The sequence below is a fragment of the Pontibacter aquaedesilientis genome (genome assembly GCF_014773225.1).
GTDB classification, from domain to species: domain Bacteria; phylum Bacteroidota; class Bacteroidia; order Cytophagales; family Hymenobacteraceae; genus Pontibacter; species Pontibacter aquaedesilientis.
On record NZ_JACXAJ010000003.1, the window covers coordinates 1 to 230,686 of the forward strand.

187 protein-coding genes, 1 tRNA gene and 1 riboswitch (1 of these 189 cut by a window edge) are annotated in these 230,686 nt (G+C 50.6%); of the genes, 88 read left to right on the forward strand and 100 right to left on the reverse strand.

The window, feature by feature from the left end; translation table 11 throughout:
• Positions 1–573 (forward strand): hypothetical protein (locus H9Q13_RS18000; protein ID WP_224744171.1); only part of this gene is annotated, 573 nt, incomplete at its 5' end.
• A gap of 450 nt (positions 574–1,023) precedes the next feature.
• On the opposite strand, the gene H9Q13_RS08510 is transcribed toward H9Q13_RS18000, so the two are convergent.
• On the reverse strand, positions 1,024–2,244 hold the full coding sequence (locus H9Q13_RS08510; RefSeq protein ID WP_191183375.1) for an NAD(P)-dependent oxidoreductase: 1,221 nt from the start codon (positions 2,242–2,244) through the stop codon (positions 1,024–1,026).
• A 256-nt stretch (positions 2,245–2,500) separates the two neighbouring features.
• On the opposite strand from H9Q13_RS08510, the gene gcvP reads away from it, so the two are divergent.
• A complete protein-coding gene (gcvP, locus tag H9Q13_RS08515) occupies positions 2,501–5,419 on the forward strand; it encodes an aminomethyl-transferring glycine dehydrogenase (RefSeq protein WP_191183376.1) in 2,919 nt (972 codons plus the stop codon).
• Between the two features lie 143 nt (positions 5,420–5,562).
• A complete protein-coding gene (locus H9Q13_RS08520) occupies positions 5,563–6,147 on the forward strand; it encodes a DUF4136 domain-containing protein (protein WP_191183377.1) in 585 nt (194 codons plus the stop codon).
• Between the two features lie 14 nt (positions 6,148–6,161).
• Here H9Q13_RS08520 and H9Q13_RS08525 read toward each other — a convergent pair whose 3' ends face one another.
• The 6 genes from H9Q13_RS08525 to H9Q13_RS08550 form a co-directional block, all read right to left on the reverse strand.
• On the reverse strand, positions 6,162–8,453 hold the full coding sequence (locus tag H9Q13_RS08525) for a TonB-dependent receptor domain-containing protein (protein ID WP_191183378.1): 2,292 nt from the start codon (positions 8,451–8,453) through the stop codon (positions 6,162–6,164).
• A 254-nt stretch (positions 8,454–8,707) separates the two neighbouring features.
• A complete protein-coding gene (locus tag H9Q13_RS18190) occupies positions 8,708–10,690 on the reverse strand; it encodes an OmpA family protein (protein ID WP_191183379.1) in 1,983 nt (660 codons plus the stop codon).
• A gap of 19 nt (positions 10,691–10,709) precedes the next feature.
• Complete coding sequence (locus H9Q13_RS08535; RefSeq protein WP_191183380.1) at positions 10,710–11,645, reverse strand: PorP/SprF family type IX secretion system membrane protein; 936 nt, start codon at positions 11,643–11,645, stop codon at positions 10,710–10,712.
• Positions 11,646–11,678: 33 nt separating this feature from the next.
• Positions 11,679–16,412, reverse strand: a complete 4,734-nt coding sequence (locus tag H9Q13_RS08540; protein ID WP_191183381.1) for an ice-binding family protein — start codon at positions 16,410–16,412, stop codon at positions 11,679–11,681.
• A gap of 476 nt (positions 16,413–16,888) precedes the next feature.
• Positions 16,889–17,800: a lipoyl synthase gene (lipA, locus tag H9Q13_RS08545; protein ID WP_224744172.1), complete on the reverse strand. Its 912-nt coding sequence runs from the start codon at positions 17,798–17,800 to the stop codon at positions 16,889–16,891.
• A 125-nt stretch (positions 17,801–17,925) separates the two neighbouring features.
• Positions 17,926–18,654, reverse strand: coding sequence for a hypothetical protein (locus tag H9Q13_RS08550; RefSeq protein ID WP_317173886.1), 729 nt, complete (start codon positions 18,652–18,654; stop codon positions 17,926–17,928).
• A 65-nt stretch (positions 18,655–18,719) separates the two neighbouring features.
• On the opposite strand from H9Q13_RS08550, the gene H9Q13_RS08555 reads away from it, so the two are divergent.
• Positions 18,720–19,124, forward strand: a complete 405-nt coding sequence (locus H9Q13_RS08555) for an OsmC family protein (RefSeq protein ID WP_191183383.1) — start codon at positions 18,720–18,722, stop codon at positions 19,122–19,124.
• Between the two features lie 34 nt (positions 19,125–19,158).
• On the opposite strand, the gene ytxJ is transcribed toward H9Q13_RS08555, so the two are convergent.
• From ytxJ to H9Q13_RS08575, 4 genes are all read right to left on the reverse strand, one after another.
• Entirely contained in the window at positions 19,159–19,500 is a 342-nt protein-coding gene (ytxJ, locus tag H9Q13_RS08560; protein WP_191183384.1) for a bacillithiol system redox-active protein YtxJ, read from the reverse strand.
• Between the two features lie 13 nt (positions 19,501–19,513).
• On the reverse strand, positions 19,514–19,873 hold the full coding sequence (locus H9Q13_RS08565; protein WP_191183385.1) for a hypothetical protein: 360 nt from the start codon (positions 19,871–19,873) through the stop codon (positions 19,514–19,516).
• Positions 19,874–19,927: 54 nt separating this feature from the next.
• Positions 19,928–20,092, reverse strand: coding sequence for a hypothetical protein (locus H9Q13_RS08570; RefSeq protein ID WP_224744173.1), 165 nt, complete (start codon positions 20,090–20,092; stop codon positions 19,928–19,930).
• 72 nt (positions 20,093–20,164) lie between these two features.
• Positions 20,165–22,144: an alpha-ketoacid dehydrogenase subunit alpha/beta gene (locus H9Q13_RS08575; RefSeq protein WP_191183387.1), complete on the reverse strand. Its 1,980-nt coding sequence runs from the start codon at positions 22,142–22,144 to the stop codon at positions 20,165–20,167.
• A 286-nt stretch (positions 22,145–22,430) separates the two neighbouring features.
• Between H9Q13_RS08575 and H9Q13_RS08580 the strand changes: the two genes are divergently transcribed.
• From H9Q13_RS08580 to H9Q13_RS08615, 8 genes are all read left to right on the forward strand, one after another.
• Positions 22,431–23,696 (forward strand): M16 family metallopeptidase, encoded by a 1,266-nt coding sequence (locus H9Q13_RS08580; RefSeq protein WP_191183388.1) that lies wholly within the window; start codon positions 22,431–22,433, stop codon positions 23,694–23,696.
• Positions 23,697–23,829: 133 nt separating this feature from the next.
• Positions 23,830–24,318, forward strand: a complete 489-nt coding sequence (locus tag H9Q13_RS08585; protein WP_191183389.1) for a hypothetical protein — start codon at positions 23,830–23,832, stop codon at positions 24,316–24,318.
• Between the two features lie 250 nt (positions 24,319–24,568).
• On the forward strand, positions 24,569–25,018 hold the full coding sequence (locus H9Q13_RS08590) for a MarR family winged helix-turn-helix transcriptional regulator (protein WP_191183390.1): 450 nt from the start codon (positions 24,569–24,571) through the stop codon (positions 25,016–25,018).
• A gap of 56 nt (positions 25,019–25,074) precedes the next feature.
• Positions 25,075–25,899: an aldo/keto reductase gene (locus H9Q13_RS08595; protein ID WP_191183391.1), complete on the forward strand. Its 825-nt coding sequence runs from the start codon at positions 25,075–25,077 to the stop codon at positions 25,897–25,899.
• Positions 25,900–25,986: 87 nt separating this feature from the next.
• Positions 25,987–27,087 (forward strand): alkene reductase, encoded by a 1,101-nt coding sequence (locus H9Q13_RS08600; RefSeq protein ID WP_191183392.1) that lies wholly within the window; start codon positions 25,987–25,989, stop codon positions 27,085–27,087.
• Between the two features lie 205 nt (positions 27,088–27,292).
• Complete coding sequence (gene ispF, locus H9Q13_RS08605; protein ID WP_191183393.1) at positions 27,293–27,778, forward strand: 2-C-methyl-D-erythritol 2,4-cyclodiphosphate synthase; 486 nt, start codon at positions 27,293–27,295, stop codon at positions 27,776–27,778.
• Between the two features lie 37 nt (positions 27,779–27,815).
• Positions 27,816–29,459, forward strand: coding sequence for a M28 family peptidase (locus tag H9Q13_RS08610; protein ID WP_191183394.1), 1,644 nt, complete (start codon positions 27,816–27,818; stop codon positions 29,457–29,459).
• A gap of 149 nt (positions 29,460–29,608) precedes the next feature.
• A complete protein-coding gene (locus H9Q13_RS08615; RefSeq protein WP_191183395.1) occupies positions 29,609–30,985 on the forward strand; it encodes a LutB/LldF family L-lactate oxidation iron-sulfur protein in 1,377 nt (458 codons plus the stop codon).
• A gap of 117 nt (positions 30,986–31,102) precedes the next feature.
• On the opposite strand, the gene H9Q13_RS08620 is transcribed toward H9Q13_RS08615, so the two are convergent.
• Entirely contained in the window at positions 31,103–32,056 is a 954-nt protein-coding gene (locus tag H9Q13_RS08620) for an asparagine synthetase A (protein ID WP_191183396.1), read from the reverse strand.
• A gap of 154 nt (positions 32,057–32,210) precedes the next feature.
• Between H9Q13_RS08620 and H9Q13_RS08625 the strand changes: the two genes are divergently transcribed.
• Positions 32,211–32,675, forward strand: coding sequence for an Lrp/AsnC ligand binding domain-containing protein (locus H9Q13_RS08625; RefSeq protein ID WP_191183397.1), 465 nt, complete (start codon positions 32,211–32,213; stop codon positions 32,673–32,675).
• A gap of 190 nt (positions 32,676–32,865) precedes the next feature.
• Here H9Q13_RS08625 and H9Q13_RS08630 read toward each other — a convergent pair whose 3' ends face one another.
• The 3 genes from H9Q13_RS08630 to sdaAA all read right to left on the reverse strand — a co-directional run bounded on the left by H9Q13_RS08630 (position 32,866) and on the right by sdaAA (position 36,225).
• On the reverse strand, positions 32,866–34,122 hold the full coding sequence (locus H9Q13_RS08630; RefSeq protein WP_191183398.1) for a pyridoxal phosphate-dependent aminotransferase: 1,257 nt from the start codon (positions 34,120–34,122) through the stop codon (positions 32,866–32,868).
• Between the two features lie 203 nt (positions 34,123–34,325).
• Positions 34,326–35,063, reverse strand: a complete 738-nt coding sequence (locus H9Q13_RS08635; RefSeq protein WP_191183399.1) for a hypothetical protein — start codon at positions 35,061–35,063, stop codon at positions 34,326–34,328.
• 250 nt (positions 35,064–35,313) lie between these two features.
• The gene (gene sdaAA / locus H9Q13_RS08640; RefSeq protein WP_191183400.1) at positions 35,314–36,225 is read right to left on the reverse strand and encodes an L-serine ammonia-lyase, iron-sulfur-dependent, subunit alpha; all 912 of its coding nucleotides are present in this window, start codon (positions 36,223–36,225) and stop codon (positions 35,314–35,316) included.
• A gap of 201 nt (positions 36,226–36,426) precedes the next feature.
• Here sdaAA and H9Q13_RS08645 point away from each other — a divergent pair, with 201 nt between their 5' ends.
• Positions 36,427–36,714, forward strand: a complete 288-nt coding sequence (locus H9Q13_RS08645) for an acylphosphatase (RefSeq protein ID WP_191183401.1) — start codon at positions 36,427–36,429, stop codon at positions 36,712–36,714.
• 160 nt (positions 36,715–36,874) lie between these two features.
• Here the strand turns inward: H9Q13_RS08645 and H9Q13_RS08650 are convergent, their stop codons facing one another.
• The gene (locus H9Q13_RS08650) at positions 36,875–37,555 is read right to left on the reverse strand and encodes a hypothetical protein (RefSeq protein WP_191183402.1); all 681 of its coding nucleotides are present in this window, start codon (positions 37,553–37,555) and stop codon (positions 36,875–36,877) included.
• A gap of 156 nt (positions 37,556–37,711) precedes the next feature.
• Between H9Q13_RS08650 and H9Q13_RS08655 the strand changes: the two genes are divergently transcribed.
• Both H9Q13_RS08655 and H9Q13_RS08660 read left to right on the forward strand, forming a co-directional pair.
• Complete coding sequence (locus H9Q13_RS08655) at positions 37,712–38,269, forward strand: DinB family protein (protein WP_224744174.1); 558 nt, start codon at positions 37,712–37,714, stop codon at positions 38,267–38,269.
• Positions 38,270–38,374: 105 nt separating this feature from the next.
• A complete protein-coding gene (locus H9Q13_RS08660) occupies positions 38,375–39,046 on the forward strand; it encodes a YczE/YyaS/YitT family protein (RefSeq protein ID WP_191183404.1) in 672 nt (223 codons plus the stop codon).
• A gap of 127 nt (positions 39,047–39,173) precedes the next feature.
• On the opposite strand, the gene H9Q13_RS08665 is transcribed toward H9Q13_RS08660, so the two are convergent.
• Positions 39,174–40,601, reverse strand: coding sequence for a thioredoxin-like domain-containing protein (locus tag H9Q13_RS08665; protein WP_191183405.1), 1,428 nt, complete (start codon positions 40,599–40,601; stop codon positions 39,174–39,176).
• Positions 40,602–40,821: 220 nt separating this feature from the next.
• On the opposite strand from H9Q13_RS08665, the gene H9Q13_RS08670 reads away from it, so the two are divergent.
• From H9Q13_RS08670 to H9Q13_RS08680, 3 genes are all read left to right on the forward strand, one after another.
• Positions 40,822–41,313 carry an NADH-quinone oxidoreductase subunit A gene (locus H9Q13_RS08670; RefSeq protein WP_191183406.1) on the forward strand — a complete coding sequence of 164 codons (492 nt, stop codon included), beginning with the start codon at positions 40,822–40,824 and terminating at the stop codon, positions 41,311–41,313.
• Positions 41,314–41,433: 120 nt separating this feature from the next.
• Positions 41,434–42,051, forward strand: coding sequence for an NADH-quinone oxidoreductase subunit NuoB (nuoB, locus tag H9Q13_RS08675; protein ID WP_224744175.1), 618 nt, complete (start codon positions 41,434–41,436; stop codon positions 42,049–42,051).
• Positions 42,052–42,106: 55 nt separating this feature from the next.
• Entirely contained in the window at positions 42,107–42,703 is a 597-nt protein-coding gene (locus H9Q13_RS08680; RefSeq protein ID WP_191183407.1) for an NADH-quinone oxidoreductase subunit C, read from the forward strand.
• A 79-nt stretch (positions 42,704–42,782) separates the two neighbouring features.
• On the opposite strand, the gene H9Q13_RS08685 is transcribed toward H9Q13_RS08680, so the two are convergent.
• Positions 42,783–43,256, reverse strand: a complete 474-nt coding sequence (locus H9Q13_RS08685; protein WP_224744176.1) for an SRPBCC family protein — start codon at positions 43,254–43,256, stop codon at positions 42,783–42,785.
• A 180-nt stretch (positions 43,257–43,436) separates the two neighbouring features.
• Positions 43,437–44,333, reverse strand: a complete 897-nt coding sequence (locus tag H9Q13_RS08690) for an MFS transporter (RefSeq protein WP_191183408.1) — start codon at positions 44,331–44,333, stop codon at positions 43,437–43,439.
• A 157-nt stretch (positions 44,334–44,490) separates the two neighbouring features.
• Between H9Q13_RS08690 and H9Q13_RS08695 the strand changes: the two genes are divergently transcribed.
• The 4 genes from H9Q13_RS08695 (at position 44,491) to H9Q13_RS08710 (ending at position 50,765) form a co-directional block, all read left to right on the forward strand.
• Positions 44,491–45,702, forward strand: coding sequence for an NADH-quinone oxidoreductase subunit D (locus tag H9Q13_RS08695; protein WP_191183409.1), 1,212 nt, complete (start codon positions 44,491–44,493; stop codon positions 45,700–45,702).
• Between the two features lie 85 nt (positions 45,703–45,787).
• Positions 45,788–46,681: a phosphatase PAP2 family protein gene (locus H9Q13_RS08700; RefSeq protein WP_191183410.1), complete on the forward strand. Its 894-nt coding sequence runs from the start codon at positions 45,788–45,790 to the stop codon at positions 46,679–46,681.
• An 81-nt stretch (positions 46,682–46,762) separates the two neighbouring features.
• Positions 46,763–49,177: a DUF5686 and carboxypeptidase-like regulatory domain-containing protein gene (locus H9Q13_RS08705; RefSeq protein WP_191183411.1), complete on the forward strand. Its 2,415-nt coding sequence runs from the start codon at positions 46,763–46,765 to the stop codon at positions 49,175–49,177.
• A 61-nt stretch (positions 49,178–49,238) separates the two neighbouring features.
• Positions 49,239–50,765: an NAD(P)H-hydrate dehydratase gene (locus H9Q13_RS08710; RefSeq protein ID WP_191183412.1), complete on the forward strand. Its 1,527-nt coding sequence runs from the start codon at positions 49,239–49,241 to the stop codon at positions 50,763–50,765.
• Here the strand turns inward: H9Q13_RS08710 and H9Q13_RS08715 are convergent.
• From H9Q13_RS08715 to H9Q13_RS08765, 11 genes are all read right to left on the reverse strand, one after another.
• Complete coding sequence (locus H9Q13_RS08715; RefSeq protein WP_191183413.1) at positions 50,747–51,631, reverse strand: UbiA prenyltransferase family protein; 885 nt, start codon at positions 51,629–51,631, stop codon at positions 50,747–50,749. The genes H9Q13_RS08710 and H9Q13_RS08715 overlap by 19 nt on opposite strands.
• Positions 51,632–51,748: 117 nt before the next feature.
• A complete protein-coding gene (locus tag H9Q13_RS08720; RefSeq protein ID WP_191183414.1) occupies positions 51,749–52,321 on the reverse strand; it encodes an inorganic diphosphatase in 573 nt (190 codons plus the stop codon).
• Positions 52,322–52,372: 51 nt separating this feature from the next.
• On the reverse strand, positions 52,373–54,073 hold the full coding sequence (gene pafA, locus H9Q13_RS08725) for an alkaline phosphatase PafA (protein WP_191183415.1): 1,701 nt from the start codon (positions 54,071–54,073) through the stop codon (positions 52,373–52,375).
• 171 nt (positions 54,074–54,244) lie between these two features.
• The gene (gene atpG / locus H9Q13_RS08730) at positions 54,245–55,132 is read right to left on the reverse strand and encodes an ATP synthase F1 subunit gamma (protein ID WP_191183416.1); all 888 of its coding nucleotides are present in this window, start codon (positions 55,130–55,132) and stop codon (positions 54,245–54,247) included.
• Positions 55,133–55,201: 69 nt separating this feature from the next.
• Positions 55,202–56,782, reverse strand: a complete 1,581-nt coding sequence (atpA, locus tag H9Q13_RS08735; RefSeq protein WP_191183417.1) for a F0F1 ATP synthase subunit alpha — start codon at positions 56,780–56,782, stop codon at positions 55,202–55,204.
• 2 nt (positions 56,783–56,784) lie between these two features.
• Positions 56,785–57,342, reverse strand: a complete 558-nt coding sequence (gene atpH, locus H9Q13_RS08740; protein ID WP_191183418.1) for an ATP synthase F1 subunit delta — start codon at positions 57,340–57,342, stop codon at positions 56,785–56,787.
• A gap of 56 nt (positions 57,343–57,398) precedes the next feature.
• Entirely contained in the window at positions 57,399–57,893 is a 495-nt protein-coding gene (locus tag H9Q13_RS08745; protein ID WP_191183419.1) for a F0F1 ATP synthase subunit B, read from the reverse strand.
• A gap of 135 nt (positions 57,894–58,028) precedes the next feature.
• Positions 58,029–58,292, reverse strand: coding sequence for an ATP synthase F0 subunit C (gene atpE / locus H9Q13_RS08750; RefSeq protein WP_007653345.1), 264 nt, complete (start codon positions 58,290–58,292; stop codon positions 58,029–58,031).
• Between the two features lie 37 nt (positions 58,293–58,329).
• The gene (gene atpB / locus H9Q13_RS08755; RefSeq protein ID WP_191183420.1) at positions 58,330–59,367 is read right to left on the reverse strand and encodes a F0F1 ATP synthase subunit A; all 1,038 of its coding nucleotides are present in this window, start codon (positions 59,365–59,367) and stop codon (positions 58,330–58,332) included.
• 38 nt (positions 59,368–59,405) lie between these two features.
• The gene (locus H9Q13_RS08760) at positions 59,406–59,795 is read right to left on the reverse strand and encodes a hypothetical protein (RefSeq protein WP_191183421.1); all 390 of its coding nucleotides are present in this window, start codon (positions 59,793–59,795) and stop codon (positions 59,406–59,408) included.
• Positions 59,796–59,798: 3 nt separating this feature from the next.
• Complete coding sequence (locus tag H9Q13_RS08765) at positions 59,799–60,032, reverse strand: AtpZ/AtpI family protein (protein WP_191183422.1); 234 nt, start codon at positions 60,030–60,032, stop codon at positions 59,799–59,801.
• A gap of 343 nt (positions 60,033–60,375) precedes the next feature.
• Here H9Q13_RS08765 and porW point away from each other — a divergent pair, with 343 nt between their 5' ends.
• Genes porW through uvrC form a run of 3 tightly spaced genes read left to right on the forward strand, consistent with a single transcriptional unit; the run spans position 60,376 to position 67,366 of the window.
• On the forward strand, positions 60,376–63,228 hold the full coding sequence (gene porW, locus H9Q13_RS08770) for a type IX secretion system periplasmic lipoprotein PorW/SprE (protein ID WP_191183423.1): 2,853 nt from the start codon (positions 60,376–60,378) through the stop codon (positions 63,226–63,228).
• Position 63,229: 1 nt separating this feature from the next.
• Positions 63,230–65,536 (forward strand): penicillin-binding protein 1A, encoded by a 2,307-nt coding sequence (locus H9Q13_RS08775; protein ID WP_191183424.1) that lies wholly within the window; start codon positions 63,230–63,232, stop codon positions 65,534–65,536.
• A 12-nt stretch (positions 65,537–65,548) separates the two neighbouring features.
• Complete coding sequence (uvrC, locus tag H9Q13_RS08780; protein WP_191183425.1) at positions 65,549–67,366, forward strand: excinuclease ABC subunit UvrC; 1,818 nt, start codon at positions 65,549–65,551, stop codon at positions 67,364–67,366.
• 199 nt (positions 67,367–67,565) lie between these two features.
• Here the strand turns inward: uvrC and porN are convergent, their stop codons facing one another.
• The 9 genes from porN to lipB form a co-directional block, all read right to left on the reverse strand.
• Positions 67,566–68,423 carry a type IX secretion system ring subunit PorN/GldN gene (porN, locus tag H9Q13_RS08785; protein ID WP_191183426.1) on the reverse strand — a complete coding sequence of 286 codons (858 nt, stop codon included), beginning with the start codon at positions 68,421–68,423 and terminating at the stop codon, positions 67,566–67,568.
• Positions 68,424–68,448: 25 nt separating this feature from the next.
• Positions 68,449–70,044: a type IX secretion system motor protein PorM/GldM gene (gene porM / locus H9Q13_RS08790; RefSeq protein ID WP_191183427.1), complete on the reverse strand. Its 1,596-nt coding sequence runs from the start codon at positions 70,042–70,044 to the stop codon at positions 68,449–68,451.
• A gap of 52 nt (positions 70,045–70,096) precedes the next feature.
• On the reverse strand, positions 70,097–70,894 hold the full coding sequence (gene porL, locus H9Q13_RS08795) for a type IX secretion system motor protein PorL/GldL (RefSeq protein ID WP_191183428.1): 798 nt from the start codon (positions 70,892–70,894) through the stop codon (positions 70,097–70,099).
• Between the two features lie 73 nt (positions 70,895–70,967).
• Positions 70,968–71,987 carry a T9SS ring complex lipoprotein PorK/GldK gene (gene porK, locus H9Q13_RS08800; protein WP_191183429.1) on the reverse strand — a complete coding sequence of 340 codons (1,020 nt, stop codon included), beginning with the start codon at positions 71,985–71,987 and terminating at the stop codon, positions 70,968–70,970.
• A gap of 240 nt (positions 71,988–72,227) precedes the next feature.
• Positions 72,228–73,187 (reverse strand): PorP/SprF family type IX secretion system membrane protein, encoded by a 960-nt coding sequence (locus tag H9Q13_RS08805; RefSeq protein ID WP_191183430.1) that lies wholly within the window; start codon positions 73,185–73,187, stop codon positions 72,228–72,230.
• 159 nt (positions 73,188–73,346) lie between these two features.
• Positions 73,347–74,150: a uroporphyrinogen-III synthase gene (locus tag H9Q13_RS08810; RefSeq protein WP_191183431.1), complete on the reverse strand. Its 804-nt coding sequence runs from the start codon at positions 74,148–74,150 to the stop codon at positions 73,347–73,349.
• Positions 74,151–74,213: 63 nt separating this feature from the next.
• Positions 74,214–75,380, reverse strand: a complete 1,167-nt coding sequence (locus H9Q13_RS08815; protein ID WP_317173887.1) for a DUF4271 domain-containing protein — start codon at positions 75,378–75,380, stop codon at positions 74,214–74,216.
• A gap of 28 nt (positions 75,381–75,408) precedes the next feature.
• Positions 75,409–75,813 carry a hypothetical protein gene (locus H9Q13_RS08820; protein ID WP_191183432.1) on the reverse strand — a complete coding sequence of 135 codons (405 nt, stop codon included), beginning with the start codon at positions 75,811–75,813 and terminating at the stop codon, positions 75,409–75,411.
• On the reverse strand, positions 75,814–76,530 hold the full coding sequence (gene lipB, locus H9Q13_RS08825) for a lipoyl(octanoyl) transferase LipB (protein ID WP_191183433.1): 717 nt from the start codon (positions 76,528–76,530) through the stop codon (positions 75,814–75,816).
• 267 nt (positions 76,531–76,797) lie between these two features.
• On the opposite strand from lipB, the gene H9Q13_RS08830 reads away from it, so the two are divergent.
• Entirely contained in the window at positions 76,798–77,160 is a 363-nt protein-coding gene (locus H9Q13_RS08830) for a YraN family protein (RefSeq protein ID WP_191183434.1), read from the forward strand.
• Here the strand turns inward: H9Q13_RS08830 and H9Q13_RS08835 are convergent.
• A complete protein-coding gene (locus H9Q13_RS08835) occupies positions 77,157–78,059 on the reverse strand; it encodes a toxin-antitoxin system YwqK family antitoxin (protein WP_191183435.1) in 903 nt (300 codons plus the stop codon). The genes H9Q13_RS08830 and H9Q13_RS08835 overlap by 4 nt on opposite strands.
• A 226-nt stretch (positions 78,060–78,285) precedes the next feature.
• Positions 78,286–80,109: a molecular chaperone HtpG gene (gene htpG, locus H9Q13_RS08840; RefSeq protein WP_191183436.1), complete on the reverse strand. Its 1,824-nt coding sequence runs from the start codon at positions 80,107–80,109 to the stop codon at positions 78,286–78,288.
• A 319-nt stretch (positions 80,110–80,428) separates the two neighbouring features.
• On the opposite strand from htpG, the gene H9Q13_RS08845 reads away from it, so the two are divergent.
• From H9Q13_RS08845 to H9Q13_RS08860, 4 genes are all read left to right on the forward strand, one after another.
• The gene (locus H9Q13_RS08845) at positions 80,429–80,758 is read left to right on the forward strand and encodes a hypothetical protein (RefSeq protein WP_191183437.1); all 330 of its coding nucleotides are present in this window, start codon (positions 80,429–80,431) and stop codon (positions 80,756–80,758) included.
• 168 nt (positions 80,759–80,926) lie between these two features.
• Positions 80,927–83,293, forward strand: coding sequence for a TonB-dependent receptor (locus tag H9Q13_RS08850; protein ID WP_191183438.1), 2,367 nt, complete (start codon positions 80,927–80,929; stop codon positions 83,291–83,293).
• A gap of 69 nt (positions 83,294–83,362) precedes the next feature.
• Positions 83,363–83,926 carry a hypothetical protein gene (locus tag H9Q13_RS08855; RefSeq protein ID WP_191183439.1) on the forward strand — a complete coding sequence of 188 codons (564 nt, stop codon included), beginning with the start codon at positions 83,363–83,365 and terminating at the stop codon, positions 83,924–83,926.
• Between the two features lie 269 nt (positions 83,927–84,195).
• Complete coding sequence (locus H9Q13_RS08860; protein WP_191183440.1) at positions 84,196–84,759, forward strand: hypothetical protein; 564 nt, start codon at positions 84,196–84,198, stop codon at positions 84,757–84,759.
• Positions 84,760–84,838: 79 nt separating this feature from the next.
• Here H9Q13_RS08860 and H9Q13_RS08865 read toward each other — a convergent pair whose 3' ends face one another.
• Positions 84,839–85,477, reverse strand: coding sequence for a YdeI/OmpD-associated family protein (locus tag H9Q13_RS08865; RefSeq protein ID WP_191183441.1), 639 nt, complete (start codon positions 85,475–85,477; stop codon positions 84,839–84,841).
• 127 nt (positions 85,478–85,604) lie between these two features.
• Here H9Q13_RS08865 and H9Q13_RS08870 point away from each other — a divergent pair, with 127 nt between their 5' ends.
• The 3 genes from H9Q13_RS08870 to H9Q13_RS08880 all read left to right on the forward strand — a co-directional run bounded on the left by H9Q13_RS08870 (position 85,605) and on the right by H9Q13_RS08880 (position 88,042).
• Entirely contained in the window at positions 85,605–86,846 is a 1,242-nt protein-coding gene (locus H9Q13_RS08870; RefSeq protein ID WP_191183442.1) for an MFS transporter, read from the forward strand.
• A gap of 166 nt (positions 86,847–87,012) precedes the next feature.
• A complete protein-coding gene (locus tag H9Q13_RS08875; protein ID WP_191183443.1) occupies positions 87,013–87,567 on the forward strand; it encodes a hypothetical protein in 555 nt (184 codons plus the stop codon).
• Positions 87,568–87,718: 151 nt separating this feature from the next.
• Positions 87,719–88,042, forward strand: a complete 324-nt coding sequence (locus H9Q13_RS08880; RefSeq protein WP_191183444.1) for a DUF4286 family protein — start codon at positions 87,719–87,721, stop codon at positions 88,040–88,042.
• A 94-nt stretch (positions 88,043–88,136) separates the two neighbouring features.
• Here the strand turns inward: H9Q13_RS08880 and H9Q13_RS08885 are convergent, their stop codons facing one another.
• The 5 genes from H9Q13_RS08885 to H9Q13_RS18010 form a co-directional block, all read right to left on the reverse strand.
• Entirely contained in the window at positions 88,137–88,610 is a 474-nt protein-coding gene (locus tag H9Q13_RS08885) for a GNAT family N-acetyltransferase (RefSeq protein WP_191183445.1), read from the reverse strand.
• A gap of 156 nt (positions 88,611–88,766) precedes the next feature.
• Positions 88,767–89,510, reverse strand: a complete 744-nt coding sequence (locus H9Q13_RS08890) for an acyl-[acyl-carrier-protein] thioesterase (RefSeq protein WP_191183446.1) — start codon at positions 89,508–89,510, stop codon at positions 88,767–88,769.
• Positions 89,511–89,642: 132 nt separating this feature from the next.
• A complete protein-coding gene (locus H9Q13_RS08895) occupies positions 89,643–91,841 on the reverse strand; it encodes a prolyl oligopeptidase family serine peptidase (RefSeq protein ID WP_191183447.1) in 2,199 nt (732 codons plus the stop codon).
• Positions 91,842–91,925: 84 nt separating this feature from the next.
• Positions 91,926–92,927: a sugar phosphate nucleotidyltransferase gene (locus H9Q13_RS08900; RefSeq protein ID WP_191183448.1), complete on the reverse strand. Its 1,002-nt coding sequence runs from the start codon at positions 92,925–92,927 to the stop codon at positions 91,926–91,928.
• A 3-nt stretch (positions 92,928–92,930) separates the two neighbouring features.
• The gene (locus tag H9Q13_RS18010) at positions 92,931–93,155 is read right to left on the reverse strand and encodes a hypothetical protein (RefSeq protein WP_224744178.1); all 225 of its coding nucleotides are present in this window, start codon (positions 93,153–93,155) and stop codon (positions 92,931–92,933) included.
• A gap of 423 nt (positions 93,156–93,578) precedes the next feature.
• On the opposite strand from H9Q13_RS18010, the gene H9Q13_RS08905 reads away from it, so the two are divergent.
• The 4 genes from H9Q13_RS08905 to H9Q13_RS08920 all read left to right on the forward strand — a co-directional run bounded on the left by H9Q13_RS08905 (position 93,579) and on the right by H9Q13_RS08920 (position 98,210).
• Positions 93,579–94,157, forward strand: a complete 579-nt coding sequence (locus H9Q13_RS08905; RefSeq protein ID WP_191183449.1) for a LemA family protein — start codon at positions 93,579–93,581, stop codon at positions 94,155–94,157.
• A gap of 88 nt (positions 94,158–94,245) precedes the next feature.
• On the forward strand, positions 94,246–94,683 hold the full coding sequence (locus tag H9Q13_RS08910) for a TPM domain-containing protein (RefSeq protein WP_191183450.1): 438 nt from the start codon (positions 94,246–94,248) through the stop codon (positions 94,681–94,683).
• A 6-nt stretch (positions 94,684–94,689) separates the two neighbouring features.
• The gene (locus H9Q13_RS08915; protein ID WP_191183451.1) at positions 94,690–95,475 is read left to right on the forward strand and encodes a TPM domain-containing protein; all 786 of its coding nucleotides are present in this window, start codon (positions 94,690–94,692) and stop codon (positions 95,473–95,475) included.
• Positions 95,476–95,600: 125 nt separating this feature from the next.
• Complete coding sequence (locus tag H9Q13_RS08920) at positions 95,601–98,210, forward strand: ATP-binding protein (RefSeq protein ID WP_191183452.1); 2,610 nt, start codon at positions 95,601–95,603, stop codon at positions 98,208–98,210.
• Here the strand turns inward: H9Q13_RS08920 and H9Q13_RS08925 are convergent.
• The 3 genes from H9Q13_RS08925 to H9Q13_RS08935 form a co-directional block, all read right to left on the reverse strand.
• Positions 98,207–99,580, reverse strand: coding sequence for a sigma-54-dependent transcriptional regulator (locus H9Q13_RS08925; RefSeq protein WP_191183453.1), 1,374 nt, complete (start codon positions 99,578–99,580; stop codon positions 98,207–98,209). The genes H9Q13_RS08920 and H9Q13_RS08925 overlap by 4 nt on opposite strands.
• 225 nt (positions 99,581–99,805) lie before the next feature.
• On the reverse strand, positions 99,806–100,372 hold the full coding sequence (locus H9Q13_RS08930) for a hypothetical protein (protein ID WP_191183454.1): 567 nt from the start codon (positions 100,370–100,372) through the stop codon (positions 99,806–99,808).
• Positions 100,373–100,625: 253 nt separating this feature from the next.
• A complete protein-coding gene (locus tag H9Q13_RS08935) occupies positions 100,626–101,270 on the reverse strand; it encodes a hypothetical protein (RefSeq protein WP_191183455.1) in 645 nt (214 codons plus the stop codon).
• Positions 101,271–101,490: 220 nt separating this feature from the next.
• Between H9Q13_RS08935 and polA the strand changes: the two genes are divergently transcribed.
• Positions 101,491–104,343 (forward strand): DNA polymerase I, encoded by a 2,853-nt coding sequence (gene polA / locus H9Q13_RS08940; protein ID WP_191183456.1) that lies wholly within the window; start codon positions 101,491–101,493, stop codon positions 104,341–104,343.
• A gap of 79 nt (positions 104,344–104,422) precedes the next feature.
• Here polA and H9Q13_RS08945 read toward each other — a convergent pair whose 3' ends face one another.
• Both H9Q13_RS08945 and H9Q13_RS08950 read right to left on the reverse strand, forming a co-directional pair.
• On the reverse strand, positions 104,423–105,748 hold the full coding sequence (locus H9Q13_RS08945) for an SGNH/GDSL hydrolase family protein (RefSeq protein ID WP_191183457.1): 1,326 nt from the start codon (positions 105,746–105,748) through the stop codon (positions 104,423–104,425).
• Between the two features lie 18 nt (positions 105,749–105,766).
• Positions 105,767–107,008, reverse strand: a complete 1,242-nt coding sequence (locus H9Q13_RS08950; RefSeq protein WP_191183458.1) for an OmpP1/FadL family transporter — start codon at positions 107,006–107,008, stop codon at positions 105,767–105,769.
• A 243-nt stretch (positions 107,009–107,251) separates the two neighbouring features.
• On the opposite strand from H9Q13_RS08950, the gene H9Q13_RS08955 reads away from it, so the two are divergent.
• Positions 107,252–108,151, forward strand: a complete 900-nt coding sequence (locus H9Q13_RS08955; RefSeq protein WP_224744179.1) for an NAD(P)/FAD-dependent oxidoreductase — start codon at positions 107,252–107,254, stop codon at positions 108,149–108,151.
• A gap of 3 nt (positions 108,152–108,154) precedes the next feature.
• On the opposite strand, the gene H9Q13_RS08960 is transcribed toward H9Q13_RS08955, so the two are convergent.
• Positions 108,155–109,051 carry a cyanophycinase gene (locus tag H9Q13_RS08960; protein WP_191183460.1) on the reverse strand — a complete coding sequence of 299 codons (897 nt, stop codon included), beginning with the start codon at positions 109,049–109,051 and terminating at the stop codon, positions 108,155–108,157.
• Positions 109,052–109,350: 299 nt separating this feature from the next.
• Here H9Q13_RS08960 and H9Q13_RS08965 point away from each other — a divergent pair, with 299 nt between their 5' ends.
• The 3 genes from H9Q13_RS08965 to H9Q13_RS08975 all read left to right on the forward strand — a co-directional run bounded on the left by H9Q13_RS08965 (position 109,351) and on the right by H9Q13_RS08975 (position 110,003).
• Positions 109,351–109,527 (forward strand): hypothetical protein, encoded by a 177-nt coding sequence (locus H9Q13_RS08965; protein ID WP_191183461.1) that lies wholly within the window; start codon positions 109,351–109,353, stop codon positions 109,525–109,527.
• Between the two features lie 68 nt (positions 109,528–109,595).
• A complete protein-coding gene (locus H9Q13_RS08970; protein WP_191183462.1) occupies positions 109,596–109,811 on the forward strand; it encodes a hypothetical protein in 216 nt (71 codons plus the stop codon).
• A 33-nt stretch (positions 109,812–109,844) separates the two neighbouring features.
• A complete protein-coding gene (locus H9Q13_RS08975; protein WP_191183463.1) occupies positions 109,845–110,003 on the forward strand; it encodes a hypothetical protein in 159 nt (52 codons plus the stop codon).
• A 252-nt stretch (positions 110,004–110,255) separates the two neighbouring features.
• Here the strand turns inward: H9Q13_RS08975 and H9Q13_RS08980 are convergent, their stop codons facing one another.
• Positions 110,256–110,894, reverse strand: a complete 639-nt coding sequence (locus H9Q13_RS08980) for a hypothetical protein (protein WP_191183464.1) — start codon at positions 110,892–110,894, stop codon at positions 110,256–110,258.
• A gap of 196 nt (positions 110,895–111,090) precedes the next feature.
• On the opposite strand from H9Q13_RS08980, the gene H9Q13_RS08985 reads away from it, so the two are divergent.
• Complete coding sequence (locus H9Q13_RS08985; protein WP_191183465.1) at positions 111,091–113,049, forward strand: S9 family peptidase; 1,959 nt, start codon at positions 111,091–111,093, stop codon at positions 113,047–113,049.
• Between the two features lie 52 nt (positions 113,050–113,101).
• On the opposite strand, the gene arfB is transcribed toward H9Q13_RS08985, so the two are convergent.
• Positions 113,102–113,518, reverse strand: coding sequence for an alternative ribosome rescue aminoacyl-tRNA hydrolase ArfB (arfB, locus tag H9Q13_RS08990; RefSeq protein ID WP_191183466.1), 417 nt, complete (start codon positions 113,516–113,518; stop codon positions 113,102–113,104).
• A gap of 124 nt (positions 113,519–113,642) precedes the next feature.
• Here arfB and H9Q13_RS08995 point away from each other — a divergent pair, with 124 nt between their 5' ends.
• The 6 genes from H9Q13_RS08995 to H9Q13_RS09020 all read left to right on the forward strand — a co-directional run bounded on the left by H9Q13_RS08995 (position 113,643) and on the right by H9Q13_RS09020 (position 121,956).
• A complete protein-coding gene (locus H9Q13_RS08995; RefSeq protein ID WP_191183467.1) occupies positions 113,643–114,557 on the forward strand; it encodes an alpha/beta fold hydrolase in 915 nt (304 codons plus the stop codon).
• Between the two features lie 137 nt (positions 114,558–114,694).
• Positions 114,695–115,675: a TIGR03885 family FMN-dependent LLM class oxidoreductase gene (locus tag H9Q13_RS09000; protein ID WP_191183468.1), complete on the forward strand. Its 981-nt coding sequence runs from the start codon at positions 114,695–114,697 to the stop codon at positions 115,673–115,675.
• An 89-nt stretch (positions 115,676–115,764) separates the two neighbouring features.
• Positions 115,765–116,844 (forward strand): site-2 protease family protein, encoded by a 1,080-nt coding sequence (locus H9Q13_RS09005; protein ID WP_191183469.1) that lies wholly within the window; start codon positions 115,765–115,767, stop codon positions 116,842–116,844.
• Between the two features lie 296 nt (positions 116,845–117,140).
• Positions 117,141–117,530 (forward strand): BlaI/MecI/CopY family transcriptional regulator, encoded by a 390-nt coding sequence (locus tag H9Q13_RS09010; RefSeq protein ID WP_191183470.1) that lies wholly within the window; start codon positions 117,141–117,143, stop codon positions 117,528–117,530.
• Positions 117,527–119,620 (forward strand): M56 family metallopeptidase, encoded by a 2,094-nt coding sequence (locus H9Q13_RS09015; protein ID WP_191183471.1) that lies wholly within the window; start codon positions 117,527–117,529, stop codon positions 119,618–119,620. The genes H9Q13_RS09010 and H9Q13_RS09015 overlap by 4 nt, the downstream gene beginning before the upstream one ends.
• A 179-nt stretch (positions 119,621–119,799) precedes the next feature.
• Entirely contained in the window at positions 119,800–121,956 is a 2,157-nt protein-coding gene (locus H9Q13_RS09020) for an IPT/TIG domain-containing protein (protein WP_191183472.1), read from the forward strand.
• A 63-nt stretch (positions 121,957–122,019) separates the two neighbouring features.
• Here the strand turns inward: H9Q13_RS09020 and H9Q13_RS09025 are convergent, their stop codons facing one another.
• Positions 122,020–122,478: an Hsp20/alpha crystallin family protein gene (locus H9Q13_RS09025; protein WP_191183669.1), complete on the reverse strand. Its 459-nt coding sequence runs from the start codon at positions 122,476–122,478 to the stop codon at positions 122,020–122,022.
• Between the two features lie 625 nt (positions 122,479–123,103).
• On the opposite strand from H9Q13_RS09025, the gene dgt reads away from it, so the two are divergent.
• The 3 genes from dgt (at position 123,104) to H9Q13_RS09040 (ending at position 128,139) form a co-directional block, all read left to right on the forward strand.
• Positions 123,104–124,477, forward strand: coding sequence for a dGTP triphosphohydrolase (gene dgt / locus H9Q13_RS09030; RefSeq protein ID WP_191183473.1), 1,374 nt, complete (start codon positions 123,104–123,106; stop codon positions 124,475–124,477).
• Between the two features lie 228 nt (positions 124,478–124,705).
• On the forward strand, positions 124,706–126,043 hold the full coding sequence (locus H9Q13_RS09035; RefSeq protein ID WP_191183474.1) for a M16 family metallopeptidase: 1,338 nt from the start codon (positions 124,706–124,708) through the stop codon (positions 126,041–126,043).
• Positions 126,044–126,054: 11 nt separating this feature from the next.
• On the forward strand, positions 126,055–128,139 hold the full coding sequence (locus tag H9Q13_RS09040) for an insulinase family protein (protein ID WP_191183475.1): 2,085 nt from the start codon (positions 126,055–126,057) through the stop codon (positions 128,137–128,139).
• A 171-nt stretch (positions 128,140–128,310) separates the two neighbouring features.
• On the opposite strand, the gene H9Q13_RS09045 is transcribed toward H9Q13_RS09040, so the two are convergent.
• Entirely contained in the window at positions 128,311–129,225 is a 915-nt protein-coding gene (locus H9Q13_RS09045) for a DUF72 domain-containing protein (protein ID WP_191183476.1), read from the reverse strand.
• 319 nt (positions 129,226–129,544) lie between these two features.
• Between H9Q13_RS09045 and H9Q13_RS09050 the strand changes: the two genes are divergently transcribed.
• The 12 genes from H9Q13_RS09050 to H9Q13_RS09105 all read left to right on the forward strand — a co-directional run bounded on the left by H9Q13_RS09050 (position 129,545) and on the right by H9Q13_RS09105 (position 145,470).
• Positions 129,545–130,201 (forward strand): septal ring lytic transglycosylase RlpA family protein, encoded by a 657-nt coding sequence (locus tag H9Q13_RS09050; protein WP_191183477.1) that lies wholly within the window; start codon positions 129,545–129,547, stop codon positions 130,199–130,201.
• 282 nt (positions 130,202–130,483) lie between these two features.
• Positions 130,484–132,130: a TldD/PmbA family protein gene (locus tag H9Q13_RS09055; RefSeq protein WP_191183478.1), complete on the forward strand. Its 1,647-nt coding sequence runs from the start codon at positions 130,484–130,486 to the stop codon at positions 132,128–132,130.
• Between the two features lie 31 nt (positions 132,131–132,161).
• Entirely contained in the window at positions 132,162–133,478 is a 1,317-nt protein-coding gene (locus H9Q13_RS09060) for a TldD/PmbA family protein (RefSeq protein WP_191183479.1), read from the forward strand.
• Positions 133,479–133,576: 98 nt separating this feature from the next.
• Entirely contained in the window at positions 133,577–134,194 is a 618-nt protein-coding gene (locus H9Q13_RS09065; RefSeq protein WP_191183480.1) for a DUF4159 domain-containing protein, read from the forward strand.
• A gap of 42 nt (positions 134,195–134,236) precedes the next feature.
• A complete protein-coding gene (locus H9Q13_RS09070) occupies positions 134,237–136,528 on the forward strand; it encodes a S41 family peptidase (protein WP_191183481.1) in 2,292 nt (763 codons plus the stop codon).
• A 15-nt stretch (positions 136,529–136,543) separates the two neighbouring features.
• Positions 136,544–137,539, forward strand: a complete 996-nt coding sequence (locus H9Q13_RS09075) for an AAA family ATPase (RefSeq protein ID WP_191183482.1) — start codon at positions 136,544–136,546, stop codon at positions 137,537–137,539.
• A 27-nt stretch (positions 137,540–137,566) separates the two neighbouring features.
• Positions 137,567–138,121, forward strand: a complete 555-nt coding sequence (locus H9Q13_RS09080) for a hypothetical protein (RefSeq protein ID WP_191183483.1) — start codon at positions 137,567–137,569, stop codon at positions 138,119–138,121.
• The gene (locus tag H9Q13_RS09085; RefSeq protein ID WP_191183484.1) at positions 138,114–139,007 is read left to right on the forward strand and encodes a DUF58 domain-containing protein; all 894 of its coding nucleotides are present in this window, start codon (positions 138,114–138,116) and stop codon (positions 139,005–139,007) included. Before H9Q13_RS09080 ends, H9Q13_RS09085 begins: the two co-directional genes overlap by 8 nt.
• Positions 139,008–139,062: 55 nt before the next feature.
• Positions 139,063–140,580, forward strand: a complete 1,518-nt coding sequence (locus H9Q13_RS09090; RefSeq protein WP_191183485.1) for a BatA domain-containing protein — start codon at positions 139,063–139,065, stop codon at positions 140,578–140,580.
• Positions 140,580–142,772, forward strand: a complete 2,193-nt coding sequence (locus H9Q13_RS09095) for a DUF4175 family protein (RefSeq protein WP_191183486.1) — start codon at positions 140,580–140,582, stop codon at positions 142,770–142,772. Before H9Q13_RS09090 ends, H9Q13_RS09095 begins: the two co-directional genes overlap by 1 nt.
• Positions 142,773–142,860: 88 nt before the next feature.
• Positions 142,861–144,666: a hypothetical protein gene (locus H9Q13_RS09100; RefSeq protein WP_191183487.1), complete on the forward strand. Its 1,806-nt coding sequence runs from the start codon at positions 142,861–142,863 to the stop codon at positions 144,664–144,666.
• Positions 144,667–144,783: 117 nt separating this feature from the next.
• The gene (locus H9Q13_RS09105; protein WP_191183488.1) at positions 144,784–145,470 is read left to right on the forward strand and encodes a hypothetical protein; all 687 of its coding nucleotides are present in this window, start codon (positions 144,784–144,786) and stop codon (positions 145,468–145,470) included.
• Between the two features lies 1 nt (position 145,471).
• Here the strand turns inward: H9Q13_RS09105 and H9Q13_RS09110 are convergent, their stop codons facing one another.
• Complete coding sequence (locus H9Q13_RS09110) at positions 145,472–146,287, reverse strand: alpha/beta fold hydrolase (RefSeq protein WP_191183489.1); 816 nt, start codon at positions 146,285–146,287, stop codon at positions 145,472–145,474.
• A 234-nt stretch (positions 146,288–146,521) separates the two neighbouring features.
• Positions 146,522–148,633: a sensor histidine kinase gene (locus tag H9Q13_RS09115; protein ID WP_224744180.1), complete on the reverse strand. Its 2,112-nt coding sequence runs from the start codon at positions 148,631–148,633 to the stop codon at positions 146,522–146,524.
• A gap of 175 nt (positions 148,634–148,808) precedes the next feature.
• On the opposite strand from H9Q13_RS09115, the gene H9Q13_RS09120 reads away from it, so the two are divergent.
• The 5 genes from H9Q13_RS09120 (at position 148,809) to H9Q13_RS09140 (ending at position 155,782) form a co-directional block, all read left to right on the forward strand.
• Positions 148,809–149,573 carry a LytR/AlgR family response regulator transcription factor gene (locus H9Q13_RS09120; protein ID WP_191183491.1) on the forward strand — a complete coding sequence of 255 codons (765 nt, stop codon included), beginning with the start codon at positions 148,809–148,811 and terminating at the stop codon, positions 149,571–149,573.
• Positions 149,574–149,838: 265 nt separating this feature from the next.
• Positions 149,839–151,395, forward strand: coding sequence for a sodium/pantothenate symporter (locus H9Q13_RS09125; protein ID WP_191183492.1), 1,557 nt, complete (start codon positions 149,839–149,841; stop codon positions 151,393–151,395).
• A complete protein-coding gene (locus H9Q13_RS09130; protein WP_191183493.1) occupies positions 151,373–152,401 on the forward strand; it encodes an alpha/beta fold hydrolase in 1,029 nt (342 codons plus the stop codon). Before H9Q13_RS09125 ends, H9Q13_RS09130 begins: the two co-directional genes overlap by 23 nt.
• 39 nt (positions 152,402–152,440) lie before the next feature.
• Complete coding sequence (locus H9Q13_RS09135) at positions 152,441–154,933, forward strand: TonB-dependent receptor (protein ID WP_191183494.1); 2,493 nt, start codon at positions 152,441–152,443, stop codon at positions 154,931–154,933.
• 81 nt (positions 154,934–155,014) lie between these two features.
• On the forward strand, positions 155,015–155,782 hold the full coding sequence (locus tag H9Q13_RS09140) for a 3-hydroxybutyrate dehydrogenase (RefSeq protein WP_191183495.1): 768 nt from the start codon (positions 155,015–155,017) through the stop codon (positions 155,780–155,782).
• A 102-nt stretch (positions 155,783–155,884) separates the two neighbouring features.
• Here H9Q13_RS09140 and H9Q13_RS09145 read toward each other — a convergent pair whose 3' ends face one another.
• From H9Q13_RS09145 to H9Q13_RS09180, 8 genes are all read right to left on the reverse strand, one after another.
• A complete protein-coding gene (locus H9Q13_RS09145; protein ID WP_191183670.1) occupies positions 155,885–157,855 on the reverse strand; it encodes an OmpA family protein in 1,971 nt (656 codons plus the stop codon).
• A gap of 45 nt (positions 157,856–157,900) precedes the next feature.
• Positions 157,901–158,854, reverse strand: a complete 954-nt coding sequence (locus H9Q13_RS09150) for a PorP/SprF family type IX secretion system membrane protein (RefSeq protein WP_191183496.1) — start codon at positions 158,852–158,854, stop codon at positions 157,901–157,903.
• Positions 158,855–158,881: 27 nt separating this feature from the next.
• Complete coding sequence (locus tag H9Q13_RS09155; protein WP_224744181.1) at positions 158,882–162,913, reverse strand: ice-binding family protein; 4,032 nt, start codon at positions 162,911–162,913, stop codon at positions 158,882–158,884.
• A 659-nt stretch (positions 162,914–163,572) separates the two neighbouring features.
• Positions 163,573–164,532: a PorP/SprF family type IX secretion system membrane protein gene (locus tag H9Q13_RS09160; protein WP_191183498.1), complete on the reverse strand. Its 960-nt coding sequence runs from the start codon at positions 164,530–164,532 to the stop codon at positions 163,573–163,575.
• Positions 164,533–164,538: 6 nt separating this feature from the next.
• Positions 164,539–168,219 (reverse strand): Ig-like domain-containing protein, encoded by a 3,681-nt coding sequence (locus tag H9Q13_RS09165; protein ID WP_224744182.1) that lies wholly within the window; start codon positions 168,217–168,219, stop codon positions 164,539–164,541.
• A gap of 357 nt (positions 168,220–168,576) precedes the next feature.
• On the reverse strand, positions 168,577–169,965 hold the full coding sequence (locus tag H9Q13_RS09170) for a T9SS type A sorting domain-containing protein (protein ID WP_191183499.1): 1,389 nt from the start codon (positions 169,963–169,965) through the stop codon (positions 168,577–168,579).
• A 174-nt stretch (positions 169,966–170,139) separates the two neighbouring features.
• Positions 170,140–170,212, reverse strand: a tRNA-Met gene (locus tag H9Q13_RS09175).
• An 83-nt stretch (positions 170,213–170,295) separates the two neighbouring features.
• A complete protein-coding gene (locus tag H9Q13_RS09180) occupies positions 170,296–172,071 on the reverse strand; it encodes a BamA/TamA family outer membrane protein (RefSeq protein WP_224744183.1) in 1,776 nt (591 codons plus the stop codon).
• Between the two features lie 176 nt (positions 172,072–172,247).
• Here H9Q13_RS09180 and hemW point away from each other — a divergent pair, with 176 nt between their 5' ends.
• From hemW to H9Q13_RS09195, 3 genes are all read left to right on the forward strand, one after another.
• Complete coding sequence (hemW, locus tag H9Q13_RS09185; RefSeq protein WP_191183500.1) at positions 172,248–173,375, forward strand: radical SAM family heme chaperone HemW; 1,128 nt, start codon at positions 172,248–172,250, stop codon at positions 173,373–173,375.
• 85 nt (positions 173,376–173,460) lie between these two features.
• Positions 173,461–173,880: a hypothetical protein gene (locus H9Q13_RS09190; RefSeq protein WP_191183501.1), complete on the forward strand. Its 420-nt coding sequence runs from the start codon at positions 173,461–173,463 to the stop codon at positions 173,878–173,880.
• Positions 173,881–173,882: 2 nt separating this feature from the next.
• Positions 173,883–174,653, forward strand: coding sequence for a cyclase family protein (locus H9Q13_RS09195; protein ID WP_191183502.1), 771 nt, complete (start codon positions 173,883–173,885; stop codon positions 174,651–174,653).
• A 137-nt stretch (positions 174,654–174,790) separates the two neighbouring features.
• On the opposite strand, the gene metF is transcribed toward H9Q13_RS09195, so the two are convergent.
• The 4 genes from metF to rplU form a co-directional block, all read right to left on the reverse strand.
• Positions 174,791–175,747, reverse strand: a complete 957-nt coding sequence (gene metF / locus H9Q13_RS09200) for a methylenetetrahydrofolate reductase [NAD(P)H] (protein ID WP_191183503.1) — start codon at positions 175,745–175,747, stop codon at positions 174,791–174,793.
• Positions 175,748–175,892: 145 nt separating this feature from the next.
• Positions 175,893–179,603 (reverse strand): methionine synthase, encoded by a 3,711-nt coding sequence (gene metH, locus H9Q13_RS09205; protein ID WP_191183504.1) that lies wholly within the window; start codon positions 179,601–179,603, stop codon positions 175,893–175,895.
• Positions 179,604–179,673: 70 nt separating this feature from the next.
• Positions 179,674–179,783, reverse strand: a riboswitch (SAM riboswitch).
• 299 nt (positions 179,784–180,082) lie between these two features.
• On the reverse strand, positions 180,083–180,352 hold the full coding sequence (rpmA, locus tag H9Q13_RS09210; protein WP_191183505.1) for a 50S ribosomal protein L27: 270 nt from the start codon (positions 180,350–180,352) through the stop codon (positions 180,083–180,085).
• 70 nt (positions 180,353–180,422) lie between these two features.
• Positions 180,423–180,731 (reverse strand): 50S ribosomal protein L21, encoded by a 309-nt coding sequence (rplU, locus tag H9Q13_RS09215; RefSeq protein WP_191183506.1) that lies wholly within the window; start codon positions 180,729–180,731, stop codon positions 180,423–180,425.
• 648 nt (positions 180,732–181,379) lie between these two features.
• Here rplU and H9Q13_RS09220 point away from each other — a divergent pair.
• Together H9Q13_RS09220 and H9Q13_RS09225 are read left to right on the forward strand one after the other, a co-directional pair.
• On the forward strand, positions 181,380–182,339 hold the full coding sequence (locus tag H9Q13_RS09220) for a ribonucleoside-diphosphate reductase small subunit (RefSeq protein ID WP_191183507.1): 960 nt from the start codon (positions 181,380–181,382) through the stop codon (positions 182,337–182,339).
• Between the two features lie 354 nt (positions 182,340–182,693).
• Positions 182,694–185,075, forward strand: a complete 2,382-nt coding sequence (locus tag H9Q13_RS09225; protein WP_191183508.1) for a ribonucleoside-diphosphate reductase subunit alpha — start codon at positions 182,694–182,696, stop codon at positions 185,073–185,075.
• Between the two features lie 264 nt (positions 185,076–185,339).
• Here the strand turns inward: H9Q13_RS09225 and H9Q13_RS09230 are convergent, their stop codons facing one another.
• The 5 genes from H9Q13_RS09230 to H9Q13_RS18195 all read right to left on the reverse strand — a co-directional run bounded on the left by H9Q13_RS09230 (position 185,340) and on the right by H9Q13_RS18195 (position 190,624).
• A complete protein-coding gene (locus tag H9Q13_RS09230) occupies positions 185,340–185,825 on the reverse strand; it encodes a hypothetical protein (RefSeq protein WP_191183509.1) in 486 nt (161 codons plus the stop codon).
• Between the two features lie 929 nt (positions 185,826–186,754).
• Positions 186,755–187,159, reverse strand: a complete 405-nt coding sequence (locus H9Q13_RS09235; RefSeq protein WP_191183510.1) for a hypothetical protein — start codon at positions 187,157–187,159, stop codon at positions 186,755–186,757.
• Positions 187,160–187,251: 92 nt separating this feature from the next.
• The gene (locus H9Q13_RS09240) at positions 187,252–187,674 is read right to left on the reverse strand and encodes an STAS/SEC14 domain-containing protein (RefSeq protein ID WP_191183511.1); all 423 of its coding nucleotides are present in this window, start codon (positions 187,672–187,674) and stop codon (positions 187,252–187,254) included.
• Positions 187,675–188,147: 473 nt separating this feature from the next.
• The gene (locus tag H9Q13_RS09245) at positions 188,148–188,795 is read right to left on the reverse strand and encodes an OmpA family protein (RefSeq protein WP_191183512.1); all 648 of its coding nucleotides are present in this window, start codon (positions 188,793–188,795) and stop codon (positions 188,148–188,150) included.
• Between the two features lie 149 nt (positions 188,796–188,944).
• The gene (locus H9Q13_RS18195) at positions 188,945–190,624 is read right to left on the reverse strand and encodes a T9SS type A sorting domain-containing protein (RefSeq protein ID WP_394367979.1); all 1,680 of its coding nucleotides are present in this window, start codon (positions 190,622–190,624) and stop codon (positions 188,945–188,947) included.
• Positions 190,625–190,904: 280 nt separating this feature from the next.
• Between H9Q13_RS18195 and H9Q13_RS09255 the strand changes: the two genes are divergently transcribed.
• On the forward strand, positions 190,905–191,486 hold the full coding sequence (locus H9Q13_RS09255) for an Hsp20/alpha crystallin family protein (protein WP_224744184.1): 582 nt from the start codon (positions 190,905–190,907) through the stop codon (positions 191,484–191,486).
• Between the two features lie 70 nt (positions 191,487–191,556).
• Here the strand turns inward: H9Q13_RS09255 and H9Q13_RS09260 are convergent, their stop codons facing one another.
• Both H9Q13_RS09260 and H9Q13_RS09265 read right to left on the reverse strand, forming a co-directional pair.
• Complete coding sequence (locus H9Q13_RS09260) at positions 191,557–191,814, reverse strand: hypothetical protein (protein WP_191183514.1); 258 nt, start codon at positions 191,812–191,814, stop codon at positions 191,557–191,559.
• 142 nt (positions 191,815–191,956) lie between these two features.
• Entirely contained in the window at positions 191,957–192,136 is a 180-nt protein-coding gene (locus H9Q13_RS09265; protein ID WP_191183515.1) for a hypothetical protein, read from the reverse strand.
• Between the two features lie 741 nt (positions 192,137–192,877).
• Here H9Q13_RS09265 and H9Q13_RS09270 point away from each other — a divergent pair.
• From H9Q13_RS09270 to H9Q13_RS09290, 5 genes are all read left to right on the forward strand, one after another.
• Positions 192,878–193,183, forward strand: a complete 306-nt coding sequence (locus H9Q13_RS09270; RefSeq protein ID WP_191183516.1) for a hypothetical protein — start codon at positions 192,878–192,880, stop codon at positions 193,181–193,183.
• Between the two features lie 52 nt (positions 193,184–193,235).
• Positions 193,236–193,973, forward strand: coding sequence for a hypothetical protein (locus H9Q13_RS09275; protein ID WP_191183517.1), 738 nt, complete (start codon positions 193,236–193,238; stop codon positions 193,971–193,973).
• A gap of 64 nt (positions 193,974–194,037) precedes the next feature.
• Entirely contained in the window at positions 194,038–194,736 is a 699-nt protein-coding gene (locus H9Q13_RS09280) for an alpha/beta fold hydrolase (protein ID WP_191183518.1), read from the forward strand.
• A 40-nt stretch (positions 194,737–194,776) separates the two neighbouring features.
• Positions 194,777–195,181: a septal ring lytic transglycosylase RlpA family protein gene (locus H9Q13_RS09285; protein ID WP_191183519.1), complete on the forward strand. Its 405-nt coding sequence runs from the start codon at positions 194,777–194,779 to the stop codon at positions 195,179–195,181.
• 144 nt (positions 195,182–195,325) lie between these two features.
• Positions 195,326–195,658, forward strand: coding sequence for a hypothetical protein (locus tag H9Q13_RS09290; RefSeq protein ID WP_191183520.1), 333 nt, complete (start codon positions 195,326–195,328; stop codon positions 195,656–195,658).
• 98 nt (positions 195,659–195,756) lie between these two features.
• Here the strand turns inward: H9Q13_RS09290 and H9Q13_RS09295 are convergent, their stop codons facing one another.
• The 6 genes from H9Q13_RS09295 to H9Q13_RS09320 form a co-directional block, all read right to left on the reverse strand.
• A complete protein-coding gene (locus H9Q13_RS09295) occupies positions 195,757–196,512 on the reverse strand; it encodes a ZIP family metal transporter (RefSeq protein ID WP_191183521.1) in 756 nt (251 codons plus the stop codon).
• A 6-nt stretch (positions 196,513–196,518) separates the two neighbouring features.
• The gene (locus tag H9Q13_RS09300) at positions 196,519–197,253 is read right to left on the reverse strand and encodes a class I SAM-dependent methyltransferase (RefSeq protein WP_191183522.1); all 735 of its coding nucleotides are present in this window, start codon (positions 197,251–197,253) and stop codon (positions 196,519–196,521) included.
• A 168-nt stretch (positions 197,254–197,421) separates the two neighbouring features.
• Positions 197,422–197,721, reverse strand: coding sequence for a hypothetical protein (locus tag H9Q13_RS09305; protein ID WP_191183523.1), 300 nt, complete (start codon positions 197,719–197,721; stop codon positions 197,422–197,424).
• 104 nt (positions 197,722–197,825) lie between these two features.
• The gene (locus tag H9Q13_RS09310; protein WP_224744185.1) at positions 197,826–198,410 is read right to left on the reverse strand and encodes a hypothetical protein; all 585 of its coding nucleotides are present in this window, start codon (positions 198,408–198,410) and stop codon (positions 197,826–197,828) included.
• Positions 198,411–198,462: 52 nt separating this feature from the next.
• Positions 198,463–199,320, reverse strand: coding sequence for a carboxylating nicotinate-nucleotide diphosphorylase (nadC, locus tag H9Q13_RS09315; RefSeq protein WP_191183524.1), 858 nt, complete (start codon positions 199,318–199,320; stop codon positions 198,463–198,465).
• A gap of 66 nt (positions 199,321–199,386) precedes the next feature.
• Complete coding sequence (locus H9Q13_RS09320) at positions 199,387–199,809, reverse strand: DUF4783 domain-containing protein (RefSeq protein WP_191183525.1); 423 nt, start codon at positions 199,807–199,809, stop codon at positions 199,387–199,389.
• A 187-nt stretch (positions 199,810–199,996) separates the two neighbouring features.
• On the opposite strand from H9Q13_RS09320, the gene gpmI reads away from it, so the two are divergent.
• The 3 genes from gpmI (at position 199,997) to H9Q13_RS09335 (ending at position 203,735) form a co-directional block, all read left to right on the forward strand.
• Positions 199,997–201,538: a 2,3-bisphosphoglycerate-independent phosphoglycerate mutase gene (gene gpmI / locus H9Q13_RS09325; protein ID WP_191183526.1), complete on the forward strand. Its 1,542-nt coding sequence runs from the start codon at positions 199,997–199,999 to the stop codon at positions 201,536–201,538.
• Positions 201,501–202,106 carry a hypothetical protein gene (locus tag H9Q13_RS09330; RefSeq protein WP_191183527.1) on the forward strand — a complete coding sequence of 202 codons (606 nt, stop codon included), beginning with the start codon at positions 201,501–201,503 and terminating at the stop codon, positions 202,104–202,106. Before gpmI ends, H9Q13_RS09330 begins: the two co-directional genes overlap by 38 nt.
• A gap of 135 nt (positions 202,107–202,241) precedes the next feature.
• Positions 202,242–203,735, forward strand: coding sequence for a M43 family zinc metalloprotease (locus tag H9Q13_RS09335; RefSeq protein WP_224744186.1), 1,494 nt, complete (start codon positions 202,242–202,244; stop codon positions 203,733–203,735).
• Positions 203,736–203,761: 26 nt separating this feature from the next.
• On the opposite strand, the gene H9Q13_RS09340 is transcribed toward H9Q13_RS09335, so the two are convergent.
• From H9Q13_RS09340 to prfA, 3 genes are all read right to left on the reverse strand, one after another.
• Positions 203,762–204,187: a secondary thiamine-phosphate synthase enzyme YjbQ gene (locus H9Q13_RS09340; RefSeq protein ID WP_191183529.1), complete on the reverse strand. Its 426-nt coding sequence runs from the start codon at positions 204,185–204,187 to the stop codon at positions 203,762–203,764.
• A gap of 237 nt (positions 204,188–204,424) precedes the next feature.
• Positions 204,425–205,795, reverse strand: a complete 1,371-nt coding sequence (locus H9Q13_RS09345; protein WP_191183530.1) for a hypothetical protein — start codon at positions 205,793–205,795, stop codon at positions 204,425–204,427.
• 235 nt (positions 205,796–206,030) lie between these two features.
• Positions 206,031–207,107, reverse strand: coding sequence for a peptide chain release factor 1 (gene prfA / locus H9Q13_RS09350; protein WP_191183531.1), 1,077 nt, complete (start codon positions 207,105–207,107; stop codon positions 206,031–206,033).
• Positions 207,108–207,294: 187 nt separating this feature from the next.
• On the opposite strand from prfA, the gene H9Q13_RS09355 reads away from it, so the two are divergent.
• From H9Q13_RS09355 to H9Q13_RS09365, 3 genes are all read left to right on the forward strand, one after another.
• Positions 207,295–207,921: a c-type heme family protein gene (locus tag H9Q13_RS09355; RefSeq protein WP_317173888.1), complete on the forward strand. Its 627-nt coding sequence runs from the start codon at positions 207,295–207,297 to the stop codon at positions 207,919–207,921.
• A 146-nt stretch (positions 207,922–208,067) separates the two neighbouring features.
• Positions 208,068–208,388 carry a thioredoxin family protein gene (locus H9Q13_RS09360; RefSeq protein WP_191183532.1) on the forward strand — a complete coding sequence of 107 codons (321 nt, stop codon included), beginning with the start codon at positions 208,068–208,070 and terminating at the stop codon, positions 208,386–208,388.
• 6 nt (positions 208,389–208,394) lie between these two features.
• Entirely contained in the window at positions 208,395–208,637 is a 243-nt protein-coding gene (locus H9Q13_RS09365; protein WP_191183533.1) for a DUF6952 family protein, read from the forward strand.
• 83 nt (positions 208,638–208,720) lie between these two features.
• On the opposite strand, the gene H9Q13_RS09370 is transcribed toward H9Q13_RS09365, so the two are convergent.
• From H9Q13_RS09370 to rbfA, 8 genes are all read right to left on the reverse strand, one after another.
• On the reverse strand, positions 208,721–209,311 hold the full coding sequence (locus tag H9Q13_RS09370) for a TetR/AcrR family transcriptional regulator (protein WP_224744188.1): 591 nt from the start codon (positions 209,309–209,311) through the stop codon (positions 208,721–208,723).
• A 186-nt stretch (positions 209,312–209,497) separates the two neighbouring features.
• A complete protein-coding gene (locus H9Q13_RS09375) occupies positions 209,498–210,181 on the reverse strand; it encodes a carotenoid biosynthesis protein (RefSeq protein WP_191183535.1) in 684 nt (227 codons plus the stop codon).
• Entirely contained in the window at positions 210,174–211,670 is a 1,497-nt protein-coding gene (gene crtD / locus H9Q13_RS09380; RefSeq protein ID WP_191183536.1) for a 1-hydroxycarotenoid 3,4-desaturase CrtD, read from the reverse strand. The genes H9Q13_RS09375 and crtD overlap by 8 nt, the downstream gene beginning before the upstream one ends.
• Positions 211,671–211,798: 128 nt before the next feature.
• Positions 211,799–212,248: an SRPBCC family protein gene (locus H9Q13_RS09385; RefSeq protein ID WP_191183537.1), complete on the reverse strand. Its 450-nt coding sequence runs from the start codon at positions 212,246–212,248 to the stop codon at positions 211,799–211,801.
• Positions 212,249–212,451: 203 nt separating this feature from the next.
• Positions 212,452–215,385, reverse strand: a complete 2,934-nt coding sequence (locus H9Q13_RS09390; protein ID WP_191183538.1) for a DEAD/DEAH box helicase — start codon at positions 215,383–215,385, stop codon at positions 212,452–212,454.
• Between the two features lie 243 nt (positions 215,386–215,628).
• Entirely contained in the window at positions 215,629–216,852 is a 1,224-nt protein-coding gene (locus tag H9Q13_RS09395; RefSeq protein WP_191183539.1) for an ABC transporter permease, read from the reverse strand.
• 194 nt (positions 216,853–217,046) lie between these two features.
• Complete coding sequence (locus H9Q13_RS09400; protein WP_191183540.1) at positions 217,047–217,856, reverse strand: class I SAM-dependent methyltransferase; 810 nt, start codon at positions 217,854–217,856, stop codon at positions 217,047–217,049.
• Positions 217,857–217,873: 17 nt separating this feature from the next.
• Positions 217,874–218,269: a 30S ribosome-binding factor RbfA gene (gene rbfA / locus H9Q13_RS09405; protein WP_191183541.1), complete on the reverse strand. Its 396-nt coding sequence runs from the start codon at positions 218,267–218,269 to the stop codon at positions 217,874–217,876.
• Between the two features lie 103 nt (positions 218,270–218,372).
• On the opposite strand from rbfA, the gene H9Q13_RS09410 reads away from it, so the two are divergent.
• Positions 218,373–219,779, forward strand: coding sequence for a hypothetical protein (locus tag H9Q13_RS09410; RefSeq protein ID WP_191183542.1), 1,407 nt, complete (start codon positions 218,373–218,375; stop codon positions 219,777–219,779).
• Positions 219,780–219,794: 15 nt separating this feature from the next.
• On the opposite strand, the gene rpiB is transcribed toward H9Q13_RS09410, so the two are convergent.
• The 5 genes from rpiB to H9Q13_RS18020 all read right to left on the reverse strand — a co-directional run.
• Complete coding sequence (gene rpiB / locus H9Q13_RS09415) at positions 219,795–220,232, reverse strand: ribose 5-phosphate isomerase B (RefSeq protein ID WP_191183543.1); 438 nt, start codon at positions 220,230–220,232, stop codon at positions 219,795–219,797.
• A 4-nt stretch (positions 220,233–220,236) separates the two neighbouring features.
• Positions 220,237–221,079, reverse strand: a complete 843-nt coding sequence (tatC, locus tag H9Q13_RS09420) for a twin-arginine translocase subunit TatC (RefSeq protein ID WP_191183544.1) — start codon at positions 221,077–221,079, stop codon at positions 220,237–220,239.
• A 31-nt stretch (positions 221,080–221,110) separates the two neighbouring features.
• Positions 221,111–222,385, reverse strand: coding sequence for a serine hydroxymethyltransferase (gene glyA, locus H9Q13_RS09425; protein ID WP_191183545.1), 1,275 nt, complete (start codon positions 222,383–222,385; stop codon positions 221,111–221,113).
• Between the two features lie 206 nt (positions 222,386–222,591).
• The gene (locus H9Q13_RS09430; RefSeq protein WP_191183546.1) at positions 222,592–228,702 is read right to left on the reverse strand and encodes an IPT/TIG domain-containing protein; all 6,111 of its coding nucleotides are present in this window, start codon (positions 228,700–228,702) and stop codon (positions 222,592–222,594) included.
• 669 nt (positions 228,703–229,371) lie between these two features.
• Positions 229,372–230,686, reverse strand: partial view of an Ig-like domain-containing protein gene (locus H9Q13_RS18020; protein WP_224744189.1) — the 3' portion only. Its footprint extends 1,220 nt past the window's final position; the window shows 1,315 of its 2,535 coding nt (coding positions 1,221–2,535); its start codon lies off the right edge, out of view; it ends in the stop codon at positions 229,372–229,374.

A 230,686-nucleotide genomic window follows, 5' to 3' on the forward strand; every position in this document is an offset into this window, starting at 1 on the left:
TTTTCAAGCTCCGAAGAGCTAATGTGTCCGTTCGACCCCGGCCTTTTCCTTTTTAATTCTCTTGAATTGACGCGGTGGGTGACTCTGCAGTCACACCCGCGCGGATGTACCTATCTTGTTTTTCTTTTCTGTCTCAACAATCTCTCAAAGAACTTTCGGAAGACTTCCTCTTCCAGTAGCGCCCCAACCTCCTGGGGCCTGTCTTGCTTGCGCTCCCGTGCCGAGCGTTCCTCGTTTTCGGTGTGCAAAGGTCGGAAAACAATTCCGAATCCACAAGCAAAATTTCAATCTTTTTTCTCTTCCCTCTCAACCCTTCCGGCCGATCGGCACTCTGTTTCTCTCGCCCCGGAAACCTTCGTTTCGGAGCGGGTTGCAAAGGTAAGAAGCTTTTTCGAACTTGCAACAACTTTCAAAAACTTTTTTCCCTTTCCCTTTCCGGCCTGTGTTACCAGGCGCTCCAGGACGCTTCCCTGTGAAGCGGGGTGCAAAGGTAAGAAGAGTTTTTCAATCCGCAACAACCTCTTCAGACTTTTTTTCCTTTTCTTTTCGGCCTGCGTGAGCGGCCTTCCCTAATCCCCTTCCTCTCGAAGCGGGGTGCAAAGGTAAGCAGCTTTTCTCAATCTGCAAGCCCTCGGCGAAAGTTTTTTTCTCAGTCTTTCTTTCCGACGTTTGCCCGTTGAGCCAGCCGCCGCGGGCCGCCCTGCCGGCTGGCCCGTTCCCCCCTCCGGCTTGTCCGGGTTGGGAGTGCAAAGGTCTCAAAAATCCCCGAATCCGCAAGGGGTAGCCGCCAACTTTGGCCCCGGACACCGGGCGGTTCCGCTTAACTAGCTGAGTTGCACCTTTAAAATTTTAAAAATAGTTTAGGAGTTTCTTCATGTTCCTGCATGGTCTTTCTCTTTCTATCAATTCCTTCGTTCCCATTCTATATTATATAGGCTTTATACCTTGCCTTAAAACAATATAAGGTATAGCCTACATATTTGGCTATACCTTATTTACTACTATATTATAAACAGTGTATACCTACACGGCAGCAGCCTCAGCATACTCTTGCAGATACTTATATCTTTCGGTCAGCTCTCCTCCTTTAGCTATTGTGGCTCTGCCGAGCATTCCCCCTTCATCATTATTAAAGAACTGTGGGAACACATAATCTATAATGTTACGACCAAAGTCACGGGAGGCATTGCGAGGGAGTTCGCATGGCAGGTTGTCAACAGCCATTATAGTAATGTTATCCTTTCTATTATAAGGAGGCTCGAGCTCGCCGGTATTTGGGTTATAGTCGTAAGTAGGTTCTATTATAGTAGTAGCGCGTTTGGTAGTAGGTATAGAGCCATCCACATCGCAGGTGATGTCGGCGATGGTGTCGATTTTAAAATCGGGTTGCCGTGTATCCTCTTCTGAGAATAGCTTCGGCGCACGTGGGTCCCAGTAAGCACAGGCCATGAGCAGATCCGTCACCTTTGTGAACTTGCGGAAGGTCGATTGGTATAACTCCGGATGCGCATAAAAATCCGGCGAGTCCCATACCTCCACATCGGGACGGTTGTTGTAGTCGCCTGAGTGCAGTTGCGCGTAGACTGGTTCTTTAAACTGCTTGTACAGGAAATCGAACACACTCACCTTTTTTATGCCCATCTTGTCTAGTACCTCCATGGCGCCTCCTGCCACACGTCCACCCCCGGTTACGGCAATCTTTATCGGGGGTAGCTTTACTTTAAAATATTCTTCCTGCATGTCTTCCATCTCATGGCACAGGTAGGCAGGCTTTAGGTCGAAAAGTTTCCACTTCTTGCCATAGGTAAGGATACCGTTATAAGCACCAACTATACCTGCATACCTGCCAAAGGCTACTACTCGCTGTCCTTGTTGGTTTGTCAGGAGTTCGTAATCTATCAGAGTGATGTTCTTGTCGAGTACAGCCCGAAGCAGTTTGGCATTGTGTGGCTGTTTCTTTATAGTGTGGGAAAAGAAGAAATAGGTCTTGTTCGGAATCAATTGGTCAACGGGCACTTCTTTCACCCCCATCAGCACATCACAATCAGTTAAGTCCTGCTGCAGGGTTATACCCAGTTCAGCATATTCTTCGTCTGTAAAACAACGCACGTCGCTGGGTTGCACCACCACCTCTGCCCCTGAAAACCCCTGCATGGCTTCCACACACTTTTTAGGGGTGAGCGGCACGCGTTTGTCTACTGGTATTTTGCCTTCCTTTATAATCCCGATCTTAACTTTTTCCATAGGTGCGTGTTTGTGAATTGTTATGCTAGCATTTGTGTTTGAAAGGCTGGGGAAAGCCGACCGCTATACCTTATATAGAGATGCTCCTTATATAATAGTGTTAAAGGCACTTGTCACACCCAGAACTATTTAGCTTTCATGCTTCAATATAATAAACAATTACTATTACTTTTGTAGAAATTACTGAAAGAGCGCCTTTGGCTTGCCTTCCAGAGCAATAGAAAATCCCAAAATTCCCAATCAATACTTCATCGTTATGATACTTAAAACAAAACCTGCTGATACTTTTAAGGAGCGCCACAACGGCCCTGACAAAGAGCAAATGCAGGACATGCTTAAAACCATCGGGGTAAACTCGCTGGATCAACTGATTGAGGAGACCGTACCGGCCGCCATTAGACTTAAAAAGCCGCTTAATCTGCCAAAGGCGCTTTCTGAAACCAACTTCCTGAAGCAATTCGGTGAGATCGCCAGAAAGAACAAGGTATACAAGTCGTATATCGGCCTTGGCTATAACGACACCATTCTGCCCCCTGTGATTCTCCGCAACATCATGGAGAACCCGGGTTGGTATACCGCCTATACTCCTTATCAGGCCGAGATCGCACAAGGCCGCCTGGAGGCGCTGATCAATTACCAGACCATGGTGATGGACCTGACCGGCATGGAGATTGCCAACGCATCGCTTCTGGACGAAGGAACCGCTGCCGCTGAGGCTATGGGTATGTTTTTTGCCCAGCGCAAAGGCACCCGCAAGAATGCCAACCGCTTCTTCGTGTCCAACTTAGTATTGCCGCAAACACTGGACATCCTTACTTCTCGTGCTATACCTATCGGAATTGAACTGGTGATCGGTGACCACCGCGAAGTTGATTTCGCTGACGAAACATTGTTCGGTGCTTTGGTACAGTATCCTGCTGCCGACGGTGCCATTTTTGATTATACTGATTTCATTAGCAAAGCACACGCGCAGGATATCCTGGTAGCTGTGGCTGCTGACATTCTTTCTTTGACGCTTCTGACCCCTCCGGGTGAGATGGGTGCCGACGTAGTGGTGGGTACTACCCAGCGCTTTGGTGTACCAATGGGCTTTGGTGGTCCGCATGCGGCTTACTTTGCCACAAAAGACGCTTTCAAGCGTGTGATCCCGGGCCGTATCATCGGTATTTCGGTGGACGCTGCCGGCGACAAGGCCTATCGTATGGCGCTACAGACACGCGAGCAGCACATCCGTCGCGAGAAAGCTACTTCTAACATTTGCACGGCGCAGGTACTATTGGCGGTAATCGCGGGTATGTATACCGTTTACCATGGCCCACGTCGCTTAAAGTATATCGGCTTGAACACACACGCCCTGGCGCAGCAACTCGAGAAAGGATTAAAAGCATTGAGCTTTGAGCAACTGAACGAAGCTTATTTCGACACGCTGAAAATCGCGGTGGAGAGTGCTGATATGAAAAACGCTATCCGTACAGAAGCGGAAGCGGCAGGTATCAACTTCCGTTACTTCGAAGAGAACTTCATCGGTATTTCCCTCCACCAGAACACAGAACTGGAAGATGTGAAAGCCATTCTGGCCGTGTTCGCCAAAGTAGCCGGCAAGTCGGCTGACGTGCTAGGTATAGACGAACTGCCAGAGGAGACAGAGATCACCTGGACTGAAAAACTAATCCGCACAAGCGAGTACCTGACGCACGAGGTGTTCAACAAGCATCACTCGGAGCATGAGATCCTGCGCTATATGAAACACCTGGAGAACAAGGATATTTCTTTGGTTCACTCCATGATCTCGTTGGGTTCCTGTACCATGAAACTGAACGCTACAGCCGAGATGTTTCCGGTGACCTGGCCAGAGATTGGGCAGCTGCACCCGTTCGCTCCTGCTGACCAGACGCAAGGATATGCTGAGATCTTCAAGAATTTGGAGGCTTGGCTTTGCGAGATTACCCGTTTTGATGCGATGTCACTGCAGCCCAACTCAGGTGCGCAGGGCGAATACGCTGGTTTGATGGTAATCCGTGCTTACCACGAGTCTCGCGGCGATCATCACCGTACGGTAGCACTCATTCCTTCTTCTGCGCACGGAACCAACCCAGCTTCGGCGGTAATGGCCGGCATGAAAGTAGTGATCGTGAAATGCGACGAGAAAGGTAACATCGACGTGGCGGACCTGCGTGCGAAGGCTGAGCAGTACAAAAACGAGCTGTCTTGCCTGATGGTGACCTACCCATCTACACACGGTGTATATGAGGAATCTATCATCGAGATCTGCCAGGTAATACATGACAATGGTGGCCGTGTTTACATGGACGGCGCCAACATGAACGCACAAGTTGGCCTTACGTCGCCGGCGCACATTGGCGCTGACGTTTGTCACCTGAACCTGCACAAGACGTTCTGCATTCCTCACGGTGGCGGTGGTCCTGGCATGGGCCCGATCGGTGTGGTGAAAGACCTGGCTCCATTCCTGCCGGGTCACGCTGTGGTTGACTTAGGTCGTCCGGAAGCGATCAATGCTATTTCGGCTGCACCTTGGGGTTCTGCCTCTATCCTGCCAATCTCCTATGCTTATATTGCGATGATGGGTGGCAACGGACTGACGGAAGCTACTAAAGTGGCGATCCTGAATGCGAACTATATCAAGGCGCGTCTGGAGAAACATTATCCTGTGCTGTATGTAGGCGCTAACGGCCGTTGCGCACACGAGATGATCCTGGATTGCCGTGAATTTAAGAAGTTCGGTGTAGAGGTAGAGGATATTGCGAAGCGTCTGATGGACTATGGTTTCCATGCGCCAACCGTATCGTTCCCGGTAGCAGGCACGCTTATGGTGGAGCCAACCGAGTCGGAGGCACAGGAAGAGCTGGACAGATTCTGCGATGTGATGATCTCGATCCGTGAAGAGATCCGCGAGATCGAAGCGGGCAAGGCTGACCAGAAAAACAACGTGCTCAAGAACGCACCGCATACCTTGAAAGTAGCCATGGTGGAGAACTGGGAGCGCCCTTACTCTCGCGAGAAGGCGGTATTCCCAATGGCTTACCTACGCGACAACAAGGTATGGCCAACCGTTAGCCGCATAGACAGCGCTTATGGCGACCGTAACCTGGTTTGCTCTTGCGCTCCAATTGAGGCTTACAACGAGAATGAAAACGAGATGGTAGCCATCGGCTAATCCTTCTTAAGCTTATACCTGAAAAGCCTGACCGTTTGGTCAGGCTTTTTTGTTTTGGGTGGCAAGGTAGCTTATACCTACAGCCTGTTCCGTGTCGTATACCTGTTGTATAATCAAGCTTCTATACCTAAACCAACAGTGCCATGCGACACGCTATACCTACTCAAAACAGCTTTTTATACCTTGCTACTGTACTGCTTATCGGCTTGAGTAGCTGTCTGCCGTCCTTTGTTGCCGACACCTCTTTCGACGGCACCGTGGATTTCCAGGTATACCATACCTTCGCTTTGGTAGAGCCAACGGCTGCTGGCTCCAGTGCCGACCCCACTCAGTTTGAACCTTTGTTCGACAGGCGGGTGCGCGACGCCGTGGCTGCCGAGCTGGTGAAGAAGGGCCTTAAGCCTGATGCCCAAGACCCAGACTTGCTAGTAGCTTATGACCTCGCCGTGGCACAGGCACCGGCCGCAGCCGCTGAATCGCCTGACTTCGGGTATAGCTACTGGTACGGTTACCGTTTCAATTACAATACCACGGACTTTCCTAATTACAGACCCATCGGCAGATATCCGGTTGGCACCATGTTCATCGACCTGATAGATGCTACCTCCAACGAACTAGTCTGGCGCGGCATAGTGGCAGGAGATATAGATGCGAAACAGACGGAGGAGAGCAAAATCAGAAGGGCTATTGCCGCCATGCTGGCACAGTACCCACCTGGCACGATGTAGGATTGCCGGACTAACTACAACCTATAAGCCAGACTAAACCCGCCATAGTAGTTTCGGGGTGAGGCCGGCTGAAAATAACGTCCGCCAAAAGCATTCAGGTCGTTGCCCAGGCTATACTGCTGGTCGCTCAGGTTCTCGGCTCCGGTAAAAATGTCCAGCAAAAAGTGTTGCCCTAATTCCCGTTTTAAACCGAGTCGTGCCCCTGCCACCAGGTAGGCTTCCGCATAAACTGTGTTCTCATCTGTCAGCGGAACCTCGTCCATATAATTGGCGGTGAGGTGAAGGTATAGTCCAAAGCGTGTTGCCAGGTCGAGGCCAGTGGTTAGAGTATGAGGGGCTACACCGGTAAGTTTGTTGCCGGTCAGGTCTGTTTCATTTTTCTGGTAATCACGGAAACGGAAGTGGCTGTAGGTATAGCTCCCCCATACCTTCAGCAGGCTGACAGGCTGGCTTGCATGCTCGATTATGGTATAGCCCACCGCTGTTTCGAGTCCGCTCTGCGAGGTGGCCCCCACATTCCGGAAAACTGCTATACTCGACAAATCCTGCCGACTCACAATGGTTTCGCGCAACCTCAAATGAAAAGCCACCACATCAAAGCTCAGTTTCCGGCCCAAGGTATAGCCGCGTACACCTGCTTCGTAGTTTATGCCTTTCTCGGCTTCCAATTCCTTATTCAGGGCCCCATCGGAGGTCAATAACTCTTCTTCAGAAGGCGGTGAGAAGCCCGCACTCACGCTTCCGTGCACCGATACCTGCTCGGACAGACGCTTAAGCAATGCTACCCTCGGCGAAAGCACCGCACTGAAATCGCGGGTAAATTGATAAGGGCTGCCAGTTGGAGCCTGGTGCAGGCGGGTAATTTCATACTTTGTATTATTCAGACTGAGCGCAGCCGTAGCAATCCAGTTGCCGGGCAGCTCAAACTCAGTTTGTGTGAAAAGCAATCCCGTTTTGGCCAATACCTCGTCATCGGTGCGCAATGCCCCTGTTATACCTTGGTTGTTATCGTAGGTACGGGCTGCCTCAAAGCCCCGTTGATATTCTCCGCCAAAGGTCAAAGTCGTTGCCACGTTTCCTAAGCTTGTGTTGTAGACGAAGCGGCTGCGGGCACCGTACTCCTGGTTGGTGTTGCGTTCGTAATCCGTGTTGAAAGGGTGATCTCTATACCTAAACAAGCCATACAACGCAGTCGTGTTTTTCCAGCTATCACTGAAGCGGTACTCCTGCGACAAGCCGATGTTAACACCTTTCTGATTCATGGACGCATTTTGGGCTACGCTTCCGAACCTTCCGCCGCGAGCCTGGCTGGGGTCCTGCCCATACTGCTCGGCCGTCAGGCCGCCGGGAAGTTCATAGAAGAGGTCTGAGTAAATCAGGTTCGCCCGGATCGTGTTTTTCTCGGATGGGTTGAAAGTGGACGTGAGCAAGAGTGTCTCGCGGTCCATGGCTGACTGCTCTCGGTACCCATCCAGCTGCTGACGGGTGTATTGCAGGTATAGGCTTTGTTTCTCGCTGCCTACGCTGGCACTGGTTGTATAGCGCCGCAACCCGAACGACCCGACAGTGGAACCGACCTGAAAGGTCTTTTCACCGGCATTGGCTCGGCGGGGTTCTAACAACACGGTGCCGCCCGTACCCGCTCCGTAGATGCTGCCCGTTGGCCCTTTCAAAATTTCCATGCGGCTGAAGTTGGCCGCGTCCAGCAAATTCAGGTTGGTGATGCCGTTGGATTCTGTCAGGGGAATTTCGCCCAGGTATACCTTCACGTTGCGTATACCATAGGGCGAACGCAAACTGCTGCCCCTAATGGAGAGTCGGTAGCTGGCCGTGGCCCTTTCCTCCATGCGCACACCCGGCACGGTATTCACGGCCCGCACCAACGAACTTTCATCAAAGCGCTGGATGACTTCCCGATCTATCACGCTCAATGCTCCTGCCGTTTCCAGCAAAGGCCGGTTACTCTCGTAGCCCGTCACGATCACTTCCGAAAGGCTGGTCGTCAGTGGCTGCAGGTATACCTGATGGGCCATACCTTGCTGCACATTCAGTGAAAAAACCGTGTCCGGCTTATACCCAATATGCGATATCAGTAAAAAAGAGGCCCTATTAGTTAAGTCTAGGGCAAAGCGACCTGTCGCGTTGGTCAGTGCTTGTTCACCTGTATTGGCCGTAACGGTTACACCCTCCAGCCCTTGGCGGGTTTGTGCATCCAATACTTGTCCAGTTATCTGTTCCTGGGCGTGGCTAAGCAATGGGAAGAGCAGCAATATGATTATTAAGAAGTAGCGGATCAGTAACGTCATTGTATTCATGTAAGCGAGTGATTCATGTAGGTAAGTTAGCTGCTAACCAAACGCGCCACACTCCATTTGGTTTAATACTTATGTGAGAGTTGGCAAGCTATACCGGATCGTAACAGTTATAAGTGGCACTTGGTTAACTTATAAAGTTAAACTGCTTTTGTAAGCTGCCAATAAAGAAAAAGGCCCCGTAGAATCTGCGGAGCCTTTCCAAACTATGAAAGCTAATGATATCTTAAATCTCTTAGTGAAAATTCTTATTTGATCCGGAATTCGGTTCTTCTGTTTTGCTGATGCATTTCTTCTGGGCACTGCACGCCATCAGTACACTTATTTACCAGCCTTGTCTTGCCATATCCTTTTGCTGTCAGCCTGTCTTTCGCTATACCTTTTTCGATGAGGTAATCCACGGCGGCCTGTGCTCTGCGCTCTGAAAGCAATTGATTGTATTTGAGGCTTTCACGACTATCCGTATGAGAGCCAAGCTCAATCTTTATGGTTGGGTTCGACACCAACACTTCTGCTAATTTATCCAGCTCTTTGGCAGCGTCCGAACGAATTTCCCACTTATCCAGGTCGTAATAAATGTTCTCTAGCACAATGGCCACGTTCTTTTCATCACGGTCAAACACCAATGCTACCTGCACCGTATCTGCAGCCGTCTTTGGTATTTCAACTGTCGTTTTCTGGTTGAGGTAACCCTGCTTGGTACCCTGCAGGGCGTAGGTGTTGCCTTTGCGGCCATCCATAAAGTATTGCCCCCTTGTATTGGTGGTCACTGTGCTGGTGTCGTTCAGATTCTTCTGAGAGATCGCTAACTGCACCTGTGGCAGGGCCACCTGTATGGTACGCTTCTGTTCGTTCTGTTTACGCGCGAGCGTGGTCACGGCCAGCACAACAGGCTTCTGCAGTATCTTAAAGCTATAGAGGTCGTCGGTTCCGTCCTGCCCTTCTCGGTTAGAAGACAGTAGGCCCGTCTCACCATCCTCGTTGAACATGATACCGTAGTCATTCTTAGGCGAGTTCACCGGGTAGCCCATGTTATTAACAGCGGTCCAGGCAGCATGCTTGCCTTCGGCTGCAAAAATATCGAGACCGCCCATGCCCATGTGCCCGTCAGAGGAAAAATAGAGCTTACCGTTATTGTCCACGTAAGGGAAACTCTCACGGCTCGGCGTATTAATCAGGATGCCCGCATTCACAGGTTCTCCCCAGCTTCCATCAGCCTGACGCAAGGTATAGTAGATGTCCGTTTCACCAATACCCCCTGGCATGTCCGACACAAAATACATGATCTTGCCATCCGGCGACAGGGCAGGGTGCCCTACTGAATACTCTTCCACATTATTAAAGGCAAATGGCGTGATGTCTGACCAGGTAGTGCCGCGTCTTTGTGATGAGAAAATCTCCAGTCGGTTTATGTACTCCTGTGCCTGTGCCGCCTTGTCTACCCAAGAGGTAGGGTCGGCATTGCCGGGCTTGCGCTTCTGCACCAGGTGGGTGCGGGTGAAATAAAGCGTCTGCCCATCTTCCGAAGCCGAGGCCGTGGCATTGTGGTACTGGTCGTTGATCATTTCGTGCAGCGCCGTGGGCTTACCCCAGTTGCCGTTGCCATCGCGACTTGCCATAAACAGCTGCAGGTATGGACGGCCGGTCCAGCCATAAGTGCCGGTTGCTTTGCCATTTATTTCAGTACCACGGTCTGAAGTGAAGATCAGGCCGTCCTTCCCATAGTTCATCGGGCTGAAATCGGAGTAACCCTTGGCATTTAGTCCATTCAAACGCTGCACTTCGGCTAGCGGCAGGCGCGTCATCCAACTCTTGGCTTTGTCGCAGGCCTCCATTAGTGCTTGCGCACGCTCTTCTACTTCTGGTACTTCTTCGGCCCACTGCATGTACTGCTGCTTGGCTTCCTCGTACTTGCCGTTGCTGCGAAGAGCCTCTGCATAGTGGTAGATATTCTGCGGGTCACGGCCTGGCATGGCCACTACCTGTGCATACCATTTTTCAGCTTCTTGTGAGCGGCGGGTCAGGCGATAAGAGTCGGCTATGCGCTCGGCCGTCTTCACATCGGGCTTGCGTTTTTCAACTGCTTTTGTGTACTGCTCCAAAGCCAGCGCAAACTCGAATTTTTCGTAGTGCTTGTTTGCCTTGCGGAGTTCCTGCTGCGCCTGAGCGGCAGGGGTTATGCCAAGCATGACAGCTACAATCAGGTATAAGGGTATATGTTTGAAGTTCATATGCAGGTTGAGCTAGAAATTAAAAGTATTGCGGCGTCAGCATTTTGGTATCCTGCTTCTTGAAGAAATAGTAACCTACCGAGATCTCATGTGATTGGAAACCACTCAGGTCGTTGAGCATTTTATCGTAAGAGTAACCCAAGCGCAGGGCACTGGTTACCTGCAATTCTGCGATCAGGGCCAAGGCGGTACGCTTGTTCACCGGGTCAGCTTCCGTATTCTTGTTGAACAGGTTCATGCTTGTTCTGTAGGAACTGCCCAACCACAGTTTTTCGCCTAGTAGCACAAAGCCGTTCAGGTCCACGTTGGCTGGGGCATTGAAGTCTTCTTTGATGAGCACACTTGGCTTTAATTTCACAAAACTGCTTACATCGAATACATAACCTGTCGTGAAATAATAGTGGCGGATCGGCTCGATCTGGAAAACGTCTTTGTATTGGATAATATCAGAGGCGGAAAGTCCGGCGTAAAAACGCGGCGTATTAAAGTACACGCCCAGTTTTACATCTGGTCTGTAGAAAACATCCCTCCCTGCGGGGATACTCGGATCGTCCGGCACACCCAGCTCAGTACCGTCCATCACGCTTTGCACAATGCCGGCTGCTATACCTAAGCTCAGCACACCACGCGCACTCACCGACACTCTGGCAGCGGCATTAGCGTAGGCCGAGGTGGTAGAATAAGCCCCGATCTTGTCGCGGGTAAAGTTCATTCCTAAACCCAGGCGTTCGCTACTGGTAATTCCATCCACACTCAGGGCCTGTGTGGTTGGAGCTCCTTCCAAACCCGTCCACTGCGAACGGTGAAAGGCATTGATGTTGAGCACACCTTTGGTTCCGGTATAGGCCGGGTTGATGGCCATACTGTTGAAGATGTACTGCGAGTACTGTGGGTTTTGCTGGGCACTAGCCGCAAAAGTGAGCATCAGGGCCAGCAGGGTATAAAATATTCTCATGGTAATAAAGTTTTCAATAGACATTGCGGTCGCTTATCGGAAGATGGTCACATAGCCGGTATATTCTTTGTACACGCCATCACACAGTTTTACCCTCACTTTGTAGAAGTAAGTCCCCTGTTCCAGCCCTGTGGCCGTCCAGTCGTTTTTGTAGCTCTTCTGCTTGTATACCTCAGAGCCCCAGCGGTTAAAGATAACCATCTCGTTGTCCGGGAATTTCTCCAGGTTCTTCACCAGCCAGCTGTCGTTCTTGCCGTCGCCGTTCGGGCTGAAGGCTTTCGGGAAGTCCAGTTGTCCGTCGGCCACTTTCGCGTCAATGTCCATGCTGAACTCCGCAGAACCAACACAGCCGCCCGTATGGGTCATCACGCTCACACGGCCAAAAGCATTGGTGCTGTTAGCCTTCACCTTGATGGTAGGAGTCCCCTGCCCTGACTCGATTGTGAAGCCTTCGGTTACGGTCCAGGTATAGGAAGTGGCGCCCGCCACCGCATCAGCTGTGTAGATCAGGCCCTCGCACACATTGCTGTTGTCGGTGATGCGGGTAACCGGTGCCGGCGGTGGTGTGATGTTGATAGTAATCGTTGCCGGTGTACTAGATCCTGTACAGTTATCGGCTGTCACACTTACCGTACCGCCCTTCTCGTTTACCGTTACAGTGATTTGGTTTGTATTACGGCCACCCGTAATAACCCAACCTTCAGGCAGGTTCCAGGTATAGGAGGTAGCGCCTGGTACTTCGGTTATACTGATGACGTTGCCCGCCGAGTTTTGACAAACATTAACATCGTGCGAGATGGTGCCTGGACTGTCAGGTTTAGGCGTAATACCTACGGTCATGCTGTTGCTTGCTTCATCGCATCTGTTGCTTGCCGTTACACTGATGTTGCCAGCGCCACTGCCTGCCACTACTGTAATGCTATTGCCTGTTGCAGCGCCTTTCAGTGTCCATCCTGTCACGTTCCAGGTATAGGTTATTCCGTCTATCGGCTGCTTCACGGTATAGGTTACTTCATCGCCTGCACAGGCAGTAGCGGCACCTTCAATAGCCGGGGCTGTTGGCAATTTGGTTACCTTTAATTCTAACTGAACCGCAGAAGTACTGCTGCAGCCGTTGTTAGCTGTTACCCGAATCGCTCCATTGTCTGAACCAACTTTTACGGTGATGCTCGTTTTAGTTTCTCGAACAACTTGCCAGCCTGCTGTGGTAGGTATAGTCCAGGTATAGCCGGTAGCACCAACCACTTCGTCGATGCTGAAGGTCACTTCCTCTCCTTCACAGAGATCGGCTTTGCCTTTGATAGCACCAAGTGCAGCCGGGGCAGGAGTCACAAGAATCAGTTTTTCACTGGTAGTGCTCAGGCCGCAGCTGTTTGTCACAGTCAGGTATACCTTGCCGCCTAACAGGCTTTGGCCTTTTGGCTTCACGGTCACGTTGGTCTTGTTATCTTCCCCAACAATCTCCAAGTTCACGCTTGCTGTCCACTTATAGGTCAGGCCGTCAACTGCAGGAGCAGTCAAGCGAATGCCTTCTCCATTGAAGCAAACTGTGTTGTCACCGTTTATGCTCAGCGCAGTTGGGTTGCCTGTTAAGTCTACTGTTACCTCAGCAGTGGCGGAATTCGTTTTACATTGATCTGTTACCGTAACTTTTATCTTGTTGGCTCCAGCTGTAGGTCCGGCAATAACCGTTATTTCGTTGCTGCCCTGCCCTGAACCTGCTGCAAATCTCCAGCCTGCCGGCAAATCCCACTTATAGGTTCCTCCTATCACATTGGATGTTGCTTTAAAGGTCAGGTTTTCTGTGTTGATACAAACGGCTGTTGGTGCCGTTCCGATGGTAACCTCTACATTAGGACGGCAGCCTACCGGTACCACAACTTCGTCGTCGTCATTGTCCGGATCCGAGTCCTTATAATCCCCTGGGTCAGTTGGGTCCGTAGGGTTTACTGGATCTTTGCCGATAATGGACACGATGTTTCTGATGCTGCCTGATTTAACCACCTGTGCCGTAATTGTCAGGACAGCCGGGGCGTCGATGGCCAGCACCGGGATCGTAAACATTCCCGTTGACTGATTGTACTCACCTCTATTAACCTGGTGGCTTACATACAACAAACCCTCGGGCAGTTTCTCTTCAACCTTTACATTGGTTGCCTGTTCTTTGGCGTAATTAGTTACCACGATCTTATACTGCACCATATCGCCCACGTAGTATTCACCCTGTGTACTTACCAGTTGCTTGGTTACCCCCAGGTCCGGCAGTACAATCTCTACCTCCTCCTCATTGTTATCCGGGTCTTTGTCGTTGTCGGGCGTACGGTCTTTGATGGTAGCAACGTTCCGTATGTTCCCTGTGCGTACCAGTTTGGCAAACACCCTGAGTGTGGCTGCTGTTTTACCGGCCAGCGTCGGGATGTTATAGATACCTGTGCTATGGTTGTAAGTACCGACAGACGCCTCATACCTAATGTATTCCAAGCCTTCGGCGAGCACTTCGGCAACATTTACATTGTTCTGAGCGCCTTTGGCATAGTTGGTTACTTTAATCTCATAAACAACCACATCACCCAGTTTATAGCTGTCCTTTTGGTCGACGATCGTCTTGGTCAGCCCCAGGTCCGGTAGCTCGATCTCTACCTCTTGCTCATTGTTGTCCGGGTCCTTGTCGTTGTCGGGCGTGCGGCCGATGATGGTGGCCACGTTTCGGATGCTGCCCACGGCCACGATCTTGGCGTAGACCACCAGCGTGGCCGTGGTGTTGCCGGCCAGCGTCGGGATGTTGTAGATGCCCGTCTCTTTGTTGTAGGTGGTGCCGGCAGAGGCCTCGTGGCGCACGTACTCCAGCCCCTCGGCCAGCTGCTCGCGCACGTTCACGTTCGCCTGGGCGGTCTTGGCGTTGTTGGTCACCTTGATCTCGTAGGCGACCACGTCGCCCAACTTATAGTCGTCTTTTCTGTCGACGATCGTCTTGGTCAGCCCCAGGTCCGGTAGCTCGATCTCGACCTCTTGCTCGTTGTTATCCGGGTCCTTGTCGTTGTCGGGCGTGCGGCCGATGATGGTGGCCACGTTGCGGATGCTGCCCACGGCCACGATCTTGGCGTAGACCACCAGCGTGGCCGAGGTGTTGCCGGCCAGCGTCGGGATGTTGTAGATGCCCGTCTCTTTGTTGTAGGTGGTGCCGGCAGAGGCCTCGTGGCGCACATACTCCAGCCCCTCGGCCAGCTGCTCACGCACGTTTATGTTCGCCTGGGCGGTCTTGGCGTTGTTGGTCACCTTGATCTCGTAGGCGACCACGTCGCCCAACTTGTAGTCGTCTTTTCTGTCGACGATCGTCTTGGTCAGCCCTAGGTCCGGCAATTCGATCTCTACCTCTTGCTCGTTGTTATCCGGGTCCTTGTCGTTGTCGGGCGTGCGGCCGATGATGGTGGCCACGTTGCGGATGCTGCCCACGGCCACGATCTTGGCGTAGACCACCAGCGTGGCCGAGGTGTTGCCGGCCAGCGTCGGGATGTTGTAGATGCCCGTCTCCTTGTTGTAGGTGGTGCCGACAGAGGCCTCGTGGCGCACGTACTCCAGCCCCTCGGCCAGCTGCTCGCGCACGTTTATGTTCGCCTGCACCGTAGAGGCATTGTTGGCCACTTTGATCTCGTAAGCGACTACGTCGCCCAGGTTATAGCTATCTTTCGGGTTAAGTATCTTTTTGGTCAACCCCAGGTCAGGCAGAATGATCTCTTCCTCCTTTTCCTCGTCACCCGGTTTGGGATCGGGATTATTGCCTATAATAATCACCTCATTCACAATGTTACCTGCACTGATAATCTGAAACACCAGCTTAATAACTTGTTGTTCTCCAACCTCCATATCTCCAATCACCCATTCATTTGCGGTTTGGTTATATGTGCCTTTTGAGGCAGGTTTAGCCTCAAGAAACTTCAGACCTGATGGAATATGCTCTTTCACAACTACATTGTGAGCCACTCCAGGACCATTGTTAATAGCCGTTATAGTGTAGGTTACTCGCGAGCCGAGCGAAACATCTTTGTTATCTACCACTTTATCGACAACCAAGTCGGCATTTGTAACATTTTCGAGAACAGTTGAATTGGTATCGAAAATTATTTTGCCATCTAATGAGAAAGCACGGCCATATAAATTAACCCCTTTGCCAAACCTGACATCCCCTGTTGCGATGACATTGCCATAGAGGGTACTCGGCGTACGGATATCCACGTTGCCATTAACTACCCAATAAATATTTTTGGACTCTACCCCTAAACCGGAGAGACTTAGCGAGCCAGGGTTAGCGGTCAGGTTGCCGTCGATTACAAATATGAAAACAGGATTAGAGGCACCCTGTCCTACTAGCAGTGAGATATCGTTTATCGTAGCATTGCCATTGATGTGGTAAACACCCGGCAATATTTCGCGGCCATTCCCAAGTTCGTTGTTCAGGGAGGCGTCAGCGGGCAACATGCGTAGTTCCTGGTATACTCTTCTGATATCGCTCATTGCTTCTGCAGCGAGTTCAGTCCCTTTCTCGATCTTACCTGTCACAACCAGGTTATTTTCACCGGTAATCAGTTTACTGGGACTGGTGCCAATGTCACCACGAATCCATGTCTTATCAGGTCCCTCTACAATTATTTCTTTGTTGGCTAATGCAATAAACCTATTAGCCCTCCCGAGGGATATTTCTGACTGGCCGAAGCTATGGGTGATGCTGGTAGTCAGTAACAGGATGAGAAGCAGTAGAATTCTACTCATATGGGTAAATTAAAAGGAATAACATAATTCGCATAAATATAAAAGTATTTTTATTGACTTTTACTATATGCAGATACTCATATATTTTAAATTAGTTTAATGCAATATAAAAAATGCAATACTTGTTCATCCAGAAACGTGTTGCAACAGCAATAATGTAAGACTATTCCAATAAATGTTTCCTTCTTAATTTTTTAATCTCTGCAAAAAGTAGTGCAAAATCTTATTTGAGTAGCCCTGGAAAATCTCAAAAGCTACATATCTGAATATACTAATGAACTGTTATTTTTGTTGTATATTCCATATACATTACAGATTTACACGAAAGGCGCAACAAAGAAAGTGAAAAAATCTCAGGAGAAATAGAGAAATTTAGGGAACGAAACTGTACAATAAAAATACTCCCCTGACAAAATGATCATGCCAGGGGAGTACATCTTATCGCAAAGCTTCCTTAATAATTTTTATTAAAAAATTTATACATGCACATGACGTTCGGCGTGATATGACGACCGAACCAAAGGACCCGACTCCACATATTTGATTCCGCGCTTCAAACCTTCTTCTCTGTAGTGGTCAAACAAATCTGGGTGTATGAATTCCGCCACTTCAATGTGCAGTTTGGTTGGCTGTAGATACTGCCCCAGAGTCAGGATATCGCAACCATTGGCCGCCAGGTCGTCCATTGCCTGGTAAACCTGTTCGCGTGTTTCGCCCAGGCCCAGCATAATGCCGGTCTTGGTACGCTGGCCATATTCTTTGGTACGACGTATCTGCTCGAGGCTACGCTCATACTTGGCTTGCGGCCGCACACGGCGGTATAACTCTTTCACGGTCTCCATGTTATGAGAAACCACTTCCTGGCCTGCCGAGATCATTGTAATCAGGGCGTCCCAGTTTGCTTTCACATCAGGTATAAGGGTTTCGATTGTTGTGGTAGGAGAAAGCTGCTTCACCATGGCTACTGTTTCGTGCCAGATGGCGGCGCCACGGTCCTTCAGCTCATCGCGGTTAACAGAGGTGATCACCGCATGCTTAACGCCCATCAGCTGGATGGCCTCAGCCACACGGCGCGGTTCGTCGGTATCATACTCGTTTGGTCGGCCTGTCGCCACGGCGCAAAACGAACAGCTCCGTGTACACACATTGCCCAATATCATGAAAGTAGCCGTACCAGCTCCCCAACACTCGCCCATATTCGGGCAGTTTCCACTCTCACAGATCGTATGCAGCTTATACTCGTCTACTATGCTTCTTACCTTCGCATACTCTTTCCCCACCGGCAACTTTACGCGCAGCCAGTTTGGTTTGCGGGGCTGCCCCAGCGCATTCAGCCCCTCGGGCTTGGCGTTAGGCTGTATTACCGGAAGTGTCAATAGTTCATCCATGCTGCAAAGATAGGGGTTTATGCGTTAAGACTTTCGCTATAACTATAAGAAATGTACCGCTTCACCAACCCGGCTTGCGGCACTGCCCTCTAAACAAACAGTTCGGGAAAAATGTTCGGCAGCCTCTATTTCCGGCGACCGTAGTAGATGTTCAGGTATACGGAGGTAAAGGTGCTGTAATTTTTGGTTTGTGGGATCATCACCATCTCTTTGAAGTACTGCTCAAACGTGAACCCGACTTCCAGGCCTGTGATGCTTTCTTTGTAACGGCCGTATTCAAAGCTGAGGCCGGCTTTGGCATGGAAACCCAGATTCATGCTCGTTTCTCCTATACCTGTAAACACATTGGCATTGCCTAGCGTGTTTTCGAAACTCAGGTGCTTTGCGGGATCATAAGCCTCTGTGCGCACATCGCCCTGAAAGCCACCGCCATAGTCATACCGGATGTAATAGGGCACCAGCAAACCCAGCGAAGGCCCCGCGGCGCCCACGGCATTCACCTGCACACCGCTTTCAGTCGCTTTGCGAAACAGCACATATTCCGCCCCGTACTGCGGGCGCACCGCAAAGAAATGGTTTTGTTTTCCGGCAATGAAATGATCGCCCGAACCCGGATTGTAGAGCCGGTTCTCCTTCGGATGCTTCACTTCGACCACCTCCAGGCCTCCAAACTGATAGAGCCGCTCTTTTACGAAGTATGAGCTGCGAACGAATACGCCCCCCAGCAAACCCCCATTGGAGTTCAGGTTAATGCCGTAACTCAACTCATTGTTGAAATCATCGTCGGACTGTGCGGCTGCCGGTAGCACTACCAACAGGGCGAAAGCAATTGTGAGTACCAGGTTTCTTACCACCTTCAATACGGTTAAGGTTTGATTAAATCTGCTTAAATTTACGCGCAAAACAAAATTACAGCTATATGGCAACCATCCATAACACTTATACCGGACAACTGCGCACTTCAGCTTGTCACCTCTCCTCCGGCAACACCGTTATTACCGATGCCCCCGTTGACAACAATGGCTTAGGCGAGGCATTTTCGCCTACGGACCTTGTGTGCGCCGCCCTGGGCAGTTGCATGATGACCATTATGGGTATTGTAGCCAACCGAAATGGTATTCAAATTGATGGCATGCAAATCGAGACTACCAAAATCATGTCTGCTGAGCCGCGACGCATTGCCGAGGTTGTGCTTAATTTCAGAATGCCTGCTAATCCTTACTCTGAAAAGGAGAAGGCTATGCTTGAAAATGCCGCCCGCACCTGCCCGGTGGCCCTGAGCCTTCACCCGGATGTCAAGCAGACAATAAACTTCCTGTATTAACTCATTAAAGCAGCGTAGCCGCTATAAGAACGCGCTACGCTGTGATGTTTTTTTTGAGCATGTCCAGGTTTATACCCAAATGCGATGCGTCATAAATGCACATGCCATCCTGAATTAACAGAATCTGGGGTGACTGATGCTGTACCTGAAATACCTCTGCTATCTCGTTTGACACAGGTCTATACCTGATCAGATCGAGATAGTAGGGCTTGATATGATCTAGCCCGGCTCCACCCCACTGGCGCTCCAGCCTGCTTTTGGCCGTTGAACTGATCGAGCAAGCTGTACTGTGCTTGAATATGACCACCGGAGTGCTTTTCGACTCTTCTATTACTGTTTCTAATTGCTCTGCACTCGTAAGCGGATGCCAATTCATAAATGTCTTCTTTTTAGTTTACCGACTTCTTTTTACGGGATAGCCTGATTTTTTTTTCCCGTTTTGCCGGTGCCTGCTGGACAGATGCAGGGTCAGGGACATTGCCCGTACGCAGCAGCCTGGACCTGGAACGCGAGTTTGTCTTACCTGACTCTCCCTTCTTGAAGGTATAGGCCTCCATGTTCAGGTGCGTGTCTTTGTAAGCGGAGGTCTCTGTCTGGCTTGCCTCCCGCAGCGATTTCCTTTTTAACTGCTCGTGCCTGTCCACAGTTTTGTAACTGATCTGCCCCAAGGCAGGCCAGGCTGCCCAAAAACACAGACAGGTCAACACAACCAATCCTTTTGCCTGCTTGTCAAACTTCTGCTTCTTCATACCACCTTTCCGTATACAGTTATTATACTGAATTCAGGGGCGCTGGTTACTCCCCTAAAAAATCAGCCACCGCTTCTTCTTCACACGGCCATTCTTGTCCATATCCACCCGCACAGCTTCCAGGCCATTGGCGTTCTTGCCTGACAACTTGGTCGTCTTCCCCGGCTTAGGGCAAGGTATCCCCTTGCGCTGACAACCTGTTCCCAGCAGCAGCGCCATACACAGCAGGGGTACTATCCAAAATTTAATTTTCTGCATCACGCTGCAAGTTATCTTACTCTATACAATGTTTTAAAATGCCATGATTCGCTCCACCTTCTCGCGCAGGCGCTGCTTTGGCAGGAACTCCTGTTCCAACGGCGGCGCAAACGGCACGGCCGTGTCCAGGCTCGCCACCCGAGTTACCGGCCCATCGAGCAGCTCGAAACAGTTCTCGCCGATCCAGGCTGATATTTCGCCGCCTATGCCGCCGGTCATAGTGTCTTCGTGCAGCACGATCACGCGGCCGGTACGGGCTACGGTTTCGCGCACGGCCTCTTTGTCCCAAGGCAGCAGCGAACGCAGGTCCAGTATATCGAAACTGATGTCGGTCATCTCCTGCTGCAGTTGCTTGGCCCAGTGCACGCCCATACCATAGGTGATAATGGAAATATCAGACCCCTCGGTTACCAATTTGGCTTTGCCGATCTCAATGGTATAGTAGTCATCCGGAATCTCCTGCGAGATGGAGCGGTAGAGCAATTTGTGCTCAAAGTACATAACAGGGTTTGGATCTTCGATGGCCGCATTCAGCAGACCTTTAGCATCATAAGGCGAAGACGGATATACGATTTTCAGACCCGGAGTATGGAAGAACCACGCTTCATTGCTCTGCGAGTGAAACGGACCTGCTGCGGTACCGGCACCTGTTGGCATGCGCACCACCACATCGGCGTTCTGGCCCCAACGGTAATGGCTCTTGGCAAGGTTGTTCACGATCTGGTTAAAACCGCAGCTCACAAAATCGGCAAACTGCATCTCAACCATGCTTTTCTTGCCTTTAATGGACATGCCCAATCCTATCCCTAGTATAGCCGACTCGCAAAGCGGTGTATTGCGCACACGTTCCTTACCGAATTTGTCTACAAAGCCCTCTGTTATTTTGAACACGCCACCGTACTCGGCAATGTCCTGCCCCATCAGCACGAGCTCCGGGTAACGTTCCATGCTTTGGCGCAGTCCGTCCGAAATAGCGTCTACATAGCGCTTCTCTGTTTTGGCATCTGTGGCTGGCTTGATTACTTCCTGCTCGAAAGGACGGTACATGTCCTCCAGCTCCTCCTGGCGATTGACTTCCGGCATTGGGGTTTCAAAGGCAGTCTGCAGCCCTTCCTCAATCTCAGCCTTTATCTCTTCGCGTATTCCTTCTATGGCTTTGGGCGTCAGAATCACTTCGTCGAGCAAATACTTCTCAAAGTTCTCCACCGGATCCTTCTTAGCCCACTTCTCAAACAGCTCCTGCGGCACATACTTGGTACCGCTGGCCTCCTCATGCCCACGCATGCGGAAAGTAATTGCCTCGATCAGCATCGGGCGCGGATTCTTGCGCATGCTGTAGGCAGCCTGTCGCACGGTGTCGTATACCTCCACAATATTGTTGCCATCGATCTGGAGGGCGTCTATACCGTAGGCCGGACCTTTGTCGGTGAAGTGCTTGAACTTGAATTGCTCGTTACTCGGCGTAGACAAACCGTAGCCGTTGTTCTCGATCATGAATATAACCGGCAGGTTCCAGACAGCCGCCACATTGAGCGCCTCATGGAAGTCGCCTTCGGAGGCACCGCCGTCACCGCTGAATACCAGCGCCACCTTCTCTTTGTTATCCAGCAGATCCGCCAGGGCTATACCATCGGCCACGGCCAGCTGCGGACCCAAATGCGAGATCATGCCCACAATGTGGTGCTCATTGGAGCCAAAATGAAAAGAACGGTCACGCCCCTTCGTAAAGCCGGTTTTCTTGCCCTGAAACTGCGCAAAGAGTCTGTCCAAAGGCACCTCGCGGCTCGTGAATACTCCCAGGTTGCGGTGCAGCGGCAGGATATACTCATCTGACTCGAGGGCCATAACGGAGCCTACCGAGATAGCCTCCTGGCCTATACCTGAGAACCACTTGCTCACCTTGCCCTGGCGCAGCAGCACCAGCATGCGTTCTTCGATCATGCGTGGCTTCAGAATGCCTTTGTATAATGCGATCAGTTCGTCGTCAGAGTATTCTTTGCGGTTATAGTTCATCTTATTGACAGGGAAATTCGTTGTGGTATGGCAGCAGAACGTTTGCTTTCGCCGCTAATTATGGTGCTAATTTATAAATTTGTTCGGTACTTCGTGTCTTAACGGCCCGACATACGCAACATGCGGCGTCCGAAAGCCCGTAAAGAAAGCAAAAGCTACATAAAACCTGTCAGGCCTGCAAGTATTTGCCGGTTTTGGTAGAACAGGGCTCCAAGTATACCTGTTGAAAAAAATAACAGGGAAAAATCAGGCAACATGGGTTGTCACCTTAAAAGAGAAGAAGATTATGATACAGTTCGAGGAATTTACGCTGGATAACGGCCTGCGGGTGATCGTACACGAAGACCATACCTCGCCTATGGCCGTGCTGAATGTGCTTTATGACGTGGGATCCCGTGACGAGGAAGAACAGCACACGGGTTTTGCACACCTGTTTGAACACCTGATGTTCAGCGGCTCCAAACACATCCCGGTATACGATGAGCCCCTGCAGCGCGTGGGTGGCGAGAACAATGCATTTACAAGTCCTGATATCACCAATTACTACCTGTCGCTGCCGGCCCAGAACATAGAAACCGGTTTTTGGCTGGAGTCGGACCGCATGCTGGATCTGGCTTTTAGCGAGCACGGCCTGGAAGTGCAGCGCAAAGTGGTCGTAGAGGAGTTTAAGCAAAACTACCTCAACCAGCCCTATGGCGACGTGTGGCTGAAGCTTCGTCCGCTCGCCTATGAGCAGCACCCATACAAGTGGGCTACCATCGGCAAGGAGATTGCGCACATCGAAGACGCGACCATGGACATCGTGAAAGCGTTCCACAGGAAACATTACTCCCCGAGCAATGCCGTGCTGGTGGTAGCCGGAAATATCACTTTTGACCAGGCAAAGGAGTTGACCGAAAAATGGTTTGGCCCTATACCTGCCGGCGAGAAGTACGAGCGTGCTATACCTAATGAGCCAAAGCAGCAGGCCCCGCGTGTGCTCGAAACAAGCGCCGATGTGCCTTTGAGCGCCATCTACAAAGCCTACCACATGCCAAGCCGCACGCACGAAGACTACTATGCCGTCGACCTGATCAGCGACATTCTGGGTCGTGGCAAGTCCTCGCGCCTGTATGAGCAACTGGTAAAAGAGCAGAAGCTATTCAACTCCATCGCGGCCTCCGTGACGGGCTCCATCGAGCCGGGCTTGCTGATCATCCAAGGCAAACTCAACGAAGGGGTGGACATTTACGAAGCCAATCGTGCTATTGAGGCAATCAATCAAGAGCTGATGGAGAAACTGGTGGACGAGGAAGAGCTGAATAAAGTGAAGAACCAAGCCGAGACCTCACTGGTATTCTCTGAGATCGAGCTCCTGAACCGCGCCATGAATCTGGCCTATGGTAAGCTGCTGGGCGACGCCAATTTCGTGAACACCGAAGGTGAGAAGATACAGGCCGTCACGCCGCAGGACATCCTGCGCTGCGCCAAAGAGGTGCTCGACCCGAACAATTGCTCCACGTTGCTTTACAAGGCAGAGAAGAAAGAGAAACCAATGGAGCAGGAGGCCTAGGTTAGGTATAAGCTCTATGATTTGGAAGCGGCTGTGGTGCGAACTATAGCCGTTTTTATTTTTTAGGTATAGCCCTGCAACCATTTGGTCTTCGAGGGGGTCAATCATGTAGACAGTGTATCTTCTATACCTTATGAAAAAACTTCTCCCCTTACTCCTTGGCATTACCCTAACCTTGATGGGCTGCGACAAGGACGACTGTAACCCAGCCCGAAACAGCAGCAGTTTTGAATCGAACAAATCCATTGCGGTACACTACAACGGAGACGCCCAGCAGGATTACTATCACGTGGTGAACGGGGAAAACCTTGTATTTAGTTACAGCCATGTAGCCCCGGAATGCGAAAACACCATGGATGATGAATGGGGCTATACCCTGACCTTTGAAGTGGGAAAAGACGCGACAACTTTTCGGTTCGAAGGGGCCGAGCTTCCCATTGCCAAAGGTTTTTACCAAGAATGGGGTGCGTGGGTAAGCAGTAACACCCACCCGTTAGACGGCGGTCTGATAGAAGGCACCAAAATGGCAGACGGCAAATGGCGTGTGAAGGCCGATGTCACTGCGCAAGCTTCAACTGGAAGCGCCAAACGGATAACATTTGATACGGTGTTCCAAAAGTAGTATCGCGATTCCAACAGTGCTGCTACAGCATATACCTATAGGTATAAGCCGCGTTCCGTTTTCTCCTGTCAGGACAAGGCGCACCCTGTCCTGACCATATACGAATACCCAATCCTACAAATCCTTCAATCTTGAAAATACTTGGAATAGGAACCCTATGTATAGATACAGATAAGCTTTCCGAAACTTTTACGCCTCAATATTTGTATATACAAACAACAACTTTACCTTTGCACTTATAAACAGCCCTATGCGTATAGAAGACGAAATACAGCAGAAAGACTTCAAGGACGACCACCGTCGCATGGTAGTCAATCTGTTGTTCACGAACAACTGGCTGAATCAGCAGTTCATCCCTTTCTTCAAGCAGTTTGGGCTCACGCTGCAGCAGCATAATGTGTTGAGCATTGTGCGGGGCCAGCACCATAAGCCGGTTTGTTTTGGAGAGGTGCAGGAACGCATGGTAGACCGAAATTCCAACGTAACCCGCCTCGTGGACAAGCTGATCGAGAAAGGTTATGTGACGCGTGACATCTGCCAGGCAAATCGCCGCATGATCGAGTTAAGGCTGACCTCTGCAGGTAAGGATTTGTTAAGTCAGATAGATGAGCAGATGCCTGCCTTTTTCCAGCGTTTTCATAACCTGACGCAGGAAGAGGCCGTTTTAGTAAGCAACTTGCTCGACAAGCTCAGGGGCTGAGCTATTTTTTTATCCTAATATTTGTATGCACAAATAATGTACAAACTAAGATATTCATGAAGAACATCACTATAAAAGAAGCTTCTATACCTGCTCTAGGTTTGGGCACGTTTCAGTTAACCGATGATGTAGCCCGTGAGATTACAGCCGCTGCCATATCGGATGGCTACCGCCACATCGATACGGCACAGATCTACCAGAACGAGGCGGGTGTAGGGGCAGCCATCAAGGATTCAGGTATAGCCCGTGATGAGATTTTTCTGACGACAAAAGTTTTCCGGGAAAGCCTTTATAAAAAAGACTTCCTGCCATCGGTGGAGGAAAGCTTGCGCAAACTCAAGACTGATTATGTGGACCTGTTGCTCATCCACTGGCCCAATCGCAACGTGCCGGTAAACGAGTACATGGACCAACTGATGGAGGCGCAGCGCAAAGGATACACCAAGTACATTGGCGTGAGCAACCACCCGACTGCCCTGCTTGACGAAGTGCTGGCCACAGGTGCCGACATTATCACCAATCAGGTAGAGTATCACCCGCTGATCAACCAGACCAAGCTCTATACCTACCTGCGTAAGCACAATATTTCTCTGACTGCCTACAGCCCGATCGCACAAGGCAAAGTGCTCGACAATCCGGTTCTCAAAGCTATTGGCGAAAAATATGGCAAGAACGAAGTGCAAGTATCACTGCGCTGGCTAATTCAGCAAGACGGCGTGCTGGCTATACCTAGGACATCCAAAGTGGAGCGCCTCAAAGACAATATCAACATCTTCGACTTTGAGCTATCAGCAGAGGATGTCGCCCAGATTGATCAGTTGAAAAAAGACAATCAGCGTGTCGTGAATCCGCCTTTTGCTCCCGACTGGGACATTATTTAATTAAGAATTACGAATTAAAAATGAGGAAGACGGTGCAGGCAGGATAACTCCTAAACTTTCTAACTCTCTAACTTTCAAACTACAATTATGTCACAACCACTTTTAAGACCGATAAAACTCAACGATTTAGAACTGAATAACCGCGTGATCATGGCACCCATGACGCGTAGCCGTGCCGCCAATGAGGGCAATGTGCCAAACGACCTGATGGTGACCTATTATGCCCAGCGCGCCAGTGCGGGATTGATTATATCGGAAGGTACACAGATTTCAGAGCAAGCCGTGGGCTACATCAACACGCCCGGCATGTATAGCCAAGAACAGGTAGCCGGCTGGAAAAAGGTTACTGCTGCGGTGCACGCCGAGGGCGGAAAGATTTTCGCACAGCTGTGGCACGTAGGTCGTATGTCGCACCCAGATTTCCATAACGGTGAATTCCCAGTGGCTCCTTCGGCCATTAACCCGAACGACCAGTCTTATACCCCGCAGGGTTTCAAGAAAACCGTAACGCCGCGTGCCCTCACTATACCTGAAATCAAGCAGATTGTGCAGGACTACAAGGCCGCTGCTAAAAACGCCATGGACGCGGGCTTTGACGGGGTGGAGATTCACTCCTCAAATGGCTATCTGCTGCACCAGTTCTTCAATGCCACGTCCAACATCCGCACCGATGAGTATGGCGGCTCGATAGAGAACAGAGCCCGCATCTTGTTTGAAGTGATTGAGGCGATCCAGGAAGTGATGCCGATAGAGCGTGTAGGCGTGCGTCTGAACCCAAGTCTGCACGGCATTTTCGGGATGACGATGGACGAGGAAACCATTCCGACCTTCGATTACATCATCGAAAAACTCAACAACTACAAGCTGTCGTACCTGCACCTATCGGAGCCTTTCAATGACGTGAGCGCTATACCTTATGCCGAGCAAAACATTGCCAAACGCTACCGCCCGATCTACAAAGGCAGTCTGATCATCAATGCAGGCTTCACGCAGGAAAGAGGCAATGCCGTAATTGAGGCCGGAGAAGCCGACATGGTGGCTTTCGGTGTGCCGTTTATCGCCAACCCAGACCTGCCGGAGCGTTTCCGCCAAAATGAAGAACTGCAGGAAGCCGACAAGAACACATTTTACTCACCTGGCGCCGAAGGCTATATCGATTATCCTTCCCTTGTGGAAGCTAAGGCCTAAGCCGAAGGCGCTTTTCCATATATACCTGTATACAGCCAGCTGCCCTCACCGGCGGCTGGCTGTTGCTTTTTAAACCTTTCTGTCTTGTTTGAGTCAATTGCCTGAAAATTGCGCCACCATGTAGTGCCAAAAGCGTAAAAGCGGCTATATTTACTTTTTATACCTGTGTCTATATAGGGCAGGCGCTATACCGTCCATACAAATTATGAAAATCAAAATAAGAACCGGCTTTGGCTACGACGTGCACCAACTGCAGGAAGGGTTGGACTTCTGGCTCGGCGGCATTAAGATCCCGCATACACACGGTGCGCTCGGCCATTCTGATGCCGACGTGCTCATTCACGTCATCTGCGACGCCCTGCTGGGTGCCGCCAACATGCGCGATATCGGTTTCCATTTCTCCGACAAAGACCCCCAGTACAAGGGCATCGACAGCAAGATCCTTTTGAAGGAAGTCATGCATTTGCTTTCCCGCGAAGGCTACGAGATCGGCAACATCGATTCCACCATCTGCCTGCAGGAACCCAAAGTGAACCCGCACATACCTGACATGAAAGCCTGCCTGGCCAAAGTGATGGGTATACCGGAGCATGACATCTCCATTAAGGCCACCACGACGGAGCACCTGGGCTTTGTGGGAAAGAAAGAAGGCGTTGCTGCTTTTGCCACCGTCCTGATCGTAAAACAATAATCATTCGCTAACCTTTTTCATCACCTTACAGCAAACCATGAAGTACAACAAGTTTTATGTGTATGCGCTGGCTGCCTTCCTGACTACAGGTTGCGCCCAGACGCCTACCACCAGCCCTGCCGCTGAGGCTCCTGCAACGGAAGTTGATCGATTGCGTGAAGCCGCACCGAAATACGCTGCCACCATCACAGCCGCTGACCTGTCCAAGCACCTGCACATACTCGCTTCGGACGAGTACGAAGGCCGCGACACAGGCTCTAAGGGTCTCCAAATGGCTGCCGCGTACATCTCCCGCGAGTTTAAAGAGGATGGCCTGGTTGGACCAGTTAAAAACAGTACCAACCCCTACTACCAGCCAGTTAATTTGGAGCGCAGCCAGTGGGGCGACGGTTACATCATGGTTGGCAAGCAGAAATTTATGATGGGGCAGGACTTCTTTGTGTTGGGCGCATCTCCTTACCAGACTGAGCAAAACGCCGAAGTGGTGTTCGCCGGCTACGGTATTGATGCCGACAACTACTCTGATTACGCCAACATCGATGTGACCGGCAAGATGGTTGTGGTACTAGGCGGTGAGCCAAAGGGTGCTGATGGCAAATTCCTGGTAAGCGGTTCTGAGAAGGCATCTGACTGGGGTAACGACTTCCGCACGAAACGCAACGCTGCCACCAAGCGTGGCGCCAAAAGCGTGCTGATCGTGACGGGCACCACTACGGATGAATTTAAGTCCCTGACGCAGCGCTACCGTAACTTCCTGTCGCGTCCGTCCATTGGCTTAAAAGGCAATGGTTCGCAAGGCAGCACCGCATCGCTTTATGTTTCGCCGCAGGTGGGCGCCGCCTTGCTGGGCACTACACCAGAAAAGATGTTTGCCTATGCCAATGCCGTAGCTAAAGCAGGCAAGCCGACACCGGGCACATTCACGGCTGTGAAAGACGTGAAAATAAAGACAGAGCGTAAGAGCGACGCGCTTCCATCTGAAAACGTGTTGGGCTACATCGAAGGCACTGACAAGAAAGACGAAGTGATTGTGGTAACGTCTCATTATGACCACGTAGGTATAGAGGATGGTCAGATCTTTAATGGCGCGAACGACGATGGTTCCGGTACTGTAGCCGTGATCGAGCTTGCCGAGGCTTTTGCCCAAGCGAAGAAAGACGGCATGGGTCCACGCCGCAGCATTCTGTTTATGACCGTTACCGCCGAAGAAAAAGGCTTGCTCGGTTCTGAGTATTACGCTAACAACCCGGTATTCCCGCTGGAGAACACAGTAGCCAACATCAATATTGACATGATCGGCCGCATGGACTTCGACGCAGAGAAGACCAACGACCAGAATTACATCTATGTGATCGGCGCAGACAAGCTTTCTTCGGAGCTGCACAAGATCAACGAGGAAATGAACCAGAAGCACGTAGGCCTGCGCCTTGACTACAAGTTCAACGACGAGAATGACCCGAACCGCTTCTACTATCGTTCCGACCACTACAACTTTGCCAAGCATGGCATTCCAATCGTGTTCTATTTCAACGGGGTGCACGCCGACTACCACAAGGCAACCGACACAGTAGACAAAATCATTTTCGAGAAAGCCGAGAAAGCCGCCCGCCTGGCGTTTCACGTGACGTGGGAGCTTGCCAACCGCGACAACCGTATTGTAGTGGACAGCAACAAAAAGTAATGCACTAAACCCACGCAAGCGGCCGTTTATCATAAAAACATTCCGCTTTTATTAGCTTTGAGAAAAACACCCTAACTTTAAGGGTGTTTTTCTTTTAATGACACTTCCTGAAATCAGCCATTTTCGGGAAAGACCATAGGGTTTATCTTATGAGTAGACTAAAACAGTTTCTGCAGGACGCCGAAACAAAAGCATTTGATCTGGGCCACCGCTCCACTATTAAGTTTAACATCGGCAAGTACAATGCCGCTGTGCAGCGTGGCCTTACCCAATACAGCGACCACGAACTTGCCCGTGAGCGGGCTTCTTTTATAAAAACAAATGCCATCAATAACTTAGACAAGTATCTGATGGAGTTTGAGTCCAACTTTACGGCCCGTGGCGGCAAGGTGATCTGGGCACGAAATGCCGAAGAGGCGCTCAAAGAGATCGGACAGATTATGAAGCGCAAGCGTGCCCGTTCGGTCGTAAAGTCTAAGTCGATGACGACGGAGGAAGTTCATCTAAACAATTTTTTGGAGAAGAACGGCATCGAGACGGTGGAAACGGACCTCGGCGAGTACATCGTGCAGCTGGCCGAGCAAAGGCCTTACCATATCGTGACGCCGGCCATGCACATGTCCAAAAAAGACATTGCCGACCTGTTTGTAAAGAAACTCAACATAGCCCCGACCGACAGTGCCGAAGAACTGGTAGCCACTGCCCGCCGCCTGCTTCGCGCCAAGTACACCGAAGCCGAAGTAGGTATAACCGGCGGCAACTTTCTGCTTGCCGATATCGGAGGCGTGGCCATTACCGAAAACGAAGGCAACGGCCGCCTGTCCACTGCTTTCCCGAAGACGCACATTGCCATTGTAGGTATAGAGAAGATTCTGCCGTCGGTGATGGACCTCGACCTTTTCTGGCCTTTGTTGAGTACGAGCGGCACTGGCCAGCAAGTCACCATTTACAATACCATTTTTACAGGCCCACGCCAACCGAACGAGAAGGACGGCCCGGACGAGATGTATGTCGTGTTGCTCGACAATGGTCGCACCGAGCTGCTGGCCCTGCCTGAGAAGCGGGAAGCCCTGAACTGTATACGCTGCGGCGCCTGCCTGAACGTATGCCCGGTATACAAGAACATCGGTGGCCATACCTACGAGAGCACCTACAGCGGCCCGATTGGCTCAGTGATCACACCGCATTACAACGGTATGGCCGAGAACAAGCACCTGAGTTTTGCCAGTTCGCTTTGCGGTGCCTGCACGTCGGTTTGCCCTGTTAAAATCAATATCCACAACCTGCTGCTGCTCAATCGCCGCCAGAGTGTGGAGCAAGGCTTTACCGAGAAAAGCGAACGCACCACTTTCAAGCTGTGGCTGAAAGCTATGAAGAGCCGTAAACTCTTGAACATGGCACCAGCCGGCGTAAAGAACTTCGTGCTGAAGCAAGTGCTGAAAGACACATGGAGCAAGCGTCGTGAGCCGCTGCAAGTAGCACCAAAGTCGTTTAACCAGCTTTGGAAGGAGCGGGAGGTTAAGTAAATTAGTTCGCTCTATAAACATAAAAGGCCTGCAAACTTGTGTTGCAGGCCTTTTATGTTTCATTATCAGCTTGGTCTCCCAAGCTACTATTATTACCGTCATCCATACGCTATATCTTTAAAAAATTGCTGCTGTGCATGGTTTGCGCGAGAATACCGTTACTTCATCTACATCTTTCAGACGGCAGATAAACCGCGTCATACGCTCCACACCGAAACCGGCACCGGCGGTTTTAGGCAGTAAGCCCGCTTTGGCCACTTCCAGGTAGTGCCTGAAGGTATCGGTGCTGGTTCCCACTTCGTCCATGCGCTTCAGTATTTGCTTGTGCTCGTGCTCCCGCTCTGCACCTGACAAGCCTTCACCGAAACCCTCTGGCCAGATCACGTCATAGTTCAGGTAAGTACCGCGGCGGCTTGGGTCTTCTTTGTCGTAGAACTCACGCTTATGGTTGATCAGCCAGAACGGCTCTGTCGCTTCCTCCGATTTCAGCTTCTCATAGTCAGAGCCGAGAGCGGCCTCTAATTTTTCAGTACGGAGCACTGGCCACTTCTCATACTGCGGCATCAATTCACCACGCAACTCGATCAGGATTTCAGGAATCTCTTTGTTCAGGCGGGCAAAGATGTAGTTCACCAGTTCTTCCATAAACTCCATCACAAAGAAGCGATCTTTGCCCCGAAACTCGAAATCCACCTGCGTGAACTCAAACAAATGGCGGCCGGTGTCAGCACGGTCCGAGAACTCAAGACGCACATTAGGCGACACGATATACAGGCTCTCCAGTTCGGGGTTCACCAAAGCCAGCTGTTTATGAAAAATCATCGACTTGGTCAGGCTCCAGCGCTGATCGGCATACCCAATGCTGGCATCTACCACACCGTGGTTGAGCGGGTCGGTGATGGGCGAGAGCATAAGCGGCATCAGCTGCGTCAGCCCTTTCTTGAACATAAAGTCGTGCGTGGCACGGATAATCCCCTGCTGTACCTGGAGCACTTTGGGCAGGGACGTGCGGCTCAGGTGCTTCATCGTAGCTTCCAATGCCGTCGGTTCTGTTAATGTTTGCAATTCCATTCTATCTATTTTTTAATGGGTTGATATATTACAAACATACTTATTGATTATTTTTATTGAAAATTATTTAACATTTAAATACATTTGTTAAAAATTAATCAATATATAGTTTTTAATTTTGCTGAACGTCTAAAATCAAGCATATATTAAGGGAATGGATTTACAAATTGACAAACTTGACCGACAGATTTTGCACCTGCTCATGCAGAATGTGAACCGTGCTTATACAGATATTGCCAAAGAACTGGGTGTTTCGGGCGGCACAATACATGTGCGCCTCAAGAAATTGACAGAGATGGGCATTGTGCAGGGCGCCCAATTACTGATAAATCCGGCAGCGATCGGTTATGATATCTGCGCCTTTATCGGGGTGTTTCTGGAAAAAGGCTCAGCCTACAAAGAAGTGGTGGAGAAAATGCGTGACATACCTGAGATCGTGGAGCTGCATTACACTACGGGTTCCTACAGTATGTTCGTCAAGATCATCTGCCGCGACACCAAGCACCTGCGCGAAGTGCTCAACGTGCATATACAAGGTATAGGAGGGGTTCACCGCACGGAAACCTTTATCTCACTGGAAGAAAGTATATCAAGGCAAATTTCGGTTGGAGTGGAGTAGGATTGGCTTTCGCGAGTCGCAGACTCGCTTTTATGGCTTGGCACGGGACTGAGTCCCGCGCTAGGTTAGCGTCTATTGCGACAAATCTAGCAAGCACCGTGTCGCCAATTTGTGAGTTATACCTTACTAACAAAACAGCAAAGCCGCCCTGAACTAGTCGAGGGCGGCTTTGCTGTTTTACTTGTCTTAATTACTTCAACTTCTGCAACGCTTCTTTTAACCTCCCGAGCGAGTCTTTTATACTCTCCAGAGAGGCACCCCCTACCGATAGTCGGAACCAGGCCAACTCAGGAGCAGAACCAAAGGCAGAGAACGGTACCACAGCCAATTTGGCCTCTTCGAGTATGTAAAAGCTGATGTCCTTGCTGGTTTGCAGCACCTGGCCTGATGGCGTGGTTTTGCCGGCCAGGTCAAATTTAGCGGAAAGGTAGATCGCCCCCATCGGCTCAATGGCGTCCACACTGTAGCCTTCGTTTTTCAAGTCTTTGAACCCGTCGTAGAGCACATCCAGACTTTCGCGCACATTGTGTTTAAATTCATCCAGGAATACATCCACCGCTTCGGCCTGGTGAAGAAAACGGGCCGTTGCGATTTGCTCGGCTTTAGGAGCCCAGGCACCCACATGACCCAAAATAGACTTCATCTTATCGATCACTTCGGTTGGTCCGAAGGCGTAACCTACACGCACACCCGTGGCTGCGAAGCATTTGGAGGTGCCGTCGATGTAAATGGTATAGTCGCGCAACTCAGGGCGCAGGTTTACGGGGTCGTAGTGCTTGTGCTCACCGAAGGTCAGCATCCAGTAGATTTGGTCATACAGCATATACAGCGGCTTTTCACCTGCCGCGCGGCTCTTGTTCTCGGCGATCACCAAATCGCAAATGTCCTCGAGGTCTTTCTTAGAGAACATGGTACCGGTCGGGTTCAGCGGAGAGCAAAGGGCCAGCAAGGTTGCTCCCTTCAGGCTGGCAGCTACATCAGCAGCGGTCGGCATGAAATTGTTGTCCGGGCTGGTCTCTACCATCACAGGCGTGGCGCTTGATAGGTGGCAGTAGTGGTTGTTGTTCCACGACGGGGTGGGGAATACGACTTTATCACCTGGGTCGACAACGGCCAAATAGGCAGCATAGATAAGCGGGCGTGAGCCACCGGCTACCAAGATATCATTCTCCGGATATGTTAGTCCCAGTCTGTCACGGGTGAAGTCGGCTACGGCTTTGCGGAGCACGGCCACCCCGTTGGCAGGCGGGTAGTTGGTATGTCCCTCGGCGTAGGCCTCGGTTATACCAGCCCGCAGTTCGCCAGGTATAGGAAATATCTTGGGGTCGAAGTCGCCAATAGTGAGGTTACAGATTTGTTCCCCCTTGGCAATCATTGCGTTGACTTCACCGGCGAGCTTGATGATCTCGGAGCCGATGAGGTTTTGGGCCATTCTTGAAACGGTCATGCGCCTGTGAATTAGTACGCAACAAGATACTAACTCTCCGGCATTTTTACCTAATCAAGACACGAGCTTATACCTGTGCTGCACAAAAAAACGCCTGCAAGAATTCTACAACTCGCAGGCGCTTCACTGAAAACAGGAATTATACATAGAACGAAGGGCACTAGCTTTAAGTGCCGCTTCTTCTGAAACAGATACAGATAAATTTATCGCATGTCGGCCATTTCGTCGGTGGTGCCCTGTAACTTATCGTACAGCAAAAGCGAGGATGCCGCTGTGAGCAGTACCATACGACTATCTTCTTCTAGCTCCTTCGCCAGCCATACCTTGCCGTGGTTGATGACTTGCACCGCCGCCATCCGCTTGCCATCTTGCAGAAATTCATAGCCCACTATATCGCCGGCAGGCAGTTTGGAGCCTTCCAGTTTATAAATTGGGGCTATTTTATAGTGCTGGCCTCCGTTGCTTAGTTCGCCTTCAAACTTTTTGCGCAACACATATTGCCCCGGGTCTACGGTAAGCAAGCACCATTGTCCGCTTACAGGCGAAGTGAAGTGTGTCACAAAATACTCCAGATTCTTACCCACTGCCAAGGTTATGCCATTGTCTGACCGCAGGTTTTTTTCCTGCAAGCGGCTGGCCCCAAATGCGAACCACTGATCGCCCGCAGGGCTTTGCAAGCTGAACTCGTAGCGCTGGTTCATTTTGATGTTCTCATAACCGAGCATACTGAAACCACTGGCATTCCTCCAGCCACGGTTCACTTGGGCAACACGATAGTTGCCAACCATAAAGCTGCCATTAGGTTTATAAGCTTTACGGCCCTCTACCGTCAGTTCCTGCGACTGCTCTTTAAAGGTTGGTTCCACTGCCATGTTAGGCAAGGTGCAGGATGGCAGCGCCAGCACTCCGGCCAACGCTACTCTTAGCAGTACATTTTTCATAGTATACAAACTGAGCTATTTACAACACGATAGTTGTGTCGATAGCACGCTCATATATTATGCCGTGAAATCATGTTCTGAATCAGGATTCGCAGGATTAAAGGATTTTAAGGATGAAGGTCCCGGAACAGAAGGTATAGGGATAAAAAAAATAAGGGCCGCGACTTGACATAGCCACTGCCCTTATCTGATTTAGCTAAGATATGAAGTTGCTCCCTTCTTAACTCCCAAACTCTCAAACTCCTAAACTCTAGCTGTTTTCCTCGGTTTCGTCCGGCAGAATTTCTACGTCCTGCACCAGCACGAACTTCTCTATTTCGCGGGCTTTCGGGGTGTTGGCCAAACCGCCAAGGGCTGTTTCTTTGTATTTGCGCTCCATGCTCTCGCCTACTTCGCCGAGGGCCGCTACGCACTGGTCGACAGGTATAACGGCGCTAACGCCGGCAATAGCCATTTGAGATGAAGAGAAAGCGATGGCTGCCGCACTGGCGTTGCGCACGATGCAGGGCACCTCTACCAGCCCCGCCACAGGGTCGCATACCAAGCCCAGCATACACTGTATGGTAATGGCCACTGCCGTGAACACCTGCTCTACATTTCCGCCGAGGCAGTACACAATGGCACCCGCCGCCATGGCCGCTGCACTTCCTGTTTCCGCTTGGCAACCACCCACGGCTCCGGCCAATGAGGCATTCTGCTCAATAATGAGCGCTATACCTGCTGCCACCAACAGGCCTTCGTGTATGCTGCGGTCTTCCAGTCCATGCAGTTCCTGCAGCGTGGTAAGCGTACCGGGCAGTATACCGGAAGCGCCCGCCGTAGGAGCCGCCACCACACGCCCCATGCAGGAGTTTACCTCCTTGGCACCCAGCGCGCGCGACACCAACATCTGAAACTCCGGCGATAGCACCGTCACCGGCGATTTGGCTACTTTCTTGGCGCTGTTGTTTACCATACCTGAGCGTGAGGTCATATCTTCGGTCAGGCCGGTATGCACGGCATCCTTCATCACCTCATAGGCTTTGGCAATGTTCTCCCAGATGAATGCCTCGGTGCGGCCCTTCTGCTCTACCTCGTAATCCAGAACGGGCTGGTATAATGGTTCGCCGGTTTCAGCGCAATGCTTTTCCCAGCTCTTAAAATCGTTGAATAGTAATGACATATTGTATGGCTTATACCTGCCCCGCAGCTTTCGCGCAAGGGGGCGTTAAAGATAATCTAAATTTCAGGAATCAGCTATACTCCTGCTCCACTTGATAACACGACGGCAAGGGATAAACGTTCTGGAAACCATATACCCAACTGCGCATAACCTATACCTGCGCTGCCCGTTTTTCTGATTTTAGAAAAAGACTTATACCTGATGGAAAACAAAAACAAGAAACGCGTCGCGATGCGGGTGCACGGCAAGGTGCAAGGTGTGTTCTTCCGGGCCAGCACACAGGAGAAGGCGCTGGAGCTTGGCCTGACCGGCTTCGTGCAAAACGAAGATGACGGCACCGTATACCTCGAAGCCGAAGGAAACCTGGAGGCACTGAAAGAGTTAGAAAGATGGGCGCACCAAGGCCCCGACCAGGCGCGGGTTGAGAAAGTAGAGGTGGTAGAGATGGATGGGCTAGAGGGGTTTGTGGGGTTTAGGCAGAGGAGGTAAGGCACCTTACAACCGAAAGAGATTAAATTACATAACCTCCGCTTTGAAAGAAGCAGATACAGTTGCACCAACATGTCTTTCCGATCTGGCTGGGGCAGGTAGAGCAAATGCTATACCTTTCCACCAGCCGCATGCTGCCGCATATATACCTCTCGTCTCGTTATAGGGTATTATAATAAGCCACCAATTTGGCCATGTCGCTATCGTTGCGCAAGATCAGGGAATTGGACTTGATATATGACTCCAGGTAATCAGCTTTGTCAGGCATGGCGGCCAGCAATGAGCTTTTGGTTTTCTTCACCTTCACTACCTTGTTGCCAGTAGCGACATAATAATCCTCGGCCTCCTGCACCTCCCGGTTGATAGTGGCAGAGCTATAGTTTTTGCGGTCAAAAATCTTTTTAGTCGTTCGCTTCAACAGCACCGTGTTGCCATCGGCCAGTACTTCCAAATAAGCCTCAGGAGAAAGCCTATCGCCACTGAAGCCTCTGCGGAAGGTCTTCTCGGTGGCCTGGTTGTTCTGGATAAAATTGATCTTGAACTCCTGAACGGGCTCCATCAACTCCTTCACTTTCCCGTCTTTGCCCTTAAACACGATCACGTCCTTCACCTGGTCATACATCATGTTGATGCCCTGGTAAATGGTGCCGTTCTTGAGCAGGATAGTCCCCTGCGCAAAATCCGGGTATAGATAAGGTGAGCCCTGCATATTGATGGTGCTATACTCGTGCACCGGACGCCCTTCCATATCGTTGGTCTGCGTGTACTGCGCAAAGGCATCTACAGAAAACAGGCCGCAAGTGAGCAGCAATAAGACAAAGCGCATTGTAACAGGTTTCATACCGGATGTTTTTTGTATTGAGGTGTTTAAACTACAGAAAAATTTAAAATAATACTAGATTACTCACAGCAAACATCATAAATCTTGATTGCCGTCAAGGATTCAGGTTAAGACGATCTATACCTTTGGAGCGTACAAAATAAAATCATGAACGCTATGAACACTTTAGAACAGCTTATCCGGCTCGCCAGCAATCAAAAGCACACCGTTATCAGTTCGTTTGCACCAATGGACCTCTCCCTGCTGCTCCACAAGCCTGCGCCCGATAGCTGGAGCATATTGGAGTGCCTCGAGCACCTGAACAGGTATAGCCGCTACTACAACCCGGCCCTGGCCAAAGCCATCGCCAGCAACTCCGGCGGCAATTTCCTACAAACGATCAGCTACAGTTGGCTCGGCAAAAAGTCGCTGGACATGGTGCGCCCGGACAACGGCAAAAAGAACACGACATTAAAGCGCATGAACCCCAACGACAGCCAGCTAGGCCGCCAGACGCTGGAGGAGTTTCTGGACCACCAGACCGAGCTGCTGCAACTGCTGGATAAAGCCAAAGGAGCCAACCTGAACAAAAAGGCTATACCTGTAGAGTTCTTCAAACTACTGAAACTCCGGATCGGGGAAACGCTGGAGTTTATGGTGCTGCACCAGGAGCGACATTTACAGCAGGCATTGCGTGTGAAGCAGCATTTACCCGACAAGCAGAATGCGGCCTGAGCCCGTTGTTGCCACATTATTTTGCATGATATCCGGCTAAATTTAACTTTCTTGCGCCCATGTTTGTTCTAGCCCAGTCCCGGCTCAAAAAGGGACACTCTGACAATGCGCGAAAAAGTAGTTAGCTATAGTTTTTTCTTTTTGGGGTTGCTGCTGTTTGGCTTCGCCAACGCCATCGCCGTAAAGGTAAAGTACCTGGGTCTGCACCCTTGGGAAGTGCTGAATGTGGCTTTGTTTCAGAAGATGGGATTTACCATTGGCACCTGGAGTGCACTGGTCGGCCTGTTCTTTGTGGCCATTTCCTGGTTCATTAACAAGAAGTACATCAATGTGGGTACTTTCCTGAACGCCCTGCTTATCGGCCCCTTCATGGACCTGTTCCTTTGGCTCGATATTCTGCCAACAGCCACTAACACCCCGCTCGATTACCTTAATCTGGCGGTTTCGATCATTATAGCAGGTATAGCCGGAGGCCTTTACATTGCCGGAGGAGTGGGCGCTGGCCCACGGGATGGTTTTATGCTGGCACTCTCTGAAAGGACGAAACTCTCGGTAAGCCGAACGCGCATACTCGTGGAGTGTGTCGTACTCGGCATTGGCTATTTGCTGGGTGGGCCAATCTTTATCGCGACTTTTTTCTATACCTTTATCATGAGCCCGATCTTTCAGGTCACGCTTCGCTTTTTCCAGAAACTCCGCAACAGCCTGATCGAAGTACCCGCCCCCGATGTTGCGCACCAACCGAACCAGCGTGCTCATCCGGGTGTAAAGGTATAGCCTATTTCGTTGATCGTTGTTCGTTATTCGTTGATCGGTGTTTGTTATTCATGCACGCTCAGATAGGTCGGGTAACGCTTCGGACAGGTCGCGACCTGTCCCTACAAAACTACTCTCAACTCAAGACTCAGGACTCGAGACTCTTAATAACTTTCACCTCTTGCTTGTCTCCTGAGTGCAGGTCCACTTTAAAGAGTTGATGACTATTGGTGCTGGTCACCCAAAGTTGGCCATTCAGGTATAGCACATCGTTCGGCTCTTGCAAACCATCGGCAAGGGTGCGTACACGATGGCGGTCCATGTCAAGCACTTTCACCTTGCCATTATAGGTATCGGCAATGTACACGTCGCTATCGATGATCTCCAGGCCTAGGCAGTGCTGCAGCAGGGCATCGTCCACAGGACCATCCACATCCCCAAAATCGAATAGGCCCCGACCGAGCGGGGTCAGCACCATCCCGGTTTTGAGGTTGACAGTCCGGATGGCGCTGGCTTCGGCATCGGCCACGTAGAGCACATCGCCGTTTATGGCCAGTCCGCTGGGCTGGTTGAAAGCTGCTTCATGCAAGGTTCCGTCGGTAAGTGCTTCGCGACCACTGCCGGCAAAGCGGTATACTTGGCCCGTTTCCAGGTCTAGGCGCAATATCTGGTGGTTACCGGCACTGGCAATAAACAGACTGTCTCCATGTATGAGCAAATCCCAGGGGCTGTTGGGGTTCACCGGCTCCCCGATCTTGTCCTCGTAAAAGTAATATTCCAGCTCTCCTGTACCGGCCGCTGTACTGACCATCTTGTGCAGCAGGTCTACTTTCCGGATAGCGTTGTTTTTGGAGTCTGCTACATACAGGGTATTCCCGTGCAGTGCCAATCCGTGCGGCTCATTAAACGTAGTGTCGGCAAAGCCCCCGTTGTGAAAGCCCCTTTCGCCGCTCCCAATCACCTCCAGTACCTGCCCTTCCTGGTTGAGCTTGAGGATCCGGTTATGGCCGCTGTCTGACAGGTATAGGTTGCCTTCGCTGTCGCTGATGAGTTTGGAAGGGAAGTAAAGCGAATGCTCTTCGGGCTGCTCTACATGAAACCGAAGGGGTTCCTGGTTTAGCTCCTCCTTGAATTCCTCTTTCATCTTTTGGATGTAGGGTCGCACCGTGTCATACACGCTTTCGCCCGCATGCTGCCCGACCACCTTGCCATGCGGGTCTATCAGCACGGTAGTTGGCCAGGCCTTAATGCCAAACTGGTCCCATATTCTGAAATCGGCATCGTTCACGACGAGGTGCTCAATCCCAAACTTGCGGATCGCCTGCCTGATCGTCTCGCTCTGTTTTTCGGCATCAAACTTGGCCGAGTGCACCCCAATCACGACCAGCACATCGGCAAACTCCTCTTCCAGCCGCTTCAGGTCCGGCACAATGTGCTGGCAGTTAATACAGCCAAAGGTCCAGAAATCCAACAGCACGATCTTGCCCCTGAAATCTTTGATAGACCAGGCCCGGTCGGTGTTGAGCCAGCCATGTGGTGTGTTGATCTCTGGTGCATTGACGCGTCCGGTAAGCATAGTGGTTTATGTTTAAGTGATGTTTTATTGGGTACAGGTATAGGTATGGAAAGGTTGTTAAGGGTATGTTTCTGAGAAGCTGTTAAACTCCTTTCTTGAAATGGCAGGGCAGATACTATAAGCCAGCGAAACCTATCACCTCTCCATCACCAGCCAGGCCTCACCTAAAAAAGCGAGATTAACTGAATTTCTTGTAAATTTGTGTAAACGCTGCGGCACTATGGCAGAAGAAACTTATTTGTCGGACTTCGGGACAATCCTGCTCTTTCTGATCGGGGGGGCAATCTTCGTGGTCATTGGTCTGTTCACAGCCAGGCTTATCCGCCCGCACCGGCCCAATGCAGAAAAGCTGACCACCTACGAATCCGGGGAGGAGCCGATCGGCAACTCCTGGGTACAGTTCAATCCGCGGTTCTATGTGGTGGCGCTCATCTTTATCATTTTTGACGTGGAGCTGGCTTTCCTGTTCCCGTGGGCGACAGTGTTTGGCCGCCGCGACCTGATTGAGGCGACCAACGGAGTTTGGGGCTGGTTTGCGCTGATCGAGATGTTCATCTTTATCGGCGTGCTTGTACTCGGGTTGGCCTATGCCTGGGCCAAAGGCCACCTCGACTGGATAAAGCCGAAACCTGTAGTGCCAAAGAGCCGCTCCCGTATACCGATGGAGGTATACCAGCGCGTGAACGAACAGCGAAACAGGAACAAACAGTGATCAGTTAACAGTAATCAATAAACAGTTAATACGCGTGGTTGATATCCAATCGTTAGCAATTTCAATGGCTGCTGATTGAACACTCAAAATCATCTTTAATTTCTAATTTTTAAATCCCACTTGAATACTCCACAGGACAAAACGGGCGAAGGCGGTGTGATCATCACCAAACTGGACGACCTGCTCAACTGGGCGCGACTGACCTCGCTATTCCCGATGGGTTTCGGGTTGGCTTGTTGCGCCATCGAGATGATGGGGGCCTACGCCTCCGGCTACGACCTGGACCGTTTTGGCATTATCCCTCGTGCCTCACCTCGTCAGTCGGATGTGATGATTGTGGCCGGAACGGTTACTTTCAAAATGGCTGACCGGGTGCGCCGACTGTATGAACAAATGCCAGAGCCGCGCTATGTGATCTCGATGGGCTCTTGTTCTAACTGCGGCGGTCCTTACTGGGAGCATGGCTACCATGTAGTGAAGGGCGTGGACCGCATTATACCAGTGGATGTGTACGTACCCGGCTGCCCGCCAAGGCCCGAGGCACTGATCGGTGGATTTTTGCGACTGCAGGAGATCATTCGCCAGGAAACCATACGTGCCCCGAGAGCTGTGCAGCAAATTATGTCGAAAAGAATGAATAATGATAATTCCGAAATGACGAATCAGGAGGCAGGAGAGCGCTTTGTAGAAGGAAACGATGAGTTTGAAATGAAAAATCAGCAAAACCCAATCGCTTAAATCCCTTAATTATTATTCATTCACACAATCACTCATCCACTCATTCAAAATTAAAATGAACTTCGGAGAGCTAAAAGATTTTATAGTCGCGCAGTTTGGGGCGGAGGTGATCGTTTCGGAAACGACAAACAACCTGCAGCCATACCTGGTGCTTCAGACGGAGCGCCTGGCGGAGATATGCCTGGAGCTGCACGACAATGAACTCACCTACTTCGACTTCCTCTCCAGCGTGACAGGTATAGACAATGGCCCGGAGGCAGGCACTATGGAAGTGGTGTATAACCTCTACGCTATACCTTACGATCACCACCTGATGCTCAAAGTGATCGTGCCGCGCAATAACGACACCGAAACGCCTATACCTGCCGTACCGACTGTGAGCCACATCTGGCGCACCGCCGACTGGCAGGAGCGGGAAATTTTCGACCTGGTTGGCATCTACTTCAAGGGTCATCCGGATATGCGCCGCATCCTGTGCTCGGCCGACTGGGAGGGCCACCCGCTCCGGAAGGATTACCAGTTGCAAGACTATTACCATGGCATCAAAGTGCCTTACGACCAACACAATGAGTATAGCGGCTTTCGTGGTGAGCCGATGAAGATAATCTCGTCAGAAGACCCATTCCCGGACAAACGGGAGAAGCCAGAGTAGGATGTTTTAAGCCTTGGCTGGCACTCCTCACGCTATGTGCTATACCTGCTGTCAGAGGTTTTTACACCTATCTTTCTACTTATTTCCCCAAGTTTCTTACCGCTGCAGGAAATTTGTCCCCCACTAAATTTAGTTTGATATTATGTTCCAAATATGCTTTTAGTCCGTCTAAAACGGTCGTAAAACCGCCTGTGCTGTCTTTAATTGCCTGAATTAAATCGTCTCCTGTTTCTTTGAACCCGTAATTTTTGATTACCACATACGTCATTTCATCTGTTAATGCGGTAAACAAGTAATCAACTTTGGTGGCAGGATCGCCCCATTCTGTTGCAATTAGTTTATCCGGTGTTATTTCCTTTGTCAGAACGTCCGCCCAGACGCCATACATGCCCCATTCCCATCTTACTGTTTTCCCTGTCTCCAATTTTCCGCTCGATTTTGTAAACCAGAAGTTGGTCGTGATTTCCGGATCAATGAATGCCTGAAAAACTGTTGCGACAGGTTTTCTGATAAGCATTTGCGTTTCTACTGTTGCCACACTGGTCGCTACCATATTGGTTTTGTTTGAACTTTCTATCTACGGTTGGGTCACCTGCGACATTAAATACTGCCAACGGTTTGCATATGGCTTGTGGCGGTTTCGAAGCACGTTCCTGTCCACCGAAACCAAAGCTGGCTAAGGAGGCGAAAGCCTAGCTGGCAGCCGTTCACTCGCCATAAACTATATGCTTTGTTACCCACCGTATTTATTTTTTAAGTCTTTTTTCAAGTTGCTGAATACGTATTCATGTTCCTGTTCAATTCCAATTTTTTCCAATGGTCTCCAATAGAATCTTGGATATAGTTCGGAAGTATAAGTCGTTATTCTTGTCATTTTTGTCTGTCCGTTTTCTAATTCGTCAAAGAGATAAATTGCTTCTTTAAAGCCGAGCCATTTTCTTCCCGTTAATTGATAGTCGATTACGTCCATTTTCAAAACTTTGCCTTTTTCAAGTGCGGTTATCTTTTCAACTATTTGTCCGCCTTGAAAGTAGCATGTCCTTATTCCGCCAACCTTTTCTTCTTCAAGCACACACTTTTGAGGAATTGGTAAGTCAAGTTTCATCAAGAAAGGTTTTTCAGCATCAAGTGTGTCAACTGACTTTATAGTCTCATAAACTTGAATCGAAGAATAAGGAAGAATTATCTCTGATTTGACTTCAATTATGAATTGATCATTTTTTGTCAGTTCTGTTTCTATGAATCCGAATGTCAGAAAGAGGCAAAACGGTAAAATCGAACTTTTAATCAAGTTGTCTTCCTTGTCTGTATTGCGGTACTTTTTAATGACATGTTTTAGAAATGCTCCAAGTGCTATTGCAATCATGATTAAAGGCATTGCCATTAAAATACAAACCATTCCTTCAAGTCCCCCGGCTAAAAGTAAAATGAAGAAAATGGCAAGGGAAATAATAAGTCCCCACAAGCTGATTGTCTTAATTGTTGATTTCCCTAAAATGTATCCGAGTGCAAATGGCAAGAACACAAAGAATGAAAGTCCATATCCAATTAGTTCGTAGTGAAGCAATGCGAAGCCTAAAGACAAAAATGTCAGACTAATTATTATTGATATGACGAACTCTTTTTTCATATGGTGGGTAACTACTGTATAAACGTAACTGGACTAACGAATATACTATATATGCCTAATAATATATAACGTAAGTCCGACTAAAACATCTTCCAAAACGAACTTCTATATAATTCCGCCATTTTTCCGAACTTTGGAGATCATTAACCATTCGCACTTGAGCCAGTCAACTATCTACAAAGATTACCTGCTGCAGTCGGAGCCGAACAAGTTCAGCTTGGATCACCTGCGTGCGGGTGAGATGATCGTGAACATGGGGCCGCAGCACCCGAGTACGCACGGTGTACTGCGCCTGGAGGTGGTAACCGACGGGGAAATTGTGACAGAGGTAGCCCCGCACATCGGCTACCTGCACCGTTGCTTCGAGAAGCACGCCGAGAGCATGGCCTATAACCAGACCATCCCCTACGTGGATCGCATGGACTACCTGGCTGCCATGAACTCTGAGCATGTATGGTGCATGGGCGTAGAGAAGTTGATGGGTATAAGCGATCAGATACCAAAGCGGGTAGAGTATATCCGGGTGCTAGTGGCCGAACTGAACCGCCTGGCGTCTCACTTTCTGGCTATCGGCACTTACGCCATCGACATCGGGGCTTTCACGCCTTTTCTGTGGCTGTTGCGCGACCGCGAACACATACAGCGCCTGCTCGAGTGGGTTAGCGGGGCCCGCATGTTGTATAACTACATCTGGGTGGGAGGGCTTTATTATGATCTGCCTATCGGGTTTGAGGAGCGTTGTCGCGAATTTATCAACTACCTGCAACCTAAACTGGATGAGCTGGATACCATCTTACTCTCCAATAAAATCTTCATAGACCGCACTGCCAACGTGGGCATTTTGCCGCTGGATGTGGCCATCAACTACGGCTGCTCCGGGCCTATGCTACGTGGTTCGGGCCTGCGCCACGATCTGCGCCGCGTCGATGGGTATAGCGTATACCCGGAACTGGAGTTCGAAGTGCCGATCGGTGAAGGTATTATGGGTAGCACCGGCGACTGCTGGGACCGCAACTATGTACGCGCGCTGGAGTGCCGCGAGTCTGTCAAGATTATCAGCCAGTGCCTTGACAAACTAACCGGTGAGCACAAGCGCACCCCGGACTTTGATCCGCAGGCGACCTGTCCCAAGAAAATGCGCATGACCGGCACGCAGGAGCTTTATTTCCGGGGCGAAACACCGCGCGGCGAACTCGGCTTTTTCTTCCGCACCACCGACCGCAGCGACGTGCCTTTCCGCTGCCATGGCCGTGCCCCTAGTTTTGTGAACCTGTCCGTACTGCCAGAAATCAGCCGTGGCTGCATGGTGGCCGACCTTATCGCTATAGTGGGCTCCATAGATATCGTACTGGGCGAAGTAGACCGCTAACTCAAAAACACATGCCGTCACGGCACGATTTTCACACTCAAAAGGTTTACTAAGAGGCTTTTAACAACAAAACCTTTTACAGCTTTTGAAACTATCTAAAATCCTGACAGTGCACTTGCTGTGGCTGAGTGTGCTGGCCCAACCAGTACTGGCGCAAACCCGGCTTCAGCAACATACGCTGCCGCTGTTTTCTGACGCCTCACCTGTCCCATCCTACACGGCTATACCTGATATGGCGGAATTACCATCCGTTAGGACGCTCCAGGCTATACCTGCCGACACGGTATACCCAGGCCAGAAAAAGCCGTTCACCAAATCACAGCTGCTTGAGGGAAGCAATAAGCGTTACCTGACCCGTGCGGTGCTGCCAGCCGCCGCCCTGATCGGTGCCGGGGTGTATACCATGCAGGGAAATGGCTTTTACAGCAGCCACGATGCCCGCGACCTGCGACACAAGACCATCCCCAATTTCAGCACGAAGGTGGATGACTACCTCATGTTTCTGCCGATAGCATACATGTATGGCTTTAACGCGTTCTCGTCTCAGAACCGCCACGAAATGCCCCGTCAGACGGCTCTCTTGCTGGCCTCCGGCGTACTGACCTCTGCCATTGTGTGGCCTGCCAAAAGGTGGACTAACATGGAGCGTCCCAACGGTGAAAAACATGCCTTCCCCTCTGGCCATACGGCCTATGCCTTCACCATCGCCACGGTTGTTGACAAGGAATTCCGGCACAAGAGCCCCTGGATAAGTGTGGGTAGCTATACCTTGGCGGGAGCGACCGGGGCACTGCGCGTGATGAACAACAAGCACTGGATGGCCGATGTGCTGGCCGGGGCCGGTGTGGGTATACTGTCGACCAACACGGTATACTGGCTACACGACAAGCTGTTCCAGAACAAAGGCTACAATACCATGGTGGTGCCAGTCGTGCTGCCGAGCGGACAGCCGGGGATGGGCCTTTCGGTGACGTTCTAACCTTCCGGCCTGCTTTCAGGTATAAACTGGCGCCTTTCCTGTAAGTGGAGGGGCGCCAGTTCTTTTTTATATCTTTACTCCATGTCCAAGCGCCACCTGCTCCTGCTGCTATCCCTTTGGCTGTATGCCATAACCGCTTCCGCACAGGTATACACTGTGCAAGGTACCGTGCGCGATGCCACCACCCGGGAGAAACTTCCATTTGTGAGCGTTGTCGTGAATGAAGGCGAGACCGGCACCACGACCAACCTGGAGGGCCAATACCAACTCCGCCACAGCCACCCCATAACGAGCCTGCGCTTCAGCTATGTGGGCTATGCGCCGCAAACAGTTGTACCTGACTCAGTTTCTCAGATTAACATTGCGCTATCCCCCGCTGCAGCACAAATAAAGGAAGTGGTCATCCGCTCCGGTGTGAATCCGGCGCACCGCATCATCCAACTGGCCAACCAAAACCGGGAGCGACACCGCACCGAAAACATTCCGGCCTATACCTACCGCACCTACAACAAGTTCATCCTGACTGCCACCGCACCCGCTGACCTGGAATTGAGCGATACGCTTAGCCTCTCTTCCCAGGATTCATCGACCCTGCGCATGCGCGACCTGCTCGCCAAGCAGCACCTCTTCCTGATGGAAAGCATCACGGACTATGCCCACCTAAGTCCCAACTTCTCGAAAGAAACCATATTGGCTACCCGTGTATCAGGGTTGCAGCAACCAAGTTTTGGGGTGGTGGCTGCCGAGGCGCGCGAGTTTTCGGTATACGACGACATGCCGGTGTTTTTTGGCAAACGCTATCTGAGTCCGTTGAGCACGGGCAGTATCCGGAAGTATGACTTTGTGCTGCAGGAAGCTGCTGTGGTGGGGTCAGACACAGTTTTTATCATTTCTTATGCGCCACAGCCCGGCAAGAACTTCGATGGGCTAAAGGGGCTGCTGTATATAAACAGCGACGGCTGGGCGGTGCAGAATGTGATCGCCGAGTCACCGGCGGATGAGAAAAGGGGACTGAAGCTGCAGCAGCAGTTTGTGAAGGTAGACAACCGGCAATGGTTCCCGGCGGAACTGGACGTGGAGCTGACCGTGCAGCAAATCTACATGCGGGGCCACCAGCCTTTTGGGCATATTCGCACCTACATCACCAACGTAAACCTCAACCCACCGCTGCGGCGAAGCGACTTTAATGTCATCGCCCTGGAGCAGCAACCCAACGCCTGGCGTCAGCCCGAACAGTTTTGGCAGCAGTACCGCCCCGATTCACTATCCATAAAAGAGCAGGTTACTTACCAGCGCCTTGACAGCGTGGGCAAAGAGCAGAAACTCGACCGTACCATCCGCACGATGGAGTACCTGGTGGCAAAGCAACTCCCTATCGGCCCCATCAGTCTCGACCTGAACCGCTTGTTTAAGGTGAGCCGCTTCGAGGGTATGCGCCTGGGTATAGGTGCCCATACGAATGACCTGCTTTCTGAGCGCTTCTCGGTGGGTGGCTACTGGGGTTACGGCCTGCGGGACCAGGAACACAAATATGGGGCTGACGCAGCTATTAAGTTACACAAACCGTCGGAGTTGACCCTTTCGGCGGCATTCGCTGAGGATGTGCAGGAACCCGGAGGTCGCCGGTTGCCTTTCCGGGAGCGTAGTCTGCTCAGTGACCTGCGCCCGGCCGTGCTGCCCTACCTGGATTATACGACTCAACGCAGTGCAACACTCTCTGGACGTGTGCTGCGTTACGTGCAATTGCAGACAGGTATACGGCAGGAGCAACGTCGCCCGACACTCCCGTTTTTCACCCCGGAACCAGAAGTACCGCAGCCGGAATACAACATAACAGAAGCGACTCTAGGTATGCGATTTGCCTATGGCGAGCAATACATGCGGCTTTTCAACCGGACCATGCCCCTGGCTACACCCTATCCTGTGCTGTGGCTGCAGTATACCCAGGGGATAGACGCCTTCGGCAGCGACGGCTATACCTATAATAGGCTGGATCTTCGGGCAGAAGGCACCTTCCGGCAGCGGAGCCTCGGAGAAACCACTGTTACCCTGGTGGGCGGGTTGGTGCAGGGCAATGCTCCTTTCGTGAGTCTCTACAATGGCTACGGCAGCTACAGCTCCAACTACAAGGTATATGCCGGCGAAGGCTTTGAGACCATGCGTCCCTACGAGTTTTTCGCTGACCGCTACGCCGCCCTTTTCCTGCGCCAGGACCTGGGCAAGCGACTAATCCGAACCAAAATCTTCAAACCCGACCTGGTGCTTGTCCAGAACATTGGTATCGGGGATTTGCGACAGACTATACCTGAACTGTCTACGTTGGAGTACAGCGACATGCGAAAAGGTTTCTTTGAGTCCGGTCTTATGCTCAACAATGTCATCAGTTCGGCCTTTTCAGGTATAGGCGTTGGTGCATTTTACCGCTACGGCCCGTATGCACTGCCCGATGCCAAGGATAACCTGAAGCTGAAGCTCACCGCCACGCTGGCATTTTAGGCCTTACAACCATCTCCGCATTCTAAAGTATAGTTAAGTCTAACGCCTTCGCTACGCTAAAATGAAAATCCTATCCGCAGCACAGACCCGAGAAGCCGATGCACAGACCATCCAGGAGGAAAGCATTGCGTCTGAAGAACTGATGGAGCGGGCGGGCAGGGCCTTTGCGGGCTGGTTCGAAAACAAGTTCACGCCGGAGCAACCGGTCTACATCTTCTGCGGCCCCGGCAACAACGGCGGCGATGGTCTGGTAGTGGCCCGCCTGCTGCACCAGCGGCTGTACGACGTGCAGCTATACCTTGTTAACGAAGGAGACCAGACTTCACATGATTTTCAGATCAATCTAGAAAGGCTGCCACACGAAGTAACGCCACAAGCAATCAAAAGCAAAAAGGACCTGCCAGCTATACCTGCCGATGCCTGCGTGATCGATGCGCTGTTCGGCACCGGCCTGTCCCGGCCTGTAACCGGGCTATTTGCAGAAACCATCGACAGAATTAATCAAAGCGCCGCCTGCGTCACGTCCATCGATATACCGTCTGGCCTTTATACCGACAAGCAAACACCACTAGAGAGCGCCATCCTACAGGCAGCCTATACCGTAAGCTTCGAGCTGCCAAAACTGGCCTTCTTTCTGCCGCAGCACCATCTGTATGTAGGAGAGTGGCATACCGTTCCGATTGGCCTTAGCCCCAGGTATATCAAAGGAGCAGAAACGAATAACCACTTTATCAACCAGGAAGAAATACAGCAGCTGCTCAAACCCCGAAAAAAGTTCTCGCACAAAGGTACTTACGGCCATGCGCTGCTGATTTGTGGCGGATATGGAAAAATGGGTGCTGCCGTACTCGCCGCCCGTGCCTGCCTTCGGAGTGGGGTGGGCCTGCTCTCAGTACAAGCACCAGCCATCGGTTACGACGTGCTCCAAACTGCCGTGCCCGAAGCCATGCTTTTGCCCGACCCACACCGCAAGCATTTGTCCAGATTGCCCGAGTCGCTCGAGAAGCACAACGCCCTTGGTATAGGCCCCGGTATTGGAACGGAGCGGGTCACCAAAACGCTGCTGGGCCAGTTGCTTGCTACCACCGAGTTGCCTTTGGTGATCGATGCCGACGCGATCAACCTGATAGCCAGCAGCGAAAAACTGAAGGCGCAACTCCCGAAAGGCAAGATCATCTTCACGCCCCACCCCAAAGAGTTTGAGCGGCTTGTCGGCAAAACCCAAAATGAGTATGATCGGTTAGAGGAACTTCGCAGGTTTTGCCGGGAGTATACCTGTTACATGGTGCTCAAGGGTAGTCACTCTGCCATCTGCACGCCGGAAGGGGATATCTATTTTAATACTACCGGTAATGCAGGTATGGCGACAGGTGGCACCGGCGATGTACTGACCGGCATCATCACGGCTTTGGTTGCGCAACAGTATAGTTTAAAAGAGGCCTGCCAGCTTGGCGTGTATGTGCATGGGCTGGCAGGAGATTTGGCGGAAGCCTCAGTGGGAGAAATCGCGCTTATTGCTTCCGATGTGATCGAGCATCTCCCGCAGGCCTTTCAACATCTGACAGCTAATCAGGATAGGGCCAGATAGACAAAGGCAAAGTGCACCAGCATGGCGCCATCGGCCAGCAGGGCATAGTATATTCTCGGTTTTTCTTCCGAAGCGTGCCACACAATCAAACTAGCCACCAGGGTAGCGCTTACCAGACCAATCAGTACCGGCCCATTTTCTGTGTAGCTGACCAAAACCAGGTATAGCAGCAAAAGCGATAAGGACAGTAGCCGGGTATAGCCCTCACCGATCAAGCCCGGAAAAGTGAGCGTGCGGGTATTGCGGTCGTAGGTATAATCCCGAATATCGAAGAGCAGGGCCAGCGCCAAGATAAACAGGAAGCGCCTGGCCCAAAGCAGCAATGCCCCGGCCTCTATTTCGACGCTCGCGTCCACCAAAGGGAACAGCACCGTGACAACCGACCACACCAAAGCAATCAGGAACACCTTTAGCAGCGGCACACTTCGCAGTGGCTTCACCCGCCGGAATAGCAAGGGCACAGTATACCCAACCGAGATGAGTGCCAGCAAGAGCACAAGCCAGAAGTTGATCCGGAGCCCGTATACAAAATAGATCGTGATCGCGCCAACCAGGCTCAGCATAGCCACCGCTGCTAGTTGCTTCTGATATCGGATTCCCCAGGCTTGCTCACTCCCGGCCCTGTTCCAACCACGCCAAGTGCGTTGTATACTGCTTGTGTTGTAAACAAATAATGTCGCAAGGAACACGAACAGCGCCATCGGCACCGATACGGCTATACCTGTCAGCAGGTAGGTTTCGATGGTGAGGAAAAATGCGCAGCCAGAAATGAACAGGCTGCTATACAGCAAAGCCTCCACCAACCCTTTGATCAGTGCAGGTATAGCCTTGGCATCCGTTGTCTTTATCTCTTGTTCGTTGCGCATACCTCTATTGCAAGTTCGTAAATCTGCTGCTGCAAGCAAGGCCCACTCAGGTATAAATGAAAAAAGCCTGAAGCAGGTTTGAATCTACGTCAGGCTTAACAGGAAAAGTAAAAATCTTTAGATCAGGTCTTTTGGCTGTGGCTCTCCAAAAGTAGCATTGTATAGTCTGATGCTTTCCTGGATGATCTCATAAGCTGGCTCGCGACCGAGGAACTGCTCCACGATTACTTCTTTGTGCTCTAGTTTTTTGTAATCCTCGAAGAAACGGCGCATTTCCAACAGGGTATGCGGCGGCAACTCAGAGATATCGTTGATGTGACGTACCGACATGTCGTTGTTGGCCACGGCGATGATCTTGTCATCCTCCTCGTTGTTGTCGATCATGCGCATTACACCGATCACTTTCGCGTCGATCAGGCACATGGGCTGCACGTCCAGCGAGCAAATCACCAGGATATCCAGTGGGTCTTTATCGTCGCAATAGGTCTTAGGTATAAAGCCATAGTTGGCTGGGTAGTTTACCGAAGAGAAAAGCACACGGTCCAGTTTCAGCATGCCGCTGTCCTTGTCCAGTTCATACTTTGCTTTGGAACCCTTCGGAATCTCAATGATGGCAGTCACTACTGCCGGGGCTTCTTCACCATAGCTTACGCTATGCCACGGGTTATTTCTTTCTAAATTCTCGTTCATATTCTTCTTATACTTAAATGTCTGCCGGAAAGAATGATCCGGCAAATAATGTTACTTCATTAACTCCTGCAATGGCTTGCCCACGCTTCCGTTTGGCTCTTGTATGTACAGCCAGGAAGCAATGGTCGGCGCAATATCCGAAACAGCTGTTTCAGCAGAGCTTTCGCCCGGCTTTACTTTCCAGCCGTACCACACCAACGGCACGTGCGTGTCGTAGTTGCTGTACGAGCCGTGCGTTGTCCCCTTCTGCGGCCCGTTGCCGTAGCCCTCGAACCAGCCTGGCTGCAGCACCACAATCACATCGCCGGAACGCTGCGCATTGTAACCGCTCTCCAGACGCGACATCAGGCCACCGGCCCAGCCGGCACGCTGTATCGCCTCTGCCGTAATAGCTTTGGCCACGCCATCAAACCGCATGACATAGTTGGCAGCCGCCTCCTGCACCTCTAGTCTGGTCAGCTTCTTTCCAGCTATAGTTTTATGGTTCAGGTATACCTGCTGATTGGTATAGCGCTCTACCCAGCGTCCTTTTCCAAATGTTTTGTTCAGGTGCAGTTCCAGCGAATCGCTCATAACGCCTGAAGTGGCTATACCTGACGGGATCTTCAAAGACTCCATATAAGCAGGCACATGCGCCGCGCCGTGATCCGCTGTCAGGAACATCAGCACATTGCCTTTCCCAACTTCCTTTTCCAATACATTGATGAGCTCTTCGATCTCACGGTCCAGGCGAAGGTAAACGTCCTGTACCTCAATGGAGTTTGGCCCAAAGGAGTGCCCAGTATAGTCGGGGGTAGAATAGCTGAGCGCCAGGAAGTCGGTGTGCTTTCCTTTACCCAAATTCTCACCGCGTAATGCTGCCAGCGCAAAATCTGTTGTCAGCCTGTTACCGGCGGGTATAGACCGGATCAGTTCATAATCTTTGCCTTTAAGGGCCGGTATGTTGTGCGGGAAAACCGGATGTTTCTCGCCGGGCAGCGCACGCTCCCAAGGCATATCGTCTGCTGTGCTCTCCGTGTACTGCTCAATCGGCAGCAAGGTATTCCATACCTCTTGCATCAGCCTATCCGGGTGTTTCTGGTTATTAAACTCTCGCACCCAGGCAGGTAATTCATTTGCGTAGAAAGTACTGGTGATCCAGTTGCCGGTAGGCGAATCGAACCAATAGGCTCCGTTAGCGGTATGCCCGGCTGGCAAAATGGCCCCTCTGTCTTTCAAGGCAATCGCCACTACTTTCGACTGCATGTTATTTGAAAGGCGCAGTTCGTCGGTTATGGTGGTAGTCAGCAGGTTGCGTGGCGACATCAGACCAGCATCTGACGTACTGCCTACGGTTTTTACAGTCTTGTCTTCAACGCAATACATCGATGTGCCTGTACTACGGTCAAACCAGGCATTGCCAATGATACCGTTTATGGCCGGTACACTTCCCGTAAAGATGGAGGCATGGCCCGGACCAGTATAAGTCGGCACATAGCTGTATTGTGTGTTTTTAAAGTTAAAACCCTGCTTAACCAGTTTTTTGAAACCACCTTCGCTGTACTTGTCCCAATAGCGGTACAGAAAGTCGTAACGCATCTGATCCACCACGATACCTACCACCAGTTTTGGTCTGCCATCTACACCGGTTACATCCTGTCCAACGTTGTCAGCAGTGGGGATGGCCGTTGTTGAAGCGCAGGCCTGCACCAGCAGGATAAAAGTTAGCGCTAAAAGTGATTTGGCACCAGTCTTAACTTTTGTAAAATTCATGTCTATCTTATTGGCTCTCTCAAATATAGGTCTCAGGATTTGACTTGTTACCTGCCCAATTTCCTATTTTGGTGTTTTAACAATAATATAACATTGCAGGCAATCTTTCAACAAAAAAAGAACGCCCACCGGATTTGATGGGCGTTGCTTATATGTTGGTTGTCTTACTTCTTATTTTGAAGCCAGAGCCTCTGCGCCACCCACGATTTCGAGAATCTCTTTGGTAATGGCTGCCTGACGTGTCCTGTTGTAGGTCAGCTTCAGTTCCTTCAAAAGCTCACCGGCATTTTCGGTTGCTTTATCCATCGCAGTCATTCGGGCACCATGCTCCGAAGCGTTTGACTCGAGTACTGCCTTGTATACCTGAATCTTGAGTGACTTCGGTATCAACTCTTCGATGATCTCTTCTTTAGAAGGCTCGAATGTATAGTCAGACACCACGGATGAAGCTGTCTCTTCAACCGGTTTTTCCTCTATTGGCAGGAACTGCTCGGTGCGCACGATCTGAGTTGCCACATTTTTGAACTCGTTGTAAATCAAGTCCACCTGGTCAAACTCACGCGTCATAAAGCCATCCATGGCACGCTCTGCAGCCACACGCACCGTATCAAACGACAGGTTAGCGAAAGTACCGGTATAGTCACCGATCACCTTGAAACCTCGCTTGCTTAGTGCTTCATAGCCTTTGCGTCCGATAGTCAGGTAAGTCAGGTTACCTGCTTCCTGCTGGCTGCGGTATTTGCTCTGCGCCAGGGAAGTGGCCGCCTTGATGATGTTAGAGTTAAAAGCGCCGGCCAGACCACGGTCAGATGTCACTACAATCACAAGCACTCTGTTGGCTTCACGCTTTTCAGAGTATTTGTTCGACACCGAACCTTCGGTCAGAGTAGACAGGTTAGTCAGGATACCACCCAGTCGTTGCGCGTATGGACGCATTCTCAGGATGTTGTCCTGGGCACGTCTCAACTTGGCAGCCGCTACCATTTTCATGGCTTTGGTGATCTGCTGAGTAGACGATACGGATGTAATGCGGCTTCTAACCTCTTTTAAACTTGCCATATTATGTTTGTTATGAGCATAAAGTTAGAGACCGCCTCATGTCAGCAGTCTCTAACTCATAACCAAATATTAGTTTTTGTAACGGGCAGAAAGCTCTCTTGCTACCTGCTTGATAACACCTGTCGTCTCGTCGTCCAGTTTGCCGGCCAACAGTGCGTTCAGTGTGTCCTGGTGCTGAGCACGCATAGTGCGCAGGAAGTCTTTCTCGAAAGTTCTTACTTCAGACACTGGCACGTTGTCCAGAAGGCCGTTTGTAGCGCAGTAGATAATGGCTACCTGCTCTTCTACTGGCACTGGAGAGAACTGTGGCTGCTTCAGGATTTCAAGGTTACGGCGACCACGCTCAATTGTCAGCTTGGTAGCGGCATCCAGGTCAGAACCAAATTTAGCAAACGCTTCCAGTTCACGGAACTGCGCCTGATCAAGCTTCAACGTACCGGATACTTTCTTCATCGCCTTGATCTGAGCGTTACCACCCACACGCGATACAGAGATACCTACGTTAATCGCAGGACGAATACCTGAGTTGAAGAGGTTGGTCTCCAGGAAGATTTGACCATCTGTGATCGAGATCACGTTTGTTGGGATATAAGCCGAAACGTCACCAGCCTGTGTCTCAATAATCGGAAGGGCAGTCAAAGAACCACCACCTTTTACCAAGTGCTTGATAGACTCTGGCAAGTCGTTCATGTTACGGGCAATCTCGTCAGAAGAGTTTACCTTAGCGGCACGCTCTAATAAACGTGAGTGCAGGTAGAATACGTCACCAGGATAAGCTTCACGCCCTGGAGGACGACGAAGAAGCAGAGACACTTCACGGTAAGCAACTGCCTGCTTAGAAAGGTCGTCATAAACAACCAGGGCAGGACGGCCGGTATCGCGGAAGAACTCTCCGATGGCAGCACCAGTAAATGGAGCAAAGAACTGCATAGGAGCCGGATCAGAAGCAGAAGCCGCAACTACTACCGTGTAATCCATTGCACCACCTTCAGTCAGGGATTTAACTACCTGCGCTACAGTAGATGCTTTCTGTCCAACAGCTACATATATACAGAACACAGGCTTTCCTTTTTCAAAGAACTCACGCTGGTTCAGGATTGTATCGATTGCAACGGCAGACTTACCAGTCTGACGGTCACCGATGATCAACTCACGCTGACCACGGCCGATTGGAATCATGGAGTCGATCGCCTTGATACCAGTCTGCATTGGCTCGTTTACCGGCTGACGGAATACTACACCTGGCGCTTTACGCTCCAATGGCATTTCGTACAACTCACCTGCTACAGGACCTTTACCGTCGATCGGCTGACCCAGTGTGTTCACCACACGGCCAATGATGCCGTCACCTACTTTAACAGAGGCGATACGGTTGGTTCTTCTTACAGTGGCACCCTCTTTGATTTCGCTGTAGTCGCCAAGCATTACGGCACCTACATTGTCTTCTTCCAGGTTCAGAACAAGCGCCTGTAGTCCGTTTTCAAACTCTAACAACTCACCGGACTGTGCTTTGGAAAGGCCATAGATACGAGCGACACCGTCACCCACTTGCAGTACTGTACCTACTTCTTCCAATTCTGCCTCAGAACGGAAGCCGGAAAGCTGCTCTCTTAGTATGGCTGATACTTCGTCAGGTCTTACTTCTGCCATGATTATAATTTATTGATATAGGGGTTGTCTTTAAATTTATTTCTCAGCTTGCTCAGGTTATACTTCACAGAGCTGTCAATCTGCTGATCGCCAACACGGAGCACGAAGCCACCGATCAAGGACGGATCAATTTTTTCTTCCAATTCCACTTTCTGACCAGTCTGGGCTACCAGGCGCTGGCCAAGTTCGTTGCGCAGTTCTTCTGTAAGCGGCATAGCAGTGGTTACACTGGCGGTTGTGATGCCTTTGTACAGGTTGTACTGCTTTGTAAACTCAGGGGCAATGAACTCCAGCACTGACTCACGGCCCTTTTGGGCTACGATCTTGAAAAAGGCCAGAGTCATTTCATTCACTTTGCCTTTAAACAGTGCGTTGATCACGGCCAGCTTCTTGTCTGACTTCACGATTGGATTGCGCATCAGGAGCTTCAGCTCTCTGTTCTGGTCCAGGGTTCTCGCGAACATGTTCATGTCCTCGTTCACCTGCTCCAGCACACCTTTCTCCTGCGCCAGTTCAATCAGTGACTTTGCGTATCTCGAAGCAATTCTAATTTCTGACATATTGCTTTATTATGGCCGGCCTATACCTATGCGGCTTGCCCGGCTATGTGATACGATTAGTTAAGCGTTACTTCTTTGATGTAATCCTTGGCAAGCTCCTGCTGTGCCTGTGGGTTGCTCAGTTCTTTGCGCAGGATACGCTCCGCGATATCAACAGAAAGCACGGCAGCCATATTCTTCACTTCTGTGATGGCAGCACGCTTCTCATTTTCGATAGCCTCTCGTGCTTGAGTGATCATGCGACCACCTTCTTCGTTTGCTTTCTGCTTAGCAGACTCAATCAGGGCGTTACCAGCGTCTGAAGCTTCCTTCAGGATCTTGTCACGCTCCATGCGGGCCTCAGCCAACAGCTTCTCGTTCTCAGCCTTCAGGCCTTGCATCTCAAGCTTTGCTTTTTCAGCAGCGCTCAATGCTTTCTCAATAGAAGCCTCACGGTCGTGCAGGGCATTCATAATAGGCTTCCAGGCGAACTTGGAAAGCAGGAACAGCACGATGATGAACGTCACCGTCTGCCAGAAAATTAAACCTATACCTGGGGTTACTAATTCCATTGTGTATGAATTTGAATATTAGGTACTTTAATCGATTGCCAGCCTTATAGCTGACTGTACTTTTAACTATTTAACTAGGATTTGACCTCTCCGTCCGGACCATGCGTCCGGACGAGAGACCAATTACAAAGGTTATTAGCCTTTGAAAGAGATTAGCAAGCAAACTACCACACCGAACAGTGCAACACCTTCGATAAGGGCAGCCGCGATAATCATAGCAGTCTGGATCTTACCACCAGCTTCTGGCTGACGAGCGATAGATTCCATGGCAGAGCCACCGATTCTACCAATACCCAAACCAGCGCCAAGGGCAACCAGACCAGCACCGATACCGGCACCCATGATAGCCAAACCGAAATCGGTTGTAGCTGCTACTGCTTGAAGCAAAATTGCTAACATAATTATAGTTATATATAGTTAAAAAAAAGAATTCAGATTAATGATGCGCACCGTCTCCGTGCCCCATGTCGCCCACGTGATCGTGCTCTTCCACTGCGCCACCAAAATACATGGCTGAAAGCAGCGTGAAGATATAAGCCTGCAACAGGGCCACAAACAGCTCCAGGAAGTTCATGAAGGTAGCGAACGCTACACTTAAAGGACCAACTGCAACGCTCTGGAAAATGAAGATCAAGCTAAACAGGGAAAGAATGATGATGTGACCCGCTGTGATGTTGGCGAAAAGACGAACCATCAGGGAGAAAGGCTTTGTCAAAATACCAATCAGCTCTACCGGAATCATAATTGGAGCCAGCCACTTTGGAACGCCAGGCGTCGCAAAAATGTGCGCCCAGTAGCTTTTGTTACCGCTAAACACAGTAATAAGGAGTGTCAGCGTCGCCAGCACCAGCGTCACAGCAATGTTTCCGGTCAGGTTAGCGCCACCCGGCATCAAGCCGAGCAGGTTGTTGAACCAGATAAAGAAGAACACCGTGAGCAGGTATGGCATGTAGCGCTCATACTTAGGCCCTATGTTCGCCTTTGCAATCTCATCACGAATAAAGATGATGATCGGCTCAAAGAATGACTGTATACCCTTTGGAGCCTTGCCCGGGTTCTTTTTGTAGGCTCCGGCAATGGTAAAGAATACAAAGAACAGCAACGCCACACTAACAAAAAGTGAAGCCACGTTCTTGGTAATAGAGAAATCGAGGAGAGAAGACTGGTCAGCAGATGGCTGGCCCGACGCATCAGCGCGGTAGATGTGACCGTGCGACACTACATAGCCACCGTAAGGCACCAGCTCATGGTTCTCGTCATAGAAGTTGCTGGATGAAAAAACATTAAACTGGCCGTTATCAACCAGTATCACTGGCAGATAGAGTGTAACACCATCAGCAAAATGCCAGATGTAATCATCTGCGATGTGATGCGTGATCATGTCGCCTGGCTTAAACTCGCCGCCTTCAACCGGTGCCTCTGCATAGGCAGAGATCGTCAGGAAGGAAAACAGTAAAATAAATAACTTCTTCATTAAGAGAGATTTAGAAGCAACCTTTAAAATTTATAAAGCTATACTTCGTTATGCTTTTTCAAATGCGGTGCGAAGTTAGCCAATAAGCTGTAGATTTCAAACCCGGTAAATAGAAAATATAACACGAAGAAGTTGAAAACGAACTGCAGCTCGTTTTCGGAGTACATAAACACGTAAATAAATATGACCGCTATGCTCAGGATCATCCGAAAACCCATCGACCCAAAGTAGTAAAGCTGAAAGTTATCCGGATCATAGCTCACCCCCAGCCGTGATACATAATAGGCAAGTGCTGTGACTACTACAAAAAATAATAGGATGTACCAGATAAGGGGATGCACCAGCGCCGTGCCGGTATAATGGGAGAGCAGGCCAACGCCAATGCTGACCACACCCGTAAAAATCAAGAGGTTTCTGAAGAAATTCACTTGTTACTGCTTTTTGTTTAAGGACATTATAACTAACACCAGGGAGGCTACCACGGCCAATACCAACAGCACAATGGTCATCCAGGGATTTTCGTTCCCCATCGTCTCATCCAGTTTTGTGCCCGCCCAGGCGGCCAGCACCATGGCCCCGATCATTTGGAATGCCAGTCCCGAATATTTCAGGTAAGACTTGAAAGACTCTTCCCGCCTAGGTTTCTGATCGTCTGGTTGTGGCATTGTGTCTGGTGTTTATCAAGAGTTTGCAAAATTACGCTTTTTTGTGGGCATACCCGCAATCCCCCTACAATTTAAGATGCAATTCTGAACCAAGTAACCACGCCTTTGTATCTGTTCTGGGCCTGAAACCATTTCCGCTTTTCCATAGTTCAATAGCTGGCTTCGGAGATATACAACTGCCTTTGCGCAACTGCTCTGCAATAGTTCATATATTATTGTATTTTTGTAGAAGGCTCTGCCCTGTTCCTTGCCCCAAACCAGATACTGAAGCGTATACCGGTGGCGTTATATAGGGCAAGGCGCCCTTTTTATGTTGCCCAAAAACGCTGCACATTTTTATACCTTGAGCAAACAATCGACCTACATCCTCCTGTCCTTCGTCTGCCTGCTATTGGTGGCTTGTTCTGCTGAGCGCAATAACCCGCTGAGCAAGGCCTACCATAACACAACGGCCCGTTACAACGGCTACTTCCTGGCCAAGGAAAAGCTAGATGCCATCGAGAAGGGTATTCAGGACCAGACGGTGTACGATTACAACCGGCCGCTGCCCATTTTCCCGCCCATCGACTCTGCTACCTACAAGGCCAACGCTGCAGAACTCGAAGATGTCATCAAAAAAGCATCCTTCCCGATACAGTACCACCAAAACAGCAAGTGGATCGACGACAGTTATCTGCTGATCGGAAAAGTGCGCTTCTACGAACTCAATTTCCCGGAGGCCGCCCAAACCTTTCGCTATGTGAACGCCAACGGAAAGGACAGGCACGTGAAACACGAGGCACTTGTCTGGCTCATGCGTACTTTCATGAAGATGGGTGAGATGGACAATGCCCAGCAGGTATCCGAATTTTTGCGCAAGGAACGCCTCAACCGGGACAATGCACGGGAACTATACCTGGCGCGTGCGCAGTACCACCTGGCACAGGGGGACACAGCCGCTGTGATCGAAAACCTGGATCTTTCCATCCCCAACTTTGACAAGAAGGACGACCAGTCCCGCGTACGCTTCTCGCTGGCCCGCTTATACCAGGAACAGGGGAAGCGCCAAGAGGCCTACAAACATTACAGCCGTATCCTGCGCCGTAATCCTCCCTATGACCTTGGCTTCTTCAGCAGGCTATACCTGGGCCAGGTGTCAGAATTGTCCGATGCGCAGGATCTGAACCGGATCGCAGGCTATTACCAGAAAATGCTACGCGACGAGAAAAACACCGAATACCGCGACAAGATATTTTATGAGATGGCTGTTTTCGAGCGCCGCCAGCAGCACTATGACAAGGCTTTGGAAAACCTGAGTCAATCACTCAAAACGTCAGGCTCGCTCCCGAACCAGAAGGCATACTCCTACCTGTTGGCCGGTGAGATTTACTTTGAGAATCTCAATAAATATGATCTGGCGCAAGCCTATTATGACAGCGCTGTCCAGGTATACCCCAAGCAGGCCAGGGAATATGAGGCTGTTGTGGAACGAGGCAATATCCTCACTGACTTTGCCAAACAATACAACACCATTCAGACCCAGGACAGCCTGCAGCGTCTGGCCCAGATGAGCGAAGCGGAAAGACTGGCCTTCGTCCAAAACCTGGTACAGCAAGAGGAAGATCTCCGGCAACAGGAGCAGGCCCGCTTACAGGAGAACAAAAAGAATAACCGCCGCGCACCTGATCGCCAGAATAATAGCACCTTAGGAAACCGCAACAACTCCACCGCCATCGGTAGCAGTGGTAATACGGGTGTTTTCTACTTTGATAACCCAGCAGCCATGGCGACAGCCCGCTCCGAATTCGTGCGACGCTGGGGCGACAGACCATTGCAGGACAACTGGCGATTGCTGAGCAGAGGCGAAACAGCCGGTCAGGAGGAGGCCGTGGCATTGGAGCAACCAGCCGAAGCCACCATCGAGACAGAGGAGGCCCTGGCAGCCAGGCTACAGACGCAGATCGATGCTTACCTGCAAAATATACCTGCCACCACCCTGGCGATACAACAGTCCGAGAAAATGGTGGAGGACGCGATGTTCAGACTGGCCAACATTTATGCCCAGAAGCTTAATGACCAGGAGCGTGCCACTGCCACCTATGAACAGTTCCTGAAGCGCTTCCCGCGTTCTGAATATGCCGCCGAAACCTATTACAGTCTATACCTGATCTACAGCCGCACAGGCAACGAGCTTAAGGACGTTTATTACAGCAAGATAAAGCAGGAGTACCCGAACACCACCTACGCCATGCTGGTGGACGACCCGAATTTCCTGAGCAAGAACGCGCTCGATAACATAAAGGCCCACGCGCTGTACGACTCTGCCTATACCCATTACGAGCAGGGCAACTACCCACTGGCAACCGCTCTCCTGTCTGAGCTCAACCGCCAGTATCCGATGAACGATATACCTGACAAGGCTGCTTTTCTGGGTGCCATGATCACGGCCCGATCCGAGAAGCCGCAGACCCTGCGTGAGCAACTGCTTCAGTTCAAGGCCAGGTATCCGTCTAGCCCTCTGATACCACGGGTTGAGCAGCTTTTATCCAGGTATAGCGAGCTGGAGAGCAAACAGCAGCTACGTCAGGATGCCCCCGCTCCGCCTGTTGCCCAGAAGACGGACGACAGAACACCGGAACAAAAAGTTAGCACAAGAATTGCTCTTGCTTCTGCAAGAGAGAGGAGTCAGCCCAACAAACAGGCTATACCTAACACGTCGGTTACTCAGCCTGAGACCAACGTGCAATCATCTGATTCAAGTCTGAGCAATGTAGCATCCGAAACTGCTGGCAATGACACTTCGCAGGTGGTAACGCCGATTGATACTGAAAAGAAAGAGACGCCAGATCCTTTGGCCTATACCAGCAACCCTGATACGGCTTATTATTTTGTGCTGATATACCCGGAGGAGCACGCTTCCTTCAAGGATGTGGCTACCAGGTATGCAAAGTATAACAACACTTATTTCAAAAACCAGTCCCTGGAAATGGAGAGTGCTCCCTTTGAAACTGGCAAAGACATGCTTGTCGTTAGGGCTTTCCCCGATTTGAAGACTGCCCAAGGTTACAATATCAAACAAAAAGCGCCTCAGTCGCCGATTGGTAAAATCAGAGGCGTAGAATTCACTACCTTTGTAGTGTCTTCTGCCAATTTCCAGAAATTGCTGCAGAAGAAAGATTTAGAAGCTTATCTGAATTATTTCAGAACCAATAATTAACATGACTACGACTACCCGTCCGAAGCAAGAGAAGGTATACCTTAAAGTTATCTCTACCCTATGGCTGCTTTTCCTGAGTGGCCTGGCCGTTCTTATTCTCTACATTTATGCGGTAAGCATTAACTTCCTGAATCTATTCGGGGAGCTGCCCAACATGCGCACACTGGAGAACCCCAAAAGCTCGCTCTCCTCTGAGCTGTACTCTGCCGACAACCAAATGCTCGGAAAGTACTTCCGCGAAAATCGCTCGCCAATCGATTATGAGGACCTGCCCGAGAACTTTGTGCATGCCCTGATGGCCACTGAGGATATCCGTTTTGAAGAACACTCCGGCATAGACCCTGAGGCGATGGTGCGTGTGTTTGGCTCACTGATGATCGGCAGTTCCAAAGGCGGAGGTAGCACGATCACGCAACAGCTGGCCAAGAATCTGTTCCGGACCCGTGGCGAAGAACTTAACACCGGCTACCTGAATGATAAACCCGGCTTCCGCACGCTCATCCACAAAACGAAGGAGTGGATCATGGCTGTGAAACTGGAGCAATCCTACACCAAACGGGAAATCATAGTGATGTATCTTAATATATTTGAGTTCGGTAGCAATGCCTTTGGGGTGCAGTCAGCTGCAAAAACCTTTTTTGGCAAGAATGCCAGTGACTTGGAGGTACAGGAATCTGCTGTGCTGGTAGGGCTTTTCAAAAACCCGAACTTCTATAGCCCTAAATTCAACCCGGAGAACTCTAAACGCCGTCGCAATGTGGTCTTATCACAGATGGTCAAATATGATTTCCTCCCTGCCGAAGAGTACGAAAAGCTGAAAGACACTGACATTAAACTGAATTACCGCGTTGAGAATCAGAACATTGGCTTGGCCCCGTACTTCCGTACCGAAGCCAGTAAGTTTCTGCTGAAATGGTGCCGTGAAAATGGCTACGACCTTTACGCCGATGGTCTGAAGATCTACACAACCATTGATTCGCGCATGCAGCGTTATGCCGAGCAGGCGGTAGAGGAACACATGAAGGACCGCCAGAAAGAATTCTTCTCGCACTGGAAAGGACGCAACCCATGGATCGACCGTCAGGGCAAGGAGATTCCGAACTATCTGGAGTCGGCCATCAAACGTACCGATCGCTACCGCAGGCTGCATGCCCGCTTCGACGGCGACCAGGACTCTATCAATTATTACCTGAACAAGAAAATCCCGATGACCATCTTCACCTGGGATGGGGAAAAAGAGGTAGTGATGAGCCCGATGGACTCGCTTAAGCACTACAAGCACTTCCTGCAAACCGGCTTTATGGCAATGGAACCGCAAACAGGCCATATCAAAGCCTGGGTGGGCGGCATCAACTACAAGCACTTTAAGTACGACCACGTGAAGCAGGGTGCCCGCCAGCCGGGATCAACCTTCAAGCCGTTCCTGTACACAGCTGCTATCGAAAATGGCTACTACCCATGCTACGAAGTAATCGATACACAGGTATGCATCCCATTGTCTGATGGCACGATGTGGTGCCCGAACAACGCGGACAATAAGTTCTCCGGTGAGAAATTCACGCTTCGCAAAGCACTTGCTGAGTCCGTAAACTCTATCTCTGCCTTCCTGGTAAATAAGCTGGGAGCCGAAACGCTTGTAAAGACAGCGAAGCGCATGGGTATATCTACCCCGCTGGAAGCGAACCCTTCCCTTGCTCTGGGTGTGAACGATGTAACCTTGTATGACATGGTGGGAGCCTACGGTACGTTTGTAAACAACGGTACCTGGACAGAACCTAACTTCATTACCCGCATCGAGGATAAGCATGGAAATGTACTCGCAGAATTTGTTCCGAGGACTGTAGAATCGTTGAGTGAGGAAACTGCTTACATGATGGTGCACATGCTGAAAGCGGCTGCGGAACCGGGCGGCACGGCCTACTATGGCTTACGTCATCGCAACGGACTGAAGAACGAAATCGGTGGCAAGACGGGTACTACACAAAACTACTCCGACGCCTGGTTCATGGGTATCACACCCGATCTGGTTGCCGGCGCCTGGGTTGGCGGCGACGACCGCTCGATTCACTTTCGTACTATTGCGCTGGGTCAGGGTAACAAACTGGCCATGCCGATCTATGGAAGTTTTATGCAGAAGGTATATGCCGACAAGACGCTCGAGGTTTCAAAAGACCCATTCCCTAAACCTTCTACTCCTTTATCGGTAGAATTAGATTGTTCTAAGTATAACAACGGCATGCAGATAGATTCAACCCAGCGGGATGAGTTCTACCAGCTACCTACTAAAATTGACTTGGACGCTATCTAATGAAGAAGGAGAATGGCTGCAAACGAAAAGCTGCGAGAGAAAATATCACACCTGCCACACAAGCCCGGCATCTATAAATTCTTTGATGATAAGGGCATTATCTATGTAGGCAAAGCGATTGATATCAGGAAGCGGGTTAGCTCTTATTTCAATCGCTCTGCCCAGCATAATAAGAAAACACTAAAACTTATTTCGCAGATACAGGACATCGAGTTCACGATTGTGGACACCGAGGCAGATGCTTTCCTGCTGGAGAATAACCTGATCAAGCAGTATCAACCCAAGTACAACATTCTGTTGAAGGACGGGAAGACCTATCCTTACATCTGCATTGTAAATGAGCGCTTTCCCCGTGTCATCAGTACACGCAATAAGCTGAATGACGGGTCACGCTATTTCGGCCCTTACCCGAGCGGCACGGCCATGCATGTTATTCTGGACCTGATCAGGACGCTATACCCTTTACGTACCTGTACCTATAATCTTTCCCCTGACAACATAGCAGCCGGCAAGTTTAAGGTATGCCTGGAGTATCATATCGGCAACTGCAAAGGTCCTTGCGAAGATTTGGTGGATGAGACGACGTACAATCAGTACATAGCTCAAATCAGAAACATTCTGTCGGGCAACCTATCCATCGCCAAAACCTATTTTAAGGAGCGTATGGCTGCGGCTGCGGAGGAGTACCAATTTGAGCAAGCTCATCAATTCAAACAAAAGCTCGACATCCTGGATGATTACCAAGCCAAATCAACTGTTGTTAGCAATACGCTTTCCAATATCGATGTCTTCTCAATCACCTCGAATGAGAAATGCGCTTTTGTCAATTATCTGAAGGTGATGAATGGCTCTATCATTCAAACGCAGTCGCTTGAGCTGCATAAAAAGCTGGACGAGACGGACGAAGATCTGCTTGCCTCTGTAATTGTGCAGTTGCGTCATGAGTTTGAGAGCACTTCCCGCGAAATCATCACCAATATAGAGCTTACTTTACCACTCGATAACATCACCATAACGCAGCCGCAGATTGGTGACAAAAAAAAGCTGCTCAATCTCTCTTTAAAGAATGCGCTATACCTGCGCAAAGAGCGGGAAGGTCGTCAGGAGCAGAACAAGAGCTTAGGTGAGCAACGGGAGATCAGGGTTCTGGAAACGCTGAAGAAAGACCTCCGCCTGACAGAACTGCCACGGCAGATCGAGTGCTTCGATAACTCTAACTTTCAGGGAGATAACCCAGTGGCTTCTATGGTTTGTTTTAAAAATGGCAAACCCAGCAAAAAAGACTACCGACATTTCCACATTAAGACAGTAATTGGCCCCAATGACTTCGAATCCATGTATGAAGTCGTTACACGCCGCTACCGAAGATTGATCAATGAGAACCAGCCTCTTCCACAATTAATCGTGATCGATGGGGGCAAGGGGCAGCTTAGTTTCGCCGTGCAGGCTCTGAAAGACCTGGATTTGTGGGGCAAGATCGCCATTGTAGGTATAGCCAAACGCTTAGAGGAGATCTTTTACCCAGGCGACACGTTGCCGCTTTACATTGACAAGAAATCTGAGTCATTGAAACTGATTCAGCGAATACGCAATGAGGCACACCGTTTTGCCATTACGTTTCACCGTTCCAAGCGCGACGCCGGCACCCTGAAGACTGAACTGACGGACGTAAAAGGTATAGGCCCTACCACAGCAGATGCCTTGCTCAAGAAATTCAGGTCTGTGAAAAAACTCAGAGAATTGACACTCGCTGAACTTACTGCAGAGGTAGGTCAACGCAAGGCGACCATTCTATTTGAGCACTTACATGCCAGCACTTCTTCTGAATAGTTTTAGAGCCCGATGCGTAATGATTCTGTAAAGTCTATCATTTCAATATCTTCCTATACCTGCAAATAGCATCTCCTGGGTGGTTTTAATGGATAAGCGCCATCCAAACCAATTAGCCATTCCCGTAAAGTTATTTTCACAATGCATAAAAAAAGGAGACTCTCGCGAGTCTCCTTTTTTGTGTGTAACATTTGGAATATTAGTAGCTCCAAAGGCTGTATTCATACTCAATCAATGCTTCTAGTGCATCCTGAGCCGCTAACAGGCCTTTCTTACCACCACCATAGATATCGCCAAGGGCTCTGTCGCCAGGGTTTGATATTTTGGTGATGTAAGAGCTGAATAACCAAAGGTCAAAAGCATCTGCCAGGTTTTTGTGCTGCGCGTCGTTCTGCGCATTGTACCAAATGGCTACCTCTGGGTTGTTTCTGAACACCTTTACCAGGTCGCTCATCTTAAAGCTTCCTACTGTCTGCTCAAACCCAAGTGGGTTCAGTGTAGAAGGAACTTTAATACTGATTGTCTGGATGTCGTGGTACATGCGGGAACGCTTTTTATCGAACACCACATTTTCTTTCAACTCCAACAGGTATAGCTGCTTTGCAAAATATTCGTTGCTTACAGGGCCAGCTTCTTTAGTAGCGGTTTTGCCCAGGGCTGCACCCCAAGCATCGTCCTCTTCCTTCTGCTCACCGAAACCAGCAGCAAGTTCTTCTTCTGTCAAACCGCCGCCCATATCCTTGGCAGTCATGTTTTCCAAAAATTCTGCTTTAGTCAATGGCACATTTACCGAGTCAGTCTTGTAAGCCACCAACTCACCGCTTTTCACAGCGCTGATCAGGATCTTGGTGATCTCTCTGTTTTCAGAAAACATTGGCCTGTTTTGCTTTTCACGCAAATCTATTTTACGCCATACTGTCTTCTTAAACAGAACATCTGACTCCGGAATAGGTCTTGCTGATGGATTGCTAGACTGCGTGGTAGACACTTGCTGTGCCACTGCTCCGAATGAGAACAATATACCCGCTGCTACACCTACTGCTTTTATAAGTTTCATACTCTCTGTAAGCTTCTAATCTTTGTTAGTTAAGAGGTATTGTGAAGATACCATCGCCTGAGGCCGCAGCCGATACCGGGTTACCCTGGTAGTTCAAACGCTTTACTTCCAATACTTCTATTGTTACTCTATCGCCTTTGCCAGCTTTTGCGGCAAATCTGCTCAGGTCACCACTTGGGCTGCTGAACTCTGCCTGGTCAACTGGCTGCGAACCTCTCACCAGGAAAGCTCTCCACTTGGTTACTCTATAACGAGCTTCCTGTGGCAAAAATTGCTTGAAGCCTTCGTCAGCTACTGCCTGGATTTCTACCGCTCTGATAGACTGTGCAGGTATACCTCTCTTCTGATCTACTGGCTTGCCGTTCACTACCGTTACCAAAGATGGTCTCGGGATAGGACGAACCTTAAATGTTTCAGAGCCAAGTGCATTACCGCCGCTGCTTACGTTCAGTTTAACTTCAGTAGAATTAGGAATGATCGTTACCTGACCCTTTTTAGCGCCTTTAATGGCAGAACCACCAGTAGCGCTGAAACTTGGGTCATACACTGCACCTAATGCCGGCACCTGTACGTTCAACTCGTTCGCGCACTGGAAATAAAGTGCCTGAACTGAAGCCGACTGTACCTGGATTACTGGCTTAGCCACGATATACTCTTCCGTTACATCCAATACTTCCTGCTCACCGTTCTTGTCGATGATCACCTGACCTTTCCAGGTCTGCTTAGAATTACCGTCAGCGTCGTAGTTGGTGGCGGCTGCCGTAAATTCGATCTGGCCTTTACCGTCTACCACATTGATTGGCTTACCCTGGAATGTCATTCTAGGCGTGATGGCGTCAGATGAAGCAGCAATAAACATGTCTGCCTTATACTTCGTGCCAGCTGCAACCGTTTTAGACTCGGCACGTGCCATCGCGAAGATTTTCTCGAACTTGATAATGTCAGCACCTACTTTCTGAGCCAGGTTCTGCAGGGCATCCGCTTCGTACTTCAGTACTTCAGCTTCTTTCTGAGAAAGCGTTGCCAATGCTGCCACTACTGGCGTAGCTTCGAAGTTCAGCTGAGCAAAGTCCTTGTTACGCTGCTCACGGTCTTTGCTTGCGATAGGATCATCTTTTCCATCTCTTGCTAAGCTCTCTGGCATGTTCTCATTGTACTTGCGCATGAACTTGGCATAGTTGTTCAGTTTTTCCTTCAGTTCATAAGCGGCGCCGTTGTTTTTGTTGGCAGCACCGATCATGTTGATGGCCACGATATCTTCTGCGCTTGGGTTCGCATAGTGTCCTTCTTCGTTTGTACCACCTGATTTCTCAACCAGCATAGTGCGAAGGCCACGGATATAGTTTACAAGTTCTGAAGTCTCCTTTCTCACAGCTTCAGCTTCAGACAGGACATTTTTATCCTTTGCTCTGTTACCGCCTTCGCTGACCTTGGACTTGATGTTGGATACTACTCCTGCGTTATCTACTATCGTTTTATCGTTTACCTCTTTAAGACTTTCGTCGAGAAACTGAAACTTTAATAGAATAGCGGAGCTCACTTGTAGGGCGAGAAGCGCGGTCAGTACCAAGTACATCATACCGATCATCTTCTGCCGTGGTGTCTCTTTTCCTCCAGCCATTTTATACTTAGATTACTGTTGTTTTCTTGTTGATTTAGGAAATGTGTCGGAATTAACCTTTCATCGCTGTCAGCATGTTACCGTACACTGTATTCAGTGAGTGTAGGTTATGCGTCAGTTTAGAAACTTCCTGCTTGAACTGCTCTGTGTCTTTGCTGGCGTCGGTCAGGTTTTCCATGGCCATGCTTAGGTTACCGTAGAACTTGTTCATCGCTTTCAGGTGATTGTTGGCATCCTGAAGCTCCATTTCATAAACAGCATTCAAAGCACCTAAGTTTCTTGTCATGCTCTGTACCTGCTGGTGGTACTGCTGTGCATCCACAGTAGAACCGGCCATTTGGGCAAGTGCATCCGCTGTTGTAGAGTAAGCCTGCGTGATACGCTCCAGCTGATCGCCGGCTGCTCTTACTCGTACGCTGTAGTCATTTGTTGCGGCTGTAGCCTGGCTCAAGTCAGCCATCTGAGCAGTAGTCTCGCTCAGTCTGTTCAGGCCAAGGCCTAGAGTGTTAATGGTCTCCGGCGTGATGTCCGCGTCACGCAGCATATCATCAAGCTTCTTGGTAACTGACGCACCGCCAGTTGCTGTAGCAGGTATAAGTGCTTCACCAGCATAATCATCGGCCAACTGTGGGTATACTCTTGCCCAATCCGGATCATGTGGTTGCGGCTGGAATGCACTCAACGCGAAAATAAGAGCTTCTGTACCCAAGCCTATGATGAGCATCAAGTCCGCTCCATCCCAGTGCTGAATTTTAAACAACGCTCCAATAATAACGACGGCGGCACCAAGACCATACACTTTGGGCATCAACACGTCGTACAAGAAACTGCGACCTCTAGCTTTGCTCATTTTGTTTTCAAAAATTAAATGTGAACGATTGGGTATTATTTGTGAATGTTAATTTGTAAGCGACTTCTACTGACTATCTGAACTCTCTTCCTGAAGATCTTCCCAGGTAAATCATGGCATTACGGAAGCCAATATATGATCTGGCCGAGTCCTGATATTCAAAGTTACGGGTGCCTGTTTCAAGGAAATATGCAATATCTTTCCAAGAGCCACCTCTTACTACTTTACGAGGCTCATTGTCATCATAATAAACCGGGTTCAAGTCCCATGTGATCGGAACGGTAGCATCAGCGTAGGCATCCTCAGTCCATTCTGCCACGTTACCAGCCATATCATACAGGCCAAAGTCGTTCGGGAAAAACTGGGCTACCGGTGCGGTGTAAGTAAAGCCATCGCTGTAGTAGTCGCCACGGCCCGGCTTGAAGTTAGCCAGTAAACAGCCTTTGGCGTTGCGCAGGTATGGGCCACCCCAAGGGTATACCGCCATGTCGCGGCCACCTCTTGCTGCATATTCCCATTCCGCCTCAGAAGGCAGGCGGAACTTAGGCATTGGGGCCATTCCGTTATCCGCATTCGCCTGATTTTTGTGTTTCGTTCTCCAATCAGAGAAATACTTGGCCGCAAACCAGTTAACACCAACTACCGGGTACTCGTCAAACGCCGGATGAGAGAAATAATATTCCATCAGCGGATCGCCCATGTGATAAGTAAAGTCGCGCACCCATACCGTCGTATCAGGGTATAACTGCGTCATTACAAAGTCTTCACCAAGTACGTCGATGGAGTCATTCACCATCACCTCAATGAACTGACGATACTCGTTGTTCGTAATCTCGGTTTCGTCCATATAGAAGCCGCCTATTGTCACCTGCTTGTTCAGGTTAGCCATAGTGGCTGCAATATCCTGGTCGGCCTGGCCCATGTGGAAGGTACCGCCCGGGCAGGCTACCATACCGTAAGGCACAGCTTGTGGATTGTAATCTGGACGGTCTTCTGCGCCGACAAGATCACCTTGCGGCCCTCTCCTCAATCCACAGCTCGCAAGCAGTACCACCGCCAAAGCGAAGGAAGACAGCTTTAATAGTTTGTTCATGATGACGTTGGAAAAAAGTAAATTTTTAAGCAATGTTTACTACACAGTTTAATGCACACTTTTACTGGTGTAGCAAATATATTGAGATTTAGAAATAAAACAAAAACAATTAAATAAGACAACTATTTATAATTTTCCAACGGTACAATACAAAGAATATTATACCACAGAAGCCTTAAATTTCAAATGTATTTTTTCAAGAATACAGCTTTTCCCTGATAAATACAAAAGCAATAAAAATTATTTAGTGAAGTTGTAGCGAGGTGTTCGCACGGGAGGGCGGAACCTTACAATAGGCTCCGGCAATCTATAGGAAACCATTACCTCATGGGAGGTGGGAGCTTTCGCATCCCTGTTGAATGTGGTGAAATCAAACGCATATCCTATCCGCAACGCATTTTCCTGTAACAACGCTATACCTACTAGCGCACTAACAGCTTCCTGATGCCGATAATTCACACCGCCCCAATATTTTTCATCAAATGTCACACGGGCGCCCGCATCGAATGAAAATGTTTCGGTGTCATGCTTTAGAAGGACTGTAGGTGTTGCCACCAGTTGGTTTGTAACAGCCAGATTGTACCCTGCTGTAGCATACATATGGTTTTCGCCTATCACACGGCCACTTCCTGTGTTATCTACATCAATAAATTCATAGGAAGACCGGAGTAAGTTGGTGATGCCGCCGCCTGCATAGAACAGTTCTGACTCGTACCAAAGACCTGCCCCAAGGTCGTACTTCGTATCGGAGTTATTGAAAGGCACACTGGGGTCGCCCTCGTCTATGGCCCGGTAGCTGCCCTTGCGAATATTGTTAATGTTTCCCTGCAGGCCGATCCCTAGTTTGCCCTCTCCCAGGTTGAGGTGAAAGGAGTAATTTATGGCGGCCTGCTGTATGCGCGTGTTGGCAATCTGGTCCTGCACCAAATTGATCCCCAGTCCTCCCTTCAAGAATCTTACCGGCGTGTGGGCACTCAGTAGAAGCGTTTTGGGAGAACCTCCATCGTCAAAGCTAGCCTCATAGTTTAGCCATTGATACCTATATATAGAAAGCACCTCAGGCCGGTTGGTTATACCTGCGTAAGCAGGGCTTATATACATGCCATTAAACCCATAATGGGTAAACTGAGGCTGCTGCTGTGCCCAGGAGGTCAGATGACAAACAAACAGCAACAAGATGGCAGGTATAATCTTTTTCATAGGCTGTTGCGACTAGGCAAGAAAGCAAAAGACCGTTTATAGTCAGAGTTGAACCAAATATATATATTAAACACTAAAACGCAAAAGCAAGCAGATGGTTGATTCTACTTGCCTTTGCGTTTCAGTGTTTTCCAACCAAAGCTTATTTTAAGCGATCGCTTATTTTTTCTGGGCCAGCTTCTGGTTCTGGATGTATACCTCTATGGCTCCCGTCATGGATGGCGCGTTTGGCATTGGGGCCTCGATGTCCAACTCCAGGTCTGCGTCGCGCACTGCCTTGGCCGTAGTTGGTCCAAAAGCCGCTATCCGGGTATTTTTTTGCTTGAACTCCGGGAAGTTGATGAAAAGCGAGCTGATGCCCGAGGGGCTGAAGAACGCTATGCAGTCATAGGTTACGTCATCCAGGTCAGACAGGTCGGCTGCAACAGTCTTGTATATAACAGCCTCTGTGTGCTTGATCTTGTTCGAAGCCAGGAAACCCGGAATGTCGTCTTTGCGGATGTTGGAGCAAGGGTACAGGAACTTCTCGTTCTTGTGCTTCTTGATCACCTCAAAAAGATCCTTCGCTGTTTTCTCGCCCACAAACAACTTGCGCTTGCGCAGGGTGATGTATTTCTGGAGGTAATAGGCCGTCTGGTCCGAAATACAGAAGTACTTCATGTCAGCGGGCATCTCAATTTTGCTTTCCTGGCAGATTCTGAAGAAATGATCTACCGCATTGCGGCTGGTAAAGATCACGGCTGTGTGCGAGAGGATATCCACTTTGTCTTTGCGGAACTCTTTGTACGACACCGGCTCCACTTCGATAAACGCCCTGAAATCAACTTTGATACCATACTTCTCCGCTATTGACAGATAAGGGGAGTTATCAGTAGTTGGCTGTGGTTGTGTTACAAGAATACTTTTGATCGGAATGCTATGCCTTTCAGGGTTTGCCCAAGCCTTTTCTTTACTTTCAGCCATATAATGGTGGTCTGTTATTTTTATGTAACCTGCCTTGCCCGCCAGGTATGCCGATTTGTGTTTTTAAAAGTTGAACACGATAAATTTCAGCATAATCGCCAGCGGAATCACTTCTGTGGCGCAAAGGTAAGAAAATAAATGCAAATTTATCACAGATGTCTTCTTATTTACTGTGGCAAAGACCCTAATGATGGTGATTACCAGCACTAAGAACACCGCCAGGCTGGAGACGGTGAGTATCGTATCGGGCACCAGGTTGTTCAGCGCCAGGTATAGCAACATCACCACAGGCAGAAACAAGCCCAAAAACAACAGAGAACGCAGAAATTCACCGAATTGCAACTTCACAATCTGCTCCAGGCCAAAGATAAAGCCCATCACTTTCAGGAAAAGGTACTTTAGCAGGATAACCGCAAATATCAGAAAAGTGTAGAATAGTATTTTGGTCGTAATGTCGGCCTCTGAGACCGGGAAGAGGCGGTTAAAGAGGCGCACATGCTGCACGTTGGTATGGATAGCGGCGATGAGCAACGCAAGCGACAGCGAAAAGGCCAGAATGAACAGCACACTGGACCAAGTGCTAAGCGGCTTGGTCAGGACGCTTTCCTCGGGCGACTTGGTCTGCAGAAACGACCTCATACCAAACACACCCTGAAAATCTGACGGAAAATTGGTTTTAAGCGCCCCATAAATCAGCCCGATCAGAAGCATGAAGACTATAAAGGCGTTCTGGTTTACGTACTCCCGCAGCCTGATCGAAAAACTGCCTGCCTTCTCCTGCTCCGAGGTGCCAACCACCCGCACCCGGTTCCGAAAGGTGAGCACATTGGGCTGCTCGGACGGATGCCAGACAGAGAGCAGGTAACGGCCATTCACTGGTTTAATTTGCCGGCTATAGGTTGCCAAGTCCAGGGTATACGCAGACGCAGAGTCTGCCACAAAGATCAACTGGTTATTCAGAAACAGACACAGTTCCTTTTTGGCCGTGAAATCGATCAAAAATGGCTGTGTCGGGGCAACGGAAACCCACTGATGCACGGCGGCATAGCCTGTGTGCATACTGGCCACATAAGGCGTGAGATCACCGGAACCGGCATCGTATACCTGCCAGTCAGCGCTGATAGTGTTTTTCTGCTCGAGAGGCAGCACCTGCGCCTGCAGTGGCAGAGCCAACACCAATAGCAGCAAAAACAGCCCTAAACTATACCTTGTGCGATGTACTGAAAACACGTTCGGGAAGAGATAAAAGGTCTATACCTTACGAATGCAGCACGCCCTGCATTTGCAGCATGCTGATCTCGATCAGGTGGTCCTCGGTGATGGAATCGGGCACGAAAACAAAGCGCTTATCATAGATTTTGCCGTCTATGTAGTAACTCACCCAGTACTCGTTGTTCAGTTTGAATACCGACGGGTCGATCACCTCTACCTGCACATAACTTTTGGGCTCCACTCGTTCAAACATGTGGCGCAGCACCGATGTCTTTACCTCCTCGTCTTTGATAATGCCGTACCCTTTGGACGTAACAAACACATTATCCAATGGCACATTATTGTTGTTGATCAGGTATACGTTCCAGGTACGCTCTTCCGGAATATCGCCTGTAGCGGCTATCGCCACGGCCACACCTTCTACCGGGGTGAAATCAATATCTTTTTTCATTTACTCTTTTGTGATAGTCGCCTCGAAAAGCCCGGCCAGATGCATCAGCAGTTTTTCTTCCACCTCCGCCATCGGCAATTCGCGGCCCAGTTCTTTGGCCAGTGAGGTTACCTGTTTGTCGGTGATGCCGCATGGCACAATGTTGTTAAAATAATCTAAGTCGGTGTTGATGTTGAAGGCAAAGCCGTGCATGGTCACCCAGCGGCTGCACTTCACGCCCATCGCACAGATCTTGCGCGGGTTTTTCTGTTCCACATGGTCGAGCCACACGCCTGTCAGACCTGCTATGCGGCCAGCCTCTATACCATAGTCTTTCAGAGTGAGGATAATGGCCTCCTCCAGCAAGCGCAGGTACTTGTGTATGTCAGTGAAAAAGTGGTCCAGATCCAAAATAGGGTAGCCCACGATCTGACCCGGGCCGTGGTAAGTAATATCGCCGCCGCGGTTAATCTTGTAGAACGTGGCTCCCTTCGCCTCCAGTCCTGCCTCGTTGATGAGCAAATTCGTCTCGTGTCCGCTCTTGCCCAAGGTATACACATGCGGGTGTGAGCAAAACAACAGGTAATTCGGGGTCGTCTGCTGTGCTTCCGGGTCCGCGTTGCGGTTGGCGGCCTTCATATCCAGAATACCCGTAAAGAGCTTATCCTGGTAGTCCCACGCTTCCTTGTAGTCGATCAGCCCCAGGTGCTCAAACTTTATCGTTTTGTTCTGTACCACGTTGTTTCTTTTTTAAAGGACACAAGTATCAAGACTTAAGACACAAGACTTTTTTATACCTCCCATTGTCAAAGCCATTGTTCGATCAACACAGTTTGGTCCGATTTCTAAGGTATAGCAGAGTTAAGCAACCCGCCTTCACTTAATTTTCATCAAAGATACGGCTGTTAGGGGGCATACGCAAACTGGTTGCTACACCAGTGGGCTATACCTTGAAGAGAAAACCCCGAATGGTGCTTTTTAGTTTAAGGCAATGAAAGCCAGCTTATGACGACTCCCCAGGCACCACATCTTTCCACCGGTTTCAATGGCGAAGACCTCGCCACCGACCACCTGCGCGAAAAAGGCTACCGCATTGTGCAGCGCAACCTGCGCATGGGAAAAGGCGAGATTGACATTATTGCCCGAAAAGACGATTTACTGGTGTTCGTGGAAGTGAAGACCCGAACCAATGATGACTTCGGCTATCCGGAAGAGTTTGTGAGCCGCAGCAAACAGCGCATGATCCTCAACGCGGCCGACGCCTATATCCTGAAATCGGGCTGGCAGGAGGATATCCGGTTTGACATTATCGCCATCACCATGACAAAACCGCCGGAGATCTTCCACATCGAAGACGCCTTTCATTAACGGGCTGAGGCCCGCTTGTCCAGCTTGTCCTTTTCGTAGATGAGGGTGCCGTGGCGGTCGTACTGCTTCACCAGATAGGGCTCTGCTGCTGGTTCGTAAGGCGTTTTAGGGTACTGGTACTCATACTGGCGACGGGCTCTGAAATCAAAGTGCTTCACCCAAATCCCCACTTTGCGGCCTTTCTGATACTGCCCGGTCCATTCCAGCTGCCCATTCTCGTAGAAGCGGTAGTACGTGCCCTGCACCTCGCCGTAGGCATAAGGTATCACCTCTTTTATCTTTTTGGTGCCTTCGTAATAGGTTACTACCGCGTCGCGCAAAAAGCCTTTCTCGAAATGCTCTTTGGATAACAAAATGCCGTTGCGGTTGTAGCGTTCCCAACGCAGGTGCTTCGTCCCGACATAGAAGTAACCCTCTTCCACCACTTCACCGCCTTGCTCTTTTTTGTAAGGACCATGCAGGACTTTGTGCTGATCGGGATCCACCTCATTTCGGGTTTTGTAGAGCTTGCGCTTTTTGGTGTCGTAGTAATATTTTTCAGGGGCGTAAGGGTCCGGTTCTTGGTGCTCTACCAGGTAGCTAAAGGTCTCTACTACTTCACGGTCGCCGCGGCCACCGGACTTCACAAAGCCACGGGCTACTCTTTCGCCCATGAAATAGCGCTTATTGGCTTTTTTTTTGCGTTTTTTCTGATGTTTCTCTTCTACTTCCTCTAAGCCTTTACCCGTCTCCATCGATGGCTTGGCGGTATCGGCAAGGGCTACTGCATCGTCTTTGGCGCTTTGCTTCAGGGCGGCACGGCTCAGGTTGTAGTCGCTGTTATAGGCAGAGGGTTTGCAGCCTGTAAGCCCCACGACCAACAATAACCCAAGCCAGGCAAGAGGAAGAAAGTGCTTCATGATATTAGTTAGAATCAATGCCCTACAGATAGGCATAGGTATAAAGCTTTTTTAAGCAACGTAAATATGCGGATAAATCATATACCTGCCAACCCGCCAATGAGTTTAGCCCTTATAACTTTTCGTCGAGCTGCTTAGTTCACAGGGTAAGCCGCCACAAAACAAAAAGCGGCACCCAACTGGGCACCGCTTTTATCCTGTTAAGTGTAATTATGAAAAGGTAATGCTATTCTTTGTCGATCAGGTCTACGCTGCGCTTCACGAAGGCGGTTAGGGCAGAGCCAGAGAGCATGTTCTGCGACAGCAACGCCAGATCAAAGGCCTGACGGGCGATGCGCTCTTTGTTGTCATCTTTGGCCTTGAGGATGCGCTGGTTGATGCTATGGTTAGCGTTGATGGTCACATTATAGGTATCCGGCATATTGCCCATGAACATCATACCGCCGCCACCAGCCTTGCTCATGTCTTTCATGCGGCGCATAAACTCCGGCAGCGTGATAATCACCGGGGCATCGTCAGGCGACATCGGGGCTACTTCCACCTTCATGTTCTGGTTGTTGATGGCTGTCTCGTAAATCTTCTTCAGGTCTTCCTTCTCGGTATCGTTCAGTACGCTTTCCTTGGTTTCATCTTTCTCGACCAACTTATCAATCGTCTCAGAATCCACGCGCTTCAGGGTGGTTTTCTCGAGCTTCTGCTCCAGCATACCGATAAAGTGACTGTCAATTACGGAGTCGAGCTTGAGCACGTCGTAGGCGCGGTTTTGGGCGGCCTCCACAAAGGAGTGCTGCTTGTCGGCATCCGAGGTATACAACAGCACCAACTGGCCGTTCTTATCGGTTTGGTTCGCCTGTGCCTGCGTCTTATACTCTTCCAAGGTATAGTACTTGCCCTCGGTGTTCTGCAAAAGCACAAAGTCTTTGGCCTTTTCGTAGAACTTGTCGTCGCTCAACATGCCGTATTTCACAAACACATTGATATCTTCCCAACTGGTCTCGAAAGCCGTACGGTCCTTTTTGAAGATCTCGTTCAGCTTGTCGGCTACCTTTTTGGTGATATAGGTGTTGATCTTCTTCACGCTGGAGTCAGCCTGCAGGAACGAGCGGCTTACGTTCAGCGGAATGTCCGGCGAGTCGATCACACCGTGCAGCAGCATCAGGAACTCCGGCACCACGTCCTTCACCTCGTCGGTAATGAACACCTGGCGGGAGTAGAGCTGAATCTTGTTGCGCTGTATCTCGAAATCGTTTTTGAGCTTCGGGAAGTAGAGTATGCCGGTCAGATTGAAAGGGTAGTCCACGTTCAGGTGAATCCAGAACAACGGGGCCTCTGAGAATGGGTATAGCTCTTTGTAGAAGTTTTTGTAGTCCTCGTCCGTCAGTTCAGATGGCTGCTTCGTCCAGATCGGATTCGGGTTGTTAATGATCTCGCCCTCAAACTCAACCGGAATTGGCAGGAACTTGCAGTACTTGTCCAGAATGGTACGGATGCGGGCCGTCTCCAGGAATTCCTCTGAATCAGAAGCCACATTCAGGATCACGTTTGTGCCGCGGTCTTCTTTATGGGCAGGGGCAATGGCAAATTCGGTACTGCCGTCGCAGGTCCAGTGCGCCGATTCGGTTTCGTCTTTATAAGATTTGGTTACGATCTCCACACGGTCGGCCACCATAAAAGCAGAGTAGAAGCCCAAACCGAACTGACCGATGATCTGGTTCTGCTCCCCGGCATCCTTGTAGCGCTCCACAAACTCGGCGGCACCCGAAAAAGCAATCTGGTTGATATATTTCTTGATCTCCTCGGCTGTCATACCGATACCGTTGTCCGAAATAGTGATGGTGCGGGCGTCTTTGTCCACTTTTACCACTACTTTCAGCTCGCCCAGGTCACCTTTGTACTCACCGATAGATGACAGGCGCTTCATTTTCTGGGTGGCGTCCACAGCATTACTCACCAGCTCACGCAGAAAAATCTCGTGGTCGGAGTAAAGGAACTTCTTTATGATCGGGAAAATGTTTTCGGTGTGAATCGAAATGTTACCTCTTTCTTCCATGTGCTATACCTTTAAAATCTATATTTTAATAAGTGATGTCTTCTTAATCGATGTATTCAAAAAGGACAGGAGCCTTCCTGCCCAATCGCTTTCAAATCCTGTTCCACAGGTATAGAACAGCCCGGATTGTGACAGGTTGTCAGAAAACATCCGCTATACCTTCCGCGTTAAGTCTTACATAGGTATAAAACTTGTTGTTTTGGCATGAATCCTCCAGGTATCTCGCTCAGTGATGTGCAACTAGACCGCCGGATTGTTTGTTTGCTCATGCAACCATGTTAAAAAAACGATTATCTTTGTTTTGACTGACTGACTATAGGTGCACCGTTTCACGACATATATCGCCCTTTTTCTGCTGCTGCTGTTCACGCGTGCTATGGTGCCGGACCAGCTGTTGCTCAGCCTGCACAGCCATGCCCACACCGAGCATAGCCACTTAGCAGGCGACCAAAACAAGGCGCAAGTCGATAAGAAGCACAGTCACTGTCCGGTCGAAGATCTGTTTGGGGCGCCTTACCATGGCGTAACCGAAGTCTATACCTTCCCTGAGCTTTCTATTTTGCCGGAGCACACCGCCCGGTATACCGCTTACCAGGCATTTGACGCCCATGCACGCCTTGCGCTGCGCGGCCCGCCTGCCGTAGTTTAATCCCCTATCCTTTAAAATCAGCTTCGCATACCCGTTTCAAATTAATGGCTTAGTATGCTGTACGCTGGTTTCCCGTTATTTTTTGTTGACTAGGGTAAGCCCGAACACCTGCATTTGCGCTTTTTGCAGACAGGGTGTGCAGTGCTTCTCCTACCTTATACCTACACTGTGTTCAAATCCATTTTTTTAAACACGCTGCTGTCGTGGCTACTGCTGTTAGTGGTCGGCCCGGTTCTGGCGCAGGGGCCACTGTTCACAAACGGCGACGGGCCAGAGCAGGACTGCGGCCTGACACTTTCGGGCAAGGTGCTGGACCACGATACCCGTGAGCCGCTCATCGGCGCGACGATCTACATAGAGGAGTTACAGCGGGCCACTCTATCCGATGAGTACGGCAACTACCACTTCCACCACCTTTGCCGGGGCAGCTATACCTTAAAACTAACCTACATCGGGTACGTTCCGGAGCAACCATCTCTCAGAATGGCCTCGTCTACGGTGCGCAACCTGACGTTGCACCTCGACACCAGGCAACTTAGCGAGGTGGAGATCACAGGCAACCGCCTGGCCGAAGAGGCACAGTCTACCGGCTCGCTGACCGGCCGCCAACTGGAGTCGACACGCGGCCTATCGCTGGGTGAGTCGCTTAAGAACATCTCAGGCATGTCGACCATACAGACTGGGCCGACCATCTCCAAACCCGTTATTCACGGTTTGCATAGCAATCGGATTCTGTTGCTCAACAATGGCGTGCGTCACGAAGGACAGCAGTGGGGCTCTGAACATGCCCCGGAGATCGACCCGTTTGTAGCCTCCGAGCTGAAAGTAGTGAAAGGGGCCGCCGGCGTACGCTACGGTGCTGACGCCATTGGCGGTGTGGTGATCGTGGAGCCAAGCGCTCTACCCGACTCGGCTGGCGTGGGCGGCGAACTGAACCTGCTGGGCTCGACTAATAACCGGCAAGGAGGGGTGTCAGCGACTGTGGAGGGAAAGGCGACGAGGTTATCGGCTTGGAGCTGGCGGCTGCAGGGCACGGCCAAGCGTGCAGGAAATGCCAGAACAGCGGACTATTTTATGCAGAATACAGGCCTTCAGGAGTTGAATTTTTCGGGAGCACTTGGGTATAAGAAAGAGAATTTCGGTGCGGAGGCGTTTTATAGTCAATTCAACACGAAACTGGGCATCCTGAAAGCGTCGCACATTGGCAACCTGACCGACTTGGAAAACGCCATCGGGCGCGAGCGGCCGGAACAAACCAGTTACGATTTCACTTACGCCATCGAGCGGCCCTACCAGGATGTGACTCATCATCTGCTCAAGACCAAAGTCTTTTGGGATACCGGCAGTGCCGGCAAGCTGGAATTTGTGTACGGCTTGCAGCGCAACATTCGGGAGGAGTATGATGCCCACCGCGCCTCCGGTTCGAACCCGGAACTGACCTTGGACATTACCACGCACACCACCGAGACGGTATGGGAGCACACACCAGCGGGCAACTTCTCGGGTTCGGCAGGTATAACAACCCTTTACCAGAACAATACCTACCAGGGGCGGTATTTCATTCCGTTCTTCCGCAATTTCACGGCAGGGACTTTTGTCACCGAAAAGTGGCGTAAGGACAAACTGCAACTGGAGGGTGGCGTGCGGTACGACTACAAGAAGCTCAGCATCACGAAGCGGGAGCGCAACTCCGACATTATTCGGCCAGAGTACCAGTTCCATAACGTTTCTGGCACTTTGGGCGCTCTGTACGACGTAGGTTATCACCTGACTTTTGGACTGAGCGCTACTTCGGCCTGGCGGGCTCCGGGAGCCAATGAGCTTTTCAGCGACGGGGTGCACCATGGCTCAGCCAGTTACGAACGTGGCAACCGTGACCTGAACTCGGAACAGGCTTACAACTTCGAGGGGTCAGTAACTTACTATGCCAACCCGCGCCTGAACGGAAAGCTGAGCGTGTACAACAACTTCATCAACGAATACATCTACCTGGCGCCGGTGCAGCCACCCACGCTCACCATCCGCGGGGCTTTCCCAACGTTTGAGTACAAGCAGGCCGACGCCGTTTTCAGGGGAGTAGACCTGGACCTGGAGTATAAATTCACCCAACAGCTATACCTGGAGTCACGCACTTCAATTGTCAGAGCCACCAACCTGAATCTCGATGACCACCTTGTGGGTGTGCCTGCCGACAGGTATAGCAACATGCTTCGTTACGAGCCGCTTGCGGCCCTGGGCAAACTAACGGATTCCTATCTGGCGCTGGGCGGCACTTACGTGGCCAAACAGACCCGTGTCCCGACCAAAACTGAACAGGATTACATGGATCCGCCTGCGGGTTACTTCCTGCTGAACCTGGAAGCCGGCACCACGTTGCGCATCGGCAACCAGCCGGTAGAGTTAGGCATTACCGGTAGCAACTTACTCAACACGTCGTATCGCGACTACCTGAACCGCTTCCGGTACTTCACTGATGACATGGGTCGCATGCTGCTGTTCCGCGTGAAACTTCCGCTGGATTTCAGCACACGCTAGGCCCAGTTCATCTTTATCAAATTGAAGCTTAAACCATTATTTAGCAAACCTCTATAAGACCATTTAATCATGAGCAAAATATTCAGACTGCCCCTAACTTTTATACTGATCGCCGCTTTAGTGTCATTCACCTCATGCGACGATCACGATGATGAACCACACGATGAGGAAGGAGAACTCATTACAACCGTGACACTCACAATGACGCCACAGGGCGGCGGTACCCCCATTACGGCTACCTACAGAGACCTGGACGGCGATGGCGGCAACGCTCCGGTGATGACACCAGCCATTGTGGTGCTGAAGGCTGGCGTTACCTACACAACCACCATTCGGGTGCTTGACGAGGCGAATAACGAAGACCTGACAGCAGAGATCAAGCAAGAAGGCCATGAGCACGAGTTTTTCTTCGTGCCTTCTCCGGCCACTTTGATGACTGTTACAAAAACTGACAAAGATCGCAACAACCGCCCTGTTGGATTGGAAAACACGCTTCAGACATCATCCACGGCGCAATCAGGTTCTCTTCGTGTGGTACTAAAGCACCAGCCAGGCGGTCTTAAAACAAACAACAGCACCATCAGCACCGGCGAGACGGATGCCGATGTGACTTATGCCATCAGGCTAGAGTAGTTTTATTGCGCACACTGCTCCTAAAGGGGATATCTGTTGATATCCCCTTTACTTTTTGAATTGTTGCAAGGGGGGTAGCAACTCCGAGAGCCACTTATATAGCCGGACTCAATTGCGCTGAATTAGGAAGACATCAGGTTTTCGGGTTGGAAATCAGACGTTGCATCCGAATTCCCGTAAATCTTCACCGGAATTTCACCGGAGCGTATTATTTATATATATTTATTGCTTATACCATTTTTCTCCAAGACCCTATTAGACTTACTCATATGAAAAAGCTGTTAAGACCGTATTTAGCCTTCTTGCTGATGGGAGCCCTGCTCACAACAACTGCCTGCGGCGATGACGATGGTCCGGGTCCGGATGAAGAAGGCGAGGTAATCACCACAGTGATGCTGTCGCTTGTACCAGAGGGCAAAGGCCAGAACGCAACGGCCACGATCAGTACGTTGAGTGGCTCGCCTGTGCAAAATGGCCCCCTGACTTTGAAGGCCAACACGGTGTATAACGCGACCATCACCTTGGCTGACGACAGCAAAACACCTTCTGTCAACGTTACCAACGAAATCAAACAGAAGACAAATGAGCATTTGTTTGTGTATACCTTCACACCGGAATCGGGCAGCAATGCCTCAGTGGGCGTCGAAATAAAGGACAGAGATGCCAACAACCGCCCTGTAGGCTTGGAAACAACCATCAACACGGGCCCGAACACAGGTGCCGGCAAACTACGGGTTATCCTCAAGCACCAACCGGGCGGGATTAAAACCGGCACCAATACCACAGCCGGTGAGACCGACGTGGATGTGAGTTTTAATGTGATTGTAAACTAAGTTCGCCATCATCGTCAAAAAGACAAAAGACCGCCTTCGTGTTTCCGAAGGCGGTCTTTCGCTTTTCATTCTTATCTGTTTAACGTTTAGCCTGCTGCCCCAGTAACATTTCGATGGTCTTACCGATGCGGTTGGCTCTGGTTTCGGGGCGTTTTGCCTCCATTATGGCCAGCACATGCTCCTTGCGGTGTGTAAAGGCCAGTTTCTCAAAAGTTTCCAATAAGCCAACTGCCTCCAGGGCCTCCATCAAATCATCTGGTATTTCCACGGTACGGGCTTCACGGTCTATACCTGGCATATCGACCCCAAATTTAGACGGCCCTTTCCTTTCGGACATGTGTCTAAAACGGAGGGAAGACCATGTTTCATCAATGGCCACCTGCCGAACACCTTCGTAACCGAGCTCGAATACCACTTCCCAGCCTTTGTCACGCGTTAAATCCGACTTTACTTGTGAGCTTTTTTTAGGGTATGCGATCCAAAGCAGCCCATCCGTTTTCAACGCCATCACAACAAGCGGAATGTACTCGTTGAGCTCACCGCTGTCTTTCACAAAAAGCTGCACCGCATCGTAAGTTGTCCCGCTTTCAGGCATCGAACTCGTCTCGGTAACATGGCACCCTTCGGCCTGTAGCGTTTCGGCAAAGTTTTGCGGCGCATTCAGCGCCAGTATGTGATATCCTGGTTTCAGTTGCAGCTTCTTGCTTAGGCTTTGCATGTCGTTCGGTATAGAATCTCTTTGCCTCTAATCTAAAAGAAATGTTTTAAAAACGAGTATTCACCCTCACTTACTTTTGTGATGATATTCAAAATACTATATTTAATGCTGTCATTCACTGAACCTTATGCCGACCCTTCAATCATCTTCCAAAAAACATTACCTGCTTAACGCTTCTGTAATTGTAGCGGCTCTGGGCTATTTTGTGGATATATACGACCTGGTGCTGTTCAGCATTGTGCGCATACCCAGTCTGCAGTCGTTGGGCGTTACCGACCCGACAGCCTTGCTCGAAGAAGGCGTGCTGCTGCTAAACATGCAAATGGCCGGTATGCTACTTGGAGGGATAGCCTGGGGTGTGCTGGGCGATAAGCGGGGACGGCTTTCGGTTTTGTTCGGCTCAATTTTCCTTTATTCCATCGCCAACATCCTCAATGGCTTTGTAACTACCATACCCATGTATGCCGTGCTCCGCTTTGTGGCGGGCGTGGGACTGGCCGGTGAGTTGGGCGCTGGCATTACGCTGGTGTCGGAGGTGTTGCCGAAGGAGAAGCGCGGCTATGGCACGATGGTGGTCGCCACGATTGGTATATCCGGAGCCATACTGGCAGGTATAGTGGGTGAGTACTTTGGCTGGCGAACGGCTTATTTTATTGGCGGCGGACTGGGCATGCTGTTGCTTTTGCTGCGGGTGGGGGTATATGAGTCGGGTATGTTCAACGACCTGAAGCAGACCAATGTGACACGGGGCAACTTTCTCTCGCTTTTTACCAACAGCAAACGCTTCTGGAAGTACCTCAAGTGCATTCTTATAGGAGTACCGATCTGGTATGTGGTGGGTATTCTGATTACCTTCTCGCCGGAGTTCGGGCTGGCACTCGGCGTCACCGACACCGTATCGGCAGCCAGGGCTGTCTCATTCTGTTACCTCGGTTTGGTTTTCGGCGACTTTGCCAGCGGTTTCCTGAGTCAGCGCTTTAAGAGCAGGCGCAGCATTGTGCTGGCCTTCCTGCTGCTCACCGGTATTTTTGTTGGGGTATACCTGCTGGGGCGCAACTTCAGTTTAACGGCCTTCTATACCTTATGCGTGGCCCTTGGCTTTGCGGGCGGCTACTGGGCCGTGTTCGTGACGATAGCAGCCGAGCAGTTTGGCACCAACATACGCGCCACGGTTACTACCACTGTTCCCAACTTTGTGCGTGGCGCCGTAGTGCCACTTACACTTACCTTTAGCGCTCTCAAAGATGGGGTTGGCCTGGTGCCCGGTGCCTTGCTACTGGGTATTTTGTGCATGGCTATTGCCATTATTTCTATCCTGACGCTGGACGAAACATACGGCAAAGACCTTAATTATATGGAGCCTTTGTAGCCCTCCTGGAAACATTGCAACCCCAAAATATACAGTTTGGTTAATACATGGCCTAAGTTATTTAAAATCAAAAACTTAAATCAGCAATTATAATTACACCGCCAACAACTAAAATGCACTAAGGCTAGTATAAATAGTATATATCAACTATAATATACTATAGCCTATGCAAAAATTCTTTACTCTTGAAACTTCCGATTTATCCCTTTGGGTCGTCTTGACTGCACTGCTACTTGTTTCCTGCTCACCTAAGGTAGAGCACAAGGCAGAAAACCTAACTTCCTCCCCGCAGGCCACTACAGCACCATCTGTTGGAGCCATTACCGTCGCGGCGATGGATGAGCCCGTAGAGGAGGCATACTTCGACCTGATTGCCAAAACCTCTGCCTGCCTGGGTGAAGACCTGTGGATAGGCGGCAAGGTGGAGAGCACCAACAAGGTAGCGCTCAGCAAAGCAGGAGCCATCACAAAGCAGAAGGTATACGAGGTGAAAGACCTGACTGCCACCGGCCTCAACACCAACAGCTACTATACCTTGCGCGATAGCGCCGGCACACTCAAGGCCATAGCGAATGAAGAAGGCGTATTGCAGATACAGCTGCAGGAGGGGTCACTTAAGCTATTGCCAAGAACAGGCCAGGGCGCTATTCTGGTTGCCTACCAGGCCCCGTCGGCCGGTACACAGGCTAAGAGCCGGGAAGGCAGCTGGCATTGCCAGTAATGCTGATCCTATTACAAACGGTTGAGCAACCATCAACTGGGGAGGCTTTCTGTATGCAGGAGCAGGTATAGCCTGGGTCTGCAAACACCTGCCCCCATAATTTTTAGGCCGCTATACCTGACTTAAGCCTGCCAATTTCGTAATTTTGGGTATGATTATCTACAACGTAACGATCAACATCGACAACAGTGTGGCCGAAGAGTGGCTGAACTGGATGAAGAGCACCCACATCCCGGAAGTGATGGCCACTGGCTTTTTCCTGAACAACCAGATAGCCCGCCTCCTGAACGAAGAGGACAATGGCGGCACCACCTACGCCGTGCAGTATACCTGCCGCAGCCTCGAAGACTTGGAGGAATACCAGCGCGAGCACGCCCCGGAACTGCAGGCCAAAGTACTGCAGCGCTATCCGGAGAAGTTTGTGGCGTTCCGGTCGCTGCTCGAGATAGTGGGCAAAGACGTGGAGCGGGACTAAGCGTAAAAACAGTTTCAATAGACAGGCCCGCGCTATACCTTAGCACGGGCCTGTCTCTTGAATACTACAGCCTGATCAGGTATAAACTTATACCTTAATCGGCACTGTAGGCTTTGATTTGCTCTTCGGTCATGTTACAGTTGATCCACTCGCCATCCAGATTTGCCCCAATTTTGTTGTAGAAACCGATAGCTGGCTCGTTCCAGTCGAGCACCTGCCATTTCATACGCTTGGCACCAATTTCCTTGGCTTCGCGGGCAACGGCATTGAACAGCATTTTGCCGATGCCACTGCGGCGTAGGCGCTCGGTCACAATGAGGTCCTCCAAAAAAAGCATCTTGCCTTTCCACGTGGAATAGGCGATATAATACAAGGCTATACCTACAATCCCCTCTTCGGTCTCGGCCACGAAGAACCTGAAAATCGGATTCTCACCGAATCCATCCCAGCGCATATCCTCTACCGTGTTGGTTACTTCATCGGGCGCCTTTTCGTATACCGCCAATTCTTTAATCAAATCGTGTACCTGCGGCAGGTCGTCTATGGTTCCTTTTCTGATGTTGATCATTTTATTGTTGATTGCTAATTGTTGAATGGTTAAATGGTTTGGAGCACGCTTCGAACAGGTTACCCCTTGCACGATTCGGACTGGTCGCGACCTGTCCCTACGAAGACACCAACTTTCTGATTTTTTAACTCTTAAACTCTCTAACTTTTTAACTCTCTAACTCCCAAACTTCGTCCTGGCCTGCACCAGTTCTTTGCCTGTTTCGGAGCTGGTGAGTTTGTGCAGAAAGACATCCAGCTCGTGTGTTGGCCCTGCTGTGGCTATTACCTTGTCACCCAAGGCGCTTTCGGCATTAAAGATAATGTCAATTTCTTTTAACTGTTGCTTTTCAAGTATTTCTGGTGGAAGCGTCTCGAGTACCCACTGCAGGTAGCGTGTGTTGGTGACGTGCCGGTTCAGGTCGATATCGTGCCAGCGCACAGGCATACGCTGCTCATACCTGACCTCTTCCAGTTGGGGCAATTTGCCTTTAGCGAAAGGCAGCGGTTCCTGCCCTGGCACTACTTCCACGGCCGTAATAAAGTCGGGGACCGATACCAGCTGGCGCTTCACCACATCCATCACCAGCCATACACTGGTGGCTTGCCCCAAAAGCTCCCGGTCGGCGCCGTATACCCTGAAATCGCGGTGCAGGAATACCCGCTCGCGTCCCGACGCCCAGGTCTCGACCACAATCTTCTCGCGGTGTCTCGGGTAGCGGAACATCTCGACCCGCATGCGCTGCAGCACCCAAGTAAGGTCCCGCTCCAGCAGTTCATACATCGAAATGCCCATGGTGGCGGTATTGTCCCAGGCGGCTTCCTGCATGTAGCCGACCAGTGCCGGTAAGGTCGCCTGCCCATTTTGGTCAGTCTCTGTGGAGCGTACGGTGAACGCACTTTGCCCAGTCATAGATTTCATAGCGTGTGGGATGGTTCGTGTTGCAAAGTACGCAGGAATCGGGTTTAGAACCAGCCAAGCAAGGGCATAAAAAAGCCAGTGCTACATCGCTGCAGCTCTGGCTTTTCTTATTTACAATCTCAGCTATACCTGTTACGGCTGCTTTTTGGCATACGGATTCACACCCATATTCTTATAAAGGAAAGCCCAGGTATCAGCCCATTCCTGAATAACCAGTGAAGTCGGTTTGCCGGCACCGTGACCTGCACGCACGTCGATACGGATCAGGTATGGGTTGCCCGGAGCGCCCTTTTCCTGCAGTTCAGAGATGAACTTAAAGGAGTGCGCAGGCACTACACGGTCGTCATGATCGGCGGTTTTCACCAGCGTAGCCGGGTATTTCACGCCCTCTTTGATGTTGTGCAGCGGCGAGAAGGTATAGAGGTTCTTAAACTGTGCCTCGTCATCCGAAGAGCCGTACTCTGGCACCCAAGCCCAACCGATAGTGAATTTGTGGAAACGCAGCATGTCCATCACACCCACGGCCGGAACAGCTACTTTGGCCAACTCCGGACGTTGCGTCATAAAGGCACCTACCAACAAACCACCGTTAGAGCCACCGCCCACGGCCAGTTTTTCGCTGGAGGTATACTTGTTGGCGATCAGGTACTCAGCTGCCGCAATAAAGTCGTCAAACACATTTTGCTTGTTCGGGGTCATACCCGCTTTGTGCCAGTCTTCACCGTACTCACCGCCACCGCGCAGGTTTGGCATCGCATACACGCCACCATTCTCCAGCCACAGCATGTTGGCGATGCTAAAGCTTGGCGTGAGTGAGATGTTGAATCCACCGTAAGCATACAGGTAGGTCGGGTTATTGCCGTTCAGCTCCAATCCTTTTTTGTGCACAATGAACATCGGCACTTTAGTCCCGTCCTTGGAGGTATAGAAAACCTGCTTAGTTTCATAGGCTTCGGTATCCACGTCAACTTCGGTCTTGCGGAACAAGGTTACTTTGTTGTTCGGCACATCATAGCGGTAGATGGTGGGCGGGTAGGTGAAGGAAGTAAAGGTGAAGAACGTCTCTTTGTCGTCTTTCTCGCCGCCGAAGCCACCTACTGTACCGATAGCTGGCAACTCTACCTTATTCAGTTGCTTGCCATTAGTGTCGTATACCACCACTTCGCTGGCAGCGTCTTTCATGTAAGAAGCAATGATGCGGCCTCCTACCAGCGATACATTGCCCATCACATTCTCGTTCTGCGGCACTATTACTTTCCAGTTCTGCTCCTGCGGCTTTTTAGGATCTATCAGCACCAAACGGTAGCGAGTGGCATTCTTGTTTGTGCGCACCAACAGCTTATCACCAACATTGTCCACCACGTCGTACTCCGACTCAAAGTTATCGATGATCGGCTTGATCGTAGACTTCGGGTCTTTCAGGTCGCGGTAGTAAAGGGCATTGGCACCGCTTGCACCTTCCGACACGTTCAGAATCAGGAAACGCTCATCGTCAGTTGTCTGGCCATAGAAGTTACGGAGCGGCTTGGTTTTGTCTTCGTATATCAGTTTATCCTGGCTCTGCGGTGTTCCGATTTTGTGGTAGTATACCTTATGGTACTCATTCTTATTGGCCAGTTTGTTGCCTTCGGTCGGGGCGTCGTAGCGGCTGTAGAAAAAGCCGTCTTTGTGCCAGCTAGGACCAGAGAATTTTACCCACTCCACTTTGTCGTCAAGCTTCTTGCCGGTGGCAACTTCCATTATCTCATAGGTGTTCCAATCGGAGCCACCGCTTGACGTGCCGTAAGCAACATACTTGGCGTCTTTGTCGAAGGACAGGGCGGTCAAAGCCACAGTACCGTCTGTCGAGAATTTATTTGGATCCAGGAAAACCTTGGGTTCACTCTCCAGTGTATTCTGCACGTAAAGCACGCTTTGGTTCTGCAACCCGTCATTCTTATAGAAGTAGTATTTGCCACCCTTTTTAAACGGAGCGCCATACTTCGGGTAATTCCAGATCTTGGTCAGGCGCTCTTTTATCTGGTCGCGGAACTCTATGCCATCGAGGTAGTTAAAGGTTACTTTGTTCTGCGCCTCCACCCATTGATCCACTTCCTCGTTATGGGTTTCGAGCCAGCGATACGGGTCAGCCACTTTGGTGCCGAAGTAATCGTCGGCATGGTCTACTTTCTTCGTTTTCGGATAATTTAGTTGGGTTTCAGACGCCGCTACGGGCGCTGTCGTGGTAGTTTCGGTATTCATGCCAGTGGCGGTACTCTCGGTTTGGGATGATTTGCAGGCTGTGACGGCAGTCAGGCCGCCCGCCAGCAAAAGAACAGTTGTTTTTTTCATGAGGCTATACGATCGTGTTTAAAACTAATAGCTTTTACAAGGTATAAAGATACGGAATTTGAAGAAAATGTTCATTTCGCCGTTCTACTGCGCAAAATTGATCTCGGTGCTATCGCCAATATTCAGGCTATGGCTCAGCCCTCTGAAACTGGCGTCGCTACCGATAATAGAGTCGTGCATGACAGCATTTTGAAGTTCAGAGTAGGCTCCGATAATGGAATTGCTCAGTGAAGAACGGGAGATAGTGGTATTGTCACCGATCGCCACATTAGGCCCGATGATGGAGTGCGAGATATTACAGTTAGCACCAATGCTCACCGGTGGTATAATGATATTGCCTGGGTACTGGCTGCTTAAGTCATGCTCACGAAACCGGGGCCGGCTCAGGAGTTTGGCGTTGGCTTCCAATAGAGTCTCTTTTCTGCCGCAGTCAAACCAGTTGTCCACGTTCCAGGTCACCATCTTTTCGCCCTGCCGGATCATGTGCATAAGGGCGTCGGTCAGGTGGTACTCGTTGTGGGTCCGTATCCCTTCGGTGATGATATGCTCCAGCGAACAGACCAGCTTTTCGGGCTTCATGATCTTGTAGAGCCCCACCAGCGCAAAGTTAGACTTCGGGATTATCGGCTTCTCGACCAGTTTTATGATATACTCGTCGTTGCCGACTTCCGTGACGCCAAACAGAGAAGGCTTTGCTACTTTCTTTACACCGAGCACAGAATTGGGAGAGGCGATAATGGCTTCGAGGTCAGCTTCCACGATGGTATCGCCGAGCATGATGAGCACACTGTCTTCGTGGCGGTAGGTCTCTCGGGCAATCCAGAGGGCATGGCCCAGACCTTCGCGGGGTTCCTGCACCACAAACTCTGCCCGGATGCCAGGATACTTCTGCCGCACGTAGTTTTCCACTTTGTCGCCAAGGTAGCCAATAATGAACACATAGTCCTGGATGCCTACCTGCAGCAGCTTTTCCACGATATGGCCCAGTATAGTATTGTCCGCCACCGGCACCAGCGATTTGGGCTGCGTGTGCGTGTGCGGACGGAGTTTAGAACCAACACCAGCAACAGGTATAACGACTTTCATATACTACACTTTTTCAGCAATATAGTGATTTTTGATTAGACTTTTAAGGATCAGGGAGAGGTATAGCCGGATTTTTGCAGCTGCCGGATCCAACCACCCCTGCCCCTCAGAGCTGCGCTCGAAATCTTCAAACTCCCGTTCTCGATTTTCCAAGGAGGGGAGCTTCTGCCACTGCCATTTTGAAGGTATAGGCGCTGTAGCTGCTAGATATCTGTTGATGATTGTCATCCCCCTGCCCCCTTCTGAGGAGGACTTTTCCGCCACTACCTTCTTACAGGTATAAGTGTTGTCGTCACTATTATATACCACTGGCAGGTATAGCAAGACTAACTTGCCACCTGAGCTATGAAGCGAATAACTATGCCATGTGCACTTTATGACTCCCCACTGTTTAAGCGTTCAGCGAGTTTGGGGAGTCTTGACTTTTTTGCTTACTGGGGGTAGGGGCCCTCGATTTTTGTGTCAAGACAAAAAGTGAGTGCCCGCCGCACAGGCGAAGCCAAGCCAACTATGCAATAGCACATGCTGCTATACCTGCAACAGCACTAACCACACCCACAAAACCAATTTCACAACGTCATATTATGTTTTCCGTAATCATATCGCTTAGCTTTGTACTTATACCGTATACAAACCATACCCTTCAAAAACATGAAAAAAATCTTCTTTTACCTGATCGGCTTCATTGTGCTGGCCTCACAATCATCTTGCGGCTACAACACCATGGTGCAGAAAGACGAGGGCGTAGAAACCGCTTGGGCGAACGTGCAGAATGCCTACCAGCGTCGCGCAGACTTAGTGCCAAACCTGGTGAACACTGTGAAAGGCGCCGCTAATTTCGAACGTGAAACCCTTGAAAGTGTAATCAATGCCCGCGCCAAAGCAACCAGCGTGCAGCTGAACGCCGACGATCTGACCCCTGAAAACCTGCAGCGTTTTCAGGCGGCGCAGAACGAACTAGGAGGTGCCCTAAGCCGCTTGCTCGTTTCTGTGGAGCGCTACCCGGATCTAAAGGCCAACCAAAACTTCCTGGAGCTGCAAGCCCAGCTGGAGGGTACCGAGAACCGTATCGCTGTTGAAAGACGCAAGTTCAACGAGGCTGTGCAGGATTACAACACCACCGTGCGCTCTTTCCCCAACAACATCATGGCCGGCATTTTCGGCTTCGAACGCAAAGGCCATTTCCAGGCCGACCCGGGTGCCCAACAAGCCCCTACGGTACAGTTTTAAAGGATAAATGATTGTTAGTTGTTGATTGCATTCCCTGCGAGAGTAAGAACGATTAACAATCAACAACTAACAATCAACAATTCTAGTCATGCCCAAAGATACCATAACCGACGCGGACGAGAAGGTCATTATGGAGGCCATACAGGAGGCGGAGCGCAACACATCCGGCGAGATTCGCGTGCACATCGAGAACAACTGCGAAGGAGATGCACTTGACCGTGCCACGGAGGTGTTCGCTCAGCTGCACATGCACCTGACCAAGCAGCGCAACGGTGTGCTGTTCTATGTCGCGATCAAAGACCATCAGTTTGCCGTGCTGGGCGATGCCGGCATCAATGCCATCGTACCCGACCATTTCTGGGAGGACATCACTGAGCAAGTGATCTCCCACTTCAAAAATAAAGAATACGCCGCCGGTCTAGCCAAGGGTGTTATTATGGCCGGGGAGCAACTTAAATCGCACTTCCCCTACGATGACAAGGGCGACCTTAACGAACTGAGCGACGACATATCGTTCGGAAAATAACACACCATGAAACGACCCATCCTGTTCCTATACCTCCTTCTGATTAGCACCCTGCTTTTCGCTCAGAGTAATGATTTCCCGCCGCGCCCTACTCCGCCGCGACTGGTAAATGACCTGGCGGGCATCTTGAGCCAGGGAGAGATAGAGGCGCTGGAACAGAAACTGGTCAATTACAACGACACAACATCTACCCAGATCGCCGTTGTCACGATCAAGTCTATCGGTGATTATGACGCCAACCAGTATGCCGCCGAACTCGGAGAACGCTGGGGCGTGGGTGGCAGTAAAAATGATAACGGTCTGGTGATACTGGTGGCTTTGGATGAGCGAAAAGTAGCGATACAGACCGGCTACGGCATGGAGCACATCATTCCGGATGCCATCGCAAAGCGTATAACAGAACGCACACTCAAGCCTAATTTTCAGCAAGGGCAATTCTATAAAGGTCTCAATGAAGCAACTAACCTGATCATCAGTTTGGCAAGCGGTGAGTATCAGGCCGACCCGCAGGCTGACCAAGGCGAGGGCGAGGGTCCTTCTCTCATCACCATCATTATCATCGTCATCGTGCTGGTGTTTATCATGTCACGCTTCAAAGGCGGGGGCGGCAGAGGAGGCCGTGGCGTGCGCACATTGGGCGGCCCTATACTCGGTCCAGGCTCGTTCGGCACCTTCCGCACCGGCGGCGGCATGTTCGGCGGTGGAGGTGGCTTTGGAGGTGGCGGCGGCGGTAGCTTCGGCGGATTTGGCGGCGGTTCCTTTGGCGGCGGGGGCGCAAGCAGTAGCTGGTAGCCCGAGTGCAACCTATTCTGCATGCGCTATGTTTACCCCTATATTATGCTGGTTATCTTGCTGTTAAACAAACACGTAACCAGTAACCTTCTTTTCATCAGGTATAGGGAGTCTGTCTGCAAAGCATGAGGATTAGCAACAAGCACATAAAATCAAAGGTAGTTATTGGTTTCACACTGGCGTTTTCGATCATTGCCATTGCCATATACCTGACCTACAATAGTTTTACCCAGTTACTTAGCTCTGTTACGGTGCTGTCTCAGCCAAACGCCAAACTGGCCAAGCTGCAGCATACCCTGGCCGACATCGCAACAGCCGAGGGCTCTATTCGGGCCTATACCCTTACCACAGAAGAAAGGCACTTCAAGGAGTACCTCGAAAACCTGGGAACCGTCAACAATCAGATTGATTCGCTCCGTTACCTGATGCAGGATAACCCTGCGGAGCTGGCACAGATAGATTCTATATCGGCTCTGCTGCTTGCCAAAAAGAAGAGCATGGAGCAGCATGTGGCTATCAAGCGGCAAAACCGGGACCGTAACAGTTACTCTGACAAAGCACTTCAGCAGATTACTTCTTCTGCTTCCGAACAGGCCACAACGACCATCAACCAGCGCACTACCACCACGATCTCCGATAGGCTGGCTTTTAACGAAGACGCTCCTCCCGCTCAGCAGGAAAGTAAAAAGGGAATTCTGAGCAGACTGTTCTCCAAGCGGGCCGACACCAAACCGAAAGAGCAGGAACCACCAGTACCCATTGTCGTTCCTCAGATCGATGTTAAGCAGGAGTACACCACTGATACCAGCAAAGCGCGCGCTACAAAAGTAGCATCCATCGCCAAGGTACGTAACGTGCTGAATAAGGTGCAGCGCGAAGTACAGAAGCAGGAAGATGCGTTGGTAGCCAAAGAGTTGGCACTTTTGCAGCAGGACAAGCAGATTATGGACCAGATCAGGAGCATGATTTATGACCTGGAGAAGCATGAGTTGCAACAGGCCAGGCTCAGCTCGGAAAAGGCCAGGGAAGTCGCTGGAGAAACCTCACTGGTTCTGCTGCTGGTAGGTATATTCGGTCTCGTTAGTGGCATTGCTTTTATCATCGTCATTCTCCGCGATCTGACCCGCAGCAGCAAGTACAAGGCAGAACTAAGACGTTCCCGAAAAGAAGCTATCCAGTTGGCACGGGCCAAGGAATCCTTTGTAGCCAATATCAGCCATGAGATTCGCACCCCCCTGAACGTTGTACTGGGTTTTTCGGAACAGCTGACCCGGACGGCATTGCAGCCACAGCAGCAGGAACACCTACAGGCTATACACAGCGCCGGAGAACACTTGCTGCACATTGTGAACGACGTGTTGGACCTTTCTAAACTTGAGGCCGGTAAACTCTACCTGCACCTGGCACCCTTTGAGATAAAGCATCTCTTGGACGAAGTGGAGCGGACTTTTCGCTTGAAAGCCAGTACCAAAGGAATAGGATTCTCCTGCAGCATGGATGAGCACCTCCATGGCCATCTGCTCGGGGACTGCCTGCGCCTTAAGCAGGTGCTTTTCAATCTGGTCGACAATGCTATCAAGTTCACGCATGAGGGTGAGGTGAATGTACGGTGCCGACTCAAGTCGCAGCGCCGTGGCCGTGTCGTGGTACTCATCGAGGTATCAGACACAGGTATAGGCATCCCGATGGAACAGACCGCGCACGTATTTGGGGAGTTTAACCAGGCCGACGATTCCATCATCCGGAAGTATGGTGGCACGGGCTTGGGCCTATCAATCAGCAAGAAGCTGGTCGAAATGCAGGAAGGCTCTCTTACGCTGCGCAGCACGCCCAACCAGGGCACGACTTTCAGCATAGTATTGCCAATGAAACGTGTAACGGCCGAAGCAGAAAGTGCTATAGCACCCCAGGTGCTACAAGGGACGGCAGCAGCCGACGTATTGGCAGGCAAGTCGGTGTTGGTCATCGATGACGATGCGTATAGCCGCATGCTTTGTCAGCTGATCCTGCGTCGCTGGGGTATGCAGGTTACGTTGGCCAACGACGGGCAACAGGCGCTGGATGTTATCCAAACAAAGCATTTTGATGTGGTGCTGACCGATATACAGCTGCCGGGCATGAGCGGAAAAGCTGTATCAAAAGCCATCCGGAAAGAAAATGCCACTGTTCCTATACTGGCGCTTACGGCCAATATCATGAGCAGCAACCGTCGTTTTTTTGCCAAAACGCCCATATCCGATCACCTTCTCAAACCGTTTACAGAACAGGAGTTGCACCAAAAGCTCAGCAAGGCATTGGTACCCGCAGCTATACCTGACAAAACAGAAACGGTCAGCAGCACTGTTGCCCTGAGGAACGCAAAAGCAAGCCTTTATACTTTGGATGAGATCCGTGCTTTTGCCGGAGATGATGAAGAGACTGTACGGGCGGTGCTGGAGGTACTGGTAGCCGACAACCGTAAGAACCTTGCGCAATTGCAGGAAGCGGTTGATTCGCAAAACTGGAGACAGGTAGGCGAATTGGCCCATAAGATGAAGACGGCCTTCCAACACCTGCAAGCCCATACTGTGTTGCCGGCACTGGATACCTTCGAACAGCTCCTGCACCAGCCACAGCCACAAACAGCCACCCTTCCGGCCATTGCCCAACAACTGCAGCACGACGCGGCGGAGGTTCTTGCGGCACTGGCGTCCGAGCTGGAACCGAGCCAGATAACTGCGGATACGATCGCCTAAGCGTCGATGTTGTACTGCCGCATTTTGTTGTAGAGCGTCTTGCGGTCGATGTTGAGCAGGCGTGCGGCTTTGGATTTGTTATACTTCACCCGTTCCAGCATGTCCAGTATCAGTTCTTTCTCGCTCCGCTCAGTGGCGCTGCGCAAGTCGGTCACAGGCGCTACGCGGGTAGCGTCTGGCGGGGTAACTATATTGGTTGGCATGGGTATGTGATAAGCGATTTCAGGCGGAAGGTCGTCCAGCGTAATTTCATTGCCTTTAGCCAGCAGCACGGCCCGCTTTACCACGTTTTTGAGCTCTCGGAGATTACCGGGCCAGCTATACCTCTCCATCGCCACCGTAACAGCTGCATCAAAGCCGTTTACATCCCTTTCCAGCTCGTGGTTGGCTACCTCCAGAAAATAGTCCGCAAAAATCAGGATATCAGCCTGCCGATCGCGCAATGGGGAAATGTTGATCTTGAATTCGTTGAGGCGGTGGTATAGGTCTTCCCGAAACTCACCCTGGCTCACAGCTTGCACCAGGTCCTCGTTAGTAGCCGCGATAATGCGCACATCCACATCTAGGTCGGTGTTGCTGCCTATCTTGCGGACTTTGCGCTCCTGTATGGCCCGCAGCAACTTCACCTGAATCTCGTAAGACAGGTTGCCAATCTCGTCCAGAAACAACGTGCCACCGTTAGCCGCCTCAAACTGACCTTCCTTGTCGGCCATGGCTCCCGTGAACGAGCCTTTCACGTGCCCAAACAGTTCGCTCCCGGCCAGTTCTTTCGACAGAGCACCACAGTCGATTGCGACAAAAGGCTTGTTATGGCGCTTGCTGCTCTGGTGTATTTTGCGGGCAACGTATTCCTTGCCTGTTCCGCTCTCACCTTCTATGATCACCGACATGTTGGTAGGCGCTATCAGGGCGATGTACTCTTCCAGTTGCAGCGACTGAGGACTGGCTCCTTTCACAAATGAAAACCTGTTCCGCATAGGTATAGCCGCTTCGCTTTCAACTCCTTTCGCATTTCGGCTAAGGGCTTTCCGTATGGTCAGCAAGGTTTCGTCTGGGTTGATAGGCTTGGCAAGGTACTCGAAAGCACCCATTTTGATGGCTCTCACCGCCGTACGAATGTCAGCATAGTGCGTCATCAGGATTACGGGCACCTCCGTGGTCAGCACCCGGATCTGTTCCAGCAGTTCCAGCCCGTTTTTGTCAGGCAGTCTGAAGTCGGTCAGTACCAGATCGAAGGTCCCGGCTTTCAGCTGCTGGAGGCCTTCGTTGGCGGTAAAGGCGGTCTTCACCTCATACTGCTGTCGCTTCAGGAAAGTACTCAGCATGAGGCAAAAGGTAGGATCGTCGTCGATCAGAAGTATCTTGGGCATAATTAGGAGTAATATACGCAGCTCGTGCGCAAGCAAGAAGTATTGCCACATAAAAGCGCACCACAGCCTGTTTACTGACTTCGCCGATTAAGGGTTAGGCCTTCTTAGAAATTACATACCAGCTATACCTGAGTTGTTTCTCCTGCAGGTATAAAACAGAAAAGCCCCCGCGTGGCGGAGGCTTGTTCCAACAGATATTCGTTAAAATATCTAATCTATTGTGGCTTATTTTTGGTCTCTTATAATGTTGCCTTGTGCGTCAATGCGCACTTTGGCGTCTTGCTGTTGCTCGTTGGTGAAGTAAATCTCATAAAACGCTTTGGCACCCTGTCCCTGGGAATTAGCCTGTGCATTCTGCGCCTGCGAGTTTTGAGTAGCCTGCTCTGCCTGGTTCTCAGATCCCTGGGCATTGGCACCACGTGCATTCTCGTTTGGTGTTACCCGATATACTTCTACAACCTGCCAGCTGCTAAAGGCTTCGGCGCTTAGCGCCTGCTTCACTGGCTCTGGAAGCTCCTCTTGTGTGATGGCTTCTCTTTTATCTTTTTGGCCCAGTGTTACCGTTTGAGCAGGAGTTTGTGTTTCGACTACAGTCTCCGTTTGGGTCTGTACCTGCTTTTCATGGTTTACCTGGTTCTCAGCTCCAACCTGTGCTTCGGTCTGCACCTCAGTTTGCTCTATAGCTTGCTTCTTTTTCGACTTTTTCTTGCTCTTATCTGTTTGAGCGTTTGCGTCAAGTGATGCAAAGCCTAAAAGTGCGATGGCTGCTGCCAGGTATGTTGTCTTTTTCATAGTTTTATTTTGCGCTTGGTACTAGAAATGTATTTATTTCTGAAACGGCTATATATCAAAACCATGCCATTAATCTAAAGCAAGTTAATATACTGAATATCAATACATTAATAAAAAAATTAAAAATCCCCAATGTGTAGAATCCTACATAGCACTGTAGAATTTTTTCCACACATTGGGGATTTAATCAATAAAATACTTCTAGCCGGCGAGATTTTAACGGATAACTCTTCAGGCTAAAGAACCAAAATAGTTAGCTTCCTATTGCCAGGGCTAGGGCAATCAGGGCACCGAAACCGATTCCAAAGCCAGCGGCGGCTTTGCCTACCTTGCGTTTGTGGGCCTGCTTCTGAAACGCCTGCCGGTATACTGGCTCGCGCATCAATTGGTAATTCGGATGAAAAGTGGCGTCAACATTTGGAGGTACAGCCGCCATCACAATGCCGGTCACCAAACCAGCTGGCGGAAACAGGAAGGTGGCACCTGCTGTGCCCCAGAGCGGTCCCTGGCCTTTGTAATACATCATCGCATCCTGGCGGGCCTGGTACACCAAATCATCCGCTTTGTGTTTGTTGCCTGCCGCTCCGGCAGGGCTGCCAACAGCGGCAACAACATACTCGTCAGGGGTAGTTACCTGTGGCAGCTGGTTCAGTTGAGTCTGAGAAGGCTCCGTGGCCAGTTGCATTTGCGCCACATCCTGCCTTAAGACAAAGCGCAACGGACCGCTGGCATCGCTCAGCATACGGTAGTGTACCGTGTCAGTACCAACCTTCACAATTTTTGCCACCACTTCATCCCCATTTTTTTTGATAATGAGGTCCTGGCCCTGGCTCACCAATGCCATCAGCATCATCCCGATACTCAACACGGCGGTTTTTAAACGCATTCGTTGCTTCATAAGGCTTTTCAATCTTTTGTAGTATTTGTTTTCATTTCGAATGAGAAAATTACAAATATTATTCCGAACATAATTAAAATGCTATATATAATTTATGTTTCGCCAACCAGTGACGGAATAAGGATTCGCCGATGTTACAGATGACCGGAACGCAAAGCGGCTATGATGTGCCAAGCGTCTTATATTTGCAGATAAGGCCGGTAGCTTCTACCTTTATAACATGAGCGAACCAAGAAAGAAATTATTCCTGCTAGACGCACTGGCATTAATTTATAGGGCACATTTTGCCTTCAGCAAAAACCCACGCATCAACTCCAAAGGCATGAACACCGGGGCCGCCCTCGGCTTTACCAACACCCTGGTGGAGGTGCTCCAAAAGGAAAAACCAACCCATATCGGTGTCGCCTTCGACTCGGCCGCCAAAACCTTCCGCCACGATAACTTCGCCGCTTACAAGGCCAACCGGCAGGCGCAGCCCGAGGATATTTCGCTGGCTATACCTTACTGCAAGAAGATTGTGGAGGCTTTCAACATACCGGTCCTCATTATGGACGGCTTTGAGGCCGATGACATCATTGGCACGCTGGCCTGCAAAGCCGAGAAAGATGGTTTTGATGTGTACATGATGACGCCCGACAAAGACTACTGTCAGCTCGTGACGGATCATATTTTCCTTTACAAACCCGCTTTCCTGGGCAATGCCGTGGAGGTATGGGATGTGCCCCGTGTACTGGAGAAATTCGAAATTGAGCGTGTAGAGCAGGTCATTGACATTCTGGGGCTGCAAGGCGACGCCGTGGATAACATTCCAGGTATACCGGGTATAGGCGAAAAAACGGCCAAGGCGCTCATTCAGCGGTTTGGCTCCGTGGAGAACCTGATCGCCAATGCCGACCAGCTCAAAGGCAAGCAAAAAGAGAATGTGGTCAACTTTGCTGACCAAGGCATGATGTCGAAGGAACTGGCCACGATTCACCGCGATGTGCCCGTGCCTTTCAGCGCCGAAGCGTTGCATTACGACGGACCGAACGAAGAGCAGCTCGCTGAGCTTTTTGCAGAACTGGAGTTCAGGCAACTTATGCAGCGTGTGCTCGGTCACTCCATGGCAGATGCCCCGGCTGTGAAAACAGCAGGCCGCAAAGCCAAGCCGTCAAACCAGCAGCAGACTTCCCTTTTTGACTCGCCTGTGGCCGGGGCCGCTGTTGCCGTCGAGGCCGACGCCATAGGTATAGCAACCGAAACCGCGCCTTTGCAAACGCTCAACACCACGCTGCAGGACTACCACCTGATTGACACGCCGGACTTGCGCGCAAGCCTGATCCGCTACCTGCAAAAGCAGCAGGAATTTTCGTTCGACACGGAGACCAGCAGCATTGACCCGATCACGGCTAAACTCGTTGGTATGTCCTTTAGCTACCTGCCGGGCGAGGCTTACTATGTGCCGCTACCCCAGGATAACCCGGAGGAGGCGATGCGCATTGCTGCCGAGTTTAAGGATGTGCTGGAGAATCCCAACATCGCCAAGATTGGCCAGAACATCAAGTACGACATTCTGGTAATGAAGAACTACGGCATAGAGGTGAACGGGCCGATCTTCGACACGATGCTGGCCCATTACCTGCTGGAGCCCGAAATGCGCCACGGCATGGACGTACTGGCCGAAACCTACCTCAACTACAGCCCCGTGCCGATCACCGACCTCATCGGACCGAAAGGCAAGAACCAGATCACCATGGCGGACCTGAAACCGGAACAGGTAAAGGACTACGCCTGCGAAGATGCTGACATCACGTTGCGCCTGAAGCATTACTTCGAACCGCTGCTGCAGGAGCAGGGTTTGATGAAGCTGTTCAATGACGTAGAAAACCCATTGGTGCAGGTACTGGCCAATATTGAGAAAGAAGGCATTTCCATCGACGCCAATGCACTGGCCGATATTTCACTGCAACTGGAGCAGGAGATCAAAGGTATAGAAACCCGCATTTTTGAACTGGCCGACACAGAGTTTAACATCGGTTCTCCGAAACAGCTTGGTGAAGTGCTGTTCGACAAAATGGGGCTGCACGGGAAATCCAAAATCAAGAAAACCAAAACCGGGCAGTACGCCACCGGCGAGGAGATTCTTTCGAAGCTGGCCGGCGAGCACGAGATCGTGCGCCTGATTCTGGACCACCGTGAACTCTCCAAGTTGAAATCGACTTACGTGGATGCCCTGCCACAACTGGTTTGCGAGCTGGATGGCCGTGTGCATACCTCCTTTAACCAAGCCGTGACAGCCACCGGGCGCCTGAGCTCTACCAACCCCAACCTGCAGAATATCCCGATCCGGACTGAACGCGGACGCGAGATACGCAAGGCCTTTGTGCCGCGCGATAGCAAGCACCTCATCATTTCGGCGGACTACTCCCAGATAGAGTTGCGCATCATGGCTGACTTTAGCGGTGATCCAACCATGAAGGAGGCTTTCCGAAACGGGCTTGACATTCACGCCTCCACGGCCAGCAAGGTGTTCCACGTGCCGCTCGACCAAGTGGACAGTGAGATGCGCCGCAAGGCCAAAACAATCAACTTCGGCATTATTTACGGCATCTCGGCCTTCGGCCTTTCGGAGCGGCTGGGCATACCGCGCCGCGAAGCCGCCGACATCATAGAGGCTTACTTTGCAGAGTTCCCGGCCGTAAAAGAATACATGGACAGTGCCATTGAGAAAGCACGTGAGCAGGAGTATGTGGAGACAGTGCTGGGCCGCCGCCGCTACCTCCGTGACATCAATTCACGCAATGCCACCATCCGGGGATTTGCCGAGCGCAACGCCGTGAACGCCCCCATACAGGGCACGGCTGCCGACATCATCAAGATCGCGATGATCAATATAAACGAGTACCTCCGCCACGAAAACCTGAAAACCCGTATGATCCTGCAGGTGCATGACGAACTTCTCTTCGACGCGCCGAAAGAAGAAGTGGACATCGTGACACCGAAAATCGTGGAACTCATGTCGCAGGCACTGCCGCTGAGCGTGCCAATGGAAGTGGGACTGGGCGTAGGCCAGAACTGGCTGGAAGCGCACTAAGGTATAGCATACCTAGAACCTCCAGAATCAAAAAAGGCGCCTCCTTTGCGGGAGGCGCCTTTTTTGATAGTAACTATACCTAGTTCACAGGGAACTGCACAGTACGAAACTTGGTTTCGTCGGCTTTCGGTATACGGGAATTAAACTTCTTGTTGATGTCATCAATAATCTTGTTCGCCACGATAGCGTAACCACGAGGGGTCAAATGCACACCGTCTAGCGAGAACAAGTTGCCAGTGATAAAAGCAGGTGAATAAGCCACGGCATTGATGCTCAACTGTGGTTTACCTTCTTTCATTTGAACAGAGTTAAAGAAAGCGTTCATATCCACAAGTCCCACATTCGCACTAGCCTTGGCGGCAAGCGCCTGGTTAAATTGCTGTGTGGCTAGCTTAACTTTTGCTGCCTCATCTTTGTCAAGCACTTCGCTGTTAGCCAATGCATTGAACGGGCTAAATCCGTGAGGGATTGTCATAGTACCTACCTGCTCTGGGGTGCCTACGGTGGAAGGAAGCAATACAAAGTCGTCGTTAGTTGCCTCACGCACAGTACCTGTACCAGTTGTGATATACAACTTTGCATTAGCTGCTGCTGCCATCTGTCTTAAGCTTGCCGTAGCCTTGGTCGTAAAGTAAGGTATACCTGTTACATCAGGAATGTTGATTACCATACCTTTTACACCAGTTTTCAGCAAGGCCGTCATCATGGCATCTAAGTTCGTCTTGAAATTAGCCTCAGTGGTAATATTACCCTGGCCACCCGAAGTGGCATACCCAAGCACATCGTTGTTACCCAGCCACATCGTGAAAAATGTTGGATTAGACGCTGCTACCAGATCAACATACGGAGTTAGCGCTCCGCTTTTAGGCGGAACCGGAGCATCTGGCAACAAACGCTCGAAGTACGGGTTGAAACCTAGTGGGTTATTCCAGCCATAGCCAGCCGTAGTTACATTCTCCATGCGGATGCCTGGCACACCAAGATTTTGCACCGGTTGTGCAAATTTAGTGTAAAGAAGCGTTCGACCGTCTTGTCCCATGCCACGCACAGCTAATTCTGAAGTTACAGGGGTTAATATTGGTAAACCCGCCGCAGTGAAACCGGTAAGGCGCAGATAGCCTGAACCATTGCGCTGGGCCTCCGTGAATAATGGTTGTGTAAACTCACCGCCGCCAACTAACTTAAACTGCTCGGCCATAATAGCCGGGTATGAGTTGAGTTGACCTGAACGGTATAAACCGCCATCAGCAAAGCCTGCTGTAAGTGAGTTGCCAACCGCCACATATTTGGTTAGGTTGAGCTCGCCCGCACTCGACGAAGGCGTGTCGATCTCCGGGTCGCAGCTTGTTAGGAATATACCAGCCATTAAGGCCAGCACACTCGATTTATAGAAAAACTTTTTCATATACTTTAGAAAAGAGAATTAGAATTTGAAGTTCAGACCGATGCCAGGGATGTAGGCAATAGACTTGTAAGTACCCGCTATACCACCAGAGAGGTTAGATGCATCGGTTCTTTCTTTTTTGTTGATGTACAGGAAAGAGGCATCCAGGCTGATATTGTCAGACACGTTATAGCCTAAGCCAACTGAAAGTCCGCGCGAGTCAGCGTCTGGCGTTTCTGGCGTCAGGTAACCGTCCTGCACAGGAGTTTTGTCCAGGTATGCGCCACCGCGCAGGGCCAGGCCGTCTGCTACCATGTACTCAGCACCTATACGGTAAATAAACGTGTTCTCGTAGTTTCTGCCTGCTTCAGAAAATGAGCTTCCTCCAACATTTTGACTGAAGTCGAAACGCAGCTTCTCGTAAGCGTCCCAACCTACGTAGCTCACATCGGCTGCCAATGTCAGGCGCTCACTTGGCTTAAAGCCCAGGCCCAAAGACAGAGTCGAAGGCATTGGAAGTTCGGCGTTAAAGCTAGTGCCATCCGGGAAGTTGCCACGGGCCGCCGCCGGAATGTTGCTGAACATCACGTCGCCATTCTCTACCCTCAAATCAACTTTTGAGCGATAGTTCACACCAATGGAAAGCTTTTCGGTTGCCTGGAAGTACACACCTGCATTAAAGCCCCATGCCGATTCCGTAGAACCGTCCAGTTCAATACCGCCTTCGGTTCCGTCCTGGCTTTGTACAGGCACAGAGCGCTGCAGGTTTACATTGCCCACCACATAGTTCAGGCCTATACCTACGCCCAGTTTATCAGTGATCGCATAGCTTACAGTCGGTTGTATGTAGATTGCCTGTAGCTTCAGTTGGTTCAGCGCATAGCGTCCGCTCCACTCATTTCCCCACTGCACAGTGCTTCCAAAAGGTGTGTACACACCCAGACCGGCCTTCAGTTTTTCATTGATGCCATACACGGCATATACCTGGAAAGGCGTGCCTGTCGGGTTATCGGTTCGTGCAGTTATAGCTCCAGACTCTGGCGCACTGTAGGCAATTTTGGAAATGATGCCGCTGCCTCCGATCGTTACAGCTCCTCTGGAATCCATAAAGCTCATGGCACCCGGGTTGAAGAAGATGCTGGAGGTACCTGTCAGTAAACCGGTGCCGGTATGGCCCATGCCAATCTGGCGCTGGCTTGCCAGGTTTACCTGATATCCTCCGGCCATGGCTGTGCCCGATAGGAGGGCGCTACCTAATAGGGCTAAGATTTTGCTTTTCATAAAATGCGACTTGTTTAAATATAGGGTGTTAGTAAGGTTAAACAAATATATAAAACATTCATACTTCCAATAGCGGTGCGCCTCCCTTTTTTCAAATAAATTCCAATATTAGTCGAAAAACAGAAATAAATGCCCTGCTTTGGGCCTGCTCAGGTTTTTGCCCGGGCACTTTTTCCCAAACGAGTTCATCCTGTTGCGGTATTCTACGTTTACATAGGCTCAATAAACACGACTTTGAAACTTATGTATGATGTAATAATTATAGGAGGTGGCCCGGCCGGACTCAACGCCGCCATGATCCTGGGCAGATCCAGACGCAAGGTATTGGTGTTTGACAGTGGAAAACCCCGCAACCGCTGGGCTGTCAACATGAACGGATTCCTCTCCAGCGATGGCGTGAACCCAAGAGATTTCATCAAGAAGGGACGTGAAGAACTCCAAAAGTACGAGATCGAGATAATAGACAAAGCTGTCGCCACCGCCACCTACAGCAAAGGCATGTATGTGATAGACGACGAGGAGGGCCATGTGTACCATTCCCGCAAGCTGTTGCTGGCCACCGGCCTGAAAGATGCCCTGCCGGAGGTGGAAGGTATAGAGTCCATGTATGGCAAGAGCGTGCACCACTGCCCTTACTGCGATGGCTGGGAAAGCCGCGACAAGGCCATTGCGGTGTATGGGAAAGAAAGGTCAGGTATAGGGCAGGCGCTGGCCATGAAAAACTGGAGCGATGATGTGACCCTCTACACCGACGGCACCGACAAACTACGCACCCAGGACCTCGATCTGCTGAAACACAATGGTGTGAAGGTATGCACAGACGCGATAGAGCGACTTGAGGGCGAGGAGGGAATGCTGCAGCGCATCAAGTTGAAAAACGGCCAAAGCCGGGAGCAACAGGCCATGTTCTTTTCCGGGGAAACCACCCAGCAGTCTGATATAGGGAAACAGCTGGGCTGTGAGTTTACGGGCAAAGGCGTGATCAAGACCCGGCGGCTGCAGCAGGCCAACATTCCGGGGCTATACGTAGCCGGCGACGCCGCTCGCGATATGCAGTTGGTGATAGTGGCCGCCGCCGAGGGAGCCAAGGCGGGCGTGGCCATCAACATGGAGCTGCAGGAAGAGGATAGAGTAAAGGTATAAGGGCTAAGTTGCGGGAGCCGTATTGCTCGTCTCCGCCTGCTGCCGCGGCACATGCTCCACAGGTTGAAACAGGTGTTCTTTAAGACAGTAGCGGTAGCCCTCCACCAGCATGTGCATAATCAGGTTTTCCACTGCGATAGGCTCGTTTTCAGAGACCTGCCTCGTGTTGGAAAACCTGATCTTGCTGGCGTCTATAATGGTAACCACACCCGTACCGAACACTTCCACCTTGTTGCCTTCTTTAATAATAATGCCTGTCTCTTCGCTCAGCCCGATGCCAACGTAATGTGGGTCGTGCGCCACGGCATGCGCCAAGCGGCCAAACCGGCCGCGCTCGACAAAGTGCGTATCCAGGTACACACCTTGGATGAGCCCAAAACCCTGGGTCGTTTTCATCTCGCCTTTGATAAGGGAGTAGTGGCCATAGCCATCGTAGATCATCCGGTCTGACATCACGGCGGCTCCGGCGCTGGTGCCTGCAATGATCAAAGGCTCCTCGTGATAGCGTTTGCTCATAATGTCCAGCAGTTGGGTGCCGCTCAGAAACTCTGTTAGCCGCACCTGGTCGCCACCGGTGAAGAAGATCACATCGGCCTGCCGCATGCGCTCCAGGTACTCGGGCTTGTCCGCTTCGTGCTCCTCATCTATCAGCATGAACTGCACCTTGCCGCAGCCCAGCTCCTCAAAAGCATTCTTATACGCCATCCCTGACTCCTCAGGCTCTGTGGCTGCTGTAGCGATTATTTCGATAGAAGAGTTTATCGGGCAGATTTCCGAACGAATGAGCTTGATCAGATCATCGTCGTACCCTCCACCAAGGGCTATTAGGGTGCCTTTACTCATGTAGTCTGTATCGCCTGTTATAGTGTATTCAAAAGCTGTACTGTATACTCTTAACACCTACAACAGGTTAAATTCCTTTACTTTATAAGATAGTTCTCAAAACGCCTCTTTGCAGGCAACCTGGCTGCTGTCCGCTAACGGAAACGCCCTTGTGCGCCCCTGAACACGTTTTTGCCCTTCTGGATGCCACTTCTCGTATAACATACTCAAAAACAATGCTTTGCAACCATGACACACGAGATGTAACGTTTGTCATAAAAAGTAAAAAAAATTTCAGAGTCCCAAGCAACCTTTCACCTAAGCACACTATCTATTAAGTACTTAGAAATCAAAAATTAACCTAAAATATTTATGCCATGAAAATCATCATTCTTCTTTTCGCATTAGTCTTGGGTTTCGGCGCCACCTGCAAAAAAACCGCCGACGATATTGAGGTAACTGCCGCTAAGTATAAGCAGCAAAAAGAGCAGAAAGAGCTCAGAAGTTACCCGAACCTACTTCCTGAGGTGGTTATTACAGCTGCCAAAGCTTAAAACCAACAACCACAGCACCTCTAACTATCTATAAGCCCAAATCAAAAAAACCAGTAACCTATAGCATCATGAAAATCCTAATCCTATTATTCGGTATGACCGCAGCCCTTGGCGCAGCCGGCACAAAGACCGCCAGCGACATTAAAGAAATTCAAAAGAGAAACGAGCTGAAGGCTCTTGAAAAATACCCTAACCTATTGCCCGAGGTGGTAGTGACTGCTCCCCGCATTTCACCTGATGATGAAGAAAACTTAGAAGAGAAAGCCACTTTAGAGCAACCCTAGCACCTTGATCGCTCCTGTAGCCTAATTAAAACCATGAAAATCATAATCTTGTTATTTGTATTGGTGGCAGCATTTTGCTTTGCCATGAAAAATACATTTGACTCCCGTTTGCTGCTGGCTGAGCGCCAAACAGAGCGTACCCTGGCCATTTCCGATCCACATACCGTAGCGTTCCAAACAGCGCTTATGTAGCCAGGGACACCCTTACGCTCCAGGCAGCGTCTTATACCTGCGGCCTCTTCCCGAGATCTCCGCACTTCGGTATACCTGTCAAGAATCTATTGTCATAACAAGGCATATGCCTTTTAGAAATTCATCAAAACAAGCTTAAATTCAATTAACTACCCTTCACCTGGCCTCGCCTGCGTTGCTCGCGACCAGGCTACAAGTGAATTCTTGACTTGTAAGATGCAGAAAGCCCGACCTGTTTGGCCGGGCTTTCTGTTAGTTCTCCTGTTTCTTAAATATCTTCTTGAGGTCTATCTTTTTCTCAGGCTCTGGCGCGGGCTCCTCTTTTTTCCCGAAAGGCCATGTGTTCTTCTTGGGTGGCTCTTCCTTCTTCTTGCCAAACGGCCATCCAGCTTTCTCTTCTTCAACTTCCTGTTTACTGAAAGGCCAGATCTTTTTATTTTCTTTCTTATCTGGTAAGATTACATAGCGTATCGAAATGCCTGTGGCCAGGTTAACCCAGTCTTCATGATTGAAGTGCAGAGCTGGCTTTACGTCGGCAGAGAGCAGAATAGGCAATCCGTTGACCTTATACTCTACACCCAGCACGGCATCCAAACCTGTAAAAACGCCGCTGTCTTTGAAATTGCCTATGTGTCCGCCCCCTCCCAGGTAGTAGTTAAAGCGCTTGCCCAGAATCGGGAAATGCTGTTGAAAGAGCACAGTGCCACTATACTCGCGCGCCCCGACCAGGGCTATACCTTCCAGGGTGCTTTTCTCCAGGATTTTCTGCTGCACAGTAGCGCCAAACTCATTTCCTCCCAGCCGTATACCTGCCGCCGTTCTGTATTTCTGCGCCTGGCTAACCGAGGCTACCCCTACCACCAGGAGCACTGCCAAAAAGTAATTTTTCATGTAGGGTTCTAGGATTCTCTTTCTGCTTAGACAAATATCTTACCTATTAGCTTAGCAAAGTAGCTATTTGATTCAAGCAGCATTACTTTAAAGATAAATTACAATTTTATACTATATAATTTCTATAATATTTGCCTTTTAGGCTGCATTTCAGTAGCTTAACGAGTACTATACCTTCTCACTAACTATAAAAACCATGAAAAAATTATTACAGGCAGCTACCCTTTCTCTGGTGGCAGTGCTGGCCGGCTGTCAAAGTTCCGTCAGTGAACAGGACCATGCGGCCGCTACCGCCACTACAGAGACTGCCGCATCGGTTAAGACCTACTCTATCGAGGAATTCATGGCCACGACTTCCATCCGGGGGAATGCCATCTCCCCTGACAACAGCAAAATTCTCTACTCCAGCAACGAGACCGGCATCTACAACGCCTTTGAGGTTCCTGTTAGCGGAGGCGAGCCGAAGCAGCTGACCAATTCCACAGACAATTCTGTTTTCGTGATCTCCTATTTCCCGGACGGCGATCGTATCCTGTATGCCAGCGACCAGGGCGGCAACGAGATAACGCACCTCTATGTGCATAACCCCGACGGCACCTCCCGTGACCTGACACCGGATGCGAAAGCCAAGGCAGAGTTTACCGACTGGAGCCACGACAAACAGAGCTTCTTTTACATTTCCAATAAGCGGGATGAGCGCATGTTCGACCTCTACGAAATGGATTTGAAAAGTCTAAAACCGAAGCTGGTATACAAAAATGACCAGGCGCTGGACGTAGCGGCTATTTCCAGGGATAAGCGCTATCTGGGCCTGGTGAAGAGCATCACGACCAACAAAACGGACATGTACCTTTACGACACCAAGACCAAGCAGCTGAAGCAGCTGACCAAAGGACAGGGGGACGTAAAATACTATCCGGAAACCTTTACACCTGACGGCAAAAAGATGTACTACCTCACCGACGAGGGTCGGGAGTTCACCTCCCTGAAAAGCTACGACCTGGCTACCGGCAAGACGGCAGAAGTAGAGCAGGCAGACTGGGACATTATGTACTCGTATTTCTCTCGCAACGGCAAATACCGGGTAACCGGCATTAACAAGGACGCCCGCACAGAAGTGAAAATTTACGAGGTAGCCACCGGGCAACCCGTTACCCTGCCCTCTATGCCTGCCGGCGATATCACCGCTGTTCGTTTCTCTGATGACGAGCGCCTGATGTCATTTTATGTAAACAGCTCCAAATCTCCCAATAACCTGTTTGTGTACCGCTTTGACGGAGAAAAGCCGAAGCAGCTCACTGACACTATGAACCCTAAAATCGACACTGACGATTTGGTGGAGGGACAGGTGGTGCGCTATACCTCTTATGACGGCATGGAGATACCGGCGCTGCTTTACAAACCCAAAGGCATAAAGGAGGGCGAGAAAAGACCGGCCGTGCTCTGGATTCACGGCGGGCCTGGCGGCCAGACGCGCCTTAACTACTCGCCGCTGATGCAGTACATCGTCAACCACGGGTATGTGCTGCTAGCGGTGAACAACCGGGGCAGCTCCGGATACGGCAAGACCTTCTTCGCCGCCGACGATCAAAAACATGGTGACGTTGACCTGAAAGACTGCATTGAGTCCAAAAAGTTTCTGACCGCAACCGGCTATGTTGATCCGGAAAAAATCGGCATTATGGGTGGCAGCTACGGCGGTTACATGGTGCTGGCCGGACTGGCCTTTGCCCCAGACGAGTTCGCGGTCGGCGTAAACATCTTTGGCGTATCTAACTGGCTGCGCACCTTGCAGAGCATTCCGCCATGGTGGGAGTCGTTTAGGGAGGCGCTTTACAAAGAGATGGGCAATCCCAAAACCGATTCCGCTGCCCTGTACAACAAGTCGCCGCTCTTTTTTGCCCACCAGATCAAGAAACCGCTGATTGTGTTGCAGGGAGCCAACGACCCGCGCGTGCTGCAGGTAGAGTCCGATGAAATAGTAGAGGCCGTGAAAAAGAACAACGTGCCGGTTGAGTACATTGTGTTCCCGGACGAAGGGCACGGCTTTGTAAAAAAGGAAAATGAGATAAAAGGCTATAGCGCCGTGCTGGCTTTCCTAAACAAACATCTGAAAGGAGAAACATCCGGCCAAGCCGGTACTTCCGGACAGTAAATCCATAATCCTGACCTGGGGGCGGCATACACTGTTGCTTTCAGGTCAGGATTTAAATATCTCCGCCGCGGTAGCCCCTGTTCGACTTCTTATCCGCCTGCCGCTTCTTCGACTCCAACCGTCGCTTTACAGAGGCCCGGGTTGGCTTTGTGGCATTGCGTTTCTTTTGCCTGGTCAGTGCCTGGCGCAACAGTTCATAAAAGCGGTCGATGCAAAGGTCTTTGTTTCTCAGCTGGCTACGCTCTGTCTGGCATATCACCTGTAAGTACCCCTCGCTGTTGATACGGTTGGCGAGCTTTTCCAGCACCAGTAATTTCTCGTCATCGGTCAGCAGTTCCGATTCGCTGACTTGAAAGCGCAACTCCACTTTAGAAGCCACTTTGTTCACGTTCTGGCCTCCGGCACCACCACTCCTGGAAGCCTGAAAACTCAGCTCCTTCTCAAAATCCCGTTGTTTTAAATCTATCATACCTGTTCTATACCTACCAATTGCCTGAGTCTGCCGCCCGGCTATACCTGTCTAAATAATTTTGTACCTGCTTGCGTCTTTTTAGGAGTTAGACCGTCTTTTGCAAAAAATCTAACCCTACTCTATGAAAAAGCTGTTGTTCGCCTGCCTCCTTTTTGCGCTGATAGCTGCGCCGCAGGCATTGCACGCCCGCAACAAGTCGTTTTACTTTACCACCTCCGACAGCGTGCAACTATACGTGCGCATGGCCGGTGAGGGCAAACCCTGTCTCTTTATTCACGGCGGCCCGGGCTCCTGGACCAAATATTTCTACGCCCTCGGCGGCAGCGTGGTGGAGCAGGACATGACCATGATCTATGTGGACCAGCGGGGTTGCGGACGATCCTCCAGCTCCCCGGATAAGGACTACTCGCTCGCCCGTGTCGTGCAGGATTTCGAAGAACTGCGCGAGCACCTTGGTTACGCCAAATGGATGCTCATGCCCCACTCCTTTGGGGGCACCATTGCCACAGAATACGCCTACCAGCATCCGCAGCGCATTTCAGCCGGTATTTTCGTGAACACCACGCTATACCTGAACGATGCCCTGGAGAGCTACGTGACCAACGGCGCCAGATTGCTGGGCAGGCCTGAGTCGGATTTCCGCAAGGCAGAGGGCTCTATAGGCGAGGCACTGAACGGGGTGGCTTACCAGCTTAACCAAAACAACCTGATGTACAAAATGATATACCCCAAGAAGGAGATGTTCGACCAAATGAATGCTGTTATGGACACCACCCTTAACTGGGACTTTGGCAGCAAGGTATGGGACTTCCCGGAATATGCGCAGGATTTTACTATAAAATCGGCTTCCCTTAAAATGCCGGTACTCGTTATCTCAGGCAACAACGACCTGTCGGTGGGCCCGAACCACTACCGCCTGTTTAAGTTTGCGAACGCAACATACCGTCCCATGGATACCGGCCATTGCCCTTATCAGGAGCAAACCGCCGCGTTTCACAAGCATGTGCGCAGCTTCCTAAAAAAGGTGAAAAGCTAGGCCAACTTACTTCTTGGTATAAAAAAGGAGCAGACTCTGAAGGGTTTGCTCCTTTTCTATACTGTCACGCTTTTCCGAAACCAAAGCACAAAGTATAGCCGTATGCATTACAACCCAAACCTAATGCGGCTATACCTATGAAACAAGAAGACAGCAATCTGCGAATCGGCTACCATGCCTCTCACGAACAGTTCAAACCCAGTGATTTGCTCAAGTTTGTGCGGCTGGCAGAGCAGGCAGGCTTCAATGCGTCCATGTCATCCGACCACTTCGCCCCCTGGAGCCTCGACCAGGGCGAGAGCGGGTTTGCCTGGTCTTGGTTGGGAGCCGCCATGCAGGCCACCAAGCTGCCTTTTGGTATTGTCAATGCGCCTGGCCAGCGCTACCATCCGGCCATAATCGCGCAGGCTGCCGCCACGCTGGCCGAAATGTTTCCGGAGCGGTTCTGGGTGGCCATGGGCAGCGGCCAGTACATCAACGAACAGATAACAGGTGAGCACTGGCCAGTGAAGCAGGACCGAAACGACCGCCTGAAAGAGTGCGTCGACATCATCCGGGCGCTGTGGAACGGCGAGACCGTAACGCACCACGGACTCGTAACCGTGGAGCAGGCGAAACTCTATACCCGCCCGAAGGTTGCCCCCATGATCATAGGAGCCGCCATCACAGAGAAAACAGCCGAATGGGTAGGGGGCTGGGCTGATGGGCTTATCACGACTTCACGCCCGCCTAAAGAACTTAAAAAAATGGTGGAGGCCTTCCGAAAGGGTGGAGGCGAGGGCAAACCGATGTACCTGAAAGTGCAGCTATCCTATGCCCAAGATGAGAAAGAGGCGCTAGAGGGTGCCCATGACCAGTGGCGCTCCAATATATTCCCGAGCGCTGTGCTCTCGGACCTGCGCACTGCAGAACAACTGGAGCAGACCGCTAAGTTTGTGCGGGAGGAAGACTTGCGCGAGCACGTGCGCATCTCCTCTGACCCGGCCCAGCACCTGGAATGGCTTCAGCAGGATATTGATCTGGGCTTCAGTCAGCTTATTCTGCACAACGTGAACATGCAACAGGAGCGCTTTATCGAGGTGTTTGGCGAGAAGGTGGTGCCACAGCTTCTACGCTAAGGTATAGCCGGCCTACCATGACGTGCTATACCTTTAACTTATGGACAGTGAGCACGTTATAGGTATAACACGTCATGTAGAGGCATCCTATGAAATGGTCACTTAAACTGGGCAGAATAGCGGGCATCAAGATACTGGTGCACTGGACTTTTGTTATCCTGCTGGGCTGGATTGTTTTCTCGGAAATGCAGCGGGGCTCTGATCTGTTTACCACCCTGCTTTCCTTGGCATTTGTGCTTACCATTTTCCTGTGTGTGGTGTTGCACGAGTTGGGCCATGCGCTCACCGCCAAGCGATTCGGAGTCAATACCAAAATGATCACCCTCCTGCCCATTGGCGGGGTGGCCAGCCTGGAGCGTATACCTGAAAACCCGAAACAGGAGCTGCTTATAGCCGTGGCCGGTCCTGCCGTGAACGTGGTGATTGCCCTGGTGCTCTGGATCGTGCTCCCTCCACTCCGCGATATTCCGGGTGAGGAGTTCTTCAGTCGCATTACTTTGGCCAACTTCTTTTATCTGCTTTTCTTCATCAACCTCATACTGGTAATCTTCAATGCCATACCTGCCTTTCCGATGGATGGCGGCAGGGTATTGCGGGCGCTGCTTGCCTTCAAGCTGGGCCGGGTACGGGCGACTCAGATTGCGGCGAACCTCGGTCAGATGCTGGCGATCTTCTTTGTGTTCATCGGCTTTTTCTATAACCCCTTCCTTATCCTGATCGGCATATTTGTTTTCTTTGGTGCCTGGTCCGAGAACATGCTCGTGCAGCACCTCGACTTTTTGCGTGGCCACCTGGTGCGAGAGGGCATGATGACCAACTTCGTGACACTGACCCCCACCGAAACCGTGCGCGATGCCTTGAGCAAACTGCTTACCGGCTCGGAACATGATTTTGTCGTGGAGCAGGATGGCCAGGTAGTGGGCACACTCACGCGCATGCAACTTATCCAGGCTGTAAAGGAGGAGCAGGTAGAAAAACCGGTGGCGGAGATCATGACGCAGGAGGTAAAGGCTTTTAATGTGCAGGACAAGCTGGCCGAGGCCTATACCGAGCTGCAGAAAACGAAAGCGCCTCTTTTTCCGGTGCTGGACAACGGCCGCCTGGCTGGTGTCATCAATTCCGACAACATCAACGAGTTTATCCTGATCAAGTCTGCTTTGGCGCATTAGTGCTGCGCCATATTAAAAATCTGAAGTTCAAACCTTACCAAGTCGCTACTTCTCCTAGGGCATAAGTCAAAGATCTTGCTGAAATTCCGGTTGATCGTGCGCTAACAGGCCGTACACCTTCTTACATTTTCCCCCGAATTGCAGCGATTCTTTTCTGTAGTAAAGCAAGCTATACCTGAAACTTCATGCTTTTTCTATAAACTACGAAAAAAATCGTATAAAACATTTCCTTTTACGAAAATATTCGTACATATTAGCAGCTGCAACTGCTTATACCTGTTAATCATCTATACAACATGACCTTAGACCCATCCCAAAAACCAACCGAGTCAGAGCTGGAGATCCTTCAGGTTCTCTGGCAGCATGGCCCCTGCACGGTGCGCTTTGTGCACGATGAGCTCAGCAAAACCAAGGATGCCGGCTATACCACTACACTAAAGCTAATGCAGATCATGGCCGAAAAAGGCATGCTATCGGCCGATAAAGCAAGCCGCTCGCACGTTTACATGCCCCTGCTGCAGGAAGAAGATACCCAACGCCGCCTACTGGACCGCTTTCTGGACACCACTTTCAGGGGTTCGGCCATGAAAATGGTGATGCAGGCTCTGGGGAACCACCAGGCCTCACAGGAGGAACTGGACGAGATACGCGACTTATTAGATAAAATGAAAGGAGGCGACAAATGAACTTCAGCACCGATTTCTTACCCGAAACCCTGACATCTGCCCTGGGCTGGGCTTTGCTCCACTCGCTGTGGCAAGGCGCCCTGACTGCCCTTGTACTGGCCCTGCTCCTGATCCTACTCAACCGGCACTCGGCCAAAGTGCGCTATACCGTCTCCCTGCTGGGACTGGCCACTGTATTGGTTCTGTTTGTGTTTACGTTCGTCCGGGTTTATTCAAGCGAGGAGGTAGCGGCTTCATCTATTGGCTCAATGGTGGCCTATAGCACTCAGGTAAAGGAAACCGCTACAATGAGCACTCCGGCACTGCCCCGGTTTATTGATTCCGGCAAGGTATACTTTGAGACGCATCTGCCACTGCTGGTAAGCATTTGGCTACTGGGTCTGCTGGTGATGACGCTGCGCTTTCTGGGTGGGTTGGCTTATATCCAACGACTGCGAAACTACAGAACCCAGGCCCTCGGTGCCCATTGGCAGGAAACATTGGCACAGGTAAAGCAAAGTATGGGTGTGCGCCACGGCGTGCAGTTGGTGGAGTCGGCACTGGTGCAGGTACCAATGGCCATCGGTTACTTCAAACCGGTTATCCTGTTCCCGATCGGGGCCGTGACGGGACTCAGCCAGCGACAGGTGGAAGCGGTGCTGGCGCATGAACTGGCCCACGTGCTGCGCCATGACTACCTGCTTAACATACTCCAACAAATCGTAGAAACCGTTTTCTTCTTTCATCCGGCCGTTTGGTGGATGTCGGGGGTGGTGCGCATCGAGCGCGAGCACTGCTGCGACGACCTGGCTGTGAAAGCCTGCGGCGACAGCGTAACGTATGCCCGCGCCCTGGCCCAGCTGGAGACGCTCCGCATGCCGGCCACTCCGGCTTATGCACTTGCCCTGACCGGCAACAAGGGCTCTTTGCTCAGCCGTGTGAAACGACTGGTGAGCGCCGCCGACCTGCGTCCTTCTTTTGGAGAAGGCTTTGTGGCAGCCTTGGTAGTGGTTGGTGGCTTTATGCTACTCTCCTTTGGCGCCTGGGCCGGTATGAAGAAGGAGCCTCAACCCGAAGAGACCTATACCTTCGTCACGAAGGAGGAGCATGTGCTGCCGGTAGCCCTGGAGTTGCCGGAACCTGAAGAAGAGTCGTCTGTGGCCACCACCCTGACCATACAGGACTCGTCCGGAAAAACCTCCGATATCATCATGATCAAGAACAAAAAGGGGAAAGTGACGGAACTGTACGTCAATGGCAAACGCATCCCTAAAAAGGACATCCCTGAGTTTCAGGAACTGATAGAGCAGCGCCTGCAGGCGACCAAACGTGCGCCACGCATGAAGAAGGCCGAGCGTGTGCAGGTCATCAAGGAAACGGAAGAAGCCTTGGCAGATGTGCGCCGCAAAGAGCGGTCTTACCATTATACCTATACCTTCACTGGTCCCGACAGCCTGGGATTTGAGGTGCCTGCCCCACCAATTCCGCCTGCGCCGCCAGCCCCCGCCGTGCCAAGTGTAGCGCCGAGAGCGGGTATGCCTCCCATGCCTGCATTGCCTCCTATTCCACCGATGCCGCCTCTCACCTTCGGGGAGGAAAACTCCAAGGAGCGGAGAGAGGCCCAGGAACGCCACAAGCGGATGATGAAAAAATACGAACAAGACATGGCACGGTATACTGAGCAGATAGAAAAACATGTTAAAGAAGTGGAAAGCCGTGCCCACATGCAAGCCGAGGCATCTTCCGGCAAATCCCGCGAAACCGATATGCGACGATACCAGGAAGAATCACTGAAATGGCACGTAGCAAACATGAAGCGACACGAAGCCAACATGCGCCGCCATGAGGCGAACATGAGAAGCCACGAAGAGCGCACGGAAATTCTGGAACAGGTAAGGCAGGAGATGATAAAGGACGGCCTGCTGAAGGAGGGAGAGCAAGTGACGGATTTCAAAATCAACCAGGAAGGACTCTACATCCATGGCCAGAAGCAGTCGCAGGCGCTGCACAGCAAGTACCGCAACCTCATGAAAACCAGGGAAGGTAAGCCCTTTGACCTGACATATAAGCGGGACGGCAAAAAAGTGCAGATACAGTCTACGCAGCAGTAACAGCTATCTATTTGCTCCCGAAGCCCTTGCCTGTATCAGGTAAGGGCTTTTTTTATTATATTTGGAATTAAACTAAACATACCCGTGGATGTTCTTTTTCGTAAGAAGACGAAATACACGTTTCCAGACTTGGCACCGTACTAAATAGCAACAGAAAAATTGTCAACCCGCACCATTCTATGACCATTTCATTTTACACACCCATCAGCTACGGGTCTTCAAGGGTCGCAGCTATACTAGCCTTATTGTTTTCGGTACTTATTCTGCCCGCATTCGCCTCCGAAGGCCTGCACATGTCGCCGATATCGCTGGAGGAACGCACCAAGGCCGCTGAGATCATAGTGGAGGGCGAGGTTGTGGCCCAGCGCTCTTTTTGGGACGCCCGCCAGGAGAACATCTACACAGCCTATACCGTCCGGTTATTCAAACTGTTTAAGGGCGAATTGCGCGAAAAACAACTCGAAGTGATCACAGAGGGAGGCTCTGTCGGACTAACCAGGCACGAGGTATCCTCGGCACTGAAGCTTTACAAGGGTCAGCAGGGCTTGTTTTTCCTGACCAAAGGCTCCCAGGCAGGTATAGCTTCCAGCACGAACCTTCCGGTGATGACGCCCTATGCCAGCCGCCAAGGGTTTGTAGGATATGACACAAAGAGCGCAACAGCCACTGATCCTTTTAATGCCTACGAATCTGTGCAGGAACTCTACCGCACCGTGACTACCCGTACGGGCCGCAACTTCACAACCATCGTTGAAAACGAACAGCTGGACTCCGGCATACTGAAACAAAGCCAGCGGCGGCAGGCAACCGAGGCGACGCAGGCCCCTGTTGTCACCACCATTTCGCCTACCATAACGAGTGCCGGCACCAATGCCATCCTCACTATTAATGGCACTAACTTCGGCAGTTCGCGGGGCAATGGCTTTGTGGAGTTTCGAAACGCCGATGACGGGGGCAAGACGTTGGTAAAGCCATACGCTACGGACTACATTTCCTGGACCAACTCACAGATCCGGGTAAGGGTACCATCCGCCACGCCTACTGGAGGCACGGCAGGCACAGGCCCGGTTAAGGTGACGGCCAACGACGGCACGTCCGCATCCAGTATCGGGACGCTCACCATTGAATTTGCCTACTCCAACGTAGTGGCGCAGGGAGGCAAAACCCCCGTGCAACCTCTGTTGATAGACGCCAACAGGAGCGGAGGCTATACCTTGCAGTTCGCTCCCAGCATGCAAAGCAGGTCAGCTGCCCAGGAAGGCTTCCGGCGAGCGTTGAACAGCTGGGTATGCACTACTAACGTCAACTGGACGATTGGCACGCCTACCACAACCGAAACGATCTCGGATGATGGCAGAAGCGTTATCCGGTTCGCGCCAAGCTCCGATACAGGGCAGGGCGTGTTGGCACGCACCATCAGCCGTTACAGAGGCTGCGCAACGGCTGGCGACACGGTGTTCTGGCTCACGGAATTCGACATGGAGATCAACAACAGCATTAACTGGCAGTATGGCCCCGGCAGTCCGGGCCCAAGCCAATTCGATTTTCAGACGGTAATCCTGCATGAACTAGGCCATGCGCACCAACTCGGGCACGTTATCCTGGAGAATGCCATTATGCACTATGCGATCGAGTCGCGCAGAATCATCCGTGACCTGGGCGCTGCCGATCTCAGAGGGGCGAACCTGATCATGGCCCGCAGCCTTAACCCGCCTGCCTGCGGTGGCCGATCCCCGATCGTGCCCAAGCTGGATGGGGACTGTAACTTGGCACCCGAGGTGTTTACCTTCGATGCCACCTTCGGGACTACTGGTGTTGTGAACGTAGTCTGGACCACCAACACGGAGTCGAATGTGGACTCCTATGTAGTGCAGCGCAGCCAAAACGGACAGAATTGGGAAGATATCGGGCAAGTAAGCGCCACCGGACCCGGCCAATACACCTTTACGGACAGAAGCCCATTGCCACGCAGGAGCTATTATCGCATAAAGGTTGTGTATAAAAACAGAACCGAGTCTTTTTCGGCCAGAGTACAGGTGCTCAACCCCGAGGACTTGCGTACCTTCAAGGTATACCCTAACCCGATCGGCCTGAATGCCAACGCAAACGGCACGCCTAGCGAAGTGCTGCAGATCGAATACCTGGTAAGGGCCAACTCGAAACTCAATCTGCAACTCTACGACATACAAGGCAAGCTGATTTTTGAAACCGAAGCCACCGTCTCAGACGGTACAGACATTGTGGAAATCAATGTTTCCAGTTTGGCGGCCGGCACTTATCTGCTCCGCTGGAGCGAAGGCAGCAACAGCGGGTCAACTAAAGTGGTGAAGCTATAAGCATAGCAACAAAAAGGGGGAGGCTACTACAGCCTCCCCCTTTTGCTTTACGGATGTGTTTACTCAATCAATATTCACACGTTTACGATTATTACCAGACTCTTCTCGTTTCGGCACGCTGATCTTCAGAACGCCTTCTTCGTAGCGGGCCTTTATCTCCTCTGCGTTAACCGCATCGGGCAACCGGAAAGATCGGCTGAAGGAACTGTAGTTATACTCCCGCCGGGTAAAATTTTCCTCCACCTGGCTATTGTCCTCTTCCTTCTGGCTGCTGATCGTCAGCATGCCCTCATCCACATCAATATTAAAGTCCTCTTTGGTCATACCTGGGGCAGCCAACTCAATCGTGTATTCCTTTTCACTTTCGCGGATGTTGGTGGCCGGCATGTTGCGCATCAGCTGCCGCCCGATCTGGGCTGGCATTCGGAACAGGTCATTCTCAAAAAACCGATCTACATCACTGAAAAAATCTGTGAAAAAAGATTTTGGGGCAAGACTCTCGCCCCCTCGCTCCCTTCTCATTGGCTTCATCGTATTACCTCCTTCTAGTTATGGTTAAACATCAATCAAAGCAGTGCTAAGCACCCCTTCTAATTTTTACGACTTGAATTCTTTATAGTTTAACCATGAATATGATAATGCAAACAAAAAAGACAGGTATAAGCTGATGCAGCCTATACCTGTCTTCTGGTACTCATTTGTTTTCATTTGGGCTCGGCCTTAGCTTTCAGATGCTGTGGGCTAATGGCTAAGCAAGGTATAATGGATCGGTTTCAAAATGTTTTCAGAGCTCGGAAAGCGCACGAAAGTTTACATAGCTTGGTAAGGGTCAGGTGTAATAATACAAATGTTGTGAAACATTACTTGATGAACAAGGATAGTTTGCTATTCGAAGTAACTTATATTTAAACAACAAACACTATAAATATATTTTCACAGATTATCATAAAAGTATTGTTACGCGCGATTTTATTAAATCGAAATCCAACAAAAGTCACATCGTTTAGACAAAAATAACAGCACGGCAGCGACTGCCCTTGTCAAAAGCACAAAATGACCGGTTGGAGGGTAGCATTATTATAGCAGGAACTCTATCTTTGGAAGACGAAGCCCGGCTTTTCATGATTGACCAATACCTATACCTGACATGCCACAAAACACTACCTCCTGGAGTCGCCTGATCTCTAAAAAACGCTTTGAAACAAACGACAGCAGGTATAGCTCTGACGAATCGGTGCGTGGGGAGTTTCAGCGCGACTACGACCGCATTGTGTTTTCCTCGGCCTTTCGCCGTCTGCAGAACAAAACCCAGGTAATGCCTATGCCCGAGAGCGATTTTGTGCATACACGCCTCACCCACAGCCTGGAGGCGTCGGTGGTGGGTCGCTCGCTGGGCCGGATCGTCGGCAAAAGCATCCTGGAACGGCACCCGGAGCTTACCGGCGAGAAGAATATTCAGGAGGCAGACTTTGGCGATATTGTGGCGGCCGCCTGCCTGGCACACGACATAGGCAACCCGCCGTTCGGCCATTCAGGTGAAGATGCCATCTCTGCTTATTTCCAGAGTGAAGGGGCGCAGCCGTTTCTGAATAACCTGACGGACACCCAACTGGCAGATCTGCACCGTTTCGAAGGCAACGCCGCCGGTTTCCGGGTGCTTACCTATACCTATCCGGCGCATTGCAACCTACCCGGCGGCCTTAGCCTGACTTATACCACGTTGGCCACCTTTACCAAGTACCCCAAAGAATCGCTGCCGGTGATAGCGGGCACCAGAAATACAAGCGAGAAAAAGTACGGCTTCTTCCAAACCGAAAAGGCCTGGTTTAATACCATTGCGCAGGAACTTGGCTTGTTGAAAAAAGCGAACGGCGGAGAAGTGTTTTATAACCGCCACCCGTTGGCGTTTCTGGTGGAGGCGGCCGACGACATATGCTACCGCATCATCGACTTTGAGGACGGCCTGAAACTTGGGCTGGTTCCGCATCAGCAAGGTATAGCACTTTTGCGCCAGATTCTGGGCGACGCCCCAGACCGTGTGTCCAGCCTGACGTTCTATGACTGGCGCGAGGAGATCGGCTACCTTAGGGCCCGCATCATCGGCAAGCTCATCAACGAAACCGCCCAGATCTTCCTGCAACACGAGCAGGACATCCTGGCCGGCACCTACGACAAGCCACTGGTAAACGAACTCTCCTGCAAATCGGTGCTGGACGAGATCAAAAGCCTGTCCATTGAGCTCATTTACCGTAACAAGCCAGTTTTGGAGATTGAAGCAGCCGGGTTTGAAGTACTCGGAGGCCTGTTGGATGCCTGCATGAAAGCCGCCTTCCTGCCTCAGTCGAAGCACCACCGCAAAATAGCCGACCTGATACCGCCGCAGTTTCTCAAATTGCCCGAAAGCGCCTCCGACTACGAGCGCATCATCCACATCACCGATTATGTGACCAGCCTCACCGACCAGGCCGCACTCGGGCTGTACCGGAAGATAAAAGGAATTGAGTTGCCGCGGATGTATTGATTGGCAGGTATACTCATTCCATACCTTGCAGCTATACCTGAGCCACGTGCAAGGGCCGACTTTTTTGTCTATAGAATCGGCAGGTTCATATAGGAACGTGCTAGGTTTGTAGATTAAGCCCGTTTTTTCAACTCCCTGTGGAAAACCCCTCCAAGTTTTAGATTAATTTTATAGTTTCTATAACACAAGTCGTGTCATAGGGCATTCTTATTTCTAAACCTTTATTTTATGAAACGTAAGCTTATCCTTTGCCTGATGTGGTGCGCTACGGGCTTTGCGGCCTTCGCCCAGACGAAGAGCAATAAGATCGAATTCACGGAGTACACCCTCCCGAACGGTCTGCATGTGATTCTGCACCAGGACAACTCCACGCCCAACGTGGCCGTGTCGGTGCTGTACCATGTAGGCTCCAAAAACGAAGTAAAAGGCCGCACGGGCTTTGCGCACTTCTTCGAGCACCTGATGTTTGAAGGTACCGAGAACATCGAGCGTGGCCAGTACATGAACATGGTGCAGGCAGCAGGCGGCTCCCTCAATGCCAACACCTCGTTTGACCGCACTTACTATTATGAGTTACTGCCTTCTAACCAATTGGCGCTTGGCCTCTGGATGGAAGCCGAGCGTATGGTAGGCGCCAAAGTAGACGAAGTAGGCGTGGAGACACAGCGCAAAGTGGTGCAGGAAGAGAAGCGCATGCGCGTGGACAACCAGCCTTACGGCACTATTCTGGAGAACACCTTCGGTCTTGCCTATAAAGAGCACCCTTACAAGATCACCCCGATCGGTACGTTTGAAGACCTGAACAATGCAAAAATCGAGGAATTCCGCGATTTCTATAAGACCTTCTATGTGCCAAACAACGCCACGCTTTCCATCGCCGGCGATATCAACATCGGTGAGACCAAAAAACTGATCGAGCAGTACTTCGCCAAAATTCCGAAAGGCACGCAGGCGATCCCGAGACCAAACATCGTAGAGCCTGACCAGAAGGAAGAGCGTCGCAAGATTGTGTATGACAACATCCAGTTGCCAGCCGTTATCCAGGCGTACCATATCCCGGCACAAGGCACCGAAGACCACTATGCCCTTTCTATGCTGACTACTTTGCTTTCCGGTGGCAAAAGTGCCCGTATGCCGAAGGCGATTGTGGACAAGCAGCAGAAGGCGGTTGCTGCCCTTTCCATACCTTTCCCAACCGAAGATCCGGGCTTGTTCCTGACCTACGCCATCGCTAACATGGGTGTGGACGTGAAGGACCTGGAAGCTGCCGTGGATGCGGAAATCGATCTTGTAAAGAAAGAGATGATCAGCGAGCGTGAGTTCCAGAAGCTACGCAACCAGATGGAGAGCCAGTTTGTGCAGCAGAACAGCACCGTGGCTGGCCGTGCCGAGAACCTCGCCAACTACCATGTATATTACGGCGACGCCAACCTGATCAACAACGAGATCGACCGCTACATGAAAGTGACGAAAGAAGATATTCAGCGTGTGGCCAATAAGTACCTCACCAAAAATAACCGCGTGGTGTTGCACTACCTGCCAAAGTCAGCTCAACCAAGCAATTAATTCAGATGACGATGAAGAGAATATATAACATACTCCTTTTGATGCTGGCGCTCACCACGGTGGCCACAGCACAGACAAAACAAACGCCTCCTCCCGCTGGTCCGGCTCCTAAAATTGAACTGGGCAAGTACGAGCATTTCACCCTAAAAAACGGCCTGAAGGTATACGTGGTGGAAAATCACAAACTGCCTGTAGTAAGCATGTCATTGGTACTCGATCGCGACCCGATTCTGGAAGGTGACAAAGCAGGTTATGTAACGATGGCGGGCCAGATGATGCGCACAGGCACCAAGTCCCGCAGCAAAGACCAGTTCGACGAGCAGGTGGACTTTATCGGTGCGAACCTTTCGTTCAACTCAACCGGTTTCAGTGCTTCTTCCCTTAAGAAGAACCTGCCTACCTTACTTGACCTGACTGCTGATGCCCTCCTAAATCCGAACTTCACACAGGAAGAACTGGACAAGGTAAAGAAGCAGATGGCCGCCAACCTGGCTTCTGAGAAAGACAACCCGGACGCTATTGCCGGCAAAATCCGCAACACGTTGCTTTTCGGCAAGAACCATCCGAACGGTGAGCTGACTACTGAGAAATCGGTGGAGAACGTAACGCTGGCTGATATCCAGAACTACTACAGCACCTACTACCGCCCGAACATCGGCTACCTGGCCGTTGTGGGTGATGTAACGCCAAAGGAAATGAAGAAACTGCTGAACAAGTCGTTTGGCAAGTGGAAAAAAGGCAACGTTCCTTCTCACAACTACGACCTGCCAAAGCACGATGGCAAAACACAAGTAGTGATTGTGGACCGTCCGAGCGCCGTACAAAGCGTACTTTCATTCACGAACCCAGCTGAGCTGAAGCCAGGTGCTGACGATGTAGTGGCAACGCAGGTAATGAACACCATCTTGGGTGGTGGCAGCACAGCCCGTCTGTTCATGAACCTGCGTGAGAAGCATGGCTATACCTACGGAGCTTACTCTTCGCTTTCTTCTGACAAGATTCTGGGCCGTTTCAACGCCTCGGCCAGCGTGCGCAACGCCGTTACCGACAGCGCCGCTGCCGAGTTTATGAAAGAATTCACCGACATCAGAACAAAGCAGGTAACCGACAAGGAGCTTGCCTATGCGAAAGCCTATATCACCGGTAACTTCGCACGTGGTTTGGAGAATCCGGGCACTGTGGCCATGTACGCTATCGCGACTGCCCGTTACAACCTGCCAGCCGACTACTACGCCAACTACCTGAAGAAGGTAGAAGCCGTAACCGCAGCCGATGTGCAGCGTGTGGCGCAAAAGTATGTGCGCCCTGACCAGCTTTACATTTTGGCCGTTGGTAATGCCAAGGACATCGCTGACAAACTGAAGACCTTCGACAAAGACGACAACACCATCACTTACTTCGACGCTTCTGGCGAAAAAGTAGACATGGCAGCTGCCAAAGCAGTTCCTACAGATGTGACTGCCGATCAGCTCATCGCAAAGTACATTCAGGCCATTGGTGGCAAGGCGAACATCGAGAAAGTAAAAGATGTGACCGTGACCATGAATGCCAGCGTGCAGGGCATGCCCCTTACCTTTAAGCAGCAGCAAAAAGGCGCTGACAAAATGTTGATTCAGATCCTGATGAACAACAACCCGATGCAGCGCGTGATCATCAACGGCGACAAAGGCAAAATGGAAGCCCCTATGCAAGGTGTGAACAAAGACATGACGGCCGAAGAGCTTGCTTCTTCAAAAGCTGAATCTGATATGTTCTCGATGACCCGCTTTGAGAAGTTCGGCATTAAGACAGCTGTAGCCGGTCAGGAAAAAGTAGATGGTGCTGACGCTTATGTGGTAGAGGCCACAGCAAAAAATGGCCAGAAGACACTGCATTACTTTGACAAGGCAACTGGCTTGCTTTTGAAAGACGTAAAAAGCATGCAGACGCCTCAGGGTGCTATCACGCAGACCAAAAGTTACAAGAACTACAAAGAGGTTAACGGCGTGAAATACCCGCACGTGATTGAGACTGTTGTTGGTCCTCAGGTGATCAAAGCAGAGGTACAGAGCGTGGAAGTGAACAAAGGCATCAGCGACGATACCTTCAAAATGTAAGTAACACCCTTACCTTGTTAATCAAAGTAAAGCGGCGTATCCGGAAGGACACGCCGCTTTTTTGTTCTGCCTATACCTGTTAGAGGCGTCGACAAGCCCTTGCTATACCTTGAAACTGGTATGAATCTCCGGAAGCGCAGGTATAACAATTGCGTCAGCAGCCTTGATCTTTTAAAACAGCTCGCCCTGCACCGCCTGCACAAATTTCTTCGGGGGCTTTATGTCGAGCCCGCATACCTTGTTCAGTTGATCGATCAGGTAGGTGGCCAGCTCCGGCGAGGTGATATTGTCGGGTTCATGCACGAAGAAGTAAAGTTCCTGCAAGCCGGCCTCAAGCCATACCTTAATTCTGGACACCCAATCGTCGATGCGGGTATAGTCGGTAGGGTGCAGTCCGTTGCCCACGAAGCGCACCATGGCGGTGGGCGTGGTCGGGCGCATGTGCAGCACGTCACGCCTGCCGGAAACATCGGTCAGCACCGTACTTACCCGGTATTTCTCCAGTACTTCAAACAGCTCCAGCGAGGCCACATGGTCTACGAACCAATCTGGGTGACGCAACTCCACGGCCAGGGGCACGCTCTCCGGTATATACTGGACAAATTTCTCCAAGTCGGGCAATTGGTTCGGGCCAAAGTAGGGTGGCAACTGCAAAAATGAACAGCCCAGTTTATCCTCCAGCCCCGCAATGGCTTCGCAGAAAGTGGCCGTCAGGTCGAGGGAGCTCACAAGTGGCCCTTCGTGACTAATAAGTTGCGGAAATTTGGGACAGAAGGTGAACCCCTGCGGAACGGAATTCCGCCAGCGCTCTATGGTATCCGGGCCGGGAATATGATAGTGCGTGCTGTTCAGCTCAATGGTATGGAACTGTTTGCCATACCACAGCAGCGATTCCTTCTCCTTCATGCCAGCCGGGTAGTACTCGCCCACCCAGGCCTTGTTGACCCACACGGGCAGCCCAACGTATACCTTCGCCTTTTCCTTTTTCGCTGTGCTATACCTGTTTAGCAGCGGCACAGTATCCGGATGGTCGGGTGGCAGGGTGAAGTCGACGAGACTGAGATCGGAGAGTTTTCCAAAGTCCATGGCACTGTGTTTTTATCGAATATACGCTTTGGCAAAAGATTCGGCCTTAACAAAATATCTTCCTGAAAGTTCCCGTTATGGCAGCAGGTCAGAAGAAAAAAGCAAAAATATTTTCAGCAAGCGAGCATGACCTCATCTTGAAAAACGATACTTGAAAATATGCTCATATGTCTCCTGAATGGCGTTTTTTGCATTACGTGACTTATAGCAACTTTGCGGGGTAGCGCGTATCCCCCTACACCCTTTTGCAATATAGCGCGTAAAAGGCCTCGTTTGAAAATTATTCCGTATCTTTGCGGCTTCACCAACTAATAACTATATGAAGAACGATAGAAAGTGCTTTATCTTAACAGTAATCATTTTTCTATTTATCGGAGTTAGTCAACCAACTTTCGCACAAAGCAACGACATAACCCAAATTGGATCTGCCTCTTGGTATGGTAGTAAATACCACGGCAGAAAAACCAGCAGCGGCGAGCGCTATAACAAAAACGAAATGACCGCCGCGCACAAAACTCTGCCTTTCGGCACCATGGTCAAAGTGACCAACCCAGCCAACAAAAAGTCAGTTGTCCTGCGCATCAACGACCGGGGCCCTTTTGTAGGCAACCGCATTATCGATGTATCAGAAGCAGCGGCTCGCAAGCTTGAGATTCATGCAAGCGGCGTGGCCAAGGTAAAAGTAGAAGTACTCGACGCCACTGAGTCAGGGCTGGCTTCTGCCGCTCCATCCTTCAATGCCACTGGGTATACCATCCAGACAATCGAGACGACCGACTACCAGCAGGCAGTTGCGCTTAGCCAGAAATTGAAGGCTTTCGACAAGCATCTCCCGTTGGAGATAGCGGAGGAGCAGGTAAACGGCAAGAAAGTCGTTCTGGTAAAAGCCGGCAAATTCAATAACATAAACGAAGCTGAGGCCTTTAACGAGTTACTCGAAGAAGAAGGCCTGGCGGGAAAGGTTCGCGAAGCCTAGAAGACTAGACAATTACTGATAAGCGAAAAGCGGAAAGCCCCTAGAGGGCTTTCCGCTTTTTTGCTTTTAGGGCTCATAGTCGTCGCAGGTATAGCACCTGGTTGGTGTTGTACCTTCTTTTCTACTATCCGGCCAACAGATTTTGTAGAGGTATAAACAGCCTTTATCTAGAAAAAGCTACAATCGGGCTGATAACTGGTGTCTATACTTTGATATGAGCGTGCAAATCACTAAACTTAGTTACCTAAAACGAAACTTCTCTAAACCTTAACCTTAAAAACTTTGAAACGACGTCATTTTATTGAGCTATCGGCGCTGGGTTTTGGCGGGCTCATGATGCCTTCCATCCCTGTTTTCGGCGACATTATCTCTCCGGAGAGAGCGCTGGAACAGGTGGACCCTGCCCTGAAAAAGCGGCTGGCTGATATTGCCCTGAATACTGCCAAGTCAAGCGGCGCCTCCTATGCCGATGTGCGCATTGGCCGTTACCTGCAGCAGTATATTTTCACACGTGAAAAGCAGGTGCAGAACATCGTGAACGCCGAATCATACGGTGTGGGTGTACGGGTGCTGGCCAATGGCACCTGGGGCTTTGCCGCCACTTCCGACGTGAGCGACAAAGGGATAGCCAAGGCCGCCAACGAGGCTGTGGCCATCGCCAAGGCCAATGCCAAACTCCAAAAGGAGCCCGTTCAGCTTGCCCCCGTGAAAAGCTACGGTGAGGTAAGCTGGAAAACGCCTATCGAAAAGAACGCTTTTGAGGTACCGATCAACGAAAAAGCGGACCTGCTCTTGGCAGCTAACGCCAAGGCCATGGAGAATGGGGCTAACTTCGTGAACTCGGCGCTCTTCCAGGTGAACGAGCAGAAATACTTTGCCTCTACCGACGGCTCTTACATCGACCAGGATATTCACCGCATCTGGCCAAACTTTACGGTAACGGCTGTCGACAAAACCAGTGGCAAATTTAGAACCCGCGAGGCCCTGAGCGCCCCAATGGGCATGGGCTGGGAATATATGATCCCGAAGGCGGGCGAAAAGATAAAGGGGCCGGAAGGCACTGGCCTGATGGGCTACCGTTACGCCTACGACATGCTAGAAGACGCCGCCTTAGCCGCCAAGCAAGCTAAAGAAAAGCTAACTGCCAAGTCAGTAGCCGCCGGTAAATATGACCTTATTCTGGACCCGAACCACCTCGGCCTGACCATCCACGAATCAGTGGGTCACCCCTTGGAGCTAGACCGTGTGCTGGGCTACGAGGCTAACTATGCCGGTACTTCTTTTGCCACACTGGATAAGTGGAAATCCAAGAATTTCAAATACGGCTCTGACAAAGTGCACATCTTCGCAGACAAAACGCAAAAGGGTTCGCTCGGTCTCGTTGGCTGGGACGATGAGGGCGTGAAGACCAAGCAGTGGGACCTGATAAAAGACGGTATACTAGTGAACTACCAGGCCATACGCGACCAGGCTCATATTATTGGGGAGAAAGAATCGCATGGCTGCTGCTACGCCGATAACTGGAGCTCTGTGCAGTTCCAGCGCATGCCAAACGTATCGTTGGCGCCGGGCAAGCAGAAAATGAACGTGGACCAGCTCATCAGCGGCGTGGACAAAGGCATTTACATTGCCGGCCGTGGCTCTTATTCTATAGACCAACAGCGCTACAACTTCCAGTTTGGTGGCACGGCGTTTTACGAAATCAGCAAAGGCAAGATTGTGGGTATGCTTGAGGACGTGGCTTACCAGAGCAACACGCAAGAGTTCTGGAACTCCTGCGCCGGCTCCTGCGACGAAAGCGACTACCGCCTGTTCGGCTCTTTCTTCGATGGCAAAGGCCAGCCAAGCCAGGTTAGCGCGGTTTCACACGGATCTTCCCACACCCGGTTCAATGGGGTGAATGTGATCAACACGGCCCGTAAAATATAGTCTTACACTTTCTAAATGAGCATTAAGTAAAATGGCAATATATACAAGAGAACAAGCCGAGGCTTTGCTGAAAAAGGCTTTGGCTTACTCAAAGGCTGATGAGTGTGAGGTCACACTCAGTGGCAATATTGGCGGAAACATCCGCTACGCCCGAAACGAGGTATCGACCAGCGGTGCCGAAGAAAACGTGTCTATGTCAGTGGAGTCGCGCTTTGGCAAACGCTCTGGTGTGGCGACCATCAACGAGTTTGATGATGCTTCGCTGGAGAAGGTAGTGCGCCGCGCCGAGGAGATTGCACGCATTGCGCCGGAAAGCCCGGAGTACGTGCCCATGCTCGGTCCGCAGAAGTACATTACCACAAAAGCGTATTTCGACTCTACCGCCAAAATAGACCCTGCTTACAGAGCAGAGGCTGCGGCTAAGAGTATAAAGGCCGCTGCTGACAAAGGTTTAACAGCCGCAGGCTTCCTGGAGCACTCGACGAGCTTTATGGCTCGCCTCAACTCCAAAGGCTTGTTTGGCTACCATCCGTCCACGGTGGTGGACTTCTCGGTAACCATGCGTACCGAAGACGGCACCGGCTCAGGCTATGTCACGCAGGACTTCAGTGACGCAAGCAAACTCAATACGGCCAGCGCATCGCAGATAGCGGCCAGCAAAGCTGTGAACTCCCGTAACGCCAAAGCGTTGGAGCCCGGCAAGTATACCGTTATTCTGGAGCCCGCGGCCTCCATTGACCTGCTGCGCAACATGTTTGGCAACATGGACCAGCGCAACGCCGAAGAGGGCCGCAGCTTCCTGAGCAAGCCCGGCGGAAAAACCAAATTAGGCGAAAAGTTGCTCGATGAGCGTATTACGGTATACTCCGACCCTTTGCACCCCGAAATCCCGTCAGCGCCTTTTGCTGGCGACGGTCGCCCAAGAGAGAAGACGACCTGGATCGAAAAAGGTGTGGTAAAAAATCTGTACAACTCCCGTTTCTGGGCCGAAAAAACCGGGGCTAAGTCTGTACCAAACCCGGGCGGGGTGGTGATGGAAGGCGGCAACCAGACCCTGGAGGACATGATCAAGAGCACGAAGCGCGGCATCCTGGTAACGCGCCTGTGGTATATCCGCTCCGTGGACCCTCAGACCTTGCTTTATACCGGCCTTACCCGCGACGGTACCTTCTATATTGAGAACGGCAAAATCCAGTATCCTGTCAAGAACTTCCGCTTCAATGAGAGTCCGATTATCATGCTCAACAATCTAGAGGCATTGGGCAGGCCGCAGCGTATCAACGGCAACCTGGTTCCGCCGATGAAGATCCGTGACTTCACCTTCACCAGCTTGTCTGACGCGGTGTAGCCACTGCAGCTTATACCTTGGATGCCGTATGCTAATCTGTGTACGGCATTCATTTTACAAATAACTCGAGACTCAGCACTTCTAACTCAGAACTCCATTTGCAACCTTTCACCTTTGTCCGACTGCAGTACCGTTCCGGCAACTGGGATACTGACCCGCGTATGCCGAGCAACCTGTTGCATTCGCTCATCGAGTACACCACCGTGAAGGTGAACGAGCAGGAGAAGGTGATTTCGCTGGAAAGCGCCGAGCTCTTCAACTACCCTTTCAGCTACATGAGCGGCCACCGGCTGGTGCAGTTTAACCAAAAGGAGCGGCAAAACTTCGAGACTTACGTGCGCAATGGCGGCTTTGTGTTTGTAGACGACTGCAACCACGACATCGACGGTTTGTTCGCGAGGTCGTTTGAGGAGCAGATGAAGCAGATTTTCGGGCAGGGGGCACTCAAAAAGATACCTAACAACCACAAGATCTACCGTAGCTTCTTCACGTTTGAAGATGGTCCACCCACTACCTCATTCGAGCTCAATGGCTGGGGCGACGACCTGGTGCACGACTACCTGAAAGCAATAGAGGTAAACGGCAGAATCGGGGTGCTCTACAGCAACAAAGACTACGGCTGCGAATGGGACTACGACTTTCGAAACAAACGCTGGCTGGCTGAGGACAACACCAAGTTTGGAGTGAATATAATAATGTACGCGCTGACGAGTTAGTATATTAGTAATATCTAATATATACAGTACAAAATATATGCTATGAAAAAGAAATCACTCTACTTCCTTCTTCTTCTACTTGCTTTCGGTCAGGTCTATGGTCAGCAGGACAGGAAAATCGATAATGCCGCTGCCTTTACCAAACTGTACGGTTACGTGCGCTACTTCCACCCAAGTGACGAAGCCTCCGAAATCGATTGGGACCGCTTCGCCATCTATGGCAGTAAGCACGTTGAGGGCTGCAAAAGCCCAGAGGAATTGAAAGCCACGCTCACCGCCTTGTTCCAACCTATCGCCCCGACGGTCCAGGTATACCTGGAGAATGAGGAAGTGAAATTCAACACAGCAGCTACCACACCACCCAGCCTTAAGAAATACAAAACCATTGCCTGGCAGCATCAAGGTATGGGGCAAGGCGGTAAGAACAGCCCATACATAAGCCTGCGCACCAATAGGCCCGTGTTAGTCAAAACATCTTCGGCCCAGTTCGGGCCTATCATGAAAGCTGTTCCGGCTTCTGAGTTCCAGGGCAAGGAGTTCATGTTCACAGGCAAAGTGAAACGGGCTACAGGCTCAGGAACAGGCCACCTGTGGGTAAGAGTAGATAAAACAAACAACTCCACAGGATTTTTCGACAACATGGGAGGCCGCTCCATACAATCAGACCAATGGACGACCTATGAAATCAAAGGCAAAGTGGACAAAGGGGCTGATAAAATAGTGGTTGGCGCTTTTTTGATGGGCGAGGGAGAGCTGTGGCTGGACGACATGAGCCTTAAGGTAAACGATAACGGCACCTGGAAAGAGATATACAACGAGCAATTTACAGGCGAAAAGGAAGGTCTAGCTGATAAAATACTTAGCAGTGGTTTAAGCTGGAAGCCTGGCAACGGGTACCTGTTCATGATTCGACAGAATAGCAAGGACGACAAATGGCTTTCCATTAAAAGCGAAGAGGCCAGCGTTTTAGTAAAGAAGAAGACTTCGCAGATTTTCAAGTCACATCCTAAGCTAGGAGAACATATTGCCAAAACTTTAGCCGGCGGTGTAAAGGCCATAGTTCCGCTGGCCCTCTACGGCACCGAAGCACAGACCTATCCAGCCGCTGATAGGACTTTGCTCACGAAGCTTCGGAAAGAACTGGAGGCTATACCTGCAAGCGACATCAACGGTGCCAATCTGTATACCCGTCTTGGCAATACTGCCATTACCTGGAACGTGTTCCAGCACTTCTACCCGTACTTCGACATCGCCAAAACAGACTGGCACCGAGACCTGCGCCAGGCACTTGCCAGTGCCTATACCGACCAAACGGCGACCGACTTTCAGAAAACGCTACAACTGCTTACCGCCAAACTAAAAGACGGGCATGTGTGGGTAACTACTCCTGAGAACAAAGCCACGCACCTGCCGCCAATCGCCTGGGAATGGGTGGAGGATAAACTGGCCATAACGGCTGTGTATGACGAAGCTATACCTTTGACGAGAGGCGACATTGTAACCAGCATAGATGGCACGGCACCAGAAACCTATTTCAAAAACCTGCACCAGTACATATCGGCTGCCACCCCAGGCTGGCTCAATCACAGGGCAAAATCAGAATCGCTCTTGGGGGAGCATGAATCAACGCTGAAACTGGCGGTGCTCAAAGCAGACAACTCCACAACTGACTTGGAACTCAAAAGAAACTTCTCTTACAATCAAGTGCGTACGGCTATACCTTCCACGGAAAATATCAGGTCTGTCGCTGCTGGTGTAACGTATGTTAATATCGGCAAAGCGTCCATGAAAGATATCAAAGCAGCCATGCCGACTTTGCAGCAAAGCAAGGCCATCATCTGCGATCTGCGGGGCTATCCGAACAGCAATCATGACCTCATCAACTATCTGCTGCCTGCCAGAGACACGTCGTCGCAGTGGATGCAGACCCCGCACATCATCTACCCTGACCAGGAAAAGATAGTAGGGTATAGGAAGTCGAGTTGGGGCTTAAGGCCGAAGTCGCCGCGCCTGACGGCCAAGGTCATTTTCCTGATTGATGGGCAGGCCATCAGCTATGCCGAGAGCTATATGAGCTTTATTGAACATTATAAACTGGCTACTATCGTAGGGCAACCCACAGCGGGCACCAACGGGAATATTAATCCATTTATGCTACCGGGTGGCTACAGAATCTCGTGGACAGGTATGAAGGTACTAAAACACGATGGTTCGCAGCTTCATGGTGTAGGCATCCTACCGGATGTGTATGTGGAAAAAACCATACAAGGCATACGTGAGGGCCGCGACGAGTTTCTGGAGAAAGCTATTCTATTAGCAGGCGAAGCACTATAAAAGATTTTAGGTAACGTGACTGAACAAGACATCAACCAACTCCTCGGCAAGCTGCCACAGCTCAAGCAGGAGATACAGAAAGTAATCGTGGGGCAGGAGGAAGTGCTCGACGAGGTGCTCATCACACTCCTGGCTGGTGGACACGGCTTGCTGGAGGGTGTGCCCGGACTGGCGAAGACCTTGCTCGTGCGTACTTTGGCAAATGCGATGGATTTGGGCTTCCGGAGAATCCAGTTCACACCCGACCTTATGCCAACCGATATCCTCGGCACCGAGGTACTGGAAGAGGACCACGCCACAGGCAAGCGTTTTTTTAAATTCAATGAGGGCCCAATATTCGCTAACATTGTGCTGGCCGATGAGATAAACCGGACGCCACCCAAAACACAGGCGGCTTTGCTGGAGGCCATGCAGGAGTACGAAGTGACCTACGCAGGCACCACCTATACCTTGCCGAAGCCTTTCTTCTTGCTCGCCACCCAAAACCCGATCGAGCAGGCAGGTACTTACCCGCTGCCGGAGGCGCAGCTGGACCGCTTTCTGCTGTATATTAAAATAAAATACCCGACCGAGTTGGAAGAGCTCAACATACTCACTAGCACCACAGGTACCCGGCAGGAGCAGGTATACCCCGCCATTTCGGGCGAGGAGATTCTGCAGCTGCGACAGCTGGTGCGGGAGGTGAGTATCAGCGAGGACCTGCTGACCTACGTTAACCAGCTAGTACGGACCACTCGCCCTGATACGACTTCGAGCGAGCACATCAAAAGCTACGTGCGTTGGGGGGCAGGCCCAAGGGCGGGGCAGGCACTTATTCTCACCTCTAAGGCGAGGGCCTTGCTGCAGGGGCGCTTTGCCGTGACGGCCGCCGACGTGCAGACGATGGCCTACCCTGTGCTGCGCCATCGTATACTGGTCAATTTCACAGCTGAGGCGGAGCGCATTACTCCTGACCAGGTGGTGGAAGAATTGCTGCAGCATATTAAACTACCCAAAGCTATATTGGCGTAAGCTTAGCAGAACTAAACAAGGTATAGTATGCGAGAAGAAATGGATGTTGTCAAGATAAGTGACGAGCAGCTCAGGGTGCTGCGCACTGTGCTCGGCGAGCGAATTTACTTCTTTTATGCAGACAGGCTGCAGGTGGAAGAGGCAGGCGGCAGCTTTTTGTTCTGGGCAAGCGGATTTGCACTGGCCATGTCCACGATCAACAGTGTGCCTGGCAAGTTCAGGACCTACATTAACATCAGCGCTGACTACCGGCTGTGTTCGCAGGATGCCACCACATACTACGAGTTCGAAGTGAACGTGAGCAGCGCCCCGCTTTGGCAAGAAGGGGCCCTGCAGTTCAGCAAACTCTCCAGTCTGCGTGTGTTCTCCGACCCTATCCTGATGATTGAGATTTACCAGAACTGCAACAGCACCGGTGAGAAAACCGTGCTGCACGACTGCGCCATGGTCTTTTATGCGCACGGCAAGAAAATAATGCTACAGGCGCGGCAGGAGCTGATCGGGGGTGTGGATATTATACTGGACGAGCATTTGATAGAATCACAGACCAAGAAACTCAAACTCCGCTGCACCCTTGTCTAAAGAGAAATTCATCGACCCGAAAGTACTGGCGACCATCAAAGACCTGCCGCTGCTGGCCAAAACGGTGGTCGAGGGTTTTTTGAGCGGTCAGAACCAGAGCTTGCGGCGGGGGGCCGGACTGGAGTTCAGTCAGTACCGCAGCTACCAGCCCGGCGACGACCTGCGCCAGCTCGATTGGAAAATGTTCGCCCGCTCCGATCGCTATTATATCCGGGAAGCCGAGGTGGATACTAACATCACGGTACGGTTTATCGTGGACGGCAGTGCCTCGATGGGGCACGAGGACATTAATGGCTTGTCCAAAATGGATTATGCCCGCTTTCTGGTGGCTTCGCTGGCCTATCTGGCCACCACCCAGGGCGATGCGGTGGGCTTGTATGTGCTGCATGAGCAACAGCTCATCAACTTGACGCCCCGCTCCGACAACATGCACCTGCAGCGTTTCTGGCACCAGTTGGCGGAGATAAAGCCCAGTGGACGCTTTCCAGACGTAGCCACGGTCCACAATATTTTTTCAGGACGCCGCCAAAAGGAACTGACCGTTTTTGTGACCGACCTCTACGAGCACGAGCATGAGATCACGGACCTCCTTTATAAGCTGGGGGCACAGCGGCATGAGTTACTCTTGTGCCATCTGATGAGCCGCAACGAACTGGATTTCAGCTTTGAGGGCACGCTCACTTTCGAAGACCTGGAAACAGGCCAGACCATGCAGGTAGGGACTGCCGAACAGCGCAAAACCTACCTCACCAAGCTGCAACACTGGCTGCAGCAAACCGAAAAAACCATGCGCAACCGCCAGATCGCCTACGACCGCTTCGTGACCGACGAGCCACTAGATAAGGCGCTGCGGGCGTTTTTGAAAAACAGGCTGGTGTTGGGGTGAATTGTGAATGAGTGAATAATTTCTAACTTCTAAAATTTCTAACTTTTTAACTGAATTGACCTTTCTCTCTCCCATCTGGTTATTTGCGGCGTCGGCTGTACTGGTTCCGATTGCGATCCACCTGTGGAACAGGCGGCAGGGGAAGACTGTGAAGGTTGGGAATCTGCGCTGGCTGGAGCCATCAGCGAGCAGGCGTTGGAGTAGTATCCAGTTAAGCGATGTGTGGCTACTGGTATTGCGTTGCTGCATCCTCCTACTTGTAGCGGTGGCTTTGGCGAAACCAGTTTGGGAAGGCGCTGCCACTTCGCAGCAAGCTCAAAAAGCTGTTTTAATCAGTCCCGAATTGTTGCATAGCACGGCTATCCGCCAAATAAAACCTACTGTAGACAACCTGTTGCAGCGTGGCTATACCTTGCACCGTTACACCTCCACCTTTGAAGTTATACCTGCCGAAGCCTGGCAGACGCTCAGCGGCAACCCAACGGACTCTGTGGTGAGCAGCGGCAATTACTGGGGTTTACTTCCGGCTTTAGCACAACGATACGACCAAGCAGAGGATAGTGTTTGGCTCTTTACCTCTGACCAGCAGCGGCATTTTAGCGGTACTCCAACTGCATTGCAAGAGAACATCCGTTGGGTACCAGTTGCATTGGAAAGCACAACCAACTGGGTACAAGCCGCATACTCCTTAAGCTCCGACAGCCTCTTGCTCATCACAGGCCACAGCAACCGCGAAGGCACTACCTATCATTCTGTGACAGTGGCCGCTCTTGCCCAAGAAACGAACATCAATGGCAGCTTGGTTAAATTGAGCCCAGAGGGAGATTCCCTTACAACACAGCAGGGCAACAGTGTGCCTCACAGAATTGAAATCAATAAAGAGCCTCTCCGCATAGGTATAGCCTATGACGAGGGGCAGCAGTCAGAAGTGCGTTACTTGCAAGCGGCTGTACAGGCGATTAGCCACTACACCGGTATCCCTATCGAGACGCAACAAATTTCTAAAACAACCCCGGCCGATACGTCTGCAGCTTGGCTGTTTTGGCTAAGCAGTGAAGAGGTACCCAGTACCTGGCTGGAGCAGGTTCAGGAAAAGGGCGCCAAACTATGGGTGCAATCAGCCTCGGAGCCAACGGCCACGACTGCGCAGCTGGCCTCGGCAGGTATAGAAAAAATCAGCATCCATCAGCTTGCAACAACAGGTATAGCCCCTAACAATGCCTACCCTATCTGGCAGATAACCACCGGAGAGCCTTTGCTTTCAGAGCAGCGGCTGGGCTTGGGCAAGGTTTATCATTTCAGAAGCGGCTTTGGGCCGGCATGGAGCCAACTGGGGCAAAGTACACAATTGCCTGAGCTTTTGCTGCCTTTAATTCTGCCAGAGCAAGCCGCCAGCCACTACGACGCCCGCGCCTTGGACGAAACGCAACTGAAGCCCGCCATGGTGCAGCCCATCAGCAAACAGGACAAGCAAGAAAGACAACAGTATAGTCTTATACCTTGGCTGGTGTTGTTAGCATTTCTCTTATTTTTAGCGGAGCGAATCATCACTTCCAAACGAAAAACCGCCTAATGCAGGACAGCCTCCATACCTTACAGCGCATCCGCCGGGAGTACATCCGGGCGAAAGTGTGGCTGCATACCTTGCAGGCGCTGGCCGTAGCATTGGTGGGAGCTGCCATCCTGTACAAGTGGCGACTGGAAGTGCCTTTGCTGGTAGCAGTGGCAGTTTCGCTTATGACGGGAGGAGTGCTATACCTGATCTGGGCCTGGCGCCATGTAGAACAAACCGACCTGCAGCAGGTGGCTCGTCACCTTAACCGCAACTACCCGCAACTCGAAGACAGCGCCGGACTTTTGCTTCGACCCGCTTCCGAACTCAACCTGTTGGAGCGCCTGCAACAGCAGCGGGTAGCCAGTCAGCTGCAAACCGCTATACCTGAAAAGCAGTCGGTTTTTCATCTGCAAAAGAAGCCGACCTACATGGCACTAGGCATCGCCTTGCTCATGGCGGCAGGTATAGCAGCACTGCCAGCCGCTTCCATCGCCGATTCTACCTCTTCGGGCCCCATGCAGCTCGACTTCCCCGACACACCCGCAGCAGTAGCCGACACGGCTGTTACGATTCAGAACATCGAAATCACGGTCACGCCACCTGCCTATACCGGCCGCAAACCTTATAAAGCAGAGCAGCCCAATCTGCGGGTGGAGCAGGGAGCTACGGTCGACTGGCGCATTGTAACCAACCGGCCTGCCCGCACTTTAGAATTGGTCCTGAACGAAGGAAAACCCATTGCGCTGCAATCTCAAAAAGGTCGCTATACCTTATCGCAGACATTCACAGAGCCTGCGCTCTACCACATTGCTATTAACGGGCAGAAGTCAGCCTATTATACCTTGGAGATCATTCCGGACGAAGCCCCGTCTATTCAAATCACGAAGCCCGAGCAGTACACCGAGATCCTGTTCGGTGACCCGCAGCGCGTCACCATCCGGGCCGAACTTTCCGATGACTATGGCCTGCGCGACGCCAACATGATTGCCACAGTGGCCAAAGGCTCGGGAGAAGCGGTGAAGTTTCGGGAAGAGAAGATTAGCCTCAGCTTTAGCGGACAGCGCCGCAGTTTCAGCGTGAACAAGACCCTCGACCTGCAAAAACTGGGCATGACCTACGGCGACGAACTCTACTTTTATGTGCAGGCATGGGACAACCACCGCGGCTATACCCGTTCCGAAACGTATTTTGTGCAGATTGAGGACACGACCATCGTGGAGAGCATGGACGACCTGACCATGGGCGTGAACCCCGTGCCGGAGTACTTCCGCAGCCAGCGCCAGATCATCATCGACACCGAAAAGCTGATCAAAGCGCAAAAATCACTGAGCAGGCCTGTTTTCGAGGAACGAAGCAACAATTTGGGGGTAGATCAAAAGTTGCTGCGGCTGCGCTACGGTAAGTTTTTGGGTGAGGAGTTTGAGTCAGGTATAGGTCCGGGCGGTGGTATACCGGAGGGCGAAGAAGGGCATAAGGAAGAGGAGCACTTTGCAGGCGATGGCCATGATCACCCCGAGTTCGAAGACCAGACCAGTGTGGAAGCCTTGCTCGACCCCTACCTGCACAAGCACGACCAAGAGGAGGCCGCCACTTTCTTTGAGCCTGCCGTGAAAGCAAAACTGAAAGGCGCTCTGGCCCAGATGTGGGAAGCTGAACTGCGGCTGCGCACCCATCGTCCGAAAGAGGCCTTGCCATACGAGTACAAGGCACTGCGCATGCTTAAGGAGGTGCAGCAAAGCACCCGTGCCTACGCCGCCAAAACGGGTTTCGACCCGCCGCCGCTCAAAGAACCCGAAAAGCGACTGACAGGCGACCTGAGCAAAATAAAAGCCCCCACGGAGCGTCGAACCATTGAGGCCGAAACCAAACTGCCGCATACCCGCGAAGCACTAAAGTGGCTGGAGCGCCAAAAGCAGGGCGACAGGTATAGCCAACAGGATGTGGCGCTTCTCGAGCGGGCCGGAAAGGAACTGGCACAAGAGGCGCTGGCCAAACCCGGTCGCTACCTCCGCGCCATGCAGGACCTCCGCACCCTCATCGCCGACATCAACGCGAATCGGGTGCTTTGTAAGAGTTGCCTGATGACGATAGAACGGGCCTGGCATGAATTGCTGCCACCAGCCAAACCATCGCCACAGAAGCAGGGCACGACGCGAAGCAAGCTGGCGAGAAGTTATCTCAAACAGTTATCAGAGTACAGTAACCAGTAAACAGTTAGCAGTTAATCTTACTTGCTGAGCCACATGATCCATCCTGAAAATCTTTCTTAATCCTAAAGACCCTGATTCAGACAATTAAATGGCCACCACCCTACCATACCTCCTCGCTATCTTATCCGTACTTTTGCTCGGCTGGCTGGCATGGCGGCGGCCTGACCGCAGGCGACTGGCATGGCGGCTATTGGCTAGCGCAGTGGCAGGTATAAGTCTGGTGCTAATACTTTTCCCGCCCACCTTCCAGCGGGCACTCGACCCAAGCATCGCTATTTTACTGACTGAGGGGTATGAAGTTGATTCGCTCGACATTTTGCTTGACAGGCTGGAGCCAAGGCCGCTGATCTATACCTACCAAACCAATTCCTCCAAAGCAGTTGCTATACCTGACCTCTATACCTTCCGCCTTGAAAATCCTCAGGTACAGACCGTGCATGTACTGGGCTTTGGATTGGCAGAACAGGAACTACAGGCCTTGCAAAACACGACATTGGTACCGCATTTGTCCCGTATGCCTGCCGGTATAGCCTCCATCACCTGGCCAGAAGCTATTACACTTGGAGAACCCATAACGGTGGCGGGACAATACACCCAGACACCCGACAAAGAAACCACCCTCTACCTGCAGGCCTTTGGGCAGGCACGCGACTCCATTACCTTAAAAGAAACTGGCCGCCATCCCTTTCAGTTGCGCTATACCCCGAAACAGGAGGGTAGCTATACCTACACGCTCATTGAGAAATCCGGCAACAAAACAGATACCCTCGGCCTGGTGCCTGTGCAGGTATACCCTGCCGCCAAGCCCGCCGTGTTGCTGGTGTCATCGTTCCCGCTTTTCGAGTTTAAATTTCTGAAAAACCACCTGGGGCAGTTGCAGCACAAAGTAGCCTTGCGCAGCACCGTCAGCAAGGGCATGCACCAGCGCGAGTGGCTGAACATGCCGCACACGGACCTAGGCCGCATCTCAGCCAGATTGCTGCAGCAATTCGATGTGGTCATTACGGAGCCGCAGGCCTTGCAGGAACTCAGCAGCATCGAGCGGACAGCACTGCAGCGATCCGTTACTGAAGACGGACTGGGCGTGCTGACCATCGCGGGCGAACAGCTGGGTAACCGCACGACGGCTTTCTTCACCAACTTCCAAAGCAAACGCTTGTCGCAGCAAGACACCCGCAACGCCCGCGCCCGCTGGACGAACGGTACCACGGCCACGGCTATACCTGCTTCGCCCTTTACTTTGGTCAGCAGCGAGGCGGTAACGGGACTGATAGAAGAGCAAGGCAACAACCTGTTGGCAGCTGGCCGCAGGGCAGGTTGGGGCACCGTGGCGCTATCGGTGGTGCCCCAAACCTTTAGCTGGCAACTCGAGGGCAAACAAAGCACCTACGCCAGCTACTGGGCGCATTTGCTTTCGTCGGTTGCCAAGCGGGAAGTGCAGGAGAAGTTCTGGCAACTGGCCAAACCACAAGTGCCGCAGCTTCACCAACCTGCTACCTTAAAGCTAACGGACTATACCTGGCGTGAGGCGAGCTCAGTCCCTGAAGCTACCATCAGGCATCTTACCGATACCACCCAGACAGGTATAGCCCTGCAACAAAGCATCTTCCAACCAGAGATGCACGAAGGCACTTTCTGGCCACGCCGCCTGGGCTGGCATGTGGTAGAAGCAGAGGGAGTAAAGCCATTCTATTTTCTGGTGCAGGACAGCACAGCGTGGACACACCAAGCCATACAAGGCAAGCGGGACGCGACGTTGCAGTTTGCCACGCAGCAGCGCAGCCCGAATTCTAAAAACACTACAGCCTATACAGAAGAGCAGGTTCCGGTAGTCTGGTTTTTCCTGCTGTTTGTGCTGAGCAGCGGTTTTTTGTGGCTGGAGGAGAAACTTTAACTAAATTGACAGCCAGATAATTTCGGGCTACAGGATGATCCCATTCAGGCTCTTCTTAACAAAATTGACTTAAAACCGATTTGTTCTAATTGGTTCTCATACTTCGAAAGTAAGCAGATGATTCCTCACCTTCTCAACCGCAAGCTTATCTGGTTTTTTCTGCTGTTGTTAAGCAGCTGTAGCCTGGAGTCACCGGTGCCAACAGATGTTGTGATAGAAGGGCGCATCACGACAGACGGCGGTGCCAAGCCAATGGCTGCTATGTGGGTTAAACTCATCAAGGATAGGCCTGTATCCCTCGATGTCAATGAGCTGACCACCAAAACAGACGACAAGGGCTTTTACCGCTTTAAATTCAAGGCCAACCACCAGCTTAATGAACGGGTTTATGGCTTAAGCTATAATATCTCTACTGCTGACAATGACCCCTATTTCTGCTCTTCGAACTATTTCCGGATCGGCCACTTACCCAGTGCCGACACCACACTCGTTTACAACTTTGATATCCCCCGCAAAACAGCGATCCATTGTGTCTATAACGACCCTGTTAAGGCCAGGGAATTTGAATTAAACACAATTTTTAAATTTACTTGCGGCCTGGTTTCGGACAGCAACAGGTTTATGAACTCTACAGGAGCGGCCAGTATGGTGTACACCGAGAACCCGCTCTATATACCGGCTCATACTCCCGTGATTGCCGTAACCAGAGGCATAGACCGGAAGCTAAATAAGGCGTTGGAGCAAATGGACACCATTATGGTGGCATACGGCACAAACTATACGCACCGCATCGAGCTCAGGTAGATTAAGTTGACAGAGACTTGGCCGCAAATGTATGGAGTAGCTGAATCAGGTCAGGTATACACTCCAGGTTAAGGGTGTGGCCCACCTTCGGCAAGATTTCCAACTCCCCATGCGGCAACGACTGGTACATGGCGCGGCCCATCTCCGGGGTGCAGAGCATGTCTTCTTCGCCGTGCACGACCAGCACCGGCACCTGTACCTTTTTGAGCGCTTCGAGGTAGTTACCGCTTTCTTCGGTGGCGCGCACCAGCTTGAGCAGCCGCTCCGGGGTCGGGCTCTGGCTCGTTTTGCTGCTTTTGAGGTTTTCTATTGTGATAATGGGGTTCAGGAAATAGCTGCGGCCCAGTACAAAAGGCAGCATTACGTCGAGCATCAGCGGATAACCGCCTGCCAGCAATGCCTGTTTCCAGCTGGCCCCAATCGAGTCGAAGAAAGCGTCTTTGTAAGGGAAGGTTGAAAGCAGCACCCCCCGCTGCACCAGGCCCGGAAAATTGACCAGAAACCGCTGCGCCACCGCACCGCCATAGGAGATACCCACCAGTGTGGTGTCGGCTGGCAGCTGCAGACTCCGCAGCAAGTCGGCCAGATCGGCGGCGTGTCCTTCAAAGGTACGGTGCTCCGGTCCTTCATCAGACTGGCCCTGAAACAACAGGTCCACCAATACTAACTGATATTGCTTGCCCAACGCGTGCACCAGCCCCGCCCAGGCCGCTGTTGACTGGGAAAGCCCGTTGAGGAACACCATCGCCTGCGAGGCTTCTCTATTTCCGTGGAGTTCATAGTGTAGTTCCAGTCCGTCAGGAAGGCGGTGTCTCATGGCAGTGCTTGTTTAGTGGAAAGAGTATGAACCAAAACTAACGGAAATTTCCAAAAAGCACCGTGTAAGGTATAGCCAAACCGTACCTGTATCAGGTGTAGGCACAGATTTTCGTGGTAAACTCCTTATGAAAACGGGCTGTTTGCGCTGCATATATAATATATAGGCTTTCACGATGCCAGTTGGCAACCGACACGTAGCCCATAATATGCGAATTAACAGGTATAGACAGCCTTAGCAGATCTCGCCTTCCAGCAGCGTTTGCTTGTCAGCGGCTTGCTCAGGTATAGCCATCGGCACGGTGAAGTAAAACCGGCTCCCCTGCCCCATTGTCGTGTCAACCTGGATCTTACCTTCATGCCGTTCCACAAAATCGCGGCAAAGCAACAGCCCTAAGCCTGTGCCCTTCTCGTTTACGGTGCCTTTGGTAGCCATAGCGGGTGTTTCCAGTTTGAAAAGCGTCGCCAGGATGTCCGCGCTAATGCCAGTACCCTGGTCTGCTACCGCAACGGTGACCATATGGCCTGGCCCAGCTTCCGCCGCTATTTTAATAAGCCCGCCAGGGTAGGAGAACTTGATGGCATTGTGCAGCAGGTTGCGCACCACAAAATCGAGCATGTGGGCATCGGCACGCACCTGCAGCGCAGATGGCACCTGCACCTGCCAGGCAATCTGTTTGGTGTCGGCGGTGTCTTTGAGCAGGGCCACGTTACGGTTCACCAGTTCGGCCAAGGGCAGCACCTCGGGTTCGAAGCGAACGTGATGGCCCGAGGCCGTTTGTGCCGACGACCATTGCAGCAGGTTCTCCAGCAAAGCCTGCAGGTTGCGCACCGAAAGCTGGGTATGCGTGGCCAGCTTCTGCATTTGGTCGGGCTTCATCTTATCCGAGAAATTCAACAGTATATTCAGAAAAGACTCCAGTGTGGCCAGCGGCGTGCGGATGTCGTGCGAAATGATGGAGAAAAAGCGATCTTTGAAGAAATTGAGTCGACGCAGCTTGTGTTCCGAAGCCTTGAGTTTGCGCACCGTGTCCTTCAACTCCTGCGTGCGATGCCGGAGTGCCGCAGTGCGGTTGGTCACCATCACTTCGAGCTCATTTTTCTGTTGCTCTATCAGCAGCTTCCGCTCCGTTTCTTTCTCTCGCTCCAGTCGCTCCTTTTCAAGTACCTTGGCATTGAGTTCGCCCGTCACGGTGTTGAGTCGATAGGCCAGACCCAGCGAAAACAGGACCACCTGCGCCACCATGCCAACCTGCGCCGCATACACGGTTACCAGGTTATCAGGCAGCAGATGGTTCTCCTTCAATATAAAGAGCAAAGCACCCACCACAAAAAACACATTGGCAATCAGGAAGTAGCGTGCGGGCTTGTAGCCTTGGCGCAAGGAGTTTATACCTGTTAGGATCATGGCCACCAACACCAGACCACCGATCAGACCGATCAAGCTAACACAGGCCTGCAGCAGGTCGAGTGGCGTGAAGTAAGAAAGTAGCCCCATACCCACAGGCAGAATATAAAGCAGAGCCAACAACATCAGCGCCTTGTCCCAAAGCGGCATGGTACGCTGGGTATTGAGGTAGTGTCGCGTAAACAGTACCCGGAACAAACCATTGAATGTCACGATGAAAGGGAAGCTGTGCGCGTTCCAGATCGGGGCATTGGGCCAAAGCAGTTCAATAGCGAAGCCATGGAAGAACATAAAGTACAGACCGGTGCCCAGCAGCGCCATCACGTAGTATAGGTAACTGCGGTCACGCACCGATGCGAAGAGCACAAGGTTATAGAGCGTCATCACCAGGATAATGCCGATAAAGATGCCCTGTCCGAACAGTCTGTCGCGGTTTGCGGCTTCTACCTGCTCAGGCATCAGCAATTGTACCCGCAGTGCTTGTGGCTTGTATAGATTGATATCGCCCTGCAGGCGCAGGTATAGGGTGGTTGTGCTGTTGGGCAGCAGTGCTAGCCGTATGTAGGGTTTATAGCCCGGCACGTCCCGCTCCCGAATGGGCAGCAGTTGCCCCGAGCGCTTTAAGGTATAGCCTGATTCGCTGAACTGATAGAGCTCTATGTTGCTCCAGTCGCCGGCATAGAGTAATCGCGTCTTTTCGCGGTGTGTGGGGTTGCGCAACACGACACGTACCCAATGCACCGTCTTACCCGGCTGCAGCACGTCCGAGATACTGTTTGCCGAAAAACGGGCGGTTCGGATCTGCTCAAGCAGCAGTGTCGCGCTTGGGTCGTGGTATACCTGCAAAGCCTCCGTTATGGCTTGCTGTGTGGCTGTCACTTCCACCGTGCTGGGTACCTGCGCACGGGTTTGCAGCGCTATTAAAACAAATAGCAGCAAGGTCAACAGCTTAGAAAAGCGGCAAATACAGCAGGTATAGCAGAGCACAAGCATACGTCAATTTACAAAAATATCTCCGTTATACTATACTTCTGAGAATATCGCATTTTGCCAGTGGAATCAAATTGCTATATTGAGCTCATATTCCTGACCAATTTCACTTACGCTTTAACTTATGGCCCGCCTTAAACTACTGATTGCAGAAGATGATGTGGTGATAGCCCAAAACCTGTCGCTTTCGCTGGAGTCGATGGGCTATGAGGTATGCCAGGCCGTGAGTTCAGGCGAAGAGTTGCTCTTGCAGGTACACCAGCACCGGCCGGACCTGATCATTCTGGACATCACCCTGGAGGGCAAACTTGATGGTATTGAGACAGCCGCACTGTTAGCCAAGGCTACCCAGGTTCCTTTTATCTTCATGACGGCCTTTTCGGACAGAGAAACCATCGACCGGGCCAAGCAAACCAACCCACATGCTTACCTGGTCAAGCCTTTCGACGCCCGCACCCTGCAAAGCAGTATTGAGCTGGCCATACACAATGCAGGTACCCGTCAGTTTCAACCCGTGCAGGCTGCCGCTATACCTGTCCAGACCACCGACACCGTAGAGGCCGACAATTTCCTGCTGCACGATGCCCTGTTTGTGAAAGTGCGCAACCGACTCGAGAAAGTCATGCTGGAAAACATCGTCTGGGCCGAAGCGCAGGATATCTACTGCAACATCAAAACCCGTACACACCTGCATTTGGTAAGCCAAAGCCTGAAAAACCTGGAGCAGCGGCTACCCGGGAGCCAGTTCATGCGCGTGCACCGCTCCTACATCGTACAGCTCACCGCTATCGAGGCCATCGAAGACAACAACATCCTCATCGGGGGCAAGCAGATTCCTATCGGCAACACACACCGCGACGCTTTGCTGAAGCGATTGCAAATTTTGTAAGTTGAGGAGTTGAGGATTTGAGGAGTTTAAGAGTTAGAAAGGTATAGCCCATTGGGATACCGACCTATCTGAATCGTTCATCCGACAATAGGCAATCTATAATTCAACCATTTAACCATTTAACCTTTAGCAGTTCAGAATACCCCACCTTTCCTCTCACCGATTTCACCTTAAATTATCCTCATTTGGCAAGTATAGGCTTCTGTTAATGTTTATTATTAGCTAATTTAATTCAATATTTCCTTAGCAATAATACCATTCGCACATGAATAGTCTGGCATCATCAGAGCTTGTAACGGCAGGTTGGGTACTCGTACTCGCCTACGCAGGCATTATCCTGTTTTTTGTGGTACGGGGTGCGCTGCGTATTCGCTCTATCTCCGACTATGCCCTCGGCAACGTAACGTTCTCGCCGGTGGCGGTAGGGTTGGCGCTGGCCGCATCCATGACGAGCGCCGCCACCTTCATCATCAACCCGGGCTTTGTAGCGCTCTACGGCATAAGCGGCGTTATCTCCATGGCGATCGCGCTGCCTGTTGCGGCGCTGGTATCGCTGGTGGTGCTCACCAAGGGCTTCCGCAAAATGGGCACCGCCGTAAAGGCCCAGACCATGGCCCAGTGGATGGGCCTTGTGTACAAAAGCCGCGGCTATGCCATGTTCTTTGCTTTTCTGTCGCTCTTGCTGATCACTTTTATCGTGCTCATTTGCGTGGGGCTTACCAAGGTGCTGGCTAGTGTGCTCAACCTGAACGAGCTGCATGTGTGTGTCGGCATTGTGGTGTTTGTGTTTGGCTATATGATGTTTGGCGGGGCCAACTCTATGGTCTACACAAACATGATCCAGGCAATATTTATGCTCATCGTGGCCTTCATCTTACTGGGCTCCGGCTATCAGCACTTCAGCGACGGGGTGCACGGCTTCCTGGACAAACTGGCTGCAATAGACCCCTTGCTGGTGGCGCCAAACAACCCAGAGAGCTTCCTTTTCCGGGATAACTTCGAAATCATTTTCTGCCAGATGATCATTGGCGTTGCCATTGTCTGTCAGCCACACATCATCACTAAGTCGCTGCTGCTCAAAAGCGAAAAAGACGTAAACTTATACCTGCTGGTCGGGGTACTGGCCGAAGCCTTGTTCTTCTTAGTCGTGTTTGCCGGTTTGTATGCCCGCCTGTCTTTCCCGGACCTGACCATAAACGGACAGCCCTTGCCTGTGGATGGCATTATGTCGGCTTACGTGGTGCGTGAGTTCCCCGTGTATGTGGGACTGTTGCTGGTGATCGGACTCATTTCGGCAGGTCTTTCCACCCTGGAAGGACTTATCCAGTCCCTCTCCATCACCATCACCTCCGATATTCTGACCCCGATCATAGGCGATAGCGTTACAGCCCGCGGTGTGGTCATTAACCGACTCGTGATTGTGGTTTTGGCGGCAGTCACTATCTGGCTCACCTTCGATCAGTTGCAGAACCCGAACCTGAGTGTGGGCATTTTTGCACAGAACGGGGTGTATGCATACTTCTCTGCGGCATTTGTGCCGGTGCTTTTTGGGATGTTCCTCCGCCGGGTGCCGCTTATCGCGCCGGTTGCCGCCTCCCTTACTTCCGTTATTGTGCATTTCAGTGTGTACTATGGCGGGCTCACTACCTATATGCAGGCCCCGGTGCGCAACCCAGGTATAGCCGCCGCACTGGCTATACTGGCGTCGGTGGCAGTAGGGCTTATTTTCTACTATGTGTTCCGTCAGCCTGCCCCTGAACCGGCAACTGAAGAAGCGTCACTTTTAACAGAACCGACCTATGAAAGTGAACTCAAGAACTAAGCTAATCTCAGCCGCTTTGTGCCTGCTGTGCCTACACACGGCCTGCCAGTCAGCGCAGCCCGCCACTGCTTCTGCAGGCATGGACCACACCGCTACAGCCAGCACTGAGACAACACCTATGGTGCCAGCTGTTCCCGACCCTGTTTTTGAGGGATTGCGCTACAGGTATACAGTTAATAAAATAACGTTGCCAAACGGCACCCGAGTAGCCTATACCGACGAGGGCAAGGGCGCAGAGACCATCCTATTTGTACACGGATTGGGCAGCTACCTGCCGGCATGGGACAAGAACGTGGCTGAACTAAGCCAGCATTACCGTTGCATCGCCCTCGATCTGCCAGGTTACGGCAAATCCGACAAAACAGGTATAACCCTAGGCATGGCCAGCTATGCGAATGATATACTGGCTCTGATGGATGCGCTCCAACTAAAACAGGTCACGCTGGTGGGTCACTCCATGGGAGGCCAGATTGCCATCACCACTGCCCTGAAAGCCCCGCAGCGCATTAAAAAACTGGTGCTGGCAGCGCCTGCAGGCTTCGAGACATTCACGGAGCCACAAAAGCAGCTCTTCAAGATGACGGTTACGCCCGAGACCGTGCAGCAAACCACGCCAGAACAAGTGACGGCTAACTTCAAGGCCAATTTTCACCAAATGCCTGCGGATGCCCAGTACATGGTCGACGATCGTCTCCAAATGGCGGAGTCAGCCGAGTTCGGGGCTTACAGCGTAGCTGTAGCGGGTAGCGTGGCCGCGATGGTAGATGAGCCAGTATACGAGCAATTGCCCCTGGTGCAGGTACCGACTTTAATCCTCTTTGGGGCGCAGGATGCCCTTATACCGAACCGCTACCTGCACCCTAACCTGACCACCCAGGCGGTAGCCGAAGCAGGTCATCACCGCATACCCAACAGCCAGCTGCTGATGATACCTGAAGCAGGCCACTTTCTGCAATACGAACAAGCCAAAGCATTTAACAAAGCTATCCGGGACTTCCTGAAATAGCGCCTGAACCATAACCTTAACAATCTAAACTACATTGCCATGAAAAAAATTTACTTACTCCTGTTTGCACTCTTTGCAGTGACACAGGTCGCACTGGCCCAAAGCGGCAGTGTCAAGGGTCGCGTGCTCGGCGCAGACTCCAGAGAGCCTCTGAATGGCGCCACCGTCCTGCTCGAAGGCACGACGAAGGGCGCCTCAACCAATGCCGCCGGTGATTTCAGCATTGTCGACGTGCCGGCAGGCACCTATAATCTCCGCATTTCCTATGTGGGCTATACCTTCCCACGGCAGTCGGTTACAGTAAATGCAGGTAGCCCTACCGATATCGGCACCGTCACCATGATCACAACTAATATGGTAGGAGAAGAAATCGTGGTAACGGCTTCGCGTCGTCCTGAGAAACTCACCGAAGCCCCTGCCACTATCAGCCTGATCTCATCCAGAGACATCGCGGAGTTACCGTCTTTCAACGTGGGGGAACTATTGGCACGTCAGAAGGGTGTTGAATTCATCCGTACCGGTGTGCTGGGCACAGGTATCAATGTGAGGGGTCTCAACAGCGCCTTCAACCCAAAGAACCTGCAAATGAATGACGCCCGCCTGTCGACCCTCATCGCGACCGGCTTGCCTCTTGGCCCACTAGGCACCGTGGTGAAGGAAGACATTGAGCGCATAGAAGTAGTGCTTGGCCCTGCCGCCGCTCTTTATGGCCCGAACGCTCACAACGGCTTGGTAAACACGATCACCAAAGACCCGCGCCGTACGGAGGGCACCACCCTGGCACTCGGTGCCGGCAACCAGCAAGTGTTCTCAGGTCGTTTCAGACATGCGCAGGTAATCAGCCCTAAAATGGCTTTCAAGGTTACCGGAGAGTATACCAAAGGTCTTGATTTTGCTTATAATGACACTGTTTACTTCGGTGCCAAACAACGAGCCACGGAAATTGACCTGGACAGAAAGTTCAACACCATGCGTGGCGAGGCAGCCATGTATTACAGCGTGAACAATGCCTCTGACATCATCGTGTCGTATGGTGGCAGCAATTCCAACAACCTGGCCCAGACCAATGCCGGCCGTAACCAAATCAAGGACTGGCAAGTGCATTACCTCCATACCCGCTATGTATCGCCGCGTGTGTTCGCACAGGTATACCACACCTGGAGCAAGACAGACGACACCTACGCTATCAACCAGCGCACGCAGAACTACCTGAGCTTCAAGAATGCGGGTTTTAGCGAAGAAGAGGCACGCAGCAGATCGTATAAAGAACAATGGTTTGGCTCCTCGCCGGCTGCCGGAGTGGCCCTGCCACGCGGTGCCGTGTTCAAGGACGCTTCTCGCCGCCTGAATGGTGAACTGCAGTATAACAACAGCATTGGCGGTTTCGACTTCATTGTAGGCAGCCAGTACCAGCGCGATATCGCTGACAGCCGCAACACCTACCTTTTCGACCGTGACGGTGCCATCGTAGTCGACCAGCTCGGCTTTTATGGCCAGATAGAGAAACAGCTTGGCGGAGGTTTCAAAGCCCTCGTTGCAGGCCGTGGAGACAATCATGAATTTTATGGCTTTAACTTCATCCCGAAAGCGGCCCTGGTATGGGCACAAAATGATCATGCCATTCGCCTTACTTACGGCAAAGGTATAGCTGCCCCCACCATCCTGAACCTAGAAGGCTACTTGTTTGGTGGTTTGCTGATCGGTAACGGCCAAGGCTATACCCTGAGCGACGGTACTAAGATAAATAAACTGGAAGTGGAGTCTATCAACACCCTGGAGACTGGGTACAAAGGCAAGCTGTCTGATATGTTCTTCCTCGATGTGAATGCCTACTACAACAAGTCCAAAAACTTCTTGAGCCCAGCTATAAACATTGCCACACAGGGCCGCAAGGTTACGCAAAGGGGCGATGTACCAATGTCGCAGGTTATACCGGGCACACCAGAAGCGGGGGCGGCTTTTTTGCTAACCTATGTTAACTTCGGCGAGGTAGACACCTACGGCGCTGATTTCGGACTGACGTTCGCGCCTCTGCAGTCGCTTAATTTTGTAGCGAATTACTCTTATTTCGGTTATAACATCGATAAGGATGATCTGAATAACGACGGCAACAGAGATGGCAAGGTGAACCAGTTAGACCTGTCTATCAATGCGCCGGCCAATCGCTTCAGCCTGGCGGCGAACTACAGCAAAGACAAGTTCTTCGGTTCTATTTTCACCCGCTGGGTACAGGAGTTTGATTTCTTCTCGGGCATCAACGTGGCAGCCAAAGCCGACGAGGCGCTTGGCCTGAAGGAGAATGCCCGCTTTGGCAGAACCTGGAATTATGGTCCGCTGGGCGGCTTCACCAATGTGGACGTGAGCGCAGGTTACAGGTTCAACACTTACCTGACTGCATCGGCTCAGGTAACCAATGTATTTAATGCCGAGGTGAGGGAGTTTGTGGCATCGCCATTCATTGGCAGGCTCTATTCTGTGGAGTTGAAGGTGAACCTCCCGGGATTCTCTAAAAAGACGAATGAGGTTAGGTAGTTTGATTAAGGTGAAAACAGGGCGCCCCACAAGGGCGCTTTGTTTTTTTACAAGCTATATTCCATTTACAGAAACACACTTATGAAAAATGCAATCATTACAGGCGGCACCAGTGGTATTGGGTTAGGTATAGCACGCTTATTTGCAGCGCAGGGCTATAACCTGTTAGTGAACGGACTAGAGCAGAACGGCCAACAGATTGCCGATGAACTGGCTCAGGAACACGAGGTGAGGGTCATTTTTTCATCTGCCAACATGCAGCATTCTGAACAGATACGCGAGATGGTGCAACAAGCTGAGCAGGAGCTGGGCCATGTGGATGTGCTGATCAACAACGCAGGTATACAGCACGTGGCGCCGGTGGATGAGTTTCCGGAGGACCGCTGGGACGCGATCATCGCCATCAACATGTCGGCTACGTTTCATGCCTCGAAGGCGGTATGGCCGGGTATGAAGGCGCGTGGTTTTGGCCGCATCATCAATATTGCGTCGGCCCATGCCCTGCGTGCCTCCGAGTACAAGGTGGCCTATGTGGCTGCCAAGCACGGCGTGGCAGGTATAACCAAAGTGCTGGCCCTGGAGGGAGCGCCGCATGGCATCACCTGCAATGCTATTTGTCCAGGCTATGTGCGCACTCCCCTCGTTGAGGCCCAGATAGCGGACCAGGCACGGGCGCACCAAATGTCAGAAACAGAAGTGATTGCCAAAGTGATGTTGAAAAAACAACCTATCAAACAATTTGTGGAGGTTCAGGCGCTGGGCAACATGGCGCTATACCTGGCCTCCGAAACAGCAGGGCAGCTGACAGGGGCTATGCTCCCGGTTGATGGCGGCTGGTCTGCCCAGTAGCTTCTGATTTTTAGTTTGGCCTAGCAATCACAAGCTATACCTAAAAGCAGAAAGCCCCGGCTCTTTTATTGGTGACCGGGGCTTTCTGCTATACTGTGGTTATTACTTACTGATGATCTTGAACTCAGTGCGGCGGTTCACCTGGTGGTCTTCTTCCGAACATTCCACGTAGTCGCTGCACTTGTTTCGCAGCCTGGACTCACCATAGCCTTTGGCCACCAAGCGTTTGCGGTCTATACCTTTCGAAATGATGTAGTCAACCGCAGCCTGTGCGCGGCGCTCCGACAGGTCTTGGTTATACTTGCGGGTCTGGCGACTGTCGGTGTGCGAACTCAGCTCTATGCGGATCGTCGGGTTTTCTTTCAGTACACGCACCAGCTTGTCCAGTTCCAGTGCGGCATCCGGCCTGATGTCGTGTTTATCCAGGTCATAGAAGATGTTCTCCAGCACGATCGGTACATTTGGTGTATCGCGGTATAGCACCATCTCTACCAACAGCGAGTCAATGCTGAAGCGGCAGTCAGGCGTAAACAGGACCGTCTGCGTGAGGTATCCTTTCTTGCTTCCTCTGATAGTATACTGCATGCCCGCCTGCACCTTGTAGCCAAAGCCGCCTACAGCGTCGGAGTGGGTTTCATCCAAAGAGCCGATGTTCTCCTCAAACAGCTGCAGAAGCACATTGTCTACCACCACCTTCTTCTTGATGTGCGTACCAGGCTGGGCCACCATCTCGATGGTCTGGCCTACGAGCATACACTCCACTGGCACTTTTTTAAAACTGTAGATATTATCAGAACCAGTGGCGCTTTCTCTGCCCGACGACAGCCATCCCTTTACTCCGGCTTTATCCACTACCATACCCAGATCGTCGCGTGAGGAGTTTAGCGGGTACATCATGTTCTTCACAGAAGTCCACTCCGATCGTTTTCCCTCAGCCTTGAAGATATCCAGTCCACCTAAGCCCAAGTGACCGTCCGAAGAAAAATAGAGGTGGCCATCGCCCCCGATCGCTGGAAAGCTCTCGCGGCCGCTGGTATTAATGGCTGGCCCTGCGTTGACTGGCTTACCCCAGCTCCCGTCTTCCAGGCGCTCACAGTAGTAGATATCCGTCTCGCCCATACCTCCCGGCATATCAGACACGAAGTACAACAGTTTGCCGTCTGGCGTCACGGCCGGATGCCCAACCGAATACTCTTTTGGTTTGTTGTAGGCAAAAGGCACAGCATCTGCCCAGGCTCCATCCTGGCGCTTTGCCATGTATATTTCTAGCCTGTTGATGTAGTCGCCGCCTTTTCCTGCGCCGCCTACCCAACTGGTAGGGTCTGTGTTTGTTTTGGTACGTCCGCGTTTCATGCTGTTGGTGCGGGTAAAAAACAGCATATCTTCCAGTTCCAGGAAGGAGGCCGGCCCATTGTGGTAGTCCGTGTTAACTTCTTTTGACAGGGGCACCGGTACACTCCAGGTTGAGTCGGAAGCGGTAGCTGCCAAATACAATTGCACAAAGCCATTGCCCGTCCAGTTAAATTGGCTTTGTTTCTTTTTCCCCTCGGCTGACAGCCTGTCCGACGAAAAGATCAACGCTCCGGCCGGCATCTGTATCGGGCTGAAATCGGCACTTGTGGAGTTCAGTTTTTCTTCCGCTGCGATTTTGTAGGATAAAGGGCGGCTTATCCAAAGCATGGCTGTATCGCAGGAAGCGGCCAGCGACTTGGCCATGTCAGCTTTTTCCGGTACCAGGTTTCCATAGCGCTGATAAAGCTCTTTGGCCTTTGCATAGTCCCCGTTCCGCTTGGCGGCCTCTGCATAGTAATATATACTCGCCGGACTCGCATCCGGGAAGCTGGCCACCTGCGCATACCAAAACTCAGCCTCTTTGCTGTTGTTCATCAACCGGTAGCTATCGGCTATGCGCTGCAGCATATGGGCGTTGGGCTCTGTTTGCTCCATCGCCTTTTTGTAAGCCTCCAGCGCCAGCGCATATTCAAAGTTGTTGAAATACTTCTCGGCCAGTTTCACTTCCTTTTTTTGGGCCTGAGATGCTTCAGGCCAGGCGAGGCCTGTTACAAGAAGCATCAGTATCACTAGTAATCGTACTCTCATGGTCTTCTTTCGGAATAATTAGAAGTAACGTGGGGTCAGCATGCGTGCGTCCTCCTTCTTGAAGAAGGAATACCCAATGGATACCTCATGGCTGGGATGTTGCTTCAGGGCGTTAAGGCTGACATCATATGAGTACCCCAGTCTCAGCTTAGGCGTTAGGTATAGCTGCGCAATGGCAGCCCAGGCGTTGCGTCTGTCCAGTTCATATTCGTCTGAATACTTGTTATGTACCTGCACGGCCGTACGGTAGGATCCACCCAGCCAGATGCGCTCCCCCAGCAGGAAAAATGTATTCAGATCCAGACCGGTTGGGCTGTTAAAATCCTCTTTGATGAGAAAGCTTGGTTTGAAAATGATGCTCGGGGAAAGGTCAAGCACATAACCTGCTGAAAGGAAAAAGTGCCTGTTCGGGGTAGTTACTTCCAGCTCATCTCCTTTCGTGTTGATCAGGTTGGCAACCGACAGGCCCGTATAAAAACGTTCGGTGTTAAAGAAAGCTCCGATTCTGAAATCGGGCAAGAGCTCCGACACCCGGTTTTGCGGTACAGCCAGGTCGGGTCTGGAGTTGCCTGTGTTCAGTTTGGTGCCGTCCAGTGTGTACTGCGCCAACCCAGCGGCAAAGCCCAGGCCAAGCCGTGCCGTTTCGCTCATCTGCAGGCGCACTGCCAGGTTGCCGTGCAAGCCCAATTGGCGCTGCGCCCCCAGTTCGTCGTTCATGGCATTCAGGCCAAAACCGATGCGGCCGCTTCGCGTGGCACCGTCCAGGCTAAAGGTCTGCGTGGTCGGGGCTCCTTCCATACCTACCCACTGGCTGCGGTGCGTCGCATTGACATTCAGTATTTCCTTGCTTCCGGCGTAGGCAGGGTTGATAATCAGCTCATTGAAAATGTACTGTGTGTATTGCGGTGCCTGCTGCGCATAGCCTTGCCAGGCTAGCAGCAACATCACCAAAAGCACCCCTAATCTTTGCATTGTAATAACCTTAATTCGTTTGTTCTCTTATCGGACGATCATCACATAGCCTTTGTACGTCTTCTCAGTGCCGTCACAAAGCGTCATGCGCAGCACATAATAGTATGTACCCTCCGCTAACTTGTCGCCGTTCCAGTCATTCTTGTATCCCTTTCTCCTGAACACCTCGTTGCCCCAGCGGTTTACTACCACTAAGTCGTTGTCAGGATAGTTGAGCAGGCTTCCGATTGTCCAGGTGTCATTGTTGCCATCGTTGTTTGGCGTGAACACATTCGGTATGGTCAGCGCTGCGTCGCGCAGGCTTGGATCAGACAGCAGGGTAACCGGCTCGCTCTGGCACAGGCCATTGTCAGCCACCACGGTTATCTCGCCTTTGGCTGCGCCCTGCATTACACTAATCGTACTCGTGCCCTGCCCCGAAATAATCTCCCATCCAGCCGGTACCGACCAGGTAAAGGTGCTGCCCATGCTATTCGACTCCAATTCATAAACAGCAAGGTCTGAACAGGCGGTGGTTTTATCGATGATGCGGCTTATGACCGGCAATGGCGAGGTAGCGACTACAGCTGTGGCGGCTGCACTTTTGCCACAATCATTTTCTGCTTCCACCTTCACCTCTCCGGAATTGATGCCGACCTGCACGGTGATTTCACGCGACCCCTGGCCGGATATGATCGTCCAGCCGGTTGGAACAACCCAGTTGTAGAAGGCGGCGTTTGCCACCTCAGCTACAGCATAAGTGGTGGTGCGGGTGGCACAGGCAATCGCTTTCCCTATAATGGATACAGGCGTAAGCGGCGGGGCTGTCACAACTTTCACATCTAGCTTTGACTCGGCCGTTGTGCCGCAGGAGTTCCGGGCTTTTACCGTAATTGTTCCTCCGCCTTTTACCTTTACCGTGATCTTGTTTGTACCCTCTCCCTCCACTAGTTCCCATCCGGCAGGCAGAGTCCACAGGTAGGTATCAGCTCCACTGATAGCAGGTATAGAGTACACGGCGTTCGTTTTTCCGTCGCATGGCACCAGTGTCCCTTGGATAGCCTCCGGGTTCATTAGCGGCCGTTGTGGCTCTGTCAGCAATTTCACGCTTTGGCTCTCTCCGCAAGAGTTAACCGCCACAACTGTTACCTCGCCACCAGAAGTACCAGCGGTTACTTTAATTTGCCTGGTGTTTTCTCCGTCAGTGATAGTCCATCCATTTGGTACGGTCCAGATATAGCGCGTAGCCGTTGGCACAGCCGCAATACTAAACACCAAGTTAGCCGTATTGCCACAATAAGATTCTCTGTCGGTGATAATAGCACTTGGAGCAGGTGGCACTTCGCCCACGAGTTGCAGCGCCAGGGTACTGCTTTCGCCCACCGACCCGCAATTGTTGATAGCGGCCACTTTGACCTGCCCCTGCGTAGTTCCGGCTCGCACTGTTATGCTGGTACCGTTCCTGTCGCCAACTACTTCCCAATCTGGGCCAGGGAAGGTCCACTGATACGAAACTGCTCCGTTAACCGGAATGATCGAATAGGTTTGGTTCTTTCCAGCGCAATATTGCGTTTGTCCGTTTATCGGACCTGGTTTAGGGGCCGGAATGTCCGGCTGCAGGGAGATGGCAAGCGAGGCAGCCTGGCTCTCTCCGCAAGGGTTCTCGGCCGTGACGCGTATGGTGCCAGACTGCGTGCCCACATCTACCATGATTCTGTTTGTGCCCTGTCCTTCCACAATTCTCCAACCAGTAGGGAAGGACCAGGTATAGCGTTGCGCCTGGTCTACAGGATCAAGCTGGAACACTACCTTCGTCTGATTCACGCACACGCCCTTGTCTGGGCCCGTTATCACAAACGGAATGTTCGGGATTGGGCTGAATGGTTTGACGCGCAACACAGCTGGTTCACTGATGCCGCAGGAATTCTTGGCGCTAACCTTAATGTCGCCTTCTTTAGTGCCAAACTTCACCTTGATGCGGACAGTACCCTGACCTTCCAGAATTTGCCAGCCTTCCGGCACTTCCCAATCATAGTACTGTGCGCCATCTACTGGCTTGGTACTGTAATAAGTCTCAGAGGTGATACACGTAAAAGCATCGCCTGTTATAGCTGCGGGGGTAACTGGTTTTGCGGTAGTGGCCTCCACATTTTTTTTGCTTCTTCCTTCCTTACCGCAAGCGTTGATCACCAGTACCGAAATGTCGCCACTCTGGGCATCTGGGTCCAGGTCCACGGTAATCTCACGGGTTCCCTGCCCTGCCGTAATTCTCCAGCCATTGGGTACAGCCCAGTTATACTCTGTTGCGAATGGTACCTCATTTACCCAGTACTTGGTGCCAACGCTTCCCTTACAAACCGGGAAGGAGCCAAAAATATCGCCAGGCACGATAGGCTGGTCAGGTATAACAATTACCTCAAACTTGAGGCTGCTGCTGCCACACGAGTTTATACCGCTTACTGTTATTTCACCGGCCTTGCCATTCGGGTTAAATGTGATCGTATTAGTCCCTTGTCCGCTTAGAATCTCCCACTCAGCCGGAAACTGGCTCCATACGTACTGGGCAACATCGGCACTTGCTTTAACACTGAAGCTCACTTCGTTCGTAGTAACGCAAATCGTAATTGAGCCGCCGCCCGACAAGGCTACGGGTTGGTTAGGCACATCAAGAAACGGTTTTACGTCCAGGGAGCGAGCCCCGCTTTTTCCGCATATGTTTTCAGCGATCACACTTACCTTCCCCGATGCCTCCCCTACTTTTACAGTAATGCGGACGGTACCCTGCCCTCCTGTGATTTCCCAATCCTCGGGCACGCTCCAGATATAGTTCGTGGCATTCTCTACCGGGTCGATGGAGTACGATGCTGACTCGCCTTTGCACAGGCCCTCATCCGGTTTGATAGGGCCAGGCGTTTGTGGAGGGTCCGGGTAGTTGTTCACCCGCAGCGTGCTTGGCGGACTTGGGTCGCAGCCACTGCTCACCGTTACAGATATGAAAGGATCCGCATTCCGCTCCACTGCCTTTACTTTGATTCGGTTTCCAAAGCGCTCCCCGATAATCTCCCACCCTCTCGGCAGGCTCCACTCGTACTTTGTTACCCCTGTGATTTCGTTTATGTAGTACTCTACCTCGTCCCCAACGCATATTTCCATTGGTCCCTTTATCTCGCCAGCGTCAGGCAGAATGACGCAAAAGCGCAAATCCATCGAGTTGTTGTCAGTAATTTCGTCTGCCGCGGTGCCGCTCACGCTTCCACGGACAAAGCCCTCTCCCGCGTCCCGCAACACCGCCGTTATGGTCAATGTAACAGACTCCCCGACTTTCAGGCCGCCGATATTCCATTGAAATCCGCCTTCAGGCAAATTCGTAATACCGTTGTCTGGGGTGAATACGCGATCGCTTCCCGTGAACAGCAGATTGGTGACCCGCACGTTGGTATCATCGACGGGGCCGTTGTTTTTGACGGTGATTTTATAGGTGATCGTTTCCCCGATAAAATAACTGGTTGTGCCGGCATTGCCCGGAGATCTTGTAATGGTGATAGCCCGGTCTGTGGGCAGATAAAAGCGGGAGTTGATGATGCTTACTTCTCCCTGCAGGGAGGCTATGCGCCCCCTAATTTCGGTACTGCCACCTATAGACACATTTTCCTGCGCTATAAAATTGCCGCGCAGTGCCGCGCCACTTCCAACGATCAGCCTGTTTTGTAGCACCCACACCACATTCGACACTTTAGCGTCTTGCTCCAGGGTCATTTTGGCGTTATCTGCGATCGTGAGATCGCCTTTAATGATGAAGATGAAAACAGCGTCCGGGTTTCTGTTGCCGTTCAGCACCAGGTTGGAATTTATCATCCCTGTACCGTTCAGCTCGTATACGCCAGGCAGGAAGGCGCCGCCTGTCCAGCTTGCATTGGTAATGGGTGTTTTATTGGGAGAGTTGATGGCGGCATTGTAGATAGCGGTAGCGGCGTTGTGGGCTTGCGTGGCTGCCTCCGTTTTGTTTTCTATACCCTGCTGCACAATGCCGGGAGGAAAGCCTTCGGCGTTGTTCAGAACAGAAGCCAGTTTGGCAGGCATTTCGGTATTCCCTGAATTAACAACCTTCTGATACCCCACTACGTTATAACCAGCGAAGACCCCTAAAGCAGGGGCTTGCTGTGCTCTTGCGCCAAACGTAACCAGCCATAAGCTTAATACCAGCAACAAGGCTTTTCTTAAGAAGCTTGTCATGAAATAGATTCGTATAAGTTTGTTATAGAATTTGGCGTTTAATTTTTTCAACCATCAGATATTGCAGACTACCACCTTAGTTTGCGAAACCCTTTTCTTTCTTACCCTTCCAAGCCAAACATAGACGCAAGTATATACTTTAAAAAGTACATAATAAAGCTTCTAAAGTATATGGCGTATAATATTGGTTATATTAACCTCTAAAATTTAATAATTTCAGATACAAAGCAAATTTTACTTTAAAGTTTAAAGTTATTTGCGCCATAGTCCTACAACCAACTCAATTGGTTTTGCTTCCCAATATTATATTAATTCCTCTTTCTTGCAGGCCTTCCGACTTGCTGGTGTTAGCACTTTTCTGAAAAGTGCACAAAGGTATGCACAATTGTACATACTCTGTATCAGCTATATAAAAAACAATTAAAGTGAACGGTGCATAAAATATTGAATATGCAGCAGCGGGGCCTAAGGCAGGATGTGTGATGAGAGAAAAACCAGATAGGCGATTACCATACCCATTGCGGGCAAATGATGCGACGGTCGTTCAGGAGCTTGAAACCGACCACGACTTCGTGCGTTCCGGCGCTTACCCTGTTCAGGTTGGATGTGGTGGCATCGTAGGAGTAGGAAATGTCCAGCAGGGGGCTGACATATACGCCTACCATACCTACAAGGGCATCATCGTGACGATAGGAGGCACCTACCCAAAAGCGCTCGTCGTACAGTGCGCGCAAATTAAAATCTATGGCGAGCGGACTCGGATCTGCCAACTTCAGCATAACAGAAGGAATAAAATCTATGCTCCCGAAAGGACTGAAACGGTAACTGCCTGTGACAAAATAGTGGCGCTGCAGGTCGAGAGTTACGTTATTGTTTTCAGAAGAGCGGAAAGTACCTGCATTTTTGAGCAGCTGCGCCCCAGAGATTCCCACCGAGAAATTACGGGAGTATACCCAAAAGCCCAGGGTCAGGTCCAGCACATTCTGGTTGATGGCCCCGCCGCCCACCAACGGGTCGCTTGGGTTGGTAAACTGCAGGTCGCTTGAGTTGACTGAATTGCGGATAATACCGGCGGCTACCCCTGCTGAAGCATTAATGGTTCGGGTGAGCGGCAAGTGGTAGGCATAGGTACCCGATAGCCCGGTGCGGCGCAAAGGCCCCGTCTTATCAGTATGGAAAATTATACCTGCTCCGTGATGCGCCAATGCCTTGGCGTACTTGGTGCTGGCTGCCCCTTTGTTAAGCGGCATATGCGCCGTCGCATAGTAAGTAACAGGCGCCCCATCCAACCCTACCCACTGTTGCCGGGTGCTCACCCGAATGTCAGCATAGTCCTCTATACCTGTGAGGGCAGGGTTGAGTAGGAAATTATTGACCATGTACTGGCTATATTGAGGGCGCTGCTGCGCAAAAGCCTGCACGACAACACCTATAAACGCAACTAAAAGAAAGGGTAGCTTTTTCATAGTGTATTATCTGATAATGGTCACATGCCCTGAAATCGGTTTTTCGGAGCTGTTGAGATAAATAATGTAATAGTAGGTAGCCACCGGCAGTGCTTCGCCTTTGTAGGTCCCGTCCCAAGGCGTGCCGTAGCCGCTCGAGGTGAAGATCTGGTTACCCCAGCGATTGAATATCTCTACACGCGCATCCGGGTAATTCTCTATGTTGCCCAACTCCCACACATCGTTTACTCGGTCTCCGTTAGGGGAGAAGGCATTCGGAACGGAAATGGCCGGGATAACGGTCACCGTCACCTCATCAGTGGCAGTACAGCCATCGGGGGTCGTCACGGTTACGGTATAGGTGGTCGTTACATCCGGCCTGGCTACCGGGTTAAAGACATTTGGGTTGCTTAGCCCCGCTGCCGGCTCCCATGCATAGGTGGCGCCTCCGGAGGCCCGAAGCTCGGTTGTTTGGCCCTGTATAATGGTTACGTCCTCTCCGGCGTTGGCCACAGGCGTCACGATGGTGACATTGGCCGCCGTGCGGGTCGCGCTGGAGCAGTTGCTGTTATTGACAGCCTGTGCATAATAGGTCGTATTACGAGTCAGCTCCGGGGTTACGAAGGTTGGGCCCACGAAAAGCGGTGACCCGCCTGTTGGCGCATCATACCATTCGATAGTATTGCCATTCGGGTTCGACACAGTCAAGGTAGCGGATCCCCCCAGACAGGCCCGTGCGTCGCGCACGGCCAGCACTGGCGGTGCAGGCAATGGCAGGATTGTTATCAGCACGGCTTCCGAGGCATTGTCGCAGCCTTGCGAAAGGGCAACACGCCTGAACCAGGTGTTGCGTGTTAGGACAGGCGGGGAATAACTCGCACCTGTGTTGGTGCCCGGAGCCGGATTGAATCCAGTAGTAGGCCCGCTGATGCTGCTTTCCCAACGGAAGGTAATCGCACCGCTTCCTCCAGATGGCGCACTGCCCGTCAAAGGTTGAGGTTGAGTGCCTGAACAAATCTCCTGAGGAGCTGAAATGGTGTTGCCTGTTATGCTTGGCCGCACATTAATCACCACAGATCCGCTTATATTAGGAGTGCACTGCCCCGACTTGACCACCCGTTGGAAGTACGTCGTTTGGGTGATGGCACCCGGTGTATAGCTTTGTTGGTTGTTGGTGCCTGGCGCCGCTGTAAAGCTACCTGCGGCCCCGGTAGCGCTCACCTGCCACTCGTAGGTATAGGTGCCGTTTCCGCCTGATGGGGCAGACCCGGTAAGCGGAGTCGGGGCCGTGCCGGTGCACACGTCCTGTTGTGCCGGCGTAATTGTATTGCTGGCCAGCGCCGGGAATACCCTGACCCTCACTGCCTCTGAAGGCGAGTCGCAATCGCCAGACGTGACTATCCGCCTGAACCAGGTGTCGCCGGTTAAATTGGTTGATATGGTATAGTTCTCCCCGTCATTCGGCGCGGGAGCCGGTACAAAACCCGCATTGGGTCCGGTCGTGCTGATTTCCCAACGATAGGTATAGGGTCCGCCCGCTCCGCCTGTCGGCTGGGAGCCAACCAGTTGCGCTGGCGAATCGCCTGTGCAAATCTCTTGTAAGGCCGGCGTGACGGTGTTGGCACTTGGAGGGACCGGATCTACTGCCACCACTTCGACTACGTTACTGGAATCGGGGGAGCAATTGGCAGACCGCACCACGCGCCTGAACCAGGTTGTGGTGGCAATGGGCTCTGTAGGAGTGTAGTTCTGGTTGTTGTTTACACCGGGAGCTGCTGCGTAGCCTCGGTTCGGGCCTGTGGTGCTTCGTAGCCAGGTATAGGTATACGGCGTTGTCTGGTCGCCCCCGGATGGCCTGGTGCCTGTCAGTTCGGCTAGCACCCCGTTGCGGCAGACGTTCCGGCTAGCGTCACCCTCAATCAGGTTATTGGTGACACGTGGGTTCACCCGCACCGTCACTTCCCGGCGAGGGCCGACACACAGCACGCCTTGCGCTGAATCCTGAGCTGCGACATAATAAGTGGTGATGCCTCCCGGCAGTTGAGGCGTTGTAAAGGAAGGTCCCACGAAGATAGGGGTCGCATTGGGGGCATTGCTATCAAACCAGGCATAGGTCGGGCCCGGGCCCGTCGGGGCAAGGCGCACCGTGTCCCCTTCACAGACTATCCCCGGGTTCTGAATAGTAGGCTGCCCGGGTTGCTGTAGAATGACCACCTGTACCGGCGGCTGCGGCTGCCCCTGAAAAATGGCATTGGAGCTGCCACATTCGTTCACCGCCTCGACCGTAATGTTGTAGGTGCCTGGCCGGTCGAAATTGAAAGAGTAGCTGAAATTGTCTGAATTGAATGTGCGTGTTTCACTTCTGGGGCCGGAGATGGCAATCTTGACTGTGATGTTCTCTCCCAGGTTTTTATCAATGAAAATGCCGCCTCCACCCGGAGCACCGGCACCCCCAAACCCGCTCAGGTCTAGGGTGGTAGGGCCACAGAAGACGCCCCCAGCAGGCGGCTGCACCTGTGGCCAGCCCACCACGATCCCCTGCGAGGCCGTGTCGCTGTCGCAGCCGTTGGTCACGATTTGCTCGATGGTATAAACACCCGACTCAGTAAAGCGAAACACCGGGGCCGGGTCCGTTAAAGTTCCTGACTCCAGGGTGTAGCCCATGTCTGGCTGCACGGACCACTGATACGTCAGCCCGCCTCCTGTTGCGCTATCGGTGGGTGTTACGATAACGGGAACGCAGGGCGGTTGCTGGTTTTCATCGGCACGCTCCTTATTCAGGGAGAAGCCCGCCTTGGGCTCTTTGCTCACACTGTATACCTGCGTAAATGCCTCCGTACAGCCATTGCCGGCTACTGCTGAGATGGTAATGGTGAAATCGCCCACCTGGGCATAAGGGTTGGGGTTGGATATCGGAAAGTCGGAAGGCCGGTATTGCACCGGTGCGCTGCCATCGCCCCAGTCCACGAAATAACTGCGAATGTCGCTCAGGTAAGGCTCTTGCGTTGTGTTGGTGATCACTGCCGTTACGCTGATGTCGGCGTCAGCAACTGTATCGGGGAGGCAAGTCAGGAAATTGTTTTCCTCTGTGAAAGATATCTCCGGAAGCGGCCTTACCTGTACCTGCCGGGTTACGGTTTCTGACTCGCAGCCGGTCACGGTGCTTGTTCCGAAAACCTCCACCATGAAAGTCTCCAGGCCTGTGCCGCGCAAATTATAAGCATGTGTTACTGTTGCGCCTCTGGCAGTGCCGCCATCGCCAAAAGCCCAGGTATAGACAACGTCTGCCTGGGGTGCGTTAACAGAGAATGAGAGTGGGGTGCCCGAACAGGCGGCAGTGGTAGGCGTTGCAACAAAATTAGGGGTATTGGGCCTGGGGTTGACCGTGATTTCCGTTTCTGCAGAGGTGTTGGTCTGGCAGGCGCTTCCGGAAACCCGCACCTGGTAGTTACCCGCTGTGCTTACTTCCAGCGTTTGGCCGGTTGCACCGGCAATAACAGTTCCGTTCCGAAGCCATTCGTAAGTTAGCCCCGTTCCGGTGCTTGCCCGCAACACAGTGGTTTCGCCCTGACACAGCACGGTTCGGTCTGGTGAAGTAACTGTAATTGTAGCCGGACAATTGGGCGTTTGCGCCCGAACCGGTCCAATTAATAACACAAACAAAGCAAGCAAACTATAGAACAGATGCCTGTGTAGGAGTCGGTGCATTAGATCAGGGTTAAAGGGTGAATGGGCAGTTACACGGATATAACGAAATTTTTAATAATTATGATTTACCAAACCAGTCCAAAATCGTGGTCATTAACATCTCCTATAAACTGCGCTAAAGTTTTCAGACATGGAAAAATTTCTCCTGAGGGAAAGGCTTGAATTTCTGGCTTGCTGTTGAGCAGACAAACGCTTTTTACCTCTATTGCGAAATCAAGTAAAAGGTTACAAGCTGTTTAAAATATTTCCTTATCCTGATGTACGGATATTCTACAAGGTTTGTAAGTCACTGAAAACAAGACAAATAAAAAAGCCAACCCTGTTACAGGCTGGCTTTATAAATCTAACGATTAGGAGTTAGTGCTGCAGTAGTATTTTGCGCTTTACTTGTTTGGAAGATGATTTCAAGAGGAGCAGGTAAACCCCATTGGGCAGATGCCCAAGCTCCAATTCTAACTGCGTTTGTATTTGAGGCATGTACTTGCTGTATACTACTTGCCCTCTCAGGCTAATCATCTGCAACTCGACCTCCCGCAACGGCTCTTGCGTGGTAATGGTCAGTTTACCGTTCGCCTGGTTTAAGTAAATGGTTAGCCCTGATTTTACGGTATCCTCATCAGTTCCTTTTATAAAGAACTCCAGTGCATCTGAATAGGGGGAGAAGCAGCCTGCCGTATTGCGCACCCGCACCTTGTACGCCCCTTCCTCTTTGATCTGGACAGATTGCGCATTTCCCTGCAACAGCACACCATTTCGAAGCCATTCATAATACTCCCCGGCCACAGAAGCGCGTAGCTCCATACTGCCTGTCTGCTCGATCACCGGCTTATCAGGTATAGCCGATACGTGTATGCGCATTGCTTCGCTGGTGTGCTCACACGCTTCGGACGTAACTTTTCTTCTGAACCAGGTCGTTTGATTTAGAAGCCCGGGCGTATAGTTCTGAGTATTGTTTGCACCTGCCGCCGGCGCGAAGCCTTCCGAAGCACTGATGGTGCTGCGTTCCCAAAGGTAGGTATAAACACTGCTTCCTCCCGATGGAACACTGCCAACAAGCATGCCCGTTGATTCTCCTGCGCAAACGGTCTGGTTGGCTGGTATAAGGTTATTCGCTATGGCTGGGGTAATGGTAATAACCAGGGTGGCCTGAGCGCTTTGGCCGCATGCATTCCCTGTGGTTACGCTAATAGTACCTTTGCCAGCACCTGCCTCTACTTCGATCTCGCCCGTACCTTGCCCGGATATTACTGCCCAACCTGTCGGCAGGCTCCATTGGTAGGCTATACCTCCAACGAACGGCTGCACGCGATACGTCGCTTTGCCAACACCGCATAGACTGGCAGGCCCCACTATGGCTTCGGGTTGCGCTGGCACATTGGTTACTTCAACCTGCAATTGCCGTATCCCGCTTGTTCCATAGCTATTCATAGTCAGCACACTGATGACACCAGCGTTTTTTCCCACCATAACCGAGATCTGACTAGTTCCTTGTTCGGCTACTAGCGTCCAGCCATTGGGGATGCTCCAAGTATAGACTAGGGGCCCTGCTACTGGATCGACGCTATAGTTTGCAGTGATGCCTGTACAGACTACTGCAGGCCCTTTGATAGGTTCAGGGGCTGCGGGTACATTGGAGGTATTTGCCACTATGCTGGTTAAAGGCAAAACCCCGAAGCCAAAGGATGCAGGAACTAACCCAATAAGAAGACAGAGGATGAAGAAGAACCGGAGCAGTATTGTTTTCATGCAGCAAGACTATAAATAGAATTACAGCAATATATAAAATTCACTACGTAATATTATGCCTAATTAAGCGGCGGTTGCTACTATGGGAACGAGAGTACAGCGTTTAAGAGGCTTGACTAATGAAGAAAGGAAATAAAAAAAGCCTGACTCATTTCTGAATCAGGCTTCTCTAGGTAGCGGGAACAGGACTCGAACCTGTGACCTTTGGGTTATGAGCCCAACGAGCTACCAACTGCTCCATCCCGCACTGTTATTGTGTTACAAAAGTAGTATAAACATACTTACTATGCAAGCATTGGTTGCCAAAAACAGCAAAAAAATTGCCTTCTTTTAAAACTTACTGGTAATCCCGAAGTGTATCTTCGAGGCTCTCAGCGACATAGGCTGCTGCTCTGATTTACCGACGGAATAAACTAACTGAAAAATTCCTGCGCCAGTGCTGAAGCTTATACCTCCTCCAACGCCCAAAGGCAGCCCTTCGCCCTTCGACTGCTCCAGGTCGCTGCGGTAATAGCCTTGGTCATAGAAGAGCAGCACGTAGGAGTCGTCGGCCGTGAACAGGCGGTATTCCAGCGTGCCAACGCCGTAGGCAGACGCATAGAAGAAGTACTCATCAAAGCCCCGCAAGGAGGCCAGCCCGCCGATACGGTACATGTCGTTCAGGAAAATCTGGTCGTTGAGCAAAGCCTCTCCACGCAGTCTGGCCAGCAAAGCACTGCTCTTGCCCAGCCGGAAGAAATTCTCCAGCCGCAGGCCCAGGCTCAGTTGTGTCGTGTTGAGCTCCAGTGTGTCATAAAACTCCTTTTCCAGACTGGGGTTGCGCAACAGTTTCTTTTTGCCTGCAGCTAACTGCAGCTCCACCAGGCGACCTTTGCGCGGAAAATAGAAGTCATCCAGGTTGTTCCACAGGTAATTCAGTCCGTAAGTGTTGGTGCGGGCGTCGGCCAGGTCCAGCGCTTTCAGGCTTTGCGGGCTAGCCGTTGAAAGAATGCGGGAGTTACGCCACTCCGTGAACACGCTGAAGCGGCCATACCGGATGGTATTGTAAGCCAGTTGCACACGCGGCTGCACCGTAATAAAGGACGAGTCCTGCTTGAGCAACCCAAAACGCGTGCCCAGTTCGAAGGGAGTACCCAGAATGTTGGGATGCAGGTATTCGCCATTAAGGATAACAGAACCCCGGTTCACGCGCCGCCACTGCAGCCCCAGTTGTTTGCCGCTACCCTTGATGTTACGGATGTTCAGGTTGGCTTCTCCGGTAATTAAGAGTTTGTTTCCCGTGCGGCTCGGGTCAGGCAGGAACCCTACGACACCGTCCAGCTGATTGGCTTGCCGGTCTTCGATAAAGTAGATGACCCGGGCTTTGTCGCGGGCAAACTGCACTTGCGGCGGACGGATCATCTTGATATAAGGCAGTGCCGTGAGCATGCGCTGCGACGCCAGCACCTGGTCCTGGTTATAGGGTTGCCCAGGGTATAGCTGCAGATAGCGCATCAGGAACTTTGGCTGCGTCTTGCTGCCGCCCATCACCTGCACCGAGTCATAGGTCACCACAAAGGCTTTCTCGACCATCAGGGCGGCCGATATTTTATTGTCTTTGATCTGAATGGAGTCCAGCCAGACGGAGGCAAACGGGTAGCCGTTGCGCTCGGCGTAGTCCAGTATCCGCTGCTGTAACTTGGCATACTCAGCCGGTTTGAATGGCACATGGCGATAGAACTTCTCCCGAAAGCCTGACTCCACCAGTATACCTTCGCTTAGGTTGCCGTTGCGCAGCTCGGCCCAGTCGAATCGGTTGCCGATGTGCAGTTTCACGTGGAGCGTGTCGCCGCGTTGATAGGAACTGTCGGCGGAGGCCAGCAGGTAAGCATCCTGGTGCAGGCGCTGCACCAGCGCCCGTATCTCCTTACTGGCTTCCAGGGAGTCGGCCAGTTGGGTGCGGTAGTTGTATTGGCGTAGCACCTGCCGGTCGGTAGCGTCCGCATATACCTGGAGCGCTGCCTTTGTCTGCTGGGGCACCGGTTTGGGAACCGGCGGCTTGTCCTGCGCCTGCGCCAATGGCAGCCACACGAATAAGCACAAGACTAAGACAGCGATTTTGTACATTTGTACGCTATATGGTTGAATTGTTTAATGGCTAAATTGTTTCTCTTTTAAGAAACATGCACTCAATAGCTTGCCTGCAAAGGTAAGACTGCCTGAACGGTTTCTCGCATGCTATTTTTACATATTGCACGAACAAACCAACAATTTAACAATCCAACAATTTAACAATTAAACCCTTGTCCGGCATATACCTTCATATTCCTTTCTGCAAGCAGGCCTGTCACTACTGCGATTTCCACTTCAGCACCTCTATGGGACTCAAATCTGCTACCATACAGGCCATTGTCCGTGAACTGGAACTTCGACAGGATTATCTGCAGGGTCAGCCGGTGCACACCATCTACTTTGGAGGCGGCACACCGTCGTTGCTCACGCAAGAGGAGCTGCAACTTCTTCTGCAAACCATCAAAAGGTTATATATAGTTTCGGACGAGGCGGAAATAACACTGGAGGCCAACCCCGACGACCTTTCGCCGGAAAAACTGCAGGAACTCAGGGCCGCAGGTATAAACCGGCTGAGCATCGGACTGCAGTCCTTCCATGAGCCGCACCTGCGCATGATGAACCGTGCCCACAACGCGACCGAGAGCCTGCAGTGCGTGCACGACGCACAGGCCGCCGGCTTCGACAACATCACCGTGGACCTGATTTACGGTATACCTGCACCGGACCACAGCATTTGGAGGGAGGATCTGAAAACGCTCTTCTCGCTTAACGTGCAGCATGTTTCCTGTTACGCCCTCACCATCGAACCCGACACCGCTTTTGGCCGCTGGAGTAAAAAAGGCTCGTTCAAACCGTCGGAAGATGAATTTACGGCGCAGCAGTTCGAGATCCTGCTGGAGCAGATGAAGCAGCATGGCTATGTGCAGTACGAGGTATCCAACTTCAGTAAACCCAGACACGAGTCGAAGCATAACAGCAATTACTGGCGTGGGGTGCATTACCTGGGGGTGGGGCCGAGTGCGCACTCTTTCAACGGCCACAGCCGGCAATACAATGTGTCGCATAACAGGAAGTATACGGAAGCGATCGGCCAGGGCGTGGTGCCATTCGAACTGGAAGAACTCACGCTCGCAGACCAGGCCAATGACTACCTCCTAACGACGCTCCGTACCATCTGGGGCTGCGACCTGGCGATCATGCGCAACAGGTATAGCTATGACTTAGCGGCCATGCACCACGTATACCTGCAGGAACTCCACCAAAAAGACCTGGCCTGGATTGCAGAGGACGTGCTATACCTGACAGACAAAGGCAAATTGCTCGCCGACCAGATTACACTGGACCTGTTTGTGGGTTAGCCGCAAACTCAACCTGATACATCCCATCAGATTTATTCGTAGATTTGATAAGAAACTGGCGCTTAAGCTACCTCTTCTGACCATTATGCAGGTATTAGAAACACTTTACCAGAACGACATCAGCCGAATAAGTATTGACCGACGCAACGGGGTGATTATGAACGCCTGGTTGCGGCCGGTGGAGCACGACGAGATGGTCGTAACCGCCGATAGAATCAACCAGTTTTTAAGGGAAACCGAATCGGATAAGCTCCTGCTGAGTGCTCTCCTAATAGGAAAGCTCCTTCCGGAGACAAAAGAGTGGCTATCGACGACCTATTACAAATCGCTTTCGGAGCTAGGTATAAAAAAACTGGCGCGTGTGCTTCCGGACAACGTTTTTAACAGATTAACTTTTGAATCAGTTATAACCCGGGCTGAAGCAATGGGAACTGTTAATTTTGAAGTCAGAAATTTCAGCACCGACAAAGCCGCCTTGCTGTGGCTTTTGGAAGATACTTTATAACGATGACCGCTACTATTTCGCACCACAACCAGTCCTATACCTTCAACCCGCTGCAGCCGCTGGACATCTCCATGCCGCTGCACGACAAGCAATTACAGCCAGAATGTTTTTGGGCAGAGCCCGTAGCTTTTGATGTGATCCGGGTAGGTGATTTTGTGGGAAGCGTGGCTGAAGGAGGCACCACCAATTACAAGCGGGTGCACGTGACGCCCCACGGCAATGGTACGCATACGGAGTGTTACGGCCACATTTCTGCCGATGAAAACGCCACCATCCACAATTGCCTGAAACGCTTCCTGTTCGTGGCGCAGCTGATTACCGTAACACCGCAAAAACAGGAGAATGGCGATGAAGTGGTACTGCTGGAAGAGTTGGAAAAGCAACTGCAAGGTATAAAGCCTGAAGCAGTCGTACTGCGTACGCTCCCTAATACAGACGAAAAGCTTACCTGCCACTATTCCGGCACCAATCCGCCTTATCTGGAACCTGCCATCGGGCAGTACCTGGCTGAGAAGGGCGTACAGCATCTGCTCCTGGACCTGCCCTCCGTGGACCGCGAACTAGACGAAGGCAAATTGCTCTGCCACCATGCTTTTTGGCAGTACCCCAAAAATACCCGCTGCGGTGCCACCATCACCGAACTCATCTATGTGCCCGACCACATTGCAGATGGGCTATACCTGCTGAATATCCAGATCGCCAGCCTGCAGCTTGACGCCAGCCCCAGCAAGCCGGTGCTCTACAAACTGTCGCCTGATTTCCCGACCTTGTAGGTATAGCAGCCTCCTGAGTGTGCGAAGCTTCTCCGAACGTCTGAACCAACAGCCTTAAAAGAAACGCACCATCAGGTATAGCAACGGCTATCGGTATAAACACTTGCGAGTTTTGTAAACACCCCAAGGTCTATCGATCAAAACAGTGCCTCTGCTACCTTTCTAACTGATTCCGACTTCCCCATGGAGTAGTAGTGCAGGCAAGGCACACCAAATTCCATCAGCTCTTTCGATTGCTTGATCGCCCACTCCACACCAATCTGTGCGGCCGCCTTGTTATCCGGGCAGTTCTCTATGGCGTCACCCAGGTCGCAAGGGATCTCGATATGAAACAGGCTCGGCAGCAAGGTCAGCTGCGTTTTAGTGGTCATCGGCTTTAAGCCAGGTATAATCGGCACATCTATACCTTCCTCGCGGCAATGCTTCACGAAATCGAAATACTTTTGGTTATCGAAGAACATCTGCGTCACGATGTACTCAGCGCCCAGCTCCACTTTCTTTTTTAGCCAACGCAGGTCCGATTTCATATTCGGAGCTTCGAAGTGCTTCTCTGGATAACCTGCCACCCCAATGCAAAAATCAGTGCAGTTGTTGCTCACCTGCTCATCATCCAGGTAGCAACCGTTGTTCATATCAACCACTTGCTGTATCAGCTCCGAGGCATAGTGATGCCCCCCCGGCTCCGGAACAAAGCGCTGTTCGCTTTTCACGCAGTCGCCACGCAGCACCAGCATATTGTCTATACCCAGGAAGTGCAGGTCTATGAGTGCATTCTCTGTTTCCTCCTTGCTAAAACCGCCGCAGATCAGGTGCGGCACCGTGTCCACTTTGTAGTGGTTTTGGATGGCGGCGCAAATACCTACTGTGCCCGGTCGTTTGCGGGTAGTGCGCTTTTCCAGCAGACCGTTCTCACGCGTTTTGTAGACATACTCCTCCCGATGGTAAGTCACGTCGATAAAAGGCGGCTTAAACTCCATCAGTGGATCGATGTGGCTGAACAAAGTCTTCATGTTCTCGCCCTTGAGCGGCGGCAGAATTTCGAAGGTGAATAGCGTTCTGCCGTTAGCGTTCTGGAAGTGCTCGGTTACTTTCAATTTATGTTTCTTAGATTTTAGATTCTAGATGTTAGATGTTAGACCATTTTGCTCTTATGCTGATGTTAACTTCATGACTACTGAAAGAAACTAATCTCTCCAAAACACATGTCTAAAGTCTAGCATCTACGATCTAACATCTTTTTTACACCGTCTGCTGCGCTACCGGCTTTGGTTCGTAGTTCAGGTTGGGTGAGAGCCAGCGCTCCAGTTCCTCCTTGGCCATCCCTTTGCGCCAGGCAATGTCAGCCACCTGGTCCTCACCTATCTTGCCGAGGCCGAAATAGCGGGAGTCCGGATGGGAGAAGTATAGGCCGCTGACCGAGGATGCCGGATGCATGGCCAAATTCTCAGTCAGGATCACACCCGTTTCTTCTGCCTTCAGCAAGTTGAACAGTGTGATCTTTTCGGTGTGGTCGGGGCAGCCGGGGTAGCCGGGAGCAGGGCGTATACCTTTGTATTGCTCTTTAATCAGGCCCTCGTTGTCCAATTGCTCGTCCGGTGAGTAGCCCCAGAGCTCTTTGCGCACCTTTTCGTGCATGTGCTCGGCGAATGCTTCGGCCAGGCGGTCAGCCAGGGCTTTGACCATGATGGCCCGATAGTCGTCGTGCTCCGTCTCGTACTGCTCCAAAAGTTTCTCGATGCCGAAGCCAGCCGACACCACAAAGCCACCTATGTAATCGGCTATACCTGTTTCTCTCGGCGCCACAAAATCGGAGAAGGCGAGGTTGGGCACGTTTGCCCCTTTCTTGCCCTGCTGTCGCAAGGTATGGAACTCAGTCAGCACGTTTTCACGTGAATCGTCGGCGTATACGGCAATCGTATCGTCGGCCTCCACGTTGGCCGGGTAGAAACCTACTACGGCCCGCGCCTCAAGCAACTGCCTGTCCACGATCTCCTGCAGCATGGCCTGTGCGTCGGCAAACAGTTTGGTGGCTTCCCGCCCCAACTCCGGATCGTTCAGAATTTTCGGGTACTGCCGCTTGAGTTCCCAAGTATGGAAGAAAGGCGTCCAGTCGATGTAAGGGATGATCTTTTCTAAAGGATAGTTGGTGTATACCTTGTTTCCGGTAAAGCTTGGCTTGGTTACCTCGGTTGCCGACCAGTCTACTTTGTACTTATTGGAACGGGCCTCGGCTATACTTGCAAAGGCGCGGTCTTTGGTCCGGCTCAGGTGATCTTCCCGCAGTTTCTCATATTCCGCCTTTATTTCAGCGATGTAGCTGTCGCGGTTGCTGCCCAGCAGGTTGCTGACCACCGTCACGCTGCGCGAAGCGTCGTGCACATGCACCACCGGGCCACTGTACTGCGGCGCAATCTTCACGGCGGTGTGTACCCGGGAAGTGGTAGCGCCACCAATGAGCAACGGAATCTTCATGCCCCGACGCTCCATCTCCTGCGCCACGTACACCATCTCGTCCAGTGAAGGCGTGATGAGGCCGCTCAGCCCAATAATGTCCACCTGCTGCGCCTGGGCCTCTGACAAGATCCTGTCCAGCTGTACCATCACGCCCAAGTCTATTACCTCGTAATTATTGCAGGCCAGCACCACACCCACAATGTTTTTGCCGATATCGTGCACGTCGCCCTTCACAGTGGCCATCAAGATAGTGCCAGCCGTTGACTTAGAGGTGTCGGAGGCCAGCTTCTCCTGCTCCATAAACGGCAAAAGGTAGGCTACTGACTTCTTCATCACACGGGCGCTTTTCACCACCTGCGGCAGAAAAATTTTGCCAGACCCGAACAAGTCGCCCACCACTGACATACCTGCCATCAGCGGCCTCTCGATCACATCCAGGGTTTTCGTGGCTTTCTGCCGGGCTTCTTCGGTGTCCTCGTCTATGTAATCGACTATACCGCGCACTAAGGCATGCTTCAGGCGTTCTTCTACCGGAGCTTCCCGCCAGGTGTTGTCAGCGGCGGTGGCTGTCTTGCCTTTCCCTTTGATCGTGTCGGCGTAGTTTACCAGCTTCTCGGTTGCGTCGGGGTGTCGGTTAAAAATCACGTCCTCAATCAGGTTGCGCAGCTCGATCGGCACCTCTTCGTAAATGCCCAGCATACCGGCGTTTACGATGCCCATGTCCATACCTGCCTGCACGGCGTGGTACAGGAACACGGTATGCATGGCTTCCCGCACCAAATCATTGCCCCGGAAAGAGAAAGACAGATTACTTACACCGCCGCTCACCTGTGCATGCGGCAAATTGGCTTTTATCCACTTTACCGCCTCCAGGTAGTCGATCGCGTAGTTGCTGTGCTCCTCTATACCTGTGGCAATGGCCAGAATGTTCGGGTCGAAAATAATGTCCTGGGGTGGGAAGCCTACTTCGTCAACCAATATGCGGTAGGAGCGCTCACATACCTCGATGCGCCGTGGCAGGGTATCGGCCTGGCCCTGCTCGTCAAATGCCATCACTACTACCGCCGCTCCGTACTGACGCACCTTGCAGGCGAGTTTCCGGAAGATATCTTCACCTTCTTTCAGGGAAATGGAGTTGACAATGGATTTGCCCTGCACGCACTTCAACCCGGCTTCGATCACACTCCACTTGGAAGAGTCGATCATGATGGGCAGCTTGGCGATATCGGGCTCGGATGCGATCAGGTGGAGGAAGTCTGTCATGGCCTGCTCTGAGTCGAGCATCCCTTCGTCCATGTTCACGTCGATGATCTGGGCACCACCCTCTACCTGCTGGCGGGCAACCGAGAGGGCTTCTTCAAATTTGCCATCCACGATCAGGCGGGAGAATTTCCTGGAGCCCGTGACATTGGTACGTTCGCCGATATTTACAAAAAGCGTATCTGCTGTGATGGTGAGAGGCTCGAGGCCGCTGTAGCGGGGGAGAGGGGCTACTGGAGTGGGAACGTGCGGTTTATACTTTCGCACTAAGTCTGCGATTACTTTGGTGTGTACTGGCGTCGTGCCACAACAACCACCCAACACATTTACCAGTCCCTCTTTCAGATACTCCTCCACAATGGCCCCCATCTGCTCGGCGGTTTCGTCATAGCCGCCAAAGGCATTCGGCAGACCGGCGTTGGGATAAGCGCTAATGTAACAGTCTGAGATGCGAGCCAACTCCTGAATATGTGTTTTGAGCTGACGTGCTCCCAGGGCACAGTTAAAGCCTACACTCAGAATAGGCGCATGCGAGATCGAATTCCAGAAAGCCTCCACCGTCTGGCCAGACAAGGTACGGCCGCTGGCATCGGTGATGGTACCCGATACCATGATCGGCAACTCTTTGCCGCCGTCGTTCACATGCTGCTGTATCGCAAAGAGAGCTGCTTTGCAGTTTAGTGTGTCGAACACCGTTTCCACCAGCAGCAGGTCTGCCCCACCGTCCACCAAACCGCGCACCTGCTCGTAGTAGGCTGCTACCAGCTGGTCGAAAGTGATGGCACGGTAGCCGGGGTTGTTCACATCGGGGGAGAGGGAAGCAGTGCGGTTGGTTGGGCCGATGGCACCAGCTACGAAGCGTTTGTGTGCCGGATCTTTCGCCTCTACTGCATCAGCGGCCTCACGGGCAATTTTCGCCGATTCGTAATTGAGTTCATACACCACATGCTCCAAACCGTAGTCTGCCATCGCAATGCTGGTACCGCTGAACGTATTTGTTTCAATAATATCAGCGCCGGCTTCGAGGTACTCAGAGTGGATAGCTTTGATAATGTCAGGCCGCGTGATGGAAAGCAGGTCGTTGTTGCCTTTGAGGTCGGATGGATGGTCCCTGAAGCGCTCACCACGGAAATCGCTCTCCGAAAGCTGGTATCGCTGGATCATGGTCCCCATGGCTCCGTCGAGCACGAGCACACGCTCCCGCAGCAAGTTATAAATCGGATGGGTTTTGGTCATGTTTGGTGTCCCCTCTTTGTTAAGTCTACATATGCGCTTATCAAGAAGGACACCCCAGGCAGGATATACTCTCTTATCTTCTCCCAGCCAAGGTATAGCTGAGAAGGGAATTAGCACCAGGCTGATACAAGGTTGCTAAGACGTCATAGGGCCCAATCCCTCGGTCTTTCTTGATAAGAAGCTGTAAAGGTAAACACTTATCCGCAAAACGCGAACTTTTGTTTCACCAGAATATAATTATAGAAAGAGCATGGCAATAATCAATTGTCCATAAAACAGAAAGGGACACCAAAAGTGTCCCTTTCCTAAAAGAGTTTAATTGTTTTCACGCTATAACTCTTTATATCTTCTTTTACGGCATTCCCGCCCCTTGGTTGACCTTTGGGTGTTTAATTCTTGCTATACCTTAAAAATAAAAGGGGCTGCCATGGCAGCCCCTTTTATTTTTTCAAGCCCGGAGGCCTGTCGTATCGTCAGAATTAGGCTTCTGCTTCTACTTTAGGCAATACAGAAACGTATGAACGGTTCTTCACGCCTTTTTTGAATTGAACTACACCGTCAACCATAGCGAACAGTGTGTGGTCTTTGCCCATACCCACGTTCTGACCTGGGTGGTGAGCAGTACCTCTTTGTCTTACAATGATGTTACCAGCGATAATGTCCTGGCCACCGTAAATCTTAACACCAAGTCTTTTGGAATGTGACTCGCGGCCGTTATTAGAACTACCAGCTCCTTTTTTGTGTGCCATTTTCTTTACTGTTTAATCAGGTTGGCAAGCCAAGCCCGAAAAGGTTTTACGTTTAATTTCTTCTTACTGCTTAACCAATGCTCTCGATCAGGACCTTCGTGAAGTGCTGGCGGTGGCCATTCTTCTTGCGGTATCCTTTTCTTCTCTTCTTTTTGAAAACGATCACTTTGTCGCCTTTCACGTTGCCAAGGATTTTTCCAACCACTTTAACACCGTCAACGAAAGGAGCACCTAATTTTACAGTGCCGTTATCATCAGTAAGAAGAACATTGGTGAACTCAACGGCGTCACCATCATTGCCGGAAAGCTTGCTAGCGTAGATGAACCTTCCGGCCTCTACCTTGGTCTGTTGACCTGCGATTTCTACAATTGCGTACATCAGCTTCAATGTATGTTTATGAAAATTTAAGTCTGCAAAATTAGTGGTCTAATATTTAATATGCAAATCATTGTTTCTTAATTCTTTCTGTTTTTTCAACTGTCATGCACAACCATGTGGATAACGGTGTTGACATCTGTGGACAAATTTTTCGCACTTACTCAAAACAGCCACAACACCTTAAACAGCAGAATCTTGCCACAAAAATCATTGAATTAAGTTTTCCACAACTAGCTGCGCCTCTCAGGGAAAACAGACACCGGACCCAGTCTACCGCTTCAACCTTTTTGGATTTTACACGCACCAAAACTGCCTAGCCCCTTGTTTAAACACCCAACCCTTGCACTTTTCGGCACTTAACAGAGAATTAATAGTTTCATTATTATATTTAAACAATTATATATGTCAACAATTTCATGTTAATAAGCCTGTTGATTTCAGGGTAAAAACCGGACAATCAAACACTTAACGGAGTGTTAATAAATTGAACAACTTTAGCCCGCCGTTTCAAGTTCTTATCACTATATTTGAAGACCTGTTACCTTACGGCCACTCGCCAAATGGCACGGTGAGCCTTAAGCCTGACAACTATCATAAAACAGTAACGAAGTGTCGCTGTTAGTTTAAATAACAATAAAGTTTACGCGCATGGAGCCCATACTACAAGAAAACCCGAATCGCTTTGTTTTATTTCCGATACAGCACGACGAGGTGTGGCAGATGTATAAAAAGGCAGAAGCCAGCTTTTGGACCGCTGAAGAGATAGACCTTTCGCAGGACCAGAAAGACTGGGAGAACCTGAATGACGGTGAGCGCCACTTTATCAGCCACGTACTGGCCTTCTTCGCCGCTTCCGACGGCATCGTAAACGAGAACCTGGCCATCAACTTCATGCAGGAGGTGCAGCTTCCGGAGGCCCGCTGCTTCTATGGCTTCCAGATCATGATGGAGAACATCCATGCCGAGACTTATTCGCTTTTAATTGACACCTATATAAAGAAACAGTCTGAGAAGGACTACCTGTTCAATGCGCTGGAGACGGTGCCTTGTGTGAAGAAGAAGGGTGAATGGGCATTGAAGTGGATCAACAGCGAGAACTTTACAGAACGCTTGATTGCATTTGCGGCCGTGGAGGGCATTTTCTTCTCGGGTTCTTTCTGCTCTATTTTCTGGCTCAAAAAGCGTGGCCTGATGCCAGGCCTGACCTTCTCTAACGAACTGATCAGCCGCGACGAGGGCCTGCATTGCGATTTCGCCTGCCTGATTTATTCTATGCTGAACGAAAAGCTGCCGGAGAGCCGTGTGCACGAGATCATCCGCGATGCGGTGACGTTTGAGCAGGAATTTGTAACAGACGCGCTGCCGGTTGACCTAATCGGCATGAATGCCAAACTGATGAGTCAGTACATTGAGTTTGTGGCCGACCGCCTGCTGGTGTCGCTGGGCTGCAGCAAGATCTACAACGCCACCAATCCCTTCGACTTCATGGAGATGATCTCACTGCAGGGCAAAACTAACTTCTTTGAGAAACGCGTAGCGGAGTACCAGAAGGCCGGCGTAATGGGCGACAAAGACAAAAACGTTTTTTCGCTCGACGAAGACTTTTAAGAAACTGAAATACTTAGTAGGTTTAGGGAACAATAGGAGCAGCACATCCGGTCTGCCCCTTCCTGAATTACCTTTTATGATCCGGGCGCATCAGGTATAGCCATCCATGCCATACCTTGAAGCAGCGGAATCTATACCTGGCAACAACCGCCATCCGGGGCAGTCGCCCTGCCATTTGAGAAAGCATTTGGCTTTACCTGTTAAAGTATAGTATTTCAACGGCTTAGGCACCTATGTGCGTATTAGCCTATGTAAATATTAGCATGTATCAACCTGCTGCGTCGGCAGTGGTCCTATTTATACCTATACCTAATAATCAACCCGGGCATTTGACACCCGCTAAATGTATACGCTATGTTAGTAGTTAAAAGAGACGGCAGACGCGAATCCGTTAAATTCGACAAAATTACCGCACGCATCGAGAAGCTGTGCTATGGTCTTCACATGGACTATGTGTCGCCGATTGAGGTGGCCAAAAAAGTAATTGACGGGATTTACGACGGCGTAACGACCATTGAGCTGGACAACCTGGCCGCCGAAACGGCAGCCTCGCTTACCACCAAACACCCTGATTACGCCGTGCTGGCGGCCCGTGTAGCCATCTCGAGCCTGCACAAGGTAACAAGCAAGTCGTTCTCCAACACGATGAAGCGCCTCTATACCTACGAGGACCCGAAAACGGGCGAGAACGCTTCGCTGCTGGCAAAAGATGTATATGAGATCATCCGCAAGCACGCCGCTACGCTGGACTCGACCATCATCTACGACCGGGACTACAACTACGATTATTTCGGATACAAAACGCTGGAGCGCTCTTACCTGCTTCGCCTCGATGGCAAGATTGTGGAGCGCCCGCAGCATATGTTGATGCGTGTGGCCGTGGGTATCCATAAGGAGGACATCGAATCTGCCATCGAGACTTATAATCTCATGTCTGAGAAGTGGTTTACGCACGCCACACCAACATTATTCAATGCCGGCACGCCAAAGCCGCAGCTGTCTTCGTGCTTCCTGCTGGCCATGAAAGACGACAGCATACCAGGCATCTACGACACCCTGAAGCAATGCGCTCAGATCTCGCAGAGCGCCGGCGGCATCGGCCTGAGCATACACAATGTGCGTGCGACGGGCTCATACATTAAAGGCACCAACGGAACGAGCAATGGCATCATCCCGATGCTGAAGGTGTTTAACGACACGGCCCGCTATGTGGACCAGGGCGGCGGTAAGCGCAAAGGTGCTTTCGCGATATACCTGGAGCCTTGGCATGCCGATATCTTCGAATTCCTGGACCTGAAAAAGAACCATGGCAAGGAAGAGAACCGCGCCCGTGACCTGTTCTACGCTCTCTGGACGCCAGACCTGTTCATGAAGCGTGTGGAGGAGAACGGCGACTGGAGCCTGTTCTGCCCGAACGAAGCACCGGGACTTGGCGATAGCTGGGGCCAGGACTTTGAGCGTCTCTACGAGAAGTACGAGCGTGAGGGCCGTGCCCGCAAGACCGTGAAGGCGCAGGATCTCTGGTTTGCCGTGCTGGAGTCGCAGATCGAGACTGGTACGCCGTACATGCTCTACAAAGACGCGGCCAACCGCAAGAGCAACCAACAGAACCTGGGCACCATCAAGAGCTCTAACCTCTGCACCGAGATCATGGAGTATACCAGCGAAGACGAAGTTGCCGTGTGTAACCTGGCTTCCCTGGCGCTGCCACGCTACGTGAAAGAGGAAAACAACCACAAGGTGTTTGATCACCAGAAGCTGTTCGACGTGACCTATCACGTGACCATGAACCTGAACAAGGTAATTGATATCAACTATTACCCAGTACCTGAAGCCCGCAACTCCAACATGCGCCACCGTCCAATCGGATTAGGTGTGCAGGGACTTGCCGATACCTTCATTGCGCTGCGTATGCCATTCGAGAGCGAAGAGGCCCGTGGTCTGAACAAGGACATTTTTGAGACGATCTACTTCGCTGCCATGACAGCCTCCAAGGATCTGGCCAAAAAGCAGGGTGCTTACGAGACGTTTAAAGGTTCTCCGCTGTCCGAAGGCAAGTTCCAGTTCGATATGTGGGGTGTAACACCTGACAGCGGACGCTGGGATTGGGAAGAGCTTCGCCAGGAAGTTGTAGAGCACGGTGTGCGCAACTCGCTGTTGGTAGCGCCAATGCCGACGGCTTCCACTGCGCAGATCCTGGGCAATAACGAATCGTTTGAGCCTTATACCTCTAACATATACCTACGCCGCGTGCTTTCAGGTGAGTTCATGATCGTGAACAAGCACTTGCTGAAAGATTTGATCGGCCTGGGTCTATGGAACGACAAAATGAAGCAGGATATCATTGCAGCCAATGGCTCGGTACAGGATATCCCGAACATCCCGCAGAACATCAAAGACCTGTATAAGACGGTATGGGAAATCAGCCAGCGTACGGTCATCGATATGAGTGCTGACCGTGGCGCGTACATCTGCCAGAGCCAGTCGCTGAACCTGCACGTGCAGAACGTGAACTTCGGTAAGCTGACCTCCATGCACTTCCACGCCTGGAAGAAGGGCCTGAAAACAGGTATGTATTACCTGCGCACCAAAGCCGCTGTAGACGCCATCAAGTTCACGGTGGAGAAACAAGCCGCCGAGACCCTGCAGCCAGTCTACAACCAGCAAGACCAGAATCGCAGCGACATGAGCTGCTCCCTGGACAACCCAGACGCTTGCGAAGCTTGCGGATCGTAGATTTACAAATTTTCATAAAAAAGGAGAGCTTAAAAGCTCTCCTTTTTTATGAAAATTTGTTTTCAAATAAATTTTTGATTCCTTTGTAAAAGAAAAAGGAGCTTCAGCGGTAAATGAACCGCTTCCACTCCTTATCTCCCAAGATAAGACTGTGAATCAAGGTTAATGGGACCCCTTCATCCAGTCACTGTATTCACTTGCAGTTTTTACTTGGTAGCGCGCTTGAACGCTTATTGTAGGCTAGCTCTTCCCAGCTAGCCTATTTTATTGCCTATTTACTTCATAGATACTATCTTCTGATACCTCATCTGATACAGGAAAGTGTTCTTTGAGGAGAACATCTTGTTTATTATGCTCCTTGACCCAAATAGGTAATCCCCAATATGTGTTAGCGAAATTGTTATTAAACTTTACATTAACAACCCTACCCTGATTCTTCAGCCTTCGAACTACACTAATAATACCTTCAGTACTTTTTGAAGTATTTGTTTGATTGATGAATATAGCAGCAAAGTCGTTTATTTTTACAAATCGACCTATACGCTCAAACACTTCTACCACTTGATCATCAAAAGATAATTTCGCGGGAAGTAGAATATCACTAAAAAGGTTATTTTGCTTTATAGAAGAAGTAGTTCTCTTGTCTGTAGTAACTGACACATCAATAGACCTATCTCCAATACTTCTTTTTAGATCAGCGATGACAAAGTCATAGTGCTTCACTTTTTCTAATAGCTCATCCCTTTTCAAGATTAACTGATTAATGAAGTCTAAGGTCTCTTTATTGCTGTCCACTCTGATATATTTCACTGATTACCTTTCAAAGGTAATTGAACTAATTGTAATCGCCAAATGAATATATGATTTTTTTCAACGATTTCAATAAGGGGAACAAATATAATCACAACAACTATCTATATGCCTTATTATTAACACTTTACAAAACAAAATACCCGTTGGGTTCCTTGTATTTTTATTAAAGGCACGAACAAGCCTAATATTTTATAAGTTTAAATACTGAGATAAATCCAATGCTTATTAAAGCCCTTGAAGCAACGACGGATTACGAATATAGACTCTATGATACACTTACCAGCTCTAACAGAGATATAGAACCACTTAAAAGATACTCCTAAAGAAATTATTAGTGTTAAAGATACTAATAACACAAGTATAGATATAACTAATGACGCAATTGGCTATTAAAGTAAATTGTCTCTAAAGAGAGAAAGTGAAGATCTATAGGAAGCAAAACACAGAGGGCTTTAAGGAGGAAAGCAGTAAGGACAACTACTGCACAACTCCGGCTTCTACTCTCTCACCTCCACCGAATTAAAATAAAGCGTAGTGCTCCCTCAAATCCAGAATCAGTCTCTAAAATCACCCACATGTTACGATTGCTGTCGGTAGTGATGGAGATAGGGCTCTATAAGTTATCGCGACGGATAAGCTAGAAGCGGAAGTCCTCGTCAGGTATATCGATGGTCCAAATACCTACAGAACTGCACCGCCCTGAGATATCATCATTTGCCCAATATGTCGGGGACAGGGGAACTTAAATAGCGAGAAGTATTTACCAGTAATACCACCAAAAGTAAAGATTTATCGCCCCTGAGAAAAATATTTCGCTGTAACTAAAAACGGTTAACTAAGGTCAATCATCGGCGTTGTGGTAACCCCTACACCTCCTCCATCAACCACGCCATAGCCTCCCGCTTATCAATAAAGTCGCGGAGGACGAGGTTGAGGTCATAAGTGTATCCCTTGTTAATCATGAGTTCAACGGCCTCCCGGTTGTTCTCATATTGGGAAGGTATACGGGCAAGGCGTAGCAGCGAGCTGTGCGCCATACGGGGCACGTGCACCTCCAGGCTCCATTTCAGGTCGGCGGGTGCTATGGTTCCCATCATACGGTCGTCGGCAAGCCACCTGGTCAGGGAGAAGCGGTTGATCATTTCCAGGCAAAGCAAATAGGCCTCTCTTAGCTCTGACCCATGCAAGCGGCCATTCCATTCGGCCATGCCTAATCGAAGTGTCTTGTCGTAAGATAACCTTACAAAGTTGTTTTGAAAGTAAAGTTGCATTCGGAGCACCTTCAACTAAGGTGGACGTTAAGTAGTGAAATTGTTACTGGTGTGCGGCTGGCTTTGATAAACAACAAGAGCCGAATGCTACACTAAGCCTGGCGCTGCACCAAAAGGGGAGCATTCAGCCAGGCTATGGCCGCTTCTTTGTCATCAAAGTCCATAAGCTCCATGTCACCCAAGTTATCGGCACGTTTGATAATCTGCGCAACAGCCATCTTGTTAAAAAGGTCTTCCGAAACAATAGAAGCATTCCGGCGAAGCGTGCTTGCTGCCAAGCGTGGTATGACGCTATCCACAATCCAATCCTGATCTGCCTGTCTGATCGCTCTGAGTTTTCGGTTGTCAGCCAGCCAACGCAGCAGCCTGTGTTCCTCAATCAGTTGAAGACATACCTCCACTGCATCCCGCAGATCGGAGCTACTCAGGAAACCATCCCAAATGGCTATACCTAAGCTCATGTCTTCATCATAAGAAATGGTGACAACATGATTCTGAAAATAAGTTACCAGCATAAAGTTATAGTCGAGTAGGCTTTACTAGGGTCGCAAATATAAGCACTTACGCTATACTCACAATATCCAAAATTGTACTTTTACGAATAGAGTGATTTTGCTGGATAACAGCACAGGGATGGCAACAGCAAAGCAAAAGGTCTGTCGCAAATATAAGCACTTACGCTATACTCACAATATCCAAAATTGTACTTTTACGAATAGAGTGATTTTGCTGGTTAACAGCACAGGGATGGCAACAGCAAAGCAAAAGGTCTGTCGCCAAACAGCTTTGCCAAGGCGATGTGCCTTATCAAAGTATATGCTTACCAAACTGTTCTTGTAATATAGCTCAAACATATGGCACAGTAGCTCTTCAGCCTGCTTACATGCAAATTATCGCAGTAGAAACTGAAATCAAAAGGCCTTGGCGACACCGCCAAGGCCTTTTGATTTTAGTTGAATTGTTTTTGCAGCAAGTCCCGTGCAGGATTCTACTCTACGGGCGCTGTACTGGTAGCCGCCACAATTACGACACGCCTGTTGCGCTGACGCCCTTCAGGTGTTTCGTTAGAAGCAACAGGCCGTGCCTGGCCGACCGCTACAACTGACATACGTGACCCATCAATAGCTGTGTTGCTCTGCAACCAGTTCTTAACGGCATTGGCTCTTTCTTCGGCCAGTTGCTTGTTGTAAGCGGCACTCGCTGTAGAGTCTGTGTGCCCATAAATGCGGATAGGCCCCCGGGTGCTTAGGCTATTAATGGACTCTGCGATACTTCTAAGTCTATTCTCAGAGCCTGCCCGAAGAGTTGCCTTGTCTACATCAAAAAGAATTTTTTCGTCCATACTGTAAATCGTGTAGCCTGTGGTGCCACGTACCTCCACGTCCTCATCCTTCACCTTCTCATCACGCATGGTAGGGGCATTGTAGTCCACGTTATCCCAGAAGCTTTCCTCCACGCGTATAATTTCTGCGCCATCTGCCTGTGTTACCCCGGGCAAGTCCCCATACATCACAGCGGTGTCTGCTGAGGCCATCTCTTGTATATCTTCCGCACTATCCACTCTTTTATCTGTTTCGCTGCAGGCACTCAAAGCGGCAAAACCTGTAAGAGAAACAACAATCATGATTTTTTTCATAGCATATCTTCCGTTTAGTAACCATAAAAGTTACGCACTTGCTACCTATTCGTTCGGGATAAAATCTCATGTTCCCTAAATGGGACTTACTAAAAACAGAAAAGACCGGTGGTTGCCGGTCTTTTCTGTTTTTAGCAAAAGGCTTTTATTTACTGCTTCACAAAGCGGATTGTTTCTTTTTGCATATCTCCCTGTATAGTTACAAAGTAGATGCCGCTTTTCAGCTGGTGTACAGGCAATACAAGTTGCTGATCAGTCACACGCTCTACCAATGTTACCTGCTTACCAGTCATATCTGTTACCAACACATTTGTCTTTTCACCCGTTGTACCCAGCTTCACGGTAATTTCGCTAGAGGCAAGTGTTGGATAAACCGAAGAAGTGGCAGCCATCTCCAGGTTCAAGGCTATCGTTTTAGAGTACTCAAACTCACCATTAAAGTCCATTTGCTTCAAACGGTAGTAATTTGTGCCATTTACCGGGTTTTTGTCAGCGAAGCTATAGGTGTTCAGCAAATTGGTAGTTCCTTTGCCCTTTACCTCTCCAATCGCCTTGAATATTTTTCCATCCTGGCTACGCTCGATTACAAACTTATCGTTGTCAATTTCAGATGCCGTGCTCCAGCTAAGTTTAACAGCACCGTTCTGCAATGCTCCTTTAAAAGAAACCAATGTTACCGGAAGCGGGCTGATCGTTACCAGTTTTCTCCAGGACAGGTTATTAATAGCTATACCTTGCTGGCCACTGCCGGCGTCGCTGTTTAGGTATCTTATTACAACACGCACCACTTCTTCCGAGAAAGTCACCTTCACATTGCCTTCAGTGGAGTTTGCAGGAACATCGCTAACCGACTGTCCTACTACGCCGTTTGCAGTGGTAAAACCGTTCATAGTCGTCGTCTGAACCTTGTTACGTGAAAGAGCTACAGTTCCACCAAAAGCATTAACACCTGTAATTACCAATCTGTCCAGAAACTGTCCGCCAACACGGTCTACATCAAAAAGCGTGAAAGACAGATCACTTACTGGTTCATTGAATTGGATCTGAATGTCAGTGCCATTCGTGTTGGTAGCACCTGTTTGCACCAGCGACAGCGATTGTTTTGGTGATTGGAATCGGGTAGTTACCAAAGACTCCGTCATGTTTACACCAGCGGCAGATGTTTTAGACAAAAATATCTTTACACCATCTTGAGAGTAAGGAGTTGCAGATCCTGGAGCAGAAACTACAAAAGGGTTTTCATTAAGTGGACGTGTGCCCCAGTCAAAGGTCGAAATCCCTTCTTCCGGCATACCTGTGATCGTGATATCGTCTATAGCGTAATAGTCCTGGTTTGTAGAGGGAGTTGTGATTTCCCAGCGCAATCTGATTTTCTCCGTTACCACGTTGCTGATAGGTAGCGTAGCGCTAGATCGGTTCCAGGTATTGTAAGTAGTACTCTGGCTTACAGTAACAGCTGTGTAAGTTGCTCCATTATCAGTGCTGTACGCAAGCTTTACAGGTACATTGTTAGCTTTTTGACCATTTGGTTGCGTACGATAGTCTATCCAACTAATAGCTATACCTGTATAACCTATTGTAGAGAATTTATTGTTAAGATACAGAAACTTAGTCTCACTAAGTTTATTAGACGGAATAGACCTTACGTGCATCTCTCCAGACGCAGTGCCAGTACTTGGGCTAGCGTCGCTATACTGCCAAGTTGTTGATCCTGGGTAGTTTGCGTCTCTGGTCATTCCATTAAAGTTCTCATGATAAACCGTTACCTGGGCTTGAACTGTAATTCCGAAGAATAACGATGCAATAATAAATAAGTAGATGTTTTTCATATAGAGCTTGTTTGACTACTTATATGAAAGAAGTATGCCAATCGAATTCTGCCAATAAAATTTCACTAAAATCCACTAAAGCAAATCCATTAAGATTTATATATATAATTTTATCATACTGAATACCAATAACTTGTTACACAAAACAGCCTTAAAAATGATTTCATTATTTATTCTCCATCCATTTGAGGGGAACTCATTATGAATGAAAAAATTCCTTTTATGGGAATTTTTTTACAACAATGGGAAAAATCTATATATGAAATAAAAGCGCTTCATTTTGATCCAATTTTCAGCAACAGTTTGGTTTGCCCTCTACTATAAGTATAGACAAAACGGCATGCTCATTTTTATGAAAATCTGCTCTGCAAGCCATTTTGTCACCTACATCCGTATAGGTTTCTCTCCTGGTCCCTTATATGCTGATGGCACTCATTTTGCAATGCATATCTTGGAAACTACAGATGAGAAAGCGATGAAAATCATAAAGGATAAAGAGTTTTTAAGAAGCATTTCACAGCAGATTGACTTACTCAACACAGTTGGCGGTGGCATTAGCGAGACCTATACCGATATAAGAAAAAACAAAAAGGGGGCGGTAATAGAAGTATGGGCTGCCGGAGTTAACCCAGAGTCATTCAGAGTGGTGCTGCACCAGAATCAGATCACCATTTTCTCGGTGTTGCAAAGCCTGGAAAACCCGGAAATGGCCGTCCCAATGTTCACCCGGATTTTTATGCTTCCGCCACAAGTTGACTTAAACCGCATCAAGGCGGTATACAAGGATGGTGAACTCAAAGTGAAACTACCGTTTCACGAGTCGACGTTAAATCCGCAGAAAATTGACATCAAACAGTTATAGAACTCCAAAAGCAATAAGGGCTACCATTCGGTAGCCCTTATTGCTTTTGGAGTGGAGCTATACCACGATGCTACACGAATCTGGCTTTGATGATTGATGTCAAGTAATCAAATACCTCTACTGTTTCTTTGTCGTAATTGAATACGTTGTACTGATCGGCTGTGGTCTTCATTACCCTGCAACCATTCTCGATCATCATATAAATAAGTTCGCGCAGCCTATAGGGGTGCCCGGCTAGGTTAAGAATGCATATGGCATCGCTGCTCTCCACTTGCAGAAACATGTGCTGTACTGCATTCTCATCAGTCATGTTAGTTGCTTCAGACATAGGTATTTTACTTTGGCTAATTATACCTAGAGCAAAATATTCATCAGAAAAGTGCCTCAGATGAGACTATAGTTTAAGGATTTTCCTGTGAATCGCCTCAGAACACAAGCAAAACTTATTGTCCTTATACCGTATGCCTGTTTTATCTGCGCGGGTGTTCTTTGCGCCAACCTACGACTAAAAAAATTCCCCATACCGGGTAAATAGGTGTAAACATGGCGGCCAGATGCATGTCTACGGCCACCGTGACCATAATTTGCATCAGGAGTGTTGCTATGGCTCCCCAAAAGGATATTTTGTAGTATTTGTTCCAACTTCCCATAACGCAATATAGAGCACGAGGCGGCCCTAAAACAAAATACCCGGCCTAAAGCCGGGTATTCATTATTCTGAACGCTTCCGCGCGCGATATCTTTTTTTCTACTATCAGCGGTGGATCGTCTTCTTTCGAAATTACAAGCGTGTAGTTGTTGTTGGTATCTTGATAGAAAATAAGCGTTTTCAGATCTTCGTAACCTATACTGAAGATCTGACGTGTTTTATCACCATAGTTGAAATAGTGATGATCTAATTTAACATTCTTCAATAACCTCATATCCCTACATTCATCTGTTAATTTAACGGACTATCCCGGTAAGATTGTTTCACTATATTATAGATGTGCAATTACTTTCTTATAATCTTACTATAAATTGCACTTTTTTTACCCAAACATAGGCCTTAAATACATTATCCTGCACATATATATAAATTATAGCACGCAACACGTTCTATACCTTACGCTTGGTACCTTGTGAAATATGTAAATGACATCCCTTTTTAAGGGTCAAACCATTTAATGTCGGCTGCCCGTCTCCTCAGGCTTATTTCGGCCTCCAAGTATATCGTGCGCAACCGACCGTGCAGTATCAAAATCAGTTATTATATTTACACACGGCCTAAAGCCGCGAGCAACCGGCACAACAGCTTTGCAAAAACATGCTTTCAGAGAAAGACACCAAAAACACCATTTCCGGGAAGGGTTTCATATCAAAGGCTATCACTTCTACAAAAACCTATAGTTATGGCTGCTAATGCCCGAAATCGCCTGTATGGGCTCTTATACTTTATTATCTTTGAGACAGTAGTGTTCTTCGGATTGCGCTACCTAGTCTCAGGAATGGGTCTGGACAACCAGTATCAGGCTGAGAATACGATAGTGCCAAACTGGGTGAAAGCCGTAACTTTTATCCTGCTTTATATTTTATGCGTACTGATAGCCATTGTACTGGTAAGCAACCTGGTGCCCAGCAAGCATCGGGGGCAGCTCATGACCTGGGTATACCTGGCGCTTGCCGGCATGCTGGTGATGTTGGCACTCATTTTTTAACAGACCGGTCAAGATATTACACGGATTGAATTTAGCTGAACTATTTACACATATGAACAAGTCTCTCTATACATTGCTGGCGGCCCTGCTGCTTTGCTTCAATCTTCAGGCACAGGATTACGACTATTCCCAACAGCGCCAGGGCAGGTATTTTGTGAAGCTCCGCAACGGGCAGGTGGTATATGCCAACAAGCTGCAGTACAAGTCGCCAATCTTCAAGCAGGACTTTTTCTTGCTGGATGATTCCCTAAAGTATAGCCCGGAAATGGTGGATGTTTACCAAAGCGATGATGGCTATTTCGCCCGTGTGGCAGCCGGCAACCGTTTTGATTCGTTTGCCAAGCGCGTTCTTGAGGGGCCGCGCATCTCCAAGTTCTACACCACCACCATCGACTACTCGGCAATGGGCTATAACCCGTACGGGTATGGCATGCCACGGACCAGCCGTCGCCGTATCTATTTCTTCTCGAAAGACAATGGCCCGCTGATGACCTTCGACCAGAATAACCTGGAGCAGGCGCTTGCCGATAATGCGTCGAGCATGGTGCTGTTGCAGCGCCATAAGCGGGAACGCGTTATCTCAACTGTAATGGGTATAGCCGGGGCCGGACTCCTGACGGTGGGCATTTTATCTTCTTCTCAGAGCTCAACCAACCCTAACTCCGTGAATATTTCGCCTGTTGTTTATGCTGGTGCAGGCCTGATCGCCCTCCCATTGGTGATGAACTTGTTCCGCAAGGACAAACTGACGCAGGCAGTGGAGGTTTATAATTACCAAATCAGACAGTAACATCATTCATTGCCACCGCTTTATGTTAAAGGGGTGGCAATGTAATCACCCCCGGAACAGAACCATGCAACATTTGCTGCTGCTTCATGGTGCCCTTGGCTCCGCAGAAACCCTTCAGCCGCTTCAGGAAGCACTTGCTCCGCACTATACGGTCCATACCCTGAATTTCTCAGGCCATGGCGGTGAGCCTTTGCCGCAGGCCCCTTTCCGGATAGAGCAGTTTGCTGCAGATGTGCTACGCTACCTCGATCGGTGCGATTTGCTACAAGTTGATGTGTTTGGATATAGCATGGGCGGTTATGTGGCGCTATACCTGGCGCTATATCACCCGGCACGCATCAAGTGCGTATTCACGTTGGCTACCAAATTCGCCTGGTCTCCCGAAACGGCTGCGAAAGAGGTTAAGCTGCTACAGCCAGAGAAGATACAGGAAAAAGTCCCTCAGTTTGCCTCCATGCTTGCGAAACGCCATGCACCAACCGACTGGCAGGACGTAGTACTGGGTACGGCAGACATGATGCAGCACCTCGGCCAACAACCCTTGCTCACAGCAGACACCTTACCCAATATTAATGCCCGGGTAAGAGTATGTGTAGGCGACCGCGATAACATGGTGAGCGTAGAAGAAACCTCCTGGGCTTTCCGTTTGCTATGCAACGGCAGCCTGCTGGTACTGCCTGATACCCGCCATCCCCTCGAAATGGCAGATACTAAGCGGCTACTGCAGGAGATCAGGCAATTCTTTGCCCCGCTTCCCGTTTAACCAATGTGCTACCACTATATCGACATACACTGTTATACCTATGCGAACACTTACCTATTACACCTTTCTTTTACTCCTCATCCTGTTGGTGGCAGGAAGTGCCTGTACCAGCACTAACCCTGCAATAGGGCAACGCGGCTACACCGAAGAAGGGAAGGCCTCTTATTATAGCAACAAGCTGCATGGCCGCAAAATGGCTAATGGCCAGCCTTATCACCGCAAAAAACTCACCGCCGCCCACCGCACCCTGCCGTTTGGCACCAAGGTGAAGATCACAAACCTGCAGACCCACAAATCAGTGAAGGTGAAAATTACGGACAGAGGCCCCTTCGTAAAAGGCCGGATCGTAGACCTATCGGAGGCGGCCGCCCGACGATTGGACTACATCAATGCAGGTATAGCACCCGTGAAAGTTAAAGTCGTGAAGCCTGCCCCGGCACGTTAAACTTCTGGCTAGCCCATTTAGCTTCAAAATAACACAACTTACTTACCCAGCCATTTTATTCACTAAATTATCCTACTCAATATTTGTTATTCTGCATAATTCAGCCTAGTTTTGGGTATGTTAAAAGAGTGGAGAACCGTTTCTATGGCAGCCTTTCTATCCGCCTTTCTATTGGTTGGACTGGTCTCGACGCCCTGCGCAGCGGTGTTGCATAATGGTTCGGACACATCTCAGGCGGCTGTAGAGCAAACTAAGGAAACCTCGGCAATTGCCTCTCCTAAGAATACCACAGCCCAACCGGCACCTCAGAAAAAGCAAAAGTCTATACTGGACGCAGAGGCACTGGAGAGTCCCTTCTCTTTTTTTAAAGATATGTCCTCCTCCGAGGAAGAAGAGAGTGAGATGAGCGCAAAATCAGGCGCAATTGTATTAGCCCTGAAGGTACTGGCGGCTACGCTGCTTTCCACCATCATGTAATTGAGCTTGCTCACTCCTTCAACTGACGGCTGATATTTTATCAGCTTTTTTTATGCGCTATACCTTAAGATGCAGACTCCAATAGAAGTTTTCTGAGTCTAAATAAAGTCTGTCAAGAGTGCCAGTGCCAGGCCAAACAGGGTAGCCAGCAGTTTGTTCCGGTTGAAGCGGTGATCGGGACTTGTCTCGAAGAGGATAGTGGTGGAGATATGCAGGAAATTACCTGCCACCAAACCAGTAAGGGCCGTGAACACCACTCCGCTTCCCACTTGCTGCGCCAACAGCAAATTGCTCACGATTATACCCAGCGGTGCCCCAACGGCAAATATCAACAGCCACAGAAAAGCTTTCTTAAAAGACCCGATACGAGATAACAGCACAGACATAAGCGCAAAAGCCGCCGGCACATGGTGTATGGCTATACCTAGCAGCACTACATAAAAGTTGTCCCCGCCATGGCTGTGCCCCACATGCCTGCTATTGCCTTCCACCAGAATGCTGCCCTCCAAAAATGAATGGATAAACAAAGAGCCTAGTAACAGAAAAGGCATCGTGCCGACATGCTTGTGGCCGTGGCCGCTGCTGTGCATATGCCCATGCTCCACGCCATGCGAGAATATCTCCAACACCAACTGCAAAAAGAACCCGGCCAACACCCAGTAACCAATCAGATGCGGGTTCCGGTTGTTGAGCAGCACATCGGGCAACAGGTGTATGATTGTGATGGTAAAAAGGTAGGCTCCACTGAAAGCAAGCGCCATTTTCAGCCATTTGATGTTATCAGGCGGAAACACCTTTACCAGGAAGCTCGAAAGCACCACCGTAAAGAATAGGATAAGGATGGCTATGATCATGGCCCTTTATTTTTTTAGCACAAAGATTATACGATCGCTGCTCTCACGCTCATAGGGGTTGAGCCGGTAGTCTCCAAATACGTCCACCAAACGCAACTGCACCATCCTGAAGTACTCCAGAAAATCCTCCTCACGCAGTGCTCTCACCCGCTCTTCGAACCTGAAATCCTGCCCTTTGTCACTGAAACAGATCGTTTTGATGATAAAACCGTCTTCTACCCTGCGGCTTATGCGGAAGTTGATCCCTTTTACCTCTTTCTCTTCATGCGCCACCAGGTTCGCAATGGTACGATCTGTGTTCATGAAGTCGATGACCAGTTTGCCGCCATGCTTTAGGGTAGCAGCTGTGGCATGCAGGGCCACTACATTTTCAGTCTCGTTGTTGAAGTAGCCGAAACTGGTAAACAGGTTCAGCACAAAGTCAAATGCCTCGGGTTGGTATACCTCCCGCATATCGTGCACGGCAAAATGCAGGCGCTCATTCTCAAACTGGCTGGCGTACTGTATGCTTTGCTCTGAGAGGTCAACCCCGGTCACATCGTAGCCTTGCTGGTTCAGGTACAGGGAGTGGCGGCCTTTGCCACAGGCCAGGTCCAGGATCTTATGCTCAGGCTTTGGGTGAAGGTAGGCAAGCAAATTGTCCATAAACAGCCTGGCATCCCGGTCGTCCCGGTTACTGTAGAGGATGTGATAATACGGGGAGTCAAACCAGGTACTAAACCATTCTTCCTGTTCGGCCATAGGTGCTGTGTAAAAGCAATAAGGTTGCAAATATACCTTTTATTTTATTTCGGAACACAGGTATACGGAGCGCCACACACTGGGTATGGTTACCAATGTATATGTCCATAAAAAAACCTGCCGCTGCTGTAGCTTACAGCAGCGGCAGGTTCGTTGTGCAAAAAAGAACTAGTCCTTGTCTGCGCCTTCTGGTAAAGTAGTGGCAGACGTAGGAATGCTGTCGCCTTTCTCGATTGTGTTTACGCCTGCATCATGGTTTGGCATTAACTGGTCGTGGCCGGCTTCCTGACCATGGGCTGCATGACCTTGTTCTCCCGCTGCATCAGACACATTGTAAGTGCTGCGCATACCTGCAGGTACCGTGCTTACTGATGCCTTGGTGCTTGGTCTCTGATCAGAAGAGGTTCCGCACGAAATCATAAACAAGCCACAAACTGCGGTAAATACTGCTAATACGTTCTTATTCATCTCTTTTTTGGGTTATACTTCTTGTATTCAATATGCTACTGATTAAAGCAGTAGCATGGCAAATTTTATATTACGGCAAGCTGGCTGCCGGAGGTTAATATCACTTAGGCGATCAGGTTTTTGCGGCGCAGCAGCGACTCCAGCAACTTGATATCGTTGGGGCTGTTGAAGATCCGGAACGGCAGCATCACAAATATCGGGGCCTGAAACGTTTTTGCCAGCCAGCCTTTCCAGCCGCCTGGCAGTTGCGCCTCAGTTGGCGGCTTCAGCCACAACAGGTATGACTCGCCCTTACGCTCGGCAGCTCCAATCATATCCCAAGTTAGGGTCATGCCCTCACGCTCATTGCGCTTCAGCAGGATCTGACGTGCGTCTATCTCATAACTCAGTTTCTCAAACAGCGGATTACCCTGCTCCATCTGCGTTACGCCCATTACCTGGGCCGAGCGGAGCAGCACGAAGATTAGCGTTACCAATACGGCAGCCACTACCCACCACCAAGAGAAATTAAATACTGCCGGCAAAAGCAATAGCACCAGTGGGATAAGGGCCATCCACCAGTCACGGCGCCACACCTTGGCCAAGGCTATACCTGTAAATGTGTTTTTCTCCAGCTGGTACTTCTTGGTACGGATGGCATTGGGGGCAGCACCCGGCTGCATCCGGTAACGTTGATTTGGTTGTTGCATAAAATATTAAGATATAAAATCCTGGCGCTAAGGCCGGGCAAGATAAAACAAATTAATAGGCTTTCAGGCTCAGGTCCATGCTCTTGATGGAGTGCGTCAGTGCACCCACCGAGATAAAGTCCACGCCGCACTTGGCTACATCCGCTATCGTGGCTTCTGTAATACCGCCAGATGCCTCCGTTTCGAAACGACCATCTATCAAAGCCACTGCCTCGCGCATCAGCACCGGCGACATGTTGTCGAGCATGATGCGGGCTATACCTCCGGTTTCCAGTGCTTCTTTCACCTCCTCCAGGTTACGGGTCTCTACCTCTATGCGCAAGTCTTTCCCTTTGGCCTTCAGGTAACGGTGTGTGGCCTCTATTGCCTCGCGTATACCTCCGGCGTAATCCACATGGTTATCCTTTAGAATGATCATATCGAATAGCCCGAAGCGGTGGTTCACGCCGCCGCCTATCAGTACCGCCCATTTTTCCATCATCCTGAAATTAGGGGTGGTTTTGCGGGTATCGAGCAACTTGGCCTTTGTTCCGGCGATCAGGCTGTTCAGGTAATGGGTATAGGTGGCAATACCGCTCATGCGCTGCATGCAGTTCAGCACGAGTCGTTCGGCCGTGAGGATGGACTGCGCTTTGCCTTTTACAGTGAGCGCCACATCGCCATACTTCACTACGGCACCGTCCTGCAGCAGCACTTCTACCTGCAGGTCAGTGTCAACCTGCTTAAAAATATAGCCGGCCAGCTCTACGCCAGCCAGTATGCCCTCGCCCTTCACCAGCAGGCGTGCCTGGTTCTGGGCCTCGTTCGGTATAGAAGCCAGCGACGAGTGGTCGCCATCGCCTACATCCTCGGCCAGAGCCCTGGATATAAACTCGGCTATGCTTTGTTCGGTCAGGTATGTTGCTTTCACGGTGCAAAAATAAAAAAAGGCCCGGTATATATCCCGGGCCTTGCTAAAAATCTCACTATTATCTTCTTAATCTTTTATAAAGTCGATGGAATGGATCAGGAATTTGCCTCCCGTATCCTTCACACGGATCAAAACGGTGTAAGAACCATTGCGATGCGTATAGGTACCGATCACATAGCGCTTGTCCTTCTTCACTGATTCACTGGGTGTAGGAAAATTATAGGCAAAGCCCGTTGGAGGGTATTTACTGAAGAAGTTCTTCATCACAAACTCTGCCTGCGTTTTGCTGTAATCCGTTGACTTCTCATCTGCAAAAGACAAACTTACCTTGCTGTCGAAGTGCCTGGCCAGGTCCTTGGCCGATCCAACCCGCAGGGCTGTCTCTACGCCATCAAATACATCCTTTTGGGCAGCAGCCTGTCCAACGGAAAGCAAAGTGGTAATCAGAGCCAGAAAAAGTACTACAGCAATGTTTTTGAAGTTTTTCATAAAGTTAGTGTGTAATCTCATCCTGTCAGTAGCTAAAACTATGCCAACAAGCATCCCTGCGTCCGGACTTTAAATTTAAGAGTATTATTCGATATTGAAAGGAATAACGGTATAGAAGGTATAACGTTTATTTTGAATAATAAGCCTTAGCCAAGGCAGGCACCGGAGATTGTTTTATATTTGCAGTATGGATAAAAAGGTAATGCTAGTAATACTGGATGGCTGGGGAATTGCCACTAATCCAGAGGTTTCGGCTATACACAAGGCCAACACGCCATTTGTTGACGCCATCATGAACCAATACCCTACTTCTACGCTGCAGGCCTCAGGCGAAGCGGTGGGATTGCCCGAGGGACAGATGGGCAACTCGGAGGTGGGGCACATGAATCTTGGGGCGGGCCGTGTGGTGTACCAGGATTTGGTACGCATTAACAAAACCATTGCTGAGCATAAACTGGCGGCCATGCCGGCCCTTTCGGATGGCTATACCTATGCCAAAGAAAATAACAAGGATGTACACCTGATCGGGCTGCTGTCGGACGGTGGCGTGCACTCCCATATCGAGCACCTCAAGGCACTCTGCACGGCTGCGGCTGACCACGGACTACGCAACGTATACATCCATGCTTTCACCGACGGCCGTGATACCGACCCGAAGGGGGGAGTGAAGTACATCAACGAACTGGAGCAGCACCTGGAAAACACTACCGGTTCCATTGCCTCCATTATCGGCCGCTATTACGCCATGGACCGCGACAACCGCTGGGAACGCGTAAAACTGGCCTATGACCTGCTCGTGCACGGCAAAGGCACTGCTTCCCAGAATCTTATCAAATCGGTGTTGGACTCCTATAACGCTGGTGTGACCGATGAATTTATCCAGCCGATCGTGAAGGTGAACGATGAGCAGCAGCCTATCGCTACCATTAAGGACGGCGATGTGGTGATCTGCTTCAATTTCCGCACAGACCGTGGCCGTGAGATTACGCAGGCGCTCACCCAGCAGGACTACCCGGAGCAGAACATGTACAAGCTCAACCTACGCTACATCACCATGACCAACTACGATGATACCTTCTTGGGCGTGGATGCGATCTTTGATAAAGACAACCTGAACAATACTTTGGGCGAGGTCATTGCCAAAGCCGGCAAAAAGCAGATTCGGATAGCGGAGACAGAAAAATACCCACACGTAACCTTCTTCTTCTCTGGTGGACGCGAAGTTCCTTTCGAAGGCGAGAAGCGCCTGCTTTGCCCTTCGCCGAAAGTGGCCACCTACGACCTGCAGCCCGAGATGAGCGCCTATGATATACGGGACGCCATTGTGCCGGAGCTGCAAAACAAGACGGCTGACTTTATCTGCCTCAATTTCGCCAACCCCGACATGGTAGGCCATACCGGCGTGTTTGAAGCGGCTGTAAAAGCCTGCGAAGTGGTAGACGAATGCACACAAGCCATCGTAACGGCCGCGCTAGAAAACGATTATGACGTCATCGTGATAGCCGACCATGGCAATGCGGACTACATGATCAATCCGGATGGCACGCCGAACACAGCACACACCACTAACCTGGTGCCTTTCGTGCTGGCGAGCAAGGATTACAAAGGCACACTTAAATCAGGCAGACTAGGCGACATCGCCCCGACTATCCTTGATCTGATGGGTATAGAACAGCCAGTTGAAATGACTGGTGAGTCACTGTTACAAAGAAACGAAGCAATTGGGTAGGTATAACATCATCGGATTTTTGGCCCTGCTCTGGGCTGCGGTAGCTTGTGAGCGGCCTGTACCTCCCGTTTCTGACGGAGAGAAGGCCGCTTACAACCTTACTGGCTATTTGCAACAACAAGCCCAACGCCTGCAAGCCGAAAAGCCTATGGTCCTGAAGTCTGTTAAGACGCAGAACAAACCCACCGAAACCATTGAAACCAGCGATGTGGATTGGGAGAAGGAGCTTTCCATTTTCCAGGAAGTGGACCTTAGCCGCCCAGCCCTTCGGGACTTTTACCAGGAGCAGCAACAGACTTTGCCCAATGGCAGCACGATCACCGTTTTCTTAAAATCAGAGGACGCAGCTGCACCGGTAGAGCAACTTGTGCTTACCGTATCGCCTTTTCAAAAGCTGGAGCACCTGGAGGCGGTGGTGCTTGAAGAAAACATACTCTTCTACTCTAAAAGAAAAATAACGCTTACCGCTGAGTCCGGCACAGGGAATGTGTCCGGCTACCGTGTCGAGGGTGTGCAAAAGCTTATATTCGGCGACTCCCTGCACTATCGCATCGACGCAAACCTGTAAGTTTTCGCTCCGGGGCCACACTTACCCACCCGCTATACCTTTTTCAGCGTTAATTTCAGTATATTGCTATTCTAAGCCACTCATGGCTTGCAAGTTAGAGCTGGGTGGCTTCTGCTGCCTGCTTAGTTTATGCCTATGCGTCTTTTTATACTGCTTCTGTTCCTGCTCACGACCTATGCTGGTTTGGCACAGGTTAGCGTACCTGCCCGGGAACGCAGCTGCGCCACAGACAGCTACCTGGAAGTGATGAAGCAACAGGACCCGGGCTTTGAGCAACGCTACAAACTGACCCTGGAGGCCGTGCAGCAGGCCATGCGCCAACGCCCAGCAGGTCAGCACTTACGCCAGGCGACCGTCACGGTGCCGGTGGTTTTCCATGTGGTGTATAACAAACAAGGCGAGAACATCCGCGACGAGCAGATATTATCGCAGCTGGCTGTGCTCAACGAGGACTTCCGGCGCATGAATGCCGACACAACCAATACCCCTGCCTACTTCCGATCCCTTGCTGCCGATACACAGATAGAATTCTGCCTGGCAATTGTGGACCCTCAGGGTAACCCCACTACCGGTATCACCCGCACACAAACATCGAAGGAAAGCTTCAGCTTTTTCTCAGACCTGGTAAAGTCTACTGCCAATGGCGGGATAGACGGTTGGGACCATACCCAGTACCTGAACATCTGGATCTGTAACCTGAGTAACGATGAACTCGGCTATTCCTCTTCTCCAGGTGCGACTCCCAGCCGCGATGGTGTTGTGCTGCACCACCGTTCAGTGGGGGCTGCTCCCTTCAATACCAGCATGTGGGCTTTTAACCTGGGTCGTACGGCCACGCACGAAATCGGCCACTGGCTTGGGCTCAAGCATATCTGGGGCCTGGGCATCACCTGCAGAGACTCCGACGACATAGACGATACGCCTAACCAACTCAGCGAAACAGTAGGCTGCCCTGACGGGATCAGGCTCTCATGCGACAACGGGCCCAATGGGAACATGTGGCAAAACTACATGGACTATACCAATGATGCCTGCATGAACCTCTTCACCGCCGGACAGGCCACATACATGCAAAGCGTCTTGCAGTCTGCCCGCAGTTATGTCTATGCCTCGGTTGCCTGCACCGGCGAACTCCGTTCCCGCTTCCAGGTTGCCCAGCCAGGAGACACTTTGGTTGCTGTTGGGGATCAGGTACAGTTTCAGGGATCGTTTGCGGGATTTAAGCCCACAGCCTGGCTATGGCATTTCGAAGGCGGCACACCCGCTACATCCACCGAACAGAACCCCACGGTCAGGTATAGCCGTCCGGGCAATTACCGGGTCTCGCTCACTACTTCCAACGAGAACATGAGCCATACCTTGGAGAAGGAGGACTACATTTATGTAACGCCTAATGACGTGAGGGTATACCCTAATCCGGCGTCGGGTTTCATCACCATTGAGCAAGCCGCCCGCCAGGAGGTACTGCAGGTTGAGTTGATTAACCGCTACGGGCAGGCGATGCTAAAGGAGCAGGTGCAGGACAGGGTTCTCCGACTGGATGTGCAAGGATTGCCGGCAGGTATGTATATCCTCCGCATGGCCAGCACCAACGGACTGCGTACAGAAAAAGTCAGCATATTGAAGTAGCTAGGTCTTCCTAGCCCCAACATTTGCTAATACCCCTCTCCCTGCAGTGTTACGACCACTGTGCGCTTGGAGGCGCGATCACGGTGCTCACACAGATAGACTCCTTGCCAGGTACCCAGATTGAAAGAGCCGTCTGAGATCGGCACCGAAACAGAGCTGCCCAATATGGCTGCCTTCAAGTGAGCTGGCATGTCGTCCGGGCCTTCCAAGGTATGGCGGTAGTATGGGGCGTTTTCGGGTACCATGTGGTTGAAGTGGCTCTCGAAATCCTGGCGCACGGTGGGGTCTGCGTCTTCGTTAATGGTCAGGCTGGCGGAAGTATGCTTGATGAAAATGTGCGCCAGGCCCACCTTATAGCTCTCCAGCTCAGGAAGCTGCGCAGTCAGCAGGTCGGTGATCAGGTGAAAGCCGCGTTTCACGGCTGGCAGTCTTATCTCTTTTTGAAACCACATAGCTTTTTGAATTAGTGATTGTGTGAATGAGCGATTGAGTGAATTTTGAATGAGTGACTGAGTGAATGAGCGGATGAGTGAGTGAGTTAGTGATTGAGTGAGTTAGTGAAATGAAATTATGCGCTTTTATAACGAATAATTAAAGGAGCAGCCATATTATAAAAGCATTTCCTCAGGGCGTTCGCATATTTAACTCCCATTCACTCAGTCACTCAATCACTTATTCACTCATTTCACCTAGTCTATTGTACGCTCGAAAGCGCCTATATCTGGCTTCGTGGTGCTTCGGGTTTTACCTTTGATGTCTTTGCTTATACCTGGCAGGGGCAGGGCGGCTCCGCTGGCAGGTGAGAGGGTATCGAGGCTAAAGTTTTGTTTCCGCACTTCCTTAAACTTAGGGTCTACGTTCAGGATGTTGCCATTTGTATTCAAGGTGCTTTTATAAGCTTCCGTGCGGAGTATATTATGCGAAATATCCGCTGTGATAGTCCCATCCAACAGCACTTCGTTTATGTAGTTCGAGCCATCGCCATACACCATGCTGTTGACCAGGCGCAATTGGGTGGGTTGGTTCTTTATATTGGTCCCCGGAACATAATCTGCCACTACAAAAGCCGGGGTTTCGCGCTGCAAGCGATTCTCATAATTTACGATAGTGGAGTAGAGCACTTCGTAATTGCCACCGCCCAGCCCTCCGAAGCCGTACTGCCCGCAGTTATGGATGAGCGTGTTCACCACTTTCACATCAGAGGTAAAGGCTACAATCCCGTCCAGAAAAGCATACTGAATAACACACCCTTCCACTAATGTCCCTGTTTTACCAGGATTGCCGATGCGCAGACCGCGCATGGTGTTGCGTATATCTGCGTAACGGATAAGGTTGTTTTCGCTTGTGGCCAACAGTCTTATACCTTCCCATTGTCCCGGCGCATTGGCGTATTGCGGTTCGCGCCTTACCCCACCAAAACTCACCCGCTCTTCCGGTGTGCCCTCTACCCGGAGCGTGCCGCTTACCAGTAGCACCGCCTTGTTGCCGGCAAATATGCGGGCTCCCTTTTCAATGGTGAGCGTAGCGCCCTGACGTACCAATATCGTATCGAGGAGCACATGCGGCTTGCCGGCCGGCCAGGTTGTGTTGCCAATCACACTTTTGCGGTGGAATACAGCGTCTTGTCCGTAAGCCACCAGTTTCACGTTCTGCTGGTTGCCATTGGTGCTGAACAGGATAGAGTCCGCCACCAGGAAAGGCAGGTTTTTGTTAGCCGGGTTTACGTTGACACTCACCAGAATGTATAGACTATCCTTGCCGCGCAACTGCAGGTTGTTGACCACAGGGCTCTCCAGACCATTGACGATAAGCTTGTAAGGCGATGAACTGCCCCCGGCCAGGTTAATGCTGCTAATGCGCACTGCATTTTTATTGGGGTTGTATACCTTGAGTCGGCGGGTTGCACTGCCCTGCGCCACAAACACCGTATCGAACAGCAATGTGTCGGCTGAGAAACGCAGCGTCGCCTCCGGATCGGTTGTGACGACCTCATCCTTGGGTTCGCAGCCAAGCATCGACAGCAGGAAGAGCAGGGGCAGTATGGCAAGGAGGTATTTCAAGGAGTGAATGGTTAAATTGTTATATGGTTAAATGGCTGTTATCTTCTGAACGAGATTTAAAAATGGAATTCTATCACTGTTCTTCCAAAGCCTCACAGATATACAGTGAACATAAACTTTAGATACAGCAATTAACAATTTAACCATCTGACAATTTAACAATTAAAATAAAAAAAAGGAATGCAGCGCAGCTTTCGGCTGCACCACATTCCTAAATATAGCTTATACAAACAGATTACTCTGCGGTAGCACCTTCTTTCAGACGCTCAGAGTTCTCTGCTATACGCAGTTGTTCTACAAAGTCCTCGATACCGCCATCCATCACACTAGGCAGGTTGTACACGGTATACCCAATGCGGTGATCCGTCACACGGCCCTGCGGGTAGTTGTAGGTACGGATCTTGTCGGAGCGGTCGCCGCTGCCTACCATGCTCTTGCGCTGGGCACCTTCAGCTTCCAGCTTCTTGGCAAGTTCCTGCTCATAAATACGCGAACGCAGTACGGCAAGGGCTTTGTCGAAGTTCTTGAGCTGAGATTTCTGGTCCTGGCACTGGGCTACCAATCCGGTTGGTAAGTGCGTAAGTCGAACGGCTGAGTAGGTCGTGTTCACCGACTGACCACCCGGGCCTGAAGAACAGAAAAGGTCCTTACGGATATCGTTCATATCCAGGTCGATGTCGAATTCCTCTACCTCCGGCAGTACGACTACCGAAGCAACTGAGGTATGTATACGGCCCTGCGTTTCAGTGGCAGGTACACGCTGCACACGGTGCACACCCGACTCAAACTTAAGCTTGCCATACACGTCTTCACCCGACATGCCTACAATGATTTCTTTATAACCGCCTGATGTGCCTTCTGTGGCGTCGATCAGTTCGGTGCGCCAGCCCATCTTCTCTGCGAAGCGGATATACATACGGTACAGGTCACCGGCAAAGATAGAGGCTTCGTCGCCACCGGCACCGGCACGGATCTCCATGATGATGTCTTTGCTGTCATTCGGGTCTTTCGGGATAAGCAGTTCTTTCAGCAACTCTTCCATTTGCTCGCGCTGCGGCAGCAATTCGTCCAGTTCCTCCTTGGCCATCTCCCGGAAGTCCTCGTCCTTCTCCGTCGCGATCACCTGTTTGGCGCTGTCGATGTTGCTGAGGATGTTGAGGTACTTTTTATACTCTACTACTATTTTGTCAAGGTCCTTATATTCTTTATTCAGCGATTTGAATTTCTTCATGTCGCTGGCCACATCAGGCTGGATAAGCAGCTGGCTTACCTCTTCAAACCGGTGATTAATGGCTTCTAATTTATCTAACATCGCTCTGTTATGGTTTTAAGCTGCAAAGATACTAAATTGGCGTTGAAGTAATAAAACATATATGCTGGTTGCAGTTGTTATATTACTGATTTATCCTACTACAAATTTGATTCGAAAGATGTTCAAAGCCCGTTCTTTGCTCGCTACTATAACCTTTTGCACAGCCTTTATAGTTTCAGGCTGCGACGTGAAAATAAAACCAATAGAGGGAGGCAAGGAGATTGCCCAGGAAGTAGAGCGCCACAAGATCAAGCGGCTCACCCAGGAGGACATTCTCAATGCTGCCCTCAAGCACGGCGATTCTATTGTGGTCGTGGCGCAGCGATTGCTGGACACCCGCCTGGCCGAGCAGCTGGAGCAGGGGGGCGTGGCCGCTGCTATACCTTACTGCCAGCCCGAGAACTACGAAGAGGTGCAAGCGTTGCAGGATAAGTTCGGGGCATTCGCACACCGCACCGCTGGTCGTCTACGAAATCCTCAAAACAGAATGGACGATGCTGCAGGTCCTAGGCTTGCCCACTATGCCAAAGGAACAATCGAAGGCCCAATAGTGACTCAAGAGTTGGACAATAACGAATTGCTTTATACCTCACCCATCTATGTGCGCAACGAGACCTGCCTGAACTGCCATGGCACTGTTGGCAAAGAGGTAGCAGTTGCAGACTATGAACTGATAAAACAAAAGTATCCACAAGATCGGGCTATAAACTTCCGGGAAGGTGACCTGCAGGGCATTTGGACCATCAGGTTCGATAAGAAAGAGCTAGTTGCCTTCCTTAACGATCAGCCTAAGAAAAGCCGCCGCCCACGTTAAACAAAAGGCCTTATTCTATGTTAACGGTCCAAACGACAAGGTATAGGCAGCAGAAGGAACCGTATTTTAAGCCTGAAACATTTAACTTTGCACTCAGTAAGATCAGGCTATACCTGATCTGATGTTTAACCTCTAAAAAGAATAACATGGCTGTAATAGTAGCAACCGATAACGATTTCGATAATGTACTCAACTCAAACCAGCATGTAGTAGTGAAATATTACGCCGACTGGTGCGGTAGCTGCCGCTTGTTCTCGCCTAAGTTTAAGCGCATGTCTGACGACGAGGCTTTTGCCAACGTGGCTTTTGTGGACGTGAACGCCGAGACCAGCCCGGAGGCCCGAAAACTGGCCGGTGTGACCAACCTGCCGTTCTTCGCCATTTTTAAGGATGGCAAGCTGGTTGACACCGTAGCCGCCAGCAAGGAGGAAGCCGTACGTGACCTGATTTCCAAACTGACCATTTAAGTACCCATGAAAATACCCGCAATCAAGAAATTAGTAGAAACACAATCACTGGATGAGTTGATGGCCGCTGAGGCCGCCATTGTTGACGAGCAGCCACTTGCCATTGAGGTAGAAGGCGACGACGAAGGCGAGCAGCTGACGCATGTGCTAGCAGCTGTCTGGATCATGAACTACATGCAGGACAATGGCGCTGACTTTAAAACGTCACTCCGCGAATACACGAAGAAGGTGCGCGTGTCTATCAGCTAGGCGTGTTGCTTATACCATTTTAAACGAACAGCGGCCCGGGGTCTATACCTCGGGCCGCTGTGTATTTATAGGTTAATCAGGACTTATATATTGTGTCTGGAGAAGAATTGCTCTGCCTGCTTTCCGCCTACTTCGGTGCAGATGCCTCGCACATAGTACAGGTATATGCTTCGGAAAACTTCGGCTAAATCATACCTGTCTGGCGGGAACACCATAGGATTGATCATCATGAAGAATTGCTCGAGTAGAATTTTGGTAACCAACTGCAGGTTGATGTCCTTGCGGAAGTACCCCTGCAGGATGCCCCTGTTCAGTATATCAGCATTGACGTGCTGATTGTTGCTGTTTACAAAATCCATGGTCAATCCCCAGGCTTCTGGATAATTGTTCTGCATATCTGAGATATAGACAGGATTGATCTCCCGCATCTTTCTTATACCGTCTTGCAGCAGCATCATAATCTCCTCCACAGGGGAGTTTGCATTCGCCAGTAACTTCACCTGTTCACGCTTCTGCTCTTCAATGTCGAACAAGGTCACTTGTCTTACCATATCGGCCCGGTTGCGAAACAACTCATTGAATGTAGACTGACGGATATCGAGTTTCCTGATAAGCTCTTCATCGGTGTGTGACTCAATGCCTTCCCGCTTGAAAAACTGGAGGAGCTCGCTCAATATAGTATCTATAAAAATCATAATCTAATTCTGTTCCTCCTTACTGAAAAGGAGCGTATAAGCTGCTTACGTAAATCCATTTAGAATGTATTGCCTAAATTTCGCGGCGGCCTTCCAATCTTAACAAGCAAAGGTAGGGCATAGCTTAGGAACCTGCAAGGCTATACCTGCCACAACATGTTATACTTACAGAAAAAGATAGAGGGTAACGAAGAACAGCATCTGCACCAGGTATACGTATGGTGCCAGTCGGTTTTGCTTGTAGAAATCGCCCCGCTGGAAATAAACCTGCAATAAAACCGACAGCCCCAGCCATCCGGCGTAATTTGAGAAGGGTATCCGGTTTCCTGCCCAGTCCCAAAAATCGAATCGCATAGCTACCGGCTCTATAAAGAAGTCTAGCCCCACCATAAGCAGTGCGGCAAGTATGGCTTTGCCCAGCCAATGCAAGGGAGTATCTTTCACCAGATGCCCGGTCGTGTAAACCAGCATAAGCCAGTTGAGTCCTATGAGCAAGGGCACGTCGAACAGCTTTATACCTAGAGCCTCTCCGTAGGCATAGTCTCCAAACAGCAGGCCGGTATGCACCCCGACCACTTCGGACAGAAAGCCAACCACCATCACGACTACAGCAAAAAGCGCAAATGGCAAATTCCAGCGCCTGTGGAAAGCAAACAGCAGCCCGTTTGTCAGCAATAGGTTGAGTGGCGTGAGTTTTTGAAATTTCTCAGGTTCGCCGCTGAACAGCAAGCCCCAAAGTCCTACCGCATGAAAGATAACCAGCACACCCAAGGCCAGGGCGAAGGCGTAAGGCTTCAGGCGCTGTTGCAACGGAATCGCTGGCAGATATGTCTTGACGGTGTCAGGCATGTTGCTTCAGATTTTTAGCGGGTGTTACGGTGGGAACCAGGCTATCTACGATACTGGCCGACAACAGGCACAAAGGTATACCGCCACCGGGGTGCACACTGCCGCCGCAAAAGTATAGTCCTTTTATCTTTGAGCTGAAGTTCGGGTGTCGCAGAAAGGCTGCCATGCGGTTGTTGGAGCTGCTGCCGTACAGCGCTCCGGCATAGGAGGAGGTCTGTTGCTCAATCAGAAGCGGATCCAGTACCTGTTCGCATGTAATGGCATCGGCAAGTTCGGTTTGCAGCATGCGGCTCAGCTTATTGGTTACGGCAGTTCGGGTAGAGTGGATGAGCTGCTCCCAGTCCTGGCCCTGGTGATGCGGTACGTTCACCATCACAAACCAGTTTTCGCAACCCGCAGGCGCATCTTCTTTCTCCAGTTTGGAGGTGATGTTCACGTATACCGTCGGGTCCGGGCTAATGGTCTTGTGCCGGAAGATGTGCTCGAACTCCTTTTTGTAATCCCCGCTGAAGAAGATGTTGTGCAGGTGCAGCTCCGGGAACTCCCGCGCTATACCCCAGTAATAAATGAGCGCCGAACTGGAGCGTGGCTGCTGTAGCGTTCGCTCGGGCGCAGGCTGGTCGGGCAGGAGCCGGCGGTAAGTCGGCACCACATCCATATTACTGACCACCACACCGGTGCTATACCTGCCAGCGCTGGTTTCTATACCTGTCGTTTTTCCATTTTGGGTGATTATGCGTTCCACCCGTTCGCTATACCTGAAGGTTACACCCAACTCTTCGGCCAGCTTCACCAGACTGGCAGCAATACTGTAAATGCCCCCTTTGGGGTAAAAAGCACCGATGTTATGTTCTAGGTGTGGAATCAGGTTGAGCGTGCCCGGCGCCTGGTATGGATCGGAACCGTTGTAGGTGGCAAAACGGTCGAGCAGTTGCACAAAGCGCGGATCATTGAAAAGCCTGGCATTGGCACCGTGCATGGTCGTTGTGAGCCCGAGGTCTGGGAGACAGCCAAATGCTTTGAGCACATCGGCACTCAGGTAGGTGTCCGCTTTGTGCAGGGACTTGTGCAGAAAGGTATCGGCGGTGCCATCATAGAGCCGCGCACTTTTGGCCAGTACCTCGCGCACATCCTTTGCCGGTACGCCCAACTGCTGCTCCGCCTCTGTGGCAAAAGCATCCGGGTCGGCATAGGCTTTGAGCTTGCTGCCATCTGGCCAGAAATAATGTGTGATTGGATCGAGACGGGTGTAGGTAAAATAATCGGAAGGCGTGCGGCCGGCCAGCGTAAAGAGCTCGTCCACCAAATGCGGTAGAGTAAACAGCGACGGGCCGGCATCGAAGCGGTACCCCTGCAGATCGAATTGGTGCATCTTGCCGCCGAACGAAGTATTGGCCTCGAATACGGTCACGTCGTAGCCCTTCACCGCCAGCCGTATGCCTGTGGCTATACCTCCTATACCTGAACCGATAATGGCCGCTTTCGTCATACCCGAATTTACGCAGATTATTTCTTTCCTGCACTTAACTGGCAGGAAGGGGCAAAGGTTTTAGGTATAGCGAAGGTTTCGCACAGCAATATTTGCCACTACCAATCAACCTAAGGCTCTACTTTACTCTATGGCATTTCATCCCTTCCAAACACCTTTCTGTAAGTTGGCTTGCGCATACCGAACTGGGCCAGCATGAGCGGGTATAGCAACAGGTCCAAAAGTTTGAAACCCGTCCCATAATCGATGATATCGTGAATCACGGAGCTGTTTCCGCTCTTTGTGACAAGGTGCTTGTGTTGCCAGCGGCGCAGGGGAGGAGGCAGCTCCTGCCCCTCATCAATAAACCAGGCTGCTGTGTCGGTTATTTCCCGCTCTGTGATCAGGCTGGTCCAACGGAATGACTTTATACCTGTCTGCAACTCCACTTCCACTTGATCACCCACGTCGCTGCCATCAAAGCGTAACAGTTTTAGCTTTGGGTAGGGCGGTGCCAGCCTCCGAAACAGCTGCTCGTCAAAAGCATGGAAAACGCTCAGGAAGTCTTGTTGGACGGCAGTTTTAAGGTGGAGGCGCATGGGTTGAATTGCTAAATTGTTGAATGGTTAAATTGTTGATGGGCTACCTTTCTTTTAACCGATAACCGTCTTCAAAGTTATACGACTCACATGCTATACCTGCCCACAAAAGAAAAAGCCGCAACACGTATCATGCTGCGGCTTTGGTATAATCATTCACTATCGAACCAACAAATTAACCTTCAACAATTCAACCATTAAGTTTAACTCAACAGGTTGTCAATATCCTCCTTCGTCAGGCTTTTGATGATGTTTTCGTCGGTGCTGATCAGGTCGGTCACGAGTTGGATCTTGCGGTTTTGCAGGGCCAATATCTTTTCCTCTACTGTGTCTTTGGTGATGAACTTGTAAGTAAACACCTTTTTCTGCTGCCCGATGCGGTGGGCGCGGTCCACGGCCTGTGCTTCCACAGCCGGGTTCCACCAAGGGTCCAGGATGAACACATAGTCGGCAGCAGTAAGGTTAAGGCCCACACCTCCGGCTTTCAGGGAGATAAGAAATATCTGTATACTCTCATCGTTCTGGAAAAGCTCTACCTGTTGCTGGCGGTTTTTGGTGTTGCCGTCCAGGTAGGCATAGGTTATTTCCTTCTCATTCAGTACTTGCCGGATGATCTCCAAATGCTTCACAAACTGGCTAAAGATAAGCACCTTGTGCCCCTTGCCGACAATGTTCTTCGTCATCCGCAGTACTTCCTTCAGCTTACCCGACTCGCCTTCGTAGTTTGGGTCGGCCATAGAGGGGTGGTTGGCGATCTGCCGGAGCTTCATGAGACCCTGCAAGAGCATAAACTGCGTGTTGCCCGGCCCGTTCTCCTCCAGGTTCGTCAGAATTTTGTTGCGGTAGTAGGATTTGGTTTCCTCGTAGGCATGCTCCTGCTCTTCCGACATTTTGCAGAAGGTGGTATGCTCAATTTTAGGCGGCAGCTCACGGGCCACCTGCGACTTGTGCCTGCGCAGGATAAACGGCTTGATAAGCGCATGAAGCCGGCGGGTCTTGTGCTCGTCCTTCTCCTTCTCGATAGGTTTAAGAAACTCGTTGCGGAAGAAGTGCTGGTTGCCCAACAGCCCCGGATTGATGAATGACATCTGCGACCATAGGTCCATGGTGCTGTTCTCCACGGGTGTACCGGTTAGTATCAAACGGTGACGTGATTTGAGTGAGCGTACGGCTTTGGAGGTATTGGAGTCCGGGTTTTTGATGGCCTGCGACTCATCTAGTATGATATAATCGAAATAATAGGTCTTGAGCAGCTCCGTGTCGAGGCGCACAATACCGTAGGAGGTCAGGATTAGGTCATAGTCCTTGAACTGTTCCACGTTTTTGTCGCGGTAGGTTCCGGTATAGGTCAATATGCGCAATTCCGGTGTAAACTTCTTGGCCTCGTTCAACCAATTGTAAATCAATGAAGTCGGCATAACAAGCAAAGTGGCCGACTCCGCCCCGTTCTCTTTGCGGTGTTGCAGCATGGCCAGTGTCTGCACGGTCTTGCCCAGACCCATGTCGTCAGCCAGACAGCCTCCAAACTTAAAGTCCTTCACGAAATGCAGCCAGTTGTAGCCCGCCTTCTGGTAAGGTCGCAACTCGCCCCGAAAACCCACCGGCAGCGGTTTGTCTTCTATGGTGTCGAACTCGCGCAGTTTCTCCAGCTTGCGCGTCATGGTTACCTGCGCCAGGTTGCCGTTGTGCAGGTCGTTCACCAGCGCCATGTGGTGCTTGCGCAGGGTCAATTGGTGCTCGCCCTCCGAGAAGGCGAAAAGCTCAATGTATTGCGTAAACCACTCCTCCGGTATAATCGCCACCTGTCCGTTAGGCAGCAGGTACTCGTTGTTGCGGGTCAGGATGTGGTTTTTGAGTTTGATGAAAGGGATTTCGAATTCTCCGAAGCGGACCGTCCCGTAGATATCGAACCAGTCGTTGTTCTCGGTTATACCTACGTTCACCGAAATATCTCCGATGAAGTAATTTTTGCCGTTCTTCTCGCCCTGCGCTACCGTGAAACCGAGGTCTTCGAGTTCCTGCAGGTTGCTGTTGAGCCACGAGAAGGCCGAGTTCTTATCCAGGACCGCCTGCCCGTTCTTCACTTCTAGTTCGCGCTTGGCCAGTTCCTTTACATACTCCTTCTCGTGCACGGCATCACGAATCAGCTTATGGAAAATATAGGAATCCTCCGTTTTCTCCATACTCACGCTGATGCGTTTGGCCTCCTGCGTTTCTACCACATAATCGCCATACCTGAACGACAGGTTGAAGAGAATCTTATCGGCGGCGTTGGCTCGTTCAGCCTTGCCGGTCTCTAAGCCACCGTTGCTGTACAAAGCCGACGCATCAGCGGATTTTATCTCCGAAAAGGTCAGATAGGGGCTAGGTGTAAAGCGCTCTGATTTTATGTCGAAGCCAGTAGCCCGCACATCAAACGATTCCAGCAATGGCGTTACGAACTTGCGATAGTAGTTCTCCTCCACCGAGCGCGGGATCACAATAAATTTCTTGTTCAGGAAAGGCTGCAGCTTCTTGCCATCAATGGCTTTCTCAAAACTGTATACTATACCGTCCAGCATCAGCCAGGCGGGCTCATAGCAAATGAGCGCGGCATTGCGGTACTGGAAGTGCAGCTTTTCGCCGTTATACCTAATGGTCGGGTAGTAGTGGGTATTGTCTTCGTTGCGGCGGAAATGGAACAACACGCTTGCCTTCTCGGGTGCCACCTGTATCTCTTTCCAAGCTGGGTCGCCGTCCTTGCCCATGATAAAGGTCTTACGATCGCTGAGCATGTCCAGAATCTTGCCCATGCGCACCTGTATGTAGTGGCTGATGGCCTCTTGCATGCTTTTGTCGCCCTTCTCGGGGTCGTATACCTTCAGGAAAAAATCAATCGGGGAGAGTTTCTTAGGAGAGAATTTCTTCAGCACCGCGTCCTGTTGGATCTGGTCGATCAGGGCGATCAGTTTGAAATCTCTGGCATCGAGGCGGGAAGAGAATTCGTCGGCGTTTTTGGCAGAAATATTCTGGTGCTGAAGAGTCAGCTGGCCTTTGGTATTTATCTGCACCACAAAAGACTCGAACAGGTATCCCAGGTACTCGTGTTCAAACAACGAGTATACCACCTGAAATGGCTGTGTGGTGTATACTTTCATGCAGGTACAATTTTAGGACTTCAAATTTACTCCCAAAACTCCTGATTTCCTACCCTTCCACACGCCAAATCACAGCTACAATCAAACTATTTTTATATTTTCAGGATAAAAATATCCGTTGCAAGGTATAGCGCCCTTTGTTTTTCAATATATATAAAACCACCTATGCATAGGTTCCCGGCTTGGGTCTGACTAGTTCTAGCTTGGCGTGGAGCACAGCTAAAAATGGGCGCTTGCTATACCTTAAATGTTCTCGGTAACAGACATGGCGGCCGCTTTGCGTGCCGGGCGAATGGAAACCAACATGGTGATAACCACAATGGCGGCACCTGTCAGCACAAAATCCTGCAGCTGCAGCTTAACAGGGTAGGAGTCTACCACAGAGGTTGCCATACCCATGGATACAATACCAAAGGTCTGCTGCAGGTTTGCGATCAACATGCCAAGCGAAAGGCCGTAGGAGGCCCCGATAAAGGCTACCAGCGCCCCCTCAAACAGGAAGATATTGCGGATCTGCTCTTGCGTGGCACCCATCGAGGCCAGTATCGCAATGTCTTTCTTCTTGTCAATTACAAGCATGGAGAGGGAGAAGAAGATGTTGAGCGAGGCGATAAGCAGGATAAAGGCAAAAGTGATGAACACAAACAGCTTCTCGACTTTGACGGCCCGCAGCAAACTGGTGTGCTGCTCATCGCTGTTCTGCACCTTGAATCCATCTCCGAGCGCCTGCTGCAACGACTTCTTGACGGCCTCTATCCGGAAGTCTGGCTCGACTTTGATCTCAATAGCGGTACGCTTCCGGCCATACTCCATCAGCTCCTCTGCGAATTGTATGGGCACAAACACATAGGCATCGTCGTACTGCCGCTCAATGGCAAATACGCCGCCAGGCGTAATCTGCAGCGTGTTGAAGGCCCCTTCTGGGTTAAGAGGGCTGAACTTGGTGTTGCGCGGGTATAGGAACTGCATGTCCGTGAACTGATTGCTCGGCCTTATGGAGAGCTGGTATTGCACGCCCCGCCCCACCAGTGCATAGTAGCTGTTATTGGCGTACAGGTCGTAATGCCCTTCCACCACCGACGTACCAATTTTGTTTTGTTCGAAGAAGTTCTCACTCACACCCTTTACCTTCACTACCATCTGGCGGTCGTTGTAGCGCAGCAGGGCATTGTCCTCGATCACTTCTGTTACCAGGGCCACGCCGGGCGTGCGCCGTATCCGGTTCATAAACTCCGTATCGGTTTCAAAGGATTTGCCCTCCACGGCCGATATCTTGAGGTTAGGATCGAAACTGGTGTAAATGGTTCGGATCAAATCCTCCAGACCATTGAACACCGACAGCACAATGATCAGGGCCGCCGTACCTACCGCCACGCCGATCATGGCAATATTGGAGATAATGCTAATGATGTTCCTCTTTTTCTTAGAGAAGAAATACCGTTTCGCTATGAGGTAAGGAACGTTCATTTAGCTGGATTGGGTGCTTAGGCTATTTTGTTGATTGTTGATTGTTTTATGAATCAATATTGAGCTTCAAAGGCATATTCAGGTATAATGGCCAGGATCAGTCGAAGCGTGCTATACCTGTAGGTATACCTCTTGGGCAATTTAGTCATTTTGCCGAATCAACAATTTAACAATCATCAATTCAGCAATTTAATTTATTTCCAGGCTTTCACGATCAGACCGGTGCCTGACGGATGGTTGCCCTTCACATCGAGCCAGTTAAGCACCAAACTTACCGGAAAGGTGAGCAGGTAGTAAAATGGCAGCACTATAAAGAAAGCCTTGGAAGCATTTAGCATCAACATCGGGTACTTCATAGACAAACGCCACGATATCTGGCCTGGTTTGCCATAGGAATAGCGGGCCACTACTTTGCTGAAGCCTGCCAGTTTCAGCTTGTCCTGAATCTCCTGTATATTATAGCCGTCGCGTACGTGTTCCTCTATAAATGAGGTCTCTCCATCGCCATGCACGTCCGAACCGCCCTGGTCGGATGGGGTTGAGATGACCAGCATGCCGCCCGGCACCAGCGAAGCCTGAAAGTTACGAAACACCTCCACGTCTTCCAGAATGTGCTCCATCACGTCCACCGAAAGGATCAGGTCGTAGCTATTTTCTTCTCTATACTTTACAAGGTCGCCTATGCGGAACAAAACGTTCTGCCGCCCAATCGTTCTGAAAAAGCAGTTGCTGTCTGATATCTGCTCTTCCTTGACGTCCATTGCCAGGATATTCCATTTGCTGCTTTGGCTCGAAAGCCAGTAGGTATACTGCCCGAAACCAGAACCGGCGTCCAGAATGCGCTGCCCTTCGCCTTTACGGCTAGCCGCCCAGCTATTCAGCTCTTTGTGCACATGCCAGGCACGCAGCAGCAACAGGTCGAGCAAATTATAAAATACGCGGCGCAGGAAAGGCGTCTTGTTGAACACATCGCCCAACACACGCTTAATCGGATCATACTGCATAAGGGTGCTGCTAAATTTTAGCGGGTGTAGGTATCGTCGTCCTCGTCTTCCTCAGGGGCAGGCGGGATGTCCAGGTTAGAGAATAGCTTGTCAATTTGTGCCGCATACTCGGCGCTGTCGTCGAGGTAAAACACCAACTCGGGTATAACACGAACCTGCTTTTTGATGCGCTGTGCCAGCAAGTGACGTATTGTCTTGGTGTTGACGCGCAGTTCCTGCAGCATCATCTCGTTGCTGTTTTTGGCGTTCATCACACTAAGGTACGCCTTGGCCAGGCCCAGGTCAGGCGACATACGCACGACACTCACTGAGATATAGGCTCCGCCAAAAAGGTGCGGCACTTCCCGTTGGAAGATCTCTGCCAGTTCCTTCTGTATAAGGCGCGAAAATTTCTGTTGTCTTTTACTTTCCATAATGAAGATGCAAATATCATATTAATTTCGCATTTTTACCCCAATTGTGCCTTACTCATTTCAGTTCAGGCCGGTGTATAGTTCCTTCTAACTCCGTCTTCCTTTGATTAGTTACTTCCGAAGCATACTGCCATCCCGCTTATTTCTGCTGGTATTATTGTTCCTGGCTATCCGTTTGCCCTTGGTTTTCCTGGGTATACCTGCCACTGCGTCTGAGTTGTTTTCCATGCTGGTGGGGGAGCGCATGGCGGATGGCTTTGCCATGTACCGCGATATCTACGACAGCACTGCGCCCCTTTCAGCCTTTGTTTACTGGACAATCGATGTGATAGCGGGCCGCTCATACCTGACCTATAGGCTCACGGCCACCTTCCTGCTGCTGTTCCAGGCCATCATGCTCAACGTCACCCTAAACAGGCACCAGGTATACGCCGGCAAAGGCTATATCCCGGCCCTGCTATACCTGCTCATGGGGAGCCTCACTTTTGAGTTTGATATGCTCACGCCTCTCCTCATCGGCAATACCTTTGTCATTCTGTCTTTGCCTTATATCATCACCATCTCCCGGGAGGGCTTTGAGAACAACCGGCTTTTTGTAGGTGGGTTCATGGTCGGATTGGCGGCCTTGAGTTATCTGCCTCTGACCTTGTTTCTGGTGGTAGCTGCTTTTGGGGTCGTGCTGTTTGCCTCCAACACCTTCCGCAGCTTCCTGCTCATGCTGTGTGGTTTTGCGTTTCCGTATGCTGTGCTGATAACCTACTACCTTTACACCAACACGACATCCTTTTTCCTGGAGATGCACCTGGCACAGCCCTGGCAATTTGGGATTAACACGTTACTGCCTCCCGCTCATCTGGCTTTGGTTATGGCCTTGCCTGGCTTGATATTGCTGCTATCGCTTATCAGCACCACCTCACTGCCTCTTCGATTGGTGTTTCAGGGCAAGTTTCAGCAACTCATGACGGTGTGGCTGCTCGTCAGCGTCGTCTTCCTGATTACCAGAAGCGAACTTTCAGTGGCTTCTTTTCTGATTATTCTACCGCCTATTGCTTATTTCGGGGAGTTTCTGTTCACCAGTCGTACCAAGAAGTGGATCCTTAACCTGATGTTCTTTGTGCTGCTGGGCGGCGTGATTTTGCTCCGTTACCGGGAACCGCTGGGCCTCGAGCGCTTTGTCCGAATTGATGACTCCAGCCTCTTACTGCCGCAGCAAAAGCCAGCCTCTAAGTTCTCTGGCAGCACGGTACTCGTGTTGGGTGATGACCTTAGCTACTACGAGCACAACAAACTGGCTACGCCATACCTGAACTGGCAATTGTCGCAACGACATTTTGGTCGTCTTAACGAGTACCAGGCAGTGTATGAGCTATACCTGAATTTCAGAAATGAAGCCCCTGCTTACATTGTAGACCAAGCGGGCCTCATGCCTGAGCTAAAACACAAACTGCCGTCTGTTTTCGAAGGTTATGCACCTACGCAAACAGCGGCAGTCTATAAAAAGTCTCGTTAAAGCGCTATACCTGCTTTAGCAAACAGGGATCTTGTCTACGCGGTTCTGGTGACGACCACCTTCAAACGCTGTCTCTAGAAATACACGAACCATATCAGCAGCCTCTTGCTCTGATACAAAGCGGGCAGGTATACAAAGCACATTGGCGTTGTTGTGTTCTCTGGCCAGTTTAGCCAGCTCGGCCTTCCAGCAAAGCGCGGCACGTATCTCCTGGTATTTGTTGGCTGTCATGGCCACACCGTTACCGCTTCCGCAAATCAGTATGCCAAAATCGGCTTCGTTTTTTGCTACGGATTTTGCCAGTGGGTGCACATGGTCCGGATAATCCACAGAGGCATCGGAACCAGGACCGAAATCAGTCACTTCATGGCCTCCTGTAGCCAGCTGTTCCTTTATCAGGTTTTTGTATGTGAAGCCGGCGTGGTCTCCGCCGATAGCTATTTTATATCCCATAATATTAAGCGTTATTTTCGTTTAACCTTTTCAGATCGCTTTTGATGATTCTCCTTGACACACTGATACTCACTTCATAGAGCAAGATCAAAGGAAATGAAATCAAAAGCTGGCTGATCACGTCCGGCGGCGTGATGATCGCCGAGAGCACCAGTATCACCACAATAGAATGACGGCGGTACAACTTCATGATCTCTGGCGATAGCAAGCCGGCTTTGGTGAAGAAGTATACGATAACCGGTAACTCAAACATAAAAGCACAGGCCAGGCAGAGCGTCGTGAGCGTGGAGATGTACGAAGACAAATCAAACTCATTCAAAATGGTAGGGTCTACCTGATAGCCCGCCAGGAAGTTGATCGAGATCGGGGAAACTACATAATAGCCAAAGAGCAGGCCCATCGCAAACAGAACGGATACCCAGAAAACGGCACCGCGCGAGTTTTGCTGCTCTTGTGGGTATAGTCCCGGTTTGATGAAGCGCCAGATCTCCCAAAAGGCATACGGGAAGGCACAGGCTAAGCCCAGCACCAGCGACACCATAATGTGCATGGCAAACTGCCCGCTCATCTGCCGACTCTGTATCGTGAACCCAAGGTCTTCGATGCAAAGTACATCAGAGCCTATGCGCTGCCCAATCTCGCACATGAATTTATAACTAAAGAAGTCCGTGCGGGAAGGAGCCAGAATGATATCATGGAAAACGAAGCCCTTGGCCATGAACGCCGCGATAGCGAACACAAGAATGGAGCCCACTGACCGGATGATATGCCATCTTAACTCCTCCAGATGATCCACAAAGGACATCTCCTGCTGCTGTTCTCCTCCCTCCAGGTATGGTTGGTCCATCTATTGTGGCTCTTTTAATAAGCTTTATGTATTAATAAGCGAAAAGCGGGAATTGCTGCATCCAGCTATTCACTTCTTTGCGCACTTCATCTATTTTGCTGTCGTTGTCATTGTTGGTCAGTACATCGTCCATCAGCTCCACAATGCGGGCCATGTCAGTCTCTTTCAGACCACGTGTTGTGATCGCGGCTGTACCTACGCGCATACCTGACGTTACGAACGGCGATTTGTCGTCAAATGGCACCATGTTTTTGTTGATGGTAATGTCGGCTTTCACCAGTGTGTTTTCTGCCAGCTTGCCAGTTATACCTTTAGAGCGCAGGTCAATCAGCATCATGTGGTTGTCTGTGCCCCCCGAAATGATGTTGTAGCCTCGCTCTACAAAAGCAGAAGCCATCGCTTGCGCGTTCTTTTGTACTTGCTGGATATAGCCCATGTAATCGTCAGACAGTGCTTCGTAGTAGGCAACCGCTTTTGCTGCGATCACGTGCTCCAATGGGCCACCCTGCGTACCTGGGAACACAGCCCCGTCTAACAAAGAGGACATCATGCGCACTTCCCCCTTAGGAGTCTTCAGACCGAATGGATTTTCGAAATCCTGCCCCATCATGATCATACCGCCTCGTGGCCCACGCAGCGTTTTGTGCGTGGTCGTGGTGATAATATGGCAGTGCTCAAACGGGTTGTTCAAAAGCCCTTTGGCGATCAGACCGGAAGGGTGGGAGATATCGGCCAGCAAAAGTGCACCTACCTCATCGGCAGCGGCACGCAGTTTTTTATAGTCCCAGTCGCGGCTGTAGGCAGAAGCACCGCAAATGATCAGCTTCGGCTTTTCACGACGGGCAGTCTCCACTACTTTGTCAAAATCGATCAGTCCTGTTTCCTGCTCCACCCCATAAAATGATGGCTGGTATAGTTTACCCGAGAAGTTAACCGGTGAACCGTGTGTAAGGTGACCACCGTGCGACAGGTCAAAACCCAGGATTTTGTCGCCAGGCTGCAGCACAGCCAGCATCACCGCTGCATTGGCCTGTGCGCCAGAGTGCGGCTGCACGTTAGCCCACGTAGCTCCAAATAGTTCTTTGGCCCGGTCGATGGCCAGTTGCTCCGACTGATCCACAATCTCGCAGCCACCATAGTAGCGTTTGCCTGGCAGGCCTTCGGCGTATTTGTTCGTCATCACGCTGCCCATGGCTTGCATTACCTGCTCCGAAACGAAGTTTTCGGATGCGATCAGTTCGATGCCGTGCGTCTGGCGTGCCTTTTCTTTTGCAATTAGGTCAAATATAGCTGTGTCTTTTTGCATTGCTCCTATGGTTTTAGAATCCTTCAAAATTAAAGCATGCACCCGAATAAACCAATGTTTCAAAAGTTTATATACGGAGCGGGTTCTGCTGCTGGATTTCGGGTTTGTTAATTTAGCTTATCCTGCTCGTCCTCCGCCACATACTCAAACAAAAAGGCCCGCCATACGTGGCGGGCCTTTCCAGAATTTATTTACAATTCGCTGGCTTACTGCTTCAGGAGTTTCACCTGCTCTGTTTTGCCATTGAATTCTGCCATCAGGATATAGATACCTTTTGGCAGGTTACTGTTCATGTTCAGGATGATCGTGTTGCTGCCAGCCGCTATATCGTAAGACTGGTTGTAAACCGCTGTGCCATTCATGTTTACTACTCTTACATGCAGCTTACCATCAGTCTCAGCGTTGTATTCCAGCTTCGAGTCTGCCTGAATCGGGTTAGGGTATACCCTTGGTCCAACAGCCAGGTTCACGTCGTTCGCTGATACGGCTACCACTTTACTGTAGTCCGAAGTACCATCCAGGTCCACCTGCTTCAGTCTGTAGTAACGAGTGCCAGCGAAGTTGCCTTTGTGAACAAACTGGTAGTCCTGACGGATTGAAGTCGTTCCAACTTTGCTCTTCACTTTGCCAACCGTTTTAAACTCAGACTTCAAGTCCTCTGTCATCTGCACTTCGAAGTAGTCGTTGTCCTGCTCAGATGCAGTCGCCCAGTCCAACTGTACTCCATTGCTTTGCTTGGTAGCGTTGAAGGCGATCAGTTCTACCGGTAGTGGGGTAATGGTCGAGTTCAGTGCCACGAATCTTGTTGTTGCATCAAATGAGCTATTTGCAACACGACCGGTCTGATTAACCGATGCATCTGCGCCTGGCTCATTTCTCACGAAAATTTGACGCTCTGCAACATTTCCAGATTCATCCGGTGTAATTGAAAATCCTCTATTCCAGTTGATTTCATCCAGTGATATCACAAAGTTGTTAGGATCCAGTACGGCTATCTCAAGATCCTCACCCATTGCAAGGTTTTGAGCGCTTAACTTATAAGACTTGCTTTCCGAAATTTCCCCTGCGTTAACCTTGAAGCTTAAGCTAGTTGGAGTTACTACAATTGTAGGTGTTCCAATTTCAAGCGCCTGGCTGCTTGTTTCAGTGTAGCCTAACGATGTAACTTGAACAGGATTTGTCCTGGCACCTCTAGGGATAACTATTTCGGCAGTTGTCGGATCGCCCTCGGCTTCTTTAAAGCTGATCACGTTCTGGCTACCTATTCTAATAGAGCCAATCTCCTTTAATTGATAGCCTCTGATAAGCACTGTCTCGTCAATTCGGGCTCTGTTGTCGCTTTTAATCTCAATTCCACTTACTTTCTCGAACCTTACTATTACCGGGCTGGTCACATTGAATTCAGAAGCTGTAGTGGCCTGCCCTGCAGCATTCTCCACTCTAATGAACCCTGTGATAGCATCTCTTGGAACCGTTACAATCACCCAATCCCCGTTTACCAGGTCGTAGCTGTTAACTGTGGCATCAATTTCGACCTGCTCATCTGCTGGTGCAGGTATCGTTGTGCCATTGCCGTGGCCTTTGAACCACACTTTGATAGCTCCGCTTGGGTTATCGGTATAAACGTCCCACAGGTTGGCTCCTCTTATAGTGATTGTTTTGGTGGCCTGCTGCTCTGTTTCGTCGATGCTTGTAATAACTGGTGCTTTCACAATCCTGAAGACATTCGAACTAGTCGCAGTATTGTTCGATGTCCGTGGCGTTGACACCATTATCTTTCCTGCCACTGCTCCTGCCGGCACGTTTAAGGTAATGGTAGAGCTTGTATTGGATGTGAACCCAGCTGCATTAACGGTGAATTCATCTCCCGTTACTTCCTCTCTGCCTAGGAACGTCACACTCGTGGCTTCGTCCAGATTGGTACCAGTAATCGTAAACGATCCTCCTACCACTTCAGCCGCAGGGCTAAATGAGGCAATAGTTGGCGCCCCAATTATGGTAATTTCGGCAGACTGTCCTGTGCCGCTTCCACTAGTCACCTGCACTCTACCTGTAAGTGCGTTAGCCGGCACCTCTACGACTAGCACGTCTGTACCTGCCTCATTACTGCTATAGGTTGCACTTTGAATGGTAGCAGAGACACGTGTAGAGCCAGCCCCTGTAAATGTTACGCTTGGAGCAGCCCTGTTAACCCCGTTCCCATCATAGTATTCATCAAACCTGGTACCGGTAATGGTTACAGTGCTTACACCTGCATACACTCTTTGACTTGATGTATTGGTTCTTACTATGCTTGCTACAATTGGCTTATAAACTGTCAAAAGCGTTGATGAAGTTGTTCCGCTCAGAGTGGTTATACCTAGTGAATTGGTGCTTGAGACAGGCATAAAAGGAGCGACAAACTCTATCGTGTTTTCATCAATCACCTTATAGCCTGTAACGTCATCTTTAGCAATGGTAACACCACCGTAGGATACACTTGTCACATCCACGTAGTTAGTGCCTGTCACTGTCACACGCTCTCCGGCATACACTGCTGTTGGGTTTACGGCAGAGATAGTTGGAGCAAGCACGGTGAAGGCGAAAGGAGCACTCACACCACTACCTGAGCGTACTGTAATTCCACCTGACCTTGCATTGGCCGGCACGGTAACTGTAATAGAAGTGTTGGTATAACCAGGCTCAACAGTGGCAATTACTCTGGAATTCACGCCCTGGAATTCAACTATTGGCAGTCCGTCGGCTTCTTCGCCGATCACCTCATCCCAGTATTTTGTAAAGTTATCTCCAGTTAAGGTTATAACCGTTCTGTCTGCATATCCCTGATTTACTGAGGTACTAGTTATCACAGGCTCAATAACAGTGTAGTTGCTTGCACTTGTACCTTCGCCAGCTGACGTTGTGATGACAATCGGACCTGTTCCGGCATCAAATGGCGCTTTTACTGTGAATGACTCCACACCTCCCGCGCCTACTGTAATATCAATGTTGTCGATATCAGCTGCTACACCATTGAAAGTTACACGCTGGATATTCTTGAAGAAGTTACCGTTGATCGTTACCAATTGGTTGGCATAGCTGGTTTGTGGCGTGAAAGTAATGTTCGCCGGCACTGGCACCACAAACTCGTCATCGCTTACCACGGTGCCACCTGCTGCTGTAATCGTAATGAAGCCGGTAGTGGCGTCATTCGGAACTTTAACGGTAAACTTCTGGTAGGTTACATTATCAATTACTTCGGTTTGAAGCGGTGATGTAACTGACAGGTCTTCCACTGCCACACCGTTGAAGAGCACTTCTGTTATACCTTCAAAGTTTGTACCTGTAATCGTAACCTCTGTCTCTGCTACACCACTTGTTGGGTTGAAAGAGTAAATGGTTGGCGCAGGTATTACGGTGAAGATCTCGGTTGTCGTGAATACTAACTCCGTACCTTCGTAAAGCGAAAGCGGACCTGTCGTAGCACTTGCTGGCACTGCTGTGTTAATGGTCTTACCGTCGGCGTTTGGTGTTACGGTAACCTTTGTTCCGTTAAACGCCACATCAGTTACATTCTGCATTAACCAACCACTGATCGTTACTGGCGCAGTTACTTTTCCTTCTGTTGGCGTGAAGCTCAGAATCTCAGCTGTTGTTACAACTTCATAAGATTCTGTACTTGGGGCACTGTCACCAGCTGGGTTTGTTACCATTAGTTGACCTGTAACGGCTCCTGCTGGCACAGTAGCTGTGATTGTCTGCTCCGCCACATTTACTGAGATATTAGTCGCAACAACATTATCTGTATTGTCGGTGTCTACACCTAAGAAAGTGACCACCATACCTTCATCGTAGAAGTTGGTACCGCTGATCGTCACCTGATTGCCTACTATGCCCCGCTCCGGAGTGAAGGAAGTGATGGTTGGCAATTGGAAAATAAAGAACTCAGCGCTTTCACCTGAACCAAAGCTATTGGAGGCAGTGATAACACCTGTCACAGCACCTGCTGGCACATTAACGGTCATCGTAGAGTCAGTTGTAATGCTTAGGTTATCGGCAGGTATAGCATCCGGGGTACCTGCAAAAGTCACTGTTGTAGTTCCCTCATTCAGGAAGTTGTAACCTGTTATGGTTACTTCTGTTCCAGCTATACCTTTATTAGGCGTTATGGTGAGGATTTCCGGATTGCGGACTACCGTAAATAGTGCGGTTTCTGTTCCATCAGCAGGGTTTGTCACCAACAGCTTGCCTGTCTCGGCACCTACTGGCACAACAAACACTAATTCAGAGTCGCTTGCATTTGGCGCCTCAAAGCTCACCCGTACGTCTTCCGGACCTGCAACTCCATTATCACCCAGGAAAGTCACCTCGGTCACATATTTCAGGTTTTCTCCGGATAGCTTGATCTTTCTGCCAATAGGCCCTCTTATTGGATCAACAGCGGTGATAACCGGTGCCAAAATAACATCAAAAGTACCGTCCCATTCTGCTTCGCCACCCAGTGTGGTTACTGTTACTTTTCCTGTTGTAGCTGTAGCAGGTATGTTAAAGGTAATCGTGGTACCATCAGTGTTCACAGTAAATCCTTCTATGCTATTATTCGGATCTGCCTTCACAATGGTCGCATTGCCAAGTGCAACAGTTGTGGCAGTTTGGAAGTTTGTACCTGTAATGGTTACCTCTTCGCCTACCAGGGCATAAGTCAGGCCTCCATCAGTAGTGGCAACGCTGGCAATGGTTGGCGCTGGCACAAATGTGAACTCTTGCGTGCTGGTCGTTGACACTTCTGTGTTTGACATACCTGGCGCGATAACTCGGATCAGACCCGACTTGGCGTCTGCTGGCACTAACACAGCCAGTTCGGTATCGCTAGTGCTCGTCAAAGGCGTTACGATTGTTCCTTCCCTGTCATCCGTTTCATCCAATTCGTCGCCTAAGAACACCACGCGGCTGGCGCTTGCAAGGTTGGTACCGAACAGTGTGACTTGCATGCCAGGGCCTGCTGATGTTGGCAGGAACTGGGAGCCATCTACTGTGTAATCAGCGAAGGCAGGGGCTGGCAACTCAAACTCTGTTGCGGTTAATGCTTGGCCTGCTGGGCTTTTAACAGTTATAAAACCTGTTCTTGCCCCAACCGGAACCGTTGCTGTAATTTTGTTATCGCTTAGTGCTGTAAAAGTTGCTGCCGCATTGTTGAAGAGCACTTCGCTAACGGCCAGGAAATACTTGCCATAGATTGTTACTTCTGTTCCTACAGGTCCGGTTGCTGGCGAGAATTCAAGTCCTTCGTTTTCCTCACCGGCTGCCTGTGCTATAATCTGGGGGCCAAGTACGGTAAATGTGGATGATGTTGCATTTCCGGCAGGGCTGTTCAAAGTGATCGGTCCTGATGTGGCTGCAAGTGGAACGGTCACGGTTATGCTCTTATCATCAACAACAACAAAGTCAGGAGCATTCACCCCATTAAACAGTACTTGCCTTACATCTGTGAAATAACGTCCGTTGAGCACCACGGTTTCTCCGGGACCAGCAGTCGAAGGACTGAACTCAGGTGCAGTGGTAAATGCTGCCTTCGCGAACTCAGGCTTCGGCACCATAAAATCTGTTCCGCTAGTTGCCTCCCCATAAGGAGTGACAACTTTAATGGGAGCGCTAATGGCCCCTCTTGGCACAGCCACTACTACTTGCGTGCTGCTTTTACTGGTAGGCACTGCTGCTATTGCACCAAAAAACACATTGCTGGTTTCATCCAGGTGCACACCAGTGATGGTTACTTCAGTTGTTGGTATACCTGTAGCCGGATTGAAACTCACGAGCTCCGGCTGCTGCGACACTTCGATAGCGTCCAGGAACAGATAAGCAGAACTTAACTCAGCACGCTTGAAAATTACGTTGGTAGCATTGCTCGGCAAGTATATATTATGCCGCGAAGCAACAGTGGTGGCAGGGTAAGTATTTTCCGCTACCACAGTGCTTCCGTCTTCTAATCGATAATTTACCTGCATATCAGCAGGTGCAGTTGCAATCAGGCTAAAGCTCACTTTATACCCTGTTGTACCAACTTGGCTGGCGTCATGTAGCTTAATGTCTACAAACGCAGTCGTTGTTCTCAGCTGGGCCGATCCGCCAGAGGTACTGGGGCTGATCTCCAAACCATCTGAACTCAAACCAGAGCTGGTCACATTAGGTTGATTGCTTACGCGCCACGGACCATCGTACTTCAAAGGGTCTGGGTATGTTTGCGCCATACCAGTAATGGCAAGGCCCAGCATCATCACGCACTGCAGCAGCAGCGAGCAAATTAGCCGGTTGAATGGGGGATTGTAGAGTTGTGCCATAGCTAGAAGTTAAGGGTATGAAAAAATTTGTGCTGTTTTATTGTAAAGTTAATTGCCACAAAATAAGATAATTTATCTTTCATTTCAGCATTTTATTAAATGGTTTTTTTGTCTCTTTTCAATATACCTTAATTAATATGCTTTACGAATGCGATTTCGCATATTTTATATATATGCCCTCTAGTGATCTTCCTTTAAATATTTGGACTTCGTTTCAAATAAAATATAAGCTTACCCCGTTAACTCTTCACTATCCAAAGATTGCATTGGAATCTAATATATTGGCAAATCGATTAATTCTATATCTCGCTATAGTGCAATATAGTTTGCTTGGGTTTTGCATCTTTTAAGATAACTTATTGTTTATGCAAGATGCTGTTTTACAGAAACTATAAGTTACCTCTATAGAATATTACTTTTACCAACTAAGATATTTGTGTTGAGGAGGACTTAATCCTGAAAATTACAACTTCAGGACCCCGCTACCGCTCATGTATAAGAGGGGCGAGAAAGAGATCAAGCTGTGATGAGATGGGCAGGAGAACAGTGCCGAAACTGGCCCTTGATAGGGAGGCTTTTCAAAGCATCTTGAAATGCGTTGAACGAAAAAAGAGCTGCAGGCGGACCTGCAGCTCTTTTTGCTAATACTATTATATACTCTGGTGCCTGCTATCGCTTCATCAGTTTGAAGGAATGCTTTTTACCATTGTCAAGCACGTGCAGTATGTATATACCTTTGGCTGTAATGCCAGACATGTCTATTGTAATGATGCTTCCTTCTGTTTCTTCCTGACGCTTCAGGATTGCTCTTCCCATCGAATTGGTTAGCATTACGTTTACTTTACGTGCTTCGGTGCCGTTTAACTTCACAACCACCACATCCTCAAATGGGTTAGGGTAAGCGGCAACTGCGCCAGTACCTCCACCAAGCACCACAGCTTTTATAGCAGAGTACTCAAACTTACCGCTAAAGTCAATTTGCTTGAGACGGTAGTAACGTGTGCCCGCTACTGCCTTTGTATCCAGGAAGCTGTACTCTTGCCTGATAGAGGTAGTTCCTGCTTTGCTCTCTACAAAACCCACTGTCGCAAAATCTTTGCTATTGGTGGAGACTTGTACTTCGAAACCCTTGTTGTCCAGCTCTGAGGCTGTTGCCCACGTTAAGCTTACGCCTTTGGTATGAGGCTGTGCTTTGAATGAAACCAACTCTACTGGTAGTGGAACAATGTCTGTATTATCAATAGAGAACGAATTTGCTGTGTACGTCTTGGTCAGACCTAAGTTTGCAAGGCAATAAGTGCCCGCTGTTGTAGGCCGCAACTCAATATCTACTTGCAGACCATTGATATTACCCGGCATTGCTTCATAAACCAAATCTCGTCCAGACCCAACTTTGCTCCACACATTAGAGGGTGATGTACGCTGGTACCACTGTATATTAACAATTTCGGCATCTGGCACATTCATCTCGAACTTAAATACAGCAGGCTTCCCTAGTTCCAGGTTGCTCGGCTCCACAATTTCGCCTTTAGCAATATTGCCATTTGTAGCCTGTACAGCAAGATTCGAAGTATAACTGCTACAGCTATTACTGACATTAACAGATATCGAACCAGTAAACCCGCTTGAAGGATAGTTTACAGTAATTTGGTTCGTTCCTGCCCCTGACGAGATCGTTGCAGCTGAAGAAGGTGAATTTGATGATACACTCCATAAATAAGTAGCGCCTGCCACGCTTGGCACATTATAAATTACTGACTGGGCACCTTGACAAACGGTTGCTCGTCCAGCTACATCATTTGGTTGTAACTCATAAGCATTCGCTGTAACTGTAACAGTAGCCCTCTCACTGATACAGCCCGTTGCTGTGTTTAATTTTCTATAGTAGTAAATGGAAGTGCCACTGTTTACAGGGTTAATGGTATAGGTTAAACCTTCAGTCAGAAATTGATCACTTGAGTTAAACCACCTGTAGGTCATGCCT

Bases quoted from the DNA above. Each gene is read 5' to 3' on its own strand.
- H9Q13_RS08870 (WP_191183442.1), top strand. From the start codon at position 85,605: ATGCCGACCCTTCAATCATCTTCCAAAAAACATTACCTGCTTAACGCT.
- H9Q13_RS08660 (WP_191183404.1), top strand. From the start codon at position 38,375: ATGCGCGAAAAAGTAGTTAGCTATAGTTTTTTCTTTTTGGGGTTGCTG.
- H9Q13_RS08765 (WP_191183422.1), bottom strand. From the start codon at position 60,032: ATGCCACAACCAGACGATCAGAAACCTAGGCGGGAAGAGTCTTTCAAG.
- H9Q13_RS08915 (WP_191183451.1), top strand. From the start codon at position 94,690: ATGAAACGACCCATCCTGTTCCTATACCTCCTTCTGATTAGCACCCTG.
- H9Q13_RS09275 (WP_191183517.1), top strand. From the start codon at position 193,236: ATGAACAAGTCTCTCTATACATTGCTGGCGGCCCTGCTGCTTTGCTTC.
- H9Q13_RS08645 (WP_191183401.1), top strand. From the start codon at position 36,427: ATGGAAAACAAAAACAAGAAACGCGTCGCGATGCGGGTGCACGGCAAG.
- H9Q13_RS08925 (WP_191183453.1), bottom strand. From the start codon at position 99,580: ATGCCCAAGATACTTCTGATCGACGACGATCCTACCTTTTGCCTCATG.
- H9Q13_RS09105 (WP_191183488.1), top strand. From the start codon at position 144,784: ATGATTCCTCACCTTCTCAACCGCAAGCTTATCTGGTTTTTTCTGCTG.
- H9Q13_RS08885 (WP_191183445.1), bottom strand. From the start codon at position 88,610: ATGATCAACATCAGAAAAGGAACCATAGACGACCTGCCGCAGGTACAC.
- H9Q13_RS08595 (WP_191183391.1), top strand. From the start codon at position 25,075: ATGAAGAACATCACTATAAAAGAAGCTTCTATACCTGCTCTAGGTTTG.
- H9Q13_RS08975 (WP_191183463.1), top strand. From the start codon at position 109,845: ATGAAAATCATAATCTTGTTATTTGTATTGGTGGCAGCATTTTGCTTT.
- atpH (WP_191183418.1), bottom strand. From the start codon at position 57,342: ATGTCAGAAATTAGAATTGCTTCGAGATACGCAAAGTCACTGATTGAA.
- H9Q13_RS08665 (WP_191183405.1), bottom strand. From the start codon at position 40,601: ATGCTTACCGGACGCGTCAATGCACCAGAGATCAACACACCACATGGC.
- H9Q13_RS08705 (WP_191183411.1), top strand. From the start codon at position 46,763: ATGTCCAAGCGCCACCTGCTCCTGCTGCTATCCCTTTGGCTGTATGCC.
- H9Q13_RS09290 (WP_191183520.1), top strand. From the start codon at position 195,326: ATGGCAGCCTTTCTATCCGCCTTTCTATTGGTTGGACTGGTCTCGACG.
- H9Q13_RS08805 (WP_191183430.1), bottom strand. From the start codon at position 73,187: ATGAAAAAGATTATACCTGCCATCTTGTTGCTGTTTGTTTGTCATCTG.
- H9Q13_RS08995 (WP_191183467.1), top strand. From the start codon at position 113,643: ATGAAAAAGCTGTTGTTCGCCTGCCTCCTTTTTGCGCTGATAGCTGCG.
- tatC (WP_191183544.1), bottom strand. From the start codon at position 221,079: ATGGACCAACCATACCTGGAGGGAGGAGAACAGCAGCAGGAGATGTCC.
- H9Q13_RS08680 (WP_191183407.1), top strand. From the start codon at position 42,107: ATGAACTTCGGAGAGCTAAAAGATTTTATAGTCGCGCAGTTTGGGGCG.
- H9Q13_RS08970 (WP_191183462.1), top strand. From the start codon at position 109,596: ATGAAAATCCTAATCCTATTATTCGGTATGACCGCAGCCCTTGGCGCA.
- H9Q13_RS08580 (WP_191183388.1), top strand. From the start codon at position 22,431: ATGATACAGTTCGAGGAATTTACGCTGGATAACGGCCTGCGGGTGATC.
- metH (WP_191183504.1), bottom strand. From the start codon at position 179,603: ATGACCAAAACCCATCCGATTTATAACTTGCTGCGGGAGCGTGTGCTC.
- H9Q13_RS09340 (WP_191183529.1), bottom strand. From the start codon at position 204,187: ATGTGGTTTCAAAAAGAGATAAGACTGCCAGCCGTGAAACGCGGCTTT.
- H9Q13_RS08985 (WP_191183465.1), top strand. From the start codon at position 111,091: ATGAAAAAATTATTACAGGCAGCTACCCTTTCTCTGGTGGCAGTGCTG.
- H9Q13_RS08655 (WP_224744174.1), top strand. From the start codon at position 37,712: ATGAACACTTTAGAACAGCTTATCCGGCTCGCCAGCAATCAAAAGCAC.
- H9Q13_RS09020 (WP_191183472.1), top strand. From the start codon at position 119,800: ATGACCATTTCATTTTACACACCCATCAGCTACGGGTCTTCAAGGGTC.
- H9Q13_RS08955 (WP_224744179.1), top strand. From the start codon at position 107,252: ATGTATGATGTAATAATTATAGGAGGTGGCCCGGCCGGACTCAACGCC.
- H9Q13_RS09130 (WP_191183493.1), top strand. From the start codon at position 151,373: ATGAAAGTGAACTCAAGAACTAAGCTAATCTCAGCCGCTTTGTGCCTG.
- rpiB (WP_191183543.1), bottom strand. From the start codon at position 220,232: ATGGGATATAAAATAGCTATCGGCGGAGACCACGCCGGCTTCACATAC.
- H9Q13_RS08945 (WP_191183457.1), bottom strand. From the start codon at position 105,748: ATGAAAAAGTTTTTCTATAAATCGAGTGTGCTGGCCTTAATGGCTGGT.
- H9Q13_RS08575 (WP_191183387.1), bottom strand. From the start codon at position 22,144: ATGAACTATAACCGCAAAGAATACTCTGACGACGAACTGATCGCATTA.
- H9Q13_RS08720 (WP_191183414.1), bottom strand. From the start codon at position 52,321: ATGAACGAGAATTTAGAAAGAAATAACCCGTGGCATAGCGTAAGCTAT.
- porK (WP_191183429.1), bottom strand. From the start codon at position 71,987: ATGAACAAACTATTAAAGCTGTCTTCCTTCGCTTTGGCGGTGGTACTG.
- H9Q13_RS08950 (WP_191183458.1), bottom strand. From the start codon at position 107,008: ATGAAAAGCAAAATCTTAGCCCTATTAGGTAGCGCCCTCCTATCGGGC.
- H9Q13_RS09110 (WP_191183489.1), bottom strand. From the start codon at position 146,287: ATGAGACACCGCCTTCCTGACGGACTGGAACTACACTATGAACTCCAC.
- H9Q13_RS09080 (WP_191183483.1), top strand. From the start codon at position 137,567: ATGCGAGAAGAAATGGATGTTGTCAAGATAAGTGACGAGCAGCTCAGG.
- H9Q13_RS09305 (WP_191183523.1), bottom strand. From the start codon at position 197,721: ATGAATAAGAACGTATTAGCAGTATTTACCGCAGTTTGTGGCTTGTTT.
- H9Q13_RS09300 (WP_191183522.1), bottom strand. From the start codon at position 197,253: ATGGCCGAACAGGAAGAATGGTTTAGTACCTGGTTTGACTCCCCGTAT.
- H9Q13_RS08880 (WP_191183444.1), top strand. From the start codon at position 87,719: ATGATTATCTACAACGTAACGATCAACATCGACAACAGTGTGGCCGAA.
- H9Q13_RS09360 (WP_191183532.1), top strand. From the start codon at position 208,068: ATGGCTGTAATAGTAGCAACCGATAACGATTTCGATAATGTACTCAAC.
- crtD (WP_191183536.1), bottom strand. From the start codon at position 211,670: ATGACGAAAGCGGCCATTATCGGTTCAGGTATAGGAGGTATAGCCACA.
- H9Q13_RS08565 (WP_191183385.1), bottom strand. From the start codon at position 19,873: ATGAAGAAGCAGAAGTTTGACAAGCAGGCAAAAGGATTGGTTGTGTTG.
- H9Q13_RS08905 (WP_191183449.1), top strand. From the start codon at position 93,579: ATGAAAAAAATCTTCTTTTACCTGATCGGCTTCATTGTGCTGGCCTCA.
- H9Q13_RS08630 (WP_191183398.1), bottom strand. From the start codon at position 34,122: ATGACCGTTTCAAGAATGGCCCAAAACCTCATCGGCTCCGAGATCATC.
- H9Q13_RS09140 (WP_191183495.1), top strand. From the start codon at position 155,015: ATGAAAAATGCAATCATTACAGGCGGCACCAGTGGTATTGGGTTAGGT.
- H9Q13_RS09015 (WP_191183471.1), top strand. From the start codon at position 117,527: ATGAACTTCAGCACCGATTTCTTACCCGAAACCCTGACATCTGCCCTG.
- H9Q13_RS09120 (WP_191183491.1), top strand. From the start codon at position 148,809: ATGGCCCGCCTTAAACTACTGATTGCAGAAGATGATGTGGTGATAGCC.
- H9Q13_RS09150 (WP_191183496.1), bottom strand. From the start codon at position 158,854: ATGCAAAGATTAGGGGTGCTTTTGGTGATGTTGCTGCTAGCCTGGCAA.
- H9Q13_RS08615 (WP_191183395.1), top strand. From the start codon at position 29,609: ATGAGTAGACTAAAACAGTTTCTGCAGGACGCCGAAACAAAAGCATTT.
- H9Q13_RS08590 (WP_191183390.1), top strand. From the start codon at position 24,569: ATGCGTATAGAAGACGAAATACAGCAGAAAGACTTCAAGGACGACCAC.
- H9Q13_RS09070 (WP_191183481.1), top strand. From the start codon at position 134,237: ATGAAAAAGAAATCACTCTACTTCCTTCTTCTTCTACTTGCTTTCGGT.
- H9Q13_RS09285 (WP_191183519.1), top strand. From the start codon at position 194,777: ATGCGAACACTTACCTATTACACCTTTCTTTTACTCCTCATCCTGTTG.
- H9Q13_RS09190 (WP_191183501.1), top strand. From the start codon at position 173,461: ATGCAGGTATTAGAAACACTTTACCAGAACGACATCAGCCGAATAAGT.
- H9Q13_RS09270 (WP_191183516.1), top strand. From the start codon at position 192,878: ATGGCTGCTAATGCCCGAAATCGCCTGTATGGGCTCTTATACTTTATT.
- H9Q13_RS09375 (WP_191183535.1), bottom strand. From the start codon at position 210,181: ATGCCTGACACCGTCAAGACATATCTGCCAGCGATTCCGTTGCAACAG.
- H9Q13_RS08860 (WP_191183440.1), top strand. From the start codon at position 84,196: ATGAAAAAGCTGTTAAGACCGTATTTAGCCTTCTTGCTGATGGGAGCC.
- H9Q13_RS08875 (WP_191183443.1), top strand. From the start codon at position 87,013: ATGCAAAAATTCTTTACTCTTGAAACTTCCGATTTATCCCTTTGGGTC.
- H9Q13_RS09000 (WP_191183468.1), top strand. From the start codon at position 114,695: ATGAAACAAGAAGACAGCAATCTGCGAATCGGCTACCATGCCTCTCAC.
- H9Q13_RS09035 (WP_191183474.1), top strand. From the start codon at position 124,706: ATGAAACGTAAGCTTATCCTTTGCCTGATGTGGTGCGCTACGGGCTTT.
- H9Q13_RS09095 (WP_191183486.1), top strand. From the start codon at position 140,580: ATGCAGGACAGCCTCCATACCTTACAGCGCATCCGCCGGGAGTACATC.
- H9Q13_RS08585 (WP_191183389.1), top strand. From the start codon at position 23,830: ATGAAAAAACTTCTCCCCTTACTCCTTGGCATTACCCTAACCTTGATG.
- H9Q13_RS08540 (WP_191183381.1), bottom strand. From the start codon at position 16,412: ATGAGTAGAATTCTACTGCTTCTCATCCTGTTACTGACTACCAGCATC.
- H9Q13_RS09165 (WP_224744182.1), bottom strand. From the start codon at position 168,219: ATGCACCGACTCCTACACAGGCATCTGTTCTATAGTTTGCTTGCTTTG.
- atpE (WP_007653345.1), bottom strand. From the start codon at position 58,292: ATGTTAGCAATTTTGCTTCAAGCAGTAGCAGCTACAACCGATTTCGGT.
- H9Q13_RS08820 (WP_191183432.1), bottom strand. From the start codon at position 75,813: ATGAAAAAAGATATTGATTTCACCCCGGTAGAAGGTGTGGCCGTGGCG.
- H9Q13_RS09195 (WP_191183502.1), top strand. From the start codon at position 173,883: ATGACCGCTACTATTTCGCACCACAACCAGTCCTATACCTTCAACCCG.
- atpG (WP_191183416.1), bottom strand. From the start codon at position 55,132: ATGGCAAGTTTAAAAGAGGTTAGAAGCCGCATTACATCCGTATCGTCT.
- H9Q13_RS08525 (WP_191183378.1), bottom strand. From the start codon at position 8,453: ATGACGTTACTGATCCGCTACTTCTTAATAATCATATTGCTGCTCTTC.
- rbfA (WP_191183541.1), bottom strand. From the start codon at position 218,269: ATGGAAAGTAAAAGACAACAGAAATTTTCGCGCCTTATACAGAAGGAA.
- pafA (WP_191183415.1), bottom strand. From the start codon at position 54,073: ATGAATTTTACAAAAGTTAAGACTGGTGCCAAATCACTTTTAGCGCTA.
- H9Q13_RS08690 (WP_191183408.1), bottom strand. From the start codon at position 44,333: ATGAAAAAAGAGTTCGTCATATCAATAATAATTAGTCTGACATTTTTG.
- H9Q13_RS09265 (WP_191183515.1), bottom strand. From the start codon at position 192,136: ATGGGAAGTTGGAACAAATACTACAAAATATCCTTTTGGGGAGCCATA.
- H9Q13_RS09025 (WP_191183669.1), bottom strand. From the start codon at position 122,478: ATGAGAAGGGAGCGAGGGGGCGAGAGTCTTGCCCCAAAATCTTTTTTC.
- uvrC (WP_191183425.1), top strand. From the start codon at position 65,549: ATGGCTGCAAACGAAAAGCTGCGAGAGAAAATATCACACCTGCCACAC.
- H9Q13_RS08910 (WP_191183450.1), top strand. From the start codon at position 94,246: ATGCCCAAAGATACCATAACCGACGCGGACGAGAAGGTCATTATGGAG.
- H9Q13_RS08620 (WP_191183396.1), bottom strand. From the start codon at position 32,056: ATGGAATTGCAAACATTAACAGAACCGACGGCATTGGAAGCTACGATG.
- H9Q13_RS08745 (WP_191183419.1), bottom strand. From the start codon at position 57,893: ATGGAATTAGTAACCCCAGGTATAGGTTTAATTTTCTGGCAGACGGTG.
- H9Q13_RS09170 (WP_191183499.1), bottom strand. From the start codon at position 169,965: ATGAAAACAATACTGCTCCGGTTCTTCTTCATCCTCTGTCTTCTTATT.
- H9Q13_RS18010 (WP_224744178.1), bottom strand. From the start codon at position 93,155: ATGACAATCATCAACAGATATCTAGCAGCTACAGCGCCTATACCTTCA.
- arfB (WP_191183466.1), bottom strand. From the start codon at position 113,518: ATGATAGATTTAAAACAACGGGATTTTGAGAAGGAGCTGAGTTTTCAG.
- H9Q13_RS09100 (WP_191183487.1), top strand. From the start codon at position 142,861: ATGGCCACCACCCTACCATACCTCCTCGCTATCTTATCCGTACTTTTG.
- H9Q13_RS09135 (WP_191183494.1), top strand. From the start codon at position 152,441: ATGAAAAAAATTTACTTACTCCTGTTTGCACTCTTTGCAGTGACACAG.
- H9Q13_RS09280 (WP_191183518.1), top strand. From the start codon at position 194,038: ATGCAACATTTGCTGCTGCTTCATGGTGCCCTTGGCTCCGCAGAAACC.
- H9Q13_RS08865 (WP_191183441.1), bottom strand. From the start codon at position 85,477: ATGCAAAGCCTAAGCAAGAAGCTGCAACTGAAACCAGGATATCACATA.
- H9Q13_RS08625 (WP_191183397.1), top strand. From the start codon at position 32,211: ATGGATTTACAAATTGACAAACTTGACCGACAGATTTTGCACCTGCTC.
- H9Q13_RS08895 (WP_191183447.1), bottom strand. From the start codon at position 91,841: ATGAAAAAAACAACTGTTCTTTTGCTGGCGGGCGGCCTGACTGCCGTC.
- porL (WP_191183428.1), bottom strand. From the start codon at position 70,894: ATGAGCAAAGCTAGAGGTCGCAGTTTCTTGTACGACGTGTTGATGCCC.
- H9Q13_RS09045 (WP_191183476.1), bottom strand. From the start codon at position 129,225: ATGGACTTTGGAAAACTCTCCGATCTCAGTCTCGTCGACTTCACCCTG.
- H9Q13_RS09005 (WP_191183469.1), top strand. From the start codon at position 115,765: ATGAAATGGTCACTTAAACTGGGCAGAATAGCGGGCATCAAGATACTG.
- H9Q13_RS08965 (WP_191183461.1), top strand. From the start codon at position 109,351: ATGAAAATCATCATTCTTCTTTTCGCATTAGTCTTGGGTTTCGGCGCC.
- prfA (WP_191183531.1), bottom strand. From the start codon at position 207,107: ATGTTAGATAAATTAGAAGCCATTAATCACCGGTTTGAAGAGGTAAGC.
- H9Q13_RS08570 (WP_224744173.1), bottom strand. From the start codon at position 20,092: ATGGCGCTGCTGCTGGGAACAGGTTGTCAGCGCAAGGGGATACCTTGC.
- H9Q13_RS08535 (WP_191183380.1), bottom strand. From the start codon at position 11,645: ATGAGAATATTTTATACCCTGCTGGCCCTGATGCTCACTTTTGCGGCT.
- H9Q13_RS08855 (WP_191183439.1), top strand. From the start codon at position 83,363: ATGAGCAAAATATTCAGACTGCCCCTAACTTTTATACTGATCGCCGCT.
- H9Q13_RS09260 (WP_191183514.1), bottom strand. From the start codon at position 191,814: ATGTCTGAAGCAACTAACATGACTGATGAGAATGCAGTACAGCACATG.
- H9Q13_RS18195 (WP_394367979.1), bottom strand. From the start codon at position 190,624: ATGAAAAACATCTACTTATTTATTATTGCATCGTTATTCTTCGGAATT.
- H9Q13_RS08920 (WP_191183452.1), top strand. From the start codon at position 95,601: ATGAGGATTAGCAACAAGCACATAAAATCAAAGGTAGTTATTGGTTTC.
- H9Q13_RS09320 (WP_191183525.1), bottom strand. From the start codon at position 199,809: ATGAAAAACTTCAAAAACATTGCTGTAGTACTTTTTCTGGCTCTGATT.
- H9Q13_RS08635 (WP_191183399.1), bottom strand. From the start codon at position 35,063: ATGAAAAATGTACTGCTAAGAGTAGCGTTGGCCGGAGTGCTGGCGCTG.
- H9Q13_RS09310 (WP_224744185.1), bottom strand. From the start codon at position 198,410: ATGCAACAACCAAATCAACGTTACCGGATGCAGCCGGGTGCTGCCCCC.
- porM (WP_191183427.1), bottom strand. From the start codon at position 70,044: ATGGCTGGAGGAAAAGAGACACCACGGCAGAAGATGATCGGTATGATG.
- ytxJ (WP_191183384.1), bottom strand. From the start codon at position 19,500: ATGAATTGGCATCCGCTTACGAGTGCAGAGCAATTAGAAACAGTAATA.
- H9Q13_RS09240 (WP_191183511.1), bottom strand. From the start codon at position 187,674: ATGCTGGTAACTTATTTTCAGAATCATGTTGTCACCATTTCTTATGAT.
- H9Q13_RS09225 (WP_191183508.1), top strand. From the start codon at position 182,694: ATGTTAGTAGTTAAAAGAGACGGCAGACGCGAATCCGTTAAATTCGAC.
- H9Q13_RS09245 (WP_191183512.1), bottom strand. From the start codon at position 188,795: ATGAAAAAAATCATGATTGTTGTTTCTCTTACAGGTTTTGCCGCTTTG.
- H9Q13_RS08835 (WP_191183435.1), bottom strand. From the start codon at position 78,059: ATGAAGCACTTTCTTCCTCTTGCCTGGCTTGGGTTATTGTTGGTCGTG.
- dgt (WP_191183473.1), top strand. From the start codon at position 123,104: ATGCCACAAAACACTACCTCCTGGAGTCGCCTGATCTCTAAAAAACGC.
- rpmA (WP_191183505.1), bottom strand. From the start codon at position 180,352: ATGGCACACAAAAAAGGAGCTGGTAGTTCTAATAACGGCCGCGAGTCA.
- H9Q13_RS09060 (WP_191183479.1), top strand. From the start codon at position 132,162: ATGGCAATATATACAAGAGAACAAGCCGAGGCTTTGCTGAAAAAGGCT.
- gpmI (WP_191183526.1), top strand. From the start codon at position 199,997: ATGGATAAAAAGGTAATGCTAGTAATACTGGATGGCTGGGGAATTGCC.
- H9Q13_RS08890 (WP_191183446.1), bottom strand. From the start codon at position 89,510: ATGAAATCTATGACTGGGCAAAGTGCGTTCACCGTACGCTCCACAGAG.
- H9Q13_RS09010 (WP_191183470.1), top strand. From the start codon at position 117,141: ATGACCTTAGACCCATCCCAAAAACCAACCGAGTCAGAGCTGGAGATC.
- H9Q13_RS09400 (WP_191183540.1), bottom strand. From the start codon at position 217,856: ATGCAGTATGATCCGATTAAGCGTGTGTTGGGCGATGTGTTCAACAAG.
- atpA (WP_191183417.1), bottom strand. From the start codon at position 56,782: ATGGCAGAAGTAAGACCTGACGAAGTATCAGCCATACTAAGAGAGCAG.
- ispF (WP_191183393.1), top strand. From the start codon at position 27,293: ATGAAAATCAAAATAAGAACCGGCTTTGGCTACGACGTGCACCAACTG.
- H9Q13_RS08775 (WP_191183424.1), top strand. From the start codon at position 63,230: ATGACTACGACTACCCGTCCGAAGCAAGAGAAGGTATACCTTAAAGTT.
- htpG (WP_191183436.1), bottom strand. From the start codon at position 80,109: ATGGAAGAAAGAGGTAACATTTCGATTCACACCGAAAACATTTTCCCG.
- H9Q13_RS08980 (WP_191183464.1), bottom strand. From the start codon at position 110,894: ATGAAAAATTACTTTTTGGCAGTGCTCCTGGTGGTAGGGGTAGCCTCG.
- H9Q13_RS09145 (WP_191183670.1), bottom strand. From the start codon at position 157,855: ATGCTTCTTGTAACAGGCCTCGCCTGGCCTGAAGCATCTCAGGCCCAA.
- H9Q13_RS09220 (WP_191183507.1), top strand. From the start codon at position 181,380: ATGGAGCCCATACTACAAGAAAACCCGAATCGCTTTGTTTTATTTCCG.
- H9Q13_RS09395 (WP_191183539.1), bottom strand. From the start codon at position 216,852: ATGAACGTTCCTTACCTCATAGCGAAACGGTATTTCTTCTCTAAGAAA.
- H9Q13_RS09155 (WP_224744181.1), bottom strand. From the start codon at position 162,913: ATGCCTGCCAAACTGGCTTCTGTTCTGAACAACGCCGAAGGCTTTCCT.
- H9Q13_RS09125 (WP_191183492.1), top strand. From the start codon at position 149,839: ATGAATAGTCTGGCATCATCAGAGCTTGTAACGGCAGGTTGGGTACTC.
- H9Q13_RS08600 (WP_191183392.1), top strand. From the start codon at position 25,987: ATGTCACAACCACTTTTAAGACCGATAAAACTCAACGATTTAGAACTG.
- atpB (WP_191183420.1), bottom strand. From the start codon at position 59,367: ATGAAGAAGTTATTTATTTTACTGTTTTCCTTCCTGACGATCTCTGCC.
- sdaAA (WP_191183400.1), bottom strand. From the start codon at position 36,225: ATGTCATTACTATTCAACGATTTTAAGAGCTGGGAAAAGCATTGCGCT.
- H9Q13_RS08830 (WP_191183434.1), top strand. From the start codon at position 76,798: ATGACGACTCCCCAGGCACCACATCTTTCCACCGGTTTCAATGGCGAA.
- H9Q13_RS08520 (WP_191183377.1), top strand. From the start codon at position 5,563: ATGCGACACGCTATACCTACTCAAAACAGCTTTTTATACCTTGCTACT.
- H9Q13_RS09295 (WP_191183521.1), bottom strand. From the start codon at position 196,512: ATGATCATAGCCATCCTTATCCTATTCTTTACGGTGGTGCTTTCGAGC.
- H9Q13_RS08715 (WP_191183413.1), bottom strand. From the start codon at position 51,631: ATGCGCAACGAACAAGAGATAAAGACAACGGATGCCAAGGCTATACCT.
- H9Q13_RS09160 (WP_191183498.1), bottom strand. From the start codon at position 164,532: ATGAAAAAGCTACCCTTTCTTTTAGTTGCGTTTATAGGTGTTGTCGTG.
- H9Q13_RS09385 (WP_191183537.1), bottom strand. From the start codon at position 212,248: ATGCGCCTCCACCTTAAAACTGCCGTCCAACAAGACTTCCTGAGCGTT.
- H9Q13_RS08810 (WP_191183431.1), bottom strand. From the start codon at position 74,150: ATGGCTGAAAGTAAAGAAAAGGCTTGGGCAAACCCTGAAAGGCATAGC.
- glyA (WP_191183545.1), bottom strand. From the start codon at position 222,385: ATGCAAAAAGACACAGCTATATTTGACCTAATTGCAAAAGAAAAGGCA.
- H9Q13_RS08930 (WP_191183454.1), bottom strand. From the start codon at position 100,372: ATGAAAAAGACAACATACCTGGCAGCAGCCATCGCACTTTTAGGCTTT.
- H9Q13_RS18190 (WP_191183379.1), bottom strand. From the start codon at position 10,690: ATGAACTTCAAACATATACCCTTATACCTGATTGTAGCTGTCATGCTT.
- H9Q13_RS08670 (WP_191183406.1), top strand. From the start codon at position 40,822: ATGGCAGAAGAAACTTATTTGTCGGACTTCGGGACAATCCTGCTCTTT.
- H9Q13_RS09050 (WP_191183477.1), top strand. From the start codon at position 129,545: ATGAAGAACGATAGAAAGTGCTTTATCTTAACAGTAATCATTTTTCTA.
- H9Q13_RS08685 (WP_224744176.1), bottom strand. From the start codon at position 43,256: ATGGTAGCGACCAGTGTGGCAACAGTAGAAACGCAAATGCTTATCAGA.
- H9Q13_RS09365 (WP_191183533.1), top strand. From the start codon at position 208,395: ATGAAAATACCCGCAATCAAGAAATTAGTAGAAACACAATCACTGGAT.
- H9Q13_RS09335 (WP_224744186.1), top strand. From the start codon at position 202,242: ATGCGTCTTTTTATACTGCTTCTGTTCCTGCTCACGACCTATGCTGGT.
- H9Q13_RS09040 (WP_191183475.1), top strand. From the start codon at position 126,055: ATGAAGAGAATATATAACATACTCCTTTTGATGCTGGCGCTCACCACG.
- gcvP (WP_191183376.1), top strand. From the start codon at position 2,501: ATGATACTTAAAACAAAACCTGCTGATACTTTTAAGGAGCGCCACAAC.
- H9Q13_RS08900 (WP_191183448.1), bottom strand. From the start codon at position 92,927: ATGAAAGTCGTTATACCTGTTGCTGGTGTTGGTTCTAAACTCCGTCCG.
- H9Q13_RS08510 (WP_191183375.1), bottom strand. From the start codon at position 2,244: ATGGAAAAAGTTAAGATCGGGATTATAAAGGAAGGCAAAATACCAGTA.
- H9Q13_RS08650 (WP_191183402.1), bottom strand. From the start codon at position 37,555: ATGAAACCTGTTACAATGCGCTTTGTCTTATTGCTGCTCACTTGCGGC.
- H9Q13_RS08935 (WP_191183455.1), bottom strand. From the start codon at position 101,270: ATGAAGCAACGAATGCGTTTAAAAACCGCCGTGTTGAGTATCGGGATG.
- porN (WP_191183426.1), bottom strand. From the start codon at position 68,423: ATGAAACTTATAAAAGCAGTAGGTGTAGCAGCGGGTATATTGTTCTCA.
- H9Q13_RS09390 (WP_191183538.1), bottom strand. From the start codon at position 215,385: ATGAAAGTATACACCACACAGCCATTTCAGGTGGTATACTCGTTGTTT.
- H9Q13_RS09180 (WP_224744183.1), bottom strand. From the start codon at position 172,071: ATGTACAAAATCGCTGTCTTAGTCTTGTGCTTATTCGTGTGGCTGCCA.
- H9Q13_RS08610 (WP_191183394.1), top strand. From the start codon at position 27,816: ATGAAGTACAACAAGTTTTATGTGTATGCGCTGGCTGCCTTCCTGACT.
- H9Q13_RS09235 (WP_191183510.1), bottom strand. From the start codon at position 187,159: ATGCAACTTTACTTTCAAAACAACTTTGTAAGGTTATCTTACGACAAG.
- lipA (WP_224744172.1), bottom strand. From the start codon at position 17,800: ATGGATGAACTATTGACACTTCCGGTAATACAGCCTAACGCCAAGCCC.
- H9Q13_RS09430 (WP_191183546.1), bottom strand. From the start codon at position 228,702: ATGGCACAACTCTACAATCCCCCATTCAACCGGCTAATTTGCTCGCTG.
- H9Q13_RS08555 (WP_191183383.1), top strand. From the start codon at position 18,720: ATGGCAACCATCCATAACACTTATACCGGACAACTGCGCACTTCAGCT.
- polA (WP_191183456.1), top strand. From the start codon at position 101,491: ATGAGCGAACCAAGAAAGAAATTATTCCTGCTAGACGCACTGGCATTA.
- H9Q13_RS08710 (WP_191183412.1), top strand. From the start codon at position 49,239: ATGAAAATCCTATCCGCAGCACAGACCCGAGAAGCCGATGCACAGACC.
- rplU (WP_191183506.1), bottom strand. From the start codon at position 180,731: ATGTACGCAATTGTAGAAATCGCAGGTCAACAGACCAAGGTAGAGGCC.